The following is a 196,465-nucleotide window of genomic DNA, read 5'->3' as shown; positions in this document are numbered from 1 at the left end:
GAGTGCTCCTGCGCCTCTTCGTTTGCTCGTCGCAGGTAATGAGTGCTCCTGCGCCTCTTCGTTTGCTCGTCGCAGGTAATGAGTGCTCCTGCGCCTCTTCGTTTGCTCGTCGCAGGTAATGAGTGCTCCTGCGCCACTTCATTTGCTCGTCGCCTTACGCTTCTCCAACTCTTAAAAAAGCAACAAAGTTTATGAAAACAGCCTAAGTAAAAAGGGTGAATCAAATGGTTAAAACATACCTTTTGATTCACCCTCTTTAAGTTGATTTATTTTAATCCTGCTTTTGCTTTTTCTGCTAATTCAGTGAATGCTTTTTCGTCATGAATTGCAATGTCTGCTAACATTTTACGGTTCATTTCAATACCTGATTGCTTTAAACCGTGCATGAAACGGTTGTAAGAAAGACCGTTCAGACGTGCAGCCGCATTAATTCGTGCAATCCATAATTTACGGAAATCACGTTTTTTCTGTCTACGGTCACGGTAAGCATATAGTAAAGATTTCATCACCTGTACTTGTGCTGATTTAAATAATCTATGTTTAGATCCTACATAACCTTTTGCAAGTTTTAAAACTTTTTTACGACGACGACGTGCAACATAACCGCCTTTTACTCTTGCCATCGTAATCCCTCCTTCTATATCAATTCATTCGTAGTCTTGATGGTTAATTTTGGTCATTCATACAAACTTGTATTAAATCATTTGTCCGATGCGCTTTTGGTCACTCTTGCTAACTAATGCACCTTTACGAAGCTTTCTCTTTTGCTTTTGAGATTTGTTTGCAGCTAAGTGACTAGTATATGCATGGGCACGCTTCAATTTGCCGCTTCCTGTCTTTTTGAAACGCTTTGCAGCGCCTTTGTGTGTTTTCATTTTTGGCATCTTGGGTTTCCTCCCTATCTGCGTATTCTATTCGTTGTCTTAAAATTTGTCTTTGTCTTGGTCAATCAGAAATGTTGTTGTCTTTAATGAATGGGTTGCTAATTTAGTCTGTTTATTTTTCAGCCTTTGGGGCTAGAACAAGAAACATGCTTCGACCTTCCATCTTCGGTTTTTGCTCGACAGTTGCGATATCTTCACATTCCTTAGCTAGTTTCTCTAATACAACTCTTCCAATTTCAGAGTGTGTTATAGCACGGCCACGGAAGCGAATAGCTGCTTTTACCTTATCGCCTTTTGTTAGAAACTTTCGAGCGTTACGAAGTTTCGTGTTGAAGTCATGCTCTTCAATAGTTGGACTTAATCGTACTTCTTTTACATTAATAACCTTTTGCTTTTTACGAGCTTCTTTGTCTTTCTTTTGTTGCTCATAACGGAATTTTCCGTAATCCATGATCCTACATACTGGTGGTTTAGCATTTGGAGCTACCATTACAAGGTCAAGGTTAGCATTTTGCGCCATTTCTAATGCTTCCTGCTTCGTTTTAACTCCAATTTGGTCACCGTTTGCACCGACCAAGCGCACTTCTCGAGCGCGAATAGCGTCATTAATGATCATATCCTTACTAATGTTGAGCCACCTCCATAAATTTTTGGGGATCAAAGCAAGACGTGATCTTTACACCTTCGAACTCTCTCCCAACCTTTGATAAGGTGGACTGTTGTTTACATACAAAAAAGCGTGGGTGCATACTTGGCCCACACTTCTACATACGTGTTTAAATCACTACGTCGTAACCTGTCAACTGCTCTTGCGTCGATCAGGTGAGAAGCGGGCGCTTCTTCTTGCTTTGTTTCCTATTTGTGTTCACTCGAATTACTTTAACATATGGATTGTCTTCTGTCAAATAAGAATGATGTTTTTTAAAAAATACTGTTATTTTAAAAGATTATTGTATTGTGAGATTATAAAATGGCTTGGATACGCTACAGGCAGACAATTACACCTAAAGGTAGCCCACGTCCTGCGTCTACGATTACTCGACGCAAACTACTCGCGGAAGCGTTTCATGGGCAACGGCGTCATGTCACCGTCCTGGTTCCGCGGGCGCGCCTGCTATGAAAAACCACTCATAGCAGGTTTTAAAAAACTTGCAACGGCTTCGCTGATTGCTTCGAGGCCACTGAAAAGGGAAAAACATCCTTTTTCAGTGGCCTCACTTCGTCGTTGCGGGGTCTCTGCTTAATCACACTCCCACAGGAACGAGCGTTTACATCACGAATACGCTTCGAGTTGTCTCGACGGATATGCTACGAAGCATACACTTGTAGAAGAAGAGACAGTCGGTTTCTCGCGGACCTTCGCTCTTTTTTTCAATGAACGTTGTTCCTTTGGGATACTCCATGGTGCCAATTTTAATTTGCATAGAGGAAAAAATTATTTTCTTTCTGCTATTTCTGTTTTTATGTTTTGAATAAACTCTTCTAGTCCTACTACAGTTGTTTCCTTTTGACCGTAACGACGTACGTTAACACTGCTGGATTCAATTTCTTTGTCCCCTAATACAAGAATGTATGGGATTTTTTGCATTTGTGCTTCACGGATTTTGTAGCCTAACTTCTCATCCCGCACATCCACATTTACACGTACTCCTGCTTGCTTTAAGGCATCTTCTACTTTTCTTACGTAGTCCATATGAACGTCACTTACTGGGATAGCCTGCACCTGAACCGGTGCTAACCATGTTGGGAAAGCTCCCTTATATTCTTCGATTAAGAAGGCCACAAATCTTTCCATTGTGGAAACAACTCCACGGTGGATGACTACTGGACGGTGTTCTTTCCCATCTTCTCCAACGTACGTAAGTTCAAAACGATTTGGTAAGTGGAAGTCCAGTTGAACAGTTGATAGAGTTTCATCTTTACCTAAAGCAGTTTTCACTTGAACGTCTAGCTTCGGTCCGTAAAAGGCTGCTTCCCCTTCTGCTTCCACATAATCTACATTCATGTCTTCCATAGCTTCTTTCAGCATTGCCTGTGCTTTATTCCACATTTCATCATTATCTACGTACTTTTCCTTGTCCTCAGGATCACGGTAAGAAAGGCGGAAATAGTAATCGTTAATTCCGAAATCTTTATACACCGCTTGAATCAATTCCACCACGCGGATGAACTCTTCCTTTAATTGATCTGGGCGACAGAAAATATGTGCATCATTCAATGTCATAGCACGTACTCGTTGAAGTCCAGCAAGGGCACCAGACATTTCGTGACGGTGCATTAAGCCAAGCTCCGCAATTCGAACTGGCAGGTTCCGGTAGCTGTGTAGCTGGTTTTTATAGATCATCATATGGTGCGGGCAGTTCATTGGACGAAGAACTAGGTCTTCATTGTCCATCCCCATGGCAGGGAACATGTCTTCATGGTAATGATCCCAGTGACCAGATGTTTTATAAAGCTCCACACTACCAAGTACTGGTGTATACACGTGATCATAGCCTAAGCGTTCTTCTAAATCTACGATGTAACGTTCAATTGTACGTCGGATTGTTGCACCCTTTGGAAGCCATAATGGAAGACCTTGCCCTACCTTTTGATTTATAGTGAAGATTCCAAGTTCTTTACCAAGCTTACGGTGATCCCGCTCCTTCGCTTCTTCAAGGAGTCGTAAATGTTCATCTAATTGAGATTGCTTAGGGAAAGCAGTTCCATATATACGCTGCAGCATTTTATTTTTGCTGTCGCCTCTCCAGTAAGCTCCATTTACAGTCATAAGCTTAAACTTTCTGATTTTGCTTGTGGAAGGGATATGAACACCACGACAAAGGTCAAAAAATTCCCCTTGCTCGTAAATGCTAATTGTCTCCCCTTCTGGAATATCCTCTAAAAGCTCTAGTTTTAGATCGTCACCGATTTCCTTGTACCGCTCCATTGCTGTTTCTCTACTTACTTCCACACGGCGGATTTCAAGATTTTCATCGGAAATTTTCTTCATTTCCTTTTCGATTTTTTCAAGATCATCTGATGACAATGTATGTGGCATATCAATATCATAATAGAATCCACCCTCGATCACAGGACCTACCCCAAGCTTTACATCATCATAAAGACGCTTTACTGCCTGCGCTAATAAATGAGCAGTACTATGGCGTAAAATTTCCAATCCCTCCTGGGAATCGTACGTAATGATTTCTATATCTCCGTCCTCTTGAACAGGGCTGCGTAAATCAACGAATTCACCGTTAATTTTACCTGCCAAAGCATTCTTCTTTAATCCAGAAGAAATGGAGGCGGCGATTTCTTCTGTGGTAGTTCCTTTATCAAACTCCTTCTTTGCTCCATCAGGGAAAGTTAAAACGATTTTTTCTGCTACTTCTGCCATTTTCAACACTCCTTTTTTAAACAAAATAAAAAACACCCATCCCTCGATACAAGGGACGAGTGTGTTACACGTGGTTCCACCCTATTTTCTACACAGAAAACGCAACTGTATAAAAACAGAAGCATCTCTAAATAGCTTCATTTCTCCATAACGGGGAGTCCGTCAGTACATAGTAAAGGAGCTCATTCCTTATTCCGTACTGAAGTTTAGAGGTGGTAAGTGAATTCTCGTACTAAGAAGCTTCCAGCCAAGGCTTCCCTCTCTGATAGTCGGTTGAAAACACTCATGTCCTCATCATCACTGTTTCCTTCATTTCCTTATGGATAGTATTATAATAAGCTCCATTAAGAAAATCAAGTACCAGTGAAAAAGAAATTAATCGATGTAATACTTTTTATTATAAGTCTCTGTTAAACTTTGATATTGGTTGCGCTCCAATTACGACTAAAGGCAGCCCAACGCAAACTACTCGAGGAAGCGTCTTCGGTTCCCCTTGTGGGCAACGGCGTAATGTCACCCTGGTTCCGCAGGCAACGCTTCAATCAACAATGTTAAAAAATCAACATTCTCCTTTAACAGAGTCTATTAAAAATTAATTCAAAAATGTTGGTATCAATTTTGCTTTCTGTTCCTTTTGAAGTTCCACCCTCTCCTCAAAAATAGATAAAATGGTATGCAGCAAGCCCTCATGCATATTTACATTCGGATATATAACCAACTTCTTTGGAGCTATACTTACTAGCGGACCGATTACACGCTGCGAAATCGGTAATGGATCTTCAAAAGAAAGATCATGGGTTAACCATCTGCGAATTTGTTGTGTGGGAACCTTTTGCCCATTCTGGTCAACCATATTGATCTCTTGATTAAGATATAAATGAATAGTATGAATTCGCGGAGAATGATTCTTCAAATAATCTCGGCAAGTATTAATCATTACTTGATAATCATGCTCAAGCTTATATTCATCAATTGCTTTTTCGACCACCTCAACCAGTCTGTATTTAAGTTTCCTTAATCTAAACCTGACAAAGGAATCAAATGAAAAACGCATTGCTTCTTTAATAAATTGATCATAAAGGGAAAACATATCCCTTTGCCAAGAAACAAAGGTTGTTTTCAATGGAACATCATGTTTCGTATTAAAAAATATTTCTCTAGCATGTTCCGTAATAGCTTCAATTTCATACGGGTCCTCAAAATGAAACCTATCACAAATCCACTCATTTAACCAAATAGGCAAAAATTCTTTAATGGTTACATTTGTCAAAATGGTGGCAACCATTTTTCGCCTATTCAACTTTTCTTTTCCATGTATGACAGAAAAGTTTATACAAAGGTTGGTGTAATTTTCTATCTTTTCTATAACAATACCATTTTCTCCACCACCATATGTATCTAATGAGTGCAGCAATTGATGATAGAAGGCTTCACATAAAGACGAATCCTTAAACTGAATAGTTAACAACGGCAGCCCCTCCCAATCGTGCAAATCGAATCGAGTTGAGAGTCATGCGAGTTTCATTTCTAGGTGGTTTCAACTCTCTTTTTGCAAACATCTATTACATATATATGGGGGTCGTGTCCAATTATGATTCACGTTTAAGAAAATGAAAAATATAGTTGAAAAAAAACAAAAAAAGAGGGTTGCCGAAAAGGTATGTTACTAACCTTTTCAGCAACCCTCAAGTAAATGTAAATAACAATAAATTTTATTTAGTTCTGCATTACAAAGTCCTTTTCAGCAGTTTCTTTTCCTTCAAAAGTACGGAGGATGTTGTACCTCGTATCCCGTTGAGCGGGAACCTTTCCAGCTTCTCGAATAAGCTTTAGGATTAAATTCGTATTAACCTTATGAGTAGCCCCTGCAGCCGATACTACATTTTCTTCAATCATCGTGCTACCGAAATCGTTACAGCCGAAGGAAAGTGATTTTTTTCCGATTTCCGGTCCCATTGTTACCCAAGAGGATTGGAAGTTTGGAATATTATCTAAGAAAATACGTGAGATGGCAACATTCTTTAAATAATCTTCAGGAGTTAATTTTTCTCCCTTCATATTTGTATTATCTGGCTGGAATAACCATGAAATAAATGCTAAGAAGCATTCAGCTTCATCTTGTGCATCACGAACACGTTTTAAATGGAGTGCCCTTTCTTCAAAGGTTTCCCCAAACCCAATAACCATTGTTGCTGTACCGTGCATCCCCACTTTTTTCGCTGTTTTCATACATTCAATCCATTCTTCCCATGTACCCTTTAGACGACTAATGCGTCTTCTCGTACGGTTATCAAGGATTTCCGCTCCTCCACCAGGCAATGAGTCTAACCCCGCCTCATGTAGCTGACGACATACCTCTTCTAACGACAACCCCGATACCTCCACCATTTTATAAATTTCTGCTGGAGAGAAGGAATGCATCGTAATTCCAGGGAAACGTTTTTTTATTTCCTTAAGTAAATCTGTATAATAGCTGAATGGAAGGTCTGGATTCGTTCCACCTTGCATAAGAATTTCAGTCCCACCAATATCAATAGTTTCTTGAATTTTTTGGAATACTTGTTCGTTTTCTAGTACATAACCATCCTTATGGCCAGGTGGGCGATAGAATGCACAAAAACGACAATATACATCACAGAAGTTTGTGTAGTTTACATTACGTCCGATTACGAAGGTTGTAACTGGATCGGGATGCCACTTTTTCATAATTTCATTAGCAACAGCACCCATTTTTTCAATTTCATCACTTTCATATAAACGAATAGCATCCTCCACGGATATCCGTTCTCCGTTAAGGGCCCGATCGAGAATTTGATCAACGCTCATTGTATATCCCCCATTCTCAAAAGCTATTAAAAATTATTAACTCTATCGTAACATATTAAGTTGGAAAAAACTTTGTAGAAATATTAACAAACCTATCCCCGTTTATTTTCACCCTTCATATCAATTACATCATTTAGGTGACGAATTCTCTCCATGATCCGCTTAGCCTTCAATTGGTCCATCTTTTCCACTCCGCCTCTTTGTGTGTAAGACAAGTGATACTCTAACTCATCTAAATCAAAATTAGAGGTGAAAAGCGTAGGTAACTTCTCCATCATTCTAAATTGAAGGAGGGCACCAAGAATATCATCACGAACCCAGTTAGACATGGTTTCTGCACCAATATCATCTAATATTAGTACTGGAGATTTCTTTACTTCATCCAATTTTTCCTGATAAGACCCGTCCCCTATTCCATTCTTTAATTCTCTGAAAAAATCAGGGGCGTAAACAATCATGGTGTTCACTTGTCGATCAGCCAACTCATTGGCTATGGCACCCATAAGAAAGGTCTTTCCAACACCAAATGGGCCATATACATATAGTCCCCTTCCATTTTCACCAGGGGCAACATTGACAATAAACTCCATAGCCTTTGCTACTGCCATTGTTCTTGAAGGATTATCTTCATGAACATCGTCAAAAGTAGCGTGGGTCATTTCCTTAGGGATATATAAACTTTTTATTAAGGATGCCTGCTTTTTTCGATCATCTTCTTTTCTCTTTAAGGAACACTTTTGATATTCCAAATGTATATCTTGGCGATAAAGGGACAGCCTTGGCTGGTACCCTTTCATAAGATTAGGGCATGCTTGAAGACCAGGACAATTATCGCAATTCTCCCATTGTTTTTTGTATTGAAAGAGATCATTTAGGCCTCTTTGAACCTGTTCATTTGTAATAGAGTACTCTCCAATAAAACGTTGAATACGGGGATTGGCCAAAATATCCTTTGATAGTTGTTCAAAACGATTTCCCAGCCTTGTATCCTGGAAGCTCCTTAACGCCCGTTCAATGGATTCCAACGCTTACCCCTCCCTCTTCGTCTTTCTTAACATCTCTCTATATTGGGCAACCTTCTTCTTCGCTTCCATCCATTCATCAGGATTTTCTTTCTCTTCGTTCCATGTTTCATCTGTCATCCATTTTGGTAAAGGCTCCTGACGAACATTTTTCATTGGTACGTTTGAAGAAGAAGATTTCGTCCCTTTGTTTAATTCCTGTTTTTTTCGATAGGAATCATTCTTGTCATATTCCTTCCTAGCAAATTCCATTGCTTCCTTCACTGTTTTTAAGTTCGCTCGGCTCCAGTGGCTAGCAATCTTAAATGCTAGGTTTTTATTAAGTTTCTTATCGTGCATAATAAAGATATATTCTAATAAAACATTTACTACCCCTGGCTCAAGCTTATAGTCAAACATGAGTTGTTCTACGATATCAATATCCCCTGGGTAAACTTTCGCACCATTCCCCAATTCCTCCATATATTCGATAGGAGAGGTTGTTTCAAAATAATGAATTTGTTGTTCTTCCTCCGTTAATGGGGCTTTTTTAGGGGTACGTAACGATTCAGGTTGAACCCGTAACCCTAAGCGTGGTGGCTTGTCCGATTCATTCATTCGATAGCGTCGTTTTACCTGCTTTCTAAATTCTTCTCGTTCAAGCTCATCAGTGTGAAGGATGGAATCCTGAACAACTTTACTCATTTCCATGGGATTCATTTTATATAAAAATGCCATTTTTAGAATGAGCTGCTTATTATCTTCTTTTAACAGTTCTTCTTTGGATACAAAAGCAGGCAGCAACGCAAGCATCTCTTCAAAATCAAAATTAACCCCTTCTACCTCATAAATAGATGAAGAATCCCCACGACTCTCCAATGAATGTTCATAGGCAACAGCCTCCAATAAATCTGGATGCTCCCTATTCATTTCTGACGGATGTACAGAAGTAAAGACTTGATCAAATGAACGGGTAATATTTTCAAGATCCTTCTTCTCCACAGGGTATACTCTAAATGTATTTCGAAGCTGTATATACTGTTCTTTACTACCTATTCGATTATATAAAAAGACACTAAGCATATCATCTGTAAAAAATGCTTCTGGTGACATTGGTGGCAAGAGTTCATAATAATGTATATACTCATCCTCCTGCTTTTTCCTAAATACCTTTAATAACCCAATCGCTTCCAATTTTTTTCTTTCTTGAAAAATTTCATCTAAATGTTTCCCGGTAAAGATCATTAAAGATTTATGCGTTCTTTCAATGTACTTTCCTTTATTTCGACTAATATCGCTCTTTAATGTCATATATAAACTATATGCTGAGGCTCCAATTAATGGTTGGTATAGTAAGGTTAGCACATCAAAATCCGTTTCATGAATAGGAGTATTCACATATGCTATAAATCGATCTGATGGCAGGATTTCTTTCCAATGCAATACATATCACCCTTTACTTTTCTGCAATAGAGAAAAAATGGAGCGAAATCGCCCCATACTAACCTTAAGCTACTTATTATTATTTCCTCGATCTAATAATTCCTTAAGCTCATCAACAAAGACATTTATGTCCTTAAATTGTCTGTATACAGATGCAAATCGGACATAGGCCACATCATCTAATGTTGCTAAACGTTCCATAACTTGCTCGCCAATGTCGTGACTCATCACCTCGGATACACCTTGGTTCCTGATTGCCTTTTCCACATCTTCTACGATAATTTCTAACTTCTCTAAAGGGACAGGACGTTTTTCACAAGCTCTTATTAGCCCACGTAAAACCTTTTCTCTACTGAATTCTTCCCGATTACCACCTTTTTTTACGACAATAAGGGGCGTTTTTTCAACACGTTCAAAGGTTGTGAAACGGTAACTGCATTTTTCACATTCACGTCGGCGGCGAATAGAGCGACCTTCATCACTCGGTCTTGAATCTAATACCCTTGTTCCATTATACTGACAACTTGGACATATCATGTACGATCATCTCCATTTAACGGTAGTTGCCGGAAGATGTTAGTTCATCCCCTAATCCTGTCCCAACAAATTGTAATCGCTTGTTTATTTCTCCGTACAGATGATAGATTAATTTTCTGCTGTAACCAAAGTCGGAAAAGAGGATTGTTTCCGTGTTAACAGAAATATCTATCGCTGTTCTAAACGGTCTAACCATAATTACTGTTATAACCATAAAGGCTTTCTTACCCTTTTTTACATTAACAATAATTTCTCCATGCTCCTCATTAATGGAGGAAATGGTAAAACCTGACTGTTGCCCCAACAATGCTTGAATATCTTGTATTACTTTGTCTTTTGTGGACTTATAGTAGTGCGTTCTAAGTTTTTCATCCACATGTTTTTCTCTTGTTTCCGTATGCGTACTAAAAAATCTTTTTATTCTTTCCCATAATCCCATTTTCATCCCACCTTATCCTTATTAGAATAGCAAGAAATAAGAGCCAGTTCAATCGAAACAATTGGAAATTCTAAGTTTTTTTGTATAAGAGTCTGTTCAAAAAGTTTTGTTTTACTTTTTGAAACAAACTTTTGAACATGCTCTATAGAAAAGAGAATATCTTAAAAGGTCACTTTTTACCTTTTAAGATATTCTCTAGTTAATTTTAGTACATTTCTATACTTTTTAATAGGAATAGGAAGATTCTTGTATTGAGGATTTATTCGTTAGTTTTTCTGCAACAAGACGGACAAGATCAGCAACCCTGCAGGAATATCCCCATTCATTATCATACCAAGCTAATACTTTTATTTTCCTCTTATTTATTACCATTGTAGATAAGCCATCTATAATAGAAGAATGTTCATTCCCGTTAAAATCCGTAGATACCAGTGGCTCTTCCGTGTAGGCTAAAATTCCTGGTAACATATTGTCCGCTGCATCCTTCAAAATTTTATTCACTTCCTCCACAGTAACTTCTTTTTTTACATCGATCACTAAGTCCACTAATGAAACATTTGGGGTTGGAACCCTTAATGCTAAGCCATTTAGTTTTCCATTAAGGTTAGGTAATACTTTGGAAATTGCTTTCGCTGCTCCTGTAGTGGTTGGAATAATCGATTGCCCGCAAGCCCTTGCCCGCCGTAAATCTTTATGTGGGTTATCTATATTCTTTTGATCATTCGTATAAGAATGAACGGTAGTCATCATACCTGATTCGATACCAAAATGCTTATCTAAAATAAAGGCAACTGGAGCAAGACAATTCGTTGTACAGGATGCATTGGAAAGAATATGATGTTTCTCCGGATTATAATCTCCTTCATTAACACCATAAACAATCGTTATATCTTCTTCTTTTCCTGGAGCTGTAATTACAACCTTTTTTGCCCCTGCTTCAAGATGGTAAGCTGCTAATTCTCCTGTCTTAAACTTCCCAGTAGCTTCTACCACAATATCTATCCCTTCCTTTTCCCAGGGTAAGAGTCTTGGATCTCTTTGTTGGAATAATTTGATTTTACTCCCATTAACAATGAGGTGGTCATCCCTTGCATCTACCTCTCCATAAAAGGGTCCATGAATTGTGTCATACTTAATTAAATGTGCTAGGGTTTTAGCTGGATAACTTGCATTTATTGCTGTTACCTCTATTGTGGGGTCCATCATTAACTTCCTGAAAACCATTCGCCCTATTCTCCCGAAACCATTAATAGCTACCTTAGTCATATTCATTCCCCTTCCGGAATTTATGTTATACTATATTGTTTAATTTCTGTTATTTAGTATAACATATATTATGCATTAGGGAACGAAAAATTTCCGAAATACTAAGACCTTATTTGAATTAGGTAGAATAAAAACCATTAAAGACGAAATTCATCTTTAATGGTTTATTTTGATACCCCATTTACTTAATACGTGCTCAAGCTGTTCTTTTGTTTCTTCCAAATACCCTTCATTATAAATAATTTCAGTTGCAAATTCTTTCTTTTTATCAATGGGCATTTGTGCTTCTATCCTTTGTCTTGCTTCCTCTAAGGTAAAATTATCCCGCTTCATGAGACGCTTCTCCTGTATGGATGGAGAAACATAGACAAGAAGTACTTTATCTACCATATGCATTAAGTTACTTTCCACCAATAGGGGGATGTCCATTACAACTGTTTCGTGCCCTTTCTTAAAATAATTTTCCGTTTCCCTCTTCATTTCTTCTCTGATTGCTGGATGAACAATGCTATTTAACAAAAGCCTTTTTTCTTCGTCTTGAAAAACAATCACCCCAAGCTTTTTTCGGTCAATATATTTATTATTCTCCTGTAATATTTCTTCTCCGAAGGCTTGTACAATTTTTTTATAGGCTATCTCCCTAGGTTCCACAACTTTACGGGCGATAACATCTGCATCAACGATGGGTAAACCATAATCATTCAACATTTTTGCAACTGTTGATTTCCCACTTGCAATACCACCAGTTAATCCAACTATCATTTATTTTCCCCTTTCTGATAAAGCATTGAGGTGTGGTTACAATGACCACACCCCGATTAATATGAGTAATAACCCTGGGATAAAAGAAAAACGTTTAACCCACTTCGTTTCCGAAAAAAGCCAGCCGCTTTTCATACCTAAAGTGAGACATACCCCACACATAATTCCTACAGTAATAGCCATTATCCATGGGGAAAAACCGATTAGTGCTGCTCCTATTCCGGCTCCAAATGCATCTAAGGATAATGCTAATCCAAGTAAAAAAGCTTCCCTTCCATTGATTGTACCGGAATTATCTAAGTCAGCATACATGGGTTTTCTCAATACTTTAATTACAATCCCTAGCCTTTTAATTTCCAAATTTATTATTGTCTCTTTTTCATTACTGTTTTCTTTCTTCCCTTTATGATCATTATTAGCTGGTCTGTAAATTTGATAAATGGCCCATATACCAATACCAATAAGAATAATTCCACCTAATGATTCTGCTAAAGCTGGTGAAATAAGTTGTTGGATCAATCCACCGAGTCCCATGGCAATTAGGATTGTTACTGCAGAAAAGCTGGCAATTAGTAATAAAGATAAAAAGGGCAGCTTCATTTTTCTTAAACCGTACGTTAAACCTACACCAAAGCTATCCATACTAACTGCGAATGCCAGAAGTAACAGTGATGCCAGTTCCACCATATTGATGATCTCCTTCCAACACTTGACATTGATACGATAGTATATGGAAGCAGCCTTTCCAACGTACGTGAATTTCTGGTGAAAAGCCCATTTTTTTTATAATTGATTTATTTACACTGTCATCAATCCTTATCTCTTCTGGCAGGAACTGCAAGTATGTGTTCCTCGCCCTCCTACAACTGATCGTACTATCGGGGTATTGCATACCTTACAATACTCTCCTTGTCTCCCATAAACAAATAAAGTTTGCTGGAACATCCCCATTTCCCCTTGACCATTAACATAGGATTTAATGGATGAACCACCCATTTCGACGGCTTCCCCTAAGGTTTTAATTATACTTTCATGAAGCCGTTCCGTTTCTTTAAAAGTTAATTTATCACTTCTTTTTTCCGGATGAATTCTTGCTCGGAATAAGGCCTCATCAACATATATATTCCCAAGACCTACTACTAATGTCTGATCTAGGAGTGCAGGTTTTATTTTCCTTGTTGTTTTCTTTAGCAGATGATTTAACAACTTAGGGGTAAAGTCTTTAGAAAATGGCTCCACCCCTAATTGGGATAAAGGTAAATGTCGTTCTTCCTCCCCCTTAGGAAATAAATGCATGGTTCCAAATTTTCGCACGTCCCTATACCTTAATTCTTTGTTTCCTTCTAAAAAGAACCTCACGTGTGTATGTTTTTCAGGGGATTCCTCCCCTGAAAATAGTCCGTATCTACCTTCCATACGTAAATGGGAAACAAGAGTATCTTCATCCAGTATAAAAACGAGAAACTTTCCCCTTCTTAGAATATCATTAAATCTTTGGCCAATAAGTCTAAGCTTAAATTCCTCCACATCATCTGGAAATTTAATCATCTTTGGCCAAGTTACAATAACCTTTTCTATTTTTTCTCCCTTTATAAGTTCTAAGAGGGTACGTCTCACTGTTTCAACTTCTGGCAGTTCAGGCATACTGTCACCTACTTGTCTTAAGCTTTAAAAAATCATTTTGCATCATACCAAGTTTTACCATACGAATAATCCACCTTTAATGGAACGGCTAATTCTACAGCATTTTCCATTATTTTAGGTACTATCTCCTTCATTATTTCCAATTCCTCTTCCACTACTTCAAAAATTAGTTCGTCATGAACCTGTAGCAGCAGCTGGGATTTTAAATTTCGTGTTTCCATTTCTTCAGCCATATCCACCATTGCTTTTTTTATTATATCTGCGGCACTCCCTTGGATCGGTGTATTCATGGCGGTCCGCTCCGCAAAGCTTCTTAAATTAAAATTACGGGAGGTAATTTCCGGTAAATATCTTCTTCTTTGAAGCATCGTTGTTACGTAACCTTTGGCACGGGCTTCATCCACTATATTTTCCATATAATCCTTTACTCCTGGGAAACTCTCTAAATAACGATCGATAAATTCCTTTCCTTCCTTTCGAGTGATTCCTAGGTTTTGGGATAAACCATAGTCACTAATCCCATATACAATTCCAAAGTTTACTGCCTTTGCCGTACGACGCATTTGTCCGTCTACTTCTTCTTTATTTACATGGAAAACATCCATGGCTGTCTTCGTATGAATATCCAAATCCTCATTGAAAGCTTGAATTAAATTTTCATCTTTAGAGATGTGAGCCAAAACTCTTAATTCAATTTGCGAATAGTCTGCTGCGAAAATAACTGCATTTTCCCGTTCTGGAATAAAAGCATGTCTTATTTTACGCCCTTCTTCCAAACGGATTGGAATATTTTGCAGATTTGGTTCCGTAGAACTTAATCTTCCTGTTTGTGTTAAAGCTTGGTTAAAGATGGTATGGATTTTTCCTGTCTTTTTGTGGATTACTTTTAATAATCCCTCGATATAAGTGGAATTAAGTTTACCAAGTTGACGATAATGAAGGATTTTTTCAATGATCTCGTGCTGATCTTGAAGTTTCTCCAATACATCTGCAGAGGTGGAATAGCCCGTTTTTGTCTTCTTAATAACTGGAAGATTCAACTTTTCAAATAAAACCTCCCCTAATTGCTTAGGTGAATTAATATTAAACTCCATTCCTGCTAAAGAATGAATTTGCTTTTCCATCTCCTCCAATTTTTCACCAAGCTGAGAACCCATCTCCCTTAATTCGTCCTTGTCCACTGCTACCCCTGTCATTTCCATCGTTCCTAAAATAATCGACAACGGCATTTCTAATTCTTTAAATAACTCGTATTGCTTATTATCCTTTAACTCCTTCTCTAAGTCAGCTTTGACGTCATTAATAATGGAAGCCTTTCTTACAAGGTGCTGCGCTAAATCTGATTGATCTGGAATGTGCCGTTTTTTCCCCTTTCCATAAAAAAACTCATCAGATTGTACACTAATACTCTTTTTACGTTTGGCTATATCCGAAAGATCATGGGCATTAGATGATGGATCGATAATGTAGGAGGCTATTTGAACATCAAAACTAACCCCTCTTAGTATTATATTTTTCCACCCAAGAGCCACTACTGCCCGTTTCGCATCAAACACCCATTTTTCCATTGACTCATTTTCAGCCCATTGACGAAATATCTCACTCTTAGATGCAATATCAATAGGGATAAAGAAGTTACCTTTCTTATTGACGATACTAATCCCCAAAATGTCTGCATCATGGTAATTTTCCTCTAATACTTCAACCACTACAGAGGAAGGACTGTGAAGAATTTCATCCCTAATTTCATTCATTATCGTTAGATCTAAATCCTCTATATTTTCGTGGCACTCCCCTTCTTCACTATCAAAACGATCTAATAAAGAAGAAAATTCCAGTTCTTTAAATAAAGAAACCACTTTTTCATAATCTGGTTCAACTAATACAATATCTTCAAATCTTATCTCCACCGGTGCATTCGTTTCGATAGTGGCTAATTTTTTACTCATAAAGGCTTCTTCTTTATTTGTCTCTAACTTTTCTTTCAGCTTCCCCTTAACTTGGTCTATGGAGTCGTATAATCCTTCTACCGATTTGAATTCCTTCAGAAGCTTGATGGCTGTTTTTTCACCTACTCCAGTAACACCTGGAATATTATCTGAACTATCCCCCATTAATCCCTTCATATCAATTATCTGATTTGGGGTAATGCCGTATTTCTCGTCTACTAGCTTTAGATCATATGTATCAACATTAGATATCCCTTTTTTAGTTAAAGCTACGTGCACATTTTCTGAAACGAGTTGAAGGAGGTCTTTATCACCGCTAAATATTTTTACCTTCCACTTCTCTTCTTCCCCTATCTTAGCAAGGGTACCGATAATATCATCCGCCTCATAGTTCTCCACTTCATAATGGGCAATATTAAATGCCTTTAATAAATCTCGCATGACCGGAAGCTGTTCAGAAAGCTCTGGGGGGGTCTTTTGTCTACCGCCTTTATATTCCTTGTATGTATTGTGGCGGAAGGTAGTTTTTCCTGCATCAAAAGCCACTAGCATATGGGTAGGCTTTTCCTCTTCTAATATCTTTAAAAGCATGGTTGTAAATCCATAGATAGCATTCGTGTATACACCTTTTTCATTATTTAAAAGAGGAAGAGCAAAAAAAGCACGATAAGCAATACTATTACCGTCAACAAGGACGAGTTTATTCATTCAAAACACCTCGATTTATTATGATACACTTATTTTATCATGAATGGGACAAGTAACAAACGTAAGGGCATTAAGGTTGGTAGAACAAAAAACATTTGCCTAGGGTCTACCCTGAAAATTCGAATCTGGTTATCATTCGCTACGATCCACTCCCTTTCCGCGGACGATCTGTCAAGCCCCCACGGGCTTTGCCCTGTGTGGTCTTGGCTTGCTCGTTCTTCTGCAGGAGTGTCGTGGACCTTCGCTCATTCCAATGCAGACTAAAATTTTTCATTCTCCATGGTGCAAAATTTAGTTTGCATTGTTGTCTACTCATTAAAAAGAGCGAAGGGGGTGGTCCTTCGCTCGACTTTTGTAGAATTACTCTTCTCTTTTCTCATTTAGTAGTTGTTTATAAAAGGAGATTCTAAAGGTTGTTCCTTTTCCAACTTCACTTTCCACGGACATTTTAGCTTTATGTGCTTCTATTAAATGTTTAACAATAGCAAGGCCTAATCCTGTTCCTCCGGAATTTCTACTTCTTGCACGATCTACCCGATAAAACCGTTCAAAGATCCTTGGGATTTCCTTTTTACTAATGCCAATTCCCGTATCTTGGACTTCTAATATAACGGTTTCCGTTTGTTCACGTACCCTTACTGTCACCTCTCCCTGTTCTGGTGTATACATGACCGCGTTATTGATTAAATTAATCAGGATTTGCTTCATTCGCTGCGAGTCCGCATAAATGGTTCCATTACCAATGAATTTTTTATGGAAGGTAATATTTTTTAATGCTGCTTTTTCCCCTAACATTAAAAACACATCTTCAATTAATGTTTCCAGGTTTACTTCGTCCATATTTAAAATAAATTGTGACCCTTCAATTTTTGATAACTCTAAAAGATCATGTATTAAGCTTTCTAATCTTTCTGATTCTTTGGCTATAATGGAAATAAATTTCTCTCTTAATTCTGGATCCTCCATTGCCCCTTCTAGGAGTGTTTCGGTAAATCCCTTTAATGATGTGACTGGTGTTTTTAATTCATGGGATACATTTGCAACAAAATCCTTTCTGGCCTGCTCTAATTTCTTCAGTTCTGTGATGTCATGAAAGACGAGTACAACCCCTTTTAATTGATCGTCATTCCCCAGGATTGGTGCTCCATAAACGTCAAAATGGCGAATCTCTATTTGGATCGGTAAACTAAATTGCCGCCTTCTTCTTTCTTCCGTTAAAAGAATTTCCTGAATTAGTTTGATAATTTCTTTATGCTTAATCACCTTATAATAAAGCTTTGTCAGCCATTGGTCTGTATCTTCTTGAAAAATAGCTTTACAGGAGCGATTCACAAGGGAAATGTCTCCTTTTGCATTTACCAGTATTAACCCACTCCCCATGTTTTCAATTAATGTTTCCAGACGCTCCTTTTGTACTTCATATGTTTTAGTTATTTCTCCTAAATTTTCTGCCAATACATTAAGAGATCGATTAAGTTCCCCTGTCTCCATATTCGTACCTTCATAAGTACGTACTGAGAAATTTCCCTTTGCTAATTGGTTTGCAACTAAACGAGCATCCTCTATAGGCGATATTAATTGATTTGTAAGTTTAGTAACAACCATAACAATAATGATAAAGGCAATAAAGAAGCTTACGAAAATAATAGTCCATATATTTTGATATACTTGGTTTAATTGGTCAATCGGTAAACCTACTCGTAAAAATGCTGCTGGTTCACCTTGATCTATTAACGGAATAGCATAATACAGTAACTCAGCATTAATGGTTGAACTATAGCGAATTTCTTGCCCTCTACCATGATCAATAGCTTGTAGGACCTCTGGCCTTTCTAAATGATTTTCCATTGTTAATGGGTCTGCATGTGTTTCTACTAGCACAACTCCATTTAGGTCTATTAAGGTTATTCGAATATCTAACCGTTGTGAAATACTGTTTAGCTTTTGTTTAACGGATTGTATATCAGAATAATCATCTTCTTCTATTAAAAATGCTACTGCCTCTGCTTCTTTTTCTACACGATCATACATTCTTTCAAAATAGAAATCCTTAAACAAAGGACCTAATATTGCTCCTAAGCTAGCTAAAACAATTAACGTAACCATTGCAATGGGAAAAATAAGCTTTGTCCGGTAATTATTCATCCTTTGTTGGCGCCTCCAGCTTATACCCTAAACCACGGACGGTTTTTATATATACTGGTTTTTTTGTATTAGGTTCAATTTTCTCACGTAAATGACTAACATGTACGTCAACTATTCTCGTATCTCCCACAAAATTATAATTCCAGACGGCATTTAATAAGGTGTCACGTGTCATTACTCTACCTTTATTGTTTGCTAAATATAATAACAATTCAAATTCCTTTGGTGTTAATTCCAATACTTCATTTCGAAGGTAAGCCTCATAATTATCTGGACATATGGTTACTTCGCCAATTTTAATTACCTTATTCTCCTTTTGTTCCACTGATTGATCTTTAGTAGTTGTTTGCGTTCTCCTTAAAATGGCTCTTACACGAGCTACCACTTCCCTTGGACTGAAAGGTTTCGTTAAATAATCATCTGCTCCTAGTTCTAAACCTAACACCTTATCAAATTCATCATCCTTTGCTGTAAGCATTAGGATAGGAGTCATTACTTTATTCTGCCTCAGTTGTTTACAAACCTCTAGGCCGTCCATTTCTGGCAGCATTAAATCCAATATAATTAGATCATAGGATGCATCCATTGCCTTTTCTAAGGCGGTTTTTCCATCCATTGCGGTCGATACCTGGAAACCTCCTTGCTCAAGGTTAAATTGAAGTAATGTAACAATTGAATCCTCATCATCTACAATTAAAAGCTTATATGACATTTCATTTTCCTCCTAAAACCTTTGGCTTTTCCTTTACCAAAGCTCTTTACAAGATTACACTCACATCCCCAGTGTAGTTCATTTTGCTTCTATCTTACTATATTTTGCTCAATAAAACATTTTCAAATAAAAAAGATGACCAAAAGAGTATCAATACCTCTTTAGTCATCTTTTACTGTTTAAAAGTTTTCAAAGTTGCCAGCATCATAAGTCATTGGCTTCCACGGATATGGTGGACACACTTCCATTTCTCCCGTTAAAATTTCATCCCCGTACTCATCTTTTCCAGTTACTAAAATGGTTGCCGTATGCTTTTTCGTATCTACACTTCCTACCTCCAATTGGAGATGAAGTGTACCATAGTGGTAAAGTGGTTTAGGGTAGGAGAGATTCATCTTTAGTATGGAACTTCCTGGGCCTGGTAAATACATAGAAATAGCTGATGACACGAATCCATGGATCATAATATGTGGCACAATCGGTTTTTGATAGGGAGTTCTAGAAGCATAGTCGTGTTGAATATAAATAGGGTTTGCATCATCTGTAAACCCTAAATATAAGAGAATATCCTTGTCTTCAATTTTTTTGGATAGCTCTACCTTTTCCCCTACTTTAATTCCATCTATTGTACGACCAAGTTTACGTTTTTTTGTAAACATTAAAATCCCTCCTACTCTCGTAAAAATTCGTAAGCGTTTTCAAAACAGATGATAAGAAATCCGGTTACTAATAACCGGATTTCTTATTCTTAATTTTAAAATACTACGAATTTTAGTTTTTTAAAACCTTCATTACATTTTGAACAGATTCTACAGACTTTGCTAATGCGGCTTTTTCTTCTTCATTTAGTTCTAGCTCAATTACTTTTTCAATTCCATCTCCACCAAGGATAGTCGGTACTCCTAAATATAAATCTTCGTAGCCGTACTCCCCTTCTAGGTAAGCGATGGACGGGAGGATACGTTTCTTATCTTTAAGAATCGCTTCCACCATTTGAACAATAGAGGCGGCTGGTGCGTAATAAGCGCTGCCAGTACCAAGAAGATTAACGATTTCTCCTCCACCTTTACGAGTACGTTCAACAATGGCATCAAGGCGTTCTTGAGGAATTAATTTTTCTAATGGAATACCACCTGCGTAAGAGTATCTCAGCATTGGTACCATGTCATCACCATGGCCACCAAGAACAAATCCAGAGACGTCCTCAACTGATACATTTAGTTCTTGAGCTACAAATGTCCGGAAGCGAGCTGTATCCAGTACACCAGATTGACCGATAACACGATTTTTAGGGAATCCTGACTCTTTAAAAACTGTGTACGTCATTGCATCTACAGGATTTGTTAAAACAATAATATAACAATCCGGAGAATACTTTACGATCTCTTTCGTTACTTGCTTCATTATTCCTGCATTGATAGAAACAAGATCATCACGACTCATACCTGGCTTACGGGCAAGGCCAGCAGTAATAACAACGATATCAGAACCAGCAGTTTCTTCATAGTTAGAAGTTCCACTAATATTAGAATCAAATCCTTGGACAGGACTTGCTTCCATCATATCTAAAGCCTTTCCTTTAGTAGGATTTTCCATATCTGGAATATCCACAAGCACAACATCCCCAAGTTCTTTCTGTGCTGCCATTAATGCCGTTGTTGTACCTGTAAACCCACCACCAACAACCGTAATTTTTTTACGTTTAATAGCCATTGTAGAATCTCCCTTCATTTACGATAATTTTTCAAAGTATCGTTTATTCAATTAAAGGTTTTTAATTAATTCATTACCAAACTCGGAGCATTTAACTTCTGTAGCACCTTCCATGAGACGTGCAAAGTCATAAGTTACTACTTTACTGCCAATTGTTTTATCCATTGAATTTTCAATCATGTCGGCAGCTTCTGTCCAGCCTAAGTGACGAAGCATTAACACTCCTGAAAGTAAAACGGAAGAAGGATTTACTTTATCAAGACCTGCATACTTAGGTGCTGTACCGTGTGTAGCTTCAAAAATTGCATGGCCAGAGTTGTAGTTTATATTAGCTCCTGGAGCAATTCCGATCCCACCAACTTGAGCCGCTAAAGCGTCGGAAATATAATCCCCATTTAGGTTCATTGTAGCTACAACGTCAAACTCTTTTGGACGAGTTAATATTTGTTGTAAGAAAATATCTGCAATAGCATCTTTAACGATAATTTTTCCATCAGCTTCTGCTTTTGCTTGTGCTTCGTTTGCAGCATCTTTTCCTTGTTCTTCGACAATTTGATCATATTGAGCCCATGTAAATACTTTATCACCAAATTCTTGTTCCGCTAGTTCATAACCCCAGTTTTTGAAGGCACCTTCTGTAAACTTCATAATGTTACCTTTATGTACAAGTGTAACACTCTTACGTCCTTCATCAATTGCATATTGAATTGCTGCACGTACTAGACGATGTGTTCCTTCCTCTGATACTGGCTTCACACCGATCCCTGATGTTTCAGGAAAGCGGATTTTTGTTGCTCCCAATTCTTCTTGAAGGAAAGTAATAAGCTTTTGCACTTCATCGGACCCTTTTTGGAACTCAATTCCAGCATAAATGTCCTCTGTATTTTCACGGAAAATAACCATGTCTGTATCTTCCGGACGTTTTACAGGTGAAGGAACACCCTCAAACCAACGCACAGGACGAACACAAGCATAGAGGTCAAGCTCTTGACGTAGTGCCACATTAAGAGAGCGGAAACCTCCACCAATTGGAGTTGTTAATGGTCCTTTTATTGCGATTAAATATTCACGGATAGTCTCTAACGTTTCAGCTGGAAGCCACTCACCAGTTTGGTTAAATGCCTTTTCCCCTGCTAATACTTCTTTCCATACAATCTTTTTCTCACCGTTATATGCCTTTTCTACTGCAGCTTCAATAACACGTGATGCTGCAGCCCAAATATCTGGACCTATTCCATCCCCTTCGATATATGGAATTACTGGTTGATTTGGAACGTTTAATGAACCATTTGTTACTGTAATTTTTTCTCCTGCCATTTAGATTACCTCCCAATTTAAATCAATAATATATGTAACTACATTAGGAAAGGGAGGTCCTAAGGAAAACTCCCTCCCTATGTTTACAACTTATTTCATAAATGCTTAATTTCCTAGCGGTCTTCTAATGGGATCCACTCTTGGCGATCCGGTCCAATATATTCTGCACGAGGACGGATTAAACGGTTATTGGCATACTGCTCTAGAATATGAGCGATCCAGCCAGATACTCGGCTCACTGCAAAAATAGGAGTAAATAAATCGTGCTCAATTCCTAAACTGTGGTATACAGACGCAGAATAGAAATCTACGTTTGGTAATAAGCCTTTTTCATTTGATACAATTTCATCAATTTTAACACTCATATCATACCATTTAGTTTCTCCTGTAATACTGGTTAACTGTCGAGACATTTCTTTTAAGTGCTTAGCCCGTGGATCTCCATTTTTATAAACTCGATGTCCAAAGCCCATAATTTTTACTTTTTTGCTTAGTGCATCTTTAATGTAGTCCTCTACCTTTTCAACTTCTCCAATTTCAGTGAGCATTTTCATTACTCTTTCATTAGCTCCTCCGTGAAGTGGTCCCTTTAAAGCACCTATAGCTGCTGTGATTCCTGAATACATATCCGATAGGGTAGCCACACACACACGTGCTGTAAATGTAGAAGCGTTAAGTTCATGATCTGCGTGAAGAACTAATGCTTTGTTGAATGCTTTCACAGAAATTTCATCAGGTACTTCCCCATTAAGCATATAAAGGAAGTTTGCGGCGAAACTTAAGTCATTTCGAGGAGCAACTGGTTCTTTCCCTTGTCGAATTCTTGAGAAAGCAGTAACTATTGTTGGAAGTTGCGCTTGTAATTTAAGCGCCTTTTCACGGTTTGCTTCTTCAGACATTTCATCAGCAGCTTCATCAAATAATGCGAGATTAGACACTGCAGTTCGTAATGCTGCCATTGGGTGAACTTTATCTACTGGGTAAGTCTTCATTTGATCTAGTACTTCATTTGATACAACGGCTGCATCAGCTAACTCCTGTTGAAATTTCTTCAATTCTTCCTTATTTGGAAGGCGGTGATTCCATAACAGAAAAACAACCTCTTCAAAACTTGCATGGTCAGCTAAATCATCGATATTGTATCCATAATATGTTAATACACCATCGATGATGGAGCTTACACTAGAAGTGGTTGCAACTACACCTTCTAAACCCTTTGTTGTACTCATACCCTACCTCTCCTTTTCTCTGTAATTATTGGGGATTATTTATTTAGACCCAAAACTAAACTAATGGTTACTTGGGGACTGTCGTTTCATAGAAAAAAATGCAATTATCCAATTTATTGAAAAATGTTTTTTTAGAATATTTTCTTTGAAACGTGTTCCCTTTTGCACAATCAACCGCAAAAAATTGAAAAAAAACGTAAGCGGTTACGATTGAAAGAATATTCGCCCAAACTATTTGAACTATGTAGAACTGGTACCATTTGTCTTACATTATACCATTTTTAACTTTTTTGTGAATGTTTAATTTTTAAAACAAATTAAAATTCAAACTTATACCATTATTTTAATTTGTTAGAAAATTCACAAACACTTATTAAATCAGCTCCCCATAGAACTAAAATATTCGACAACTTTTATTGCTATATAGGCGATTCCGGCACCTATTAAAGGGCCAACAGCTACGCCATTAAAAAGGGCAACCGCTAATATTGTTCCAAAAACTAAGGCAGTGGTAATATGTGGATCTGTTTTTAAAAGTTCAATACCGTTGGCAGCAATAATAGCTACGAGAATACCAGAAATTAGTGCTACCCATGCATAATATGTTTTTAATGCATGCTGTAAATCCTTAAATCCTATTTCCCCTGTCATAATGGGAACTAATACAGCTATTGTAATAATAGTAACACCAATTTGAATACCCTTTTGTTGCATGAGAGGAAAAACTTTTTCACCCAAGCCAAACCATTGAATGATAAGTAAAAATAGCACTGCAATAATGAGCGATTGATTTTTGGCAAAAAGACCAATAGCTAATAATATGAGCATGAAAAGCGTTGGTCCTGCAAACAAGCATGTCATCTCCTTTAAGGAATTCCATTTCATCTTAACATATTATTATAAAAAATTAAAAATTATAGCTCATCCTTAGTTTTGGCCTATACGAATGATGATGCATATTTTTATCGTACAAGCATAGATTGGTTGTATAGCTTGTCTAGTAAGGGGGATTAAAATGGGGAATAGTACCCTATACCAACGTCTATTCCGTACTTCTATTGTTATTACTTGTCTATTATTAGCCGTTCTTTTCCTATATATCTTAACGGTTTATTTATACCCATTTTTAATTGGATTATTAATTTCCCTACTATTTTTACCTGCAGTAAACTTTATAGAAAACAAATTCGGTTGGAAAAGGTCCGCTGCCGTTTTTTTTGTCATTTGCTCCTTTGTTATCGTCTTTTCCGCTCTTATGACCTTGTTAGTTGCTGAAATTGTTGCTGGGTTAAGCTATTTAACTAAAGTGCTTCCCCAATACATTCATGACGGTATAGATTATATTCATCAATGGTTCGATACGTATATCCTCCCTCTTTATGAAGGGGTACTAGCCTTTTCTTCCCAATTAAATCCAGGGCAGCAGTCAACAGTTCACCATTCTTTAGAATCCATATTAAGTGAATTAGGCACACATATTAGTACCTTATTACAACACCTTTTGAATGGTTTGGCTGATTTTTTACTAACTCTCCCAAACACAATAACCGTGTTATTCTTTGCTTTATTAGGGGCTTTCTTTATTACTAAAGATTGGCCATTAATGATTCAATGGTTAGAAACGAGAACCCCTAAAAGAGTGAAGGTAGTCATTAATAAAATGACAGTACAGTGGAAACAAGCAGTTGTAGGCTACATTCTTGCACAATTAGTATTAGTTTCTATGACTGGTACTATCGTTTTAATAGGGTTAATGATAATAAATGTAGAGTATGCCATCACAACTGCCATCTTAATTGCTATTGTTGACCTTTTTCCTTATTTAGGTACAGGGCTGATTTTTATACCATGGATTATCTATGCTTTTTTGTCAGGTAATTGGACATTATCTATCGGTTTATCTATTTTATATGGAATTGTCATTATTCAAAGACAACTTGCTGAGCCGAAGGTAATGTCTAAACACATGGGAATTCCACCATTAGCCTTGTTAATTTCTCTATTTGCTTGTTATCAGTTATTCGGTGTATTTGGACTTCTAATCGGTCCAGCTGTTTTAATCTTCATCCAGTCCATTATAAGATCAGGTTTAATCAATGAAATAACAGACTATGTAAAAGGATAAAAAAGATGGTGAGTAAGGGATTAGTGCCCCCTTTCACTCACCATCTTTTATTTGTGTAAAACATAATGTTCCCATTTTTAATCATTCTTTCAAAAACCCGTTGTAGAAATCCTTTAAATATGGCTCTTGTTTGTGGAATTAGTAGGAAAAAGCCAGCCGCATCCGTAATAAAACCAGGAGTCAATAATACTACTCCTCCTACTAATATACAAATGCCATCAAGAAGTACTCCACTAGGTACCATTCCTTGGGAGGCTTGCATTTGTGCTGTCCTAATAGCATTTAATCCTTCTCGTTTGGCTAATGCAGCACCTAATACTCCTGTTAAAATAATCAGCAATATTGTTGGAATAACACCTATCATGTTTCCTGACAGTATTAAGACCCAAATTTCAAGGGCTGGAATAATAATGATTAATAAGAAAAAGATTTTTCCCATAGCATGCTCCTTTAGAAGTGACATCTATATATTTAATATAAATTTTATTATTATTAAGTTTAATATTAAAGGTAGTTTTCTAAAATGTTTTTGTTTTAAGCTGAATATATTTGGCTTGGATACACTACAGAGCATTTACGAGCAGAGGAAGAGACAGCCACTTAACGTCTTCTGCTTCTCCAAGCATTTAAAAAAACAATTTCCGAAAACTGTCTTATTAAAAAAGAGGCTAGGACAAAAGCGTTTTGTCAATGAGAATTCCGAACGAAGCATATAAATCGCTTCGGAAATATACTTTTGCTCCCGCAGGAGTCTACGTATATTTCCTACGCTACAATAATACATTGTTCGTATTTTCATCTAAACACTTTAGTTATGTCCCAGCCTCTTTACTTTAAATATAATTATAAAACACTAGCTTGTCCTTTGTAAATGTTACCGTGATGTCCATCAACAGTCACTTCTTCTCCATCATTAAAAATAGTAGTAGCCTCGTCTACTCCTACAATTACAGGGATACCAAGACTAAGACCAACTACTGCAGCATGGGAAGTTAATCCACCTTGCTCGGTAATTACTGCTGCTGCTTTTTCAAAAGCTTCCATCATATCTCTATCAGTATTAGAAATAATAAGAATATCCCCTTGATTAACTCTGTTAATAGCATCTGCTGCATCTTTCGCAACAACTACTTTACCAGTTGCAGATTTTCTTCCAATTCCTTGTCCGGAAGCTGCAACTTCACCAATAACATGGACCTTCATTAAATTTGTTGTACCCTTTTCACCTACAGGAACCCCAGCAGTAATAATAACTAAATCTCCGTATTTTACAAGACCTGTTTCTAATGCCCCTTCTACAGACATTTGAAGCAATTCATCTGTTGAGTATGCTTCCTTCCCAACTTGTGGGAATACTCCCCAACAAAGGGCAAGGGAACGGCAGACACGTTCATTATTAGCAACAGCAATAATAGGAGACTTCGGACGGTACTTTGAAATCATACGAGCCGTATAGCCGCTCTCAGTAGCTGATAAAATGGCAGATGCACCCAAGTTTAAAGCAGTGTGGGAAACAGATTGACTGATAGCATCTGTAATCGTTTGTTCGCTCTCCAGTCTTCTTTTTCTTAAGATATCTTCATATTTCAGAGCTGTTTCCGTTTTCATAGCAATATTACGCATTGTTTCTACAGATTCTACCGGATAAGATCCAGCTGCTGTTTCACCAGAAAGCATGATAGCATCTGTTCCATCAAAAATAGCATTAGCTACGTCGCTTGCTTCTGCTCTTGTTGGACGTGGGTTCCTTTGCATCGAATCAAGCATTTGCGTTGCAGTAATGACAGGTTTCCCTAGGGCATTACATTTTTTAATAAGTTCTTTTTGTACTAGTGGAACGTCTTCAGCAGGAATTTCAACCCCTAAGTCACCTCTAGCAACCATTAATCCTTCTGATACCTCAAGGATTTCATCGATATTGTCAACACCTTCTTGATTCTCGATCTTTGGAATGATTTGAATGTGATTCGCACCATGTTTTTCAAGAAGCTCTCTTATCTCTAAAACATCTGAAGCCCGTCGTACGAAGGAAGCAGCAATAAAATCTACACCTTGTTCAATACCAAATAAAACGTCGTTAGCATCCTTTTCCGTGATTCCTGGAAGGTTTACGCTAACACCTGGTACATTAACGCCCTTCTTATTTTTAAGGATACCGCTGTTAATTACCTCTGTAATGATTTCACCATCACTTATACCTGTTACCTTTAATTCAATAAGTCCATCGTCAAGAAGAATCGTAGAGCCTTCTTGAACATCTTCTATTAAACCTGGATATGTAATAGAAAACCTTTCAGCAGTTCCAACTACTTCTGTCATAGAAATTTTAACAGTAGAACCCCTTTTAAGTTCAACCTCTCCACCTTCAACCGTTTGTGTTCGAATTTCCGGTCCTTTTGTGTCTAAAAGAATGGCAACAGTTTTATTTAACTTTGCAGCAGCTTCGCGAATGTTTTTTATTCTTGCTCCATGTTCTTCGAAGTCACCGTGGGAAAAGTTAAGACGGGCTACATTCATCCCCGCTGAAATAAGCTCCGTTAATTTCTCAACACTTTCACTGGCTGGACCAATCGTACATACAATCTTTGTTTTTCTCATCTTATTTCCTCCTCAAAAATAAACCAATCTAACTATAGTTTCAGCCTTTTTCCATATTCCCATACGAAAGCCAGGACAAAATACTTGTCCTAGCTTTAAAAGCTGTAAAACACTGTATTTCCAATAGTTTAAGTTACACGAAATTCTACTATTTAGCAATAGAATTTCTTATATGGACAACTCTTTTGAAAGTTGATACATTCTCTCATCAATTTTATGTTTTCGTGAAAGTGCTTCTTCAATACCGTGGGAGACAAGCTCGTTCTTTTCTATCCCTACCATTTTACCAGCTTCACCTTGAAGTAATAGTTCTACCGCATAAGCACCTAAACGACTTGCAAGAACACGGTCCGCTGCCGTAGGGGACCCTCCCCGTTGAATATGACCTAACACCGTAACCCGAGTTTCAAGGTTTGCACTTTCTTGAATCTGTTTTCCGATTTCAACTCCGGAGCCAACCCCTTCAGCCACAATAATAATACTGTGTTTCTTTCCTCTTTCATGACCCTTTTTCAATCGGGCTACAATATCTTCCATTGAATAATCTTCTTCAGGAATAAGAATGGATTCCGCACCGTCTGCAAGACCAGACCACAATGCAATATCACCTGCATCACGGCCCATTACCTCAACAACGTATGTACGCTCGTGAGAAGTAGCTGTATCACGAATCTTATCTATCGCATCAATTACAGTGTTAAGTGCCGTATCAAACCCTACTGTAAAGTCTGTTCCAGGAATATCATTATCAATTGTTCCTGGGACTCCGATACAAGGAAAACCATGCTCCGTCAGTTTCTTAGCTCCTTGGAAGGAACCATCTCCACCAATTACAACTAAAGCCTCAATTCCAAACTTTTTCAGTTGTTCGATTCCTTTCAATTGCCCCTGTTCTGTCTTAAATTCTTCACAACGAGCTGTGTAAAGCATCGTACCGCCTCGATGAATAATGTCGCCTACTGAACCTAGTTCTAGCTTTTTTATATCTCCGTTGATTAAACCAGAATATCCATAGTAAATTCCATATACCTCCAGGTTATGATAAATGGCTTTTCTAACTACAGCCCTAATTGCCGCATTCATACCTGGGGAATCTCCACCACTTGTAAGTACACCAATCCTTTTCATTACTAAACCTTCACCTCTTCATTTAACTAACTCAATTAAAATTTAATATGTGTTTAAAATACCACTTTCATTTACTAAAAACAACAGAGATCAGACGTCAAACAAAAAGGCTTTCTCCATTAAGAGAAAGCACAATCCTTATTTCATTACCATGACACCGTTTACATGGGTATATTCCCCAATATTTTTAAATTTTTCGTAACGTTTTAAAACAAGCTCTTCCCCTGGTAAATCCTTCAATTCTTGCAAGGATTTCTCTAATACTTTTTGGATTTGAGCAGCCTGCTCATCCACATTTCTATGAGCACCGCCACGTACTTCCGGAATCATTTCATCAATTAAACCAAGTTCCTTAAGATCAGGCGCTGTTATTTTCATTGTTTCAGCGGCCCTTTTGGCTTGAGATGCATCCTTCCAAAGTAAAGCTGCAGCTCCTTCAGGAGAAATTACAGAGTAAGTGGAATTCTCTAACATGTAGATTCTGTCACCTACACCTAAAGCTAACGCCCCTCCACTTCCACCTTCTCCAATAACAATACAAATAATAGGGACCCTTAGCCCAGCCATTTCAATTAAGTTTCTGGCAATCGCTTCACTTTGTCCCCGTTCTTCCGATTCAATACCTGGGTCCGCCCCTTTAGTATCTATGAAATTGATAATAGGACGTTGAAACTTCTCCGCTTGCTTCATCAATCTCAACGCTTTACGATATCCCTCTGGATGAGGCATACCGAAATTACGTTTAATATTTTCCTTCGTATCTTTCCCACGCTGGTGCCCAATAATGGTTACTGGTATACCTTGAAATTTACCCACCCCACCAACAATTGCTTTATCATCACCATATAAACGGTCACCATGGAGCTCAAGGAAGTCTGTAAATAAGCGATTAATATAATCTAGTGTAGTAGGTCTTTTGCTATGACGAGCTATTTGAACTCTCTCCCAAGGGTTTAAGTTCCCATAAATATCCTTTTCTAGTTGTTCTAAACGCCCTTCTAGCTTTTCAATTTCACCAGAAAGGTCGATCCCTTTTTCCTGTGTGAAAGCTTTTAATTCAGCTATTTTATTTTTAAGTTCAACTATTGGTCTTTCAAAAGGAAGCTGTTGATCAGCCATATGTTATCCCTCCCTTTTCCTCTTGGGTTGATGTAAATCAAGAAACAATCCTAAAGTATCTCTCATCTCATTTCTAGAAACAACCTTGTCTAATTGTCCATGCTCCAATAAAAACTCAGCAGTTTGGAAATCATCAGGTAATTTCTGACGGATGGTTTGTTCAATAATTCTTCTGCCGGCAAACCCAATTAAAGCACCAGGCTCAGCTATATTAATATCCCCTAAGGAAGCAAAGCTTGCAGATACTCCTCCTGTTGTTGGGTGAGTTAAGACACTGATGAATAGTTGACCATGTTCATGTAATTGATTGAGGGCTGCACTAGTCTTGGCCATCTGCATGAGGCTGAATACCCCCTCTTGCATTCTAGCTCCCCCTGATGCAGCAAATAATATAAAAGGCTTGTCCTCACGAATGGCATGCTCAATAGCACGGGCTATCTTTTCTCCTACTACGGAGCCCATGCTTCCCATACGAAAGCGGGAGTCCATTACGCCAATAACAACAGGATACCCTTTTATTTTACCTTCACCTGTAACGATAGCCTCGTTTAAATTTGTTTTTTCTCTATCTAATTTGGATTTTTCCAAATAAGATGGAAAATTTAATGGGTCTTTAGCGATCATATCTCCATCGAACTCTTGAAAAGTTCCTTCATCCAACGTGAGATCAATACGTTCGTAGGCTGAAACATTAAAATGATGCTGGCATCTTTCACATACCATGTTGATTTTTTTTAATTCCTTTGTATACATTATCGTTTTACATTTCGGGCATTTTGTCATTAAACCTTCAGGAACCTCTTGTTTTGCCTGCTCTGTTGGTATAGTGGCATATTTTTTCTTTTTAGAAAATAAATCACGTATCACGACCTGATCTCACCTCTTATTAAAAATCTTCCTAGTTTCATTTACTATTTATCCACTTATTGGTTTACATATTCTATTAATGGACTAATTATGAGTATCCTATCTATGTGAAATGAAAATTTGTTCTATCATACAATTTTCATGCTATAATTTCAAGATAAACTATTAGTAACAGGTACTAAGAAATTTCTATTAAAATCGACTATTTTCCAAGTGATTCCTCAAGGAATTCACGGCTGTTTGCTCATCCTTTCGAGCAACAGCTTCAAAAATAGCCTCATGTTCTAATATAGCATTTTCCATTCTTCCCTTCCTAGACAAGGATTCCTTAATAGCTACCTTACTATATTCTACTAATGGACGCCAAATGTTGAGCATTAAATTATTATGGCTAGATTCGACAAGGGTTTTATGAAATAAATAATCTTCTTCAACAGGAATTTTACCGTCCGTCCATTTTTGCTTAGATTGGAGAATAAGGTTTTCTAATTTTTCCAATTGATATTTTGAAGCTCTTTGGCAGGCGAGTCGGACAGCTTCAATTTCAATAATCCGTCTCGTTTCCGCTAAATCCTTTCTTGCCTGTTTATTTTTCAGAAAAAATCTAGCAAGGATTTCAGCAAGCCTGTGTCCCCCAGACTTTTTAATAAATGTTCCTTCCCCCTTGCGAGTTTCAATCAAGTCTAATAGCTCCAACGCACGAAGTGCTTCACGTACGGATGATCTTCCAACCTTCAAGCGCTCAGCAAGCTCCCTTTCTGAGGGGAGTTTATCTCCTGGAGATAATTGATCATCAACAATAATCTGATCTATTTCCTTCAAAATGTTTAAATATACTTTTTGATTCGTTTTCATCTCACAGGACACCTACTTTTTCTCATAATAAAATGGAGTTCAAAGTAATCTAGCATCGACCTTTTACTGATTAATAAAAAGGCCCCCCCTGAACCCCATCCTTCTATTAGTTTAGCTGCGAGAGATAATATACATTAGACCTCTAAGGAAGCTTAATCTTCGTCTATCATCGTTAATTCTTTCGTTCTTTTTTCTACTTCTTCAGGAGCAACTTTACGGCGGGCTACTCCTGTTTCCATTGCTGCTTGCGCTACACTTCTTGCCACTGCAGGTGCTACTCTAGGATCAAATGGACCCGGAATAACATAATCTGCGTTCAATTCAGACTCAGCTACTAGTTCCGCAATAGCCTTAACAGCTGCAACCTTCATTTCTTCGTTTATATGTGTAGCATACACATCTAATGCCCCCCGGAAAATCCCTGGAAATGCGAGAACATTGTTTACTTGGTTTGGAAAATCGGAACGCCCTGTACCAATAACGCTTGCTCCAGCTTCCTTCGCATCATCTGGCATAATTTCTGGAACTGGGTTGGCCATGGCAAAAATGATAGGGTCTGGGTTCATGGACTGAATCATTTCCTTCGTTAAAGCACCGGCTACAGAAACGCCTACAAAAACATCTGTGCCTGCAATGACATCCGCTAATGAACCTTCTTTTTTCTCTCGGTTCGTAACAAGTGCAAGTTCATGCTTTAGGTCATTCATTCCATATCCACGACCTTCAAAAATAGCACCCTTTGAGTCACATAGAATAAAATCCTTACATCCCATTGATTTTAAAAGCTTAATAATTGCTATTCCTGCTGCACCTGCACCATTTACAACCACCTTAATTTCTTGTATAGATTTTCCAGTAATTTTTAAGGCGTTTAGTAATCCTGCCGCAGTCACAATGGCTGTTCCATGTTGATCATCATGAAACACAGGGATATTCATTTCTTTCTTTAAACGTTCTTCAATCTCAAAGCATCTAGGAGCTGCAATATCCTCTAGGTTAATACCTCCAAAAGTAGGTTCTAGAAGCTTTACAGTTTCCACAATTTTGTCTACGTCGCTCGTATTTAAGCAAATTGGAAATGCGTCCACTCCCGCAAATGACTTAAATAGAACAGCCTTACCCTCCATAACTGGCATAGCTGCCTCTGGACCAATATTTCCAAGTCCTAATACAGCAGTTCCGTCGGAGACAACCCCTACCATGTTACCTTTAACAGTATATTCATATACTGTCTGAGGATCCTCAAAGATCTCTTTACACGGTTCAGCAACTCCCGGTGAATAAGCTAACGACAGATCTCGGGCATTTCGAACGGCAACCTTTGCCTTTGTTTCTAATTTCCCTTTTTTCATGCGATGCATATGTAATGCTTCTTCACGTATTGTCGCCACTTTCCCCACTCTCCCTTTTTACTTTATCGAAGTGGTCAGACCACCCCAAGTCAATCTTCATTATAACAAATAAATCTTAATTGAGACACCCTTAATGTTTAAAGGAGGGACAAAAAATGCCCACCAATGTAAATAGTGGGACAAATATCATACCTTTGTCCCACTTTTTAAGATAACGTTATTCACTCCTAGCATACCCTTTAATTTCATTAAAAAAGACTTATCACTTGAAACATTCCACATTTCTGTAAGGGTAATAGCTTTTTTTGTCCGTTCATAATAAAGTATGACGGATATATCACCTGGATTATCCTCTAATATTTTTTTTAATTGGTCTAGTTTATTTTGTTTTTCCATCAGTGTGGAAATTTTTAAATATAGTCTTCCTTTTTCTTTCTTTGCTTGTTTTGCTTTTAGATTGGAAATTGTTATACATTTTACAAGAATAATTTTTACTTCTCCATTGTGTTCTTGCCTTTTCCCTTCCACAAATAACAATTCCCCTTTTTGAAGCTTTAAACGATTTTTTTCTAATTCGGCAGGGAATACAGTGAGATCAATACTACCTGTTTCATCAGTAAAATGTACGAATGCCATCTGCTGTTTTTTCTTCGTTTGTATTACCTTAACATCCTCAACAAGGCCCGCAATTCGAACTACTTCTTCATTTCCCTTCTTTTCTTTAACACCATGAAGGGGGAGTCTAAAGTATGGAGCTACAATGGTTAGTTCTGACTCTATTGGATGACCTGAGGCATAAAAACCAAGAACCTGTTTTTCAAAATTTAATTGCTCCCTTTCTGACAATGGGGGAACAGAAATATATTCAGGCTCCTTTAATTCTTCATAAAATAACTCCGTCTGCATGGTAAGAGTATGCTCACGGTACTTCTCTCCATACTCCAAAGCCTCTTCAACACTTGCTAATAATTGAGCTCTTTCTGGATGAAGTTCGTCTAATGCACCAGCTACAACCAAAGCATCTATAGCCCGTTTTGGTAAAACTTTTGCAGGTATCCTTGTACAGAGGTCAAACAAACTTTGAAAAGGGGAAACTTCCCTTTCCTTTACAATAGATTGAACAGCTGGCAATCCCACATTTTTCACAGCGGCTAAACCAATCCAAATTTCACCATTTTTAATTGTAAATTGAGCACCGCTTGTATTAATGGAAGGAGGATGAACGATTATTCCTTGCCGTCTTGCTTCAGCCACATATTCCCCTAACTTTTCATGATGATGGACAACAGTCCCCATTAAGGCACTAATAAACTCGATGGGATAATTAGCTTTTAAATAAGCTAAGTAATAAGCAATAATACTGTATGCAACAGCATGACTTCTATTAAATCCATAATTGGCAAAACGGACAATTAAATTATACATTTGACTTGCCACTTCTTCAGAATAGCCTTGTTTAAGAGATCCTTTGATAAACTTTTCTCTCTCTTGTTCTAAAACTTCAAGTTTCTTTTTCCCTACTGCTCGTCTTAGAATATCAGCTTCTCCAAGGGAGAAGCCTGCCATCTTTGAGGCAATTTGCATGATTTGCTCTTGATAAATTAATACACCGTGTGTCGTTTTTAAAATCGGTTCTAAGGTGGGATGGGGATAGATTACATTTTCTTCCCCATGCTTTCTTTTAATGTATAATGGAATGTTCTCCATCGGTCCGGGACGGTACAATGCGTTTACAGCAACAATATCCTCAAATTCTGTAGGTTTCAAACGCTTTAGGACACTTTTCATACCAGAGGATTCTAACTGAAAAATACCGCTGGTCTCCCCTTTACCTAATAATTCAAATGTTTTTTTATCATCTAATGGAATAGAAGATAGCTGTATATTGACTCCACGATTTTCTTTGACAGACCTTAAAATCAGCTCTATAAAGCTTAAGTTTCGAAGCCCTAAAAAATCCATTTTTAACAAACCAATTTCCTCTAAATCTCCCATTGGAAACTGTGTTAAGTAGAGTCCATCATTCCCCTCTTGCAGGGGAACCACATCTATTAATGGATTTTTACTCATAACCACCCCTGCTGCATGAATGGAGGAATGCCTTGGAAGTCCTTCCACATCCCGAGCAATTTTAAATAATTCTTTTATTTGCTCCTCTTTTTCGATCCACTCCTTAAGGAAAGGAGATTCCGATATGGCTTGGTCTAACGTTATTTGTGGGCGAGAAGGAATGTTTTTTGCAATTTTATCAATAATAGCTAATTCAATTCCTAGAACTCTTCCCACATCCCTGACAGCAGCTTTTGCTGCCAGTGTTCCAAAGGTAATAATTTGTGCAACATGGTCTTTACCATATTTATCCTTTACGTATTGAATTACTTCATCTCTGCGGTTATCAGGGAAATCAATATCTATATCTGGCATAGAGATTCTTTCTGGATTAAGAAACCTCTCGAACAACAGTCCATATTTAATTGGATCGACATCTGTTATTTTTAGAACATAGGCAACGATAGATCCAGCAGCGGATCCTCGACCTGGTCCAGTTAATATGTTTTGTTGATGGGCATAGTTCATGAAATCTGCCACAATGAGAAAATAATCCTCATAATTCATTTCACTTATTACTTTAAGTTCATATTCCAAACGCTTGGTAATTTCAGGAACTGGGTTACTATAACGTTCCCTCATTCCTTCATAACAAAGATGTTTTAAATACTCCTTCGCACTCCTACCATCAGGAACTGGAAAATGAGGTAAAATAGCTTGGCCAAGCTCTATCGTAACGTGACAACGATTGGAGATTCGAACTGTTTCGGCGCATGCCCCTTGCCAATTATGAAACAACTCAATCATTTCTTCTGGTGACTTCAAATAATAATGCTCAGATGAATATCTATTCGGTAATTCTTCTAGTTTCATTCCTAACCGGATAGCCTGCATTACTTTATGGGCAGACCTTTGTTCAGGTACAGTAAAATGAACATGATTACTTGCAACTAAAGGAACAGTAAGTGCCACATCCTTTAGCCATTCGGATAGTTTTAACAGTTTCTCTCTTTCTGAGGGCTGCCAGTGATTCTGAATTTCTATAAAAACATTATTTTCTCCAAAAGTTTGTTGAAGCCATTGGAAATGGTTTGAAGCTTCCACTGTTTGTCCATTATTGATACACCCCTGTACGAAACCTTCTGCAAATGGAACAATAGCTATCATACCTTTATTATTCTTTTCCAAATCAGAATAAGTTATATAAGGACTAAAGCGTGAGTATCTTTCATTAGCATAAGTTGTTAAACGGGTAAGAGATTTGTACCCTTCATTATTTTCTGCTAAAAGTACGATTCTGTTTTTTATAGCTTCAGTGTCATTATGGTCATCTGGTGCATATGCTAATTCCACCCCGATTATTGGGTGAATCCCACTTTCCTTACAAGCTTTATAAAAAGGAATAACTCCGTACATGGCATCCACATCTGTTAGGGCCAGCGCTGTGTACCCTAGTGATTTTGCGCGGGAAACTAACTCCTTTATTTTCCCTGTACTTCTAAGCAAACTGTATTCACTATGTACGTGTAAATGAACAAAGGACATAAATGCTCCCTCCTTTTCGGGAAGTAATATCGTTTAGATGGCTGTTTTCAAAAAGTTTGTTTTTTAGATAATATATATGGCTTGAATCCGCTCCAGGCGGACAATTTCCGCGGGCAACGCTGGAGTCACCGCCTTTCGCTTTTCCAAGCTTTTCAACGAACAACAAAGTCTGCGGAAACAGCCTTTTATATACTTTCGAAACGGAAACACATGTTCTTTTCATTGAGAATTATAGCATTTTGGAAAAGTATTTAAAAGTAATTCCTGCTTTTTGCTTTTGTTGATTTAGTTTGATTTTAAAAATTATTTTTAATAAAGAAATAGTCTTTCGCATATCTTCTGACCTTTGTCCATAAAAATGTACAAAGAGGTAAGTCAGAAGGAGGAGCATGGACATGGATAAAGATTTCCTGGCAACCTTAGTCATTGACTATTTTGTTGCATTTGGTGTTATTATTGGTGGAACTATTATTGGGGGGATAGGGGCTTACTTAATTGGTAAACCTCCCTTATCCATTATGTACGACTTAGCATCAAGTTTAAAGATTTGGGCTTTAGTTGCTGCTATCGGGGGAACCTTTGATGCTATTTCTAGTTTGGAAAGGGGTATTTTCGAAGGTACCCATGCAGATATATTTAGAACGTTGATGATGATATTTTCTGCTTTAAGTGGTGCCCATACTGGTACTGTATTAATTCAATGGATCACACAGGAGGGAGCTGGATGAGAATCCCTCCTTTATATAATGACAAAAGCTGGCAGCGCTTTTTTGCCGGGTTTATATTAGGAATGTTATTTGGATGGCTGTTTTTTCTTTATCACTTTGGATTAGTCCATGAAAAATTAGTGATGGAAATTAATAAGCAAAAGACAACCATTGAAACACAAGAGAATAAAATAGAAAGCTTACAAAAAGATCAAGCTGAAAAAAATGAACAAATTCAAAAGAGTTTAACCGTTCAGGACATTACAATCAATTTTGTAAACGAAAAGGATGTTAAGTTAAGTGAATTAACCCTTCATGATATTCGTAGTAATATAACTAATGAATTAGAAGATCTAAGAAATAAAAATATTGAGACAGTAAGAAACTCGAAAGAATTGTTAATTAAGGCTGTTGAGAACAAAGCGTTTTTAATTAATAGCAAACGGTTTCACTTAAAGATAGAACAATTAATAATTGATACATCTCTTGAGATAAATGTCCGAATAGAAGCAGCGGAATAAAATACTACATTAGGCTTTAAAATTTGAAAAAATTGTTAATTTATTGGTTTTTCTTATAATAAAAGGTATAATAGATATACCTAAGTTGACGTTTGGAAACAAGTCATTTTATAAATTAGTCTCATTTTGATAAAATAAATTTTGATGAAAAGGAGGCTAAACAGATGTTTGTAATAAGTCGTAGTAAATTGGCAATGGAAAAAGTAAAGGCCATTCAATCTGGTTATTCTGCTTACACCGAAACAGAGGCAATTTCCCATTTAATCAAAAAAGAGTTAAACAATTTAGGAATTGAAGTAATTGAAGATACCAGTTCTTTAGGATCTTGGTTTATACCAGTAGATAAAGTATAATCAGTTTTTTCATGGTGCTGAATATCTTAAAAAAGATTGTCCTGGTCCGGACAATCTTTTTTGTTTTGGATAGACTGGAAAATTCTAATCCTAATGTAAATTTCGTAAACTTTGACAGTCCTTTTATAATGTATAATTAAAAATTTGCACAAAGCTCATCCAAATCCCGTAGTACTTCCTTCGTTTCTTCCCATGACAAAACATGAGCTCCTGATGCCATTGGATGACCTCCACCATTATACCGTCCAGCAAGATGGTGTATTTCAGGTCCCTTTGACCGAAGACGAACTCGAATTAGATCCTCTTCTTCCACAAAAAATACCCATGCTTTAATACCCTTTAGAGTGGAAAAAGTATTAACAATATTAGCTGCTTCCTTAGAGGTTACTCCAAATTCTTTTAGTTTATCCTTAGTCAAATAAATGACACCAGCCCCTGATGGCCTTAATTCAAAGTTAGATAGAACATAACCCTCCAAACGGGTTAATGGCAATGATTTTTCATACAATTTATCGTACAACTCAGGTCGGGAAAACTCTTTTCTTATTAACTTCCCAGCCCAATGGAAGGTTTGTTCCGTTGTGTTTGGAAATCGGAAGCGACCTGTATCGCCAACAATACCAGCATATAATAAGCGAGCTGCCTCATCCGATAGCTCCGCCCCATCCTTCTCAAATTCTAAAAATAGTTCGCAAATCATTTCACTTGTTGAACTTGCTGTTTCATCTACCCAGGCTATATCGCCATATTCATCCACTTCAGGGTGATGGTCTATTTTGATTAAAAAATCCCCTTTTTCATACCTTTCATCATCTATTCTCTCACGGTTAGCTGTATCACAAACAATAATTAATGACCTTTGGAATACTGCATCCCCTACCTCATCCATCTCCACTAAAAAACTTAGGGAATCATCTCTTTCCCCTACTATGTACACTTTTTTATCAGGGAAATGTCCTTTAATTACTTCCTTTAGACCTCCCTGGGAACCTAATGCATCCGGGTCTGGCCTAACATGACGGTGAATGATAATAGAATCATATTGTTTAATTTTTTCAAATATTATATCCTTCATTCTTACTTCTCCTTATGTTACATTGTTCAAATAGAATGTTAAGTTGACAGGTAAACAGACAGAACTTGGACTTTTTCCTTTAATTATGCTAATTTACTATTGGAATGATTTTTTTAGCCCACTTTAAATGTAAGGAGTCAAGCCATGCCAATAACACTTGTTATTATTGTCGTATCACTAGTATTATTTGTCTATTATAAAGTTCAGCAAGCAAAAGCTGCAGGGTTTATGGAGAAACGATGGTATTCTTCAAAAGGCAGTATTGCCGTTGGTTTATTCTTTATATCCTTTGGAATCAATGCTTATAATAGTCTTGGTTCGCAAATTGCTGCCATTGTAGCAGTTCTATTCGTTTCCTTCGGCCTGGTTAACGTGATTTTAGGTACAAGGGATTATCGAAGGTTTTTGCCGTTAGCCAGAAAAGAAGTGGAAGAAATGAAAAAGGCAGAAACAGAAAATTAATTTTCATTAAGGAAGTTTAAAAAAGGAACAGTGTGCTTTGAAAGCTGCAGCTGTTCCTTTTAGTTTACCCAAATTACCTGTCAATTAACTGCGCCATTAACATAGCTTTTCCTACAATTTGACCTTCGTGGAATATTTCCACATCTACCTTACCAAACTTCCTCCCCACTTCAAGTACCTTCGGTAGTATTCTAATCTTACTTTCTATTTGTACTGGCTTTATGAAAAACAGCGTAATATTTTCCACTACTAGGTCGCCTTTTTTATATTTTCTTAATACACGGCTTCCCGCTTCTGTCACAATCGTTGTAATAACACCGTAGGATATCGTCCCTAGGTGATTTGTCATTTGTGGGTTAACCTCTAGTTCAAAGCAATAATCCTGTGAGGTCGATACGTCCTCAAAATGCCTTGTTACTAAATCCTCGATGGTTTCTCCTACATGGGGCTGACGTTGCAGCATTTGTAATGCCTTTAATACATCCTGGCGACTGATTATTCCGACTAACTTTTTGTTACTCCCAATAACTGGTAAAAGCTCAATCCCCTCCCAAACCATCATATGTGCAGCAGAGGCTACGGAGGTTTGAGGAGTTACTGTAATAGGATGTTTAGTCATTACTTTCTCCACTTCAACGAATGGGCTAACCCCCATTACATCTTTTGCCGTAACAATTCCTTGTATTTTTAAATCATCATCTACAATTGGATAACGACTATGTCCTGTTTTATTGTTTAATTCATGCCACTTTTCTACCGTATGAGAAGTGGTTAAATAGCTCGTGTCCTCTAATGAAATTAAAATATCTTCCACAAGAACAATTTCCTTTTTTATTAATTGATCATAAATTGCTCGGTTTATCATTGCGGCCACTGTAAATGTATCGTATGTTGTGGAGATGATGGGAAGCTCTAAACTATCTGCCAGTTGTTTAACGTCTTCACTAGTATCAAACCCCCCTGTAATTAATACAGCAGAGCCTTCTTCTAGGGCAAGCTTATGGACTTGTTCTCTGTTCCCAACAATAAGTAGGTTACCTGCTTCTACATAACGCATCATCGCTTCTGCTTTCATGGCACCAATAACAAATTTGGTTAGTGTCTTATATAATCCATTTCTGCCCCCTAGAACTTGTCCATCAACAATATTGACGATTTCTGCATAGGTTAACCGTTCAATATTATCCTTTTGTTTCTTTTCAATTCTAATTGTACCTACCCGTTCGATCGTACTGACAATTCCTTGGTTTTCTGCATCCTTAATTGCTCTGTAAGCAGTTCCTTCACTCACATTCAATGCCTTTGCTATTTGTCTTACGGAAATTTTGTTACCGACATCTAGGGATCGAATGTGCTGTAATATTTGCTCGTGCTTTGTCATCGAGCGCCACTTCCTTTGTTTAAATATCTGTTCTATATTATTCCCGTTATCTGTACTACTACAATTATAGACTTACACGAGGTATACATCAAGAATATTCATAAAACAGTTGCTAGTGAGGACATTGTTTTCGTAAACTTTCTTTATTTAGGAGCTGGAGAAGCGGAAGGCGGCGACTCCAGCGACGAGCGTTTACTTTACGAGTATGCTTCGAGTTGTCTCGACGGAACCAGGACGGTGACATTACGCCGTTGCCCACAAGCGGGACCTGAAACGCTTCCTCGAGTAGTTTGTGTCGAGTAATTGCAGACGAAGGACGTGGGCTGCCTTTAGGCGTAATTGGTCCGCCTGAAGCGTATCCAAGCTTATATTCTCTTTAAAACAACTTACTGTTAGAAAACAGCCTATTGAATTTAATATGACAAAAGTAAAAGCCCAAGGGCATCGTAATTACCCTTGGGACTTATAAACTAGCTAATTTAAGTCTGTTCAAACTGGGAGGCTCCCTTTTGTATCAAAGCTATGTTTTTAATACCATCGTTAAATTTCAAACGAAGTTGATTGAAGCGCAAGGCAGCCTGTCTCTTCCTCTACAAGCTTAGCTTTGTAGCGTATGCGTCGAGACAAATCGATGTATATTCGACGAAGTAACGAATTTTCTAACGGGAAAAGCAACGGCTGAAGACACACCGCAGGGACGAGCGTTACTTCAGAGAGGCATCACGCGTGATGCCACTTGAGTAAGCTTCGAGTTGTCTCGGAGCGTCATCGTTTACGATGACTCTTGGATGTAGCTCCAAAGCGAAGCTAGCAAATGTTTTGCGACGAGTAATCGCAGGAGCAGAGGAAGAGACACAGTTTTTTCCCGAGGAGGCTGAAGCGTAAATCAACTTCTAAATTTAGCACAGCCAAACAATTTTCATTTATCGTGGTGTCTACAAAAACATGGGAGTTTGATCAGGCTCTATAATGTTAAACTGTCTCCTGGATTCATGACTATCCCTTCCGTTGATCCTGTCACTTTTTCCACGAAGGCACTAGGGTCTTGTTCAATAACAGGGAAAGTATTGTAATGAATTGGAACTACCTTTTTGGCTTTTAACCACTGGGCAGCTAATGCAGCATCCTCAGGCCCCATGGTAAAGTTATCTCCGATTGGTAAAAACGCTAAATCAATATCATTTAATTCCCCGATTAATTTCATATCAGAGAATAAAGCGGTATCTCCAGCATGATAAATTGTTTTTCCCTCTGCTTTAAATAGAATCCCCGCAGGCATACCTGTGTAAACTATATTCTTATTCTCCTCTTCCGTAAAGGAGGAACCATGGAAGGCTTGTGTAAATTTAACTGTTCCAAAAGAAAATTTATGAGCTCCACCAATATGCATCGGGTGTGTGTTAACACCTTTCCATCCCAAATAGGTTGCTAATTCAAATGGTGCTACTACTAAAGATTTATTGGCCTTTGCCAATTCAACCGTATCTCCCACATGATCGTTATGACCATGTGTTAAAAGAATAAAATCTGCTTTTACTTTTCCAGTCTCTAAATCTGTTGTACCATTTCCCGTAATAAAAGGATCAATAAAGACATTTGCTCCATTCACCTCAATTTTAACTACAGAATGACCATGATAAGAAACTTTCATAATACCCTCTCCTTTTCCTTTACTACTCTTCTATTTACTTGATACCCGCCCAAAATCCTTCTTATTCATTAAAAATTTAACTATTAAATATAATTTTTTTTCACATCTTTTGATAAAACTGCCTATTATTATAGATTGTTAATGGACATATTGGTAAGATGGGCTTAGAAGATATGGAGGAGGTTACATAATGATTCAACAACGGAGCAAGGCACTAAAGGATTGGATGCATGAAAATCATATTGACGGAATTATTTGTCAATCAAGACCAAACGTCTTTTATCTAACCGGATTCGATGCAGATCCTCACGAAAGGCTTTTGGCAAAATTTCTTTTTCCACAGGCTAAATCTTTCATTGTGTGTCCTGGGATGGAAGTGAACCAGATAGAGAACATTTATAAGGAAGGCGACATTATTGGCTATAACGATACAGAAGATCCTTGGAAAAAAATCCAAAACGCTTGTAAAAAGAGAAATTTACACATTTCAAAACTTGCTGTAGAACAGGGTATTTCTTGGGAACGGGTGAAAAAAATTGAAAAAACCTTCCCAACTGTTGAATTGGTGGAAGTGGACCATGCTATTTTATCTCAACGAATTATTAAAAGTGAAGGAGAAATCACGATTCTTCAGGAAGCAGCAAAGCTCGCTGATTTCGGAGTAGAGGTTGGTATTAACGCCTTGAAAGAAGGGATCTCTGAGATGGAGGTCCTTGCAACTATAGAATTTGAATTGAAAAAGAAAGGGATTCGGGAAATGTCTTTTTCAACAATGGTTTTATTTGGTGAAAAAGCTGGCGATCCCCATGGAAGCCCTGGAAGCAGAACGTTAAAAAAAGGAGATGCGGTCCTTTTTGATTTAGGTGTTGTTTTGAAAGGCTACTGTTCAGATATTACTAGAACCGTATTTTTTGATCATGTAAAGAAAGAGGAACAAGAGGTATATGAAATTGTTTTAAAGGCTCAGGAGAGGGCATTACAAGCTTGCAGACCGGGAGAACCAATTTCTCAGCTAGACCTAGCGGCACGGCAAATCATTTCGGGTCACGGTTACGGAGACTACTTCCCACACAGGATTGGTCATGGGTTAGGGATAGAGGTTCATGAATACCCATCATTCAATGAAACAAACGATTCCCCGTTACAACCTGGTATGACTTTTACAATTGAACCTGGTATCTACCTTCCGAACAAACTAGGGGTTCGCATTGAGGATGATGTGTTGATAACAGAGCAAGGATTCAAAACCTTAACAAAATTTCCAAAAGAATTAACAATCGTACCAACGAAATAAATAAAAAAGGAGACTGGGACAAGAGTATTTTTACTAATAAGAAATCCTAACAAACTAGATGTAGGTGCAATCTACCCGCTTCGGAAATATACTTCGCTTTCCGCGGGCGGCTGGTGAGCCTCCTCCAATTACGCCTAAAGGCAGCCCACGTCCTGTGGGCAACGGCGTAATGTCGCCATCCTGGCTCCCGCACTGTGGGGTCTCACCTCTGCCTCTGCTCCCGCAGGACACTGATTACACATCCTTGAGATTGCCCACGCACGAAGAAAATGTGCTAACATTTTCGAGGAGTCTACGTATATCTCCTCCGCTAAGGTAGTGCATTGTTCTTACTTCCTATTAAACACTTTAGTTATGTCCCAGCCTCTTTTTTCGTAGACTTTGTTGCAATTTAAAAGCTTGGAGTAGTGGAAAGCGTCCGTATGTGGCGGATCCAAGCAATACTTCCTATACGATAAAATGCCTATCACCAAAAGAGCCTAATTCCTATTCCATATCCACGTTTGAAAATGATCATTTCTATCCACTCGTTTAACGACTGCCCTAACTATTGATTCATAGCCATTTTTTTCAAGAGAGCTTATTTGTTCATTTGTTATAGTATCTCTCGTTAAGTCAAAGTAGGTTAGAATTTGTTTAAAGGACTCCTTTGCTTCTTGTTCCCGTACGATTGTATTCCCTTCTTCGTATTCAAAGGAATCTGGATTTTCATATTCCCATTCATAGTATATATCTTCCGTTACTATCGTTACCTTTAATATTTTATGGGAGTACCAGGAAAATTCGTTTCCTTTTACATCAATGGGAGATGTAAATAAAAACCCTATAATAACAATCAATAATAGTATTTTTTTCAAAAGAAAATCACCTCTTTTTTCACAGTTTGAGGTGATATTTAAAGAAATATACTTGTTTACAGAAAAAGACTATTAACGATAACGATGAATGACATCTGCTCCTCCAGTGATCTCAATAACAGCGCCTGTAATCATATCTGCATTTTCACTTGTAAGAAAACTTACTGTTCGAGCAATATCCTCACCGGTACCAGGCCTGCCAATTGGAGTATCTTTATCTATTATCGTTTTTGCCTCATCAATTGTTGCTTCCTTCATTTCCCCTGTAATTTTTCCTGGACAAATAACATTTGCTGTTATTCCATTTTCCGCTTCTTCAAGAGAAATGGTTTTAGTTAGGGAAACAAGACCGACCTTAGCAGCTGCAAAGGCAGATCGGTGAAGCCACCCCGTCGAATGATCGGCCCCTTGGAATCCATATGTAATTATCCGTCCGTATTTTTGCTTTCGCATTACAGGTATGATTTCTTTGAGTAAATAAAAGGCGGAGTTTAAGTTTCCATCTACCATTTCGTTCCATTCTTCCTTACTATAATCAGCCAACTTCTTTCTTTCAAATATATAAGGCCCCGCATTCATGACTAATACATCTATCCTACCCCATTTGTTTAAACATTCGTGAACGATACGGATTAGGTCCTCCATTTTGGTTACATCCCCTTGAAGGAATTGAATACGGTCTATTTCACTTTTCCACTCTTCCTTTAACTGTTTAACTGCATTCAAGTCGCTATGATAGTGAATGGTTACCGAAAATCCGTCTTTCAGCAATTGTTCCGTTACTTTTTTACCTAATCCCTTTGAACCTGCTGTGATCAATGCATGTCGCACCGGACCACTCCTTTAACATAAAATAATTCTAAATCTATTATACTTTTGAAATGTTCATCATGTAAAAAATTATGATTATTTATATGTATCCATTGTTTATTTGTATTATGTTATCGTTCCCTATTATGCCACCACATATAAATGACAAACCTGTTACAATTCAATAAATTTGTTATAATGGAAGTATAGTATCGATTTTGCTCTGATGTTTTAAAGAAGCGAAATAAATTAAGAAGTTTTGGAGGTTTTCATCGTTGACTGTTCATTTCAACTACAATTCCCGCCTTGGAATTTCCGTTCCTGAATTAGATGTGGAGTGGGAATATTTAAGTCCAGAAACTCAAGCACATATATTAGAAAAATGGGAAGAAATTCGCGGAGACATTCCAGACAGAATTAAAGAATTAGAAGTAAAGATAAATTATTTACAAGAACAATTAAATGAAGAGGATGAATTTTATCAAAGCTGTAAGATTAATTCTCAAATAGCAGAATTAGCATCCATTATCAATGATCTATGGATCTGGTACAGAACCGGAGAACATGTGGAAGTTAAAGTTCATTCTTAAAAAACAGTTCCATATGTAATGATAAAAGATGGCGAAAACTATGTTTTAATAGCGCAAGGCACGAGCTGTCTCTTCCTCTACTAGCAAAGCTTCGAAGCGAAGCTTTGCTAGTAGAGGAAGAGACACAGTTTTTTCCCGAGGAGGCTGAAGCGTAAATCAACTTCCAAATTTAGCGTGCATCCAAAATAGTTTTCATTTATCGTAATGTCTATAAGGTCATGGGAGTTTGAGTCCCCCTTTACCTCATTTCCTTCTCAATCAACCAACGTTTTTGATAAAATGCATGGGAAGCATCTGTAATATGTCTAGCGAACTGATAATTAAAGGAAGCTCCTGCAGCAATACCGAAAACCGGAATGCCTTGAACTAATTTTCTACGTGCAAACATAACGATAAAAAGCTTTAATATTTGATTTAATGGCTGCTGTAACCAACCTTGGCTAGTAATATCGTCATCTCCCTCGTAAAAGATCCAATCTTCATCCGTTTCCTTCATCTCATCAAACAATTGATCCCAAGCATCTTTTTGAAGGGGATGTGGAAGAGAGATAGCGTGAAAAACTTTTAATACGTACATCATCTCGTATGGTTTTCTCAAATCATATCCATATGTTAACGCCATTAATTGAACTGTTCGTAAGTTTATTGCAAGCATGAGAGGTAAGTCACTTAAGGTAAATATTACTCCCCCTAATCCAGTTAACCCACCTTGCCCTAATGCCACAAGCCTTTGTCGTGCCAATTGTTTTTTTGCAATAAAGCGGAGCTGATCAATAGATAGTTTTTTCATATCCTCGATGGTATGAATATCCGAACGGAAAATCCTTCCCTGAGAAAATAAATTGTCCCTCACTTGTTTATCAAAACGTCCTTGTTGAACGATAGCCTGTAGGTGAAATAAGAAATCGTCGAGTCGTTTCAGCATTCGACGGTTCCAATCACTTCCAAAGGTTTGAAAGCCTGCGTTAACCATTTTTTGATAAGTTCTCGAAAAATCGGTGCCTTTTCCATAAAAATGGAGATTTTCCCAGCTTTTAATATCACTGAAAACCTGTCTTTCCCTTTCTGTCCATGACATGAGACAACCCCCTTCCCAAGAAATTTACAAAATAAAATTCCAACTAAAAGTCCTCTCTTTTAATTAGATATTCACCACAACTCGTCCTTAATCCTATCATTTTTTACTATAAAAAGGGTGTATCGAAAGGTTAAAACCTCTCCTTTGATACACCCTCTAATTAATTGTTCTATTGTGTTAAACGAATAGTATCTCTGGCGATCATTACTTCTTCATTCGTTGGAATAATCATTACTTTTACTGGAGAATGAGGGTAATTAATAAACGCCTCTTTCCCCCTTACCTTATTTAAGGATGGATCCCAGTAGATACCCATGAATTCAAGTCCTTTCATAACTTGAGCACGGATTACATCGCTATTTTCCCCGATACCTGCAGTAAAGATAACTGCGTCTAGCCCATGCATACGTGCAGCATAGGAACCAATATATTTATGGATTCTTGAAGTAAAGACTTCTAATGCTAATCGAGCACGTTCATTTCCTTCTTCAGCAGACAATTCAATATCTCGAAGGTCACTAGAAAATCCGGAAAGAGCCAACATTCCACTCTTTTTATTTAATACTTGAATAACTTCCTCCGCACTTAAACCTGTTTTTTCCATAATGTAAGGGATTAATGCTGGGTCAATGTTACCTGACCTTGTACCCATTGTTACACCCGCTAAAGGAGTGAACCCCATGGAGGTATCAATAGATTTTCCACCTTCAATTGCTGCTATACTTGCACCGTTTCCTAAGTGGCAGGAAATTAATCGAAGATGCTCTAATGGTCTTCCTAAAATTTCTGCAGCACGTTGGGAAACATATTTATGGGAAGTTCCATGGAATCCATATTTACGAATTCCAAATTTTTTATAATACTCGTACGGTAAACTATATAAATATGATTCTTTTGGCATCGTTTGATGAAAAGCAGTATCGAAGACTGCAACGGAAGGTACATTTGGCAGTACTTCTTGGAAGGCACGTATCCCCACAAGGTTAGCTGGATTATGAAGGGGGGCTAATTCCGATACTTCTTCTATACCATTTATCACATCTTTGTTTATGACTACTGAATCGTTAAATTTCTCACCGCCATGTACAACACGGTGTCCAATACCATCAATTTCATTTAAGGATTCAATTATTCCATATCCAGTTAATTTATCCAAGAGAATTTTTACGGCAACAGAGTGATCTGGAATATCTGTTGTTTCTTTCTTTTTTTCCCCATTTACCTCAATGGTAAAAACGGCATTGTCGAGACCTATTCTTTCAACAACACCTTTCGTAAGTACTGTTTCGTCCGGCATATTTAAAAGCTGAAATTTCAAAGATGAGCTTCCAGCGTTGATAGCCATAATTTTTGACATTCTAAAACCGCTCCTTCTGTTTTCGAATCTTAGTTACGTGAAAGGTATACTTTTTTATCCAATTCACTGATAAGGTTAGTATTTCTAAAACTTATGGAAATAACTATTTATTCCTAAAAGGAAATCTGTAGTATAAATACCATACAATATTAAACCACTCTATTTTAGGAAATGCAACCACTGTTTCATAAAAAAACTAAAACAGAACTATAACACAGATTTTGCTATATACTGTCGTCCATTAGTCTTTGCCGTTATACTAACACGTATCCTGTTCTCCAACAGTTTCGTAGCGATTAAAATATCTCCAATTAAATTAATGACAATTTAGTGAACTAGTTTACTCATTCCTTAAATAATCATCAAACCACTGTGAAATTCTTTTCGTCATATCACTAAGGGCACTTTCATTAGAAAAGGAAGGAAGTTCCACTAATAAAGCTTGCTTTGGTGGATTGATTTCAGCTTTCTTTTTACGTAACACGAGAATACTTTTTCCCCAACTATTACTTTTAAACATTGTTTTCGGTAACTGCATAAAGGAATAAATGTATCCTTCTTTTTTAATAAATGTATGTAAATTCTTTGCTTCCTCCGATTCAAACAGAAAATTAGGTACTACAAAGAAAAGAAACCCTCCTGGTTTCACGTGTTTAAATGATTGTTCCATTAACAAATGGTGTACAAATGACTTTCCTTCTTCGGAAGCTAGTTCATAATCCTTTGCCACTTGTTCCTTGGGATATAAACCAATCGGTAGATCTGAAACTACCACATCAACATTTTTAACAAATGGAGATGCAATACTATCTTGATGAAGGAGATCTATGGAATGCTCCTGTAGGTTAGAACTTACAAAAGCTATACTTAATAACGTTTCATCTGCATCCGCGCCAATACCATGTGCGTTATTGTTCATTTGATTCATTACAGCAGTTAATAGATTTCCAGCCCCTACTGCTGGATCTAATATTACTGCTGGTTGAGAGTTATCCTTTTTTTCGTAAGACATAACTTTGTTAACTAGATAACCGATAAATAAGCTTACAGTATCGGGTGTCATGGTATGATGTGGTTGGGTTCCCTCTTTCATTCCTTTTAGGATCCCTAATTGCATAGCACGTCGATACTCCTCTTTCTTTATATTTTCAAGTGATTCAAGACCATCTAACATTTCTTCAATTATTTTTTTATTTTCTTCTGTTAACGGTTGAATCACCTCTTTCTGAAATATTACTTCCCCTACTTGCGCCAATCCTTCCAAATAAGTTATATTTAGTTCGTTTTGAAAGATATTCGCCCCTTTATCTATAACAAAAAACAGCTTCTCTGTATTTGTATTCACATTCTCCACTCCTCGTACAAACTGCAATATTATACCTAGTTTCCTATTGTAGCAAAAATCTTTATTCCTTAAACCCCCTCGTTAAAAAAAAAGAGGGAAAAGCTCTAGCCGATCAGCTTTTCCCTTCTAAACAATTAATTACTTTGCTTTTCTTGCTGCCTCTAAAGCAGCATCGTAATCTGGATGCGTCGTTACCTCTGGTACGTATTCCACATGTACAATAGTATCGGAGCTATCAACTACAAAAATGGAGCGGGCCAAGAGGCGAAGTTCTTCAATGGCCACACCATAGTTTTTACCAAAGGATAAATCACGATGATCTGATAATGTTTGCAAATTTTCAATGCCTTCAGCAGCACACCAACGCTTTTGTGCAAATGGAAGGTCTACACTAACCGTTAACACTTGTACGTTATCTAGGGTTGCTGCTTCTTCATTAAATCTACGTGTTTGCTGCTCACAAACTCCTGTGTCAATAGAAGGAACAACACTAATTAGACGTACCTTCCCCTTGGAATCCTCTAAAGTAACTTCTGAAAGATCATTAGCCAAAACCGTAAAAGCTGGTGCTTTCTCCCCAACCTTTACTTCATTACCTAATAAGGTAACTGGGTTCCCTTTAAATGTAACATTTGCCATATAAATACTCCTCCCTTGTAATTATGTACATACATAAAATACCACATGTTATAAAAGTAAAAAACTTATATGCTCACAAAAAAGTGAAAAGGGTGTGTCGTAGCCATTACGGCATTTTGACACACCCTTTTCAAAAAATTAATCGTCAACTCTAATATTAATATCTGGCTGTTGACTTTGCTGCTGACCGGTTGGCTGCTGATTATTATTTTTTTGGTTCGTTTGCAGCATTTGCTGGATCTTGTCTACAACTTGTGGTGTAAATTCCAAAAGCTTTTCGTATAAATGCGTGTTTTGATCTAAGTGAACCATGTTTACTCCCTTACCACTAACTACAAGAAATGCTATTGGTGTGATGGATACACCACCACCACTACCTCCACCAAAAGGGTGCTTTTTTTCTGTTTCTGTGTTAGTTTTCGGAGTATGTTCGAGAACGAACTCACTTCCACCTGCTGCAAATCCAAAGCCAACTTTAGAAATCGGCAGAATAACACTTCCGTCTGGTGTCTCTACAGGATCACCAACGATGGTGTTTACATCTACCATTTCCTTTAAATTTTCCATTGCTGTTTTCATTAGTCCCTGAATAGGATGATCAGACATTTATATCCCTCCCTGCTGTATCTGTGCTTTTGAACAAGGTTCTACCTTTTTTCCAGTGGCGTAGAACCTTTAATCCTGCAAGGATAGCATGTCCGATTCTAAAGGAAACCATGCATTCAAATGAAGTTTTTAACAACATTTGCTGAAATTGTGGTACTACGCTAATTTGGGGCTTTGTTTTCCAGTTCATATAATTGGATATGACACCGAGAGTATTACCCTTAATCCCCCAAAGGAGTCCTGAAGCAGACCCAGTCAAAGCTGCATCTCCTGTACCGATTTCTGATTCCCAAAGGAACTTATCAATAGACATTTTTTGCATGAATTTTCGAAGAATCGTATGAAAGCCAACCACGTGTTTTAGAAAACGATGAAAATGCTTTAAATCGTCTAAAAATCTATGTAGGGTAAACTTCTCCTTAATATCCTTTTCCCCTAATGCACTTTGCCTTTTTTCCTCATAAACAACAGAGGGTGTTTCGTCATCAATGGCCAGCAAAGGTAAATTTACTGAGTATTTTATAAAGCCTAACGTTCTAAATTGGAGGGATAATTCATCGTCTTGTCCGTTATGAGAATAGTTAATTAATACCTTCATTTTTATAAAAAATAATAACGGCAGCAACATACATAAGAGTAATATTCCTACTAAAATGTACTTCATAATATCCCTCCTTCCACTCCCCATTATCGCCTATAAATAGAAAAATAAACCTGTTAGAATTGTATCCAACAGGCTATAAATTATTCTTTTTAAACTTTTTCCCTTTCCTCTAAAATTACGTGTGTGTCACCTAAGATGTCGTGTAGTCCTTTTTTTCGGGGATGGAAAGGAACAATAATATACAAAGCATTTGTAATAACTAATGATTGATGAATATACCTTCCCACTACCTCTCTCATTAATACATCTTGCCAACTAAGTCCTACTTTTTTATCAGAACATACCTTTATTCCCATTATCCGTTTCCCTAATGTTTGATTCCACCTTTTAGTTGTCAATACGAAATAGCCAAAGCTGATTATTGTGGAAACAAAAGCTCCTAAGGAATAGACTCCTAATGTCAGTTCACCCATATTGGTCCATAAAAGAAATGGTGTTAATAAGATACCATTTATACTTGCTACAATAATAAGATCAATGATATAAGCCCAGAACCTCATCCAAAAACCAGCTGGTACACGTTTTTCCCTACTGTCTATGGTTGAATCATCTCTGTCCATTTGTATCTGTTCTTCATTTAAGGAAGTATTCGATTCATTCACTTAACTCACCTCAATCTGTATATAAATACATCATTCTAGGACCTTGATTATGCTGCAGTAAATTCTTAATACCAAACAGCTCACTTTCGTTGGAAAAAATTCTTTGAACTGTAAGTGAGAAAAGGGAAGCAAGCCCAATATGTGACTCATATTCAACTACATCTAATTCTCCTCTTCCCAAATCTTCTCGCAGAATGCCAATTACATCATCTAAATGTCCTAATCCATCAATCATTCCTAATTCATAAGCCTGCTTACCACTGTAAATACGACCATCAGCAAGATCGTAAATGTCCTGGCGAGTTAAATTTTCTCTTCCAGCTTCAATGACATCCACAAACTGTTCATAGGAATCATCAATCATATCTTGGAGTATTTGCCGTTCATCCTCTGTCATTTCCCTTGTTACTGACATAATATCCTTATACTCTCCACTTTTTATAACTTCAGAACGAATTCCAAAATTCTCTGCTAATTCAGCGATATTTAACGATTGCATAATTACCCCAATAGAACCGGTAATGGTTTGTGGATTAGCAAAGACCTTATCTGCGGGTGCAGCTATGTAATAACCACCACTTGCTGCCATACTCCCCATGGAAATATAGATAGGCTTTCTATATTGCTCTTGTATTTCTACTATTTTATCGTGTATTTCACTACTTTCCACTACACCGCCTCCTGGAGTGTTAACTCGAATAATTATTCCATGAACACTTCCATCCTCCGCGGCAGCATCTAATTGCTGCAAAAAGCTTCGATGATTATAGCCTACCGACTGGAAAAAGCTTGGAGCATCATAGCTGCTATCAATGGTTCCATTTAAATGGATTACAACTATTTTTCCTTGACCATTACCTCGATCAATTATTTTTTCTTCAAATTGCCGTTCTTGGAATATTTCCTCCCAACTAGTGGAAAATACGGTTGTAAACATTGAAAAAGCACTAGATACTAAAAACAAACCTAAAGCCACAAAAAGGGCCACCCAACGTTTTGTATTCATAAATATAAGCCTCCGTTTCTATGAAATTCGCTGTTTTTATAACTAATAAAGAAGGAATTACCGAAATTATCGAGAATACACAAAGAAGGCGATAATTTCGTCGTAACTTGTATATTTAAGTTGAAAAAGAAAGGAAGTAAGAAAGTATGTCTGATCGAAAAAATGTTTTTTTATTTTATAACAACACAGATGTTACAGAAGATCAAATTAACAATCTAAAGGATCTTGGTAGAAGCTATGGATTCCGACTCGTCCAAAATGCGGAGGACGCTAATATTATTGCCAGCATCGGCGGAGATGGTGCATTCCTCCAAGCAATTCGTAAAACTCATTTTCGGGATGACTGTCTCTATGTAGGGTTAAATAATAAACATCTTGGTTTCTATACAGACTTTGATATTAACGATTTAGAACACATAGAAGCTGGGTTACAATCAGATACTCTTGAAGTACTGCGATACCCAACCATCGAAGTTACAGTAGATGGTGTACAATCGTTTCAATGTTTGAATGAATGCTCCATTCGATCCAATATTATTAAGACTTTTGCAATAGACGTTTACATTGACGATATCTATTTTGAAACATTCCGTGGTGACGGTATGGTTGTTTCTACTCCTACTGGTAGTACTGCCTATAATAAGTCACTCCGAGGTGCGATTGTGGATCCAAAATTAAAAAGTATGCAGCTGACGGAAATCGCTTCTTTAAATAACAATGAATATCGTACCTTGGGTTCACCACTTATATTAAGTGGTGAAAGGGAATTAGTTTTAAAAATTGTCCAAGATGGCAATGATTATCCAATTATAGGGGCGGACAATGAAGCATTAAGTATTCGCCACTCCCATGAAGTACGTATTAAATTATCAGAAAAAGTAATTAAGACAATTAAAATGAAAGATAATTTGTTCATCCACAAAGTAAAACGAAGCTTTCTATAAAAATAAGGGGTTGTTGTTTAAGGGTGATACCTTAAAAAATTACAGCCCCTTACTTTTATTTTTTATCAAACATTATCTCATCATCAACTACCGACTTAACCACATGGACATGCAGCCACTCGTCAGGGATTAAGTCGAATAAATCTTTGTTTAATATGGTAAAGTCAGCTTTATATCCTTCTTTAATTAACCCCATTTCCTTTTCTTTCCCAACTGCCATTGCACTACCTATAGTAAATAGCTGCAAGGCCTGAAATAAACTTAGTTTTTCATGGGGAATATAGCCATCGTGCTTTTCCTCAGGCTTCCGTCTCGTTACAGCTGCATGGATTCCTAATAAAGGATCCACAGGCTCTATAGGTGCATCAGATCCACTGGCACACATTAAGCCTTCTTCTAATAAGGTCTTCCATGCAAAAGAGGAATCCAACCTTTTATTCCCTAGTCTTTCAGCAACCCAAGGAAAGTCAGCTGCCACAAATCTAGGTTGAATATCCAAAACAACCGCCAACTCCTTCAACCGTTGAATAAGGTCGTCTCTTGTAACTTGTAGGTGTATTAAACGATCTCTTTTTCCTGCAGGAGGCGGGTATTTTTCTATGGCTTCAATGGCGTATTCCAAAGCTAGATCACCAATAACATGGATAGCTACAGGCATGTCCATTTTTCTTGCACTATGAACAATCTTCTGTAAATTATCTTTAGAGTGGATTGCTACACCATTTGTACTAGGGTCGTCTGAATAAGGCTCACTTAATAGGGCCGTTGTTCCTCCAAGTGCTCCGTCGGCAAAGATTTTCACCGAATTTAATTGAACATATGGTTTATCCTTATTGATCTTATCTATTCCCATTTTTAAAATAATTGGAGCTGCTTCATGATGAACAAGGAGCTCGGTCCGAAATTTAAACTTTTCTCCGTCGATCAATTCATAGAATGAATTTAAGGTTTCAATTGGGTCACCATAATAATTTAAATCTTCTGTATGTCCCCCTACAAATCCTTTGGAATATAAGTCTTCGAGTGATGTTTTTAATGCTTTCTTCACATATGTAAAATCCTGCTCCGGCATTACGTTTTTTACTAAATCTTGTGCATGATCAAGCAAATAACCGGTTGGTATTCCATGATTATCCCTTACTATTATACCGCCAGGAGGATCAGGTGTCTCAGCATCAATATATGCTAACTGTAATCCATAGGAGTTGGTTACTGAAGCATGACGACAAACCCTTGAAAGGATAATCGGATGATCTGTTGTTACCTCATCTAATATATGACGGTCTCTAATTTTACCTCCAAACCACAGTGATCCCACCAACATTTCCTCCAAAGTTGTGCTATTATATTTCTTACCAATTTCCAATCATTTCTATCATACAAACAATCTATTCTAAAATCAAAGATGTCTTACTCATCGTAAGGATAGCAGCTGTTATTTTTTTAAATTATACCGAATCCGTTACAGGCGGTCCAATTACGCCTAAATAACAGCCCACGTCCTGGTTCCGCGGGCAACACTTCAAAGAACGATGCTTCGTCGAGTATTCTTCGAAGAGTGCTCGTCGTTTGAGTTGCCGCCTTTCACCCCTTCGAATATCAAAAAACATTAATCTATATTGAAAAGAACCTATAATTAAAATAAGGGATACCCCGGTGAAGAGGTATCCCTAAATCCATTTAATATTATTATTGTTGTGTTCCACCAAGTTGTTGTTCAGCCATAGATACAAGACGCTTAGTGATTTCTCCACCTACAGATCCGTTTGCACGAGCTGTAGCGTCAGCACCAAGTTGAACACCAAACTCTTGAGCAATTTCATATTTCATTTGATCCAACGCTTGTTGGACACCAGGGACTAATAATTGGTTAGAACTATTGTTGTTCGCCATGTTTTTCACCTCCCTTGTACTCATAGAATGTGTACATTCCGAAAGAAAATACATGGAGAACAAGGGATTTTTCATGCCAATTTTATCCGATAATACTAAAATAAGTCTTGAATTTCTTCATCGAGCTTTTTCTCAGCACTGATGTGTATGGTTTCTACTCTTTCTACTGCATCTTTCACATAGAAATCGATATCTAAATCTTGCTCATATAAGTTTGTTTTATCCCTTTTCGGTTTTGTTTTTGTTTCAGGCGGCAAAAAGATGGTACAACAATCCTCATAGGGTAGGATAGACAAATCGTATGTCCCAATTTTTCTAGCTATTTCAATAACATCAAGTTTATCTGTTGTAATTAGTGGACGAAGAATTGGAAAATTCGTTACTTCGTTTATTGTATACATACTATCTAACGTTTGGCTTGCAACTTGACCAAGACTTTCTCCATTAACTATGGCAAGGGCCTGGTTTTTCACAGCAACTTGTTCTGCAATTCTTAGCATAAATCTACGCATTACCGTCATTTCATATTTATCTGGGACATGCTGATGTATTGCTTTTTGAGCCTCTGTAAAGGGCACAATATGAAGCTTCATACTTCCGCCATATCTTGTTAATACACGAGCTAAATCCTCCACCTTTTGACGGGCTCTTTCATTCGTAAATGGAGGACTATGAAAGTGAATTGCTTCTAGTCGAACCCCCCTCTTTAAAGCAAGGTATCCTGCTACGGGACTGTCAATACCACCAGAAAGCATTAACATAACCTTCCCAGCAGTACCAACAGGTAATCCTCCACTTCCCTTTATCGTCTTGCATAGAATATATGCTGCTTCTTCCCGAATTTCTACTCTTACTTCAACATCGGGATTATGGACATTTACTGTAATATTCTTCGTATTACGGAGTACATGGGATCCAATTTCATAATTTAATTGTTGGGAGCGATGGGGATAACCTTTATTTACCCTTTTCACTGATACCTTAAAAGTTCCTGTTTCATCCGGAAGGGCATCCTTTACTGCCCATAAGGCAGCATTATTTATTTTTTCCTGGTCTAATTCTATTTTTAACGAAGGACTAAAGGAATATATTCCAAAAACCTCCTGCAACCTCTCCGATACTGCTTCTTCATCTGTACCATGAAGTTCAACAAAGATTCTACCAAAGGAGCGCTGCACCTTTACATTCGGGAACTCCTTTAAAGCTCTTTTTATATTTTCGTGAAGTTTTCTTTCAAATTCCTTACGATTTTTTCCCTTAAGTGCCAACTCCGCGTAACGAACTAAAATATGATCATACATCATCTTATTTTTCTACCACCTTTTTTAACATCTTTACAATAGAGTTAAATTCTTCTACAAATTTTTCAGCTTCTTCCATTGTATTGTCGTACGTAAAGGATAAGCGTATGGCGCTCGCTGCCGTTTCTTCATCGCATCCCATTGCTAACAATACTTTACTTGGATCCGTTTGTTTAGAGGAGCATGCTGATTTGGTTGATACATATATTCCTTTTTCTCCTAATGCTTGGACCATCACTTCAGGTTTTACTCCAACAACGGATAAGTTCAAAATGTGTGGCGCCCTTTCTTTAGGAGAATTAATGACTACCCCAGGAATTTTCTTACACTCCGATTCAATAAATTTGTTTATCTTATTAATTTTGCTTAATTCTTTGGAACGTTCAAGAACTAAGCGTAGGGCTTTAACCATGGCTGCTGCCCCTGGGACATTTTCCGTACCTGCTCGTACCCCTCTTTCCTGACTTCCCCCCGTTAATAAAGGGGTTAATCTTACTGCCTCTCGGACAAATAGTATTCCAGATCCTTTAAGTCCATGAAATTTATGTGCCGACATACTGCATAAATCAATTTTAGCTTCATGAAATTGAAGGGGGACCTTTCCTACTCCCTGTACATGATCAACATGAAAAAGAAGCTTAGGATAACGAGAAAGTAGCTGACCAATTTCATAAATAGGTTGAATCGAACCTACTTCATTATTTACATGGATAAGGGAAACAAGTATCGTTTCTTCCGTTAGGGCTGACGCTACTTGATCTTTTGTAATTCTACCGTTGTTATCTGCCTCTATGTATGTAACCTTAAACCCTTCCTTTTCCAATTGATGAAAGGTCTCTAAAGTAGAAGCATGTTCTATATTACTGGTTATAAGATGTTTTCCCCTTTTTTTATGGAGATTTGCAGTGCCTTTTATGGCTAAATTATTCCCCTCTGTGCCACCGGACGTAAACAGGATTTCATTTGGGCTCACATGAAGTAATTTGGCCGTCACTTCTCTCCCCTGTGTTAACAGTCTTTCCGCTGCCTTCCCTAATGGATGGAGGGAGGATGGATTACCAAAGTAATCAATTGCTACCTTAGTATACGTATCGATGGCTTCCTTATATGGTTTTGTTGTTGCACTATTATCAAAATAAATCATAGGAACGCTGCTCCTTTTTCATATATAAAAAGTATAGAATATCGGAAGTTCTATGGCGTTTAGGCTTTCTAACAACAATTTATCTTAACATATTGTAGATTATATCAACAATATTAGTTATCAGTATTAATGTTTCCATAAAGGGCGAAATGCTTACATTACCTTTGGTTCTACCCTGAGAATTCGAATCTGGTTGTCATTCGCTACGGTCTGCTCCTGCGATTACTCGTCGCAAAATGCTTTCACTCCCTTTCCGCAGACGACCTGTCAAGCCCCCACGGGCTTTGCCCTGTGTGGTCTTGGCTTGCTCGTTCTTCCGCAGGAGTGTCGTGGACCTTCGCTCATTCTTAACGATAAACATAGCTATTTTCATTCTCCATGGTGCAAAATTTCACTTCCATGGGGGTCTACATAATTATTTACTTTGAAAACAAAATAATATCAGGAGGGGGTTTTCCAATGAATGAACGTGATTTTTCCACAAGGGATACCATTACAATTGGGTTAATGATGTTTGCTTTGTTTTTAGGGGCGGGTAATTTAATCTTCCCCCCAGCTTTAGGACAAGCAGCCGGTACGTCTGTCTGGATAGCAACGATTGGTTTTTTAGTTACGGGTGTAGGACTGCCTATTTTAGCCATTATTGCAATTGCTAAATCAGGTGGGGATTTACAAAAAATCTCTCAAAAGGTTGGGCCCACATTTGCCATTTTCTTTCCACTAGCAGTCTATTTAGCTATTGGTCCTTTATTTGGTATACCAAGAACTGGATCTGTGGCCTTTGAAATTGGACTGTTTCCTTATATTGGAGAAAGGTCCCTGACGTTATTTTTATTCCTTTTTACTCTTATCTTTTTTGGCCTTAGTTTTTGGCTAAGCTTAAATCCATCGAAATTAGTGGGAAGGATAGGTAAAATTATTACACCCATTATTGTTGCTATACTCGGATTATTGACTATTATGGGGATTTCCCAACCAATGGGGGGACCAAATGCACCTATAGAAGGGTATGAGCAATTTGCCTTTTTTCAAGGATTCCAAGAAGGGTATTTTACAATGGATGCTATCGGAGCCTTAGTGTTTGGTATTGTTATTATTACACGAATGAAAGAACGGGGATTAACCACTCATGCTGCTACAGTAAAAAGGGCCACTCAAGTAGGTATTATTGCAGGAACAGGTCTTATGCTAGTTTACCTTTCCCTAGCCTTCTTAGGTGCAACCAGTGTTTCCATTGTAGGATATCAAAACAATGGTGGAGTTATTTTAACTGGGATTTCTGAACATTTATTAGGATTTCTTGGTTTAATTTTACTATCTATTGTCATAACTATGGCATGCCTTACCACATCTGTGGGATTAATTTCTGCCTTTGGAGAATACGTTCAAAAAACAATACCCAAAATTCCTTATCCCCTTTCTATCGGTGTAGTTACATTATTTAGTTTTCTAATGTCAAATCTTGGTTTAACACAGCTTCTACAATTTTCTCTACCTATGCTCATAATGCTCTATCCCGTGGCAATTGTATTGGTAATAATGACAATTTTTAAAGACCTTTTCCATGAAAATTCTTTAGTGTTTAAAGGGGCGGTATTGGGAGCGGCCCTGATCAGTATTCCTGATGGACTAAGTCAAACAGCATTGTTAGGGAATTATATAGAGCCATTAATCACTCCTTTACCTCTAGCAGGTATGGGGGTTGCATGGATTATCCCCGCAATTATCGGAGGGGTAATCGGCGGTTTCATTTCCAACAGGTGGAGAATGGCTGAAAATTAAGAAGAGGGTGAGTCAAAAGGTGTTTTTTAACCTTTTGACTCACCCTCCAAAGACACCCAATTTTTAGCTTGTTGTTTGAGGACTTTGATAGTTTGATACCTTTTCCAATACGTCTGGGTCTATTGGTTCGATTGCCATAAGTGCTTTTTCCAGTGCTTCCTCATACTCATAATGTCTAAAGTAGTCTTCTGCTTGAAGTAACTGGATATTTAACTGATCATTTTGTCTTCGGTATCGATTTCCGTACTGTATTACCCTTTCAGCTAGTGAAGCTTCTTCAATGACCTTCAATAGCTTTTCAATACATTGCTCAACATGCTCTTTAGCCTCGTCAACCTTAATCATTACTTCCTCTATAGCTAAAGGAAGCTCGTTTAACTTTTCGGATGCAAGATACAATGCCCTTTCCGCTTCATCTAATTCCAACAACAAAGCTTCTGGTACACCTGGAAGATTACTTTTCTTTAATTTCTTATGACCGAATAGAAGTTTTTCCTTCAGCTGTAGAAGTGTTTCCTCCGCTGTTCTCTCGTCTCTTCGCAGGTGATTTAACCGTTCACGGGCTTCTTCCATTTCCTTTTCAACTTGCCTAAGTTTTCCTTGGAAATCTTGAAGAACTTCTCTAAGGGCTGTATAAGATTGCTTTTGTTCTTGAACTGTATCTAAAATAACTGCATATTGATTTGTCAAATCTTTTAATCCTTTATCCAGCTTTAATTGTTTCCGATCTTCTTCTTCGGAAATTCGGTAGCTCATTTTTACCATTTCTGTATCTACACGGAGCTCTTGATATTCATTTGGCAAAATTTCCATCCGACCTTGAAGATGTGGAAGCTCCTTCTCCACCTGTTGTCTTGAAATTACCTCTTGTTCTAATTTCTCGTATATATCATCAATTTCCTTTTGGATAAATTCGATTGGTTCAACAGCTTCATTCAGTTTCAAATTTTCAACTAAAGGGAGGATTGCCAGCAGTCTTCTTTTCATTTCAGCAGTCTGCCATTTAAAAGAAAAGTGCTCCAAGTTATACCCATTTTGTTCCATTTCCAATAATCCTTTGTTTAAATCTTCTATTTGTTTTGGCAATTCTTTATCAATCAGTACTAGGTATTGAGGGGTTTTTTCCATCATTTCATTTAAATACTTTAGTTCTTCTTGTAGATGAAATAAAATTTCCCTTGCCTGAAGATAGTTACCCTTTTCTGTTTCCTCATCAAAGGAATGAAACTTCTCTTGAGCACTCTTCAATCTCCTTTCGATGGAAGTACCGGTATTTCCTAGAGTTCCTTTTTGAGCCCATAGCTTTTTCTTTGTTTCTTGGAAGAGATCTTTTACAGAATGAATATCTTGACGATTTTGTTCTTCACTTTGCACCAACTGATCTACTTCTGCAACCATTTCATGAAGGTGATCTTTAATTTTTTTAAGTTCATCGTCAACGAACCTTGCAACACGTTTTGCCTTATTAAAACGATATTTATTGGCCAATTCTTCTATATCAAATAATTTTTCTTCTATGTTAGGAAGCTGCACTGTTACAATTTCATCCCAAGCTGACCTCCATTCCTCAAAACGTTCTTCTGTCTCTCCAGACATTTTAAGTCCCTTAATTTTAGAGAGTTCCTCCGTTACAGGTTCATTCATAAGCTGAATTTTCTTACTCTCTAGTTTATCCACTTCTTTATAAATACTTCTCCTCGACCATGCCCCATAAATAACAATGACTATTACTAAGACAATTAATCCATAAACGATAAACATAAACATGAGGCCTCCATTCCAACTAAATCCGTATATGTATTTTTTAGCATTCAAATTATAAACTTCGACAAAGTTATCAAGCAGACTGTATAATGAATAAAATTACTTCTTACATTTTAACATACAAAATGACGTAATTATTTACAAAATATATCTTTTTTTATCATTTTCCACCCTTTTTTTTATCCCTAATAAATCTTAAATATAAAAAATGGAGTGTTAACGATGTACATAAAAGATGGTCATATCCATAGCCCCTATTGTCCCCACGGCACAACAGACCCTTTTGAAAAATATATAAAGAAGGCCATTCATTTAGGCTATAACGAAATGACCTTTACAGAGCATGCTCCATTGCCAAAAGGATTTAAGGACCCCGTACCGCAAATGGACAGTGCTATGTCTTTGGAACAGCTAGAATTTTATTTCCAAGCAGTAAAAGAGCTGCAAGTAAAATATGAAAAAATAATAAAAATTAATGTCGGTCTAGAAATTGATTTTATTGAAGGTTTCGAAGAAGAAACAGAACAACTTTTAAATAAATGGGGACATGAACTGGATGATGCAATACTTTCAGTTCATTTTCTAAAGTGTTCTCGTGCCAATCGATATATATGTTTAGATTATTCTCCTTCCGCCTTTGAAAGCTTAATCGATGAATATTCTACCCTTGAAGGAGTGTATGAGAAGTATTATCGAACAATTGAATTATCCATTACTTCTAATTTAGGTAAATATAAACCGAATAGAATAGGACATATTACCCTTGTCCGAAAGTTTCAAAGGCGTTTCCCACGCTCTTTTGATGATAGTCATTATATAATAAACACCCTGAATTCTGTAAATGATCGGGGACTCACCCTTGATATTAATGGTGCTGGCCTCCTCAAACCACTTTGCAGGGAATTTTACCCTCCACTAGAATGGGTGAAAATGGCAGCATCCATTGGCATCCCTCTAGTTTATGGGTCAGATGCACATTCTGCTGAACAATTGGGAGAAGGCCTTGAGGAATTTTATAACCTCATTAATTATTAACACTATTAGTTATAGAATCTTTAAAATGGGTGGCAACCCAATTTGCCAGTTCAGAGAAGTATTCATCGAGAAAATTATTTTCATGTGGCATTAAATGGTAAACCTCACGAATATACTGTGGGTGAAGAAAGGGCAACGTTAACATCCCCCTTAATTGCAGTACAAAATATTCACTGGGAAGGGTATGCATTTCACCCTTCTCATAGCCTAATTGTAGAATTGTTTGGAATAAATGTTTTTCCTTTGCTAAATAGGTTGTCATCAGTTCCCTGACTAAAGTTGTGTCTAAAGTTATTTCACGGTGAACAAAACGGGCAAGATGATGCTTGTTTTGCTGATAAACCATAACATCCCAAATGGCATTCAATAGACAATCATATGCTGTATCTTCTTTATTTTCCACCCTATAGACTTGTCTTTCTATTTCTTCTACATACCCTTCAAGGAAGCCTGTAATCAATTCTTCCAGCAAACCCTGTTTACTCCCAAAATAATAGGAGATAAGAGCCACATTACACTCTGCATGCCTGGCAATATCTCTCACAGATGTTCCTGAATAACCTTGTACATTAAATAACTCTATAGCTGCCTTTATTACCTTTTCCATTGATGCCTTCTTGCCCATTTAGCACTCACCACCCTTTTACATTCAAACATATTGATGAAATGATTACTTCCGTTCCCATCTACAAGAAAGAAATTATTTCCCCCACAAACTAAGGATATGGTATACTTTTCAAAACACAGCAAAGGGGGTTACACTATGTTTCAAACAAAAAATTATACTGGAACGTTACCTGAACAGTATGAAACATTAAGTAAGCAGTTAGAGGCTCTCCTAGAAGGAGAAACTGACCATATCTCACACTTAAGTAATGCATCTGCATTATTAAACTATTTTTTAGATGATGTCAATTGGGTTGGATTTTACTTATGGAAAAATAATGAACTTGTCCTCGGACCATTTCAAGGACTGCCAGCCTGTGTCCGTATCCCAAACGGTAAGGGAGTTTGCGGTACTTCAGCCAACGAAAGAAAAACCCTACGTGTGAAAGATGTTCATGAATTCCCAGGACATATTGCCTGTGATGCTGCATCTAATTCGGAAATTGTAGTACCAATGATAAAAAATGATCAACTATTAGGTGTACTGGATATTGATAGTCCTTTAAAGGATCGCTTTTCCGAGGAGGATCAAAAGGGCCTTGAGTTATTTGTGAATACATTGGTACGTTTCCTTTAGGAAACATAGGAATAATTCATTTCTACGGTTTGTCAATGGTTAGAACACCATTGACAAACGTTTTTTATCATCATTTTCCCCTACTTCCCCCAATTCCAAAATAAAGGTAATGTTATTTCTATTTCTTAAATTATGTAAACTTCATATCTGACCTATCTATATGGTATAACAAAAATGTTCCTTTCTGTTAATCAATTAAAAATAAAATTTCAATTTATTTTTTTTATTTTCTTGACTTCTAACCTCAAAAATTATACACTGTAATTTGTGCAAATAAGACAGCCAAGGTAAGCTTCATATTGTTCATTTTATTCCCGTTTGATAGCACTATATTAAGTGCTGGCGTTGTGGTTTTCGCCGCAGAGTCATCTCTCTGCTAAAAAACGAGGTGTACCGCGTAACCTCTAGCTGTCGAGGCGAAGGTGCATGAAAGTAAAATGACTTATGAGTGAGATTACCACTGTTATTTATTTTCACTAATTTTTTAAATAAAAGGAGGAGCTAATAATGGCTCGATATACTGGACCAAGTTGGAAGCTTTCCCGTCGCTTAGGAATTTCTTTAAGCGGAACTGGAAAAGAGCTTCAAAAACGCCCTTACGGACCGGGGGAACACGGACCGAACCAACGTAAGAAAGTATCTGAATACGGACAACAACTTCAAGAGAAGCAAAAGCTTCGTCACATGTACGGAATGAACGAGCGTCAATTCCGTAAATTATTTGACCAAGCTGGTAAATTAAAAGGTATCCATGGTGAGAACTTCATGATTCTTCTTGAGTCTCGCTTAGATAACCTAGTTTACCGTTTAGGACTTGCTCGTACTCGTCGTCAAGCTCGTCAACTTGTAAACCATGGACACGTTACTGTAGATGGACAACGTGTAGACATTCCATCTTACAGAGTAGCACCAGGACAAGTTATTGGACTACGTGAAAAATCTCGTAACCTTGATATTGTTAAAGATGCAACAGAAGTAAACGACTTCGTTCCTGCATACCTTGACTTCAACGCTGACGCTTTAGAAGGTACGTATACTCGTCTTCCAGAGCGTTCTGAGCTACCAGCTGAAATCGCTGAGCAGTTAATCGTTGAGTTCTACTCAAGATAATAATAGTAGATTGAATAAACAGCATTCCAGTGCTTTTGGTACTTGGAGTGTTGTTTTTTTTAAAACTAACTCAGGAATCTGCATTGTGAATCTAGTCATCTTGCTTACGCCAATTCACTTGTTAACTCGTTTTCGCGCTTCTATACAGCTTTTTGTAACGCGAACTAACCTTGCTTCTTATTTTTCGCGTTTCAACAACGCTCTTTGTTACGCGAGCTAACCTTTATTCTGACTTTTCACGTTTCAACAACGCCTAAAGAAAACGCGAACTCGGCTTTACGCTTAAAGTTCGCGCCTCTCTATGCTTCTATACAACTCCTACTCGTATCGCACCAAATAAAATTTCTTTTTCCCGCGTCGAATAATTGTAAACTGACCGTCAATTTTATCTTCGTGCTCCATCACTTTGTCCATCTCTTGGCAGCGATCACCATTAATGTAAACAGCTCCATTTTTAATATCTTCCCTAGCCTGGCGCTTAGAAGGAGAAATGCCTGCTTCCACTAATAAATCCACTAACCCAATTTCAGAATCATTCACAGTATGGGATGGAACATCTTTAAACCCTTGTAAGACTTCAGCTGCAGTTAATTGCTTTAAGTCTCCGCCACCAAATAAAGCTGTACTAATTTTCTCCGCTTGCTTTAAGGCTGCTTCACCGTGAACAAATTTTGTTAACTCCTCGGCTAAACGTTTTTGTGCAGCTCGCTCGTGAGGACGCTCCTGAACTTCCACTTCCAATGCTTCAATTTCTTCTTTAGATAGGAACGTAAAGTACTTTAAGAATTTCACCACATCTTGGTCTTCCGTATTAATAAGGAATTGATAGAACTCGTAAGGAGATGTTTTTTCGGGATCAAGCCAAATTGCTCCTCCCTCAGTCTTCCCAAACTTTGTTCCATCAGATTTCGTCACTAAAGGAATAGTGAAACCAAATGCCTTGGCTCGCTCATCATCTTCTTGCCCGGACATTTTTCTAATAAGCTCTAAACCTGCCGTAATGTTCCCCCACTGGTCGCTCCCTCCGATTTGCAGTTTGCAGTTCTCTTCCTTGAATAGCTGGTAAAAATCATAGGACTGTAAAATCATGTAGCTAAACTCAGTAAATGAGATTCCAGAAGCTATTCTTGATTCTACAGAATCCTTAGCTAGCATGTAGTTTAAACCAAAGTTTTTACCAACATCTCTTAAAAAGTCAATGACGGACATGGATCCGATCCAATCATAGTTGTTTACAAGCTTAGCTCCATCCTCTCCTCCAAAATCAAGGAAACGGGAAAGCTGACCTTTAATTTTATTACTAAACTCTTCGACAACACCTTGTTCATTCAACGTTCTTTCTGCTTTTTTACCACTTGGGTCACCAATTAGTCCAGTGGCTCCACCTACTAGGGCTAATGGCTTATGTCCAGCTAATTGGAAGCGGCGTAACATCAAAATCGTAAGTAAATGTCCGATATGGAGGCTGTCTCCTGTTGGATCGAATCCACAGTATAAAGTTACTGATTCCTTTTCTAATAGTTCCGTTAAGCCTTCTTCATCTGTCATTTGATTCACTAGACCGCGAAATTGCAAATCTTCTAGTAATGTCATTTTGTTATCTCTCCTTTTAAATTGTACATATTGAAAAAATCTCCAGTAACTAAAAAAACTCCTCCCTAAAAATAGGGACGAGTTAATCGCGTTACCACCCTGATTGAAAGCATCGTTAACAAAAATCACAAAGCTTCCCACTCAAATAGAGTTAACGCCTCATCTACGTTCTTTTTTTCAAAGAAAACTCCAAGGTTGTAATTCGTTTACGCCTTTGTACGGTTTGCAGCAACCACCGATTCTCTGTGACAGGGAGACGGAAACTTGTTGATCCTCTTCAACGTCTGTATTAATGTAAAACTTTCTTGATGTTAAATATTTATCATATGACAAGCCATATTGTCAACTCCCTTCATGATTTCTATTAAGTTTTCTACTAAACATACCTTTATTTATGCTATAATTATCATGACTTTTTAGGAGGTATTTGTTATGAGCAATCATCGTTTTTCTTTTAATAAAATATTCGAACGGAAAGAAACGTTATTTATTTTTAAAGGTATTCGCATTACATCACAAGTAGTTTGGAATTTATTTTTAATATTTGCAACGCTCACGTTAATGTTTATTTTTTTCGTGGGAGGAGCAGGGGCTGGATACTTTGCATCCTTAGTTGTGGATGAACCAGTTCGAAGCTATGAAGACATGAAACGGGACATATATGATTATGAAGAGGCCACAGAAATATACTTTGCAAACGAGATTTATTTAGGTGACCTCCCTAGTCCTTTAGAACGTCGAGAAGTTTCATTGGACGAGATTTCACAATACGTGATTGATGCAGTTATTGCTACAGAAGATGAGTACTTTTTTGAACATCAAGGAATTGTTCCAAAAGCACTATTAAGGGCTGTTTATCAAGATTTTTCCAATGCAGCAATGCAAACAGGTGGAAGTACACTAACACAACAGTTAATTAAGAACCAAATACTTACTAGCGAGGTAACCCATGACCGTAAAGCAGTAGAAATTCTCCTTGCACTAAGGCTAGAGCACTTTTTTGATAAAGAGGAAATTCTAGAAGCTTACCTAAATGTAGTTCCTTTTGGTCGTAACTCATCTGGTACACAGATCGCTGGTGTACAAGCGGCTGCACAAGGAATTTTTGGAGTAAATGCTAAGGATTTAAATCTACCACAAGCAGCGTTTATCGCAGGTTTACCACAAAGTCCCTTTGCTTATACTCCGTTTATCCGCAGAGATGGGGAAGTTGTAGTGAAAGATAATCTGGATCCTGGTCTAAATAGAATGCAAACTGTTTTAAATCGTATGCTTTCTGCTGGAATGATTACAGAGGAGGAGCACCGAGATGCTTCTGCCTATGATATTACTGAAGATTTCATTGGACCTCAAAGCAGCAGTATTGAAGACTATCCTTTCATTACAGATGAAGTTCGTCGTCGTGCACGGGAAATAATAGCGAAAGTTCTAATGGAAGAAGCTGGGGTTGACTTAGATGAAATTGAAGATGAAAATCAAAGAAGACTGCTAGAAACAAGATATAGAGAAGAAGCAGCTCGTGCACTTCAACGAAATGGTTACCGAATTTACACAACCGTAGACAAAGAAATATATGATGCCCACGTAAGGGTGGTTCAGGAGTTTCAACACTTTGGACCAAATAAAACTAGAAGGGTAACAGATGAACAAGGGGAAGAAGTGGATAAAATTTATATCGAGGAAGCGGGTTCTGTTCTCATTGAAAACTCCACAGGTAGGATTTTAAGCTTTGTTCCAGGGAGGGACTACGACATTCAGCAGTATAACCATGCTACTGTTGCCGATCGTCATATAGGGTCCACTATGAAACCATTACTCACCTATGCTATAGGATTTGAAACAGGGATTATACAACCTGGAACAATTACACCTGATATTCCTCATTCCTACAGTGATGGTACACCTGTAAATAACTTTGACCGCAGACACTTAGGCTTTATGACGGCACGTGAGGCACTGCAGCGTTCAAGAAATATCCCTGCAGTTAGGGAAGCAGCTAAAATCCCACACGATGTTAGGCGTTCAACATTAGGGAACTTCGGATTGGAAAGCTTTTTCCCCGATGATTCTAGTTTCCCACACGAGGCTACAGCTTTAGGAACCTTAAACCTGACAGTAGAGGCAACGACAAATGCCTACTCTGTTTTCGCTAACGAAGGTCATTATATTGAAAGCTACATGATAGAAAGAATAGAAACCTCTAACGGAGAAGTTATTTTTGAACACGAATCGGAAACAAATGAAGTATTATCACCACAGACCAATTATTTAATGATAGATATGATGAGGGACGTCATATACCGTTCCCCAGGTACTGCTACGGGAATTCCATCATTATTAAATTTCTCAGCCGATTGGGCAGGGAAAACTGGTACATCAAACGACTTTGTAGATTCATGGTTTGTTGCATTTAACCCTAATGTTTCTTTAGGAGTATGGATAGGGTATGATGATACAAGGTTGAGAGTTGAGCAAAACTACCAGGGGTTAACCTATGGGCAACGAACACAAAGGCTATGGGCAGCACTTGCAAATGCCGCCTATGAAGTTAATCCAGATTTAATGGCACCTTCTCATCGCTTTGAGTCACCAGGAGGTATTGTTCGACAATCTATTTGCGGTATTTCTGGAAAGCTCCCTTCAGATCTTTGCCGTGAAGCCGGACTAGTTACCACAGATTTGTTTAATTCCAGATTTGTTCCAACGGAAATTGATGATAGTTTAGAAAGGGTCAATTACGTCCGTGTCGACGGGGATTACTTTAAGGCTCTTGATTCCACCCCGTCAGAATTTACTAAGGCTGGTATCTCAGTAAAAGAAGAATATTTCGATTTCGGTGAAGACGTTGATATTATGGAATTTCTTCCGAATAATTGGGATGCTTTAATTCCAGATATTGATGCTCCTGATAACGGAAAAACTCCTGATCAGCTTACATCTTTAACTGCGTCAAATAATTCCATTTCATGGAATGAACATCACGAAAAAGATATCATTGGCTACCGTGTTTACTATTCACCTGAGCAAGGTGTAGATTTTACTCTAGTGGACAGTGTTAGATGGGATGAATATTACTCCTATTCAGGAAATGAAGGAGCTTATTACGTTACTGCGGTGGATGTTGCCGGAAGAGAGTCTGCTCCTAGCGAACAAGTAATTATCGGTGAATACATTGATCCAGTAGCCGAGGAAGAAGAAAGGCAGAGACAAGAAGAAGAAGAAAGAAGAAGGCAAGAGGAAGAGGAAAGAAGAAACCAGGAAGATGAAGATGACGATGAAGATGATGGAAATGGAGACAATAATGGTAATGGCAATGGTAATAACGGAAATAGAAACGGAAACGGGAATGGGAATGGAAACGAAAATGGTAATGGTGACGAAAACGATGACACCACCAATGCATTCCGATGGATTTGGGCCGCAGTTATAAAAGCATTTCCGGTAAGGTTTTAAGAAATATAGACGTATGTAATGGCTTGTTGTACGCAAGAGGCTTTTGTGTAACAATATAGTAATGTATTTGCTTCGCTCGTCGCTCGCCCACTACGAGAAAAGCACTCGTAGTGGGCTTTATAAAGATTGCGACGGCTACGCAAATACATAGAGGGAGATACAAAAGGTAAAATTCAACCTTTTGTATCTCCCTCTTCTTTTATATTTTTGTGAATTTTCCTGTCATTTTCTTTGTTCCTTTTTTGTTTATGATATAGTGAAGAAAAGAAGATTTTATGAAGGGTGACAATTTTGATGGAACATAAAAAAACCTATCATTCGTTGGAGTTAAACCAAAATGATAGAGCCTTTGTCATCGAAGGGCCTGTTACAAAGGATGCTGTCCTCAATTATGACTTTGATAGTGGCCTTATCGCTTTTCGACCTGCTAAGCAGCAATATGAGGCTTTAGTAAAGGTTTCTGATTTACCTGAAAACAGAATTATAATTGCAAGAGAAGAGAATGTTATTGTTGGCTATGCCATTTTTCTATACCCTGACCCACTAGAGCGGTGGTCAGAGGTGGAATTAGATAATTTAATCGAATTAGGCGCAATTGAAATCTCATCTAACTACAGAGGCCATGGACTTGCTCAACACTTACTTAAAGTAGCCATGATGGATGACGCTATGGAGGATTATATTGTAATTACAACAGAATATTATTGGCACTGGGACCTTCGAGGAACCGGCCTTTCCATTTGGGAGTATAGAGACGTTATGGAAAAGGTTATGAAATCAGGGGGATTAGAATGGTATGCAACAGATGACCCTGAAATATGCTCTCACCCCGCTAACTGCTTAATGGCTCGAATTGGAAGTCGCGTTACAGCAGATGCCGTTCATGAATTCAACCGAGTACGATTTAAGCATAAATATATGTTTTAAAATAGTAAAGTCTATAGGACGGAGGCGTGGTAGCCATGATGGTACAAGATATTATGATTAAAGATGTTATTTTCATCGATGAAGCTACAAGTATAAAAGAGGCATTTGATAAAATGGAACATCATCGAATACGTCATCTACCAGTAGTAAACAAAGAAATGGAAATAATAGGTATCCTTTCAGACAGAGATATAAGAAAGGCGAGTCCATCCATATTGGAAGATTGGCGATATGAACTATTGGATCGCCCTGTTAATGAAATTATGAACAAAAATGTTATAACGGCACTTCCATTTGACTTTGTAGAAGAAGCAGCAAATACAATGATGGAACATCAAATTAGCTGCCTTCCTATTGAAGATAATGGACAGTTAATTGGTATTATTACAGATACTGATCTCTTAAAAACCCTCGTAAAACTTACAGGAGCAGATATGCCTTCATCACGTTTAGAAATCGAAGTACCAAATGAAAGTGGAATGTTATCAGAGGTTGCGTCACTTATAAAAAAACATAATATAAATATACAAAGTGTACTAGTATATCCTGGAAAGGAGTTGGACAAAAAAATTCTTGTTTTTAGATTACAAACAATGAACCTTCGTCCTTTGACTCAATCCATTAAGAATATTGGTTATAAAGTCCTTTGGCCTGATTTGGAGATGAAAATATGATGAATGAAGCTGGATTTATCTTTTCACCAGAACAGCTTAAATATAAATTTAGTGAACACCATCCCTTTAATCAAAAACGCCTTATCTTAACAATAGATTTACTTGAAAAAGTAAATGCTTTGGACACTAATACTATCCTTCCTGCACGCATGGCAACGGATTCCGAACTTCTTTTAATCCATGACGAGGATTATATTCGTGCTGTGAAAGATGCCAGTGCTGGAAAAACAACAGCTTCCTTTGCCACAAAGTACGGTATTGGTACCGAAGATACCCCTGTTTTTCCTGATATGCACGAGGCAGCAGCATGGCTTGTTGGGGGAACTCTTTCTGCTGTGGACCTAGTTTTCGAACATGGATTTAAACATGCCTTAAATCTTGGTGGAGGTTTGCATCACGGGTTTCGTGGAAAGGCTTCCGGTTTTTGTGTGTATAACGATAGTTCCATTGCAATTGAATATATGCGTCGTAAATATCAAGCCCGTGTACTCTATATAGACACGGATGCTCATCATGGTGATGGAGTACAATGGGCTTTTTATGATGACCCTGAAGTATGTACTATTTCTCTTCACGAAAGTGGTAGGTTTCTATTCCCTGGAACAGGAAGTGTAAATGAACGGGGAACTGGAGATGGATATGGCTACTCCTTTAATGTTCCTTTAGAGGCATTTACAGAGGATAACTCTTTTTTATATGCCTATGAAAAAATATTTCGGGAAGTAACCAAATTTTTCAAACCAGATGTCATTATTACACAAAATGGTGCAGATGCCCATTGCTTCGATCCACTTACCCATTTATGCGGAACAACAAAAATGTTTTTTGAGATACCTAAATTAGCTCACGAATTAGCGCATGAATATTGTGATGGTCGCTGGATTGCCGTTGGAGGGGGGGGATATGATATTTGGAGAGTCGTCCCTCGGGCATGGTCAGCCTTATGGCTTGAAATGACAGAACAAACGTCAATCCTAAAAGAACCAATACCTGAAAGTTGGATAAGCCGTTGGCAAAGTGAAAGTAAAGAAACACTTCCAACAAGCTGGTATGATGAAGATTCTATTTGCCCTGTCATTCCCCGTAGAAACGAAATAAAAAGAAAAAATGAACGAACATTACAAAGTGCATTAAAATCTATTAAAGAAAGAAGAAGAAAGTAAGGAGGATGTACCCAAAGGTTGTTCGCCTACCTTTGGACACCTCCTCTCTCCATTTATCCTTTTAAAATTTGTTCCACAATTTTGGAAGAAGTTATGGCTACCTTTTCTACAAATGAGTCAAAGCTTGCAGGAGCCTCTCCGTTCGCTTTATCTGAAATAGAGCGGATAACGACAAAGGGTACTCCATTAAAATGACAGACATGAGCAACTGCTGCCCCTTCCATTTCCACACAGGCCGGTTGAAATAAACCTTGTAGTGCAGTTACTTCCATTTTATCTGCAATAAATTTATCGCCACTAATAATTTTACCCTTTATAACTTTTGATGCTCCTTCCAGTACAAAGGAAGCTCCTTTATATGCTTTTTCCACTAATTCTTCATCAGCAGGAAATACGGATGTTCCTTCATGCATCGGAATTATCCCCCTGTTAAAACCTAGCGGGCTTGCATCAATGTCATGCTCTTGACACTCAGTAGATATTACAACATCTTCTACATTAAGCTCTTCCTCAACTCCACCGGCAACTCCTGTGAAAATGATTTTATCCACATCAAAAAGGTCAATTATTATCTGTGCACACATTGCGGCATTTACTTTACCTACACCACTTTGACAAATAACCACTTCATGTCCGTACCAATAGCCTGTAAAGAAAGTCAGAAGGCCCTTTTTTATTTCATTAATGTCCTCTACTGAGTCTTTAAAAAACACCACTTCTTCCTTCATTGCACCAATTATTCCATATTTCACTTTTCCACCTCTTTTTTAAAAGCTCTTTTCACATAGATTATTGTTTTAAGCATATATATTGCTTGGATATGCTAAGGCGGACCAATTACTCCTAAAGGTCGCCCACGTCCTGCGTCTGCGATTACTCGAAGCATACTCGTTAGTAAATGCTCGTCGCTAGAGTCGCCACCTTTTGCTTCTCCAAGCTTTTTTTAAAAAAGTTTATCGAAAACAGCCTTTTACATAATAAAAACCGGAGAAATTCCCCCGGAAATATAATTTATTACTGTTCATTTAATGGATCTGAAATAACAATAACAACCCTTCGATTTTTCTGAAGATTCTCTTCTGTTGTATTAGGGGCTATGGGTCTAGTTTCTCCATAACCTACCGATACAAACCTTGATGGGTCTAATTCATCACTGGTTTTAAGTAAAAATCGAATAACACTGCTAGCCCTTGCTCCTGAAAGCTCCCAATTAGAAGGAAATTGAAATGTATTGATAGGTCGACTATCCGTATGTCCTTCTACCATAACTTTATTTGGGATACTCTCCAAAAGGGTTCCAACCTTTTCTAAAAAAGGTTCTGCTCCTGAAATTATTTCTGCTCGAGCTGTTTCGAATAAAACTTGCTCTTGCAATACAAGGACCACTCCCCTATCATCCCTAGAGGCTGAAATAAACTCTGTCAAGTTATTATTTTCCAAAAACTCCAGAACTTCCATTAACAATTCATCCAGTTGATTGTCCAAATCATCACTATCCATATCGATAAAATTTTCAAAAGGATCCACTTCATTTTCAAAGGGATCCTCCCTTAAATCCCTGTCCTCAGCAGGATTGTCAAATGGTATAATAGAAGGATAAAATTCAAAGACTGATCTATCTTGAAAAGATTCAGCAATTGCACGAAACTTATTTCCATCAACTACAGACATAGAGAAAAGAAGTACAAAAAACACAAGTATTAATGTCATTAAATCTGAAAAGGTAACCATCCATTTAGGTGCTCCCCTATCCGAGTTTGTTTGTTTACGTCTTCTAATCATTGATAAGCTCCTCTTCCACCTGATCTTTCTCCGTCTTCACATGATTAGGTAAAAAGGCACTCAACTTCTCTTGCAGTATTTTTGGATTTTGCCCGGACTGAACACCAATGACACCTTCTACTGCAATTTGCTTTACAAATACTTCTTCTTCTGTACTTAGGGCCAGCTTATTAGCAATAGGAACGAATACCAAATTAGCTAATAAAGTTCCATATAAAGTAGTCAATAAGGCGACAGCCATGTTTGGACCCAAGGATGATGGATCATTTAGATTTTGCAACATGAGAACTAATCCAATTAAGGTTCCAATCATTCCCCATGCAGGAGCATATTCCCCTGCTTTCTCAAGAATATATCGACCCTTTCGATGCCTTTCTTCCATAGCAACTACTTCAGCCATCATAATATCCTTTATAATATCAGGCTCGATACCATCAACTGCTAATAATACTCCCTTTTCGATAAAAGGATCTTCCACTTCCTCTAAACCTGCCTCTAAGGCAAGTAAGCCTTCCCTTCTCGCCTTTGTAGACAGGTTTACAAAGGTATCTATTAAGTCATTTAAATCATGATTTTGTGATTGGAAGGCTTCTCTAAAAACTCTTGGAAGACCCTTAATATCCTCTAAACTAAAATTGATCAGTATGGCTGCAGACAGACCTCCTAAAACAATAAAAACAGAAGTCCATTGGAAGAAGAAACCTATCCCACCGGAACCAACGGTGCTAGTAAATATAGCTAACAGAATCGCTGTCAGCCCTATAAATATGCCTACTGGTGTTAATAAGTCTATTTTTTTCATAATCCTCTCCCTAACCTTGCAAGTTAACCTCTGTCTTTTTCTCTATCTCTATCTTATTTTTTAAACCTTAACTTGCTCCTCAATTGTTGAATGTCTAAACTCGATCCTATGAGGTAATACAACAACATTTTCTGTTACTTCTTCTTTATTCATATATTTAGTTAATAAACGCATGGAAACTGCTCCTAAATCATACATTGGTTGTACTACTGTGGTTAATGTAGGTCGAACCATTGTAGATAATCGGGTATTATCAAAGCCGATTACTTCAAAATCACTCGGGACGTCATATCCAGCATCCTGTGCCCCATGTATAACACCAAGTGCCATCTCATCAGTGGATGCAAAAATAGCAGTAGGCTTGTCCTCTAAACTAAGTAACGTTTCCATTGCTTCTAGTCCCGAATCATACGTATAATCCCCAATAACAATATAATCTTCGTTCAATGGAAGATTACCATCTTCCAATGCTCGTTTATATCCAGCAAACTTTAAATATCCATTAATCGGATCTTCTAACGTTCCCGATAGCATTGCAATCTTCTTATGCCCTCTATCGATGAATGATTTTATAGCATCATACGCTGCTTGTTCATAATCGATATTTACGGAAGGAAATTCCTTTTTAGGGTCAATAGTAGCTGATAATACAATAGGAACTGGAGACTTCTTAAATGTTTCCACATGTTCATTTGTTATTTCACCACCCATAAATACGATCCCATCCACTTGTTTTTCTAGGAGAGTATTTATTAAATGAATTTCCTTATCCTTGTTCTGGTCTGAATTACATAAAATAATATTGTATTTATACATTGTAGCAATATCTTCAATTCCCCTTGCTAATTCAGCGAAAAAGATGCTTGATATATCAGGTATAATAACCCCTACGGTTGTTGTCCGTTTACTAGCTAGTCCTCTCGCTACAGCGTTGGGACGGTATCCTAATCGTTCAATTGCTTCTAGCACTCTCTTTCTTGTTGTTGGCTTCACATTTGGGTTCCCGTTTACAACACGGGAGACTGTAGCCATAGAAACTCCAGCTTCCCTTGCCACATCATAAATCGTAATATTCATTCTAATATCCTCCTCGATTTCCACCATTTGGCTTTCATACTTTCATAATTTAATGCTATAATACGACACTTTAAGGAGGGAATCAATTTCTATGTAATATATATCGACATATTTCTCCCAACCTTAAGTTTATTTGAAAAAATTTTTTAACTCTTCTTTATGTTGACTCATTAGGATTGTTCTTATTCTTCCCACTATACGTAAAAAAGAGAAAAAGAATAAAAGCGCAATGCGCCTGCCTATCGAAGCAGCATTCGAACGGAAAATGCTCTGACCGATAAAAAGCGCTTTTTGCTTTTTATTTGGGCAGAAATTTTCTCGAGCCGATGGCGCATGAAGCTAGACGATTATTCAGCTACTGTTATCCACATTCAGAAAAAATATAATTCCTAAACAATTAAAAAGGCATGTGTCTTTTTAATTGAAAGAACACATGCCATAGTACTATTTTTGCTGAACCGGTTCTTTTTCCCTCTTGTATAAACCGGACTCAATGAGGTTAGATACGAATTCCTTAAATTGAGGAATATCCATTTGCTGTGCCGAGTCTGAAAGGGCAACTGCAGGATCTGGATGAACCTCTGCCATAACACCATCTGCACCAATAGCAAGAGCCGCTTTCGCTGTAGGCAGTAACAGATCTCTACGGCCAGTAGAATGAGTTACGTCTACCCATACAGGAAGATGTGTTTCTTGCTTTAAAATTGGAACTGCAGATATATCTAACGTATTTCTTGTAGCTTTCTCATACGTTCGGATACCACGCTCACAAAGCATAATATTTCCATTTCCTTTAGAATGGATATACTCCGCTGCATTAACAAATTCTTCTATTGTTGCTGCTAACCCACGCTTCAATAATACTGGCTTATCTACGCTACCTGCTGCTTTTAGTAATTCAAAGTTTTGCATGTTTCGTGCGCCAATTTGAATAACATCAACATAATCTAATGCCATTTCAATATGCTGGGGACTTACAATTTCACTAATGACAGCTAAATCATACTTACGGGCAACATCTTTTAATATTTTTAGGCCTTCTTCACCTAAACCTTGGAAATCATAAGGGGAAGTTCTCGGTTTAAAAGCCCCTCCACGTAAAAATTTAATGCCTTCTGCCTTTAGTGCTTTTGCCACTTCTTCTACTTGCTCGTAGCTTTCCACAGAACATGGTCCTGCAATTAGTCGCTGTTTACCGTCGCCTACAGCTTCTTTCTTAATTGTAACAATCGTATTATCTGGGTGTTTCTTTCTAGATACTAAAAGTGCTTTACTATGGTCGTCTTCTTGTAACTCCAAGCCAGCTTTAAAAATTTGTTTGAAAATATGCTGAAGAGTTGATGTTTCAAACGGCCCCTTATTATTTTCCGCAATTAAGTCCAGCATTTTACGCTCCCGAACAGGATCGAAACGATTTAGACCTTGTGCACTCTTCACTCTTCCAATCTCCTTAACGAGGCTTGCACGCTCGTTAATCAGCTCCATCAATTGTAAGTTTACCTTATCCAATTGATTTCTCAACTCTTCTAGTTGTTCATTACCCATTATTAAAACTCCTCTCCTTGCATCTCAGTCCAATATAGTTATCTTGTTAATTATGGACTATTATATACGAATAAACAAAGAATGTCACGAACTTTCTTTAATAATTAAACGCTTTTAAGCGTTAAAGTATTTTCATCTAAAATAAAACATCCTTTGATATAAATATACATTTTTCAACCAATAGCATCAACTACCATGTATAATATTAACTGATTGAAAGTTGAAGAAGTGTTTGGAAATGTTACAGCATCCACAGCACATTTTTGCTTTATACATTGGTACTCGCCCAATTGTTGGGCTTATACTGCGTAAAACAGATACTGGGTACCATGTTGTATATATCATACGTCAGGAACATACAGAACGTTCTATGCTATGAAGTACTAAAGCAAATAAACCAAGAAGAAACTCCGTCCAAACTAATCATTTATATAAATGGGGAAGAAATGAATATGTCAAAAAATTCAACAGAAGTTCTACTACTAAATGGAAATCCTGCCCATATGAATTACCCCATCCATTCTGGTGATACTTTAACTTATTCAGTAACGAGAAAGCCTACACTTTTAAAGGACATATTAAAGAAATGGGAACCCTCTGCAATTAAGGAGATAATCTCGCCCTTCATTGGTTGGAAATATAGACGAATACGGCTGTCTAAAAGACTTATAGAAGAATGGGACTTACCAATGGTTTTTCTCCTTTTGGTAAGTCCCATTTAAAAACAAGTTTTTCTGTTTCATTTATTAGTTAGTTGACCATACTTCTCCTAACTTTTTCTTTGTCACATTCCAATGAGAATCATGCCATAATACTTTTTCTCCTTCAAATAATAATATTTGAGGAGACTCATGCTTTACACCATACTCTTCTGAAATTTCATTTGATAATGGCCTTGCTTCCTGTACATTCAAATAAAAAACTGGTACCCCTTCATTTTCTTGGGAATAAGCTTCCGTTTGGTTAAACGCCTCATGACTAATGGGACAGGTAGTACTATTTTTTAAGAAAAAGAACTTCCCTTCAGACTTCACAATTTCTTTAAATTCATAGGATGATGATATTTTTTTTAAGCTCATTTCCTGTCTTTCCTCTCTATTCTTTGTTTATCAATTCGTTATTCATCTTTTCCTTTAATTCCACTTCTCTAACTAATTCCTCAACGGATCTTTGAAGATCCTCCACTTCTTTTTTTACAGAGGCAGCGATTTCTTCACTTATACCATCCAGGTCATCTGTTAAATTATCGGCAGACTCTGTTAGTTCCTCCATATCTCTACGAACAGACCTTGCTAAGTCCTTTACTTTATCTAGTAAGGTGGTAGATTGATCTGATACACTTCTAGCAAAGCTTGTTGTACTTTCCCGAGCTGTAGAGGCAAATTGATTCCCCCTTTCCATTGCTTGTGAAGTCCAGTCTGCTGTTCTTTCCCTTGCAACCTTTGCTTGTTCATTAATATCCTGCCTTAATTCCTTTCCTGGCTTTGGAGCTAGAAGGAGGGCGGCAGAGGCACCTATTAATCCACCTATAAATGTTCCAATTATGAAATCTTTTGTGTTCATTCCGTCTTTTTCGTTAGTTTGATTTTGTTCACTCATCGCTATTTCCTCCTTTTATCTAATAGTAATTAATATAAGATTAAATTAAAAAGATTCACTATTTTCTTTTTTGTTACGTTCGTCTTTTTTGGCTTGCCACTTTTCCCAAAACTGAAGTGCAACATTTCCCCATTTAACAGCTTGTGCAACCTGCTCCGATTGCTCGTCTGCTTTTTTGGATACGGCTTCTGAAACACGTTTCACAGAATAATTAATTCGTTGTACCGATTCTCCTAAATCCTTTGCAGCTGAAAATATAGAATTAAGGGAATCGGACTTACGTTGAATATCATCTGCTAAAAGATTGGTCTTATGTAATAACTCTGTAGACTCCTTTGTAATCGTATCCACTTGCTGTTGTAATCCTTCAACAGTAGATGAAACATTATCTAATGTTATTCTCATAGCAATTAATGTTTTAATTAAATAATACACTAAAACTGCAAAAGCAACAGCTACAATGGCTACACTCACGTATAATAAATTCTCCATGAATGAGCACACCTCCTATCCTCTACCCTATTTTAACTCTTTCCTTCATTTTCTTCAAAAACAATTAAATGTTAATAGTATAACAAGCTAGCTTATAAAACAACATTCTACAATATTTTAGATTATTCCTTTCTTAGGAATACTTTTTCAGTAACAACCTTGCTGGTTTCTTTGAAAAGAAATGTGTAAAATAATAATTAAGTTTTCTAAAAGATTGTTGTTTATTAAAAATATTTTTTTCTTGGATATGCTACAGGCGGACACTTCTCCAAGCTTAAAAAAAGCAACAAAGTTTACGAAAACAGCCAATTATTTTTAAGGAGGAAGTAAAGAAATGAGAGATCCTCGTATTCAAACATTAGCCAATAATCTTATTAACTATTCTTGCAACCTGCAAAAGGGTGAAAAAATTCTTATTGAAAACTTTGGTGTACAAAAAGAACTAGTCAACGCTCTAGTAGAAGAAGCATACAAAGCAGGGGCTCATCCTTTTGTTTCCCTAAAAGAGCACGAGGTAAACCGCGCTTTACTTATGGGAGCATCTCAAGAGCAGCAGGAGCTTACAGCAGATTTTGAAGCATATGTGATGAAAGAGATGGATGCCTACATTGGTTTGCGAGCAGGGGATAACATTAATGAGTTATCAGATGTACCAGATGCCCAAATGGCTTTACATCAAAAAACAGTGGGTACAAAAGTACATAGGGAAATTCGCGTTCCAAAAACAAAATGGGTTGTTTTACGTTACCCAACCTCCTCTATGGCACAGCTAGCCAAAATGAGTACCGCAGGATTTGAGGACTTCTATTTCAATGTTTGTAACTTGGACTACAGCAAAATGGACAAGGCGATGGATGCCCTAGTGAAGCGCATGAACAATACAGAGGAAGTCCGCCTCACTGGTGAAGGTACAGATTTAACTTTTTCCATTAAGGACATTCCGGCTATAAAATGTGCAGGTAGATTAAACATCCCCGATGGAGAAGTTTACACTGCACCTGTAAGAGATTCTGTAAATGGTACCATTACTTACAATACCGCTTCTCCATACCAGGGTTTTACATTTGAAAATATTCAATTCACTTTTGAAAACGGAAAAATCGTGAAAGCCACTTCTAACAACGAAGAAAAAATCAATGCGATCCTGGACACGGATGAGGGAGCCAGATACATTGGTGAATTTGCTATTGGGGTTAACCCATATATCCTGCACCCAATGCAAGATATTCTATTCGATGAAAAGATCGATGGGAGCTTCCACTTCACACCCGGACAAGCTTATGAAAATGCCTATAACGGGAATGATTCTGCAGTACACTGGGATATTGTAAATATTCAACGCCAAGAATATGGCGGAGGGAATATTTATTTCGATGGGGAATTAATTCGTGAAAATGGACGGTTTGTTACGGAGGATTTGAAGCCGTTAAATCCAGAAAACTTAAAATAAGTAAAAAAACTGACTCATTCTATTGAGTCAGTTTTTTATTAAGGCTGTTTTCTTAAAGATTGTTGTTTTTCGTTATATATGTGGCTTGGATAAACTACAGGTGGAACAATTACGTCTTTCGCTTCTCCATGCTTTTCAAAAAAGCAAAAAGTCTACGATAACAGCTTTTATTAATTATTTATTTACTATTGCAGTTTTTCGTAGGCTGCTTGGAATTTTTGGACATCCCCTGCGCCCATAAATAGTAAAACACCATTCTCATGTTTCTTCAATTGTTCCACATTCTCCTCTTTAATAAGTACAGCTCCAGGGATTTTTTCAAGTAGATCATCAATAGTCAATTCTCCGTTACTTTCCCTGGCGGAAGAAAAAATGTCACATAGGTAAACATAATCTGCTTTTTTCAAACTGTCAGCAAATTCATCTAAGAACGTCTTCGTCCTAGTAAATGTGTGGGGCTGAAAAATAGCCACCACATCACGGGTTGGATATTTTTGCTTCGCCGCATCTACTGTTGCCGTAATTTCTGTAGGGTGATGGGCATAATCATCAATTAATATTTGGTTACCAAATTCCTTTTCACTAAACCTTCGTTTTACCCCTTTGAATGTCTTTAAACGAGATTGAATTGTTTCCACATCCACTTCCTCATAATGACATAACGCAATTACTGCTAATGCATTTAATACATTATGGGTTCCATAACCAGGTATATTAAAGGAAGCATAAAAGGAACTACGTACAAATACATCAAAATGGGTACCTGTTTCATTCGTTTTAATATTTTTTGCGCAAAAATCATGCTCTTCGTTTAATCCATAATAGACAACTGGTACCTGAGCATTAATTTTCTGAAGATGTTCATCGTCACCACAGGCAATGATAGCCTTCTTTACTTGCATTGCCATTTCTTGGAACGCATCAAAAACATCCTCCACCCCTTTAAAATAATCTGGATGATCAAAATCAATATTAGTCATAATTGCATAGTCAGGTTTGTAATGAAGAAAATGGCGTCGGTACTCACAAGCTTCAAAAACAAAATACTTACTATTTTCCTCGCCCTTACCAGTACCGTCTCCAATAAGATAGGATGTTGGTTTTGCCTCTTGCAAAACATGTGCCAACATCCCCGTTGTTGATGTTTTCCCATGACTTCCAGTCACAGCAATGCTTGTAAATTTTTGTATAAACTCCCCCAAGAAGGTGGGGTATTTATAAACGGGGATATCTTTCTCTGCAGCAGTACGGATTTCCACATTTTCTTCGTTATATGCAGGAGAGGCAATAATTGTCTGTCCATCTTGAATATTTTCCTTTTGAAACGGAAGAAGGGGAATCCCCTTTTTTTCTAAAGGTTTTTGAGTAAAGAAAACCTTTTCCACATCCGAACCTTGAACTTCATACTGCATGTCACATAATATTTGAGCTAACGCACTCATTCCAGATCCTTTAATTCCAATAAAATGGTATAATGTCATGTTTTGAACCTCCACAAATCCATTGGTTCCAAGAATGTTTAACAATAAGAATAGCGTAAGGCGCCCGCCTATCGGCAAAAGCAAATGCTTCTGACCGATAAAAAGTGCTTTTTACTTTTTATTCGGGCAGAACATTTGACCTCGAGCCGATGGCGCCTGAAGCTAGACAGCTTTTTAATGCCTAATACTTTCTTATCCATATTACATTCTCGCACGGTTTCGTTTAATTATATGCCTATTTCCCCAAAAGTGGGAATATCATTTTTCACTTAACCCATTATAGCAAAAAAAACTCATTAGTCACCATTAATCTTTTCTAGATTATCACTCGAATCCGTTACAGGTGACGACTTGCACCACTGAAGTCATCGCCTTTCACCTTCGAGTAATCGTAAAAACAATAATTTATGCGATAAGAGACTTAATCTAAAATTATCCTTCCCTTTTTTGGTATCTTAAATAATCAATGCCATGCTCTTTCAAATATTTCCTAATTGCAGGCAGGTCTTGTTTCATTACCTCATTTAGTCTGTTCATCACTTCCCCTTCTTTTGGCTTTTCAATAACGATTGGTGGGCCGATAAATTTTTCTCTGTAGCCCACATTAATCGTTCTTACGAAGGCTAATTCTCCTTCTATCATCGTCTGAGAAAAGAGAAAACTTTCCCCTTCAAAAGTTAAATCAGGTGGTCCCGCTAACTTCTTATATGTAATTAGCCTTTTATCACCATGTACAATTCTTACAGGTTCCAAGTACATGAGCATCATAAATCCACTTATATCCAACATCGACTTGGATAGTAATCCTTTTTTCTCTCTAATAAATATGTCAAATAACCTTGACCCAATGACAGTTACATAATCAAATGCAAACCAATGCTCAAAATGTGGGGCTATAGTCTTTTCTTGAAGGGACTCTTTTGGAAGGTTAGTTTTATGAAGAAAGATTTGCTTCGCCCTAACCTTTTCTCGAATATTAGCTTCTTTTTCTATATAATCAAAAAAGCTTTCATACAATTCCAAGAATGAATGATCCATATACTGTTGTCTTTCTTCTTTCACCTTTTGAAAATCAATCAAAAAAGAGCCTTGTTTTTTATCCACCAATAACCACCTCTCTAAAGGAGATAGAACGAAAAAAACTGCTCAAAACGTTACGAATTGAACAGTTTTTCTAGTTTAGCCTTCCAGTTCTATTTTTTCCAATCGAGGATTTTCTCGATATTTTCTACCTGTTTTAGCTTGCGGTTTTCCGTCCAAAATAACATTATCTCCCGTAAAGCCAATATGTATTTTTAACAGGCTGCTCCCAACACCATACATATCCACAGGAGCTTTCATTTTCTCATAACGTTCAATGCGTTCGGCATCAAATCCTCCAGAAGCCACAATTTTCACATGATGGAATCCTTCTTCATCAAGGGCTTCCCGAAGAGCAAAAAGAAGCTGTGGATTAACCCCTCGAGGATCAAAGGTTCCTAGTACCTCTGGATTACGAGTAAAATATTGATCTACTAATGTATTAGAAGTATCTATTCGAACACCCTTAAGTTTTTCTCCAAATTCACGGGCAACTTTTAACGAATCAGTTATAACATCATTGTTATAGTCAACAAGAGCTAATAAATCGTCATCTGGGAATGTTTCATGGTATGCCCTTGTTGCTGCCACTAAATCCCCTTCAAATAACTGAATTAATGCATGGGGCATTGTCCCCATGCCTTGTTTTCCCCACCATTCATTCATTGCATGTGTTGCTTGTGCTTGTGATCCGCCAATATATGCAGCATAACCATCTCCAGCTTGCTGTGTAAAGTGATCATCACGATCCCCCATAAAGATGACAGGCTTTTCAACCCCCGACGACTTCGCCGCCTTAACAACCTCATACACATTTGTTGCCACCGACGTACGGCGGGCTAAAATCCCGTCAATTACACCTTCTAGAAAACCGAAGTTCTGGTAGGGACCAGTAATAGTAAGAACTGTTTCGAATGGTTTAATCTTATCCCCATCTTTTAGTGAATATATTTCCAATTCTTGTGGATTATCTGCAAATGTATTAATTAGGGCCAACACTTCATCAGTCCCGCATAGGACAGCATCCTTCTTTTGAAAAAACTGCATGGTAACTCTATTATTAGGCTTGTACTTTTCTGCAATTTTCTTCGTTTTTAAAAAATAGACTGCAGAGAACCAGCCTTCACCAACTCGTTCATCAAACTTAAATGTTTCGTTTGTGAGACGATTTAGCTTTCCCTGCAGCTTTAAAGTAATTTCTTTCATTCCCATAGCTCCTTAACATCTAGTGTAACATTGTTACCTTAGTTTTTACTATTCTTCAGATTTATACTAGAGAATAGTGATCTTTTCTAAATATTACTCTTGCACCGCTTTGTTTGTTCGTCGTACAAAACCGTGTTGTTTTTAAGAATATAATATGGCTTGGATACACTACAGGCGGACGCTTTCCGTTTCTCCAAGCTATTAAAAATCAACAAAGTTTTCGAAAAGAGCCTTAATGATAAAAAGGGGATTTTTGATGTTCTTGGATAACTGCTTCAACAATTTCAACTAAATCTGCTTCGTTAACCTGTTGAATCCCATTTTTTAAGACTATCCATTGGGATCGTTCTTCTTCTTTCAAAATGTGAAGCCACTTCGGAGATACATGTTGAACCAAATTTTCTAAAGGAATTTGTTGCATGTGAACACTCCCTCTCTTGTTTTTGATTCGATCTCTAGTGATGCTGTAAAGAGTATTTCGTTTTTCTTAACACCTTGAAAGCGATTCCCTCCCCACTTTTTTCAAAGAATGAAAAAAGTGTAACTTAATATATTATTTTATTAAATAAAGGAGAAATTGTGTAGTTTAAATTTCCCCTCTATTATTTATTTTTTCGTTTATTTCTTCTTTTGTCAAATAAACCTCTCTTGGTTTACTCCCTTTGGATGAAGAAATAATACCCCTTACTTCCATTTCATCAATTATTCTTGCAGCACGATTGTACCCTATACGGAATTGTCTTTGCAATAAAGAAGCAGATGCTACCTGATGTTCTGACACAAATTCACATGCAGGTTCAAATAATTCATCTTCCGATGATTCATTCATTTGCAGCTGCAATGTTTCCCTCTCAAAAAGAAACTGGGGTTTTTCCACGTTTTTCACATGGGCCATTACCCTGTCAATTTCATCATCGGAAACGAAGGTTCCTTGTATTCTGACAGGCTTACCGGAACCATTTTCGAGAAAAAGCATATCCCCTTTACCAAGGAGCCGCTCAGCTCCAGCCCCATCTAGTATGGTTCTTGAGTCAGCTTGAGAAGAAACGGAAAAGGCTATCCTTGTAGGGATATTAGCTTTAATTAAACCAGTGATAACATCTACGGAAGGGCGTTGGGTTGCAACTAATAAATGAATGCCACATGCTCTAGCCTTTTGGGCAATCCTGCATATGGCCTCCTCCACATCCTGTGGTGCTACCATCATTAAATCAGCCAACTCATCCACAACAATCACTAAATAGGGGAGTGTGTCCCCTTCCTTTCCCTTTGCTAATTGCTTTTCATTATATCTCTTTAAATCTCTCGTTCCTTCTTTTGCAAATAACTCATATCTCCGATCCATTTCTGCTACAGCCCACTTCAACCCCTCTGTTGCCTCCTTAGGGTCTGTAATTACTGGTGACGCTAAGTGAGGCATCCCATTATATGGAGCAAGCTCTACCATTTTTGGGTCGATTAAAAGTAAACGAACCTCCTTTGGTGTGGCTTTATAAAGTAAGCTAACAAGTATGGAATTAACACAAACACTTTTCCCGGAACCTGTTGCCCCGGCTATTAGCCCATGGGGCATCTTTTGTAAATCGGTTACCACAGGCCCTCCTTCAATATCCTTTCCTAAAGCAACAGTTAACGGACTTGCAGCCTTTAGAAAATTTGGATGACGAAGGATATCCCGTAAAAAAACGGGTTCTGATACATCATTTGGAACTTCTATTCCAATAGTATTTTTTCCTGGAATTGGGGCTTCCATGCGAATTTCTTTGGCTGCTAAATTTAATTTTAAATCATCCGTTAGATTGGTTATTTTACTCACTTTTACCCCTGGTTGTGGTTGAATTTCAAACCTCGTTACGGAAGGACCCTTTGTTACATGGACAACACTTGCTTTTATATTAAAATAGTCAAGTGTTTCATCTAATTTTTTTACTTGTGCTGTTACCCACTCATCGTTAACACCTCTAGTTTTTGGTGGTATTTCTAACAAGTGAAGGGCGGGAAAATCGTAATCTTTTTCATTTTTAAATTCTCGCTTCTTTTCCTTTATTTTATCCCTAGAGAGCATCACCACATTGTATGGGTGATTATCTGTTTTCATGTTTATATTTTTTATTTTATTGGAAGGACCACCACCTACTCCACTTTTATTCATCTTTTGTTGAAGCCTTTCTAGGCGTCTTCTTTCAGAGCGTGGAATTTTGTTCTCTTCTATTGTTGGAGTAGTTTCTTCTTCCAAAGTTGCAGCAAGCTCTGACTTAGCTGTCTTTTCTTCCGACAATATATCTAATGAATTCTCTTCAATCCATGCATCAACCTCTACTTCTTCTATATGTTGAACGAATTGTACCTCTTCTTCAGTAGTTTCTTCTTCAACAATATCATTAGACATACTCACTTCTTGCTTATTTAATGGATGAGTTCCATAACCGTATATTGGAGATGGTGAAATAGTTCCTTTAAATGGCTGTTTTGCATTAGGCTGTTGGTCTATTTGCTTTCTTAAAGACTCCTTATGCAAATCTACTTTTCTAACTGTGACCTTGGGACGTTGGTTGATTAACTCATCATCTTTCACTAAAGGAAAGCGAAAATTACCTTGCTTTGGATATTGATGAATTACTCTTGCTTCAATTGAAGGTTCATTTCTGTAGGTATGTGCTGTTCTTTGTCTTTTTGTTTCCTTCGTACTAGTCTCCTCTTTTGGGAATAACCATTCTTTTAAGGTTAATAATAGCCTCGGAAAAACCTTTGACATGTATATCCCCCGTTTCCTATGAATCTACTATATTTTTGAGTATATCATAAACAAGCTTTTACTAATCATCCTTTTTATTTGAAGCAGAACAAAAGGGCAAGCGCCTTGCTCACGAGCGAGTAGGTGCTGGAGCTAGACGACTATTTAACTTCAGTAACTTAATATACAAGCAAAAGAAAATATATTCCGTAAAAAAGAGTAACCCTGGGTTTAAACCTTAAGGTCACTCTCTAGAATTAACAGATAAGCTCTGGAAAACTTTGTTGTTGGTTTCCGCTACAGGTTACCCCAATTATGCCAAAAGGTAGCCCACGCCCTATGGGCAACGGCGTAATGTCACCGTTCTTGTTCCTAACAGTACCCGATAAAGAGTACTTATTAGTATACCCTATTTTTTTTCCTTAGGTTTCCGTCGGGCTAAAATGAAGATCGGTTCTAATTCTCCATTCTCATATAGGAAAGGTAGCGCTGTAATAGGTACTCTTCCTTCGGAAAAAAATTGAAAGACCATTTGTGCCAAAACGTCATAGCCGGTTTCATTTCGTAAATCAGCGAAGATAAGAACGTCTTGGTGAGGGACAGCTACAGCCAAATCCCCTTCCACCTTTCTCTCCATTTCCTTTAATAAGGGTTCGTTCATTATCCGGCTTGCGTCATACCCATCATCTGTGTGTAAGAAATAAAATTTATTCCCTGCTACTTCATCCTCTTTCATTGGATATGGAAGGGAACGGACATTGAAAAGAGCCATCTCCTCAATTTCCCGTAATGTTTTCCCATCTTTTTCAAGAGTATCTTTATCAATTAACGAATAGGATGCTCCGTGATCAATGACATAAAATACTCTTGTTTCTGCTGTATGGTCAGAATAGATAAATTCTCTACCATCCTCTACTTCCGTCGGAAAGGATGTAGACCGAATGACAGGGAAAATATTTTTTTCATTTCCCTTTAATACAACTGATCGCTCCAATAAAGATAGGCCTTCAGAAACATAATGGATGACTTCCTCCAAAGCCTTCTCCTTATTCGATTCAAATTTATTTTTTAAAGATGAAAGATTTATCGTTACCCCTTTATTATATCGTTTATCTATAACCCGAAGACTTTCTGATTCTCGATCATAGGATGTTACCCAATTTTTATTTGTAATACGCTCTTCAATTGCTCGTTTCATTTGTAAAGGCTTCATTTTAAAAGCCACCTCCCTCATACGAACCCTATTTTAACATTTATTTACCTTTCGTCCAATGAACTGCCTCCTATAGACCCATAAAAAAAGAATTTGACACAAGGGGCAGATATCCTTTTGTCAAATCCCTATAAGAGGCTATTTGTTTTTAGCTTCATTCAAAAATGCAATGATTTCTTCCTTCGTTTTTCTATCCTTACTAACAAATCTGTGAACTTCCTTTCCATTTTTATAAAATAGAAAGCTAGGGATCCCATAAACATCTAACTCTTGGCAGAGCTCTATATAATCATCTCTATTTACCTTAAAGAATTGCAATTCAGGAAAAGCCCCTTCTATTTCTGGTAAATAAGGTTCAATAACTACACAGTCAGGACACCAACCTGCCGTAAACATGAATACAGTACCTTCCCCTTGTTTTACTTGTTCAAAATACTCTTTCGACTCAATGGATTTCATCTCATTTCCCCCTATGATTGCTGTATTTTCATGTCACCAAGTTTTATCATACCGAGTTTTCTCATCACCTCTGAGAATACCAAACTTAATACTGCTGGTGCAACAAAATACAACAGGATAATCGCTGTCCAAACGGAGGAAGTATTCCCCATTGTTTCAATTGTCATAATCGGTCCTACCAATCCGCTCGTTCCCATCCCTGCCCCCGCTGAGTTATTTTCCAAAAGAAATACAATAGTGGCTAAAGGGCCTAATATGGCGGCAGTTAAAGTTGGCGGAATTAAGATCAATGGGTTTTTAACAATGTTTGCAATTTGAAGCATGGATGTCCCAAGTCCAAGGGAAACCAAACCGGACCAACCATTTTCTCTATAACTGCTAGTAGCAAAGCCAATCATCTGTGCTGCACATCCAACAGCAGCGGCCCCAGCAGCCAATCCATTTAACCCCAGCATAATAGCAATAGCTGCACTTGATATTGGTGCTGTTAAAGCAAGACCCATAAAAACAGCAATTAAAATACCCATAATGAACGGCTGCTGTTCTGTTGCCCAGACAATAAACTGACCGAACCATGTCATTCCAAAATTAATTCCTGGTCCAATCACCATTGCTGCACCAACACCTGTAACAATGGTGATAAATGGGGTAACAATAATATCTACCTTCGTCTCTTGAGATACAATTTTTCCAAGTTCCGTTGAAATGAGGGCACAAACAAAGGCACCTGCTGGCCCCCCTAGTTCAGCCCCAGCAGCACCTGATACAACAGCTGCAAACAACACAAGCCTCGGAGCTTTCAAACTATAGGCAATAGCCACGCCAATAGCAGGTCCCATTAGGTCCATGGCCGTTTGACCTATGGTCATAACAACAGGGATATTTAATACATCCGGAGAACCTGCTGTTCGAATAATCAATCCAATAATTAATGAAGAGAAAAGCCCCAATGCCATAAAGCTTAACGCATCAATGACATACGATTTAAAGGAAGGGTGGATACCTTTTTGATGTAGGAATTCCTTCAAAACCATTCACATCCATTTCATTTTTTACTCTTATCACTAGAGTTTTCCATCTCTATTTAAGTATACCTAGCTGTATTAAAAAGGGGAGAATTAAAAAGTTATAACCGTACCTTTTAAGTCTCCCTCCTTATCCCTTATTCATTATTTTCCATTGCAGATTGGACGATATCAAACATTGTCTCCGCAACATTATTCATATCTTGCAGTGTTGTTATTGTGGTAATTTTTCTTCCATTATATCCGACTATGACCTTATATTCATTCTCGGAAAAATGAGTAACAATTAAATAAGCCTTTTCTCCATCTACTTCATCTATTTCAAAAATGAAAGGATCTTGTTCTAGCATCATTAACTCAAGAAGGTCATCCTTTGACTCAAAGTCTGTGTGGTCATTCAAAAAAAGTAAAAATACATGGTCATTTCTTTCTAAAATTAAATTGTATTCATCAATCACATCTACTTCAGTAAAGCTTGGAATATATAAAGACATATTTTTAGTTTCATATGTAATTGTTTTAGGTTCTTGATTCATCTTTTCATTAAAGGATTCTTTAGCATGCTCCAAAACTTGTTCTTGTGAGAGATTGCATGCACTTAACCCTAGTAACAAAATACTTAACATAAACGATTTAATTAATAACTTCACTTCCCTTTTCCCTCCTTCTATTAAAACTTCTAGGTCTTCTATCATAATACACATGTGCTAGTATAAAAAACAAGACTATCTAACCATTTTTCGATCTTTTTTTACATTTGTACGGAATATTTTCCTTTTACACCCAACTTCGTTAAAATAAAAGTACATTTATCAGTACAAAGGAGTCGATAATAATGGAATTAACTATTTACCTTGCAGGACAAATTCATGACAATTGGCGTTCAGAAATAAAGGATAAGGCTGCTTCTATGAATTTACCTATTCATTTTATTGGACCTATGGAAAACCATGACCGCTCGGACAACATCGGTGAGGAAATCCTCGGTTCCCAACCAAATGCAATCTTAAAGGATGAAGCAGCCTCTAAGTTTAATAATTTGCGTACTCAAGTCCTTTTAGGAAAGGCAGATATTGTTATCGCCTTATTCGGCGAGAAATACAAACAATGGAACAGTGCAATGGATGCTGCAACTGCTATCGCTTTAAATAAACCATTAATTTTAATCCGACCAGAAGCTTTGCATCATCCACTTAAAGAACTGTCTGAAAAGGCACAGGTAACAGTGGAAACCATGGACCAAGCCCTTCAAGCTCTAGCATACATATTTGAAGAAAAATAGATTAGACTTCCATGCCAATGAAGGGATGACAAACGGATAGTCATCCTTTTTTTCTTTCTATGTCAAATTTCCATTGACCATAAAGAAGCTTAACTATATGCTTAAACATTTCAATGCGGTCAATTTCTCCGTATGTTAATATCCCAATCGTTCCTTCCTTCTTACGAATATTATTACGGCCTGTCCATTCATCTATCACTTCCCCCAATTCACGACCAGTACGAATTTCTTCTGCAATATCTTTTGGAAGGTATATTCTTGCTCCTCCCGCTGTATAAATGCCATTCTTTTTTGCTATTAATGCACCCCAGTTACAAAGGAGCATTCCTGCTTCATTCTCCACTACACCGCCCTCTAAACCAATGGCAACAGATGCATCGGTATACTCAATTAAATACTTAGCACGATTTATAGCTCCTAGCATTGTTTCTTCATCGGAACGTGGTTGAGGAGATACAGAGGAGGGCACATCCCTTGGTACCACTACAGCTGGTGGTAAAAAAACTTTTTCAACGGCTCTTACTTTTGCAGGGTTGGTTGAACCTATGTAAATTTCTGAAACCATTTTGGTTTCCTCCAAACTTAATTTTTTTACCTATTTTAATTTTAATGGCTGTTTTTACAAACTTTGTTCCTTTTTTTAAAAAAGCTTGGAGGAGCGAAAGGCGGCGACTCCAGGCAGGAAAAGCAACATTCTTTTCTTGCGACGAGTAATCGCAGGAGCATTCTATACGAAAGAGCCATTAAAATAAAGCATAAAGGAAAAAGCCCTTTCACCAATTGATGAAAGGGATTCTATATTACACGTTTTGGCGAATAGATTCCACTGTAGTTTTATCTGTTGTTCTTGCTAACGTAGTTACTAACTGTTTTGCTGCTTCATAATCGTCCACGTGGATAATGGAAGCGCTCGTGTGTATATAACGAGAACAGATTCCAATAACTGCAGAAGGAACACCGTTACCTGAAGTATGAACACGTCCAGCGTCTGTTCCACCTTGAGAGATAAAATATTGATATGGTATGTTATTTGTTTCTGCTGTGTCTAGAATAAACTCTCTCATTCCACGATGTGTTACCATCGTTCGGTCATATATACGTAGAAGAGCTCCCTTTCCTAAATGTCCAAATGCATCTTTTTCACCAGAGGCATCATTTGCAGGACTTGCATCTAATGCATAGAAAATATCTGGCTCAATCATATTAGCAGCAACTTGAGCTCCCCTTAAACCAACCTCTTCTTGAACTGTGGCACCTGAATAAAGGACGTTAGGTGTTTTTTCACCGTGAAGTTCCTTTAAAAGCTCAATGGAAAGACCGACACCATATCGGTTGTCCCAAGCTTTAGAAATAATCTTCTTTTCATTCGCCATTTTTTCCATCGGACAAATAGGGACGATTTGCTGACCTGGCTTAATCCCAATTCTTTCAGCATCTTCTTTGTTATCGGCACCTATATCAATGTACATATTCTTTATATCCATTGGTTTATTTCGTTTGGCTTCATCTAATAAATGTGGTGGAATAGATCCAATAACCCCTATAACTGGACCTTGATCCGTAATAATATGAAGTCGTTGCGCTAATAATACTTGACTCCACCAACCACCAAGGGTTTGAAAGCGAATAAGCCCTTTATCTGTAATAGAGGTTACCATAAATCCGACTTCATCCATATGGCCTGCTACCATGACTTTTGGTCCGGTTTCGTCCCCTTTTTTCACTCCAAAGATACCACCTAAGCGGTCTTGAATAACTTCATCACTATACTTCTTTAATTCTTCTCGAACAAAGGATCTTACTTCGTGTTCAAACCCAGGTGCACCAGGTAACTGAGTTAACGTTTTAAACATTTCAAAAGTTTCTTGTCTCATAACAAACTCCCTTCAATAAGCTTATCTATGTATTCATTATTTATTTTAACGAATTGTTTCCTTTCTTTCCACTTTTTTCGAGCAACGAAATATTTTTTAAAACAAAGCTTCCATCTTACTATTACCTTATTACCTTAAACAAAATAATTATTTTCATTAATTTCTAGGTAAAGATTGGCATTTATTTTTTTCTCCGCTATACTTAAAACAGAATGTATTCCGTTAAAATGTGTAAAGATATTATTATTGAAGTTTATTTGAAAGAGGGTGTAACCAATGGGTTGGAAACGTTTTGCTGCTGGAGTTGGTGCTGGGGTAGCTGTCACTCTTCTGGCCAAAAGTCAACTTGAAAAAAACCAAGGGAACATATCACCTGAAAAAGCTTTAAAAATGGTAAAGCATAAAGCAAAAAATCTGGGTACTATTGATGGATCATGGGTTCATATGATTACTGAGGAATTAGAGCAGGATCAGCTGGTCTATAAAGTATATCGTGGTGGAATCACCTGTACAGACGAATCAGGTAAAATGAGTGCATACGAATTTTTAGTTGATGCTGCAACAGGAACAATCTTAAAGCTAAATAAACAGGAAGACTAAATTCATTGAGGGGGACTCAAAAGGCTAAAAATATCCTTTTGAGTCCCCCTCTACTAATGGACATATTTCTTTTGACCTAATCAGCAATGAAAATTAACCGAAAGGACTTTTTTCATCTTAAAATCATTCACCCTCATTTTTATTCGTTCTCTCGATTTCTTAATACGGCTTCCTGAATATTTTTTCCTTCAGTATCCCACTTTAATGCTCGATACTTATAGTCATGGTAAAAAATAAACCAGGCTTGCTTCTCAATTGCTGGCACTATATATTTCTGTTTTGCTTTAATAGAGTTTATAGGAAAATCATCATAGGCTAATACCCAAAGGACATTTTGATGGGCATGGGTTGGCATTAAATCCGCCATATGGAGGATCTTTTCTCCAGCTCTGTCAATTTGCAATATACAATGGCCGTCACTGTGACCACCAGTATGTATTAGCTTAATCCCATCCATAACCTCTACCGCACTTTTAAAAGTTTTAACCTGATGTTCAATTGGTCTCCAATTTTCTTGAAAATACGTATTCCTTGACCGAATATTTGGATTCCGTAATTCATTCCATTCCGTTTCCTCTACATAAAATGTAGCTTTCGGGAAGGTTGGGACGAGTCTGTTTTCCTCCCATTTCGCAGCCCCGCTAGCGTGATCAAAATGCATATGTGTCATTAATACATAATCAATATCCGAAACGGTTAATCCCAAACTCCCTAATGATTCATCGAGCTTAGCTTCTTCTGTTATCCCAAAGTTCCGTTTGGCCTTATCTGTAAATTTCCCATTTCCTATTCCTGTTTCAACCAATAGATTTTTTCCTTCCACCTGAATTAAAATGGGATCCGTCCTTAACTCTATTTGATTGTTTTCATTAACAGGGTATTTCTTTGACCATAACGGCTTTGGAACAACACCGAACATGGCTCCACCATCCATATGGGTTACCCCTCCGTTTAACCACGTAAATGTCATATCTCCAATCATCCATTGCTCTAATGCCACAGTGCTCCCCCCATATACCTAATTACTTATATGCTTCAACACGGAAAATCTTTATTCCCCGCTGATTAAACCGTTCTTCATACTCTGTCATAATGTTCCCTTGTATATCACTCCGATGTAGGTCGAGACTTATGTTTTTTAGCTTAAATCCAAACCGGCTGAAGCTCTCTAGGGAATATTCAAAGAGACCTTGATTGTCTGTCTTCATATGAATCTCCCCATTATCCTTTAATACTTCGTCATACAGCTTTAAAAAGCCTTCATAGGTTAACCGACGTTTTTCATGGCGATTCTTAGGCCAAGGGTCTGTAAAATTAATATAAATTCGATCTATTTCTTTAGGTGCAAAAAACATTGTAAGCTCTTGAACGTCTTCCTTTATTAATTTTACATTGGGCTGTGGATTTTCTTGAAGACGTTCTACCCCTGTAATAATAACACTATCGTATTTTTCAACACCAATAACATTCCATTCTGGGTGTGCTTCTCCAGTCCTTGTAACAAACTTACCTTTTCCTGTCCCTACCTCTACATGGATAGGGTTATCATTTCCAAATATTTCGTTCCACTTTCCACGACACTCTTTCGGGTTGGGTTCCACTATTTGCGGATTACCTACAATGACTTTTGATGCCCAAGGTTTATTTCTTAATCTCATAAAATACATTCACTCTCCATCAACGTTTTACTACCTCTCTAATCATAATAATCTTTATAATGAAGTACAAGATTTTATTAATGATGTTTATTTGTTTGTCCAAATAGGGAAAAGAAAAAACAAGTTAAAAATTCTCTGTTCAAACCATTTTGCAAATGATGTTAACGGCACCCAAAAGTAAGGAAAGGAGGCTAGAAAAATGTCAAGAGAACTGCTACTTAATCTGCAACAAATATTACTGGAGCAAAGGGAACAAAAAGCCGGTAATATTGAGCAATTCCAAGAAATGAAAAAAATAATGAAACAAATACCTAGTGATCAAATTAACCCTAACTTTAAAGGCACCATTGATGAAATTTCGGCTTACATTAATCATGATATTAGAACAAAAAATGAGATAAATGAACACGTAAAACATCACACACTTAATATATCCAGGTGGCAAGAAGAATTATCTATGTTAAGGGCTGGAGGAGGAGCAGTCACCATTGATTATGAACAAAGAATGGGACGAGAAATTTAATAATCAAAAAACATATCTTAATTTCACAACGATTCCTCCATTATTGGGATGTTCCACAAGCACCATCAAATAGAGCATTTGTATATTTTTCTTTGATAAACACATCCTTAAAATAGTATAACCTTAAATTAATATACTAAAGATGCAGCATTATCAAGGAAAGGAAGTGTAATCTCCATGTCTATGAGCTATCAACACCAATTTCAGTTATTAGTGGATATATTAAAAAACCAGCAGGATGTGCATTACGGGACTCATGATGAATTTGAACAAACCAAACTTTTAGTCAAAGATTTATTAAATAACCAAGCAGTATCAGCAGAAACGAAGGCAATGCTCATGGAAGTAGCAAAGTACGCAAGTGCTCATGATTTAGAAGGACAGCATAGTAATCTTTCACCCGAGGAAATACAGCAATATGTGAATGAATTTCAGAAGTATACCGCCTATAATAATTAGATAAAATCAGTAATACTATGGTTACTGTAAGTAAAATTACCCTAAAAAGGCTGACTCATTTGTTGAAGATTTTAATTCATCTTCATGAGTCAGCCTTGTGTTGAATGAAATTGTTTTTCCTGAAGTAGATTATTTAGTATTTCAGACCATTTAAGCATTTCGTTACTTTCATAACGCTGCCAATGCCAAAGAATACTTTCTATACATTGTGCAACCATATACCAGTGCAAACGCGACTGCAGACTCGCCGTTAAAACAAGTCCATATTCCAATAGCCAGTCCTGCCATTTTGATTTAGGTATATATAAATATAAAAGGGGTGCTAAATCCAATGCAGGATCTGCTACAATAGCACCGTCCCAATCAATTAAATATAAGTTACCATCACTTACTATCCAATTATTATGGTTTACATCCCCATGACAAACAACTAAATTCTCGCTACTTATCTGATGTACATTATTTCTTAACCATTCAACAGCAAGCTTTATATTTGGTTCTTTAATATTTTGCATCGAAAGTCTCGCAAGCAATCCCTCAAATAAATCCTGAGGTGCTAACGGATTATTACCCATGCGCATAAACATATGTAGCAGCTCATTGGAGGAATGAATCTTTGATAAAAGCTTTGCTACTCTTGTTTGTTGCATTTCTGGAGACTTTAACTCCCTACCATTAACCCACTTTTGGGCGGTTATAACATCCCCATTTTCTAACCGCTTTGTCCACAGAAGCTTTGGAACAATTTCTTCTGCAGATAAAACTGCTAAAAATGGAGAAGAGTTTCTTTTTATAAAAATTTTTTGTTCCCCTTGCTGAGCAACATAAGCATCGCCAGTTGCTCCACCTGCAGGGAATATTTCCCACTCTTCACCCATAAAGTGCATCAATTTTTTTCACCCTCTATTTCTCAAGACGTTTAGAGAACCCATATAAATATGGAAACACCTCTCCCATTATAATAAACAATCCTTTATCATTGTAAAAAAGATTTCCCTATTCTTCAACATAAACATTTTATATAAACAAGGTAAATATACCCTTTAATGTAGAATAATTTTTAATGCTTTCTTTCACTACCTTCAATGGTCCCATTCTCTGTCCCCATAGAATCTCTCCATTCGGAGTTAGTTTTGCAATTTCTTAATAAAATATTTGCAGCCTTTAGTTGTTGGTGCTTTATAGGAGTCACTATTTTCTTTAATGTCCTTTGCCAATCTTGGAAAGTTCTTTTATCAATTAACTTAACCCTTTGTTGAGAAGCGTTTATATCGATAAAACTGTCCTTAGCAATTACTCCCATACGTATGGGGATGTCCAATTCACATTCAACTAATATTTCTTTGATAACCGTAACCATTCTTTTTAAGGAAACAAATGGATGGATTACTTTTTCCTGATTCTCTCCATCCCTTTTAATCCAAAATCGCTCAGAATGGGAATGAAAAATGTTATGGTTATTTCCTGTTAATGGAGTTAATAACCATACTTCAGATGGGGTTAATATTATTATATCTAAATCCACAGAGGCCTTTCTCAATACAAAAACAGGTTCATAAAAAATAAAAAAACTGTCTGGCAATTCCTTGAGAAGGTGAGAAAGGAGTGAGTCATTATAATACTTATTATTTAAATGAGAGATTTCAGAAAAAGTGGAGCTAGCCCAGTTAAGTTGAAAATGAAAGATTTCTTCCATGAAAGCCTCATGTAATTGAGACTTCGGAAGGAATTTTTCCCGTGGAGGATCTTCCTCCCATGTATCCAAATCCTTTGATCCGGAAAACCATTTCTTAAATTTCCCTTTAAACTTTGATTTTACCTCGGTCTCATCAGCGCAAAACTTACTTTGGAGAGAATCTATTTTTTGTCGGCTGTTCCACTCCTGTACAAGGTTACCCCATCGTTCTTTCTTTAATCGAACAAAATGACTGGGATATCGATAGATATCCGTTTCATATCTTGATATATAATTTGATAATTTTACTAGTTGAGCCATTATTTTTCCTCCATTAGAAAGAGGTCTTCTTTACTATATCTATTTTACCGTGAAAGCGAGATTTTGGAAATGGATTCATACATAGGACTTTTACCTGGTTTTATGAGAAACATATTAACATGATCCACTTCCCATTTTAATGGTGGTACCTCCACTTCCTTTATAGAAAAAGGAGAATTACTTCTTAAAGTTTTCCCTAACGTTATGTGTGGGCGAAAAGGTTTGTTCTCTAAAAGAAATCCATGATTTACGGCTACTTTAATTATCTCTTGATGTAAAGATAGGAGTCTCTCCTCCCAATGAATACCTGTCCAAAGAACCCTAGGTTTTCTTTTATCTCCAAAGAAATCAATGTTGTTTAATGTTAAGGTAAAAGGAGCAATTTTCTGTAATGACTCCTTTAACCCTTCCCAAACCTGGACTTTATTCCCATGCTCCCACCCTCCTAAAAAAAGTAAGGTAATATGAAAATCCTCTTCCCCTGTTATTTTTTTATAGTAATTGTTAACCTGTAATTCTTCTTGTAAATAACTTAATTCTTTTTTGATGAAAGATGGTAACGAAATACCAATAAAATGATGTCCTCGCTGCACAATAAATCACCTTCTTTTTCATTAGCTTCGTTATACTTGATGTGATTTCCGCTTCAATCAACTTTGAAAAACAACAAAGTCCTTTAACAGTGCCTTTTCATTAAATAATAAAAATATGGTAAAATGAAAAGCAGATTATTCCTATTCTATTAATACGTATTAGCATACACCAAACAAGATTAATTTATAGAAAGGTCGTGAAACGATGCGCGTTGTTAATAATGTAGCAGAGCTTATCGGAGATACTCCTCTTGTAAAGCTTCAAAAGCTCTCAGATGAAAATGGTGCGTCCGTCTATCTAAAGCTTGAATTTATGAACCCAAGCGGAAGTGTAAAGGACAGAGCCGCCTTTAATATGATTCTGGAGGCAGAAAAGAAAGGACTTTTAAATGACCAATCAGTAATTATTGAACCAACCTCTGGTAACACAGGTATTGGTTTAGCAATGAATGCCGCTGCTAGGGGGTATCGTTCTATTCTTGTCATGCCAGATACAATGTCACAGGAACGAATTAATTTATTAAAGGCATATGGGGCTGAAGTTGTTCTTACACCAGGGGATAAAAAAATGCCGGGTGCAATTGAAAAAGCCCATGAACTGGTAAAGAAAATACCTAATAGCTTCATGCCGATGCAATTCGAGAACCCCGCTAACCCTGATGCACACCGTCAAACAACTGCAAAGGAAATAGTTGAGGGTATGAAAATAATAGGTAAGCCATTATCTGCCTTTGTCGCTGCTTCAGGAACTGGCGGAACCATAACTGGAACTGCGGAGGAACTAAAAAAAGTTTATCCAAACCTTACGACACATGTGGTGGAACCTAAAGGCTCCCCTGTACTATCAGGTGGGAAACCTGGTCCACATAAATTAGTTGGGACTAGCCCTGGGTTTATCCCTCCAATATTGAATCAGAATGTTTACGGGGAAATTTTCTGCATTTCCGATGAAGATGCTTACGAAGTAACGAGAGATCTCTCTAGAAAAGAAGGAATTTTAGTAGGACCTTCTTCTGGTGCAGCCTGCTATGCCGCACTTCAAGTTGCAAAGCGTTTAACACCAGACGATGTAGTAGTAGCCATTGCATGTGATACAGGAGAAAGATACCTATCAACAGACCTGTTTGACTTTTTGTAGAGAGAAACTCAAAAGGTATGTTTTTAACCTTTTAAATTTCTCTCGAAGTATTTGCATATACGTCGCAATTTCTTAAAGCCTACTACGAGTGGTTTCTCGTAGTGGGCGAGCGACGAGCGAAGCACATACATACACCTCCCATTCCCCCTAACTAAATAACCTACCTCTTACTTTGCCAACTCATATATAGCTTGTGCATAAATGGCTGTAATCTTTTTTAGCTGCTCTATTGCAATAAATTCATCTGCCTCATGGGCCACATCCTTTTGTCCTGGAAACATCGGTCCAAAGGCAACACCTGCTTCGAGGGATCTTGCGTATGTTCCTCCTCCTATGGCAATAGGTACCGCTCTTTCGCCTGTCTGCTCTTCATATACCCTAGATAATGTTCGGATCAGAGGATGACCTTTGTCCACTACGTGCGGGGTTTCATGGTTAATAACCTTTCCTTTGAAGGCCCCCTTTGAAAAGACTTTGTTTATCTTTTTATAAATGACCTCAATATCTGCCCCCTCAGGGTAACGTAGATTTAAACCTATTTCTCCACCACTATTTTTATTGTATTTCATTCTTCCAACATTGATTGTAACATCACCTTTTTCCTCATCTTTATAGGTAATTCCAATTCCTTTTCCCCTTGAATCATTTAAAAATGACTTAGCTAATATAGAAAAATACTTCTTTTCTTCCTCTTTTAGTAATCCAGTGTCTAGTAAAAATTTTGCAAGCCATAACCCACTATTTACCCCTTTATCCGGTTCCATTCCATGGGCTGATTTCCCAAATAATTGAATATGGCCATTCCCATTTTCCATTTGTATCTTTCCATCTAATTGATTCGTCTGTAAAAAGGCTTTAAATGACTTTGTCAAATCCCCTTCACTCATCCCTGTTAACGTTACATGAGCTTTATCTGGAACCATATTTAGTCTCTGTCCAGAAATAAACTCATCGACAATTCCATCTTTTGTTCCCATATCCATTGTAAAAGTTAAATCACATATCCCCTTTTCTGCAAAAATAATTGGAAAATCAGCATCAGGGGCAAATCCTATAGATGGCATTTCTTCCCTTTTAAAATAATGTTCAACACATCGCCATTGACTTTCCTCATCATTACCTACAATTAGTCGAACTTTTTTGTTTAAAGGAACTCCAAGTTCTTTTACAATCTTTAAAGCATAATAAGCAGCCATTGTTGGTCCTTTATCGTCAAGTGCCCCCCTAGCATAAATGTTTCCATCCCGAATTTCCGCTGCAAAGGCCGGAGAGGTCCAACCTTCCCCTTCTGGTACCACGTCTAAATGGCATAGTACTCCCACTATTTCTTTCCCCTCTCCCCATTCTATATGTCCTGCGTATCCTTCAACATCCTTAGTATTAAAACCATCCTCTTCTGCAAGATGAAGGAACCATTTATACGCCTCGTATATCCCTTTCCCAAAAGGAGCTCCTTCCTGTACCGTTTCCTCATCTAAAATACTGTTTATTTGAAGGAAGCTTTGCGTATCTTCTACTAACTTTTCCTGTCTCTTTTCCACTTCTTCCATCCAATTAATCATAGATTTTTTCACCTCTATACTATTTATTAAGTTATAGGTGGCACAAAAGATCATTCTTTATCTTTTGTGTCACCGAAGCAATGAGCGAAGCCGACGCAATCTTTACAAAGGTAGCTAGGAGTTGGGTGCAAATTGTATTTGTATGGAGGTCTACCCTAAGTTTCCTAACATACCTTTTTGTGTAGTATGATAAGAATAATTACTTCTAATTCTAAAGTTTATTACATAGGCATGTAACAAAAGAAAATAAAGTTTATTATTTCAAAGTAGAAATAAAATTTACAGACTTTTCACATTTATTAGATACTAAATCCTTTACTTCTCACAGATTATTCCATTAAAATTAAAAAAGGAGGTTAGGTATCACTATAATAAGAATACATAAATAATCTTATTACCGGAAGAAAGACATATAAATATTAAGATTCTGCTTACTTTTAACCATTAAAACTTAAGAAGATAAGGAGTGGTTTTTTGAAAGCTTCAACTGACAGGATGATGACTAGGATTAAATCCGTTTACCTTTATATCAAAAAAAGAGGGAGCGTCACCACAAATGAACTGGTTGAAGAATTCGGAACAACTCAACGGACGATACAACGGGACTTGAATATTTTAGAGTATAACAACTTGGTAATAAGTCCGAAGCGTGGAAAATGGATGACAACCAACCAAAAAATAAATGTTTCTTAACATGCAAGTCACAGTCACAGATAGCTAATTATAAAACGAGGGTGTCTTAAGGTTAAACATACCTTTTAAGACACCCTCGTTTTTTTACTCACCTGACCGCAAGGATTCCAGTTCCTCATCGGTTAATTCCCGGTATTCTCCCGGTTGGAGTTCTGGGTCTAAATGGAGAGTTCCTATACGCTCCCTTTTAAGTTCTACAACTTTTCTTCCACATGCTTGAAACATTCGTTTAACTTGATGAAATTTCCCTTCTGTAATGGTTAATCTTACTCGTGTTTCCAGATCCCCGTCTGTATAGGTAAGAACCGCGGGTTTGGTTTTATATCCATCGTCTAAAATAACCCCTGCCTCTAAAGCTTCTTTATCCTCCGTTGTCAGTGGAGCATCAATATGTACTCGATATGTCTTATCCACCTTCTTTTTAGGTGATGTTAGTTGATGAGCTAGTTTCCCATCATTTGTTAGAAACATTAAGCCTGTTGTATCCTTATCCAATCTCCCAACTGGAAAAGGCTCATAAATAGCGTCTTCTGTTTGAAGTAGATCTACCACAGTAGGTTCCGATACATCCTCTGTTGCAGATATAACCCCTCGAGGCTTATTCATCATCAAATAAATGTATGGACGATATTCTACTACCTCACCGAAAATTTCAATTTGCTCATTATCCGGATCCACATGGACCTTTCCATCTTTAACTACCTCTCCGTTTACTGTTAAACCACCCTTTTTTAGAAGCTTCTTTACTTCTTTTCTAGATCCGTACCCCATGTTAGCTAATAATTTATCTACTCTCACTGTTTTTATTTCTCCTTTCAGCAACAACCTGCTTTGCAAACCCACCTAAAGAATTATTAAGATACGATTCAATAACCCCAGGTACAATTTGTTTTACAGCATGGTCTACCATTTTAGAAGGAATTCCAACTCTTTTCATTTCCTCCTGAAAGTCCATAATTAACTGGATCGCCTTCGCTGTCGCTGTTTTATTCAGATGTAATACATCTTTCTCTTCTCCTATCACTATTTCCATAGAATCACCAAACCACTCATCTAACCTCTTTATATAAGCTTTGTTAGCATTTGGAATGGCCGCCATTCCCCTATTATCCTTCATTAATTGGTCCCCTTGCGTAATGAATTTAACTGGAACAACGTGTTGTGTGGGGGTAACGATATGTTTAATATCGGATGATGATCCTTTAGTAGCACAATAATAGAATGTAGCAGACCGGTGGAAGGCATGTATATACTTTTCCATAAATTTTGGAATCTCATCAGGTGGTAACAATAACCACACTTCTTTTTCCTTAGTAAAATGATTTGGATCTAACCATTGAACCCTACTGTCAACTTCCCTGTATGCTTCTACTTTAGTCTTTTTTCTTGAAAAAACATAGATTTTTTCATCCGTAGGAAGCACATGGATGATTGCCTTTGCAAGCTTGCCAAATCCTACTATCACTCTACCCCACTCCTTTTCTAAAAAAGATAAAAAAAAGAGTTGATAACCAACTCTTCTTTCTTATAGGCTGTGTTCGCAAACTTTTTAAGAGTATATATTAAAGGCTTGGATACGCTACAGTCGGAGCAATTACGCCTAAAGGCAGCCCACGTCCTGCGTCTGCGGTTACTCGAGGAAGTTTCTCAGGTCCCACTTGTGGGCAACGGCGTAATGTAAACGTCCTGGTTCCGTGGGCAACGCTTCAGCCTTGTCTCTTCCTCTGCGAGTATCGCTCTGGAGCTGTATCCTAGCGTCATCGTAAACGATGACGCTCCGAGACAACGCGAAGCGTATTCAAGTGGCATCACGCGTGATGCCTCTCTGAAGTAACGTTCGTCGCTGGGAGTAGCCGCCTTCCGCTTCTCCAAGCTTTTAAAATAAGCAACAATTAATTATCTTTTAGAAAACTGCCTTTTTTTACCCTATGGGTTGTAAAAGTATATTAGTCTTCTTCCCCGAACATGTAATGCTTCGTACGAATGTTTACATTGAGAACAATACCAATAGCAATCATATTAGTTAGCAGGGCGCTTCCTCCGTAGCTAATGAACGGCAATGCAAGACCTGTAATAGGCATTAAGCCAATTGTCATCCCGATGTTTTGGAAGATCTGAAACATAAATAATCCAATTGTACCTGCTACTAAATACGTTCCAAAGGTATTATTACAGTTAAAAGCAATAATCACCATTCTATAAAGGAGCAAGAAATAAACAATAATTAAAACGGTTGCCCCTACGAAACCAAATTCCTCACCTATTACTGTAAAAATAAAGTCAGTATGAAGCTCAGGTATGACACCACTTTGTGACTTAGCCCCTTGACCTAAACCACTTCCATACAGTTGCCCAGAGCCAATTCCTTGGATGGCATGATAAAGATGATAACCTTCTCCTGCAATATTCCCTTCAGGATCTAACCATGCATATATTCTTCTTAATTGATGGTCTTTTATTATTTGGTTAAAGAGCTCGAAATAATTATTATGCAGCCAAACAAGGAATGCTATCACCGATACTGCTAATGATCCTAACAAACCTATCATTCGATAAGTAACACCAGACATCAAAATCGTACTAAACATAACTGCTGCGATAACCAGGGCTGTCCCTAAATCGGGCTGAATAAGAATGAATGCGAAGGGCGGGCCACCTACAGCCAAGATCTTTAGCACCACCTCAACATCGGATTTAAATGATTTTTCCCTTGGTGTCTTAGTAATATTATAAAGAAGATGAGCTAATGAGATTAAAACAAAAATCTTTACAAACTCCGATGGTTGAAAACGAAAACTGTCACCTATGCCGATCCATCGCTTTGCACCATTAATTTCAACACCCAATGGCGTAAATTCTACAATAAACAGCAGTACCATTCCTACAATATAAAGTGGTATCGATAACGTTTTAAACATTTCATAGTCCACACTCATTGCCGCCAATAAAAGAATGGCCCCAATCCCAAACCAAATAATCTGTCTCCGGACAAAGAACATATCATCTACATTATATTGTCCCGTCGTTCCACTATAAATAGCTAATAGGCTAATACACATTAACACAAAGAGCAAAAATAATAACGTAAAGTCTAGTTGTTGGAACGAAGTTTTTCTCTCTTGCATCTATTTCCACCTTCTAATTATTTCCGAATTATTTTACAGAGCGGAGAGTAGGTTTAACCGCTTTAAGTGGAGTTTTCTCCTCCTCCGAATCGTTATTTTCCTCTGTAAACCTTTCTTGACGTTCTTTCTCTGTTTTTCTAGATATATTTACTAGGATCCCCATTGACATAAAAACGGCTAACAAGGAGGAGCCTCCATAGCTTATAAATGGGAATGGTATCCCTGTAATTGGCAGTAAACCATTCACCGCTCCTGCATTAAACGTCATTTGGATAGCTAGTTGAAAGACAATACCATATGCTAGTAAACTTCCGAAGGTATCACGGCAGCGTGCTCCAATAATAACCCCTCTAATAATAATGATCAGCATACATGCAAAGACAAACCCAACACCTATTATACCAAGTTCTTCACTCACAATAGCTAGTATAAAATCGGTGTGTGCCTCTGGTAAATAAAACAATTTTTGGACACTTTGTCCAAGTCCAGCTCCAGTTAAGCCACCATGGGCAATAGCAATATACGATTGAACTAATTGATATCCCTGTGACGCTTCAAGCTCGAAAGGAGAGCGATGTCCAATTAATCGATTTAATCTATACTCTGCTGAAGTGGCATAATGAAATAAAGCCCAAGCTGCCAAGCTTCCTAATGATATAAGATGAAGCATTCTTGCCCCAGAACAAAAAGCAATTAGCCCAGCAACCATAACGATAGAAGTGGCAGTCCCTAAGTCCGGCTGCATCATAATTAAACCAAAAAAAACAGCCACAACAATTAGTGGTGGGAGAACTCCCGAAAAGAATTTATTAATATAAGCTTGCTTACGAGAATATACGTAAGCCAAATAAATAATCGAGCCTAATTTAACAAATTCTGATGGTTGAATTTGAAAGCCGGCAATGTTAATCCATCTTCTTGCATTGATTTCACCACCGACCCCTATGCCTGGTATAAACACAAGTCCAAGAAGGAGAAAGGAACCAAATACAATGAAAGGAGAAAGCTTTCGAAAGTGACGATATGGAAAAAAAACAAAAAATAAAAATGCGATACTAGAAACGATAATCCACTGAAGCTGCCTATCAAAAAAGTGTGTTATATTTCCACCGCGTTCTTCATAACCGATAACAAAACTTGCACTGTATATCATAATTAGCCCAAAAATAGAAATTAAGGCTATCGTTATTATTAATATCCAATCTAAATAAAGTTTTTTTCCTTTAGCCTCTTGGTCCAAGGAACTCACCTACCGTTCTTAGCAATACCCTTACTAATTCTTACATTATAGCAGATGACGTCCCTCACTAAAAGAGAAGAACCTACGATAAATTAGAATCGTAATAGATATGAAACAAACTATATAATTATACTTAATAATAGTAATTTCTCATAGATTTTTTTGGCATAAAAATAAATTTTTTTTCTACAAAAAAAGCTATTGCAAGCTCCTCTCCCAACCCTTATAATCATCTTGTTGTACAGTAATCGTAAGAAATGGGGAGTAAATATGAGGAATAAGTTGTTATTTGTTTATAACTACGTGTCAAAGGAAAATATGACAGATGAACTGAAGGAATGCGCTTCAGAACAAACTGTTTTAGCGTTAGAGAATGCCCTTAAATCTCTAGCATTTGAAATCATAAATGTGAATTTATATAACGAAAATCAATTGAATGAGATTATATTAGCTAACCAACCTATTTCTGGTGCCTTTGTTATTGCTGAAGGATTTTTAGATTCTCCACATACACTGTATGACGGCAGCGGTGCCCTTTCCGTTCGTAAAGTATTAGAGGCACATAATATTCCTTATACCCATTCCACACCAAAAACGATGGAAGCTTGTCGTAATAAGGATTTAACATATGAAGTATTACAAATGGCTGGTGTAACAATCCCTAAATATTTTTCTCTACCTACACCGGCATACAAAGAAAGGCAGTTAGATGAAGCAGAAGCAACCATTGGCTACCCAATGTTCGTTAAGCCCGCTGGTGGTGGAAACAGCTTAGGAATTGATGAAATGTCTATCTGTCATAACCGCGAAGAACTAATTAGAAAATTTAATCAATTAGGAGAACTTATTGGTGACCAACCTGTACTTATAGAAACATTCTTATCTGGTCGAGAGTTTACTGTTGCCGTATTAGGTAATGCAGATCCGCAAGTATTACCTATTATTGAATTTCCTAATGATGTACAAGTACGAAGCCATGCAGTAAAAGCAATGGAACATGAAAAGCGTGCTTCCTTCTCACTGATATCCAGATATGAGGAAACTGGCCTACAAATTGCAAATATAGCCCTACAAGTTTACGAAGGTTTACAAGGCAAAGATATGATTCGTTTAGATATGAAAACAGACGATTTTGGAAATATTTATGTAATTGATGTGAATGGAACGCCGTCTTTATCATTAAAAGGATCCGTTTCCTTTATGATTTCGTCTTTAGGGATCACAATGGATGAGTTAATAGGATTTATGGTGAAAGAAATTATTGATGAACAGGCTTCTAATGAAAATGTTCAAGCTGCTTGGGAGAGTGTTCGAAAGAAAATCATGGATCCTTCCCACTTAGTAGTAGCCTAAAAGAACAAAAGCGCAAGCGCCTTGCTCACGAGCGACCAGCAAATGCTTTTGACCTTGAGCGAGTAGGGGCTGAAGCTAGACGATTATTCAGCCACAGTTATCCACATTCAGAAAAATATAGATTCCTAAACAATAATTTAAGGTGTGCCTCAGTACTAACCTGAAGCACACCTTTTCACTTATTACCAGTTTTTCTTGTCAATCTCTTCTATCTTAACTTGCTGCTCTTGAAGCACCTTAAGTGTTAATTCTACTACCATTTTTTCTTCCATTTTTGTGAAGGTTCCTTCTTCGAATGGTGCATCCATTTTGTTTCCATCCTTATCGAAAACTTCTCCCATTTTACGATTTAAATACTCATCATATTCGATGAACTGACTTGATAGTAGTTCACAATAAGGAAGTTGGTTAAACTTCTCCCCAGATATTTTATTAAACTGAGCAAAATCTCCAGATAACAATTTCTCCTTGTCAGAGAAGCCTTTTGGAAGTTTACTTTCCTTGTAATAAGTGAATTGTTCATCTTTCGGTGTAAAGTCTAGTTGTGGTTTGTTAATGAAGTCTACTTCTGTAACAGTTTCAAATGGTACATCAACAGTTAATGAGTTGATTCCAGAAGATACAAAATCCTTGCCAGAGTATTTTGGTGTAGCGTATTGAATGTTTTTGCGTACAAACCCTGCAATGAATAGTTTATTTGTTGGTAATAACAGACGGCATTGTGTCACCTTAATATTCTTTTTAATATCTTTAATCTCTAAAACAGGCTCTGGAAATTCGATATTTGCAATCATATCAAGTTGCACTTTCGTTTCTGCTAATACTACCGGTACCTTTACAAAAGCATCCTTAATTACCTTTGGTCTTTGTGGTGTATTTTTTGATAGAGGCAATATTGCATTTTTTTGCTTAATTTTGTAAGTTGGCTTCCTTTTATTTTTTCCATGCATAATATTTCCTCCTTTCATTGTTAGTACAATACTACGTTATGTAAAATGGAATGAAAGGGTTGTACTAATTAATCAGTACTTCTGCCTTTTTTTGACGAATTAACGCCCCGCGGAAAGGGAGGAGGGTTTAGCAATTACACCAGATTCGTATATTCACGGTAGACCTCCATGCAGATGAAATTTTGCACCATGGAGTATGAAAATGGGTATCAATCTTGTCTCTCGAATCCGCTGGAGTCGCCGCCTTCCACTCCTTCGAGAGTGCAAACGATAACACGGGTTTCGTATTTTTAGGGGAGACCTCCATGGATATGATAATTTCCACCATGGAAAATGAAAATTTTAGTCTGCATTGTGGAATGAGCGAAGGTCCGTGAGGTTAACTGTCTCTTCATCTGCAAGCTAGCGGATCCGTCGAGACAACTCGTAGCTTACTCAAGTGGCATCACGTGTGATGCCTCTCTGAAGTAAACGCTCGTTCCTGTGGAAGAATGGCCTAGCCGAGACCCCAAAGCGACGAAGTGAGGCCACTGAAAAAGATCGCTTTGTATCTTTTTCAGTGGCCTTGACGAAGTCACGAGGAGGCTTGGCAGGTTACCCACGAAAAGGGAGTGGACCGTAGCGAATGAACAACAAGATTTGTATTTTCAGGGTACTAAAAGTTAACTATTAAGTTATATAAACTAAGCTGCTTACTAATTTTAAGTATACTATGCTATAATAGGACTAAGGAGATGATGCCGATGGTTCAGACAAATTTATGCCCTAAGTTTGAATCTGCCTTTCAGTTATTAGGTAAACGGTGGAATGGACTGATCTTACGGGTCTTAACACATGGACCACAACGTTTTAAAGATATATCAGCAGTTATCCCAAGCATGAGTGATAAAATGCTTGTTGACAGATTAAAGCAACTAGAGGAAGCTGGATTAGTGGAACGAACAGTATACCCAGAGACTCCTGTACGTATTGAGTATGGATTAACTGAAAAAGGAAAAGATTTGAAACCTGTCATGGATGAACTTCAAACATGGGCAGAAAAATGGATGGAATAAAAATCAAGACATACATTCAAGTTTTACACTTGAAACGTATGTCTCTTTTTATTTATGCTTTCTCAGCTACCTTCCCTAACTTTTCGTTTAGATAAAAATTTAAATCGATGCCCTAATATCTGACCAGCCAATCCTGAACGAACACTTAAATATAAATAAATTCCAAGACCGGACATTACGGAACATATTAATATTACGAATGCATTAAACCTTGTTTCTAACGGTAATACCATTCCTATAACATTACGTACAGCAATAACAATTAAGCCCATCACCAATGCAAAAATACTAAATAATAATAGTCTTTTTAGTAAAAAGGTGTAGTTATAATTTGCAAATTTCCCAATTGCCCATATATTAACCCCTATAGCAATTGTATATCCTATTCCTGTCGCAAGGACTGCTCCTCCTGCCTCTAACCACAATATTAAAGGATAGTTAAAAATCCCTTTGAAGCTTATACCTGCTATTAATGCAATCACGGTATATTTTTGACGATTAATACCTTGGAGTAGTGATGCTGTAACTGCAAAAATAGAAAAAAGAATTGCAACTGGTGCGTAGTATTTAAGCATAAAAGCCCCAATTTCCATATCCGCTAAACCAAATAATGAGGCATAGGCCGAATCAGATAGGAGAACTAAACCTAAAGATGCAGGAATACTAATAAATAATATAATTTGATACGTTTGTGTAATATGACGTTGAAGTTGTTCCGAGTCTCTATTTATAAACGCCTTTGTTACCGTTGGCAAAATGGTTAATGACATAGCCGTCGCAACAGAGACAGGGATTAAGATAAGCTTATGAGCCGCTTGCATAAAGGCACCAAAATATTTATCTATTTCCACCTGTTCATAACCAATAACTCTCATAGCTGGATTAAATGTGGCTAAGTCTATTGATTGATACAATGGAATACTTAATCCTACGAATGAAATAGGTAATGCATAGGAGAGTAATTCTTTATACATTTTCTTTAAAGGAATTTGGTGATCTATTGTACTACCTTCCACTTGCTTTTGTATATTGCCTCTTCGTCTACCCCAGTAAACAAGTAATACTGCTAATCCTCCAAGGGCACCTACAAAAGCTCCAAATGTAGCAAAACCTACTGCTGTCCCTAATTCCCCTTGCCAGACTTCCATGATTAAGTAAGTCAGTAAGAGGATGAAAATGATACGGATAACTTGCTCAATTACTTGTGAGATGGCTGTGGGGCCCATGGATTGAAACCCTTGAAAATACCCTCGAATAATAGACATGATCGGAACTACTAATAAAGCCACACTGACCATCCTTATAGTAAAGACAGCATCATCAATGGTATTCCCTTGTAGGTTTGACGGATCTAAAACATGTCTAGCAATTGGTTCCGCCAATAAATATAGCAGAATAAAACCTATAACACCGGTGATGGACATGACCACGATACCAGACTTAAATAAACGCTGTCCCGTACGATAGTCACCTAAAGCATTGTATTTTGATACAAACTTAGAAACTGCTAGAGGAATTCCTAATGTTGCTAAACTTAATATTACCGTATATGGTGTATAACCATATGTATAAAGGGCCAGTCCCTCTAACCCAACAATCGATGTAAATGGAAAGATATATATTAATCCAAGGAATTTAGAAATAAAAATACTTGCTGTTAAAATCATGGTTCCACGAATCAACTGTTTGTCAGTCATACTTTTCTCCTACCTTAAAAAAGTGACACCCTACATTAGGTGCCAAACATCGTCTTAGTAATATTGTTAACCACTGTTTGCATTTTATCATACTTCCCTTTATTTAGACATGAAATAACCTTTACAAAATTACAATCAAAAAGAAGAATTTATTTGTTTCCTTTTAATTATCTGTAATGTTTTGGTAACTTTTCTTTTGATTGTACGTCTAATAATCTAAAAGAATAAAAATGGGGGTTATACTGCATGAGTAATCGTTCTATCTATTTATTAGTGGTTTTGGTCCTGTCTTTTTTTGCTTTAGTATTCCTTAATGGCTGTAGCAGTGGTGAGGACACTGCTTACGACAGGGTTGAAGAAAGTATTCAAATGAGTGATGATAGTGGGGATGCTGGATTTATTGCAGAAAAAGAGAGCTATAGTATAGAGAGAAGAGCACCATCAGAACAGGCTAGTTCAATAGAAACAACCAACCGCATGGTCATTTACAATGGAAATATATCCATAGAAGTACTGGATTATCATAAAGCACAGCAGCATATTCAAGACCATGCCGAAGAACTAGGTGGATTTGTAGTAGAGTCCTATTTGCATCATAGTGGTAATAATGATGTGTATGGAACACTTGTAGTAAGAATTCCTCAAGAAAACTTTAATTCTTTCTTAAATGAACTAGAGTCCACAAGCACCAAGGTACTTGAACGTTCCATTCATGGAAATGATGTTACGGAAGAATATGTCGATTTGAATTCACGCTTACGTTCAAAGGAAGCAGTAGAAGAGAGATTGCTCTCTTTTATGAATGATGCTCAAAATACAGAAGATTTGTTGAAAATCTCTAACGACTTAGGGAAAGTTCAAGAGGAAATTGAACAATTAAAAGGAAGAATCAACTATTTAGACAACCATGTTTCACTGTCCACCGTATCCATTCATATTCGTGAAAGAAATATTAACGTTCCTTCCTTGCAAGAGGGAGACTCGTTAAACACATGGAAAAAAGCACAAAGTTTATTTATGGATACGGTTAATTCTATCATTACTTTCTTCTCTGCTGTCATTGTGTTTGTTATTGGGTTATCCCCGATAATCGTACCTACATTAATTATTGTTTTGATTATCGTAAATGTTCACAATAAGAAAAAACGTAATATGGATCAATGATCTTGATTGGAGAGTGGCTTACTAATTTCTCAGGACCACTCTCCCTTGTTTATCCTTCCATAACTTTTACAATCATATTTCTTTTTCTTGGTCCATCAAACTCGCAAAAATAAATACCTTGCCAAGTTCCAAGGACTAATTGTCCACCTTCTATGATGACCATTTGAGAAGCCCCCACTGTACTTGCTTTTAGGTGAGAAGCGGAGTTCCCCTCCATATGCCTATATTTTGGATGCTCCCAAGGGTAAACCTCATCTAAACGCATAAGCATATCGTGTTTTACATCTGGATCAGCATTTTCATTAATCGTAATTCCTGCTGTTGTATGGGGACAATAAATATATACAACCCCATTCAAAATACCAGTCTCCTTTACATAAGACCAAACTTCAGACGTAACATCTATCATTTCATCCCTATGACGCGTTTGTAGTCTTATTTTTTTCATAAGTCTTTCCCCCTCTAATTTTATCCCTGACTACGGGCATGTTGGTTTGTGGCTCGGACTGCCTTGTTCAAAATTTCTTGAAACTTTTCCCTTTCTAAAACCTTTATCCCTTCTGCTGTAGACCCACCTGGTGAAGCTACTTGAGAAATAAGCTCTTTAGGATCATACCCCGCATCTAGCATGGCAGCTGATCCAAGGAGCATTTTTGTTACAAGAATCCTTGCTTGATCAGTTGTTACTCCATTTTCAACTGCAGCACCTTCCAATGCCTCTACAAATGTATAAACAAAAGCCGGTGCACTACCTGTTACAGCCGTTAAATTATGGACTTGATCCTCTGTCAATTCTTCTGAAAACCCAATGGCATCTAAAATGACCGATACCTTTCTTCTGTGGATTTCCCTAACATGTCTTCCATACACGTAGGTGGAAATAGATTGGCCAATTTGAGCTGCCGTATTTGGCATGATCCAACAAACGGGAGTCCCTTCAGGAAGGCGCTTTTCCATATAGGTAGGATCAATACCGGCAGCAACAGTTATAATGAGCTGCCCGTCTACCCTTTTTCCCAGTTCATTAAGCTGTTCATCCTGTGTATGCGGTGGGGATGCTAAAATAATAACATCATGGTCTTCGACTTCTCCCTGCCAATGATCCGTAATATGTATACCATATAATTCGTTCAATACAGCCAACCTTTCCTTATCAGAACGATTAGCTACTGTTATTTTTCCTAAGTAGCCATTTTCGTCCTTCATCAATCCGGAAATAATAGCCTCTCCCATTCTTCCGGCACCAATCATTAAAATTTTCGTATTCTCCATTCGCCTCACTCCTCGTAACTAATAATTTACCACAACCCCCTATATTGATGCCAAGGTTCCCGATAGCCCCGTCGAATAATAATGGTACTGAAAAAGGAAAAGAATGCCCTTTTTCAGCGGTCTCAAAATAAAAGGGTATCTGAATAGGTTAAAAACAACCTTTGCAGATACCCTTGTTAAAATGATTAACTAATATTATTTAATCTCTTTTCTAACTTTTTTAGCTTAAATTCCTCTAAATGTGATTTCTCATATTGTTTTAATTTCTTTTTCAACTTAGATTTGGTCCAGTGTGCATCTGTAATTCCTTTATGATTTAAATAAACAGCAAAGAAGTCTACATTTCCACTGTCATATTTAAACTGATCCTCCACCACATCGAAATACAACTCAAAGGCATCCGCTAAATTTATTCCTTCTGGTAGAAAGTCACCATAACGTTCTAGACACAGATGATAATTTTTTTCACGAAGCTTGGTCAAAAATGTATTTAAAAATACCTCTTCATTACTTGTAAATTCAAACCCTTTTCTTTCAAGGAGCTTAATGAAATATTTTAACTCATTATGATAAAAAGAATATGCTTTACGCATTTCCGAGGTCATAGTAATGCTTACACTAAATGATTCTTCGGAGCGAGCAAGCAACATGTTCAACAACGCTTGGTATACCTCCGGCTTTAATAGAAATGACGGATGAACAGTCCTCAGGTACTTCTCAACCTCTTCATTTAAAATTCGCTGCTGCTCTTCTTCCTTTTTCATTCTTCTTAAGGCTTCTAATCTTTCTTGCTCTGCATACTCTGCTATTCGTTGTTGTGTCTCCGCTGCTAATACAGCACGTTTCGCTTCAAACTTCTTCATTAATGTTTGAAACATGCGCCTCTCCTCCTTCCATAAAAATACCTTTTATCTTTTCCCACATGAAGTGTAACACACTAAAAACAGAAATAAAATAGAGATTTAAGAAAAAAATCAAATAAAATATGAAGTTTTTTATATCTAATCTACGCTCACAATAATATATAATGCAAAATGGATGATTTTCGTGAAATTTGATTAAATGTTATAATTTTCTGTCTAATGTTTTTTGGTTTAGTTTTGGAGATTTGATAAAATAATGCTACTCTTTAACATGGAGTTTTAGGAAAGATGGTGGAAGAATGAAAAAGGACGTAATTGTTATAGGCGGCGGGCCTGCTGGGTTAATGGCAGCAGTAGCTGCTGGAGAATATGGAGCGAAGGTATTATTGCTGGATAAAGGAAATAAATTAGGCAGGAAATTAGCTATTTCAGGAGGAGGTCGCTGTAATGTCACCAATCGAGCCGATGTGGAAACGATTATTTCCAACATACCAGGTAATGGGCGCTTCATGTATAGTCCCTTCTCTGTGTTTAATAATGAAGATATTATACAGTTCTTCGAAAGATTGGGGATAGAGTTAAAGGAAGAAGATCGGGGAAGAATGTTTCCTGTAAACGATAAAGCTATAACTGTAGTAAGGACATTGATTAACCGAGTTAGGGACTTAAAAGTAGAAATTAAAACTGGTATCGAGGTAAAGGATGTAATGTACGATTATGACAAAAAACAGGTGTTAGGTGTGGAGCTAGTATCTGGCGAAAGGATAGAGGCCCCAAACGTAATTGTTGCCGTCGGTGGAAAGTCCGTCCCTCATACTGGCAGTACGGGAGATGGTTACCCATGGGCTAGAAAAGCGGGTCACACCATTACAGACCTGTATCCAACGGAAGTACCCATCACTGCAAATGATTCCTTTATAAGGTTAAAAGCTCTTCAGGGACTTTCCTTGCGAGATGTTAAGTTATCGGTGCTTGATCCAAAGTCTAACAAGATAATTGTAAGCCATGAAGGTGATATGGTATTTACCCACTTTGGAGTTTCTGGCCCAATTGTATTGAGATGCAGTCAATTCGTAGTGAAAGCTAAGAAAAAGTATGGAGTAAACGTTGTTAAGTTGTCCTTGGACATATTTCCAGGGAAGAAGGAAGATGAGCTTATTAAAGAGCTAGACGACTTATTGTACGAACAACCGAAGAAAGCTATTAAAAATGTACTGAACGGTTGGGTTCCTGAAAGAATGCTCCCTGTGCTATTTGGACGGTGCGATATAGACCCTTTGTTAATTCGTACGGAACTATCAAATGAAAAATTAAGGGCACTAGCCCACGAGGCAAAAAATTTCCTTATCCATGCAACAGGGACGCTGTCTATTGAGAAAGCCTTTGTTACAGGTGGCGGAGTATCGGTTAAAGAAATTCAGCCAAAACGAATGGAATCCAAGTTAATGAAAGGGTTGTTTTTCTGCGGAGAAGTGTTAGATATTCACGGTTATACAGGAGGCTATAATATTACGGTTGCCTTTTCAACAGGATATACCGCAGGACAAGCAGCAGCTATGAGTTTGTGGGAGTCAGAGGAATAGTAGTTTGTGATTCGCGTTTCAACACCACACTGCCCTTTTGTAAATGTCAAACTAACTATTTACATTTTTGATTGTTTAAGAATGTACAAAATTACTCTTCATTCTGATAATAACATTTATATTCTAAGGACAAGAATTTTCTTTTCCTACGATTTTTGTCCTCACATCGGGCTTCTTTTTCCCCCAGTTTCAAAAACCCCTCTCCTTCAAAATCTCAAGGAAAGGGGCTTTTTATTAGTTAGCTACAATATTCACGAGTTTTCCAGGAACTGCAATCACCTTACGAACAGTCTTCCCTTCAATCTCTTCTTTTACTTTCTCAACCTCTTTTGCTTTTTGCACCATTTCTTCCCTTGAAGCATCCTTCGCAATAACCAGCTTACCACGAAGCTTACCATTCACTTGAACCACAATTTCCACTTCGTTTTCCACTAGTAATGACTCATCATAGACTGGCCATACTTCATAAGCAATCGTATCTTCATTGCCTAGCTTATTCCATAGCTCTTCACTCACATGTGGAGCTACTGGAGACAATAGCTTAACAAAACCTTCTAATTGTGATTTAGACAATTTCTCTTGTTTATATGCTTCATTCACAAATACCATCATCTGTGAAATACCTGTGTTAAAACGTAAGCCTTCGAAGTCCTCTGTTACCTTTTTCACCGTTTGATGGTAGGCTCTTGTCATCTCCTTAGAGCCTTCCTCATCAACAATAGCAGGATTTAATGAACCTTCATCCGTTACAAATAAGCGCCATACACGGTCTAGGAAACGACGGGCTCCATCGAGACCATTTGTGCTCCAAGCAATGGAAGCATCTAAAGGTCCCATGAACATTTCGTACAATCTCAATGTATCTGCTCCATGGGAGGCAACAATCTCATCGGGGTTTACTACATTCCCTTTGGATTTACTCATCTTCTCGTTGTTTTCCCCTAAGATCATCCCTTGGTTATACAACTTCTGGAATGGCTCCTTCGTTGGTACTACGCCGATGTCATACAATACCTTGTGCCAGAAACGGGCATACAACAAGTGAAGTACAGCGTGCTCAGCACCTCCAATATATATATCTACTGGAAGCCATTTTTTCAACAACTCAGGGTTAGCAAGGTGCTCCTCATTATGAGGGTCGATGTAACGTAAATAGTACCAGCAGCTGCCTGCCCACTGGGGCATCGTATTTGTTTCCCGGCGTCCCTTCCTACCTGTTTCTGGGTCCGTCACATACAACCAATCCTCCGCGTTCGCTAAAGGTGACTCTCCTGTACCGGATGGCTTAAATTCATCTAGATCCGGTAGAACTAACGGTAGCTCTTCTTCTGGAACCGGCTTCATGGAACCATCCTCCAAGTGGACAATTGGAATCGGCTCACCCCAGTACCGTTGACGGCTAAATAACCAGTCACGCAAGCGATACGTTACCTTCTTTTCGCCGCGACCATTTTCCACTAACCAATCGATCATTTTGCCAATAGCTTCTTCATTCCCTAAACCATTAAGGAAGTCAGAGTTTACATGTGGACCGTCTCCTGTGTATGCCTCCCTCGAAACGTCTCCACCGGAAACCACCTCTACGATTGGCAGGTCAAAGGTTTTGGCAAACTCATAGTCTCTCTCATCGTGACCAGGCACGGCCATAATTGCTCCAGTTCCGTAGTTAACAAGAACGTAATCAGCAATCCATATTGGAAGCTTTTCTCCAGTTACAGGATGGACAGCATATGCCCCTGTAAAAACTCCAGTTTTTTCCTTCGCGAGCTCGGTTCGCTCTAAATCACTTTTCGTCGCTACCTTTTTCTTATATTCTTCAACAGTAGCCCGCTGCTCGTCACTAGCAATTTTGTCCACTAGCTTATGCTCAGGTGCTAAAACTAAGTAAGTTGCTCCATATAACGTATCTGGACGAGTAGTAAATACCGTAATGGACTCCTCTACACCATCGATATCAAATCGAACATCGGCCCCTTCAGAACGACCAATCCAGTTACGCTGCATATCCTTAATGCTTTCTGGCCAATCTAACTCTTCAAGGTCCTCTAACAAACGATCAGCATAGGCCGTAATTTTAAGCATCCACTGCTTCATTGGTCGACGTTCTACTGGATGTCCACCCCGCTCACTTTTTCCATCAATGACCTCTTCATTAGCAAGTACCGTGCCTAATGCCGGGCACCAGTTTACGGCAACTTCATCAATATAAGCAAGACCTTCCTTGTACAATTGCAAGAAGATCCATTGTGTCCACTTATAATACTTCTCGTCAGTGGTGTTTACTTCACGATCCCAGTCATAGGAAAAACCTAGTGCCTTAATTTGACGACGGAACGTATCAATATTTTTTTGTGTAAATTCCCTTGGGTGTCTACCAGTATCAAGGGCATATTGCTCAGCAGGTAACCCGAATGCATCCCATCCCATTGGGTGAAGGACATTATAGCCCTGCATACGCTTCATTCGAGATAAAATATCTGTAGCCGTATATCCCTCTGGATGTCCAACATGAAGTCCCGCTCCCGATGGATAAGGAAACATATCTAATGCATAGAACTTCTCTTTGCTATCATCATTCTCCATTTTAAATGTCTTGTTTTCTTCCCAAAAATCTTGCCACTTCTTCTCCACTTGTTGATGATCAAACGCCATCGTCACAACCTCCTAAAATCTTTTCTCTACACTGAATCGGATATTCTTTTAAATCATTCTCCCGCAGGAGTCTTGGGGATTTCCACTCATTCCAAATAGAAAAAGCCTTAAAGAACCAAAAAACCTCCCATCCCTAGTGTCAATAGGGACGAGAGGTTGAATTTCCTTCCCGCGGTACCACCCACGTTAGCTTTCAGTTCTACCTGAACGCTCGCTCATTCCCTTAACGTGGGTTATCCGTCAAAGAGTATTGAAATGGTTGCCCATTTGTTCCCCTTTGCAATTCCAAGGTGAGTTCATCAATCACTGCGGTTAACTTTCACCACCCGTTAACTCTCTGAAACACAATGATTCACTACTAATCCTTGTCGTCATCTTTCGACTGATTTCAATTGTTGTAATTACTTTGTATTGTATGCATGCTTTTCGCTAGTGTCAAGCATTCTTTCCATAGTTTATACCTATTTTTTAGCAAATAAACATCATTATTCCTTAAGATGCAGATGTTTCTACTTCTTTCCTTGAGAAAGATTGATTTTCTATCCCTTTGTCAAACAAGAAGGTTGTTAAGAAAGGAATAAGGAACATAACAGCAAGTACGTAGAAAAGGACTGCCATTCCAAACATATCCGCTAAAAATCCGCCGAAGAGGGGACCGATAACTCGTCCGCCCGTACCGATACTATTAACTATCCCTTGGTAAAAACCAGCTTTCCCTTTTGGGGCCAATTTATGGGCAATGGTAGGTATAGCTGGCCAAACGAACATTTCTCCAATGGTTAAAATAATCATTGCTACAAGAAATGCAGTAAAAATCTCTGCTTGGGATAAAACAAGATAGGCACAGGTAAATATAGCAATTCCCACATAAATTTGCGCCTTTAAGGAATGGAACCAGCGATTGATAAAAAACTTCACGAATGGCTGACAAAAGACGATCATTGCCCCATTTACAGTCCAAAGGAGACTATATTGACTTAAAGGAATGCCTAAATTTTGCGTATGAACAGAAATGGTAGATGCCCATTGTGTATAAGCCACCCAACAGATTAGAAATCCAGTACATAAAATAAGCAGGGCTTTGAATCTTTTCTTGTTTTCTACTAGTGTACTTTGTTCAAAAACAGTTGTTGCTGTACTTTTCTCTGTATCCCCTTGTAAATTACGAAAAAATAAAAAAGCTAATACAAAAACTATGGCGTACATGATGCCGTTACCGAAGAAAACGAAATCAAAACGGTAGCTTGCAAGAAAACCACCAATTGCCGCACCTGCAGCTACTCCCACATTTTGTGCCACGTACATGGCATTAAAAGGTCGACGGCCCCCTTCTGGCCAAACGGACCCTGCCATGGCATACATGCATGGAATCATTAATCCTGCACCGAACCCTAACCCTACCAATAAAAATACATAGGCAATAAAGGATTGATGAAGCATGGCTAGCATAAAGGCACTAAAGGTTGTAATGGTAAGCCCCATGATAATTGTTTTGTAACCACCAATCAGGTCAAAAAGCTTACCACCTATTAAATTACCTATAATTCCAGCTCCACCATTAAACATAAGGACGGCACCTGCAACCGTTAGTGACTGCCCAAGCACTTGGCTAATATATATTGTATTTAAAGGCCATAAAAAAGAGGCCCCTGTTACATTGATGGCCATACCTATAACCAGTATCCATATTGCCTTAGGCATCCTAATCTCCCCTTATTTCGTTTCTCTAAGTAAATTCTATTCCATGTAAGATTATTTATCAATAAAATTATTATATTGGTAAATTGAAACAGCATAGTCTACCGTGAAAATGCGAATCTGGATGTCATTCGCTACGGTCCACTCGCTTTCCGTGGGTGATCTGAAAAGCCTCCTCACGATTTCGTCGTTGCTGGGTCTCGTCTTGATCATTCTCCCACAGGAACGAGCGCCTCTTCGAAGAATCAACTACGAGTTATCTCGACGGATACGCTACGTAGCATATGCTTGTAGAGGAAGAGACAGGTCGTGGACCTACGCTCAATCCAAGCATATTAACAACGTTAATTTTAATATCCCATGGTGCAAAATATCATTTTTATTTGCATGGGTCTACCTGACAATTGGCTATATTGTGTGGTAGGATGTGAAAAGAAAATACGGAAAGTGTGGGGATTAAATCATGATCGATTTACGTAGTGATACAGTTACAAAACCTTCGGAAGAAATGAGAAAAATTATGTTTAAGGCTCCAGTTGGAGATGATGTTTATGGAGAGGACCCATCCGTTAATGAATTAGAAGAATATGCTGCTAACTTATTTGGAAAGGAAGCGGCGTTATTTGTTACAAGTGGAACGCAAGGAAACCAAGCAGCAATCCTTGCCCATACCAAACCTGGTCAAGAAATAATTATGGATAATGAAGCCCATGTATTTTTATATGAAGGGGGAGCAACCTCCGCCTTTGCTGGAGTGCAATCAAGGACATTAACGAACGATAGAGGAAAAATGGGATTGGACGATTTAGAGGAGGCCATACGGGGTGAAGATATTCATTTTCCTGAGACGGCACTGATTTGGCTTGAAAACTCCCATAATCGTAGTGGAGGCTCTGTTCTACCCGTTTCCTATATGCGAGAGGTATATGAACTAGCTCAGAAATATAAAGTACCTGTGCATATCGATGGGGCGAGAATATTCAACGCGGCGGTTGCAAGCAATGCCTCCGTGAAAGAGATTGCTACCTACTCCAATTCCATTCAATTTTGTTTATCGAAGGGGCTCGGGGCACCTGTAGGATCCATTCTAGTCGGTGAAAAATCCTTTATTGATTTGGCTAGAAAGAAAAGAAAAATGCTAGGCGGAGGATTAAGACAGGCAGGAATTCTTGCAGCACCTGGCTTACACGCATTAAAAACTGGTATTCACCGATTGGCAGAGGATCATGAACAAGCTAAAATGCTAGCAAAAGTCGTTGATGAATACACAGATTTAAACGTGATTAATGAAGTGGAGACAAACATCATATTAGCAGATACGTCCAAGTCAGGTAGGTCAGCTAATGATTGGTTAGCTATTTTTAAAGATAAAGGAATATTAGCTGTTGCCTTCTCACCAACAACGATACGTTTCACCACACATATAGACGTATCAAAAGAAGACATTAATACGGTAATTGAAACAATTAAAACTTTGTAAGTCATTGAAAGGAAGACAAGTTACTAATGAAAGATCAAATCCCTTCCCACTTTGGGGAAAAACGTTATTATACATGGAATGCACATTTACGTCAGCAGTTTGGTCATAAAATTTTTAAAGTACCTCTAGATGCCGGCTTTGATTGCCCGAATCGAGACGGCAAAGTAGCAAGTGGAGGGTGTACCTTTTGCAGTGAGCGTGGCTCTGGTGATTTCGCCGGTGATCGGAAGGATGATCTTGTAACGCAATTTCGAACGATCAAAGAGAAGATGCATCAAAAGTGGAAATCAGGTAAATACATTGGCTACTTTCAAGCTTACACAAACACCTATGCCCCTGTTGAAGAGCTAAGGGAGATGTATGAGGTTATCCTAGAGCAAGAGGATGTAGTAGGATTATCTATCGCCACACGACCAGATTGCCTTCCTGATGATGTAGTTGAGTATTTAGGGGAGTTAAATCAACGGACTTATTTGTGGGTAGAATTAGGCCTTCAAACGGTACATGAACGAACTGCCAATTTAATTAACCGAGCTCACGATTATCAGTGCTATATAGATGGTGTAGAAAAATTACGGAAGCATAATATTCGCATCTGCTCCCACATTATTAACGGCTTACCTTTAGAAACACACGACATGATGATGGAAACAGCCCTGGAAGTGGCAAAGTTGGATGTACAGGGGATTAAAATACACTTATTGCATTTACTAAAAAAAACTCCTATGGTGAAGCAGTACGAAAAGGGTATGCTGGAGTTTATGAGTGCTAAGGAATATATTGAGCTCGTTTGCGATCAGTTAGAGGTCCTCCCACCTGACATGATTGTTCATCGACTCACAGGAGATGGTCCTGCAGATTTAATGATTGGTCCAATGTGGAGTTTAAATAAATGGGAAGTACTAAATGGAATTGATCATGAAATGAAGCGGCGTAACAGCTGGCAAGGCAAATATTACAGCAAGGGGGCTGTGAAGGTCTGATGAAGCTATTAGGCGTACTCCCCTTTGCAAGGGAATTATTATATAGAGTTGTTGAGGATGGAGATATTGTCATAGACGGAACAGCTGGAAACGGCCATGATACATTATTTTTAGCAAAGCTAGTTGGGTCTGAAGGTGTAGTATATAGTTTTGACATTCAAGAAGCCGCTATTGAAGCTACTGAGAAGCGGCTGGAAGAAAAGGAGTATCTGGAAAGAGTAAAGCTTATCCATGACGGTCATGAGAATGTCCTGTCACACTTGAGGGATGAACATGCAGGGAAGATTACAGGTGCTATCTTTAACCTTGGATATTTACCAGGAAGTGATAAAACAGTTGTCACTACTCCTGCTACAACCATAGCTGCTGTTCATGATATTCTCGGACAAATGAAAAAAGAAGGCATTCTTGTTCTTGTGGTGTACCATGGCCACAAAGAGGGAAAAAAAGAAAGAGACGAGCTTCTACCTTTTGTGAGGGAGTTACCTCAGGAGGAATTTCATGTCTTAGAGTATCGATTTACTAATCAAAAAAACAACCCACCGTTTATTATCGCAATTGAAAAAAGAGGGTGACTCACTTGAGTTACCCTCTCTACATGCTTCCCCCTATGTCCCACTCTTCCTCCGATACATCCATCCATTGACATAAAAAAACAGTGTTGGGACTCCGCCGCTGCGAATGAACCTATTCCCCTTTCTCCTAAGTTCGGGGTCTTTTTTCACTTTATCATCCGCAAGGTATACGGCTAATAAACCGTTATTTATTAATCTATGGAATTTCCAGTCTGGTAAGCCACGTATACTCTTGTCTGCTTCGTGGTAGAAATGTTCCATTCGCTCCATCATTTCTTCCTCGGATTCATAATAGAAACAGAAGTTTAAATCTCCACCTACCCGATCCTCTTCTTGATCTATGAAATAATCCATTAATATATGTAACCCTTGCACCCATGGAAAATAGCCTTCCTTAATCTTTAATGCAACATGAGGGGAAAGATCGTTATCTGAAGCAGAATATGCCGTTAAACAGAAGATCCCTAAGGTGGATCCGCAGCTGGCACCAAATTCATACCATGCCATAGGCGGTAGCTTGTTCTTGTGCAGATCAAACCATGATTCTAAACGCGGCACTCTTTCTTCCACCTTCACATGTTTATGTATTTGCAGATCGCAATATAGCTTTGCGAGCTCGATATTTTCTTCCCTGACTACTTCATAGCTTGGAAATTCTGCAATACACGCTTGGCAGGTAGTTACCAACGAGGCTAAATATCCTCCATCATCCTTTTCGTCCCGGAAGCGATAATAATCCTTAAGCTCCGCCTCCGGGTCCAAGGCATCGGGCATAGACTCATGTAAAGCAGCAAAATCCGCCGGATCTAAAGACGTACTGCGGTCACATAAGTTATCTAAATAATCACTAATGGTTTGATAGGCAACAATAAATCGAATTACTTCATCCATTTTTTCCTTTCCTAACAATCCATAAATGGCTCCCCCTTCGCAGTGAAAAGTCTTTGACTCTATGCTTGCTAGAGCCTGCTTCCTTAGTTCAGGGTCTGGGATGGAAGTAGCCCTCTCCTTCCATCCTTCTAAAAATTCATGTACTTTCGGTAACACTTGTTTATATATTCGATACATTAATGTAATCGAAGTGGTTGGAATCTTCACTCTTTCTCCTCCATCAACTATATTGCATTGTATTTACTTTAACATGGTCAACTGAATAGTAACAAACCCCATGATATGGGCAAGAACCCTTTCCTTTTCCGGCTCATTTAGTACTTCATGGTAAAGTTGGTCCCACTCTTTATAATATTTATCCATTAAGGGGACTTCTTTAAACCATTTTTGAACCATATATTTATCCACAATTAAATCATCTCCCCCTTGGGTTACAAGTAAGGGGATGTTTGGAAATTCTGAAACACCTTTATGGGCCATTTCCATTGCTTTAACTAACTCCCTATACCAACGTACGCTTACTTTTTTTATCATTAAAGGATCCTGTGAGTCCCTCATTCTCATTTTTTCACACCTAGTTCCTGGATTTGTCCCTGAGGGAAAACGAACTTGTGGAACACAAACATTGAGTATATGGGATAGAGCTCGCTTGGATTTAGAAGGTGGATAAGCTAACCCAAGACATGGAGAGGATAACACTACAACATCGGGAAATAAATTCTTCTTCATTGACATCAGTGTACAAATGGATATTAACCCCCCCATACTATGGCCTAGTAAAATGACAGGTAATCCATATTCCCTCCCCTTACTTAACCACTTTTCTACAACCCCTTTATATTGATCAAAGGAAGAGATATGTCCCCTTGGCCCCTCTGTTTTGCCTTGTCCAGGTAAATCTCCCATAATGACATGGTAGTTTAAAGCATTCAACCTTTCCACTACCCACTTGTAGCGAACATGATGTTCCCCTGCCCCATGAACAATAACAAAAACACCCTTTGGTTCCGTTACTTCCCATTTCCACATGCCATATCCCCCTTGTAATAAATATGCTGTTCCTTTTATCTTCCCTTGACTATTTATATCCGTCAAGGTATTTTTTCCCAACAATTTTATTTTTCTCTCTTTCTATTTTTGATAAACTAAGACATACAATAAAAGAATAAAGGAGAGAAAATAAATGATCTATCCGTATAAAAAGCAATGGCCCGACATTGACGATTCTGTTTTCCTTGCTGATGGCACTGTGGTTACAGGGGATGTTTCCATTGGAGAAAAATCTAGTGTCTGGTTTAACACGGTCATAAGGGGAGACGTAGCCCCCACCACTATCGGAAAATATGTAAATATTCAAGATAACAGTGTTCTCCATCAAAGTCCAAATAAACCACTGATTCTTGAAGACGGAGTAACAGTAGGGCATCAATGTATGCTCCATAGCTGTATTATAAAAAAGCATGCTTTGATTGGTATGGGCTCCATTATTTTAGATGGAGCTGAAATAGGAGAAGGTTCCTTTATTGGTGCCGGCAGTTTAGTACCTCAGGGAAAAAAGATCCCCCCACGAACCTTAGCATTTGGGAGGCCTGCAAAAGTAATTCGTAAATTAACGGATGAGGACGTAATGGATATGGATAGAATTCGTAGAGAATATGTAGAAAAAGGGCAATATTATAAATCGTTACAAACCCCAGAGGATAATCATTAATAAAAAGGACAGGAGGAATGATCCATCCTGTCCTTCATTGTTATTTCGCTGCAAGATCCATTGCTTGTTCTTTAAGTACTTCTGCCTTATCTGTTCGCTCCCAAGGAAGGTCCACATCCGTTCTACCGAAGTGGCCATATGCAGCCGTCTGCTTATAGATCGGACGGCGCAGGTCTAACATTTTAATAATTCCAGCTGGTCGAAGGTCAAAATTATTTCTAACTACCTCCACTAAAACATCCTCCGAAACAGATCCTGTTCCAAAAGTATCAACGGAAATAGAAACAGGTTGGGCTACACCTATAGCATATGCTAGTTGAACCTCACAGCGGTCTGCAAGGCCTGCTGCTACAATGTTTTTTGCCACATATCTTGCTGCATAAGCCGCGGAACGATCAACCTTCGTCGCATCCTTACCAGAAAATGCTCCCCCTCCGTGACGGGCATAACCACCATAAGTATCTACAATTATTTTACGGCCAGTTAAACCTGCATCCCCTTGAGGTCCGCCTATAACAAAGCGGCCAGTAGGGTTAATAAAATATTTTGTCTTATCATCAATTAACTCTGCTGGTACGACTGGTTTAATTACATGCTCTTTTACATCTGCTTGAATTTGTTCTAATGTTATTTCTGGATGATGCTGAGTAGAAATGACAATTGTATCAATTCTTACTGGCTTGTCATTTTCATCATACTCAACAGTTACTTGGGTTTTACCGTCTGGACGTAAGTAATTAATGGTTTCATCTTTTCTTACTTCACTTAAACGGCGAGCTAATTTGTGAGATAAAGAAATAGGTAATGGCATTAGCTCAGGTGTTTGATTATCTGCATAACCGAACATTAACCCTTGGTCACCCGCACCAATAGCTTCAATTTCCTCATCACTCATTTGCCCTTCTCTAGCTTCAAGAGCTTGGTCCACCCCTTGAGCAATGTCTGGAGATTGCTCGTCAATAGAAGTTAATACGGCACATGTTTCATAGTCAAAACCATATTTGGCACGTGTATAACCAATCCCTTTTACTGTTTCTCGAACGAGTTTTGGAATATCAACATACGTAGAAGTACTAATTTCCCCCGCTACTAATACTAGACCTGTAGTTACTGATGTTTCACAAGCAACCCTTGCGTTCGGGTCGTTTGCCATAATTTCATCTAAGATGGCATCTGAAATTTGATCACAAATTTTGTCTGGATGCCCTTCTGTTACTGATTCAGACGTAAATAAACGACGTTTTTCTGCCACAGTACGTACCTCCTTATTTCTTTGTCCCTCATTAGGATATGTTTAATGAAACGACGGTACTCGTTCTCCCAGCAGAATGGTATAAATAGACAAGATCGATGATAAGAAAAGCGCAAGGCGCAAGCTCGGCTGCGTAGTGTATCCGATAGTCATCGTAAACGATGACACTTCGAGTCAACTCGAAGCTTATTCGTGAAGATCATGCTCGTGCCTAAAGCTAGACAGCTTTCAAAATTCTAAGAATTTTATACTTTCTTATCTTTACAAAAGCATAAACGCTTGAGTAAGCGCTTCAGCTACAATAAAAAAGCCTTTCCAATGAGGAAAGGTCACATCCATTCGCCTTTCACCTCTTATCGGCCAAAACACGGAAATACCATGTTTTGCAGGTTAGCACCGTTTCACCATTTTAAATTGGTGATGGTTGCCGGGCTTCTTCGGGCCTGTCCCTCCGCCTATCTCGGGATAAGAGTATCCGTTCGCAAAAAGGATAACTGATTTCCCTTGAACTGTCAACTAATAGGGATTTTTGCTGAAATAGCATCTCGTTTGATCATTGTGAATATTGGATCCTTATATTACGTCTCCACTAATAAGAAAAACGTCTATTTAATTACTTTCAATTTTATTCAATAGAACATAGCTTTGACACAAAATTGTCGTTTTTTTCTCAAGATGAAATAACATATTTCTTCCTTTTATTATTTGTTGATAGTTTCTTTATTCATTCTAAAAATTTTGTTCTTATAATTTCCATATAAGTATAATTCATGCACACTACCCCCACATACAGTATAGACTATTTAATAATATGTGTTATACTAATTAACGTGATATACCATTTATAAGTGGAGTATGGTTATGAAGAAAGGATGATGGGACATGAGTACAATTCATTTTGAAACGGAGCTTGAACGTGTTTTAAGGGGAGAGAATATTAATATTCATCATGATTTAACAGTCCCTAAATTAATTGAAAAGTCATTAGAGCGAAAGGAAGGAATACTTACTGCATCCGGTGCTTTCCAAGCTACAACTGGAAAATACACTGGACGTTCACCAAGGGATAAATTTATTGTATTTGAACGTTCTGTGAAAGATAAAGTTAATTGGGGGGAGGTAAACCAGCCTATCTCTTCCGACATCTTTGAACGTTTGTATAAAAAAGTGATACACTATTTAAACCAAAAGGATGAACTTTTTGTCAGAAGAATGTATGCCGGTGCGGATAAAGCTCACTCTCTTTCCATACGCATTATAAACGAAATGGCATGGCATAATTTATTTGTTCGACAGCTCTTTATCCGCCCTTCCATAAAAGAATTAGCTTCCTTTATACCAGAGTTTACAATTATCTCAGCTCCAGGCTTCAAAGCAGACCCTGCCGTTGATGGAACTAATTCAGAGGCATTTATCATTATTTCTTTTGAAAAAAGAACGATACTCATTGGCGGAACAGAATATGCAGGGGAAATGAAAAAGTCCATATTTTCTGTGATGAATTATCTTCTTCCTGAATCAGACGTCCTATCTATGCATTGCTCTGCAAATGTAGGAATAGAAGGAGATGTGGCTTTATTTTTTGGATTATCGGGAACAGGAAAAACGACCTTATCAACCGATCCTTACCGTAACTTAGTTGGAGATGACGAACATGGTTGGTCCACGAATGGAATATTTAATATAGAGGGTGGCTGCTATGCTAAATGTATACACCTATCCAAATATAAGGAACCACAAATCTATAATGCCATTTCCTATGGCTCTGTTTTAGAAAATGTAGTGGTCGAGGAAGACACGAGAGAACCTGACTTTGATTCCAGTTATTATACGGAGAACACAAGGGCTGCATACCCTATTGAGGCAATTCCTAATGCAATGATTCCGAGCATAGCCGGGCATCCAAATACAATCATCTTTCTAACAGCGGATGCCTTTGGTGTATTACCACCAATCAGTAAGTTAACAAAAGAACAGGCCATGTATCATTTTTTATCAGGCTATACGAGTAAATTAGCAGGAACAGAAAGGGGAGTTACAGAACCGGAGGCAACCTTTTCTACTTGTTTTGGTGCGCCATTCCTCCCTCTCTCTGCGAATCGATATGCAGAAATGCTCGGGGAAAAAATTAATGAGCATAACGTAAATGTGTTCTTAGTAAATACTGGGTGGTCTGGTGGACCTTACGGTGTTGGGAAAAGAATTAACTTAAGCTATACACGTGCTATGGTGCAAGCAGCCCTGCAAGGTGACCTAAAATCAGCAGAAACAGTAATAGATCCTATTTTTGGCTTTCATCTCCCAACCCATTGCCCAGGTGTGCCTGATGAAGTGTTACAGCCAAAACTGACATGGAAAGATGAAGGCGCCTATAAGAAAAAAGCAAAAGAATTAGCCATTCAATTTAACGAGAACTTCAAAAAGTTCAACGATATTCCCATCAATATTGTTCAAGCTGGACCTCGTATAAAATAATAATTCATTCATTTAATTTTAGGTGTCTTAAAAGGGTAAAAATCATACCTTTTGAGACACCTTAATTTGGTTTTCATATAGATTTTTTTAGATAACTCGAAGAAGTGAAAGGCGGTGACTCCAGCGTTGCCTACTGAAAACGTCCACCTGTAATAGATTCGAGAAATAATTAGAAAACTGCTTTGTATTTTTTAATACTTTGTAGCTACAAATTCATGATGGACGCAGCACCATTTGTGAGCCTAATACATAATTTATCACATCAGCATATACCCAATATTCAGGAGGGACAAGAAATGAAATGGATTAAGTATGGGTGTTTATTATTAACTACCTTGTTAGGAGTTACATTGTTTGTAGGATGTAGTTCTAACGACGATGATTTGACAACAGTTGAACTGGCAGAAGTAACACGTTCCATTTTCTACGCTCCACAATATGTAGCTATTTCCGAAGGATTTTTTGAAGAGGAAGGGTTAAATGTGGAATTGACAACCACATGGGGGGGAGATACGACAATGACCACATTACTATCAGGGGGAGCTGATATTGCCCTCGTTGGTGCCGAAACCTCTATCTATGTATACGCCCAAGAGGCAAGTGATCCCGCTATCAATTTTGCACACTTAATACAGTACATAATACAGGGTAAATATTTGCATATATTAGGATGGTCTTTCAATGTATATTTTAATTAAATCCCTTGCTTCCCCTGTCCGATATTTCTCAATAAAATCGATAATAAGTATCTCCAGCACTCTTTCAACGGTTAACGGATGACTAGGATAAAGATTTGCTATGTCTGATAAAAGGACCTCTCCACGTAAAGCTAGCTTACGATCCATTTTACAGTAGACCTTTTCAATGTCTGTTTCCGTTCTTTTTCTTATTGGATAGAGTGGCAGCACTTCTTCCTTTTCTTCATTATAATTTTTCACGCGAACATTACTGGTACCCTGATCAAATTCAAGGAGTAATTTATAAATCGCTTTTATATCCACTGTCTTTCTAGCGTAATTGATGAAATCCTTCCATAGCATGGAGATAAGATCATCTAACCTAAATCGTTCCTCCGTTAAAGCTTCTACATCTTCACACAGTATCTGTGCCCTAAAATGTATTTCTGCAGGCAACAATAAATTAAGGTATACATTTTCAAACCTAAATATCTTGCCAAGTGGTGATTTCGAGTTCAGTTCCTGGCTCATCAAATTCTTTTCGCTGAACGCTCTCAACATGGGTCCCTCCCTGCATATAGAAAATGGCATTAGCTAGTATTCTATGAGTTGCTTCTCTCATGGATCTACAATTCAATGAAACTGACAAATTAACCATAGATTCATAGAGTAGTTGATTCGGTTTTACATGTACCATATATTCAGAGGAAGAGTCATAAGGCATTTCCTCAAAGTTTGTATTTTTCTCGATGTACTCACGAACAAGTTCCGTACAAAATTGGGTAATGGATTGTTTTTTACTCCTGGAACAGTAGAGTACAAAATTATATTCCTCAAATGAAATAGGGACCCGGATATCACGTTTTTTATCTGAACGAGTTTTGCGCTTTTTCGGTGGACGCAGCTTAGGTTTAACGTTCAGCATTGGATTTATATTTTTCATTTCCCTCTCCTCTCTTTCCCACATTTGAAGTAGAAATTGCTATTTATCTCTGGTCCTCTAGTCCTCTGGTCCGAAATTGGACGGTAGGGGAAGGGTTAAAGTATATCGTTGATGAGGCTCTTTTCACTTCCTGTGGAGTTCGGTTCAAATTCCATAACTGTTTCCTCTTCTCCCCCATCCATTGGAGCTGCAGACAACTTCCCATTCATATATAAGAATAATACGTCCTTAACAAACCCCGAGAAGTTTTTCCCTCCTTCCTTATCACAGAACTCACTTAACTTCTTCTGGTGTGGGTTATCTAAGTTAAAACTCACCGGTCTACGTCTATATGCCATATTTAATCTTCCCTATATTGCGAAATCCAATAGCATTTGCGTATAGTGCTTTATCCATCGGTGTTACATTTTTAAAATAAGGCTTAAGGTACTTAGCAAGCACTGTAGCATTACCGCCTACTGTGTAAACCACGTCCTCGGATCCCCACTTCTTCCCAAGTTCTCCAGCTACACGATTTGCAAACTGTTTCTCATTTGATGACTTGTTTGTTTCAAATCCAAAATCTAACGTCCCACTGTCCCTATCCACATAACGCTTATTGTTCATCGTGACATAATTAACCGTCTTACTACCTCCGTCGATGATGCGTATTTTACCCATCTTAGGGTTAGACCAAAAAGCAGCCCCACCCTCTGCAGCTACGTCCACGGTATCGATAAAGATAGACTTTTTTACACCATTGACTGTAATCTCCCACGGCCCTAAGAGTAGGTTTTTCATCCGTCGTTTCCTATCCTCATCATGCATGCTTACAGGTAATCCTGTTACAATGTTTGCTTCCTCCACACCAGCTTGGTGGAGCGCAGTAAGTGCTAATATTAGGGTATCATCATGATCTTTATCATCTGTCATCATGGACCTGCAAAACTCACTCTCTTCCAACGCTAAATCACCTACAAAGTATTTCTCATCCTGGAACTCCACTTCTAAATGATTCGTACTTTTATCTTTTAACTTCCTTTCTCTCCATTCGCCAACATAGGAGGATATAAAAAACACCTTGTTATCTGTGACCACTTTGACGTTCCTTCTACCACAATCCAAACCGACAATATTCATAAGATCGCCCCTCTCGTGTGATGTAGGTAATACCTAGATCCCTGTTTTGCTGGTTAGGTATTACTTAGGTAACACCTTTTGTTAAATATGTATTTGGAGTATCTTGTTTATATAACTTAAATTTTCGATTTTTTATAATTAAATTTTTAAAGGGATATAAAGCAGGTTATGGAAATTAATAAACGAGGTGATTAGATGATAATTTGCCATTTAGATAAATTGATTAAGGAAAGTGGATTGAGACCAGGGTTTATTGCGGAAAAAATGGAGGTATCTACTCAGCAGCTGTCTAACTGGAGACATGGACGCTCCTTCCCTAGTACTCCTAAGTTGTATAAGTTGGCATATTTATTGGGGTGTACGGCAAATGATATGTATGAGTATGTGGAGGAAGAAATAGAAAAAGAGAGCTCGATCACGTAAGCTCTCTTTTTCTATCTTCACTTTTTGAACAAACTAAACAATGTTAAAAGGAATATAATTGCACCAATAACCATTCCTACTACGCCGAAGAATACGGTTAGTATAAGGGGAATAGTAAGCATTAAAGTTAGTTTCCAACCAATACCGGAGATCTTCTTTCCGGCGTCATTTGCCTTTGCTTGGGTAGAAGCAGACTCCTCTTTTGCTTGCTTCATTTCAGCTTTTACTTTATCAAGGGAAGCTTTATCAATCCCTAAATTTTCTTTCGTCCAGTAAGCCTTCTTGAATGGGTTCCAAACTTTTTTCACTTCACTCATCTAGTATCCCTCCTGCACTTTTCTTAATATTTCCAATTTTACACTACAGGACATGCTATGTATAGGATAATCAGACAAGATATGTAAAAAGTAAAAGAGCAGAGGGAATGGCTAAGCCCCTGCTCTTTCGTTGTCTTGCTGCTAGTTCTTGGAGGATTAATATTATACTCTTTTTCCAATGTTTGCATACGTGTCAAACAATGTACGCCCGGATAAATCGGTAATCTTTTCTGCCTTCAACTTACCAACAAATCCACCGCACACAATAAGCTCTTTTGCTTCATGGCCTTTTTCGGCTGTTCTTCGAGTGTAAATTGGTGCTCCTATCTTATTTGCTAATCGTTCCGCAGCTGGATAGTCTGCAAAGGAATTAATGACAATTGCTTGTTTTAACATAAATGGTTCCTCCTTTTTTGGTTCAGGCTTAGGTTGTGGTAGAGCTCTGATTAACTCATCTACTTTACTTAATGTTTGAGTACCAGCAATGCCATCCACAATGAGTTTATGTCTAGCTTGAAATGTCTTTGTAGCATCCTCGGTTTCTGCTCCAAAATCACCATCAGCTCCCCATCGTGGAAGCTTCTCACCAAGTTTGAGCAAGTTCTCTTGGAATGCTTTGACGAGTGGGCCTTTACACACCAAACGGCTACAGTCTCTGCCTAGCACATCCGGTGTTCTCGGTGGTGTTGAGGTGGTACCTAGCTCCCGCCTAAACTGTGTCATGTTTGCACCAGGGCAAGCAGTATTTTGACCACTAAACTCCCTATGCCCTAACACATCTGTAGCCTTTAGTTGCTTATACCGATCTAGCCATTTTCTAATTTCACGAATTAAAACGGTCATTTGTCTTGCGTTCGGTAATCCATCTCCTACGTAACAGATATGGAGAGTAGTGGTGTTGTGACCTCTTACACCGTTTGTCACTACGTTATCAGCATAACAATGTTGAAGGGTTCCATCAGTCAAAACAATTTTATGATAGCCTCCAGTATTCCAACCTAATTTTGTACGCCAATGATTTTGAAAAGAGTGAGCATTACCTTGTTTGGTACCGGACCAATGCAAAGCTATTTTTGTTATATTGCTAGTTGGTCTCCGGTGGCCTAGATCCATTAATGTACCGCGTAAATCTTGGGTGCTCACTGTTTTTCCTCCTTCCCTTTTAGTACTTGTATTGCTTGCTTTAATTGATTTGGTACAGGTATACCGATACGTCCAATGTTCTCTAAGAGAGAAATACATTCGTTAAAAATGTAGAAAACAATAGCTGCTTGGAAAACTATTGGTTCCTCTCTAATTCCTGTTTCAATAAGGGTGTAGTCAACTAAATTGGCCATAGCTATTACAACGAAAACGAAAACCTTCTTTACAATGCCTTTCATACCAACTTTGCTACTTAAACCTTTGCTCTTATCATCAGGGTTCTTTTTTCCTTCAAACCATGCTGCGGTTAATCCTGATGCATAATCCATGAACACTAAAACAACGAGTACCGTAAGCAATAGCGACCACTCTCCCCATAAAAAGGAGACGATAGCTGTTCCAGCTGCCGCCCCATACTTTAAAATATTTTCCACGCTTAATAACCCCTTTCATTTAATAAAAAATAAAAGAGCCCTAATATTAGGACTCCTTAAACAACAACTTTCCATCTTTTGACCAGTACTGAGTGACCTCTTTAAACGGTGAGTCTTCTTCACCACTACCCTCCACAACTGTTACCTTTATCACTTCAACAGTTTCAACGTGCTTACAATTGCTTTCCTTTACACTATCGTTAAAATCGCTAGCCCGAACCGGTGTATATAAAACTTCGGCAATTTTTTTACCGTTCACAGTAATCATATTTGGAATTTTTCCTTCCACGTTAAACACATCCCGTATCTAGAATACAAAGCCTAACAAACCAACAACAACAGCCGCAACAACACCCATAACTGTAGCGTTAAAAATCCTATCTTCTTTACTATTTTGTTTCAAAGTTTGAAGTAATTCATCGGTGTGTTTTGATAGAGTTTTTTCAAAATGGTTACCTGTCTCATCAATCTTTTTTCCAACTTCTAAACGTATTTCATGGTCTGTAGATTCTATCCGACTATACTTTTCACCTTCTGAAACTTCTGTGGTTAATTTAGTCACAACTTCATCCTCCTCTATTAGTGATCCACTTACTCGGACTCTTCTTCCAACTCTAATCGCTCAATTAATTTCCTCTTAACCACTTTTGCCAATGCTGGCAAAGATGAATTTCCATTGTATTCTTCAGCAGTTATAGGAATACGGCCATTCAGATTAACTTGCCTTTCTGGATCTCGACCATTGAACGAAACACTTACAGATGATACCTCATCTTCTCTGTACTGGACGTTTGTGGATGTAATTTGTATTTGCATTACTCTTCGCCTCCTTCGAATTGATCACACAGGTAATCGTAAATAACAGCTTCTTGACCTTCCCATTCCTTATCTTCAAGCGACTTCAACAAAATATCTTTGACCGTTTTCAACATTCCCTGAGCATCGCCCCCTTCAATGACTAGCTCCTCTTTGTAGAGCTCCTTTAAATCTTTCTGAAAATCTTCCATCACCATAATGTCAAACTTACCATCAACAACTTGAGGCTCCCCTTTATCATCAATCCTGGAATGTTCTTTGGCTAACTGTACACGTTGCTCTTCCACTTCCTTTAATCGTTCATTCAACACTTTAATAAATTTAGTACGGTGACGGCTCTGTTTCCCTTTTAAAGACAAATTAAAGAGCAGGTCTGCTGCCTGCCCTAGTTTCGCATTTTCAATTTTTACTTGCATTATAGATTCCTCCTAAGCTATTTTTTGTTCTAATTCTTTCACCCTTGCACGTAGGTGCTGATTCTCAATCTTAAGCCATTCCAACTCATTTGAGTGTTTATCTGTGATACAAGAAAGTTGTTGAACCCCTCTCCATAGATACGTACTTAATGCATACATTTCCATGGAGTCACCAGCTTCACCATGTAAGATAGATGGCGTTTCATCTACCATTAAACCAAGTTGTTTATGAGGTTCATCTTCATGGCCTTTTAGCTTATACAAATAAGCGTGAGAGCTTTTAATAACAGACAAGGCATCCTCTTCAAACACTTCGATATCAGTTTTATTTTCACGTAAGGATGTTCCGGTAGGGAAGGTGCTTGCACGGATTGGTCTGTAGTTTTGATTACCCCAAGTGTCACGGTCATCGCTAACTACACGCACCTCACCAGAAGCCGATAAATATAGATTGGTATAACCAGTAATTATCCCTGCTGCTCTTATCGCTCTATAGTTGTCAGTAGTCCCCGTTACCGTCACCCTTAATTCTCCACTAGAGGAAGTACGAGTATATAAATGGTTCCCACCATCAGGGGCTACATCCACTGCTCCTGTATAGAGCCAATTTCCGTCCTGTATTACTACATTTGAGACTATCTTTTCTTTAAATCGTACATTATTATCAAACAATATTTCTCCAGTAGCATATAAATGTAAATCATCATTTAGTAAAAATGCACCACCTTCAATTTGCCCAGCCCCGCCAGAAAAGAAACTAAGATAACTACGACTTAACCTCATTCCCCCCACTCCGGCAGAAGCAGTAATTCCAAAACTATCACCATCAATAATAGCAGTTTCAATGTAGGTAGAAGATCCTCCGAGATTTTGTTCGTACGCTAATTCAAAAACTCCAGAAGTTACTTTCACTCTTCTTTCCCATCCACCAATAACATTTAGATTTTGAGACTTAACCTGCTGAATTGTATCATTTTGTATAGTGACATTACCTTCTGTCCCAGAGGTGAGAAATCTACCACCATCGATTGTACCTTTAAAGGTTGCCCCTTCCCCAAAAACATGACCGGTAAATTCAATACGATCAGCATCCATAAGAATTGTTTCAGGTGAAAGGTTTATAGCTGCAATGACACCATTTTCTTTTACTCTCAGATCAATTTCATCAGCATGTTGGGTTATGGTGCTTTCTGCCGTGCTTAGTCGGGAACCTATCCCATCTATGGCCCCGTCTACGTCCTCCGGTGCTGGCGTCCAGTCTGTGGTCCGGTTTCCTTTTTCTATTTTAATAGGTCTTACGTAAATTTCAGTGTTAGCACCATCCATGTTAGGGAGTATAAAATGTGTGTTATGATTTAATGCACTCCCGGGAGCTACGGTTGGACGAAACCTGAATGTAACCATTTTGTACTCAGTAGTAAGATCTGCATCGAAACCGGAAATAATAGAAGCTTGGTTCATACTTCTTAATCGTAGCCTTATGTTTTTTGAAGCTTTAGCCATAAATGTATAGATGTATTCTTCGCCTTGTATTAATCTACTCCCAACTAATCCTGCTGTTGTAATGTAAAACACGTCATTAAAATCAGAGTGCATTTGATTTATAGCTATTTTCAAAGTTTTACCTGATGGAGAGTTTGCATCATTAATGACCTCAGAAGAACCACTTATCCTGTGAAGTATTAGTTTGTTTGGATTACCCGTATCTACCGCCAGATTCCGCCCACCAATCTGCAAATTATCAAACTCAGTCTTCGTTACCCTCTGAGTAATCGCATTAGCATTTTGTTCAATCTGAGAAAATGCTTCTGTAATATCAGTTCTATGACCATCCACGGTTGTTGACAAACTGGTAACGGTTGAGTTGATGCTGTCAGCCTTTTGGTCTACAGAAGAGATACTACTATATACTGTAGTAAACTCTTCATCGATATCCGCCTCTAATGTTTGAACGGTGGAAAGTATACCATCAGCTTTTTGGTCTACCGTTGATATATCCTGTCTAACTAAAGAAAATTCACTATCAATATCCTCAGGAGCTGGTGTCCAATCGGTGGCACGATGACCACGCTCTAACTTAGCTTCTTTATACTCTGACGAAAAGGAGGTTCCTGACGGTGAGTTATTTAACGCTAACCTTATCCAATGCGTGTTTTGAGGGATGGCAGCCGTTACATGGATTAACCCTTCTTCTCCTCCTTCGACACTGGTTCCATATGAATTGGCAATGTTTACATTATCCGAATCCTCAAAGCGAAATCTTGCAACTATCCCAAAATCTTCTGGTGGATGTACATAAACACTAAATGTAACTATATCCCCCGGTTTTAGTCCCAGGTCGCTTATTGGCATTCTGTCAACTGTTGCATACCATGTATAATGGTTGGCCGTTCGGAACTCGTCGCTTGTGTCTTTCAATAAATTCCTTCCACCAATTTGCAGATTATTAAACTCCCCTTGCAAACTAGTAACACTTGTACTAATCCCATCCACATCAACAGTAAGACTACTCACTTGATTACTAACACTGGTAACATCGTCCTCTAAGTTTTCAAGGGAGCTTTGTTCAGCTTTTAAAGCTATCTGCCCAGCTTGAACATCTAGTTCAGCATAAATGCTGCTAATGTCCCCTGTCACTGTGTCCAGATCATCTTGACTGGCCTTCAAGCTAATTGCACTTGCATTGGCATCAATTTGTACCTGTTGGTTTTGAACAGTACCATCCAAAGTAGATAATTCATCTATGGTTATGTTCAACCTTCCCTCGATGGTATCAATCTCTTGGGTAACGGTTGTAATGCGCCCATCGTGTGCTGCTAACTCATCCTCATTGTCAGCTACACGTTGCAGTAAATTGTCTGTAGTGTTGGATAATCCGTCTACAGTATCAGAAATCGAGTTAACTACACTTGAGTCTGCCTTCAGCTGCAACTGACCATCCACATACTCAAGACCAGCCTTTTCTGCTAAATCGTTCATTATCTCAGTCACTTTAGCATCATAGACTTCCCTAGATACGGCATAGTTAACGGTATGCTGTTCAGCTGCTTCAATCGCTCTTTCTTCTGCAGACAGAGCAACTACATCAGCATAATACGTACTATCCTCAAAAACCGATTGGTCTTTCTCATCGATGACCTGTTTGGTGTACGTAACTTCTAAAACGTCCGTCATGCTGATTTTCTTTGCAATTTCCGCCTGTAAAGTCTGCCAAATGGCTCTTACTTCTTCCTCGGTGTATTCGATAAAGTCACCAAGTTCTACATGCTTATTAGATTTATCAACAATGTCACGTTCCTGTGTGTGGATCCGCGCTTCCAGATAAAGAGGAGGATTAAATTTTGTATCCTTAATCTTAATCGTGTCGCCAAATCGGATTTTCTTATTTTCCATTCCTGGTACGTTTTCTAAATCGGCAATGTCCCCTTCATATTCCACAACGGCATTCACACGTTTTTCAAGCTCATTCTCTGTTAAGGTAGTTAACCGATCTAAAGACATGTTAAGGTCCGTGGTTTGAGGCTCATACGTACCGATAAGGTGCTGTCCATTACGTCCCCAACGTGCTAATGCTTCTTGATCTTCCACAAGCACTTCAAGACGTGTACCGTCTTCACGTATAGGTCCAAGACCTAGTAATGCAGTATAGAGGTTGTCTGTTTTTTCTGTACGTTTTATACCGATAAGATCACGGCCAAACTCTACTTCTCGTCCTTGCCATGCCCCGACCCGTGGGAGCAAATCCACATACCTTCCTAAAATACGGTTTCCATCGATTTCTACACGAAAATTAAGCTCAAGACTAAACTCCTGAGCTATACGTTTTAAAAAGGCAAACGGGTCAGTAGGACGTTCAATATTAAAAGTTCTAGTTCCTGCAGCTGTTACTGTACCAGCTTGCCATTCTGTATCCCCGATAGCATGCGAGACGGCGGTTGAAACAGTTTGGTCTTCTAAGGTTTGAGGTTTAATAGTTTTTTCTTTTTTCAACAGAATGTAACTGGCAGATGCATATGCTTCAGTTTTTAAAACTCCAAAAACATCGCGGTATTTCTTTGCTTCAGTAATTACAAATTCATTGTACCCCTGGTCTTCAGAAGGAATAATGACCCGATTATTTTTTCCGATATGCTGAGAAAAGTCTTTGTCTGCAAAAGTAGTAAAATCAAATGTTTCTAATTTATCCTTCAATGATTTCCGATGTTTATTAGAGAGTATATGTTTTACAGTGATAACATCCAAAATCCTATCGTTTTGACCGTCTGTAATGTGGATCAATGTTTTCACCTCCCTACCTGAAACGTTCCCTGTACTTAATACTTGTATTAAAGCTGTCACTCGGCTGCACTACTAATTGATTACTTCCTTTGGCCAACTTAAAAAAGGAAGCCCCGAAATCCTTTAAATCCTTTCGGTCTTCCCCATTGATTAATATCTCATCATCCTTATGGTCAAACGTAATGATATCCCCTTCATTTGCGATATACGGTGTTTGATCAATGGTTGCTTCTTCTAGCTTGAACACTCGGATAAAATTGATTTTAGGCGCATAGGCGTTTGGAGTACCACTATATTTACCGATATGAATCTGAACGTATTTCAATCGCCCCTGGAACTCTTCTGCATTATCCATAAAACTTGTATCTAAATTCCAAACATGGCGTGCCCCATCGTTAGCGATACGAGTTACATAGAATTCAAATCGTTTACCTATTCTACGCATTCGAACCATCCCAAAGAAGAAGTCCCAACTGTATTGGTAATTTTGAGAGGATATTAGATAATTAATACCCCTACCAACGAAGGGACCAACACGCCCCTCTGCTCTCTTCTGATGAGTGGATCTGCTGCTATCATTTACGGCCATTTTTCCTAATACATTCATAGACTCATCAAAAAGATAAAATTCTATCCGGAAAGTTGCCCCCGGTTCAATCGTCCGCCCCTGCAGGTGCATTTGTACTTCAAAGTCTTGTGTAAGAGGCACTTCTTTAATTAGTGCTGGACCGTGCCATTCATCCCCTGAACCATAATTGGGTACCGTAATACCTTCGCCGTCAGTACTTAAATGACCGCTAACGGTACCATCTACCTCTGTCGGACTATCTGACCATGTGTCTAATGTGTCTCCACGTTCTTCTAGTAGCAGGGTTCTGGTATCCACAATTTCTTCTGTTACATTGGCAGGACGTCCTATCATTTGATACTCATCATCTTGGTTTTGAATTAAAGCAAAGGTCACTGGTTCCAGTACTTCTAATTCAAAGATTGGATCTGCTTCGACTGTTCCTTCATTGGTGAGACTAACAGCGTCTTGAGGGAAGATGGCTGTACGTTCAGGCCCGTATTTGAATGGATCAGGACAAACAAAATGAAGTGTACCCTCTCCATACTCTATTAAATCTTCGAAATCATCTATCGCACCATCAAATAGGGCATAGTACGTCTTTCCCTGTCTGTTGGGGTAAACTAAAGGGCAAGGCTCATCAGTAATCAACCAAGAAGCAAGCTCGTCTTCTATATCCTCCATACTTCTCCCATTAGGATTGATATAAACAGGTATAGATAATCTCAATTCATCAATTTCACTGGATGTTAGATGGGCCCCTTTTAAACCTGGAACCCTTAACAAATTCCTATGGATAGGCGCGAAGGGAGAACGCCTCATACCCTGTTTAATAACTAGCCATGATTTTGATATGCCATTAAAAGTAATTGTCCTAGGCAAAGCTCTCCCCCCTATTAGTGTTTCTTTCTTGGAATTCTGTAACGTGTGGTTCTACAACTCTTCCTACTTCCCTATCATCCATTACAATGATCTTCCCGTCTTTTACTGCCTGAATTAACTGGAGTAGCAATGCTTCAAGGGTGCTATAGTCGTTTCGAGTTACAGGTCTACTTGAAACAGTTTCTGTCTCTGGTTCATCTAGCTCAGGTACGGTTAACATGTGACTCATTTTCTTATGAACGTCGTCTATGCCGTCATCGATGGATTCTTCCACAGGTCCAGCAAAGTCTAATTTGTCCAGGTCACTCAACGGCCCTTCTTTTGCCGGAGAAAACGGAAGCAAGTTTCGAACGGTACCTGCTAGGTTACTTGCAGCATCTTTTACTTTTCCAATAGCTCCTGTTATCCCGCTTACTACCTGGTCAATCAAACCTCGTCCGGCTTTAAAGAATGAACTCCCTAAATTAGTGATTATAGTAAGTGCTGCTTGCATCCCATCAGATATAGCATTTTTTGCTCCGTCTATTGCATCTGAGATTACAGAAACAACTTTGTTAAATATTTCTGAAGCTTTCTCCCGGATGATATCCCAATTTTTCCACAGGAGGACTCCTATTGCTATGAGTGCTGCTATAGCAGCAATAATTAAACCGATTGGAGAAAATAACATCCCAATACCTACACCCACTAACTTTAAAACAGGTAGAAGTGCCATAAATAAGGAAATTGCTTTACCTACTATCATGAGGATCGGGCCCATGACAAAAGCTAGCATGGTTATTATCCCAATTACTTTTTTCGTTTCCGGACTTAAATCCATAAACCATTGAATAAGCTCGCCTATTCGCTGGCTAAAATCTTGTATTGCTGGGATAGCTTGATCTCGAATAAATGGTATGGCAGTTTCCGTAAGGAAAGGCACTGCACCTGTAACCAATTCTTGAAAAAATCCACCGAATGTCCGGGTTAAATCATCAATAGCATCTTGGTATTCTTCAGAAGCTTTTGTTGCATCCTCACTCATGACAATACCCAAATCATGGGCGTGATCCCGAAGCTCTTGAATGGACATATCTCCTTCTTCAATGGCAGTGGCCAACTCGGGGCCTACTTTTGAACCAAATAGTTCAGCAGCAAGAGCAGAAGCTTGAGAAGCGTTGTCCATCCCGTGGAGTGTACCCATCACTTGCATAAAAGCCTCATCCGTTGACAAAGTGCCGTTCTCCAAGGCTTCCATGTTTACCCCTAGCTTCTCGAGTTGTTCCTTATGCTTCTCACTTCCGTTTGCAGCTTGACCGATGGTATCGTTGAGATTTCTTAACCCTCTTTCAAAACCACCTTGTGATACACCCAACTGTCCTAAAGCATATTCTAGTTCTTGGTATGCATCGGTGCTGATGTTCAATTGCCTGCTAGTTTTGGCTATTTCATCCCCTTTAGCTGTTATTCTTCCGGTTAACGCGACGATACCAGCACCAGCTGCAGCAATAGGGCCTGTCACCCATTTAGTCATGAAGCCTCCAGCTTTAGAGACATTGTCACCCATCTTTTTGACTTTTTCTCCAGCGCTTTCAGCTTTCTTACCTACATCATCGACCTTTTTTTCTACATCATTATCCTCAATAAAAATACTTCCAAACAAACGGAAGATTTCCAATCAGTTCACCCCCTTAGGGAAAACAAAAAAGCCCTCATTAAGAGCGCTCTCTATCGTTATTTCGTATGCGTTTTGACTCTGCAATTATTTGTTCAGGAGTCCTGTTGCTTTTCGATTTTTTAGCTGTGCTTTTTCCAACATGTTTTTGGTAATAAGTATCATAAGGAAGTCTCTTTTTAGGATCAGTATGAACATAAAAATTAAGCCATTTTTGCCATATCCGTCCCTCAACCGTTTTATCAAAAGCTTTTCCGAAAAGTTCTATTCCTTCCTGAACATCCAAATCGAGAATAAATTCTATGTTACTGTAACGACTCAATAAAACATCGTAAAATTCTATTGCATCGATTTGGAGAGTAAGCGCAAAAAATTCATAATACCTTTTTGCTCTTTCAAGGCTTTCATGAATTCAACTAAATCTTCAATGTCTAGATCTGCAAACTCATCTGGACTCATCTTCCCCTCTGTTAAACTGGAAAAGAATTCATAAAAATCATTTTCTGCATTGCCTAAACGGGTGAGTAGATAAAGCATCGCTTCAATACCTGCAGCTTTTTGTGCTGCGTTAATGTCCTTACCGACTAATGAGTTAACCATGTTCATTACATCAAACTTATCAATGTCCATCTTTTTTAAAATCCTGGACACTTTTGGGATGTCACGAGTTTTAATATTTCGGATAACATACTCTTTATCATTAATAACGATTGCCATTGTGTACTCCTCCTTAAATTAAGAAAGAGACTCACTAGGGAGTCTCTTAACTAGATTGTTGTGTTGTTGCTTTTGGATAACGCATTTTGTACGGTGGTGTCATCAAATCAGTAGGATCGTAATGACCTGTAAATTGAACCTCGTTAACAACCTTTTCTTGGTTCTCAAGAGCAGACTCCAATTCACCGTCACCTAATGCGTTTTCTACGATGATAACAACGTCTTTCCCTTCTGCGGTGGAGCCAACAAAAGCAACGTTTTTCAAATAATCGTCCTGGCTTACTTTTCCTGTGGGTTTAATTTCATCATAACCCGCATTAGAAGTATCAGCTTTTAACCCTGCATAAAACTTAGCATAGCGGTTAGCGTTAACGATGCTCATGGAATTAACAGTCAGTCTAGGGATTTCTTCGATAATATGGGTTAAACCTTTGATCGGCCCCTTAGCTCCATATTCCTGGAGGTTCTTGAATTCTCGTGCTACATTAAACGCTCCTCCCTCGACTGCTCCTACAACTTCCTCGCCTTCTACATCGTAATTAAAATAAAAAGCCCCTTCACCAAGAAGGACCTCTTTCGGATCAGCAGCTTGAACTGCAGATTTTTTCGGTGCCATCTAGCTTCACCCTTTCTTCTTAAAAAATGTCTTCGCTACAAAGCGTAATTCCCTTCTCCTAAGGTTAGGATCAGGATCCGGTAACTCTCTAGGACCTTGCAGCTTATAAAGCCTTGTAGAAAAGCCTTCGGAAGGAAAAACATTTCCGTTAAAATGGTTTTCTACTCTATCGTAAAGCTCATCTAATCGTTTTGTATCCTCTACACTGTTCCAAGTGTTGGCATCATCCCAATAACGCGTCTCAATAATGACCTCGTCTTCTGTTCCAGGAGTCGTAGTAGGAATAGTAAAAACGATGTATGGCATTGTGTTATCATCGCCCACCTGCTCATGATATGAACGAGGATGGATCTTGTTTAACTCTTCCAACATGAAATCTATTAGGTTGTTCATGTTTACCACCTACATTTTCATAATGGTTGCGGCCAACTGCTTTATTACGCCTTTCGTATCATCTGCTGCAGGGCGCAAGGTTGGTTGTGGCCGCATACCATGTGTAAATATAATTTCACCTGTTTTTGGGTCTTCATAAGCCCACGGCGTTTTTCTCCCATCGCCTTTTTCAGCATACTTACCTGTACCAAATTCAACATAAGGAGCGTGTTCTGCGCTTGATCCAAGAATGACTTCGCCTTTTGCTTCATCCGTCTTGTAGTTGTAACTATCCCTTAAGGCACTAGAAGAAACAGGGGAACGCAACTGTACATTGGAAAGAGTGTGCTCCCCGATACCTGTAAGGAGTTTACCTTTGTTCTCCTTATACTGTTTTTTGAACTTTGGAATGTTATTTTGAAAAGTTACTTTACTCTTTTTTCTGGGCATATTCGTTCCACTCCACTTCCATTCGAATGTGGCCCATACTCATGTTATGATCAATAAACTTTACCGTATACACCTGGTCATCTTCATCAATGATTTGATCGCCTTTTTTGACGGCTACCCCATCAGCAAAAGTAAAAAGTTCATGGGATGATGAGTATTGCGATTGATCAGCTGCAAAGCGTTGATCTCCACTCAGCGCATCCATAGCACCTTTAATTGTTCCTAACGTTACTGGATTGTTAAATGTACGTCCGTTAACTGTTTGCTTCTGGTTACGTTTTACCGTGAATTCATCTGTAAAGTAATCCCCTATCATACGACCTTCAACTTCTTTCGTAATCCTCTTAAACAGCTTTTAGGATAATCACTGTTTTCAAAAGAGATAGAGTGTTTACCTAGACTTTCAGTGGTCTTTCCTTCTTTGTTTGTAAGATCGTAAGCAACCATTTTCTTTACGTTTTTTGCGTAGCCTTTGGGGAGTTCATCTCTCCTGGTATACTCTTTGATCCATTCTTCAGCATCCTCGATATAAGCTATTAGTTGCTCGTCAGTCACCTTGATTGATCCTAAATACGTTCTCATTTCATCTTTTGATACTAAAGGCATAAAATCACCCTATTTCTTTTTAGTTTTGCCCTTAGGTTTACGGTTACGTTTTAACCTCTTATCCTTTGGTGTACCTTTATTCGGCTTGCCCATTGAGTCGCCCAACTTTCGATAGCTCATGATTGAGTTCTTCTGTTTTCTTCGCTTGCCCTTTTTGGTATGGCATCCAATCCCATTGTCCACCGTTACTGCCTTTGGAGACTCGTAAGTTAAAGAACAAGCCACCAGGATTAAAAACACACAGGTCCACAACATCTTCTTCGCCTTGATGGACGTTAGTAATAATCGCTGCCCTGTCCTCACTTTTATATTCGCCTCCCGGTGTTCCATAGGATTTATAATAAACGATTCTTCCTACTGTCGGTTTCATTCTTCTTCAAGCTCCTTTAAGGCTTCTTTTAGTTCAGCAACCTTCATATTGCTGTATCCCTCAAGCCCTTTTTCTTTTGCAAGTTCCTTTAACTCAGCACCTGTCATATCATCGATGCTTTTTTCACTTTCAATTTCCTTGACCTCGTAACCTTTACGTTTAAACCAATCGATAAGATGAGGAGAGTTAGTCTCTCCCACCCCATCAATGAATTTTACTGTTGCGGAAATCCCATTGTACTCTTTATTCGGTGCAAGTATCTTGACCATAATTACACCACCTTAATGTTACGGAAAACACCTGCAGATTTCGTACGCTTCAATGCAACAGAAGAAACCATTTCTACTTCTCCAGGCTTTACAGCTCCTGCAGTATCAAAGTCCGGTAACCAAATCTTTACTAGATCAGTATTAGCAAGGGAAACGCCGTGGAAGGCGTCCAAACCAAAACGCCATGCGTAAAGATCCGTTAATCCGGAGACCGCGGATCCTCCAACAGTACGTGAGTCAATAGCTACTACTGGGTTGTTAGAACCTGGCTTCGCTCCAAGGTCAACAATTGGGATATCGTTATAAGCCCAAATCTTACGTCCGAAGGCGTCCTCACTTGAAGTTAAATATCCTGCCTCTCGTGCAATGGCTACTAGCCGGTTATACATCTTCGTGTTGCTTGCTAATACATCCGGCTTTTCATCCAAACGGCTTAAAAACTCGTCTAGCTCAAACAGGAATTTCTTGTAGTTAGACTCAATCTGACCTGTGGATGAGATATCAATATACTCCTCTGTGTAATGCTCTGTAGAAGTACCAGTAATAGCTTTGTCCAAACCATCGAAGGAGTCTTCATTAGCTCCAGAGTCACCGTTGATTACAGTGTCATGGAAAAGCGTACGAGTTGCTTTTACTTTTTGTTCTGTTTGAAAGGCTACCTCATCTGCTAAACCGCCTGTACGTGCAAGTACTCGGTCAATTTTGTACTGGCCCCCGAATACTTTCAATTCAGTGGTGTAACGTTGCTTTTTAGCCTCATGGTTTGTGTACTCAGAGTTAATCGCACGGAAAGCGGCTTGAGCTTCTTCGATTACTCGAGTATAACCATACGTTAACGTTGCTCCAGAAGTACCAGGTGTTACTGCATCATCAAATGTGATGTTGTTTAAAATGAATGAGCTCTTACGAAACTCATCGATAATTCCTGCTTGAATGTCATCTTGCGTATTTAATCGTGCTTGCTCCATTGTTACTGGCATGTATAATCACTCCTATTTCTTTTTGTAAAAATCACCAATTGCTCCTGAAAGTGTTTTAGGTGTTTTGGATGGTCCTCCACCTGAGGCAGGATCATCCATTCCGCCTTTTTTAAAGCGTTCATTGACTACTCTTTCAACTTCTTCCTGCCACAACTTAGCGAAGGTTTCTACGTTCTCCTTCGTTTGCTTTTCATCACCTCCAGCAAGGATATTCTTAAATTTCTGAGGGAGCTTCTTTTCATCAAGTAAGTCTGATGTGAGCATGAGCTGTTCCTTCTCATTGAGCGCTACTTCTTTATCCTTTAAGCTTTTTTCATACTGCTGCTTCTCGTGTTCTTTGCGCTCTTCGTCAGTCATTTTCTCCTTCTCGTAAGCATCAATCTTGTCTTTAAGCTCCTTGTTTTCCTTGCTGTAAGTCGTACGGACTTTATCCGTAGCAGATTGAATCATTTTTTGCAGGTAATCTTCCTGCTCTTTGGAGAACTGAGGAGTTTTATCTCCGTCGCCTTTATCTCCACCCTTTTCTCCATCGCCTTTGTCGCCTTTGTCGCCTTTGTCATCGTCTTTGTCACCATCAGCAAAATGTTGAATGTTTAACCGGATGAATGGCTTCCAAGCTTTTGTTTGTTCCACTGCTCTTTTCACTTCTAGTTCTTTTTGAATAATTGTCATTGGTATTTCCTCCTCGTGAGTTCAACACAAAAAAGCCCCTGCTAAGCAGTTGCCGTTGAGTTGCCCTCAAATAAAATTTTAAGCCGCATCGATGCGACCTTTTTTCCATTGTTTAAACGTTTTGTATTGCTTAATCTCACCGCGTTTACCTTCCACTTCTCGGGAACGACGTACTTTAGGCTCAAAGCCTTCAATGACAGTAACCACCGTACAACGGCAATTAATATCATCTTCTGCAGTACCCATTTGTCCAGGAGCTGGTCCCCTACCTCCGTTACTGGAAGTAAAGTCGTCATCGACTTCTACCATTTTCCCGTCAAGCTCTTCATGTGCATCCCTTGTTGACTCGTCCAATGTAGCAACCCACATCTTTTTCATGATCACGCCCTGATCGGCAGCATGTTCCATGCTTTTGAGTCTTCCCTCTTGTTGCACCCTGTGGGACTCCGTACGTGCAACACGTAAGGCTTTTTTATAATCACCATCAAGTCTTTTTTCCAAGCGCTTTGCCATGAGCTCATAAGACTCTCCTCTGATTAAACCTTGTGTTATTTCACGTCTGATATTACGGATTAAATCCGTGCGGTGTCCTGCTAGTGTGTCTGAAAGAGTTAATCCACTGATTGGGTTGTTAATGGCATCCATTATTACATCTTCTTTTAGTTGACGGAAACCAAGCTTAGCAGCTGCTTCTGTCTCCAGTGCAAAGGCCGTTCGATAAAAAGAGTCTGCGTATTGATTTTTAAAGCTAGATTTTAAAATATTAGCTTTCTTACGACTGTATTTATTTAAGTGTGTTATCACTGTATCCTCTAGTTTTTTAAGACGGTGGTAACGGTTCATAACGTGATACTCAACCTTACCTCCTTGACCAAACTGAGCATAGGTTACAGCTAGTTCACCTTGTACCTCTTTCAACACATTTTCGTAAGATTTCTTTAACTCTTTTTCCGTTTGAGCTTCTGTAAGACTTAACGCCCTATCAGCTTGTTTGAATTTCCTTGTTAGACTCATTCATCATCATCCTCGGGGTCTTCATGAGCTCTATTCGGTGTCCCTACCAATGCAGCTTCCTCTTTTTCCATTTCCTCCTTCTCCTGCTGCGGATCTGGAACAAAGGATAATTTACTTAAGCGTGTATTTTCACTTACATGGCCACGTAATAACGCTGTTGTTTCTGCTTCCTCTTTCAAATTAACAGGAAGGTTACGTGAGAATTGGTATTCCATCTCTAAATGGTCCAAATGGATGGACTTCTTCCCCCATGCTGAACCAAGTACCTTGTACTGGTAACGTAAACTTGATGAGAACTTTCTCTCTCCAGTGATACATTTGTTTTCTAAGTTCATCAGCTTATAACGAATAGCAACTCCTGAAGCATTTCCGCCAAAAGCCTCGTCGTTGAAGTTAACATGACGCGCAAACCGAATAATGTTTTCTTCAAAACGATCCAACGTATTTTGTATAAAGGTGTCGTTGATGTCCTTCGTTATAAACTTTGCATCAGCTGGAGCATCTGGTTCTCCGTCCACTTGAATAGCTCCAGTACGTTTCATCTGTTCGAGTATTTCCTCGTCTATATCCATACCCACAATGAGCATGTAAGCAAGCCTAAACTGCTCTATTTCACTAGAGCAATCGGAAAGCGCTCTGTCGTATGCATCGATAAGAGAAAGGACCTTTTCCGCATCGCCCTGTAGCTCGTCGTTATTGGCTATCCCGAACAGTGTACAGTAATCAAAAAGATGTTCATAAGGGTTTACTGGCTCTTCCGGATCCATTTCTAAAGCATCTTTTCGAAGGATGTAATAGGTAATATGTTTTTCATTGAACCATTCCACTCTTATTACTTCTTCGTTTCCATGCTCAATCGTGTAATACCGAAAAGCATATTCAGGTTCAGCAATCCTTCCGTCAGTGATAAAAACACATTCCCAAGGATTAATGTTTTTCACTCTTTCTTGACCTTCTCGATCAACATACAATTGCCTTGCAGCATAACCGCAAATGGCAGCCTTTTTTACTGTTTCGCTGTCCAGGTCTTCGATGTTGTTAATCAGGTTAAAGTCCCTTATTGCATCAATAACAACCTGCTCCTTTGGATCGTAGACATAAGAAATAGGCTTACCCACAAGGTAACCCACTTTTGTATCGACGATCTCCCCGAAGAAATCATTATTCAGCTTGTTATTGATTTTATTTGCACTTTCGTTTTGCTCTAATTTACGATTGAAGATTGGTACTGCTGGACTACCAATCTCTGCTTTATACCGTTCATACAATTCACGCATAACTTTATGGCGGCCTTTTTTCTCCTCGATCAGCTGCTTGATAACCTTTGCTGTGGGTAAGCCGTTATTATTTTTTATTTGTCGGATAATATGTTTCACTTTCTCACCTCCTCTATGCGATTGCTGGTACTGCTTTCGCTTTGGTCTTACCGTAAATAATCGTATTAACAAAATAACGATCCCCGTCCATATGGTGATCGTTTACTTTTTTAGGTTTATCTTCACCACGTTCCTGGGCCTTCTCATCCCATGCATAGGAGGAAAACTCCCTAAACGTCTCTTCGCAGCAGTCATTGTATTTGATCTTGCCATCCACTATTGCCGTAGAAACATTTCGAATACCATCAAGTACGTCATTTCTAGCACGTTTAACCTTGATCTTGTACCCATCGCCATATTTTACGTTTCTAATTTCAGCAATGAATGAGGATGCGGACGGATCCACAATAACAGACTCAATTTTGAGGTTCCCAATAAACTTTAAAAGGTCCTCTTTATATTCGCTATCTGTTTTCTGTTTAGACCTGGCTCTGCCATCGTAATGGTACTCTTTCACCTTGTACCAAACATCTTTATGCAATCCCCATAACCCAAACGTCATTGGGTTATTAGTACCATAGTCTACAGAAACATGGTATTTCTCGTAATTCCGTAGAATTGATTCAACAGTGTGCTTTACCTTGTTGAACATATCGTAAATGATACCTTCAGCAAGTACCCACAAACCTAAAATGTAGCGCTGGTAGAAGACACCGGAGAACATTCTCTCGTATCTTTCTCTCACTTTTGGTGACAAGGATAGGTTATCCACCATCGTAAAGTGCAAGTGTACAATGCGTTTTTCCTTTGCCTTGTCGATGTAGTCCAACTTGAACCAGTGGTACGGCCCTTGTGGGTTACAGTTCATAAACACCTTAGAGCCTTCAACGGAGCAACGACCAATCATCTGCTTAACAAATGACTCAGGGAAAAGCGCAGCTTCGTCTCCATATGCTCCTGCAGCTGTAAGACCTTGTAACGTATCCTGTGAACGTTCATTGTTAGCACCAAACAAGTAATAAATGTTTGTGCCTATCTTTATGTGAGGCTCATCGGAGGAACGTTGGTAATCATAATCAATTCCTTTCGCTGCTAATATCTTAAACATGGGGTTTAATACGTTACGTTTTAACGCCCCCATGGACTTTCCAGCAATGATAAATTGTTCATCTTCAAACGTGGATAGGGACCAATCTAAAAAGCTATTAATCATGGCCACTGTTTTACCTGATCGGATAGATCCGTCCGCAATCACCATGTCGTAATCGTGGTAAGGACTTTTTTTAGTCCACCACGTCATAAGCTTTTTCTGTTTTACCGAGAAAGGTAAAAACTTAAAAGGCTGCGTCCTTTTCTTCTTCCTTCGCCTCACCGCCTCCACTCCTAGTCTGTATATGAAAATCAATTTACCGTATATTTATTTGCATAGTCTTGAATATGGAATTCAAGTTTATTACGTAAAATATTTATATTGCGTAACAATGAAATTACAGAACGTTGTTATATCAAGGATTAAAATTGTTGGAAAATTTTACAGTATACAAGTTTTTATACATCCGCAATTTACAAGGCTTTTCACTTCTAAGCCCAACATTATTTCCCGTGATTCTTGCATAAAAACGATTGAATAAAATTCAAAAATTATTCATCGTCTTCCACTTCTTCATTGTCCCAAACTTCCTCAGCAGTACCGTTAAGAGCATCCATGAAAAAGCCAATGCGCTCCTTCACGTCGTCTTGATTATCTCCTTCAAGCTCTGCTAACGTTCGATACATCCCCATTAACGTAGACATGGCCCGTGAAAGTGAGTTGAGGAAATTACCTTGTCGATCCCAGGCATATTGAAACTCCCATTCCTTCTCTTCGAAGGTATCGCCGTTTTTTACTTTCCTGAGGTGTTTGATTAGTTCATCCTTTGATTCCACATGCATAATTCCTTGGGCACGGATAATGGCAGCTTCCTGAATGGCAATGCTACGTTTTAACTTTGCCGTTTGATCCTCCTGCTGCAGCTGTTCAACTAGTTCCATCGTTTCTGGAGGAAGATGCTTTGCAAACAAACCGTGTTTCAATGCGGCAGTATTCCGTTTTGCAAATCTAGTTTCAGGATTCGGATTCTTATTACCTGGATTACCTAAAGCGTGCTTGTTTCCTGGCTGTCCTCCGGGTTTCCTCTTCTTTTGTTGTACAACATTCTTTTTCGTTTGTTGTACAACATTCCACTTATCGCGTTGTTTCCACACGGCAACCTTCTTCTCGTCTACCTCAAGAATGTTAGCAATCCTGCGGTTCGTAATATCACCGTTGTGTTTCTTGTACAGCTCCCACGCTTCATCACGTTTAGGATCTCTTTTTCGTGGCATTAACTCATTCACCTACCTCCTACACCATCCAGTCTATAAAAACGGAAAAGCACCCGTCTCGATTCACGGGTGCTTCCTAGCAATCAATCATTATGAAATTGGATAAAACTTTACTCACTAACATATTAACACATAAATAGTCCGCGTTTGTTCCGCGATTTTTCCGCGCTACTTGAAACTGATTGCATCCACCCCAAAAAACAAGACCTGTATATCTTCTGTAGCTTGTTTCAAATACTTATAAAATGCTGTTTTTTCAATGTTCTCACTCTCTGCAATCTGTCTGTTGGACATTTTTAAGGGGCTTATATATTTTTTCTCTAATACTCGGTATCTGATCAACTCATCCTCTGTACACATGCTTTTATAAGCCTCTACCTTTGATTGTATGAACATCACCATTGCGACTGTTTTTTTTCGACTTTTCTTTATTGATTCAATGGATTCTAAGGTAATCTCTTCAAGATCTAAATCTTGTATGGATTTATTATCAATCTCCCAAAGCTCTCCTTTTACGTTCTCACAATGCACAACAAGTCCACGATAATTTTTTAAAAGCAAAACAGTATTTAGATATCGTTTGTCTTTCTTATCTTCCTCTTCCTTCTGCTTTTGCTCGGCTAAAACCTTTGCTACAGTCTCAGTAATGATCTGCAATTGTTTCTCCGATAGTTTCACTGTTGGACACCCTCTTTCTCCTGGATCTTCTCAATCCTTGCTTTTAAAGCAGACATTAACTCGTCTTGGGTGCTTGTCTTGTTGGCTAATGCTGCTACAACATCCTCATCGACACCACCTTCAACGGTTAAGTGGTGAATGATAACCTTTTCCGTTTGTCCTTGACGGTGAAGTCGTTTGTTGGCTTGCTGATATAATTCCAAGCTCCAGTTAAGACCGAACCATATCACATGGTTTCCTCCTTGCTGAAGATTCAACCCGTAAGCAGCACTTGCAGGATGGGCTAGTAAAATATCAATCTCTCGGTTGTTCCAATCCGTTTCATCCTGCGGTGTCTTTAACTCCCTCACTCTTAACTTAGTCTTGCTTAATGCTTGCTTGATCCGTTCCTTGTCATGTTGAAAGTTGTAAAAGACTAAAGCTGGCTTCCCATTCAAGCCCTCTACCAACTCCATGAACGCTTCCACCTTACACTTATGGATTTCTACAACCTTACGATCCTCGTCATATAAGGCACCGTTACAAAGTTGCAGTAACTTATTCGTCAGTACAGCTGCACTACCTACATCGATGGTGGACTCATCTACCTGCAGTAACATATCTTTTTCCAACATGTCATAAGCATCTTGGGCTTTGTTATCCAGTACTACTGGAACCGTATTAAACGTGATGTCAGGAAGCTCTAAGTAATCTTCTGCTTTCATGCTAACGCATATGTCTCCAATCAATCGTTGGATGACTTCCTCTCCTCCTGGCTTTGGTGCGTAAGTAAAAACTCTTTCTCTATCACGACGATCTGGTTCAAAGTATCTTTCCCGGAAATGGGTGATCTTCTTTCCTAGTCGTTCCCCGTTATCCAGTAAGTACACCTGCGCCCACAGGTCCAGTAGTCCATTTGGTGCCGGCGTTCCTGTCAGTCCAACTATGCGATTGATGTGTGGCCTTACCCACGTTAAGGCCTTGAACCGTTTGGCTTGGTGATTCTTAAAACTACTAAACTCGTCGATTACCACCATGTCAAAAGGCCATGCATTTCGATAATACTCCACTAACCAAGGAATGTTTTCCCGGTTGATCACGTAAATATCTGCAGGTGTGTTTAATGCTCGTATTCGTTTTGCTGCGGATCCAAGGGCCGGGATAATTCGTAGCAGCTGAAGATGATCCCATTTGTCTTTTTCTTTTACCCAGGTACTTTCGGCAACCTTCTTCGGTGCAACCACTAACACTTTGGAAACGGCGAAACGGTTATACTTCAAATCGTTAATGGCTGTTAAGGTGATTACTGTTTTCCCAAGTCCCATATCTAGTAACAACCCTAGTGCTGGATCTGTAAGCACTCGGTTGATGCAATACCGTTGGTAGCTGTGTGGAACAAACTTCATTGGATCTCACCATACTCTTGAATGAATTCGTCTATGCCCTCTTTACTGTCAATAACTAAAACAGTATGTCCGAAACTATTAATCTTTCGATGTTGTCCGATCTGATTTTTTGTTGGTTTCTTACCTGGTGCTTTCATTTCCACAAAGTAAACTCTTTTACCTGGAAACAACACTAACCTGTCTGGCACCCCAATGTTTCCCGGGCTCTCAAACTTGTAAGCTCGTCCTCCAGCTTTTCTCACTTCTTCACGGAAATAATTTTCTATGTCACGTTCCCTTATCTTTCTCATCAAACCATCCTCTCAAAAACTACGGTCAACTTTAACATCCTTTTTCCCTTATTAGCGTATAAACAGGTGTATTAGGCGTATTAGGTACACACACTATATACCTAATTTACCTATTTTATATTTACTTATAATTTAAAGTTGACATAGTTGACATATAATAATAAATATAGATATATAAAGGGTTTTACCTGTCAACTTTCTAATTTTTCAAAGTTGACACCGTTGACAGAGAAAGTTGACAAAATGAAGAAAGTTGACACCCTAAGTTGACACTTTTATGAACCCTTTTTGTCTTCCATAACACCCAAAACGCATGTTAGAATTATGTCTTTCCCAGCCTTCTATATCTCCTAATATACCGTTAATCTCTAACGAGTCTGAACGTTTCATGTATTTAATGTCTCCACCTAAGCACTCCACCCATACTTCAGCAGCACAAATGCGGTCCCGTTCCACGGTCTCACCTGTAAAGGTCCCGAACTCCCCGGACCAATATAAACGCCGATCACCGATGTCTTTTTTCTCCCATCCTAAAGGCACACGTCTCTCCACGAATTCACGGATGATACCTTCTTTTGCATTGCTCTCTCGGTGGTTGTCTTGGTGCTTCTTTGCTTCTGCCTCGATCTCCTTATTCAGGTATAAAGGTTCTCCTATCTGCCAATACGTATATGCTTCTGCAAGCAACTGAGGTACTTCTGTCTCCAGTTGATCGAATACACTTTTAGTTACTTCTTGAACACCCACATCGATTGGCCAAAAACGTCTATTTCCTGTCCGATCCTTTAGGAATTCACTATCATTCGTCGTACCAAAAAATACACACTGCCTTGGAAAAGGCTTTGTTCTTCTCCCAAATGGTTCCCTGTAAATATCCTCTCTTCGGCTTAAAAACTGCTTAACGGCATTGGCTTCCGATTTCGTCATACCTGTTAATTCTCCCACCTCATTCAGCCAAATACCCTGTATCATTTCACTTGCTTCTTTCCCTTCAAAGGTCTGTAAACTGTCCGAATACCAACGTCCTCCAAGGATATTTAAAAACGTACTTTTACCAATACCCTGCGGACCTGCTAAGATTGGCATGTAATCATATTTACATCCCGGTTCCATGGCCCGTGCTATCATGGCCACAATGGATTTACGCGTAACAGCTCTCACATAAGGAGAGTCTAATGCTCCTAAATAATCAATAATTGCTGTATCTAATCGTTTCACGCCGTCCCATTTCAATGTTCCAAGGTATTCCTGGACATCATTAAACGCGTGCTTATGCGCGCACAAAGCGGTTGCATCAAATATCTTCTCTTTCCCTGTAATACCGTAAATCTTTTCTAGATAATGGCGCAGACCAGCATCGTCCACGTCCGACCATGCTCTACGATCCTTCTTCTGGTTCCAAGGCAATGGTCCTAATACGAGACCCCGATTCGCAAATTCATCATATGCAAGCTTCCCTTTTAACTGTGGATCGTGCTCTAATATGATCATGATATTATCGGACGTTTTTGCAGGCATTCCTGTTGTGGCACTTACCTGCAGCTTCTTGATCCAATTCACATCTTCTTTTGTTGCCGGCGTTGTTTCGGTACCGAAATCCTCCAACGCTTGTTCATACCGTTCCTGGTTTAACACGGCAGCTACTCCGCCGTCATTTAGTGCAAAGGCACTCATAGATACAAAGGACGGAAGCTTATTCACCGGTGTATCTGGCTTTGCTTCATCGTCTTGCTCTCCAAACTTATGAAGCCTAACAAGGTCAAAGGCATTCACTAAACGTCCACTGCACGGGTCTGTTGCGTGGTGGGAATAAAGGAACAAGCCATCATCGTAAATCACGGCACCACCAACAGTCGACCCTCCAATAAACGTATAACGCTCTCCATCATCTGTCGGAGTATAAACACCCGGCAAAAAGGTTTCAATAGCAGTATGGATGTCAAACTGTCTACAGAAGGCGCCTACTACCCCACGTTTTTCCGTTGGGTTCCCTTGCTTTGCTGCCATTCTTACATGTGTTTGACTTGCTCCTGGAACCTCCGGCCACTCACTTATATTTCTCCAATCTCCATATGTAGAGAGTAGACCATCGGCATCAAGAAATTGTTTATCCCCATGTTGAAACACATATTGACTATCCACACAACAACTCGGCCAGTACATAAGCCTCGAGGCTTCAAACGTGGTTGGATCCGCAAGACTCATACCGATAATGGAAGCGAGCTTACGTGCTAAAGGTTCATACTCATCGGCTGTTGCCGTACGGTTAAGGGGAACAAGCACACGTAACCGTGGCTTGCCCTCCTCGTGCTTACGTGTACTATAAGTTGCATAAGCGCACCCTAACCCCTCTAATCGCCGTAATACGTCTTGCGTTCCACCTGCAGGTATATTGTCCAGGTCTAAGGTGATGATATCTCGCCCTGTAACGTTGGAAGCTTTACGACGATTGTTAGCAAGGGTACCGGCAACAAACCCACCCACGTCTTTTAAGTTGTCTTGCTGCATCTTTGGTAGTTTAAGATATTCAGCTAAGGTCTCGGTCCCTCTTACTGCAGTCCGGAGCCTGTCCACCATTTCGGACCAGTACAATGTTTGCTGTGGCCACTCGGTAGCCTTACGACTATTACCTGCTGATATCGTTATTTTTCTATCATGTTGCATCGGTGTCGTACCACCTTTCACTAGTCCTTCCAATTCCTATCTAAACACTCAACAAAAGCAATTAATACAGCAGCTGATTGAATAGCTTCAGTTCTCATATTCTTGTAACCGCCTTTTTCTCTTTCTCTAGCATTAAACAAATAAGTTTCATTGATTGCTTGTGCCAACTCTCCCACTTCTTCCGTGATGATCCCTAACCAGTACGGAGGTAGATGGTTCTGCTCTCCCCATTTCCTGTCCTGGCGTTCACGTTCTTTTAAAACATCTTGAATGACATCAGGCATAGCTAAACGCTCTAATTGTTTTTTAGTGAAATAACTTCCACAATCTAAACATCTACTACAAGGAGGGTTAGAAGCATACCCGTGTTCCAATCTCTTATGTTGGCATTTCTTTTGTTTTAGTAATTTCTCGAGTTTTTGAATATCTCGATCTAAATCGTGGTTCACTAATTAACCTCCTTCGCTACAGATTCGAACTATTCATTAGTTAGTTTCCTTCCGATTGCCTTAACATCTTCTTTCGGGATTGCAAACAATAAATAACTATGTTCATCTAAAAAATGATAGAAACCACTCTGCGCCCCATACTCAACCGTTTTTACATTTTCTATCTCATCAATACTTCCGTCTTTTTGCCATACTCTATATACCATGCTTATTCACCCTTTCTATGTCGCATCATTTCTCGACTAATCAGCTTTTTTCTTTTGCTCTGCTATTTTCGAATAAAGATCTGCTAAAATTACACCGGATCTTGTTAACTCGGCATCATTTTGAATTAATTTGTGCTGGTTTAACCTGACTAACTGCTTTCTGGTAACAAGGATGAGGTTATCTAATTCAAAGTTGCGCCGGTTTCCGTCTCCAAAAATAACAGCATGGCCTTTCGGAACAGGTCCGTTTTCTTTCTCCCAGATTAGAACATGTTTTGCTCGCCATTTATTTGTTGATATCTTTATATCAACATACCCGTCCCCATTGACTCTTTCAGTGCCGATTGTTCTGTAATTATGGGGTTTGTGTCCTTTTTTAAAATGCGTAGGCTCCCATCCACCTGTTCCTTTTTTACCTTTGTTAAATGGAGTATGACCGGGACTGAATGTTGTCTTCACTCCACTTTTCAAGCCCCTATTCCGTTTAAAAGCCCTGAGTTGAGTATTTTTCAAGTTCAACCCGAAGTGAGCATTGAACATTTCTAGTAATTCAGAAGTAGTACGACCTTTATAATTTCGAGTAATAAAATCGACCTGTTCTTCGGTGTAACGGTGTGGCATTACTTTCCACCTTCTAGCATTTTAGGAACCTTCACATCCGCATTTATTTTGTCATTACGTAATTTTTCCGCTTGAAGTACCAGGTTCCCATTATTTATGATTTGAGAAGCAATCGCAGTAACGGATTTTGCACGCTTAATCTCCTCGTCTAACTTTTCACCTTTTAATTCTTCGTCATTTAACCTCTCCAGTTGCTCGAACAAATGATTATTTAAATCACCCATTGTATTTCTCATTTATATCACCCTTTCATTTTTCAATCACTGCGCGGGGAAATTGCTTAATACTTGTTAATAGCGGACGTAAATCATATAATTCCAATTTTCCAGACTCATAGGTAAGTGTAAGTTTTTGACTGTCCACTTTTAACTGAACCCATTGACCCTTTAACTTTTTCAACATATCCTCATAAGCTTTGTAATTGATCACAATGCCTTCCACCTCTACTGGAAGCATGACGGACACTTTAAATATTCTCTGGAATTGTTCTAGTTCTTGGATCTCTCGTTGTTTACTCACGGGCATTTGACGTCCCCTATATTCTTTCTTGATTGCCGATACTCTTTTCTTTAAGTTAGATAGTATGATTTTGAGTTCTGCTTTTACATCTTCTACCGATCCACTCACAATCTTCAACATGTTAATACCTCCTAACTGGAGCTATAAGTACGTGTAATCGATCATGTTCATCGCTGAAACGAATAGGATTCATGTTTCCAGCAATACGAACATCTACCGAGACCACTCCTAAATCTTTGAATAGAGAAAAACATTTATGGAAATTCGCTACTTTCATATGGAACGGGTAAAAGGAAGCTTTTGTCCCGAACAAAGAAAGTACATAACTTTGACCGGAAATATCATAAACATTAAAAGTTAAATCATCTTTTAAGGTTGCAACTTCGTCGATTATTTCTGAAACTTTAACTGTTTTTAAGGAGGGATAAACTTCCTCAGCATTAATTTTGAATTCTGTAGAATAATTCATGTTTAGGACACTATTCAGATTCGGATAATTTTCATTGATAACTTTATCCGTCTTATGGTGCTTCACTATCGATTCGCTTAAGTCGTGCACATCTTTTGCATAGAGAAGAGTATGACTGTCGGTTATCATAACGGATCCATCCGAGCGATAATGAATACCTTGCAGCACTTTCTTACCCTTACCAGCCGCAGGTGTAAAATCCTTCGCATGTTTTTTAATGACATCAAGCATAATAAACCTCCTAACCTATTAATCTTTCATATAGTAATATGAGGTGAAGCCATCTGCATTTAACGGTAGTCCAGGAGCCCATGGGATTGATTGGCTCATAAGCTGAGTAATGGCTTCTAAATCAGCATGTTCTTTCGGCACGTCCAGGACAACTTCATCATGGATGTGCATAACCGTTTGTACCCCTACATTGTCTAGTCGTACAATTGTTTCTGCTAAACAATCCCTTGCGATAGCCTGGACCACATTCTCGACTAATTTACCGCCGTAAGTGTTCACCTTGCTCCATTTCTTTGTTGTCTGATCCATCCCGTAATAATGGACAGCTTCTTTACCGAAATCATTCTCAGACAGGAAAGGTTTAGCGTAGAAAAGCTTCCGTTTACTTGGAAGGGTAATCGTTAGGAAATCTAAACCGTTTACAATGTCACTTTCCCTAGCTAACAATAGCCCTTTTACTCCTACTGGCTGCCCATCGGTCATGACTGAAAGTGCAGCATTTTCTAATGAATACCACAGGTCTACAATTCGTTTATTAGAACTTCTCCAACGGTGTACGATGTCAGGCAATTCATCTTCTGTCAGGCCCATATCTAGCGCCCCCATGGAAATAAGCGCACCCTTCCCCCCTTGGTAACCTAGAGCTAATTCAGCGACCTTTCCTTTTTGTCGTAACTCGTATTCGGGATTCCCTTTTTTAATTAACTCGAGGGGAACTCCGAACATTTGAGAAGCTGAGGCCTCGTAGATCTTCCCGTGGGTATTAAACACATCAAGTCTCCACTGCTCTCCTGCTAACCAGGCAATGACTCTCGCCTCGATAGCACTGAAATCGGAAATAACAAAAACACTTCCAGCACTTGGTACAAAGGCTGTTCGAATTAACTGAGACAATGTATCCGGAACGTTACCGTATATTATTTTCAGTGCTTCACCTTTCTTTTCTTGAACAAGCTGTCTTGCATGGGATAGAGTCTCTAGGTAATTCCTCGGGAGGTTTTGAACTTGAACCAATCGGCCTGCCCAACGTCCAGTACGGTTAGCTCCATAAAATTGTAATAACCCTCTTACTCGTCCGTCTTCACACACAGCCTCCTCCATGGCTTGGTACTTCTTCACACTTGTCTTTGATAATTCTTGTCGTATTTCAAGTGCTCTTTTTACATCGCCCTTTGTTGTCTCAATGAGACTGGATACAGTCCCTTTTTGTAGATTCTCAACCTCTACACCCTGATCAGACAACCATTTGGTTAGTTGTTGTGTGCTATTTGGATTGTTAAGCCCTGTAATGTTTACTGCTTCTTCCGTTAGCTCTGCTGTTGATAAATCACTTACATGGAGGGCACCTTCTACAAGCGCCTTGTCTACAGCTACACCGTGAGCATTGATTCTTTGATCTAGTTCCCATAGCCACTGTTCCTGCAGAGGAACAGGAAAATTACTTAATCTTTTTCCTACTTCCTTTTCCGTCTCTACGTCTTGAATACAGTACTCTTTGAATAGTTCCCACTTCTCAGGTTCATGGTGAGGTAGCGTTCTTGTACGTCCACCGTTTTTCTTGGTAGGTTTTGTCGGTGTACAAAATAAACGAATTAAAGATTTTCCAACACTCATTTTCTGCTTATCTGCAGGTAACCCTAATGCTTTTGCTGTGGGTTCTAGTCCTGCTGTGTATCCACAATATAAACCGTGAAACATGGTACATCGCCACTGATTTAAAGGAGTGTTAGTTATCGTATTTAAGCAGTACCACTCAAATGCAGCATTATAAGCACGTTTTGTAACCTCTGGATCTATAAGCGCTAACTTGATGATCTCCGGTATTTTTTCACCACTCTCCAAATCAATGACTCGAGTAGGACCTTCATCAACTGAATAAGCAAATAGAAGTATTTGAAAGTCGGGAGACTGTACGTATTTGTACAGTCCCGCCTTTTTAATGTCTACCGATGAAAATGTTTCAATATCAATATTTAGTTGTCTCATATTCCATACACGCCACCGTTTAACGGTTGATCAGTGATAGGATCATATTGTTGCTGCTGAGGTTGTTGCGGTTGAATATGCCCCGGTGCGCTACTTTGAGGCACCTGTTGGTAATTCGGTTGCTGTGGATAAGGTTGTTGATAATTTTGTTGTTGGCCATATCCCTGTTGTGGTTGATGAGGAGCTGGTTGACCTCCTCCAAAGTCACTGGATGCATCCGGTGCGGAAGCTCCTAACGGTTCACCATCTCGTGTTTTCATTACGTTTGTACTAATATAGCAGCCAACACCTTTTTTCCCAGAGAAGGTATAAGCCCCAAAGTTAACGGCAATACGCCCATACATCCCGGAATAAACTTCTGTCGGATCCATAATAGGGTTCATTTGTGCATCCACGATTTTTGGAGGCTGATCCACTTTAGTAGAAGCACTGAATACCCAATGCCCTTTGCATTCTTCACCGAACGGCATACCATCGGATGGTTTCACACCGTCTCCGTCATGGATCGGTATAGCAACCATTGGAGGAATAACACCGTTCCACTTTGATTTACCTAACTCTTTTGCTGCTTCAATAGCAGCATCGATACGAGCTTTTGTTGCAGTATCAGATTTCGGAAGAAGAATAACCGTACTGTATTTTTCCTCTGCACCTGGTTGAGCTGCTCTCGGCTTTAACAGGTTTACAAAGCTAAAACGTACTTCTCCAGTTACTACACGCGTTGGATTTGTTTGATTTGTCATGATTTCATTTCCCCTTTTTATTGATCTTCTTTTATGTTTCTAACATCGATAATTTCAATTTCAGAAGTGTCTGGGCTGTCAGGAAAACCACTGGACACTTTTAAAACTTTTATCCCGTGTTCACTTTCTAATATTTGAGTGAAGTCCCTGATATCCTCATTAAAACGTTCAACCTTGCCGATGATTGATTCAAATACACGGTCGGACATTGATTCAGGCTGTTCAACAATGACATCGGAACGAAATACTACTTTTTGCTCTACATAAATACCAACCTTCAATATTATCTACCTCCTTATTTAAAATCTTCTCCTGCCTCAGGACTCACAGTAACGGCTTTTCGTTTATCGCTAATAGGCGCAAGGGTTGGTTTACCCGGTGATTTTTTAACATGATCTTTTAGTAAGCTTGTAAACTCTTTTTTACCAAGCTCTTTTTCAAGCTTAGGAACGGTTAACGGTACCCGTTCAAACAGAATGGCTTCATCGATACCCTTTTCCTTTAAGTGATCAAAGGCTTTATCTTGATCCACATATGAACGTGATCCTCTACCTTCAACAGCTTTCCATCCAGGAATCTCTTTACCTTTTAAACTCTCAGTTAAGGCGTAGTCTTTTAAAGCTTTCACCCATGCTTCTAAGTTCTGAGCTTTCTCTAAGATTTGACCAACCTCTTCATCACTGATTAATGGAGGTTTCATAGATTTAAAGTCTTCTAAAGCTGTGTACTGATCAGCACGAGCTCTACATTGCGCTTTTGCCTTACAAAACTTGCAATGCTCTCCAGGAACATAATCTCCTTCACCTTTAAAAGCTTTTCGGGCAACCGGTTTAATCTCTTCGCCCCATGCTAGTAATTCATTTAAAGGTAATGTTGCTTCCGATGGTTCATCATTTAACCTTGGTTGTACAACAACCATTTGAACCTCTTTAATGTCGTACAAAAAGCCATATTCGAGATAAGCACCAAGGCCGTATAATTTCATTTGCGGATTGTCTTCCGCACTAACAGGAACGCCTTTACCATATTTAAAATCGATTACGTATAACTTGGATTCACCTATGATGATGCAATCCCCGGTACCAAATCCTTCTGGAACATAAGCGCTAAAATCTAAACGCTTTTCTATGGCCACAAAAGGTAAAGTTTTAAATCCATGAGTAATCCCTTGGATGTATTCTAAGTAAGTATCTGTGTGCTTTAACATTTCATCTTGGAACAACTCATGTTTTTTGAACTTCCGGATCTGGGCAGCAAACTTCTGAGGACCCATTGGCTCCGTGTAATGCTTACGAAGTTTTAATTCGGCTATCTCGTGAGCCAATGTCCCCTCTGCTGCATACTCGGAACCTTCATCTTCGAATTGTTCTTCTAACCTTGGACTAGGAGTACAAGCTAACCAACGACTAGCACTGCTTGCTGATAACAAGGCATGTGCTCTATCAGTGTGCTTTATTTCCGTGCTCATATTTTGGCACCCTGTTCTCGAAGCTTTGTAGCAAAGGCTCCATATTGTTCTTTTGGTAAAGCAGTAAGAGCTTGTACACCAAACGAGCTAAGTAATTGAAGCAATGCATCCCGTTTACCCTGGTCCATTAATTGAGTAGCAGCTACAGCTAGCTGATCCATCGTGTAAGTTGTTTCTGACGTTGGTACTGCTGATTGCACTGGTGCTGATTGTTGCTGCGGTTCAGGTTGCGGTGCTACTGGCGCAGGTGCAGCAGTAGGAACACCTGCAGGTTGTTGCGGTTGAACGACTTGTTGCGCTGGCTCCTGAACAGGTTGAGACGGTGACAGTGGAGCGCTATCCACTTGAGCAGCTGCAGCAAATTTTCCTAATTGAGATAAACCTTCCAGTAATTTTGCTAATTCAGGGGTGACCCCCACAGTAACGTTAATGTTCATTGATAAAGCCTCCTAATTTGATATAATTAAATTGAGTTGTTTCATATAGTCACTGTTGGCGCAGTGGCTTTTTCTTTTGGTACCCACCTTTTTACTTCTAAAGTATCCATATACTCATACACTTCCTTCAGACAGTGAGGGCACCCTTTCGGTTCAATGCCTTCATCGACTGCAAAAGCTTTTTCGCAGTCAGGACAGAAGTAATCGTCCATCTTTGCTGGTTCCACTCTTTTCACCTCCTTAAATCCATGAACAACTAAGAACAGTATTAGTCATCAAACTATTAATTCGTACTTCGTAACCTAAATTCTCAAAGTAGCCTGCTAATTTGCGATTGTTGTAATGTACGTACCATTCTTGACCTGGATCAATAGAGATCGATGCAAAACTTCTCCCATTTCTTGCTGCAATAGCTATTTGATTCTCCATCGTTTCTATGACAGTTTTTAACTGTACTTCTGCAACCTTCTCTGAGTTTTGAGCAGTTATCATTCTTGCTTCAGCTGCGTTCATGTTTCTCACCTCCTTACCAGTGTTTGTTAAGCTTTTTGTAATATAAGAAAAGCCCTTCTTTCTTAAGTACACCTACTTTCGTGTCTAACGCTGATTCAGGCCTTCCTAAGGCAAACGATAAAGTCCTTCTTTCATCAAACCCCCAAAACTTACACAGGTACTCTAAATCTTCCTCGGTCCACGGTTGTTTGTGATTGTGATGAAAGCAAGGATGGTAAAGCATTCTCCTATAACTGTCGTATTGAATGTCATCCTCCACCGCAGGCATCTCAGCTCACCTACCTTCAAGCAATCTCTTCCAACAACTCATTTACTGTTTCTAAAAATCCATCAAGGATATAATGCTTTTCCATCTGCTCTAGATCACGCTTTAGAATTTCTAAACGACGCTTTTTGTTTACCGGATCTGCAATCCTTTCAATTTCAACTAAACGCGTTGTTATCCCCAATACCTCACGAAATATCATGTTTTACCTCCCATCCATGAACTGCTTTTGATATTTTAAAAATTGACCGTGTGCCCACCTAGCAACATTAGGACGGTTATTCTCTGACATCTTTGTACTTATGTACAAGAAGAAGTTTGATAGCTTATAAGCTTTTTCATCGAAAGTCGACACTTTCTGTTGTTCTTCTACTTCATCAATCTTCAAATTTTCATTGTTTACTAGCATAATAGCCATTTAACAACATACCTCCCTTCACTTTGACAGCCGATTGAGACAAATTTCGCCATAAGGGTAAAAAAGATAGGGGTTATTTCCCCTGTAAGGCAGCGCTTATTTTGTTTTGGTGTTCCTCGATTAATATGTGCAAGGCAATTTTGTATTGCTTTAAACGTTGCTGCCGATATTTATGTCTGCGCGGTCTTGCTTTAGCTGGATGAACAGAAACGTAATCAGCAAGTTTACCTGTGTAAAAAGCAATCCGGTGTGCAACTGTTTTATTAGCCATCAGTACCAGCACCCCCGGGTGTCATAGTGGAACCATTCCGTGTCACCATGCCAAAATACATGAAAACAATTTTTTTCCGGTACCCATTTGATACTTTTTAAATTATCTGGAAGGTACTTTTGTCTAAAATCCGTTCCCATAGCAGATAGGTGCGCCAAGTAAACACGCATAAAAAGTTTCTTATGTGATTCTGAAAGTTTATTAAATCCTTTAACAGATGCTACTCGATCTTCTGTAATATGTTTTTTCCACGCATTGTAATCCAATCCTCTTCCTCCTCCACTTGGATCTCGTCATCGATCATGGTGGAAACCTTCATCAGCTGCTCCACTGCTTCCTCAATGTCTGGATCCTCTTTTAAATTAAACGCCGTTGTTAAAATCGCTACTTTTATTTCCGTTAATGCCAGTTGTTTTCTTAGACTCAAGGAGTTCTCTCCTTTCCTTTCTCTCGTATTCAGCCGCCATTTCCATGTACTTTTCAATAAATCTATCTAAAGCCTGTTTGGATGGTTCCTTACGACCAATAAATCTGACTGTAACTTTCGGTTTCTGTTTAGCCACTCGCACCATCTCCTTTGGTAAAGATGTATGCGTATTAGCCGAGTGGACTACACTCATGTTTTCACTCCCTTCAGGGCAAAATAAGAAAGTTAAAGTTTTTATTCGTTCTTGCCCTTTCATGCTGTTTGCTCATTATCGTTTTCGAAAAGGTATTCTAATGTACAATTTGGGAAAAATGCCTCTTTAATTTTTAAGGCTTCATCGTAATAGAAACGGTATTTTCCGTTCACTTTGTCGTTAACAGTTGCGTAACGTACATTGAGTAGTTCCGCTATATCAACCATTGAAATGCCTTCTCGAGCCATTTCTGCTCGTAAATTTTTGTGCAAAATAATCACCGCCTTCCATCAGTGAACGCAATTTCGTATAACTTGACTCTAACTATAAACGCATTTTCGTTCATTGTCAACAAAAATAATAAAAATTTAAACGTATTTTCGTTCAAAATTGTATTTACATAGGTAAATCAACGATGTATCATAGAAATATATACGAAAAATCGTATAGAGTTACTAAGGAGGACAAGATGTCGTGAAAAAGGCTGAAATAATCAAAAAACTAATTAAAGAAAAAGGATACAGCAATAGAGCGTTTGCCGAAAAAGTTGGACTACCACCTACGACATTACAATCGATGCTAACCAGGGGAATAGGAAAAGCTTCTATAGATAACGTTTTAAAAGTTTGTAAAGGACTCGGTATTACTACCGATGAGTTAGAAAAAATGGCTAATGAAGATGATCTATCAGAATCACCCTTGCCTGAATTAAACGAAAAAGATGAACGAGATATCCAAAAGAACCTTCAGAAAATGATCGATGAACTATCGCAAGATGGATATGCTGCTTTTGACGGAGACAGTCCAAACGAAAGGGAACAAGAGGATCGAGAATTATTAATTTCGTCATTAGAAAACTCATTGAGATTAGCAAAACGATTATCAAAACAAAAATTCACTCCTAAAAAATATAGAGATAAATAGGCGGGTGACGTAATGGAGTTAATTAAAAAGAAAATATATCTACTGACACGCAAGTTTAATACTAATTGCCCTTTTAAAATTGCAGATGAGATGGGGATCCAAGTTTTACATGAACCACTGGGGGACACACTAGGGTATTACAGCAAACATTTTAGAATCAAGTTTATCCACATAAACGAGGCTGTTAATGATAAAAAGAAACAATTTATTTGCGCCCATGAGCTTGGGCACGCCGTATTACACCCCGATGTGAATACTCCTTTTCTAAAAAAACACACTTTATTTTCAACGGATCGCATTGAGGTAGAAGCTAATACCTTTGCGGTAAAATTGCTTTTTCATAATGGCATAGAAGAGAGCGTGACAATAAATGAAGCTGTTGAAGAATACGGCGTACCTAAACGATTGCTAAAAAGTTTAGGTTAATTTTTTACGTCCCTACTCGAACGTACATTCTTAGATTCATAGTTTATTAGATTAATATTAAGGAAGTGACAAAAATGAAAAAACGTATCGCAGCTTATGTTCGTGTATCAACTAAAGAGCGCGCAGAAGAGGGTTTCTCCATACCAGCTCAACGGGAGCGCTTGAAGAATTTCTGTTTGAGCCAAGATTGGGGCGAAGAGATAGACTACTTTGTTGATGATGGATGGTCAGCTAAAGACTTAAATCGTCCTAAAATAAATGAATTAATAAAAGATGTTAAGAGAGGGAAAGTAGATGTAGTTTTAGTCTATCGTTTAGATAGGCTTACTCGATCCGTTCAAGATTTATACGACTTATTAAAGTTATTCGAAAAACATAACGTGGCTTTCCGATCAGCAACGGAAATATACGACACTACGACAGCAATGGGGAGGCTATTCATTACCCTTGTCGCAGCTCTCGCCCAATGGGAAAGAGAAAACTTAGGAGAGAGGGTCACTTATGTTATAGAAGAGATGATTGATAGTGGAAAACGTCCAGGTGGAAAGTCGGCCTACGGTTACCGTTTTAAAGGGCACGACTTTAATGCTGACATCCACGAAGAGGAAGCCAAAATCGTTAAAAAAATATTTGAATGGTATGCTGAAGGTTATGGATATCGATCTATTGCCAAACGTCTGAATGAGTTAAACGTACCAACAAGAACCGGTGTACCCTGGGCGCCTCAAACTATTAGATCAATGCTAATAAACGATATTTATATTGGAAATTATCGTTGGGGAACTAAAGAAAGAGAAAAGACGCATAAACCTATTATAAGTGAAGCACTGTTTTATAAAGTTCAGCAGCTTCTGGCAAATAACATAGGTAATAAAGAGAGAAAAGGAAAGTTTCCACTTACGGGGATTTTAAAATGTGGCCATTGCAACGAAAATAACATGCAAGGAAACTATGATAAAAGAGACGATAGGACGTACTACCGTTGTCTATCCTGTAACCGGATGACACATGATGAACGGATACTGGAAGCACTTCTAAGTGAATTGGAAATGCTTATCGCCTCTAAAGAATATTTCATGAAGAAATTCGACCGTACCAAAACTGAGAATGAAGATGATTTCAAAACAATCAATGGAAAACTAACAAAAATAAGAGCCCAAAAAGATAAATGGTACGATCTTTATGTGGATGATAACAACCCTATTCCAAAGGAAGACCTTTTCGAGAGAATTAACAAATTAAATGAACAAGAAAATGAATTACAACTGCAGCTTGCTGATATAGACATCGACATTGAAACTCCAGAAGAGAAATACGAACGGATAAAAAAACTAACTGATTTTAGGAAAGTGTTTTTTGCATCTGATCAAATACAACAAAAAGACCTCCTCGCAGAAATCATTGAGAAGGTAGTAATAACACGTGAAAGAGGCAGAAATAAGCCGATAGACATGGATGTAATATTGAAATAATTATTTATGTCCTTTCCCTGTATTATGTTCAATATATCCCAACTCACACAAACCGATGGCACTTTCTTAGTTTCACGTGAGCCTATTGAAAACTTTACTTGGGATGATTTAAAGGGAAGCACATTCCTAGGTCAGCGTGCCGGTGGTATGCCGCAGATGGTTGGTGAATATGTACTGAAGCAAAATGGAATTGATCCACAAAATGATCTAGAAGAGCTTATCCAAAACATAGATTTCGGTAATATACCAACTGCATTCGCTTCAGGCACTGGTGATTTTGTTCAATTGTTCGAACCACAAGCAACGCAATTTGAGCAAGACGGTATTGGTTATATTATAGATTCCTTTGGAACTCAATCTGGAAATATTCCATATACTGTCTATATGGCAAAACGTAGCTTTATGAATAGTAATGAGGAAATTATTGAAAAGTTTACTAGAGCAATTTATCGTGCACAGCAGTGGGTTCAAGAAAATCCAGCTAGCGTTGTAGCAGAGTCCATTTCGGATTTCTTTGAAGATACCCCATTAGAAACTATCGAACAAGTTGTTGAGAGATATAGAGATCAAGGTTCCTATGCGGAGACACCACTTCTACAAGAGGACGCTTGGTATTTACTACAAGAAATAATGGAAGAAGCAGGCGAACTTCCAAGGGAAATCCCCTATGAAAATTTAGTAAATACAACCATCGCAAACAAAATCATGAATGAATAAATTATAAAAAAGATTGGAGGTGGTTATTGATGGCTTTCTTAGAGCTAAACAAGGTGGAAAAAACGTTTTTCTCCAAAGAGACATTAACAGAGGCAATAAGGGATATTAATTTTTCTGTTGATGAGGGGGAATTTATTTCCATCATCGGTCCCAGCGGATGCGGTAAAACCACCCTCCTTTCACTTATTTCGGGTTTAATCCTGCCTACTAAGGGATCGATTAAGTTAGATGGAAGGGAAATCAAAAAACCAACACCAGAAACTGGTTACATGCTTCAGCAGGATTATTTGTTCCCATGGCTTTCCATCGAAAAAAACATTACCCTTGGTTTAAAAACCATGGGGAAGCTATCCAATAAAACAAAAAAACACGCCTTATATTTATTAAGGGAAATGGGATTAGGAGATAAGGCGAAGAATTATCCAAACGAGCTGTCTGGTGGCATGAGGCAAAGGGTTGCTCTCGTTCGTATGCTGTCAACGGACCCAAAACTATTATTATTAGATGAGCCATTTTCAGCCTTAGACTATCAAACGAAATTAAAGCTGGAGGACTTAGTTTTTTCTACAATACGTGAGCACAAAAAAACAGCCATACTGGTAACCCATGATATAGGAGAAGCCATTGCCATGAGTGACAGAGTTATTATGCTAAGTGATCGTCCTGGAACAATCCAACGGATATTCCATATCCCGGAGGAACTCAAATCAAGACTACCTTTTGAAGCACGAAACCACTCTTTATTTAACAAATCGTTCCAAGAGGTTTGGAAGGAGTTGGAATCTCTTGAACAAACGTCATGAACATCTTCAACATATGCATTTAAATTACGTTAAGCAATTAACACGGGAGAAACGTTTTGTCCGGTTAACTCAATTGGTTATTTTTGTATCATTTTTTGCCTTTTGGGAAATAGCCACATCTAGACATTGGATAGATCCACTAATATTTAGTTCACCTGGACGGGTATGGAACATGTTCCTTGTAAGAATTCAGGACGGGAGTCTTTTAACCCATGCATCAGTTACCTTATTTGAAACTGTTTTGGGTTTCATATTAGGGACCGCCCTTGGGACTATTTTGGCTGCTATTCTTTGGTGGTCACCGTTCTTAACAAGAGTATTGGATCCTTATTTAGTGGTTTTAAATTCCATGCCTAAGGTTGCCTTGGGTCCGATTCTTATCGTAGCTTTAGGGCCAGGTATGCAATCTATAATTGCAATGGGTGTGTTAATTTCCGTTATTATCACCACTATCGTCGTCTATAACGCCTTTAAAGGAGTAGACCATAATTATTTAAAGGTAATACAATCCTTCGGGGCTACGAAACAACAATCATTTTTCTCGGTGATACTTCCTGCATCCTATCCGACTATTATTTCAACTCTAAAGGTTAATGTGGGCCTGTCGTGGGTTGGGGTTATCGTAGGGGAGTTTCTCGTATCGAAACAAGGGCTTGGTTACATGATACATTACGGATTCCAGGTATTTAACTTTACTATGGTAATGCTTGCTTTATTGATTATTGCTGTACTAGCAACTTGTATGTATCAATTAGTAGAGTTCCTTGAAAGAAAGCTTATTCACAAGCATCAAGTATAAAAAGCTTCATGATAATTATTCTCTGTAAAAGCTGCCGTTGGAATCTGGGCAGCTTTTTATGGGTTACTTTGTACCTTAGGAAATCTTCGCTCTACCTCTTTTAAACTTAAAGATAATACATCATCTTTCATAATAAAACTAAATTCCTTATGGTCATGTATGTCTTTAGGAAAGCAAGTTAAAAGCTTTGGTCCCTTCGTCTCAAAGTAATTCTTTTTTGTTACTAAATCATCAATTACAGCATAATAAACATTTTTAATCACTACTTCACTTTTACTTACTACTTTATATTGACCAATATAATGGATTTCTTTTACTTTTCCACCCGTTTCTTCAAATACTTCTCTTTTCGCCGCTTCCTCCGCACATTCCCCTGCCTCTACTTTTCCACCAGGAAACTCCAGCCCCCTAGAGGGATGAATAGTAACAAGCCAATTTCCACGGTATTGACAAACAACCCATACATGCTTCGGATCCCTAGAAAAAGGGTGGTCACTCGTTGAGAAAGTAACGGAGTTATTATAGAAATCTGTAAAGGTAATTTGGCCTTCCATGATGACCACCTCCATTTACCATTAGTTTTGTCAGAGACACGCCCTCATAAACATTGTAAAGAACCAAAATACAGATGTCTAACAGAAATGCCAGGTACTCGTTGACTTTGAGACCTGGCAGCATCGTTTTCATTACTTTGTTAGATTCGAAGCCTCTTTTTTTATTTCATCAATCGGTTCCGTTACATCATTAGTGAGTTCCTTCGTTGACTGTTTAAACTCTTTAATCGTCTGGCCCATGGCACGGCCAACCTGAGGAAGCTTACTCGGTCCAAATATAATTAAAGCAATAACAACAATTAATATTAACCCTGGAACACCAATATTCGCTAACATCATTATTCACTCCTATTTTTGATTAAAAAATACTGGATCCTTGTCAGTACAAACTTCATATCCTCCAAATTCTTCTACGGTTCTTTTAAAACGTTTGTTTTTCATCACTTCTATTAATTTTTTCCCTTTATCACTTTCATAAAAATCTTTTTCCATTATTAAATCATACGATTCTTCAGCAACTGGTACAAAATCTAAATTCATCGCTTTTGCTGCAGAATATATCCCCATTCCTGCGTGGTCTTGATGCATATTAACTTCCGCAGAAACCGCTAAATGAGTAAACATTTCCCGATCATATCCAATGATCTCTTCAGGTAAGACCCCTTCCTTGGATAACAAGTAATCAAAGAGAATGCGAGTTCCCGCTCCCCTTTGGCGATTAACAAAAGTGACTCCTTTTTCCTTTAAATCAGTAACCAACTGTATGTTTAAAGGATTGTTTTTGGCAACAATCCACCCTTGTTTTCGCTTTAAGAAAGGAACTAGAACCACTTCTCGATCCTTTAAAAATCGTTCCACATAGGAAATATTATATTCACCAGTTTCAGGATCTAGTAAATGCACACCTGCTATATGTGCTTCTCCTCGTTTTATGGCCATTAATCCAGCCATGCTTCCCGTATGACTAGCAGTTATTTTGCTAGAATGATTCTCTTCCTTAAGAAAGGTAGAAAGTACATCTATACATAAATCATGACTTCCAGAAAACAAAATAGTCGACTCTATTTCTTCCACTGGTCTAAATAACTCTGCTTCGATCAAATTCCCTTGTTCAACACCAAGGTGCTCAGGAGGTATTACCACTATTCCATCTGCCTTTACAAGTGACATAGTCACACTTGAAGATCTAGTTAAAGGGTTGGCAATATATTTACCATTAACCTTCCCTATATTTACTCTAATAAAATCCTCCGACCCCATGTTCGATACTATTCTTCGCCCTGCAATGACAGGTAGCTTTTGCCTCTCCTTCACTGGAATACCTAGAAAATAGGCAAGCATAGGTTTAACAAACCAGTCCATAACTAAGAAAGCGGAGACAGGATAACCTGGTACTCCTATTACCATCGTACCATTAACTTTTCCGATAATAACAGGTTTCCCGGGACGCGTTGCAATCCCATGCGTAAAAACTTCCCCAATTTCCTCAATAACACTAGCTGTATAATCCTTTGACCCAGCGGAGGAACCAGCGTTTATTATAACTACATCCGCCGCTTCGGAGCTTTTCAGTAGAGCTTCTTTTATCGCTTCAGGTTCATCCTTCACAATTGGTTGAATTTCTGGTTGACCGCCCCACTCTGTAACTAAGCCGGAGAAAATGGTTCCATTAAACTCAATAATTTTCCCGGGCTGTATATTCTCCTCAACAGGAACTATCTCGTTCCCGGAAGGAATAATATGAACAAGCGGCTGTTTTATTACCGGAACAGCTTTCATGCCTGCCGCAAGTAATGCTCCCATATCCACTGGACGAAGCTCATGGCCTTGTGGTAAAAGCATTTCCCCATAAGTAATGTCTTCTCCAATTGGACGAATTCTCTGCCATGGAGTAGCTGGAGCGATGATTTCGATTACCCCTTCTGAAACTATATTTATATCTTCAATCATAATCACAGCATCATACTCAGGAGGAATTGCATTTCCTGTATCTACATAAACAAATTCTGTTCCCTCGTGTAAATGAACGGGATTATTTTCATGGGCATCTATTGTCATTTCTGCCCTCACTGCGATACCATCCATTGCAGAGGCATGATAGTGCGGCATAGATCTATTTGCATAAATTGGCTGGGCAGTTATCCGACCTAAAGCTTCAGAAACCCTTACCTCTTCTGTCACCCTATTTACTTCAAAATGTTCCAAGCATTCTTTAAGAGCTATATCTCTTGGTTTATCTTCTAAATAAATCTTTCTTTTTAATACCAAACCAACCACCCTTTCCTAAAGTTGAAAAAGATAAAGAGAAATCTTTCTCAAATAACTCTATGAAAACAAATGTACTGTCACACTATCTCCTTTATTGACCCCTTCTTTATGCTCAGCAATTTCTAATAATCCATCACTATCCACGAGGGTTTTTACTAGTCCTGATTTTCCTAGTACTGGGATAGCTATGTATTGCCCGTTCTCCTCCTGAAGCTTTACGCGAATAAAGTCCGTTCTTCCCGGAGCAGAAGGAATATTTTGACTTACAACAGCTGTTGCTGTATGTTTTACTCCTTCTTTTGCTTCTCCCTGTAAAAGGGAAAGGAGTTTTTTTCCAAATAACTGAAAAATAATCATTGCAGAAGCAGGGTGTCCAGGCAATCCTAAAATTGGCTTTCCTGAGGACATGGAAAAGATCGTCGGCTTTCCTGGCTTAATAGAGATTCCATGTACTAGAATTCCTGGCTCATTATCCCCCAATGATTCTATTACTTCAGTTGTATAATCACGCGTACCAACTGAACTACCACCCGATATTACTAAGACGTCACATTCCTCATATAGACTCTTTGCTTTTTCATAAAAGTCATCAAATTCATCTCTTGCAATGGAGGCTGTTTTCACTTTAAATCCCCACCCTTCTGCCAAAGAAGGGATGGTTATTCCATTGACGTCGCGAACTTTCCCCACGGGAATTACTTTCTCCTGAAATGGAACTATTTCATCTCCCGAAGATAAATAGCCTACAGTTAATTGTTTTTTTACCGTAACCGATGTTTTCCCCAAGGAAGCCAACGCCCCAAGCTCCTGAGGTCTTAAGCGTTTACCTTTAGGAATTAAGAGGTCTCCTAATCTTGCATCCTCTCCCCTAGAAATAATATTTTCATTTCTAGCAACGGTACGGTAAACATTAATCACATCTTCCATTGCTTCACAATCTTCTATCATCACAACGGAGTCACTGCCTTGAGGAAGCATACCACCAGTGGGAATATACATCGTTTGTCCACGTTCTAGACTCCTCTCAATGGATTTCCCCATTTTCACTTCTCCTATGCAATCAAGGAAAGCAGGCAGGGTTTCACTGGCTCCAAACGTATCCTTGGAGTTGACAGCATAACCATCAACAACCGATCTTGTAAAGCTAGGGACATCTTCTGTAGCAGTAACATCTTCCGCTAGAATACGATGCAAGCATGCTTGTAGAGGAATCTCTTCCACTTTGGTTGTAGGTTGTATTTCTGTTTCCATAAGTCTCATAACATTTTCTACTGATTGCACACGAAAAAATTTCATAAGAACCTCCATCTTAATTTTCGTCTTTTGTGGAAGAAACTTTCTCCATTACCCAAGTATAGTCTTCGGGGTAATTCATATTAAAAAAAGCTTCATTAATTTCCTTTTCACTAAAACCTATCTTAATAAGATCTCTTTCCGTTACTTCATATACAGAAATTCTATTTAATAAATCTTTTATTCTTAATCTATCTTGAGATAAACACTCCTCAACTGCAGGTAGAATGGATGAACGGTACATAGCAAATAATGGGTGCTGCCTTCCATTAATGGATGGAACTATGGCATCAACTGTAGACCCTTTCCCTAATTCAATAAAGGAGTTTACAATTTGATGATTAAAAAAAGGAAGGTCACAAGCAACAAAAATATTCCATTCACTCGAAGAGTGTAAAAGGCCAGAGTGAATACCTCCCAACGGACCTTTCCCAGGAAAAACATCCCCGGCCATTTCAAGATTTAAAAATTCATACGTCGGAAACTCGTTTGTTATAATCATTATTTTCTCCGTAACCTTTTTCAATTCCTGCGTAAGCCGTTGGATATTTTTCTCTCCATTAATATTTAGTAGTGCTTTGTTTGTACCCATTCGGCTAGACTGTCCTCCAGCCAAAATAATCCCTGTTATTTTGTACATATATTTCCCCTTTTTCTGCGCTCTAGTGGGATTCATCACCATAGCCCTCTTCTTGAGCCACGAAATCTAAGTGAAGCGTTTCGAGGTCTAGTAAACCAGCTTGTTTTTTCAAAAATGTTTTCTTCGTATCAATAAGTTTTATATAATTTCTACAAGACTTACATACTTCTATTTTTGAGGTTTCATCTTCTTGAACACCAATGTAAAAAAGGTTTTCGTGATTATCATTACCACAGTGGACACAAGACAATCTTTTTTGCTCCCATTGTGTCTCACACCTTGGGCAATATAGGATTTTTTGACCTTTATTTTCAAGCTTTGCTAATCTCGGTGGTTCACCACAACATGGACAAGTCCCCATAACATGTACATCTTGAATAAAAGAAACACACTTGCTGCTAATTAGTTGCAAAAATGGTCTTATTGCTTGTTCAGCAATGAAATGAGGTAACCACGGAGCGAGTGCATTGTTCTGTGCAAAATTATGAAAATATTCCGTATCAAATTTTATACTAGCCTTTACCCAATCTACTAATTGCTCATCCTTTAAATCTGAAACAACTTGTATAAGGGAATCCTCTATTTCTTTACTTTGATCTTTTAGGAAGGTACTAATAGTAATAACGGCTTCTTTGTACAGATTAGCAGGTACTGGCGTTGATGGCAGTTGCGGAAGTACGGGAATATCTAAATTTAAATCATCCTTTTTTATTTCAAGTTGTAATTCAGCTTCTATTCTTTCCTTTATCTTACTTTGTTCTTCCATAATACCTTTTTGTAATAATAAATAATCCTCTGATACAACATTCGGATTCATTGTTTCACCCCATAGATGTTAAAGTTTGTAATAGCTTACATCATTACTCTTATTATAGCTTTCTAACGGAAAGGCTGTCCATGCAGGACAGCCCATTATTTTACTTTATTGCTTAAAAAGTATATTAATGTACTAATTTTTTACTAAGCACCTTTAGATTTCTTCTTTTCCTCTACAATTTCGCCCTTTTCCACTAACTCATCATACCATTGACCATGATGTTCCTTAGCATAGCTTACTGGAACATCTCCTTTAATAATTCCTCTTAAGGAAGCTTTCGAGTTAGGGTGGAATGTACTCAAGAAGATATGGGCCACTACAGTCAACATGGCCAAACTAAACCCAACAACGTGAATTGTAATTCCCCACTGAACTACTGATTGAGAAAAATTGGCAGGGAACCATAAAATTAACCCAGACCCTATCAACATTAGTGTAGTAACAATAATTAATAAAGAGTTAAGCTTTTCACCTGCATTAAAGAAATCCTGCTTAGGTACCTTATCATTCCCTACAAAGAACTCCTTTGGGAAGGCAAGGAAGAAGGAAAAATCATTTTTCTTCCAAGTTAAAATCCGCTTTGTCCAATTTACTAAACCTTGACGATCAAAAATCAACAAAACGAAGAATGGTAACATAAAGAACACTGCAAAGATACGGTGAAGTAGTCTCGCTCCTTCTGGACCTCCAAAAACTGGGTATAAGAAGCTAAAGAAATCCGTATAGAGCGGTAAGGCAGTGATATAGAGAGCAAAGAAAGATATAGCTTGCACCCAATGAGAGACGATAAACCCCTTATTAAACCGGTGAACCATTTGTTCATTCTTTTGTGCTTTCATCTATATCGCCTCCTTCCTCATCATGACCGTGGCCTTTATTAAATAACTTGTTCGTAATAAATGCTGTAGCAACGGCCATAACCGTTCCACCTAGTGCCATTTTTCCTAATGGTTGAGCATAATCCTTCCAAATGACGGCAGAGGTTGGAACCTTCGGATTCACTGGTAAATCAAAGGCTTCTGGCCCTTCCGGTAATAAATAGAACATATTTGTTCCATCGACACCTGGAGGATCATAGATCATTGCATTAGGAAATTTTTCTTTAGCAATAGCTAAGCGTTCCTCTGCTAACTTTCTCATTTCCTCCTTCGTACCAAATACAATGGCATCTAATGGACACGTTTGGGAGCAGGCAGGAACTAGACCTTCATGAATACGGCTGTCACACATATCACATTTCTGTGCCCGCTGTACTATTTTTCCATCTTCATTTACATAGTCTGCTAGTGCTACAATTTCAAAAGGACAGTTGTATACACAGTAAGAGCAGCCTACACATTTTTCCTGATCAATGACAACGTTCCCCATGTCCGTAGTGGTAATGGCATTCTCAGGACATACTTTTTCACAAGCTGCATCCGTACAATGGAAGCATGCTTGGTGTCTAAATAACCATTCAAATCCTCCCGATGCTGTTTCAAATTCCTTCATTTGAAGAACGTTCCATGTTTTTCCGTCACATTTGTCGTGTGACTGATAGGTTCCGTTATATGCTTGCGTATCAATTGGAAGGTCATTCCAGTTTTTACATGCAACCATACATCCACGGCAGCCAGTACATATCGTTACATCTACAAATTTAGCATATGCCGTCATCCTTCAGCCCTCCTTACATTACAAAGGAATGCTTTGTATTCCGGTATCATTGTGTTTGCATCCCCGATATGAGGTGTTAAATAGTTAGCGATAGACCCCTTCGCAATTCCTTGATAACCATAATGCCAAGGCATTCCTAAGTGGTGTACCTTTTGACCTTGAATCTCGTATGGTCTAAATCGTTTCGTAATCATTGCATAAGCTTCGATTTCACCACGGGCAGAAGAAACAATTACTTTATCCTTTTCTTTAATTCCCTTTTCTGCAGCAAGTTCTTCACTAAGCTCAACGAACATATATGGCATTAATTCAGCAAGCCACTTATTGTTACGCGTCATTGGTCCTGTTTGCCAATGCTCTGACAGGCGATAAGTTGTTCCAATAATAGGGAAATCCTTCGCATCTCCCTTATCATTGTAATCACCAGTCCAAATACGTGCTGCTGGGTTAAGTTGAACACTAGAAAATGCGTTTGGTACCGGACTTTCATAAGGCTCATAATGTTCAGGGAATGGACCATCAGTCATTCCATTTGTGAACAGTTCACCCTTACCATCTGGACGCATAATAAACGGATTTTTCCACCCTGGATCTGTTGGACCAGTAGCTGCACCAAAGTCAGGTACATCGTGACCAACCCAACTTCCTGCTGCATTATCCCACCAAATAACTTCATTATTCGAGTTCCACGGTTTACCTTCTAGATCTGCAGAAGCACGATTGTAAAGAATTCGACGGTTTAGAGGCCATGCATAAGACCAATTTAAATAGTTATTCATGCCAGTATCTACATTGTCACGGTTCTTAGATCTGTTCTTTTCTTCCCCTGGAGCTGCATCAGGATAGAATCCGGAATAGATCCAATTACCGCTTGATGTTGTACCATCATCTTTTAATTGGGTGAAGTTTAGAATTGTTTTTCCTGTAGTTAAGTCATAGCCGTTAATTTCTCTACAAACTAAATCTACATCAGGATAGTCTCCATCGCCAAAGCTCCAATCTAGCGCTTTAAATGGTGCAGCAATAGGGCCGTTTTCACTAGCATATAAAGCTTTTAATCTTCTTGCTAGATTGTGAACAAACCATGCATCTGATCTTGAATCATTTTTAGGTTCAATAGCTTTCCAACGGTATTGCATCCAGCGTCCACTGTTAGATACGGAACCTTCTTTTTCATACGGTCCAGCTGCTGGTAAGAAGAATACTTCTGTATTGATCTTGGATGGATCTGCGCCTGATTCCTTTGTCCAAAACGTAGCTGTTTCTGTTTCGAAAAGATCCATACATACGAACCAATCTAGCTTTTCCATGGCAGCTTTTTCTTTTCGAACATTCGGACCACCAACAATGGGGTTTTGTCCCCATGTAATGAAGCCTTTAATGTCTCCATCATACATTGCCTCAAAAAGGGCTATGTGGGAGTTATTTCTTCTCGATTTAGGAAAATAGTCATACAAAAAGTCATTTTCAGGTGTTGCATTATCACCAAAATGAGCTTTAAAAAAGCTTGCCATAAACTTAGGTCGATTAGACCAGTATCCAGATGCTGGTGTTTCATTTTCGTTATAAGCAGCTAACGATTTGTGACGTTCACTTTGAGTTGGTGCAGGGTTATATCCTGGCATGATATGGAAAAGCAAAGCCATATCCGTAGATCCTTGAACGTTTGCCTCCCCACGCATGGCATTTACCCCGCCCCCAGCACGACCAACGTTACCAAGAAGCAATTGAAGCATCCCATAAGCTCGGACGTTTTGAGAGCCTACCGTATGCTGAGTTGTACCCATGGCGTACATGATGGTTCCAACCTTTTCTGGAGTTCCTGTGCTACAGAAAGCATCTGCAACCTTAATAAAGTCCTCTTTGGGTGTCCCTGTTACCGCACAAACAGTATCTACATCATATCTTTCATAATGCTCTTTCATTACATTCCACACACAGCGTGGATCTTTTAGTGTCTCATCCTTCAAAATGTTTCCATCTTCATCACGCTTAAAAGTCCATGTGGAACGGTCATAGTTCCGAGTATCTTCGTTATAGCCTGAGAATATTCCATCTTTAAACTTATAATCATCATGAACAATGAAACTAGCATTTGTATAATTTACAACATATTCCTTATGATAAAGTTCATTATCAATGGCGTATTTTATAAGGCCAGAAATAAATGGAATGTCTGTTCCAGAACGCATGGGAGCGTAAATATCTGCTTTTGATGATGTTCTTGTGAATCTTGGATCAACAGAAATTAGTTTTCCCCCACGATCCCGTGCCTTTTGTACATACTTCATACTGACTGGGTGGTTTTCCGCAGGGTTACCACCAATTACGAGCATTGCATCACTATACTGAATATCAATCCAGTGATTTGTCATTGCGCCTCGACCAACCGTAGGTGCCAGACCGGCAACCGTAGAGGAGTGTCATATCCTCGCCTGGTGCTCAATAAATGTAAGCCCTAGTCCGCGCATTAACTTTTGAATCATATAGCACTCTTCATTTTCTAAGGCAGCCCCCCCCATACTTGCAATTGCTTCTGTACGGTTAACAGGGATACCATCTTCATTTACAACAAAAGTACTGTCTCGTGTTTCTTTTACTTTTTCAGCAATTCGATCAAGCATCCAATCCCATTCTTTTTCTTCCCAGCGGTCGCTCCCAGGTGCACGGTACATTGGTTTCTTTGGTCTTCTATCCGTCGTGTACAAGTCACGCACAGAAGAGCCTTTGCTGCATAATGATCCCTGATTAATTGGATGATCAGGGTCCCCCTCAGAATAAACCACGTCATTATCCTTAACATGAATTAAAATTCCACAACCAACTGAGCAGTACGGACAAATTGTCGGTGTTACATCCGTACGGGCTGTTTTTAATTCTTTAGCTGCCGCTTTCGCTTTATGCGGATCAAACCCTAGTTCCACAATTGCTAACGTGGCTGCAGTTGCACCAGACAATTTCAAAAATTGCCTTCGTGAAACTTCAAACATGAAACACTCCCCCTTAAATAATAAAAGTTTAAATATATGATCAACCATCTTTATAGAGATGGATATCACCCTTAATGAATAACTACAGTGAATTAGTAATGCTGTTTTGTCGTTTTGTACTCTCGACTCCAGCGTTGCCCACGGAACCAGGATGGTGACATTACGCCGTTGCCTACAAGCGGGACCTGAGACGGATTCGAGAGATAACATTAATGCCATTTTCATACTCTATGGTGAAATATTTTACTTGCATGGAGGTCTATTTAAATTTTTATCAAACCTTAGAAATCGCTTTCAGATCGTTTATTACATTTCCATTGTTCGTGTAGACAACGGCCACCTTTCCCCTTATGTAGCCCACCACTTCTATACCTAAGAATTTGGCGAGCTGTACCGCTTGTTTTGTAGCAGCTGTCCTGCTCCCTACAATTTCAAATCCAAATCTAGCTGTTTTAGCGAGCATTTCATAGGAAATTCTTCCAGTGGTTAGCAAGATTAACGTTTTTGGGTCGAGCTTCCTCTGTAATGCTGCACCGATAATTTTATCTACTGCATTGTGTCTTCCAATATCTTCTCTTACAGTTATTTCGCCATTTTCTTCAACAATACAAGCCCCGTGCATACCTCCAGTTGCGTTATACATTGGGGATGCTTTTGCAAATTCATGACGTTTTTTTAATAAATATGTTAATGGCATTTGTCGATTAGACTTTTGGATTTTTGGTAACTTCTTTACATCTGTCATAGAGAAAAAAGTAACACCATTTCCACACCCAGCAGTAATGTACTTTTTACGTTTTAACATAGGTGTCACTTCCACATCCCCACCTAATTGAACGTATATTTTCCCTTCTAATAACGAGATCTCTACCACATCTTCTGCTTGATCAATTATTCCTTCCGTAAATAAATGACCATAAGTCCAATCAATTAAATCATTATTTGTTAGCTGGTAAGTTGCCAGCTCTTCTCCATTTACATAGAGGCTAATTGGATATTCCTCTGGACAAAAAGTTCTCAAAGATATCACCCCATTCTAAATTGGATATAATTTAGAACACTAATTAAACTAAATTACATTATTAAATTAATAAGTTTTAAATTAAAAATCTGTAACGTTTCTCACACTTGTGAAAAAAGTACACATTTAAAAAATTTGTGAATCATTCAACAAAGTATCTAACAAAGACCTCTTTCCTTATGTAAAAGTGGTTAGATTCAACGTTTTATCTTATGTGTAGAATTAATATTTCACAAAATTCTATTGATAAAAAGCTCTTGTTGTGAAGTGTTGAGCATATTTAATTCACAAAGTGTTCATTATTTTTTCTATGAATTTATTTCATTTTTTAACCAGTGTATACTAGAAATAGAATTGGTCAGTAAATAAATTAAAGGGGCTGTAATGATGGAGTATAAAATGACTTTAATTACAATAATCACATTATTAACACTTACTGTCTCCTACGCCCTACTATTTGATAGAGAAACAAAAAATTCCTTATACCATATTGATCATTTACAAGGCAATTTATATAATGAGAGGCTCCTGCCGACTACTGAACATTTTACAAATAGAGGTAGCGTTGCCATCCCCGACTTAGACGCCATTAAAGATAAATGGAGTGGTAATTCCATTGAACCAAAATATTGGGGAGAAAGAGTACCTGGAGTAATGAACAGAATGGACACGGATGAAAGGGTTATTGCCCTGACCTTTGATGCTTGTGGAGGAGTTTACGGCAGTGGTTATGATGAAAAGTTAATTAATTTTTTGAGAAAAGAAGAAATCCCAGCTACTTTGTTTATTAATGCACGTTGGATCAAGGAAAATAAGGAAGTCTTTTTAGAATTGAGTAATGATTCCCTTTTCCAAATTGAAAACCATGGTACAGAACATCTTCCTTTATCTTTAAAGGGAGGTACTGCATGGGGGATTATGGGTACAACAGGAGTAGAGGAGGTTATACGGGAGGTAATGGGTAACCAAGAGTTGATCTACTCCTTGACAGGAAATGTTCCAAATTATTATAGATCTGGAACAGCTTATTATGATGAGATTGCTGTAGAAATAGTTGGCGACCTAGGTTTAACCGTTGTTAATTATGATATTTTAGGGGACGCGGGAGCAACATATAACAGTACACAAGTAAGGAATGCACTATTAAATGCTAACCCAGGTTCCATAGCACTACTCCATATGAATCAACCTGCCAGTGGTACAGCAGTCGGGGTTATGGAAGCTATTCCACTCCTTCGAGAACAAGGATTTACCTTTGTTACACTAAGTGAATTTGATTTAACGGAATAACTTTGTTCTAATAAAAAAGCCTAACAAAAGAACATTATGGCTTGGATACGCTACAAAGCTAAGTTTGCAAATGGGGTTGCAACGAGTAATCACAGGAGCAGGGGAAGAGGCTTTGCCTCCTTCCACTTCTCCAAGCTTGTTACAAAATAAACAAAGTTTACAAAAACAGCCTTTTTTATATGGTTTAAATATTAATTAGGCATGACCCATACTATTTCTTGGATGCGTATAAAAAAAGATGCTTCCTTCGATTGTAAGCAAATATGATCTGGCTTTACATCTGCTAATTTCCCCCTTATGCTGCCTTTACTAGTTTCCACGACTATAGACTTCCCTAAAATTGACTGTAATGTTTGCACTAAAAAAGGGTCATATAATGATACATATTCCACATCTGCCCCATGTCTGTCTTCTCGACCATGTGAGTAATGTTGCTGGTCGTACATAAGTAAACCCCCTTCTTTTAATCTAGACCAATGTCATTGTATGCCCAGTAGATTTTTTATGTGTGGGCTCTCAGAAAAGGTGGGAAGTAGGACGTATCAATAAAGGTATGTTCGTGAAACCTAACAAATATGCTTATTTGTTATAAATGTTTCGTTTTCTTCCGTTTATCCATTATAATGAAGACATCTAACTTAATGACAAGCTAATCGTTTTTAGTAACGTTTGAGGTGAAAATTATGGAACATAAAAAGAAAATTTTATTTATTTCAGGTGGTTTACTCCTTGCCCTGCTATCATTTACCTTGATTATTTTATATGAAAATGATCCAACCCAAGACCCCCCCCCATCAAGCGTTGGTGAACTTCCTGGGTCAAATGATGGAGAGACCGGAGCGGCACCAAACAACATGGATTCCATCAACATTACGGATGAGAGTAACGAGGATGTGGAATCAACAATTGGAAACAGCTCGTCTGACAAGGAAGAACTTCAACAGTTTGCAAGGGAAGCTATAGAGTCAGTTAACTTAAACACGTCTTTATCTGAACCAAGTGAACGGTCTTTTTTTGAACATGCTCGGCTAAATCAGTATTATATTAGCTTGATGGGGAATCGTCTATCAGAAGATGAAGAAATGGAAGATGAGGCTGATTGGATAGCAAAGGAACACATAGCTTGGATTGAAATAGCTAAAGAAAGTGGGGGATTCCATTATTCCGAAGCCAACTTTAAGGAGTTTATTTCCACCAATAACTTTATTGAAGAAGACGACATTGCAACAGCCATCCTCCTTAATGAATTAAAGGAATATAACGAGACCCTATATATTCGTCATTTAGAATATCAATATATTAAGCCTTATATTTGGGATAGTATTCAAGGAGAGTTCAAAGAACAACACAGCCAAAACAGTAACGAGTCCGATGAAGATTATATGTTCCGCCTTTATCGTGAATTTGAATCCAAAGTTATTGATTACCTCATAGATAGATACCCTGAATTATCAGGTGATAATTAACGTTAAAGAGGTTATCTCAAAGGTAAATTTTTCACCTTATGGGATAACCTCTTTTTAAGGTGAATATAGTGAAAAGTCTATATAAAAAACGGCTTTTTCAGAAGACTCTGTTTGATCTATAATTTTAATTTGAGCTTCTTCATTGAAATCAATATCATTTGTTTTGAAAGAGACAATAATTAATCCACCGCTCCCCTTAATTTCTTTATAGGCTGGTTTTACAGCTTTATTATTCTGCAAGAAAATTATTTCGTGTAACATTCCATTATTTTCATTAAAACGAACACCAAAAGAAAGATATTGATCCATTAATGCTTCTTTCGCCTCGGCGGCATGAATCCGCCTCCCAAATTTAAAATAAGTCTTCTTTGCCTGTTTATTTACTATCAATTCTGGAGTTTGAATATAGGCAAATGAAATATTTTTCATTTCTCTAGACTGATCCATAGGTAAAATGAAATCGTCCAATGTTCTTAAGGAATGAATCCCTGAATTAATTATTTCATCTATTTCCATGTTTTCGAGGAAATAATAGTAGTTTTCATCTTTAAAAGTATTCATTACATTCACAGATGAATACTTTTGGATAGAAAGTATTCCTTCTTCATTAGGTAGAAAAATAAATAGAATCAGACTAATAAAAGTAATCATTATAGTTGCACTTATAAACATTTGTTTCAGCAAAACGCATCCCGCCCTCCCTACTATTATACAAGGAACGACAGAATTTTCAGCCTTTAAAATAAAAAAATACTTTATCTACGCGTTTAGACAAAGTAACTTTTTAAATTAAAAATGGAATCTCTTATCTTTCAAAGAAAACTTTGCAGGATTTAGCACCATGCCAATTATAATCGCTGGTTGCCGGGCTTCAAAGGGCCAGTCCCTCCGCCACTCTCGATAAGAGAAAAAAATAGAGTGAGGTTGTCAGGCGTATGAATTCAAGATTAAAATTAGAATTATTTGAATATTAACACTTTTATTCAGATAAGTCAATAGTCTATCGAGAAAATACAATCTATTTACTGGTTTTAGGATTTATAGTGAGGTCCATCACTGAACGATATTTATTTGTTTGTTTTAATCTAATAAAGGTGGTGAAATGTTATGGAATTTTATTCTCTTTTAAGTAAACATTATGATAATATTTTCCAAACAAATACTAAAGCTATTTCATTTATAGAAAAATATATCCCGAATAAGGAATCTTTTTTATTGTTAGACTTAGCTGCTGGGACAGGGGCAGAGGCAATTGAATTTGCTAAAAAAGGCAATCGTGTTTTAGCAACCGATAATAGTCCTGAAATGGTTGAAAAAATAAAAGAAAAGGGATTATCCCATTCCCCTTCTATCGAAACTTCCATACTTGATATGAGAAAAGTTTCTAAGCTAGCCCCTCATTCTTTCAATATTATTTATTGTATTGGAAATTCCTTTGTCCATTTGGATAATTATAAGGAAATGACTGATGTATTAAATGATTGTTACGATCGTCTAAAAGCAGGTGGTAAGCTTATAATACAAATCGTAAACTACGATAGGATTTTAGGAGAAGATATAACTGAGCTACCATTAATAAAGAATGAAGAAACAGGTGTTCAATTTGAACGGTTTTATCGAAGGGGCCATGAGAAAATAGTCTTCAAAGGGAAACTAACAATTTCAAAAGATGGTGAAACGAATGTATATACAAGCTCTACCACACTTTTGCCTATAACAAAGGAGCAATTTAAGGATATTGTGGCAGCATCTCACTTCACAAATATGGAAATTTTCGGTACCTTCCTTGGAGACAAATATACTACGAGTTCCCCTGCGCTAGTTGCAGTTCTGTTAAAAGAATAATATAGGGAAATAATTGGTGAAACAAAAGATTAAAACATACCTTTTGTTTCACCCACTATTTCTTTAGGAAACTACTGTTCATCCAAAATTTTTAGCATTAAATCGGGTCTATCTGTGATAATACCGTCTGCACCTAATTCAATTAATTCTCTCATGGTTTCTTCATCGTTAATGGTCCAATAATGGACCTCCATTCCACGTCGTGCTGCACCACGAAGAAGGTTGGAATCCTTCAGATTAAAAATACTTTCTTCTGTTGGGATTTGAACAGCGTCCACTTTAGGACGGTACAAGCTATTTAAAAATAACTTATGGAAGATAACAAATTTTGTTACCTCCTGCCTTCCACCACTAACCGCTAACCTTCCATTAGATATTTCAGTAAACTTATCATTAATATTCTGATCAAAGGAGGCAATTAGTATTTGATCCTCTAACCCGTATTCTTGAATCAAACTCCAGAGGTTTTCCGTCATAGACATATACAGCTCCGGGTCATTTGTTTTCTTCACTTCAATAACCATCTTCATATCGGAGAATTCTTCAAAGATCTCCTCTACCGTTGGAATCGTTATTCCTTGTCCACGAAAACTATATTCCCCATTTAAATCCTGAAAGTAATCTGCTGCGTCTAAAGCCTTTATTTCTTCTAATGTAAGATCATTTACACGTCCAGTACCATCGGTTGTCCGATCCACTGTATTATCATGGATCGCAACTAAATGTCCATCCTTCGTCTTGTGAATATCAAACTCAATTACATCTACCCCCATATCCCTCGCCATTTCGAAAGCAACCATTGTATTAGAAGGAGCTAGATGTTCCCCTCCTTGGTGAGCAATCACTAATGGTCGATCCCCTTCCCTTTCAAAAAATGGCTTTACCGGCCTTTCTGAAACGGGAAATAGATAAATAGCAGTCCAAACCAATAAAATAAACCCTAAAATAATACCAACCCGCTGCAGAACTTTTTTCTTTCTTGGCGAAGAGTTTACTCTTACCACTGATATTTTCATGATACTCCCCTTTTCATATAAGTAGATATACTTTAACTATATAATCTTTTTTTTACTGCTAGTACCTTGTCCTACTTCTTCTATTATCATTGGAAATTTTAATACATGGTGAGTTTTAGGCTACCTAAAATCGATTGATTGAAAACATAGACATATCAATGTAAGTATCTTGTTTTGTCACCATCTGACTCAAAGCCTCACCAATTCCACTGGCAAATTTAAAACCATGACCGGAAAAACCAGCTGCAATAATTACATTTTTGTTGTGAGGGTGATGATCAACAATAAAGTGTTCATCAGGTGTTAATGTATACATACAGACACTTCCCTTTTTCAGACTTCCAGCAGCTTCTGGCATATTTGTCTCTAAGAAACTTCTTAAGTCACCTTCATCTTCTGGAAATGCACCAAATTCTCGATTTATATTATCTGGATCTACCGAATCCCCCCCATCATGTCTCCCCACTTTTACTCCTGAACCACGGAAACTTGGAAACCCGTAATACGTTCCAGTAGGAAGAGTATAGGAATATGCAGGAAATTGATCAGCACTGAATAGCTTCTCCTCACTATTAAACCAAGCAACAGTTTTACGAGTTGGGGTTAAGGGGAGGTCAATTCCAGTTTGGGCGAATAACTTCTTCCCCCATGCTCCAGCAGTTATTATTAACTTCTGCCCGTGAAAGGTTTGAGCTTTTGTTTGAACTTTAATATTTCCTTCATTAACTTCAATCTTCTCCACAGAAGTATTAGAAAGGATTTCCCCTCCATATCTCGCGGCAAGCTTTACATATTCTCGAATACAATGTTCACTGTACAAAACACCTGAAGTCGGTTCGAACGTTCCCACATAGCCTTCAGGGGGAGTCATCCCTTTCCAGCGATAAGAGATTTCCTTTTTGTCTAACAATTCTATAGGCAATTCATATTTATGAGCACTTTTCTCTATTTCCTTTATAAAACTCGAGTTATTTTCTCCCACACAAAGTACGCCCGTCTGCTCAAAAAGTTTCCTATTTGCTTCATGCTCCAACTCCTTCCAAAGCTGTTGTGACCTTAAGGCTAATGGTACATAATTACTCCCCTCACCATATGCATGTCTAATGATTCGAGTATCGCCATGATGACTCCCATATGTATGGGGAGGGTCAAAAGCATCAATTAACAGAGTTTGAAGACCCTGTTTTGCCAAAAAATAACCAGCAGCACTTCCCATGGAACCGGCTCCTATAATAATACAATCATAAAACTTATTCATTGAAAACACCCCACAAATAATAATTCTCTATAGCTCATTTTAACAGTACTCTTTGTGAAACTATATGTAAATTAAAAACATGAGTTTTATATTTTCCTTTGTTTTTTCTCTCTGTACATCCCCCCTCACCCAATACAACATTTTCCATTTTTTATGATCACTCCTAAATACATAGGACTTCTCCAAAATGCAGAACATACCTTTATCAAAGTTATCCTTTCAGGAACTGTGACTCAAAATTACATATTAGTACTTTTTTTAAGGTCCAGTCATCACTTTAACTGAAAACAAAAAAGGAGGAGTATAAATGAATGAAACATGTTTTTACTGTGAAGAAGAAATTGAGGGTTATTTGAGGTTCGCTTCATTTGTTTACGAAAATGACCATGTGGAGAAACCTCTTTGCCAGCATTGTTACCATGAATGGCTTGAAGGTATAAAAAATTAAAGGATGTCTCAAAAGGTCGTTTTTTACCTTTTGAGACATCCTTACCTTTTTTCAGTCCCTTTTTATCCCTTTAATAAGTAAGGGTTTGCCAATCGTTATTTTGAGGGTTCCTTAGGGCCTCCAAAACAACCTGTGCATGATACCCATTGGAGAAAGTATATAGTTCTGCAGGTTCCCCTTTTATTCCTTTTATAAATTCATCAATTAATTGATTTCCTTCTATCGCTTCTAGCTGAATCTCTTGAAGGTCCTCACCATTTTTAGCTACAAACAGCTTTCTCCAACTGCGAATCATCATTGTTCCATTTGTTCCATAGATGGCAAATTCTAATTGTTCCTCACCACCAATATTACTCAAACCATCAATAAGTATGGGTGTACCATCCTCCAATTTCATTTCAGCTACTATTCCATTTTCACAAAGAGAAGGGTCCTCAGGAAACTGCAGGGTCGATTTTACCGCATCAATTTTTCCAAAAAAACGTTGAATTAGTTGAATCCAATGAACACCAACCTCTAAAATAAACCCTCCTTGCTCCCGACTAGCTACCCAGTTATTTTGTTGCCAAAGCCTTGGCCAATGGGGAAAATGCATTTTCAAATTTATTCTTCTCACATCACCAATAACATTGTCCTTTATTAGCTTTTCCAATTGGACGATACTATCTTGATAATTTAAAGGAAAGTGCATCGCGTTTACTAAGTTGGTCCCCTCAACTGCCTTTAACATTCTTTTCCCTTCTTCCACAGAATTAGCTAATGGTTTCTCACATAATAGATGTTTCCCTGCTGCAATAGCGTCCTTCACAATCTTTTCATGAAATTTTGGAGGAACAGCAACATAAACTGCATCAATATCCATAGCTTTAAGTACATCTTTATAGTACGTAAAGCTGTTCTCAACATGATATGTATCTTTTATATACTGAAGTCTTTCTATAGAAGTATCGCAAATGGATAATTTAATCTCCTCTTTGTTAAGAAACCCCTTTATTAGCCTTTCACCAACAGCACCTAACCCAATAACACCGATATGTATCATAAATTCTCACTCCATATAATCGTTTTTTAGTCTTTTCACTAAAGATGCAATATCTTCTCTAAAACGGGGAATAGTTAAAATAAGACAACAATGATTTGCATTTTACAATTTACAACATTACTAAAAGTAAAGCAATAATAAGGAATGATTGGATGACGAAGAAAATTGCTTGGGTAACCGACAGTACAGCATATATAACGAAGGAATTAGCTGAACATCCAGATGTTTATATCCTTCCCATCAATATAACATTTGACCAAGATACCTACGAAGATGGTGTGAACTTAACGACAGATATTCTGTACAAACGTATTCGTGAGGAAAAAACCGTTCCAAAAACTTCCCAGCCTTCAGTTGGTAAATTTGCCGAGCTTTATGAGAAATTAAAAACAGAATATGACCACGCTATTGCTGTCCATATTTCAGGGAAGCTAAGTGGTACAATCGATAGCTCAACGCAAGGAAAAAACATAGCAGAGTTTGAAGTTGAAATCGTTGACTCTAAATGTATGTCCTATGCTATAACAACTCTTATTGAAAAAGGCATGCACCTTGCAGAAGAGGGAAAACCTTATGTTGAAATTGCAGAAACCTTAAGAGAAGAAGCAAGTCAATCTGAAAACTATATCCTACTAGGAAACTTAGAGCAATTTTATAAAGGTGGAAGAATGTCTGGTGCCCAATACCTATTAGGAAATATTCTGCAGATAAAGCCGATAATTCGTATCAATACACAAACCGGAGAATTTGAATTATTTGAGCGAGTTCGCTCTGAAAAGAAAGCTGTCAAAAGACTAATAGAATTGTTAAAGAAATCCTATGAGGAAAATATTATACAACAGGTAGAAATTATGCACGGAAATGTTATAACAAAGGCAAATGGTTTAAAACAGAAAATCCAACAAGAACTACCTGATATTAATATTGTTGTGGGGGAAATAAGCTCAACTATCGCAGCACATGCCGGGGAAGGAACTGTTGCATTAATATGGCATAAAGAAGGAACAAAATAATAGCTATAGGAGCATTCCTGTAAGAAAGAAATTTGAGAGTTGAACAAAAAAAGAGCCCCTTGGTATCATACGAGGTGTCCGCAGCTGATCAGCACTAAGG

General features: G+C 38.2%; 201 protein-coding genes, 3 pseudogenes, 2 riboswitches and 3 other annotated features. Of the genes and pseudogenes, 46 read left to right on the top strand and 158 right to left on the bottom strand.

Annotated features, from left to right (window positions below):
- Nucleotides 1–266: 266 nt before the first annotated feature.
- From rplT to J2S74_RS11850, 22 genes are all read right to left on the bottom strand, one after another.
- A complete protein-coding gene (rplT, locus tag J2S74_RS11955) occupies nt 267–623 on the bottom strand; it encodes a 50S ribosomal protein L20 (protein ID WP_307325908.1) in 357 nt (118 codons plus the stop codon).
- Nucleotides 624–695: 72 nt separating this feature from the next.
- Entirely contained in the window at nt 696–884 is a 189-nt protein-coding gene (gene rpmI, locus J2S74_RS11950) for a 50S ribosomal protein L35 (protein ID WP_307325906.1), read from the bottom strand.
- A gap of 112 nt (nt 885–996) precedes the next feature.
- Nucleotides 997–1,500 (bottom strand): translation initiation factor IF-3, encoded by a 504-nt coding sequence (gene infC / locus J2S74_RS11945; RefSeq protein ID WP_307325903.1) that lies wholly within the window; start codon nt 1,498–1,500, stop codon nt 997–999.
- Between the two features lie 109 nt (nt 1,501–1,609).
- Nucleotides 1,610–1,735 (bottom strand) — a sequence feature (ribosomal protein L20 leader region).
- Between the two features lie 584 nt (nt 1,736–2,319).
- Nucleotides 2,320–4,263: a threonine--tRNA ligase gene (thrS, locus tag J2S74_RS11940; protein WP_307325901.1), complete on the bottom strand. Its 1,944-nt coding sequence runs from the start codon at nt 4,261–4,263 to the stop codon at nt 2,320–2,322.
- Nucleotides 4,264–4,855: 592 nt separating this feature from the next.
- Entirely contained in the window at nt 4,856–5,731 is an 876-nt protein-coding gene (locus J2S74_RS11935; protein WP_307325899.1) for a putative sporulation protein YtxC, read from the bottom strand.
- Between the two features lie 248 nt (nt 5,732–5,979).
- A complete protein-coding gene (gene mqnC, locus J2S74_RS11930; RefSeq protein ID WP_307325897.1) occupies nt 5,980–7,089 on the bottom strand; it encodes a cyclic dehypoxanthinyl futalosine synthase in 1,110 nt (369 codons plus the stop codon).
- Between the two features lie 92 nt (nt 7,090–7,181).
- Complete coding sequence (gene dnaI, locus J2S74_RS11925) at nt 7,182–8,114, bottom strand: primosomal protein DnaI (RefSeq protein ID WP_307325894.1); 933 nt, start codon at nt 8,112–8,114, stop codon at nt 7,182–7,184.
- Nucleotides 8,115–8,117: 3 nt separating this feature from the next.
- Nucleotides 8,118–9,533, bottom strand: coding sequence for a replication initiation and membrane attachment family protein (locus tag J2S74_RS11920; RefSeq protein WP_307325890.1), 1,416 nt, complete (start codon nt 9,531–9,533; stop codon nt 8,118–8,120).
- Nucleotides 9,534–9,602: 69 nt separating this feature from the next.
- Nucleotides 9,603–10,070 carry a transcriptional regulator NrdR gene (nrdR, locus tag J2S74_RS11915; RefSeq protein WP_307325889.1) on the bottom strand — a complete coding sequence of 156 codons (468 nt, stop codon included), beginning with the start codon at nt 10,068–10,070 and terminating at the stop codon, nt 9,603–9,605.
- A gap of 16 nt (nt 10,071–10,086) precedes the next feature.
- A complete protein-coding gene (locus J2S74_RS11910) occupies nt 10,087–10,509 on the bottom strand; it encodes a DUF1499 domain-containing protein (RefSeq protein WP_307325887.1) in 423 nt (140 codons plus the stop codon).
- Between the two features lie 225 nt (nt 10,510–10,734).
- A complete protein-coding gene (locus J2S74_RS11905) occupies nt 10,735–11,775 on the bottom strand; it encodes a glyceraldehyde-3-phosphate dehydrogenase (RefSeq protein ID WP_307325885.1) in 1,041 nt (346 codons plus the stop codon).
- Nucleotides 11,776–11,931: 156 nt separating this feature from the next.
- Complete coding sequence (gene coaE, locus J2S74_RS11900) at nt 11,932–12,537, bottom strand: dephospho-CoA kinase (protein WP_307325881.1); 606 nt, start codon at nt 12,535–12,537, stop codon at nt 11,932–11,934.
- Nucleotides 12,538–12,573: 36 nt separating this feature from the next.
- The gene (ytaF, locus tag J2S74_RS11895) at nt 12,574–13,224 is read right to left on the bottom strand and encodes a sporulation membrane protein YtaF (protein WP_307325879.1); all 651 of its coding nucleotides are present in this window, start codon (nt 13,222–13,224) and stop codon (nt 12,574–12,576) included.
- 129 nt (nt 13,225–13,353) lie between these two features.
- Complete coding sequence (gene mutM / locus J2S74_RS11890; protein ID WP_307325876.1) at nt 13,354–14,181, bottom strand: DNA-formamidopyrimidine glycosylase; 828 nt, start codon at nt 14,179–14,181, stop codon at nt 13,354–13,356.
- Nucleotides 14,182–14,213: 32 nt separating this feature from the next.
- The gene (gene polA / locus J2S74_RS11885; protein WP_307325874.1) at nt 14,214–16,838 is read right to left on the bottom strand and encodes a DNA polymerase I; all 2,625 of its coding nucleotides are present in this window, start codon (nt 16,836–16,838) and stop codon (nt 14,214–14,216) included.
- A 360-nt stretch (nt 16,839–17,198) separates the two neighbouring features.
- A complete protein-coding gene (gene pnpS, locus J2S74_RS11880; RefSeq protein WP_307325872.1) occupies nt 17,199–18,983 on the bottom strand; it encodes a two-component system histidine kinase PnpS in 1,785 nt (594 codons plus the stop codon).
- Complete coding sequence (locus J2S74_RS11875) at nt 18,976–19,695, bottom strand: response regulator transcription factor (RefSeq protein ID WP_307325869.1); 720 nt, start codon at nt 19,693–19,695, stop codon at nt 18,976–18,978. Before J2S74_RS11875 ends, pnpS begins: the two co-directional genes overlap by 8 nt.
- A 179-nt stretch (nt 19,696–19,874) precedes the next feature.
- Entirely contained in the window at nt 19,875–20,354 is a 480-nt protein-coding gene (locus tag J2S74_RS11870) for a hotdog family protein (RefSeq protein WP_307325866.1), read from the bottom strand.
- A gap of 112 nt (nt 20,355–20,466) precedes the next feature.
- Nucleotides 20,467–21,408, bottom strand: a complete 942-nt coding sequence (gene mdh, locus J2S74_RS11865; RefSeq protein WP_307325863.1) for a malate dehydrogenase — start codon at nt 21,406–21,408, stop codon at nt 20,467–20,469.
- Nucleotides 21,409–21,459: 51 nt separating this feature from the next.
- Nucleotides 21,460–22,725, bottom strand: a complete 1,266-nt coding sequence (gene icd, locus J2S74_RS11860; protein ID WP_307325860.1) for an NADP-dependent isocitrate dehydrogenase — start codon at nt 22,723–22,725, stop codon at nt 21,460–21,462.
- Nucleotides 22,726–22,838: 113 nt separating this feature from the next.
- Nucleotides 22,839–23,954, bottom strand: a complete 1,116-nt coding sequence (gene citZ / locus J2S74_RS11855) for a citrate synthase (protein WP_307325858.1) — start codon at nt 23,952–23,954, stop codon at nt 22,839–22,841.
- A 378-nt stretch (nt 23,955–24,332) separates the two neighbouring features.
- A complete protein-coding gene (locus tag J2S74_RS11850) occupies nt 24,333–24,806 on the bottom strand; it encodes a DUF441 domain-containing protein (RefSeq protein ID WP_370876003.1) in 474 nt (157 codons plus the stop codon).
- Between the two features lie 163 nt (nt 24,807–24,969).
- Between J2S74_RS11850 and ytvI the strand changes: the two genes are divergently transcribed.
- Entirely contained in the window at nt 24,970–26,079 is a 1,110-nt protein-coding gene (ytvI, locus tag J2S74_RS11845; RefSeq protein ID WP_307325856.1) for a sporulation integral membrane protein YtvI, read from the top strand.
- Nucleotides 26,080–26,116: 37 nt separating this feature from the next.
- Here ytvI and J2S74_RS11840 read toward each other — a convergent pair whose 3' ends face one another.
- The 8 genes from J2S74_RS11840 to dnaE form a co-directional block, all read right to left on the bottom strand.
- Entirely contained in the window at nt 26,117–26,518 is a 402-nt protein-coding gene (locus J2S74_RS11840; RefSeq protein ID WP_307325853.1) for an FxsA family protein, read from the bottom strand.
- A gap of 404 nt (nt 26,519–26,922) precedes the next feature.
- A complete protein-coding gene (pyk, locus tag J2S74_RS11835; RefSeq protein WP_307325850.1) occupies nt 26,923–28,677 on the bottom strand; it encodes a pyruvate kinase in 1,755 nt (584 codons plus the stop codon).
- Between the two features lie 168 nt (nt 28,678–28,845).
- A complete protein-coding gene (gene pfkA / locus J2S74_RS11830) occupies nt 28,846–29,805 on the bottom strand; it encodes a 6-phosphofructokinase (protein WP_307325848.1) in 960 nt (319 codons plus the stop codon).
- Between the two features lie 138 nt (nt 29,806–29,943).
- On the bottom strand, nt 29,944–30,924 hold the full coding sequence (gene accA, locus J2S74_RS11825; RefSeq protein ID WP_307325845.1) for an acetyl-CoA carboxylase carboxyl transferase subunit alpha: 981 nt from the start codon (nt 30,922–30,924) through the stop codon (nt 29,944–29,946).
- Nucleotides 30,925–30,927: 3 nt separating this feature from the next.
- Nucleotides 30,928–31,791 (bottom strand): acetyl-CoA carboxylase, carboxyltransferase subunit beta, encoded by an 864-nt coding sequence (accD, locus tag J2S74_RS11820; protein ID WP_307325843.1) that lies wholly within the window; start codon nt 31,789–31,791, stop codon nt 30,928–30,930.
- A gap of 192 nt (nt 31,792–31,983) precedes the next feature.
- The gene (locus J2S74_RS11815) at nt 31,984–32,646 is read right to left on the bottom strand and encodes a FadR/GntR family transcriptional regulator (protein WP_307325840.1); all 663 of its coding nucleotides are present in this window, start codon (nt 32,644–32,646) and stop codon (nt 31,984–31,986) included.
- A 152-nt stretch (nt 32,647–32,798) separates the two neighbouring features.
- Nucleotides 32,799–34,037: an NADP-dependent malic enzyme gene (gene ystJ, locus J2S74_RS11810; protein WP_307325837.1), complete on the bottom strand. Its 1,239-nt coding sequence runs from the start codon at nt 34,035–34,037 to the stop codon at nt 32,799–32,801.
- Nucleotides 34,038–34,184: 147 nt separating this feature from the next.
- Complete coding sequence (dnaE, locus tag J2S74_RS11805) at nt 34,185–37,592, bottom strand: DNA polymerase III subunit alpha (RefSeq protein ID WP_307325835.1); 3,408 nt, start codon at nt 37,590–37,592, stop codon at nt 34,185–34,187.
- Between the two features lie 389 nt (nt 37,593–37,981).
- On the opposite strand from dnaE, the gene ytrH reads away from it, so the two are divergent.
- From ytrH to J2S74_RS11790, 3 genes are all read left to right on the top strand, one after another.
- Nucleotides 37,982–38,320, top strand: coding sequence for a sporulation membrane protein YtrH (gene ytrH / locus J2S74_RS11800; RefSeq protein WP_307325834.1), 339 nt, complete (start codon nt 37,982–37,984; stop codon nt 38,318–38,320).
- Nucleotides 38,317–38,820 (top strand): sporulation membrane protein YtrI, encoded by a 504-nt coding sequence (gene ytrI / locus J2S74_RS11795; protein ID WP_307325832.1) that lies wholly within the window; start codon nt 38,317–38,319, stop codon nt 38,818–38,820. The genes ytrH and ytrI overlap by 4 nt, the downstream gene beginning before the upstream one ends.
- Before the next feature lie 164 nt (nt 38,821–38,984).
- On the top strand, nt 38,985–39,173 hold the full coding sequence (locus tag J2S74_RS11790) for a YtzJ family protein (protein WP_307325831.1): 189 nt from the start codon (nt 38,985–38,987) through the stop codon (nt 39,171–39,173).
- Between the two features lie 136 nt (nt 39,174–39,309).
- On the opposite strand, the gene J2S74_RS11785 is transcribed toward J2S74_RS11790, so the two are convergent.
- A complete protein-coding gene (locus tag J2S74_RS11785) occupies nt 39,310–40,248 on the bottom strand; it encodes a DHH family phosphoesterase (protein ID WP_307325829.1) in 939 nt (312 codons plus the stop codon).
- Nucleotides 40,249–40,392: 144 nt separating this feature from the next.
- Here J2S74_RS11785 and J2S74_RS11780 point away from each other — a divergent pair, with 144 nt between their 5' ends.
- The gene (locus J2S74_RS11780; protein WP_307325826.1) at nt 40,393–40,710 is read left to right on the top strand and encodes a YtpI family protein; all 318 of its coding nucleotides are present in this window, start codon (nt 40,393–40,395) and stop codon (nt 40,708–40,710) included.
- Nucleotides 40,711–40,783: 73 nt separating this feature from the next.
- Here the strand turns inward: J2S74_RS11780 and J2S74_RS11775 are convergent, their stop codons facing one another.
- Both J2S74_RS11775 and J2S74_RS11770 read right to left on the bottom strand, forming a co-directional pair.
- Nucleotides 40,784–42,091 carry a CBS domain-containing protein gene (locus J2S74_RS11775; RefSeq protein WP_307325823.1) on the bottom strand — a complete coding sequence of 436 codons (1,308 nt, stop codon included), beginning with the start codon at nt 42,089–42,091 and terminating at the stop codon, nt 40,784–40,786.
- Nucleotides 42,092–43,055: 964 nt separating this feature from the next.
- Nucleotides 43,056–43,742: a metal-dependent hydrolase gene (locus J2S74_RS11770; RefSeq protein WP_307325821.1), complete on the bottom strand. Its 687-nt coding sequence runs from the start codon at nt 43,740–43,742 to the stop codon at nt 43,056–43,058.
- Nucleotides 43,743–43,932: 190 nt separating this feature from the next.
- Here J2S74_RS11770 and J2S74_RS11765 point away from each other — a divergent pair, with 190 nt between their 5' ends.
- Complete coding sequence (locus J2S74_RS11765) at nt 43,933–45,036, top strand: M24 family metallopeptidase (RefSeq protein ID WP_307325818.1); 1,104 nt, start codon at nt 43,933–43,935, stop codon at nt 45,034–45,036.
- A 479-nt stretch (nt 45,037–45,515) separates the two neighbouring features.
- Here J2S74_RS11765 and J2S74_RS11760 read toward each other — a convergent pair whose 3' ends face one another.
- A complete protein-coding gene (locus tag J2S74_RS11760; protein ID WP_307325816.1) occupies nt 45,516–45,893 on the bottom strand; it encodes a hypothetical protein in 378 nt (125 codons plus the stop codon).
- 72 nt (nt 45,894–45,965) lie between these two features.
- Nucleotides 45,966–46,724 (bottom strand): SDR family oxidoreductase, encoded by a 759-nt coding sequence (locus J2S74_RS11755; RefSeq protein ID WP_307325815.1) that lies wholly within the window; start codon nt 46,722–46,724, stop codon nt 45,966–45,968.
- Nucleotides 46,725–46,978: 254 nt separating this feature from the next.
- Here J2S74_RS11755 and J2S74_RS11750 point away from each other — a divergent pair, with 254 nt between their 5' ends.
- Nucleotides 46,979–47,293, top strand: a complete 315-nt coding sequence (locus J2S74_RS11750; protein WP_307325811.1) for a hypothetical protein — start codon at nt 46,979–46,981, stop codon at nt 47,291–47,293.
- Nucleotides 47,294–47,531: 238 nt separating this feature from the next.
- On the opposite strand, the gene J2S74_RS11745 is transcribed toward J2S74_RS11750, so the two are convergent.
- The 8 genes from J2S74_RS11745 to sppA all read right to left on the bottom strand — a co-directional run bounded on the left by J2S74_RS11745 (nt 47,532) and on the right by sppA (nt 54,590).
- On the bottom strand, nt 47,532–48,371 hold the full coding sequence (locus J2S74_RS11745; protein WP_307325809.1) for an EcsC family protein: 840 nt from the start codon (nt 48,369–48,371) through the stop codon (nt 47,532–47,534).
- 169 nt (nt 48,372–48,540) lie between these two features.
- Nucleotides 48,541–49,728 carry an acetate kinase gene (locus J2S74_RS11740; protein WP_307325807.1) on the bottom strand — a complete coding sequence of 396 codons (1,188 nt, stop codon included), beginning with the start codon at nt 49,726–49,728 and terminating at the stop codon, nt 48,541–48,543.
- Nucleotides 49,729–50,068: 340 nt separating this feature from the next.
- Complete coding sequence (locus tag J2S74_RS11735; protein WP_307325805.1) at nt 50,069–51,073, bottom strand: class I SAM-dependent methyltransferase; 1,005 nt, start codon at nt 51,071–51,073, stop codon at nt 50,069–50,071.
- A 138-nt stretch (nt 51,074–51,211) separates the two neighbouring features.
- On the bottom strand, nt 51,212–51,712 hold the full coding sequence (tpx, locus tag J2S74_RS11730; protein WP_307325803.1) for a thiol peroxidase: 501 nt from the start codon (nt 51,710–51,712) through the stop codon (nt 51,212–51,214).
- Nucleotides 51,713–51,850: 138 nt separating this feature from the next.
- Complete coding sequence (gene ytfJ / locus J2S74_RS11725) at nt 51,851–52,318, bottom strand: GerW family sporulation protein (protein ID WP_307325802.1); 468 nt, start codon at nt 52,316–52,318, stop codon at nt 51,851–51,853.
- Nucleotides 52,311–52,982, bottom strand: coding sequence for a DUF2953 domain-containing protein (locus J2S74_RS11720; protein WP_307325801.1), 672 nt, complete (start codon nt 52,980–52,982; stop codon nt 52,311–52,313). The genes ytfJ and J2S74_RS11720 overlap by 8 nt, the downstream gene beginning before the upstream one ends.
- Nucleotides 52,983–53,071: 89 nt before the next feature.
- On the bottom strand, nt 53,072–53,584 hold the full coding sequence (locus J2S74_RS11715) for an RDD family protein (RefSeq protein ID WP_307325799.1): 513 nt from the start codon (nt 53,582–53,584) through the stop codon (nt 53,072–53,074).
- A 10-nt stretch (nt 53,585–53,594) separates the two neighbouring features.
- The gene (gene sppA, locus J2S74_RS11710) at nt 53,595–54,590 is read right to left on the bottom strand and encodes a signal peptide peptidase SppA (RefSeq protein ID WP_307325797.1); all 996 of its coding nucleotides are present in this window, start codon (nt 54,588–54,590) and stop codon (nt 53,595–53,597) included.
- A gap of 146 nt (nt 54,591–54,736) precedes the next feature.
- Here sppA and J2S74_RS11705 point away from each other — a divergent pair, with 146 nt between their 5' ends.
- Complete coding sequence (locus tag J2S74_RS11705) at nt 54,737–55,534, top strand: NAD kinase (protein WP_307325795.1); 798 nt, start codon at nt 54,737–54,739, stop codon at nt 55,532–55,534.
- A gap of 55 nt (nt 55,535–55,589) precedes the next feature.
- Here the strand turns inward: J2S74_RS11705 and J2S74_RS11700 are convergent, their stop codons facing one another.
- The 4 genes from J2S74_RS11700 to J2S74_RS11685 all read right to left on the bottom strand — a co-directional run bounded on the left by J2S74_RS11700 (nt 55,590) and on the right by J2S74_RS11685 (nt 59,872).
- Complete coding sequence (locus tag J2S74_RS11700) at nt 55,590–56,852, bottom strand: amidohydrolase (protein WP_307325793.1); 1,263 nt, start codon at nt 56,850–56,852, stop codon at nt 55,590–55,592.
- A 371-nt stretch (nt 56,853–57,223) separates the two neighbouring features.
- Nucleotides 57,224–57,427, bottom strand: coding sequence for an alpha/beta-type small acid-soluble spore protein (locus J2S74_RS11695; RefSeq protein ID WP_307325791.1), 204 nt, complete (start codon nt 57,425–57,427; stop codon nt 57,224–57,226).
- A 95-nt stretch (nt 57,428–57,522) separates the two neighbouring features.
- On the bottom strand, nt 57,523–58,731 hold the full coding sequence (gene thiI / locus J2S74_RS11690) for a tRNA uracil 4-sulfurtransferase ThiI (protein ID WP_307325789.1): 1,209 nt from the start codon (nt 58,729–58,731) through the stop codon (nt 57,523–57,525).
- A gap of 1 nt (nt 58,732) precedes the next feature.
- Nucleotides 58,733–59,872, bottom strand: coding sequence for a cysteine desulfurase family protein (locus tag J2S74_RS11685; RefSeq protein ID WP_307325787.1), 1,140 nt, complete (start codon nt 59,870–59,872; stop codon nt 58,733–58,735).
- Between the two features lie 459 nt (nt 59,873–60,331).
- Here J2S74_RS11685 and brnQ point away from each other — a divergent pair, with 459 nt between their 5' ends.
- A complete protein-coding gene (gene brnQ, locus J2S74_RS11680) occupies nt 60,332–61,654 on the top strand; it encodes a branched-chain amino acid transport system II carrier protein (RefSeq protein ID WP_307325785.1) in 1,323 nt (440 codons plus the stop codon).
- Nucleotides 61,655–61,717: 63 nt separating this feature from the next.
- On the opposite strand, the gene ezrA is transcribed toward brnQ, so the two are convergent.
- Entirely contained in the window at nt 61,718–63,415 is a 1,698-nt protein-coding gene (gene ezrA / locus J2S74_RS11675; protein ID WP_307325782.1) for a septation ring formation regulator EzrA, read from the bottom strand.
- Between the two features lie 225 nt (nt 63,416–63,640).
- Here ezrA and hisJ point away from each other — a divergent pair, with 225 nt between their 5' ends.
- The gene (hisJ, locus tag J2S74_RS11670) at nt 63,641–64,453 is read left to right on the top strand and encodes a histidinol-phosphatase HisJ (protein ID WP_307325780.1); all 813 of its coding nucleotides are present in this window, start codon (nt 63,641–63,643) and stop codon (nt 64,451–64,453) included.
- Here hisJ and refZ read toward each other — a convergent pair.
- Nucleotides 64,443–65,060: a forespore capture DNA-binding protein RefZ gene (refZ, locus tag J2S74_RS11665; RefSeq protein ID WP_307325778.1), complete on the bottom strand. Its 618-nt coding sequence runs from the start codon at nt 65,058–65,060 to the stop codon at nt 64,443–64,445. The two genes, hisJ and refZ, sit on opposite strands and share 11 nt — an antisense overlap.
- A gap of 156 nt (nt 65,061–65,216) precedes the next feature.
- Between refZ and msrC the strand changes: the two genes are divergently transcribed.
- Both msrC and rpsD read left to right on the top strand, forming a co-directional pair.
- Nucleotides 65,217–65,696 carry a free L-methionine (R)-S-oxide reductase MsrC gene (msrC, locus tag J2S74_RS11660; protein WP_307325776.1) on the top strand — a complete coding sequence of 160 codons (480 nt, stop codon included), beginning with the start codon at nt 65,217–65,219 and terminating at the stop codon, nt 65,694–65,696.
- Between the two features lie 507 nt (nt 65,697–66,203).
- Entirely contained in the window at nt 66,204–66,806 is a 603-nt protein-coding gene (rpsD, locus tag J2S74_RS11655; protein ID WP_307325774.1) for a 30S ribosomal protein S4, read from the top strand.
- 318 nt (nt 66,807–67,124) lie between these two features.
- On the opposite strand, the gene tyrS is transcribed toward rpsD, so the two are convergent.
- The gene (gene tyrS, locus J2S74_RS11650) at nt 67,125–68,399 is read right to left on the bottom strand and encodes a tyrosine--tRNA ligase (RefSeq protein ID WP_307325772.1); all 1,275 of its coding nucleotides are present in this window, start codon (nt 68,397–68,399) and stop codon (nt 67,125–67,127) included.
- A gap of 70 nt (nt 68,400–68,469) precedes the next feature.
- Nucleotides 68,470–68,689, bottom strand: a binding site (T-box leader).
- 142 nt (nt 68,690–68,831) lie between these two features.
- Here tyrS and J2S74_RS11645 point away from each other — a divergent pair.
- The 4 genes from J2S74_RS11645 (at nt 68,832) to J2S74_RS11630 (ending at nt 74,616) form a co-directional block, all read left to right on the top strand.
- Nucleotides 68,832–71,852: a transglycosylase domain-containing protein gene (locus tag J2S74_RS11645; protein ID WP_307325770.1), complete on the top strand. Its 3,021-nt coding sequence runs from the start codon at nt 68,832–68,834 to the stop codon at nt 71,850–71,852.
- A 294-nt stretch (nt 71,853–72,146) separates the two neighbouring features.
- Nucleotides 72,147–72,779, top strand: a complete 633-nt coding sequence (locus J2S74_RS11640) for a GNAT family N-acetyltransferase (RefSeq protein ID WP_307325769.1) — start codon at nt 72,147–72,149, stop codon at nt 72,777–72,779.
- 35 nt (nt 72,780–72,814) lie between these two features.
- The gene (locus tag J2S74_RS11635; protein ID WP_307325767.1) at nt 72,815–73,453 is read left to right on the top strand and encodes an acetoin utilization AcuB family protein; all 639 of its coding nucleotides are present in this window, start codon (nt 72,815–72,817) and stop codon (nt 73,451–73,453) included.
- Nucleotides 73,450–74,616, top strand: a complete 1,167-nt coding sequence (locus J2S74_RS11630; RefSeq protein ID WP_307325765.1) for an acetoin utilization protein AcuC — start codon at nt 73,450–73,452, stop codon at nt 74,614–74,616. Before J2S74_RS11635 ends, J2S74_RS11630 begins: the two co-directional genes overlap by 4 nt.
- A gap of 53 nt (nt 74,617–74,669) precedes the next feature.
- On the opposite strand, the gene J2S74_RS11625 is transcribed toward J2S74_RS11630, so the two are convergent.
- The 5 genes from J2S74_RS11625 to J2S74_RS11605 all read right to left on the bottom strand — a co-directional run bounded on the left by J2S74_RS11625 (nt 74,670) and on the right by J2S74_RS11605 (nt 79,822).
- Complete coding sequence (locus J2S74_RS11625) at nt 74,670–75,368, bottom strand: 5'-methylthioadenosine/adenosylhomocysteine nucleosidase (RefSeq protein ID WP_307325764.1); 699 nt, start codon at nt 75,366–75,368, stop codon at nt 74,670–74,672.
- 262 nt (nt 75,369–75,630) lie between these two features.
- Nucleotides 75,631–76,398: a flagellar motor protein MotS gene (gene motS / locus J2S74_RS11620; protein ID WP_307325762.1), complete on the bottom strand. Its 768-nt coding sequence runs from the start codon at nt 76,396–76,398 to the stop codon at nt 75,631–75,633.
- Nucleotides 76,391–77,200, bottom strand: coding sequence for a flagellar motor protein MotP (gene motP / locus J2S74_RS11615; protein WP_307325760.1), 810 nt, complete (start codon nt 77,198–77,200; stop codon nt 76,391–76,393). The genes motS and motP overlap by 8 nt, the downstream gene beginning before the upstream one ends.
- A 60-nt stretch (nt 77,201–77,260) precedes the next feature.
- Nucleotides 77,261–78,277, bottom strand: a complete 1,017-nt coding sequence (gene ccpA / locus J2S74_RS11610) for a catabolite control protein A (RefSeq protein ID WP_307325758.1) — start codon at nt 78,275–78,277, stop codon at nt 77,261–77,263.
- A gap of 444 nt (nt 78,278–78,721) precedes the next feature.
- Nucleotides 78,722–79,822 (bottom strand): bifunctional 3-deoxy-7-phosphoheptulonate synthase/chorismate mutase, encoded by a 1,101-nt coding sequence (locus J2S74_RS11605; RefSeq protein WP_307325756.1) that lies wholly within the window; start codon nt 79,820–79,822, stop codon nt 78,722–78,724.
- A 452-nt stretch (nt 79,823–80,274) separates the two neighbouring features.
- Here J2S74_RS11605 and J2S74_RS11600 point away from each other — a divergent pair, with 452 nt between their 5' ends.
- A complete protein-coding gene (locus J2S74_RS11600) occupies nt 80,275–80,544 on the top strand; it encodes a hypothetical protein (RefSeq protein ID WP_307325754.1) in 270 nt (89 codons plus the stop codon).
- Between the two features lie 24 nt (nt 80,545–80,568).
- On the opposite strand, the gene ytxJ is transcribed toward J2S74_RS11600, so the two are convergent.
- The 3 genes from ytxJ to J2S74_RS11585 are packed head-to-tail and all read right to left on the bottom strand — an operon-like array spanning nt 80,569 to nt 81,913.
- Nucleotides 80,569–80,901, bottom strand: coding sequence for a bacillithiol system redox-active protein YtxJ (gene ytxJ / locus J2S74_RS11595; RefSeq protein ID WP_307325752.1), 333 nt, complete (start codon nt 80,899–80,901; stop codon nt 80,569–80,571).
- A 16-nt stretch (nt 80,902–80,917) separates the two neighbouring features.
- Entirely contained in the window at nt 80,918–81,421 is a 504-nt protein-coding gene (locus tag J2S74_RS11590; RefSeq protein WP_307325750.1) for a YtxH domain-containing protein, read from the bottom strand.
- 45 nt (nt 81,422–81,466) lie between these two features.
- A complete protein-coding gene (locus J2S74_RS11585; protein ID WP_307325748.1) occupies nt 81,467–81,913 on the bottom strand; it encodes a DUF948 domain-containing protein in 447 nt (148 codons plus the stop codon).
- A 334-nt stretch (nt 81,914–82,247) separates the two neighbouring features.
- Between J2S74_RS11585 and J2S74_RS11580 the strand changes: the two genes are divergently transcribed.
- Nucleotides 82,248–83,363, top strand: a complete 1,116-nt coding sequence (locus tag J2S74_RS11580; protein WP_307325745.1) for an aminopeptidase — start codon at nt 82,248–82,250, stop codon at nt 83,361–83,363.
- A 185-nt stretch (nt 83,364–83,548) separates the two neighbouring features.
- On the opposite strand, the gene murC is transcribed toward J2S74_RS11580, so the two are convergent.
- The 9 genes from murC to J2S74_RS11535 form a co-directional block, all read right to left on the bottom strand.
- Complete coding sequence (gene murC / locus J2S74_RS11575; RefSeq protein WP_307325742.1) at nt 83,549–84,844, bottom strand: UDP-N-acetylmuramate--L-alanine ligase; 1,296 nt, start codon at nt 84,842–84,844, stop codon at nt 83,549–83,551.
- A gap of 432 nt (nt 84,845–85,276) precedes the next feature.
- A complete protein-coding gene (locus tag J2S74_RS11570) occupies nt 85,277–85,948 on the bottom strand; it encodes a hypothetical protein (RefSeq protein ID WP_307325739.1) in 672 nt (223 codons plus the stop codon).
- 75 nt (nt 85,949–86,023) lie between these two features.
- Nucleotides 86,024–87,130, bottom strand: a complete 1,107-nt coding sequence (locus J2S74_RS11565) for a nicotinate phosphoribosyltransferase (protein WP_307325737.1) — start codon at nt 87,128–87,130, stop codon at nt 86,024–86,026.
- A gap of 232 nt (nt 87,131–87,362) precedes the next feature.
- The gene (locus J2S74_RS11560; protein WP_307325733.1) at nt 87,363–87,551 is read right to left on the bottom strand and encodes a hypothetical protein; all 189 of its coding nucleotides are present in this window, start codon (nt 87,549–87,551) and stop codon (nt 87,363–87,365) included.
- A 165-nt stretch (nt 87,552–87,716) separates the two neighbouring features.
- Entirely contained in the window at nt 87,717–89,885 is a 2,169-nt protein-coding gene (locus J2S74_RS11555; RefSeq protein ID WP_307325731.1) for a DNA translocase FtsK, read from the bottom strand.
- Nucleotides 89,886–90,273: 388 nt separating this feature from the next.
- Entirely contained in the window at nt 90,274–91,077 is an 804-nt protein-coding gene (locus J2S74_RS11550; RefSeq protein WP_307325728.1) for a DUF1444 domain-containing protein, read from the bottom strand.
- Nucleotides 91,078–91,215: 138 nt separating this feature from the next.
- Nucleotides 91,216–91,536: a thioredoxin family protein gene (locus tag J2S74_RS11545; protein ID WP_307325726.1), complete on the bottom strand. Its 321-nt coding sequence runs from the start codon at nt 91,534–91,536 to the stop codon at nt 91,216–91,218.
- A gap of 11 nt (nt 91,537–91,547) precedes the next feature.
- Complete coding sequence (locus J2S74_RS11540; RefSeq protein ID WP_307325724.1) at nt 91,548–92,564, bottom strand: PTS sugar transporter subunit IIC; 1,017 nt, start codon at nt 92,562–92,564, stop codon at nt 91,548–91,550.
- A gap of 134 nt (nt 92,565–92,698) precedes the next feature.
- The gene (locus J2S74_RS11535; RefSeq protein ID WP_307325722.1) at nt 92,699–93,211 is read right to left on the bottom strand and encodes a hypothetical protein; all 513 of its coding nucleotides are present in this window, start codon (nt 93,209–93,211) and stop codon (nt 92,699–92,701) included.
- Between the two features lie 185 nt (nt 93,212–93,396).
- Between J2S74_RS11535 and J2S74_RS11530 the strand changes: the two genes are divergently transcribed.
- Nucleotides 93,397–93,843 carry a YtoQ family protein gene (locus J2S74_RS11530; RefSeq protein WP_307325720.1) on the top strand — a complete coding sequence of 149 codons (447 nt, stop codon included), beginning with the start codon at nt 93,397–93,399 and terminating at the stop codon, nt 93,841–93,843.
- A 40-nt stretch (nt 93,844–93,883) separates the two neighbouring features.
- Here the strand turns inward: J2S74_RS11530 and J2S74_RS11525 are convergent, their stop codons facing one another.
- Together J2S74_RS11525 and J2S74_RS11520 are read right to left on the bottom strand one after the other, a co-directional pair.
- Nucleotides 93,884–94,408 (bottom strand): DUF84 family protein, encoded by a 525-nt coding sequence (locus J2S74_RS11525; RefSeq protein ID WP_307325718.1) that lies wholly within the window; start codon nt 94,406–94,408, stop codon nt 93,884–93,886.
- Between the two features lie 235 nt (nt 94,409–94,643).
- Nucleotides 94,644–95,717 (bottom strand): M42 family metallopeptidase, encoded by a 1,074-nt coding sequence (locus tag J2S74_RS11520; protein ID WP_307325716.1) that lies wholly within the window; start codon nt 95,715–95,717, stop codon nt 94,644–94,646.
- 276 nt (nt 95,718–95,993) lie between these two features.
- Between J2S74_RS11520 and J2S74_RS11515 the strand changes: the two genes are divergently transcribed.
- On the top strand, nt 95,994–96,317 hold the full coding sequence (locus J2S74_RS11515) for a PepSY domain-containing protein (RefSeq protein WP_307325714.1): 324 nt from the start codon (nt 95,994–95,996) through the stop codon (nt 96,315–96,317).
- A gap of 139 nt (nt 96,318–96,456) precedes the next feature.
- Here the strand turns inward: J2S74_RS11515 and J2S74_RS11510 are convergent, their stop codons facing one another.
- On the bottom strand, nt 96,457–97,299 hold the full coding sequence (locus tag J2S74_RS11510; protein WP_307325913.1) for a YtnP family quorum-quenching lactonase: 843 nt from the start codon (nt 97,297–97,299) through the stop codon (nt 96,457–96,459).
- A 40-nt stretch (nt 97,300–97,339) separates the two neighbouring features.
- Nucleotides 97,340–97,975, bottom strand: coding sequence for a tRNA (guanosine(46)-N7)-methyltransferase TrmB (trmB, locus tag J2S74_RS11505; protein ID WP_307325711.1), 636 nt, complete (start codon nt 97,973–97,975; stop codon nt 97,340–97,342).
- Between the two features lie 199 nt (nt 97,976–98,174).
- On the opposite strand from trmB, the gene J2S74_RS11500 reads away from it, so the two are divergent.
- Together J2S74_RS11500 and J2S74_RS11495 are read left to right on the top strand one after the other, a co-directional pair.
- Entirely contained in the window at nt 98,175–98,498 is a 324-nt protein-coding gene (locus J2S74_RS11500) for a hypothetical protein (protein ID WP_307325707.1), read from the top strand.
- 183 nt (nt 98,499–98,681) lie between these two features.
- The gene (locus J2S74_RS11495) at nt 98,682–98,957 is read left to right on the top strand and encodes a YtzH-like family protein (protein WP_307325705.1); all 276 of its coding nucleotides are present in this window, start codon (nt 98,682–98,684) and stop codon (nt 98,955–98,957) included.
- Between the two features lie 89 nt (nt 98,958–99,046).
- On the opposite strand, the gene J2S74_RS11490 is transcribed toward J2S74_RS11495, so the two are convergent.
- From J2S74_RS11490 to thpR, 3 genes are all read right to left on the bottom strand, one after another.
- Nucleotides 99,047–99,847 (bottom strand): phosphotransferase, encoded by an 801-nt coding sequence (locus tag J2S74_RS11490; RefSeq protein ID WP_370876002.1) that lies wholly within the window; start codon nt 99,845–99,847, stop codon nt 99,047–99,049.
- 170 nt (nt 99,848–100,017) lie between these two features.
- On the bottom strand, nt 100,018–100,953 hold the full coding sequence (locus J2S74_RS11485; RefSeq protein ID WP_307325703.1) for an NERD domain-containing protein: 936 nt from the start codon (nt 100,951–100,953) through the stop codon (nt 100,018–100,020).
- 44 nt (nt 100,954–100,997) lie between these two features.
- Entirely contained in the window at nt 100,998–101,546 is a 549-nt protein-coding gene (gene thpR / locus J2S74_RS11480) for an RNA 2',3'-cyclic phosphodiesterase (RefSeq protein WP_307325700.1), read from the bottom strand.
- A 205-nt stretch (nt 101,547–101,751) separates the two neighbouring features.
- On the opposite strand from thpR, the gene cysK reads away from it, so the two are divergent.
- On the top strand, nt 101,752–102,684 hold the full coding sequence (gene cysK / locus J2S74_RS11475) for a cysteine synthase A (protein WP_307325697.1): 933 nt from the start codon (nt 101,752–101,754) through the stop codon (nt 102,682–102,684).
- 167 nt (nt 102,685–102,851) lie between these two features.
- On the opposite strand, the gene pepV is transcribed toward cysK, so the two are convergent.
- The gene (pepV, locus tag J2S74_RS11470) at nt 102,852–104,246 is read right to left on the bottom strand and encodes a dipeptidase PepV (RefSeq protein WP_307325695.1); all 1,395 of its coding nucleotides are present in this window, start codon (nt 104,244–104,246) and stop codon (nt 102,852–102,854) included.
- A gap of 474 nt (nt 104,247–104,720) precedes the next feature.
- Between pepV and J2S74_RS11465 the strand changes: the two genes are divergently transcribed.
- Nucleotides 104,721–104,939, top strand: a complete 219-nt coding sequence (locus J2S74_RS11465; RefSeq protein ID WP_307325692.1) for a DeoR family transcriptional regulator — start codon at nt 104,721–104,723, stop codon at nt 104,937–104,939.
- Nucleotides 104,940–105,023: 84 nt separating this feature from the next.
- Here the strand turns inward: J2S74_RS11465 and J2S74_RS11460 are convergent, their stop codons facing one another.
- The 4 genes from J2S74_RS11460 to ftsW form a co-directional block, all read right to left on the bottom strand.
- Nucleotides 105,024–105,737: a pseudouridine synthase gene (locus J2S74_RS11460; RefSeq protein WP_307325690.1), complete on the bottom strand. Its 714-nt coding sequence runs from the start codon at nt 105,735–105,737 to the stop codon at nt 105,024–105,026.
- On the bottom strand, nt 105,724–106,404 hold the full coding sequence (locus J2S74_RS11455) for a hypothetical protein (protein WP_307325687.1): 681 nt from the start codon (nt 106,402–106,404) through the stop codon (nt 105,724–105,726). Before J2S74_RS11455 ends, J2S74_RS11460 begins: the two co-directional genes overlap by 14 nt.
- 481 nt (nt 106,405–106,885) lie before the next feature.
- Nucleotides 106,886–108,064, bottom strand: coding sequence for a rod shape-determining protein RodA (rodA, locus tag J2S74_RS11450; protein WP_307325685.1), 1,179 nt, complete (start codon nt 108,062–108,064; stop codon nt 106,886–106,888).
- Between the two features lie 28 nt (nt 108,065–108,092).
- On the bottom strand, nt 108,093–109,304 hold the full coding sequence (gene ftsW, locus J2S74_RS11445) for a putative lipid II flippase FtsW (RefSeq protein ID WP_307325682.1): 1,212 nt from the start codon (nt 109,302–109,304) through the stop codon (nt 108,093–108,095).
- 270 nt (nt 109,305–109,574) lie between these two features.
- Here ftsW and J2S74_RS11440 point away from each other — a divergent pair, with 270 nt between their 5' ends.
- A complete protein-coding gene (locus J2S74_RS11440) occupies nt 109,575–110,657 on the top strand; it encodes a D-alanine--D-alanine ligase family protein (protein ID WP_307325679.1) in 1,083 nt (360 codons plus the stop codon).
- A gap of 182 nt (nt 110,658–110,839) precedes the next feature.
- On the opposite strand, the gene J2S74_RS11435 is transcribed toward J2S74_RS11440, so the two are convergent.
- A complete protein-coding gene (locus J2S74_RS11435; protein WP_307325676.1) occupies nt 110,840–111,607 on the bottom strand; it encodes a CsxC family protein in 768 nt (255 codons plus the stop codon).
- 743 nt (nt 111,608–112,350) lie between these two features.
- Here J2S74_RS11435 and J2S74_RS11430 point away from each other — a divergent pair.
- Nucleotides 112,351–112,662, top strand: coding sequence for a winged helix-turn-helix transcriptional regulator (locus J2S74_RS11430; RefSeq protein ID WP_307325672.1), 312 nt, complete (start codon nt 112,351–112,353; stop codon nt 112,660–112,662).
- Nucleotides 112,663–112,724: 62 nt separating this feature from the next.
- Here J2S74_RS11430 and J2S74_RS11425 read toward each other — a convergent pair whose 3' ends face one another.
- The gene (locus tag J2S74_RS11425) at nt 112,725–114,359 is read right to left on the bottom strand and encodes a putative polysaccharide biosynthesis protein (protein ID WP_307325669.1); all 1,635 of its coding nucleotides are present in this window, start codon (nt 114,357–114,359) and stop codon (nt 112,725–112,727) included.
- A 246-nt stretch (nt 114,360–114,605) separates the two neighbouring features.
- On the opposite strand from J2S74_RS11425, the gene J2S74_RS11420 reads away from it, so the two are divergent.
- Nucleotides 114,606–115,523, top strand: coding sequence for a DUF4349 domain-containing protein (locus J2S74_RS11420; RefSeq protein ID WP_307325666.1), 918 nt, complete (start codon nt 114,606–114,608; stop codon nt 115,521–115,523).
- 49 nt (nt 115,524–115,572) lie between these two features.
- On the opposite strand, the gene J2S74_RS11415 is transcribed toward J2S74_RS11420, so the two are convergent.
- The 3 genes from J2S74_RS11415 to J2S74_RS11405 form a co-directional block, all read right to left on the bottom strand.
- Entirely contained in the window at nt 115,573–115,971 is a 399-nt protein-coding gene (locus J2S74_RS11415) for a secondary thiamine-phosphate synthase enzyme YjbQ (RefSeq protein WP_307325664.1), read from the bottom strand.
- 20 nt (nt 115,972–115,991) lie between these two features.
- On the bottom strand, nt 115,992–116,795 hold the full coding sequence (proC, locus tag J2S74_RS11410; RefSeq protein ID WP_307325662.1) for a pyrroline-5-carboxylate reductase: 804 nt from the start codon (nt 116,793–116,795) through the stop codon (nt 115,992–115,994).
- A gap of 185 nt (nt 116,796–116,980) precedes the next feature.
- Nucleotides 116,981–117,673: a hypothetical protein gene (locus J2S74_RS11405; RefSeq protein ID WP_307325659.1), complete on the bottom strand. Its 693-nt coding sequence runs from the start codon at nt 117,671–117,673 to the stop codon at nt 116,981–116,983.
- A gap of 284 nt (nt 117,674–117,957) precedes the next feature.
- Here J2S74_RS11405 and J2S74_RS11400 point away from each other — a divergent pair, with 284 nt between their 5' ends.
- The gene (locus J2S74_RS11400) at nt 117,958–119,241 is read left to right on the top strand and encodes a BaiN/RdsA family NAD(P)/FAD-dependent oxidoreductase (protein ID WP_307325654.1); all 1,284 of its coding nucleotides are present in this window, start codon (nt 117,958–117,960) and stop codon (nt 119,239–119,241) included.
- 234 nt (nt 119,242–119,475) lie between these two features.
- Here J2S74_RS11400 and leuS read toward each other — a convergent pair whose 3' ends face one another.
- Nucleotides 119,476–121,893: a leucine--tRNA ligase gene (leuS, locus tag J2S74_RS11395; RefSeq protein ID WP_307325651.1), complete on the bottom strand. Its 2,418-nt coding sequence runs from the start codon at nt 121,891–121,893 to the stop codon at nt 119,476–119,478.
- A 141-nt stretch (nt 121,894–122,034) separates the two neighbouring features.
- Nucleotides 122,035–122,274 (bottom strand) — a binding site (T-box leader).
- 111 nt (nt 122,275–122,385) lie between these two features.
- Entirely contained in the window at nt 122,386–123,594 is a 1,209-nt protein-coding gene (locus tag J2S74_RS11390) for an MDR family MFS transporter (RefSeq protein ID WP_307325648.1), read from the bottom strand.
- A gap of 460 nt (nt 123,595–124,054) precedes the next feature.
- Between J2S74_RS11390 and ltaE the strand changes: the two genes are divergently transcribed.
- From ltaE to mnmM, 3 genes are read left to right on the top strand one after another with little or no spacing between them, the layout of a single operon-like run.
- Nucleotides 124,055–125,071, top strand: coding sequence for a low-specificity L-threonine aldolase (gene ltaE / locus J2S74_RS11385; RefSeq protein ID WP_307325645.1), 1,017 nt, complete (start codon nt 124,055–124,057; stop codon nt 125,069–125,071).
- 26 nt (nt 125,072–125,097) lie between these two features.
- Entirely contained in the window at nt 125,098–126,054 is a 957-nt protein-coding gene (mnmL, locus tag J2S74_RS11380; RefSeq protein WP_307325641.1) for a tRNA modification radical SAM protein MnmL/YtqA, read from the top strand.
- Nucleotides 126,054–126,629, top strand: coding sequence for a tRNA 5-(aminomethyl)-2-thiouridylate-methyltransferase MnmM (gene mnmM / locus J2S74_RS11375; protein WP_307325638.1), 576 nt, complete (start codon nt 126,054–126,056; stop codon nt 126,627–126,629). Before mnmL ends, mnmM begins: the two co-directional genes overlap by 1 nt.
- Before the next feature lie 33 nt (nt 126,630–126,662).
- On the opposite strand, the gene tbcS is transcribed toward mnmM, so the two are convergent.
- Nucleotides 126,663–127,727 carry a tetraprenyl-beta-curcumene synthase gene (tbcS, locus tag J2S74_RS11370; RefSeq protein ID WP_307325636.1) on the bottom strand — a complete coding sequence of 355 codons (1,065 nt, stop codon included), beginning with the start codon at nt 127,725–127,727 and terminating at the stop codon, nt 126,663–126,665.
- A 33-nt stretch (nt 127,728–127,760) separates the two neighbouring features.
- Nucleotides 127,761–128,549 (bottom strand): alpha/beta hydrolase, encoded by a 789-nt coding sequence (locus J2S74_RS11365; RefSeq protein WP_307325633.1) that lies wholly within the window; start codon nt 128,547–128,549, stop codon nt 127,761–127,763.
- Between the two features lie 154 nt (nt 128,550–128,703).
- Here J2S74_RS11365 and J2S74_RS11360 point away from each other — a divergent pair, with 154 nt between their 5' ends.
- Entirely contained in the window at nt 128,704–129,231 is a 528-nt protein-coding gene (locus J2S74_RS11360) for a gamma carbonic anhydrase (RefSeq protein ID WP_307325631.1), read from the top strand.
- 40 nt (nt 129,232–129,271) lie between these two features.
- On the opposite strand, the gene metK is transcribed toward J2S74_RS11360, so the two are convergent.
- Nucleotides 129,272–130,483: a methionine adenosyltransferase gene (gene metK / locus J2S74_RS11355; protein WP_307325628.1), complete on the bottom strand. Its 1,212-nt coding sequence runs from the start codon at nt 130,481–130,483 to the stop codon at nt 129,272–129,274.
- 350 nt (nt 130,484–130,833) lie between these two features.
- Nucleotides 130,834–130,955, bottom strand: a riboswitch (SAM riboswitch).
- A gap of 410 nt (nt 130,956–131,365) precedes the next feature.
- Between metK and pckA the strand changes: the two genes are divergently transcribed.
- The gene (pckA, locus tag J2S74_RS11350; RefSeq protein ID WP_307325627.1) at nt 131,366–132,958 is read left to right on the top strand and encodes a phosphoenolpyruvate carboxykinase (ATP); all 1,593 of its coding nucleotides are present in this window, start codon (nt 131,366–131,368) and stop codon (nt 132,956–132,958) included.
- Nucleotides 132,959–133,254: 296 nt separating this feature from the next.
- Nucleotides 133,255–133,593, top strand: a pseudogene (locus tag J2S74_RS11345) (ABC transporter substrate-binding protein); the annotation flags it as partial.
- A 30-nt stretch (nt 133,594–133,623) separates the two neighbouring features.
- On the opposite strand, the gene J2S74_RS11340 reads toward J2S74_RS11345, so the two are convergent.
- From J2S74_RS11340 to J2S74_RS11325, 4 genes are all read right to left on the bottom strand, one after another.
- Nucleotides 133,624–134,166 (bottom strand): hypothetical protein, encoded by a 543-nt coding sequence (locus J2S74_RS11340; RefSeq protein ID WP_307325625.1) that lies wholly within the window; start codon nt 134,164–134,166, stop codon nt 133,624–133,626.
- Nucleotides 134,120–134,560, bottom strand: a complete 441-nt coding sequence (locus J2S74_RS11335) for a hypothetical protein (RefSeq protein WP_307325622.1) — start codon at nt 134,558–134,560, stop codon at nt 134,120–134,122. The genes J2S74_RS11340 and J2S74_RS11335 overlap by 47 nt, the downstream gene beginning before the upstream one ends.
- Nucleotides 134,561–134,673: 113 nt before the next feature.
- Entirely contained in the window at nt 134,674–134,916 is a 243-nt protein-coding gene (locus J2S74_RS11330; RefSeq protein WP_307325619.1) for a hypothetical protein, read from the bottom strand.
- On the bottom strand, nt 134,906–135,697 hold the full coding sequence (locus J2S74_RS11325) for a ParM/StbA family protein (protein WP_307325616.1): 792 nt from the start codon (nt 135,695–135,697) through the stop codon (nt 134,906–134,908). Before J2S74_RS11325 ends, J2S74_RS11330 begins: the two co-directional genes overlap by 11 nt.
- A 195-nt stretch (nt 135,698–135,892) precedes the next feature.
- Here J2S74_RS11325 and J2S74_RS11320 point away from each other — a divergent pair, with 195 nt between their 5' ends.
- Nucleotides 135,893–136,120 carry a helix-turn-helix domain-containing protein gene (locus J2S74_RS11320; RefSeq protein ID WP_307325613.1) on the top strand — a complete coding sequence of 76 codons (228 nt, stop codon included), beginning with the start codon at nt 135,893–135,895 and terminating at the stop codon, nt 136,118–136,120.
- A 17-nt stretch (nt 136,121–136,137) separates the two neighbouring features.
- Here J2S74_RS11320 and J2S74_RS11315 read toward each other — a convergent pair whose 3' ends face one another.
- From J2S74_RS11315 to J2S74_RS11070, 50 genes are all read right to left on the bottom strand, one after another.
- Nucleotides 136,138–136,437 (bottom strand): hypothetical protein, encoded by a 300-nt coding sequence (locus J2S74_RS11315; RefSeq protein WP_307325610.1) that lies wholly within the window; start codon nt 136,435–136,437, stop codon nt 136,138–136,140.
- 162 nt (nt 136,438–136,599) lie between these two features.
- The gene (locus J2S74_RS11310; RefSeq protein WP_307325608.1) at nt 136,600–137,580 is read right to left on the bottom strand and encodes a peptidoglycan recognition protein family protein; all 981 of its coding nucleotides are present in this window, start codon (nt 137,578–137,580) and stop codon (nt 136,600–136,602) included.
- A complete protein-coding gene (locus J2S74_RS11305) occupies nt 137,577–138,014 on the bottom strand; it encodes a phage holin family protein (RefSeq protein ID WP_307325605.1) in 438 nt (145 codons plus the stop codon). The genes J2S74_RS11310 and J2S74_RS11305 overlap by 4 nt, the downstream gene beginning before the upstream one ends.
- A 46-nt stretch (nt 138,015–138,060) precedes the next feature.
- Nucleotides 138,061–138,303 (bottom strand): hypothetical protein, encoded by a 243-nt coding sequence (locus J2S74_RS11300; RefSeq protein WP_307325603.1) that lies wholly within the window; start codon nt 138,301–138,303, stop codon nt 138,061–138,063.
- Nucleotides 138,304–138,321: 18 nt separating this feature from the next.
- A complete protein-coding gene (locus J2S74_RS11295; RefSeq protein ID WP_307325602.1) occupies nt 138,322–138,576 on the bottom strand; it encodes a hypothetical protein in 255 nt (84 codons plus the stop codon).
- A 29-nt stretch (nt 138,577–138,605) separates the two neighbouring features.
- On the bottom strand, nt 138,606–138,830 hold the full coding sequence (locus tag J2S74_RS11290; protein ID WP_307325599.1) for a hypothetical protein: 225 nt from the start codon (nt 138,828–138,830) through the stop codon (nt 138,606–138,608).
- A complete protein-coding gene (locus J2S74_RS11285) occupies nt 138,830–139,246 on the bottom strand; it encodes a hypothetical protein (protein ID WP_307325596.1) in 417 nt (138 codons plus the stop codon). Before J2S74_RS11285 ends, J2S74_RS11290 begins: the two co-directional genes overlap by 1 nt.
- Nucleotides 139,247–139,258: 12 nt before the next feature.
- The gene (locus tag J2S74_RS11280; protein ID WP_307325593.1) at nt 139,259–143,524 is read right to left on the bottom strand and encodes a phage tail spike protein; all 4,266 of its coding nucleotides are present in this window, start codon (nt 143,522–143,524) and stop codon (nt 139,259–139,261) included.
- A gap of 13 nt (nt 143,525–143,537) precedes the next feature.
- A complete protein-coding gene (locus tag J2S74_RS11275; RefSeq protein ID WP_307325590.1) occupies nt 143,538–144,974 on the bottom strand; it encodes a distal tail protein Dit in 1,437 nt (478 codons plus the stop codon).
- Nucleotides 144,967–146,631, bottom strand: coding sequence for a phage tail tape measure protein (locus J2S74_RS11270; protein ID WP_307325587.1), 1,665 nt, complete (start codon nt 146,629–146,631; stop codon nt 144,967–144,969). Before J2S74_RS11270 ends, J2S74_RS11275 begins: the two co-directional genes overlap by 8 nt.
- Nucleotides 146,632–146,668: 37 nt before the next feature.
- Nucleotides 146,669–146,950 (bottom strand): hypothetical protein, encoded by a 282-nt coding sequence (locus tag J2S74_RS11265; protein ID WP_307325583.1) that lies wholly within the window; start codon nt 146,948–146,950, stop codon nt 146,669–146,671.
- A 17-nt stretch (nt 146,951–146,967) separates the two neighbouring features.
- Nucleotides 146,968–147,345, bottom strand: a complete 378-nt coding sequence (locus J2S74_RS11260) for a hypothetical protein (protein ID WP_307325581.1) — start codon at nt 147,343–147,345, stop codon at nt 146,968–146,970.
- Between the two features lie 46 nt (nt 147,346–147,391).
- Nucleotides 147,392–147,961 carry a hypothetical protein gene (locus J2S74_RS11255; RefSeq protein WP_307325578.1) on the bottom strand — a complete coding sequence of 190 codons (570 nt, stop codon included), beginning with the start codon at nt 147,959–147,961 and terminating at the stop codon, nt 147,392–147,394.
- 6 nt (nt 147,962–147,967) lie between these two features.
- Complete coding sequence (locus J2S74_RS11250) at nt 147,968–148,354, bottom strand: hypothetical protein (protein WP_307325576.1); 387 nt, start codon at nt 148,352–148,354, stop codon at nt 147,968–147,970.
- Nucleotides 148,355–148,363: 9 nt separating this feature from the next.
- Nucleotides 148,364–148,783 carry an HK97 gp10 family phage protein gene (locus J2S74_RS11245; protein ID WP_307325573.1) on the bottom strand — a complete coding sequence of 140 codons (420 nt, stop codon included), beginning with the start codon at nt 148,781–148,783 and terminating at the stop codon, nt 148,364–148,366.
- Nucleotides 148,764–149,099: a hypothetical protein gene (locus J2S74_RS11240; protein WP_307325570.1), complete on the bottom strand. Its 336-nt coding sequence runs from the start codon at nt 149,097–149,099 to the stop codon at nt 148,764–148,766. The genes J2S74_RS11245 and J2S74_RS11240 overlap by 20 nt, the downstream gene beginning before the upstream one ends.
- Nucleotides 149,096–149,389, bottom strand: coding sequence for a phage head-tail connector protein (locus J2S74_RS11235; RefSeq protein ID WP_307325567.1), 294 nt, complete (start codon nt 149,387–149,389; stop codon nt 149,096–149,098). The genes J2S74_RS11240 and J2S74_RS11235 overlap by 4 nt, the downstream gene beginning before the upstream one ends.
- Before the next feature lie 76 nt (nt 149,390–149,465).
- Entirely contained in the window at nt 149,466–149,759 is a 294-nt protein-coding gene (locus tag J2S74_RS11230) for a hypothetical protein (RefSeq protein ID WP_307325564.1), read from the bottom strand.
- Entirely contained in the window at nt 149,756–150,028 is a 273-nt protein-coding gene (locus J2S74_RS11225) for a hypothetical protein (RefSeq protein WP_307325562.1), read from the bottom strand. Before J2S74_RS11225 ends, J2S74_RS11230 begins: the two co-directional genes overlap by 4 nt.
- 2 nt (nt 150,029–150,030) lie before the next feature.
- A complete protein-coding gene (locus J2S74_RS11220) occupies nt 150,031–151,008 on the bottom strand; it encodes a major capsid protein (protein WP_307325560.1) in 978 nt (325 codons plus the stop codon).
- A gap of 12 nt (nt 151,009–151,020) precedes the next feature.
- The gene (locus J2S74_RS11215) at nt 151,021–151,680 is read right to left on the bottom strand and encodes a capsid assembly scaffolding protein Gp46 family protein (RefSeq protein WP_307325558.1); all 660 of its coding nucleotides are present in this window, start codon (nt 151,678–151,680) and stop codon (nt 151,021–151,023) included.
- Nucleotides 151,681–151,758: 78 nt separating this feature from the next.
- Nucleotides 151,759–152,694 (bottom strand): phage head morphogenesis protein, encoded by a 936-nt coding sequence (locus tag J2S74_RS11210; protein ID WP_307325557.1) that lies wholly within the window; start codon nt 152,692–152,694, stop codon nt 151,759–151,761.
- On the bottom strand, nt 152,691–154,070 hold the full coding sequence (locus tag J2S74_RS11205; RefSeq protein ID WP_307325554.1) for a phage portal protein: 1,380 nt from the start codon (nt 154,068–154,070) through the stop codon (nt 152,691–152,693). The genes J2S74_RS11210 and J2S74_RS11205 overlap by 4 nt, the downstream gene beginning before the upstream one ends.
- A gap of 13 nt (nt 154,071–154,083) precedes the next feature.
- Complete coding sequence (locus J2S74_RS11200; RefSeq protein WP_307325551.1) at nt 154,084–155,382, bottom strand: PBSX family phage terminase large subunit; 1,299 nt, start codon at nt 155,380–155,382, stop codon at nt 154,084–154,086.
- A 269-nt stretch (nt 155,383–155,651) separates the two neighbouring features.
- Nucleotides 155,652–156,374 carry a phage terminase small subunit gene (terS, locus tag J2S74_RS11195; protein ID WP_307325548.1) on the bottom strand — a complete coding sequence of 241 codons (723 nt, stop codon included), beginning with the start codon at nt 156,372–156,374 and terminating at the stop codon, nt 155,652–155,654.
- A 168-nt stretch (nt 156,375–156,542) separates the two neighbouring features.
- Nucleotides 156,543–157,052, bottom strand: coding sequence for a hypothetical protein (locus J2S74_RS11190; RefSeq protein ID WP_307325544.1), 510 nt, complete (start codon nt 157,050–157,052; stop codon nt 156,543–156,545).
- Nucleotides 157,049–158,437, bottom strand: a complete 1,389-nt coding sequence (locus J2S74_RS11185; protein ID WP_307325541.1) for an SNF2-related protein — start codon at nt 158,435–158,437, stop codon at nt 157,049–157,051. The genes J2S74_RS11190 and J2S74_RS11185 overlap by 4 nt, the downstream gene beginning before the upstream one ends.
- Nucleotides 158,434–158,727: a VRR-NUC domain-containing protein gene (locus J2S74_RS11180; protein ID WP_307325538.1), complete on the bottom strand. Its 294-nt coding sequence runs from the start codon at nt 158,725–158,727 to the stop codon at nt 158,434–158,436. Before J2S74_RS11180 ends, J2S74_RS11185 begins: the two co-directional genes overlap by 4 nt.
- 261 nt (nt 158,728–158,988) lie before the next feature.
- Nucleotides 158,989–161,391 carry a virulence-associated E family protein gene (locus tag J2S74_RS11175; protein WP_307325535.1) on the bottom strand — a complete coding sequence of 801 codons (2,403 nt, stop codon included), beginning with the start codon at nt 161,389–161,391 and terminating at the stop codon, nt 158,989–158,991.
- Between the two features lie 20 nt (nt 161,392–161,411).
- On the bottom strand, nt 161,412–161,840 hold the full coding sequence (locus J2S74_RS11170) for a MazG-like family protein (RefSeq protein WP_307325532.1): 429 nt from the start codon (nt 161,838–161,840) through the stop codon (nt 161,412–161,414).
- A 29-nt stretch (nt 161,841–161,869) separates the two neighbouring features.
- Nucleotides 161,870–162,046: a hypothetical protein gene (locus J2S74_RS11165; RefSeq protein ID WP_307325528.1), complete on the bottom strand. Its 177-nt coding sequence runs from the start codon at nt 162,044–162,046 to the stop codon at nt 161,870–161,872.
- Between the two features lie 36 nt (nt 162,047–162,082).
- Entirely contained in the window at nt 162,083–162,667 is a 585-nt protein-coding gene (locus J2S74_RS11160) for an HNH endonuclease signature motif containing protein (RefSeq protein ID WP_307325525.1), read from the bottom strand.
- Nucleotides 162,667–162,903 carry a hypothetical protein gene (locus J2S74_RS11155; RefSeq protein ID WP_307325523.1) on the bottom strand — a complete coding sequence of 79 codons (237 nt, stop codon included), beginning with the start codon at nt 162,901–162,903 and terminating at the stop codon, nt 162,667–162,669. Before J2S74_RS11155 ends, J2S74_RS11160 begins: the two co-directional genes overlap by 1 nt.
- A gap of 13 nt (nt 162,904–162,916) precedes the next feature.
- Entirely contained in the window at nt 162,917–163,306 is a 390-nt protein-coding gene (locus J2S74_RS11150) for a hypothetical protein (RefSeq protein WP_307325520.1), read from the bottom strand.
- A 1-nt stretch (nt 163,307) separates the two neighbouring features.
- A complete protein-coding gene (locus J2S74_RS11145; RefSeq protein ID WP_307325518.1) occupies nt 163,308–163,886 on the bottom strand; it encodes a hypothetical protein in 579 nt (192 codons plus the stop codon).
- Nucleotides 163,887–163,904: 18 nt separating this feature from the next.
- On the bottom strand, nt 163,905–165,872 hold the full coding sequence (locus J2S74_RS11140) for a DNA polymerase (protein WP_307325515.1): 1,968 nt from the start codon (nt 165,870–165,872) through the stop codon (nt 163,905–163,907).
- The gene (locus J2S74_RS11135; RefSeq protein ID WP_307325512.1) at nt 165,869–166,615 is read right to left on the bottom strand and encodes a DUF2815 family protein; all 747 of its coding nucleotides are present in this window, start codon (nt 166,613–166,615) and stop codon (nt 165,869–165,871) included. The genes J2S74_RS11140 and J2S74_RS11135 overlap by 4 nt, the downstream gene beginning before the upstream one ends.
- A 17-nt stretch (nt 166,616–166,632) precedes the next feature.
- A complete protein-coding gene (locus tag J2S74_RS11130; protein WP_307325510.1) occupies nt 166,633–166,896 on the bottom strand; it encodes a hypothetical protein in 264 nt (87 codons plus the stop codon).
- Nucleotides 166,897–166,910: 14 nt separating this feature from the next.
- Entirely contained in the window at nt 166,911–168,083 is a 1,173-nt protein-coding gene (locus tag J2S74_RS11125) for a DUF2800 domain-containing protein (protein ID WP_307325507.1), read from the bottom strand.
- Nucleotides 168,080–168,520 carry a hypothetical protein gene (locus J2S74_RS11120; protein WP_307325504.1) on the bottom strand — a complete coding sequence of 147 codons (441 nt, stop codon included), beginning with the start codon at nt 168,518–168,520 and terminating at the stop codon, nt 168,080–168,082. Before J2S74_RS11120 ends, J2S74_RS11125 begins: the two co-directional genes overlap by 4 nt.
- 41 nt (nt 168,521–168,561) lie before the next feature.
- Nucleotides 168,562–168,747, bottom strand: a complete 186-nt coding sequence (locus J2S74_RS11115) for a hypothetical protein (RefSeq protein ID WP_307325501.1) — start codon at nt 168,745–168,747, stop codon at nt 168,562–168,564.
- Between the two features lie 13 nt (nt 168,748–168,760).
- Nucleotides 168,761–169,033 (bottom strand): hypothetical protein, encoded by a 273-nt coding sequence (locus J2S74_RS11110; RefSeq protein WP_307325498.1) that lies wholly within the window; start codon nt 169,031–169,033, stop codon nt 168,761–168,763.
- Between the two features lie 13 nt (nt 169,034–169,046).
- A complete protein-coding gene (locus tag J2S74_RS11105; protein WP_307325495.1) occupies nt 169,047–169,301 on the bottom strand; it encodes a DNA-entry nuclease in 255 nt (84 codons plus the stop codon).
- Nucleotides 169,302–169,317: 16 nt separating this feature from the next.
- Complete coding sequence (locus J2S74_RS11100) at nt 169,318–169,500, bottom strand: hypothetical protein (protein WP_307325492.1); 183 nt, start codon at nt 169,498–169,500, stop codon at nt 169,318–169,320.
- Between the two features lie 3 nt (nt 169,501–169,503).
- On the bottom strand, nt 169,504–169,716 hold the full coding sequence (locus J2S74_RS11095) for a hypothetical protein (protein ID WP_307325490.1): 213 nt from the start codon (nt 169,714–169,716) through the stop codon (nt 169,504–169,506).
- Nucleotides 169,717–169,789: 73 nt separating this feature from the next.
- Nucleotides 169,790–169,987 carry a hypothetical protein gene (locus J2S74_RS11090; RefSeq protein WP_307325489.1) on the bottom strand — a complete coding sequence of 66 codons (198 nt, stop codon included), beginning with the start codon at nt 169,985–169,987 and terminating at the stop codon, nt 169,790–169,792.
- The gene (locus J2S74_RS11085) at nt 169,987–170,253 is read right to left on the bottom strand and encodes a hypothetical protein (protein WP_307325487.1); all 267 of its coding nucleotides are present in this window, start codon (nt 170,251–170,253) and stop codon (nt 169,987–169,989) included. The genes J2S74_RS11090 and J2S74_RS11085 overlap by 1 nt, the downstream gene beginning before the upstream one ends.
- Nucleotides 170,208–170,414 carry a hypothetical protein gene (locus J2S74_RS11080; protein WP_307325485.1) on the bottom strand — a complete coding sequence of 69 codons (207 nt, stop codon included), beginning with the start codon at nt 170,412–170,414 and terminating at the stop codon, nt 170,208–170,210. Before J2S74_RS11080 ends, J2S74_RS11085 begins: the two co-directional genes overlap by 46 nt.
- The gene (locus J2S74_RS11075) at nt 170,350–170,550 is read right to left on the bottom strand and encodes a hypothetical protein (RefSeq protein WP_307325484.1); all 201 of its coding nucleotides are present in this window, start codon (nt 170,548–170,550) and stop codon (nt 170,350–170,352) included. The genes J2S74_RS11080 and J2S74_RS11075 overlap by 65 nt, the downstream gene beginning before the upstream one ends.
- Nucleotides 170,551–170,666: 116 nt before the next feature.
- Entirely contained in the window at nt 170,667–170,879 is a 213-nt protein-coding gene (locus J2S74_RS11070) for a helix-turn-helix transcriptional regulator (RefSeq protein WP_307325482.1), read from the bottom strand.
- A gap of 202 nt (nt 170,880–171,081) precedes the next feature.
- On the opposite strand from J2S74_RS11070, the pseudogene J2S74_RS27420 reads away from it, so the two are divergent.
- The 6 genes and pseudogenes from J2S74_RS27420 to J2S74_RS11040 all read left to right on the top strand — a co-directional run.
- Nucleotides 171,082–171,291, top strand: a pseudogene (locus J2S74_RS27420) (helix-turn-helix domain-containing protein); the annotation flags it as partial.
- A gap of 252 nt (nt 171,292–171,543) precedes the next feature.
- Nucleotides 171,544–171,957 (top strand): ImmA/IrrE family metallo-endopeptidase, encoded by a 414-nt coding sequence (locus tag J2S74_RS11060; protein ID WP_307325478.1) that lies wholly within the window; start codon nt 171,544–171,546, stop codon nt 171,955–171,957.
- A gap of 74 nt (nt 171,958–172,031) precedes the next feature.
- Nucleotides 172,032–173,429 carry a recombinase family protein gene (locus tag J2S74_RS11055; RefSeq protein WP_307325476.1) on the top strand — a complete coding sequence of 466 codons (1,398 nt, stop codon included), beginning with the start codon at nt 172,032–172,034 and terminating at the stop codon, nt 173,427–173,429.
- Nucleotides 173,430–173,453: 24 nt separating this feature from the next.
- Nucleotides 173,454–174,146 (top strand): annotated as a pseudogene (locus tag J2S74_RS11050) (ABC transporter substrate-binding protein); the annotation flags it as partial.
- 29 nt (nt 174,147–174,175) lie between these two features.
- Nucleotides 174,176–174,949, top strand: a complete 774-nt coding sequence (locus J2S74_RS11045; protein WP_307325473.1) for an ABC transporter ATP-binding protein — start codon at nt 174,176–174,178, stop codon at nt 174,947–174,949.
- Between the two features lie 13 nt (nt 174,950–174,962).
- Entirely contained in the window at nt 174,963–175,748 is a 786-nt protein-coding gene (locus J2S74_RS11040; protein WP_370876004.1) for an ABC transporter permease, read from the top strand.
- A 56-nt stretch (nt 175,749–175,804) separates the two neighbouring features.
- Here J2S74_RS11040 and ytkD read toward each other — a convergent pair whose 3' ends face one another.
- The 10 genes from ytkD to fdhD all read right to left on the bottom strand — a co-directional run bounded on the left by ytkD (nt 175,805) and on the right by fdhD (nt 186,996).
- Complete coding sequence (ytkD, locus tag J2S74_RS11035) at nt 175,805–176,302, bottom strand: RNA deprotection pyrophosphohydrolase (RefSeq protein WP_307325468.1); 498 nt, start codon at nt 176,300–176,302, stop codon at nt 175,805–175,807.
- A gap of 132 nt (nt 176,303–176,434) precedes the next feature.
- Complete coding sequence (gene tatA, locus J2S74_RS11030) at nt 176,435–176,638, bottom strand: twin-arginine translocase TatA/TatE family subunit (protein WP_307325465.1); 204 nt, start codon at nt 176,636–176,638, stop codon at nt 176,435–176,437.
- Between the two features lie 12 nt (nt 176,639–176,650).
- Nucleotides 176,651–178,579 carry a molybdopterin biosynthesis protein gene (locus J2S74_RS11025; RefSeq protein WP_370876001.1) on the bottom strand — a complete coding sequence of 643 codons (1,929 nt, stop codon included), beginning with the start codon at nt 178,577–178,579 and terminating at the stop codon, nt 176,651–176,653.
- A gap of 48 nt (nt 178,580–178,627) precedes the next feature.
- On the bottom strand, nt 178,628–179,866 hold the full coding sequence (locus J2S74_RS11020; protein ID WP_307325462.1) for a molybdopterin molybdotransferase MoeA: 1,239 nt from the start codon (nt 179,864–179,866) through the stop codon (nt 178,628–178,630).
- A gap of 13 nt (nt 179,867–179,879) precedes the next feature.
- Nucleotides 179,880–180,503, bottom strand: coding sequence for a molybdenum cofactor guanylyltransferase (mobA, locus tag J2S74_RS11015; protein WP_307325459.1), 624 nt, complete (start codon nt 180,501–180,503; stop codon nt 179,880–179,882).
- A gap of 22 nt (nt 180,504–180,525) precedes the next feature.
- Complete coding sequence (locus J2S74_RS11010; protein WP_307325457.1) at nt 180,526–181,320, bottom strand: formate dehydrogenase accessory protein FdhE; 795 nt, start codon at nt 181,318–181,320, stop codon at nt 180,526–180,528.
- Nucleotides 181,321–181,463: 143 nt separating this feature from the next.
- The gene (locus tag J2S74_RS11005; protein ID WP_307325455.1) at nt 181,464–182,159 is read right to left on the bottom strand and encodes a formate dehydrogenase subunit gamma; all 696 of its coding nucleotides are present in this window, start codon (nt 182,157–182,159) and stop codon (nt 181,464–181,466) included.
- The gene (locus tag J2S74_RS11000; protein ID WP_307325452.1) at nt 182,140–182,976 is read right to left on the bottom strand and encodes a 4Fe-4S dicluster domain-containing protein; all 837 of its coding nucleotides are present in this window, start codon (nt 182,974–182,976) and stop codon (nt 182,140–182,142) included. Before J2S74_RS11000 ends, J2S74_RS11005 begins: the two co-directional genes overlap by 20 nt.
- On the bottom strand, nt 182,973–185,966 hold the full coding sequence (gene fdnG / locus J2S74_RS10995; RefSeq protein WP_307325447.1) for a formate dehydrogenase-N subunit alpha: 2,994 nt from the start codon (nt 185,964–185,966) through the stop codon (nt 182,973–182,975). The genes J2S74_RS11000 and fdnG overlap by 4 nt, the downstream gene beginning before the upstream one ends.
- A gap of 274 nt (nt 185,967–186,240) precedes the next feature.
- On the bottom strand, nt 186,241–186,996 hold the full coding sequence (fdhD, locus tag J2S74_RS10990; RefSeq protein ID WP_307325444.1) for a formate dehydrogenase accessory sulfurtransferase FdhD: 756 nt from the start codon (nt 186,994–186,996) through the stop codon (nt 186,241–186,243).
- 375 nt (nt 186,997–187,371) lie between these two features.
- Here fdhD and J2S74_RS10985 point away from each other — a divergent pair, with 375 nt between their 5' ends.
- Nucleotides 187,372–188,277, top strand: a complete 906-nt coding sequence (locus J2S74_RS10985; RefSeq protein WP_307325441.1) for a polysaccharide deacetylase family protein — start codon at nt 187,372–187,374, stop codon at nt 188,275–188,277.
- Between the two features lie 191 nt (nt 188,278–188,468).
- On the opposite strand, the gene J2S74_RS10980 is transcribed toward J2S74_RS10985, so the two are convergent.
- Complete coding sequence (locus J2S74_RS10980) at nt 188,469–188,723, bottom strand: YuzF family protein (RefSeq protein ID WP_307325438.1); 255 nt, start codon at nt 188,721–188,723, stop codon at nt 188,469–188,471.
- A gap of 237 nt (nt 188,724–188,960) precedes the next feature.
- Here J2S74_RS10980 and J2S74_RS10975 point away from each other — a divergent pair, with 237 nt between their 5' ends.
- Complete coding sequence (locus J2S74_RS10975; protein ID WP_307325435.1) at nt 188,961–189,743, top strand: hypothetical protein; 783 nt, start codon at nt 188,961–188,963, stop codon at nt 189,741–189,743.
- Nucleotides 189,744–189,797: 54 nt separating this feature from the next.
- Here J2S74_RS10975 and J2S74_RS10970 read toward each other — a convergent pair whose 3' ends face one another.
- Nucleotides 189,798–190,427: a hypothetical protein gene (locus tag J2S74_RS10970; RefSeq protein WP_307325433.1), complete on the bottom strand. Its 630-nt coding sequence runs from the start codon at nt 190,425–190,427 to the stop codon at nt 189,798–189,800.
- A gap of 118 nt (nt 190,428–190,545) precedes the next feature.
- Nucleotides 190,546–190,650, bottom strand: a riboswitch (SAM riboswitch).
- Nucleotides 190,651–190,850: 200 nt separating this feature from the next.
- Between J2S74_RS10970 and J2S74_RS10965 the strand changes: the two genes are divergently transcribed.
- Nucleotides 190,851–191,588: a class I SAM-dependent methyltransferase gene (locus J2S74_RS10965; RefSeq protein WP_307325430.1), complete on the top strand. Its 738-nt coding sequence runs from the start codon at nt 190,851–190,853 to the stop codon at nt 191,586–191,588.
- A 71-nt stretch (nt 191,589–191,659) separates the two neighbouring features.
- Here the strand turns inward: J2S74_RS10965 and J2S74_RS10960 are convergent, their stop codons facing one another.
- Together J2S74_RS10960 and solA are read right to left on the bottom strand one after the other, a co-directional pair.
- The gene (locus J2S74_RS10960) at nt 191,660–192,604 is read right to left on the bottom strand and encodes a glycerophosphodiester phosphodiesterase family protein (protein ID WP_307325428.1); all 945 of its coding nucleotides are present in this window, start codon (nt 192,602–192,604) and stop codon (nt 191,660–191,662) included.
- Between the two features lie 124 nt (nt 192,605–192,728).
- Nucleotides 192,729–193,862, bottom strand: coding sequence for an N-methyl-L-tryptophan oxidase (gene solA, locus J2S74_RS10955; RefSeq protein ID WP_307325426.1), 1,134 nt, complete (start codon nt 193,860–193,862; stop codon nt 192,729–192,731).
- A gap of 307 nt (nt 193,863–194,169) precedes the next feature.
- Here solA and J2S74_RS10950 point away from each other — a divergent pair, with 307 nt between their 5' ends.
- The gene (locus tag J2S74_RS10950; protein WP_307325423.1) at nt 194,170–194,310 is read left to right on the top strand and encodes a hypothetical protein; all 141 of its coding nucleotides are present in this window, start codon (nt 194,170–194,172) and stop codon (nt 194,308–194,310) included.
- 70 nt (nt 194,311–194,380) lie between these two features.
- Here the strand turns inward: J2S74_RS10950 and J2S74_RS10945 are convergent, their stop codons facing one another.
- A complete protein-coding gene (locus J2S74_RS10945) occupies nt 194,381–195,352 on the bottom strand; it encodes a Gfo/Idh/MocA family protein (RefSeq protein ID WP_307325420.1) in 972 nt (323 codons plus the stop codon).
- Between the two features lie 152 nt (nt 195,353–195,504).
- On the opposite strand from J2S74_RS10945, the gene J2S74_RS10940 reads away from it, so the two are divergent.
- Nucleotides 195,505–196,365: a DegV family protein gene (locus J2S74_RS10940; RefSeq protein WP_307325417.1), complete on the top strand. Its 861-nt coding sequence runs from the start codon at nt 195,505–195,507 to the stop codon at nt 196,363–196,365.
- Nucleotides 196,366–196,465: the final 100 nt, after the last annotated feature.

The organism is Evansella vedderi (genome assembly GCF_030813435.1).
Taxonomy (GTDB): domain Bacteria; phylum Bacillota; class Bacilli; order Bacillales; family Salisediminibacteriaceae; genus Evansella; species Evansella vedderi.
The sequence above is the reverse complement of the archived record's forward strand: the minus strand, read 5'-3'. Positions and strand labels throughout refer to the sequence as shown.

Coding starts and splice junctions, on each gene's coding strand:
- J2S74_RS11095 (WP_307325490.1), bottom strand. CDS start 169,716: ATGGCTATTATGCTAGTAAACAATGAAAATTTGAAGATTGATGAAGTA.
- tatA (WP_307325465.1), bottom strand. CDS start 176,638: ATGTTAGCGAATATTGGTGTTCCAGGGTTAATATTAATTGTTGTTATT.
- ytkD (WP_307325468.1), bottom strand. CDS start 176,302: ATGGAAGGCCAAATTACCTTTACAGATTTCTATAATAACTCCGTTACT.
- coaE (WP_307325881.1), bottom strand. CDS start 12,537: ATGATAGTTGGATTAACTGGTGGTATTGCAAGTGGGAAATCAACAGTT.
- ltaE (WP_307325645.1), top strand. CDS start 124,055: ATGATCGATTTACGTAGTGATACAGTTACAAAACCTTCGGAAGAAATG.
- J2S74_RS10940 (WP_307325417.1), top strand. CDS start 195,505: ATGACGAAGAAAATTGCTTGGGTAACCGACAGTACAGCATATATAACG.
- polA (WP_307325874.1), bottom strand. CDS start 16,838: ATGAATAAACTCGTCCTTGTTGACGGTAATAGTATTGCTTATCGTGCT.
- J2S74_RS11500 (WP_307325707.1), top strand. CDS start 98,175: ATGTCAAGAGAACTGCTACTTAATCTGCAACAAATATTACTGGAGCAA.
- infC (WP_307325903.1), bottom strand. CDS start 1,500: ATGATCATTAATGACGCTATTCGCGCTCGAGAAGTGCGCTTGGTCGGT.
- J2S74_RS11425 (WP_307325669.1), bottom strand. CDS start 114,359: ATGACTGACAAACAGTTGATTCGTGGAACCATGATTTTAACAGCAAGT.
- rodA (WP_307325685.1), bottom strand. CDS start 108,064: ATGCAAGAGAGAAAAACTTCGTTCCAACAACTAGACTTTACGTTATTA.
- J2S74_RS11245 (WP_307325573.1), bottom strand. CDS start 148,783: ATGCCCAGAAAAAAGAGTAAAGTAACTTTTCAAAATAACATTCCAAAG.
- J2S74_RS11160 (WP_307325525.1), bottom strand. CDS start 162,667: ATGCCACACCGTTACACCGAAGAACAGGTCGATTTTATTACTCGAAAT.
- J2S74_RS11600 (WP_307325754.1), top strand. CDS start 80,275: ATGTCAAAAAATTCAACAGAAGTTCTACTACTAAATGGAAATCCTGCC.
- mnmL (WP_307325641.1), top strand. CDS start 125,098: ATGAAAGATCAAATCCCTTCCCACTTTGGGGAAAAACGTTATTATACA.
- J2S74_RS11315 (WP_307325610.1), bottom strand. CDS start 136,437: ATGAGTGAAGTGAAAAAAGTTTGGAACCCATTCAAGAAGGCTTACTGG.
- solA (WP_307325426.1), bottom strand. CDS start 193,862: ATGAATAAGTTTTATGATTGTATTATTATAGGAGCCGGTTCCATGGGA.
- J2S74_RS11240 (WP_307325570.1), bottom strand. CDS start 149,099: ATGATAGGGGATTACTTTACAGATGAATTCACGGTAAAACGTAACCAG.
- tpx (WP_307325803.1), bottom strand. CDS start 51,712: ATGGCAAATGTTACATTTAAAGGGAACCCAGTTACCTTATTAGGTAAT.
- J2S74_RS11330 (WP_307325619.1), bottom strand. CDS start 134,916: ATGGCATATAGACGTAGACCGGTGAGTTTTAACTTAGATAACCCACAC.
- pnpS (WP_307325872.1), bottom strand. CDS start 18,983: ATGAATAATTACCGGACAAAGCTTATTTTTCCCATTGCAATGGTTACG.
- J2S74_RS11740 (WP_307325807.1), bottom strand. CDS start 49,728: ATGTCAAAAATTATGGCTATCAACGCTGGAAGCTCATCTTTGAAATTT.
- ccpA (WP_307325758.1), bottom strand. CDS start 78,277: ATGAATATTACGATTTATGATGTGGCAAGGGAAGCTGGAGTTTCTATG.
- mobA (WP_307325459.1), bottom strand. CDS start 180,503: ATGTACAAAATAACAGGGATTATTTTGGCTGGAGGACAGTCTAGCCGA.
- motP (WP_307325760.1), bottom strand. CDS start 77,200: ATGAAAAAAATAGACTTATTAACACCAGTAGGCATATTTATAGGGCTG.
- accA (WP_307325845.1), bottom strand. CDS start 30,924: ATGGCTGATCAACAGCTTCCTTTTGAAAGACCAATAGTTGAACTTAAA.
- J2S74_RS11630 (WP_307325765.1), top strand. CDS start 73,450: ATGATGAATGAAGCTGGATTTATCTTTTCACCAGAACAGCTTAAATAT.
- J2S74_RS11260 (WP_307325581.1), bottom strand. CDS start 147,345: ATGGCAATCGTTATTAATGATAAAGAGTATGTTATCCGAAATATTAAA.
- J2S74_RS10950 (WP_307325423.1), top strand. CDS start 194,170: ATGAATGAAACATGTTTTTACTGTGAAGAAGAAATTGAGGGTTATTTG.
- proC (WP_307325662.1), bottom strand. CDS start 116,795: ATGGAGAATACGAAAATTTTAATGATTGGTGCCGGAAGAATGGGAGAG.
- rpsD (WP_307325774.1), top strand. CDS start 66,204: ATGGCTCGATATACTGGACCAAGTTGGAAGCTTTCCCGTCGCTTAGGA.
- J2S74_RS11335 (WP_307325622.1), bottom strand. CDS start 134,560: ATGCTGAACGTTAAACCTAAGCTGCGTCCACCGAAAAAGCGCAAAACT.
- J2S74_RS11525 (WP_307325718.1), bottom strand. CDS start 94,408: ATGGTTTCAGAAATTTACATAGGTTCAACCAACCCTGCAAAAGTAAGA.
- J2S74_RS11235 (WP_307325567.1), bottom strand. CDS start 149,389: ATGCCTTTAGTATCAAAAGATGAAATGAGAACGTATTTAGGATCAATC.
- J2S74_RS10960 (WP_307325428.1), bottom strand. CDS start 192,604: ATGAAAATATCAGTGGTAAGAGTAAACTCTTCGCCAAGAAAGAAAAAA.
- J2S74_RS11400 (WP_307325654.1), top strand. CDS start 117,958: ATGAAAAAGGACGTAATTGTTATAGGCGGCGGGCCTGCTGGGTTAATG.
- J2S74_RS11435 (WP_307325676.1), bottom strand. CDS start 111,607: ATGCATGGAAAAAATAAAAGGAAGCCAACTTACAAAATTAAGCAAAAA.
- J2S74_RS11360 (WP_307325631.1), top strand. CDS start 128,704: ATGATCTATCCGTATAAAAAGCAATGGCCCGACATTGACGATTCTGTT.
- J2S74_RS11910 (WP_307325887.1), bottom strand. CDS start 10,509: ATGGGATTATGGGAAAGAATAAAAAGATTTTTTAGTACGCATACGGAA.
- J2S74_RS11605 (WP_307325756.1), bottom strand. CDS start 79,822: ATGGGTAATGAACAACTAGAAGAGTTGAGAAATCAATTGGATAAGGTA.
- citZ (WP_307325858.1), bottom strand. CDS start 23,954: ATGAGTACAACAAAGGGTTTAGAAGGTGTAGTTGCAACCACTTCTAGT.
- J2S74_RS11770 (WP_307325821.1), bottom strand. CDS start 43,742: ATGAAAGTTTCTTATCATGGTCATTCTGTAGTTAAAATTGAGGTGAAT.
- sppA (WP_307325797.1), bottom strand. CDS start 54,590: ATGAATACAAAACGTTGGGTGGCCCTTTTTGTGGCTTTAGGTTTGTTT.
- J2S74_RS11175 (WP_307325535.1), bottom strand. CDS start 161,391: ATGCAACATGATAGAAAAATAACGATATCAGCAGGTAATAGTCGTAAG.
- J2S74_RS11040 (WP_370876004.1), top strand. CDS start 174,963: ATGCATTTAAATTACGTTAAGCAATTAACACGGGAGAAACGTTTTGTC.
- J2S74_RS11005 (WP_307325455.1), bottom strand. CDS start 182,159: ATGAAAGCACAAAAGAATGAACAAATGGTTCACCGGTTTAATAAGGGG.
- J2S74_RS11695 (WP_307325791.1), bottom strand. CDS start 57,427: ATGGCGAACAACAATAGTTCTAACCAATTATTAGTCCCTGGTGTCCAA.
- J2S74_RS11340 (WP_307325625.1), bottom strand. CDS start 134,166: ATGAGCCAGGAACTGAACTCGAAATCACCACTTGGCAAGATATTTAGG.
- J2S74_RS11060 (WP_307325478.1), top strand. CDS start 171,544: ATGGAGTTAATTAAAAAGAAAATATATCTACTGACACGCAAGTTTAAT.
- J2S74_RS11150 (WP_307325520.1), bottom strand. CDS start 163,306: ATGTTGAAGATTGTGAGTGGATCGGTAGAAGATGTAAAAGCAGAACTC.
- J2S74_RS11100 (WP_307325492.1), bottom strand. CDS start 169,500: ATGATATTTCGTGAGGTATTGGGGATAACAACGCGTTTAGTTGAAATT.
- J2S74_RS11090 (WP_307325489.1), bottom strand. CDS start 169,987: ATGGCTAATAAAACAGTTGCACACCGGATTGCTTTTTACACAGGTAAA.
- J2S74_RS10980 (WP_307325438.1), bottom strand. CDS start 188,723: ATGTACGACCAGCAACATTACTCACATGGTCGAGAAGACAGACATGGG.
- J2S74_RS11550 (WP_307325728.1), bottom strand. CDS start 91,077: ATGAAGCCTTTACAAATGAAACGAGCAATTGAAGAGCGTATTACAAAT.
- terS (WP_307325548.1), bottom strand. CDS start 156,374: ATGCCACGAAAAAGAGATCCTAAACGTGATGAAGCGTGGGAGCTGTAC.
- hisJ (WP_307325780.1), top strand. CDS start 63,641: ATGTACATAAAAGATGGTCATATCCATAGCCCCTATTGTCCCCACGGC.
- J2S74_RS11765 (WP_307325818.1), top strand. CDS start 43,933: ATGATTCAACAACGGAGCAAGGCACTAAAGGATTGGATGCATGAAAAT.
- J2S74_RS11290 (WP_307325599.1), bottom strand. CDS start 138,830: ATGCAAATACAAATTACATCCACAAACGTCCAGTACAGAGAAGATGAG.
- J2S74_RS11640 (WP_307325769.1), top strand. CDS start 72,147: ATGGAACATAAAAAAACCTATCATTCGTTGGAGTTAAACCAAAATGAT.
- J2S74_RS11440 (WP_307325679.1), top strand. CDS start 109,575: ATGAGGAATAAGTTGTTATTTGTTTATAACTACGTGTCAAAGGAAAAT.
- J2S74_RS11365 (WP_307325633.1), bottom strand. CDS start 128,549: ATGTGGAAATGGGAAGTAACGGAACCAAAGGGTGTTTTTGTTATTGTT.
- mutM (WP_307325876.1), bottom strand. CDS start 14,181: ATGCCTGAACTGCCAGAAGTTGAAACAGTGAGACGTACCCTCTTAGAA.
- J2S74_RS11225 (WP_307325562.1), bottom strand. CDS start 150,028: ATGGTCAAGATACTTGCACCGAATAAAGAGTACAATGGGATTTCCGCA.
- thiI (WP_307325789.1), bottom strand. CDS start 58,731: ATGATGTATGATCATATTTTAGTTCGTTACGCGGAGTTGGCACTTAAG.
- J2S74_RS11145 (WP_307325518.1), bottom strand. CDS start 163,886: ATGCTTGATGTCATTAAAAAACATGCGAAGGATTTTACACCTGCGGCT.
- ytxJ (WP_307325752.1), bottom strand. CDS start 80,901: ATGAGCTTAAAAAAAATATCATCATCCTATGAATTTAAAGAAATTGTG.
- J2S74_RS11495 (WP_307325705.1), top strand. CDS start 98,682: ATGAGCTATCAACACCAATTTCAGTTATTAGTGGATATATTAAAAAAC.
- J2S74_RS11055 (WP_307325476.1), top strand. CDS start 172,032: ATGAAAAAACGTATCGCAGCTTATGTTCGTGTATCAACTAAAGAGCGC.
- ezrA (WP_307325782.1), bottom strand. CDS start 63,415: ATGTTTATCGTTTATGGATTAATTGTCTTAGTAATAGTCATTGTTATT.
- J2S74_RS11545 (WP_307325726.1), bottom strand. CDS start 91,536: ATGAAATCCATTGAGTCGAAAGAGTATTTTGAACAAGTAAAACAAGGG.
- J2S74_RS11580 (WP_307325745.1), top strand. CDS start 82,248: ATGAGAGATCCTCGTATTCAAACATTAGCCAATAATCTTATTAACTAT.
- J2S74_RS11000 (WP_307325452.1), bottom strand. CDS start 182,976: ATGACGGCATATGCTAAATTTGTAGATGTAACGATATGTACTGGCTGC.
- J2S74_RS11285 (WP_307325596.1), bottom strand. CDS start 139,246: ATGCAAGTAAAAATTGAAAATGCGAAACTAGGGCAGGCAGCAGACCTG.
- J2S74_RS11720 (WP_307325801.1), bottom strand. CDS start 52,982: ATGAAGTACATTTTAGTAGGAATATTACTCTTATGTATGTTGCTGCCG.
- J2S74_RS11510 (WP_307325913.1), bottom strand. CDS start 97,299: ATGATTGGAGATATGACATTTACGTGGTTAAACGGAGGGGTAACCCAT.
- J2S74_RS11560 (WP_307325733.1), bottom strand. CDS start 87,551: ATGCAACAAATTCCTTTAGAAAATTTGGTTCAACATGTATCTCCGAAG.
- J2S74_RS11010 (WP_307325457.1), bottom strand. CDS start 181,320: ATGAATCCGAATGTTGTATCAGAGGATTATTTATTATTACAAAAAGGT.
- nrdR (WP_307325889.1), bottom strand. CDS start 10,070: ATGATATGTCCAAGTTGTCAGTATAATGGAACAAGGGTATTAGATTCA.
- J2S74_RS11875 (WP_307325869.1), bottom strand. CDS start 19,695: ATGTCATATAAGCTTTTAATTGTAGATGATGAGGATTCAATTGTTACA.
- J2S74_RS11155 (WP_307325523.1), bottom strand. CDS start 162,903: ATGAGAAATACAATGGGTGATTTAAATAATCATTTGTTCGAGCAACTG.
- J2S74_RS11320 (WP_307325613.1), top strand. CDS start 135,893: ATGATAATTTGCCATTTAGATAAATTGATTAAGGAAAGTGGATTGAGA.
- J2S74_RS11135 (WP_307325512.1), bottom strand. CDS start 166,615: ATGACAAATCAAACAAATCCAACGCGTGTAGTAACTGGAGAAGTACGT.
- tyrS (WP_307325772.1), bottom strand. CDS start 68,399: ATGACATTACTAGAAGATTTGCAATTTCGCGGTCTAGTGAATCAAATG.
- J2S74_RS11180 (WP_307325538.1), bottom strand. CDS start 158,727: ATGAGAAAGATAAGGGAACGTGACATAGAAAATTATTTCCGTGAAGAA.
- J2S74_RS11775 (WP_307325823.1), bottom strand. CDS start 42,091: ATGACAAAGCACGAGCAAATATTACAGCACATTCGATCCCTAGATGTC.
- J2S74_RS11415 (WP_307325664.1), bottom strand. CDS start 115,971: ATGAAAAAAATAAGACTACAAACGCGTCATAGGGATGAAATGATAGAT.
- J2S74_RS11815 (WP_307325840.1), bottom strand. CDS start 32,646: ATGAAAACGAATCAAAAAGTATATTTAAACATTTTGAAGGAAATAGAT.
- J2S74_RS11745 (WP_307325809.1), bottom strand. CDS start 48,371: ATGTCATGGACAGAAAGGGAAAGACAGGTTTTCAGTGATATTAAAAGC.
- J2S74_RS11780 (WP_307325826.1), top strand. CDS start 40,393: ATGCCAATAACACTTGTTATTATTGTCGTATCACTAGTATTATTTGTC.
- ytrH (WP_307325834.1), top strand. CDS start 37,982: ATGGACATGGATAAAGATTTCCTGGCAACCTTAGTCATTGACTATTTT.
- J2S74_RS11210 (WP_307325557.1), bottom strand. CDS start 152,694: ATGAGTCTAACAAGGAAATTCAAACAAGCTGATAGGGCGTTAAGTCTT.
- J2S74_RS11520 (WP_307325716.1), bottom strand. CDS start 95,717: ATGAGACAAGAAACTTTTGAAATGTTTAAAACGTTAACTCAGTTACCT.
- J2S74_RS11405 (WP_307325659.1), bottom strand. CDS start 117,673: ATGTTTCAAACATTAATGAAGAAGTTTGAAGCGAAACGTGCTGTATTA.
- J2S74_RS11250 (WP_307325576.1), bottom strand. CDS start 148,354: ATGAACAACCTAATAGATTTCATGTTGGAAGAGTTAAACAAGATCCAT.
- cysK (WP_307325697.1), top strand. CDS start 101,752: ATGCGCGTTGTTAATAATGTAGCAGAGCTTATCGGAGATACTCCTCTT.
- msrC (WP_307325776.1), top strand. CDS start 65,217: ATGTTTCAAACAAAAAATTATACTGGAACGTTACCTGAACAGTATGAA.
- J2S74_RS11785 (WP_307325829.1), bottom strand. CDS start 40,248: ATGAAGGATATAATATTTGAAAAAATTAAACAATATGATTCTATTATC.
- refZ (WP_307325778.1), bottom strand. CDS start 65,060: ATGGAAAAGGTAATAAAGGCAGCTATAGAGTTATTTAATGTACAAGGT.
- rpmI (WP_307325906.1), bottom strand. CDS start 884: ATGCCAAAAATGAAAACACACAAAGGCGCTGCAAAGCGTTTCAAAAAG.
- J2S74_RS11515 (WP_307325714.1), top strand. CDS start 95,994: ATGGGTTGGAAACGTTTTGCTGCTGGAGTTGGTGCTGGGGTAGCTGTC.
- J2S74_RS11565 (WP_307325737.1), bottom strand. CDS start 87,130: ATGAAAGAAATTACTTTAAAGCTGCAGGGAAAGCTAAATCGTCTCACA.
- ytvI (WP_307325856.1), top strand. CDS start 24,970: ATGGGGAATAGTACCCTATACCAACGTCTATTCCGTACTTCTATTGTT.
- pyk (WP_307325850.1), bottom strand. CDS start 28,677: ATGAGAAAAACAAAGATTGTATGTACGATTGGTCCAGCCAGTGAAAGT.
- J2S74_RS11635 (WP_307325767.1), top strand. CDS start 72,815: ATGATGGTACAAGATATTATGATTAAAGATGTTATTTTCATCGATGAA.
- J2S74_RS11125 (WP_307325507.1), bottom strand. CDS start 168,083: ATGAGCACGGAAATAAAGCACACTGATAGAGCACATGCCTTGTTATCA.
- J2S74_RS11590 (WP_307325750.1), bottom strand. CDS start 81,421: ATGAGTGAACAAAATCAAACTAACGAAAAAGACGGAATGAACACAAAA.
- ytrI (WP_307325832.1), top strand. CDS start 38,317: ATGAGAATCCCTCCTTTATATAATGACAAAAGCTGGCAGCGCTTTTTT.
- J2S74_RS11105 (WP_307325495.1), bottom strand. CDS start 169,301: ATGCCTGCGGTGGAGGATGACATTCAATACGACAGTTATAGGAGAATG.
- J2S74_RS11685 (WP_307325787.1), bottom strand. CDS start 59,872: ATGATTTATTTTGATAATAGTGCAACAACAAAACCATATAAGGAAGCC.
- pfkA (WP_307325848.1), bottom strand. CDS start 29,805: ATGAAAAGGATTGGTGTACTTACAAGTGGTGGAGATTCCCCAGGTATG.
- trmB (WP_307325711.1), bottom strand. CDS start 97,975: ATGAGATTAAGAAATAAACCTTGGGCATCAAAAGTCATTGTAGGTAAT.
- J2S74_RS11325 (WP_307325616.1), bottom strand. CDS start 135,697: ATGAATATTGTCGGTTTGGATTGTGGTAGAAGGAACGTCAAAGTGGTC.
- murC (WP_307325742.1), bottom strand. CDS start 84,844: ATGACATTATACCATTTTATTGGAATTAAAGGATCTGGAATGAGTGCG.
- ytfJ (WP_307325802.1), bottom strand. CDS start 52,318: ATGTCTGATCATCCTATTCAGGGACTAATGAAAACAGCAATGGAAAAT.
- J2S74_RS11870 (WP_307325866.1), bottom strand. CDS start 20,354: ATGTTTACAAAAAAACGTAAACTTGGTCGTACAATAGATGGAATTAAA.
- J2S74_RS11840 (WP_307325853.1), bottom strand. CDS start 26,518: ATGGGAAAAATCTTTTTCTTATTAATCATTATTATTCCAGCCCTTGAA.
- J2S74_RS11705 (WP_307325795.1), top strand. CDS start 54,737: ATGTCTGATCGAAAAAATGTTTTTTTATTTTATAACAACACAGATGTT.
- mqnC (WP_307325897.1), bottom strand. CDS start 7,089: ATGAGCGTTGATCAAATTCTCGATCGGGCCCTTAACGGAGAACGGATA.
- mnmM (WP_307325638.1), top strand. CDS start 126,054: ATGAAGCTATTAGGCGTACTCCCCTTTGCAAGGGAATTATTATATAGA.
- ytaF (WP_307325879.1), bottom strand. CDS start 13,224: ATGGTGGAACTGGCATCACTGTTACTTCTGGCATTCGCAGTTAGTATG.
- J2S74_RS11220 (WP_307325560.1), bottom strand. CDS start 151,008: ATGCCAGTAACAATGGAGCAAGCACGATTAAATACGCAAGATGACATT.
- dnaE (WP_307325835.1), bottom strand. CDS start 37,592: ATGTCCTTTGTTCATTTACACGTACATAGTGAATACAGTTTGCTTAGA.
- mdh (WP_307325863.1), bottom strand. CDS start 21,408: ATGGCTATTAAACGTAAAAAAATTACGGTTGTTGGTGGTGGGTTTACA.
- J2S74_RS10965 (WP_307325430.1), top strand. CDS start 190,851: ATGGAATTTTATTCTCTTTTAAGTAAACATTATGATAATATTTTCCAA.
- rplT (WP_307325908.1), bottom strand. CDS start 623: ATGGCAAGAGTAAAAGGCGGTTATGTTGCACGTCGTCGTCGTAAAAAA.
- pckA (WP_307325627.1), top strand. CDS start 131,366: ATGAGTACAATTCATTTTGAAACGGAGCTTGAACGTGTTTTAAGGGGA.
- J2S74_RS11230 (WP_307325564.1), bottom strand. CDS start 149,759: ATGAAACCGACAGTAGGAAGAATCGTTTATTATAAATCCTATGGAACA.
- J2S74_RS11530 (WP_307325720.1), top strand. CDS start 93,397: ATGGAATTAACTATTTACCTTGCAGGACAAATTCATGACAATTGGCGT.
- J2S74_RS11790 (WP_307325831.1), top strand. CDS start 38,985: ATGTTTGTAATAAGTCGTAGTAAATTGGCAATGGAAAAAGTAAAGGCC.
- icd (WP_307325860.1), bottom strand. CDS start 22,725: ATGGCAGGAGAAAAAATTACAGTAACAAATGGTTCATTAAACGTTCCA.
- J2S74_RS11140 (WP_307325515.1), bottom strand. CDS start 165,872: ATGAGACAACTAAATATTGATATTGAAACATTTTCATCGGTAGACATT.
- J2S74_RS11555 (WP_307325731.1), bottom strand. CDS start 89,885: ATGTCAAAGGTTTTTCCGAGGCTATTATTAACCTTAAAAGAATGGTTA.
- brnQ (WP_307325785.1), top strand. CDS start 60,332: ATGAATGAACGTGATTTTTCCACAAGGGATACCATTACAATTGGGTTA.
- J2S74_RS11420 (WP_307325666.1), top strand. CDS start 114,606: ATGAGTAATCGTTCTATCTATTTATTAGTGGTTTTGGTCCTGTCTTTT.
- J2S74_RS11215 (WP_307325558.1), bottom strand. CDS start 151,680: ATGACAATTATTCAAAAAGAACTAGAAGTGAAAAGAGCAGTGGAACAA.
- J2S74_RS11185 (WP_307325541.1), bottom strand. CDS start 158,437: ATGAAGTTTGTTCCACACAGCTACCAACGGTATTGCATCAACCGAGTG.
- J2S74_RS11045 (WP_307325473.1), top strand. CDS start 174,176: ATGGCTTTCTTAGAGCTAAACAAGGTGGAAAAAACGTTTTTCTCCAAA.
- motS (WP_307325762.1), bottom strand. CDS start 76,398: ATGATTAGAAGACGTAAACAAACAAACTCGGATAGGGGAGCACCTAAA.
- J2S74_RS10975 (WP_307325435.1), top strand. CDS start 188,961: ATGGAACATAAAAAGAAAATTTTATTTATTTCAGGTGGTTTACTCCTT.
- thrS (WP_307325901.1), bottom strand. CDS start 4,263: ATGGCAGAAGTAGCAGAAAAAATCGTTTTAACTTTCCCTGATGGAGCA.
- J2S74_RS11430 (WP_307325672.1), top strand. CDS start 112,351: ATGGTTCAGACAAATTTATGCCCTAAGTTTGAATCTGCCTTTCAGTTA.
- J2S74_RS11020 (WP_307325462.1), bottom strand. CDS start 179,866: ATGAAATTTTTTCGTGTGCAATCAGTAGAAAATGTTATGAGACTTATG.
- J2S74_RS10985 (WP_307325441.1), top strand. CDS start 187,372: ATGATGGAGTATAAAATGACTTTAATTACAATAATCACATTATTAACA.
- J2S74_RS11110 (WP_307325498.1), bottom strand. CDS start 169,033: ATGAACGCAGCTGAAGCAAGAATGATAACTGCTCAAAACTCAGAGAAG.
- J2S74_RS11485 (WP_307325703.1), bottom strand. CDS start 100,953: ATGGCTCAACTAGTAAAATTATCAAATTATATATCAAGATATGAAACG.
- J2S74_RS11255 (WP_307325578.1), bottom strand. CDS start 147,961: ATGGCACCGAAAAAATCTGCAGTTCAAGCTGCTGATCCGAAAGAGGTC.
- J2S74_RS11120 (WP_307325504.1), bottom strand. CDS start 168,520: ATGAACATTAACGTTACTGTGGGGGTCACCCCTGAATTAGCAAAATTA.
- J2S74_RS10945 (WP_307325420.1), bottom strand. CDS start 195,352: ATGATACATATCGGTGTTATTGGGTTAGGTGCTGTTGGTGAAAGGCTA.
- J2S74_RS11585 (WP_307325748.1), bottom strand. CDS start 81,913: ATGGAGAATTTATTATACGTGAGTGTAGCCATTGTAGCTGTTGCTTTT.
- J2S74_RS11645 (WP_307325770.1), top strand. CDS start 68,832: ATGAGCAATCATCGTTTTTCTTTTAATAAAATATTCGAACGGAAAGAA.
- leuS (WP_307325651.1), bottom strand. CDS start 121,893: ATGGCGTTTGATCATCAACAAGTGGAGAAGAAGTGGCAAGATTTTTGG.
- J2S74_RS11390 (WP_307325648.1), bottom strand. CDS start 123,594: ATGCCTAAGGCAATATGGATACTGGTTATAGGTATGGCCATCAATGTA.
- pepV (WP_307325695.1), bottom strand. CDS start 104,246: ATGATTAATTGGATGGAAGAAGTGGAAAAGAGACAGGAAAAGTTAGTA.
- J2S74_RS11165 (WP_307325528.1), bottom strand. CDS start 162,046: ATGGTATATAGAGTATGGCAAAAAGACGGAAGTATTGATGAGATAGAA.
- J2S74_RS11905 (WP_307325885.1), bottom strand. CDS start 11,775: ATGACTAAGGTAGCTATTAATGGTTTCGGGAGAATAGGGCGAATGGTT.